Below are 196,726 nucleotides of genomic sequence, written 5' to 3' on the forward strand. Positions count from 1 at the left end.
CCGCCGTGATTCCCTGGTCGATGATGACGCCCTGGTCGGCGAGGGCCTGCGATTCCGACCCGAAGGACAGGATGTTGGCCGAGGCCGCCGCATCAATCGGGGCTGCGACGTTGGCGTTGGCCGCAACGGCGAGGTCGATCGGCGCGGCGGCGCTGACGCCAAGGTCGAGGTCGGCGTTGAGGTCGAGTACGGACGCCACTTCCTTGTCCGGCAGGGCAGTGCCCGCCTGCGCATTGAGTTCGTCGTCGGAAAGCGGGGTCAATCCCTGTTCATTGCTCACGCTATGCTCCAGTTCCGGCGTCGGATTCCCCGCCCCCAGCGGACAGGTGCACCGAGCCCGTATGCCCGTCAATAGTAAGCAGGATTACTATTTCCTGGAAACACCCCAGCGCGGGCAGGAATCCCCGAAAACCCCGTCCGTTGCTCCGAGGATGCCCTTCTGAGCGTTCAAAAGGGCACTTCCGGAGCAATGGATCCGCTATTTCAGGCCGGCGCCGGGCAGCAGCTCCGTGGCCCCCAGCGAATCCGCGATGAAGCCGTAGTCCCAGGCCCGCTCGCGCCACTGCACATAGCGGCCCGAGGCCCCGCCATGGCCACCGTCCATTTCAATCTTCATGACGATCGGCTCACTGCCCGTGGTCTTGTTCCGCAGTTCCTGCACCCACTTGGCCGGCTCCACGTAGAGCACACGGGTGTCGTTGAAGGACGTGACCGCCGCGATCTTCGGATAGGCCACCTCGCGGACGTTCTCGTACGGGGTGTACGACTTCATGTACTCATACACCGCGGGATCGGTGATCGGATTGCCCCATTCCTCCCATTCAAGGGCCGACAGCGGCAGCTCCGGGTCCAGAATGCTGGTGAGGGGATCCACGAACGGAACCTGCGCCACGATGGCGGTGTACTTCTCCGGAGCGAGGTTGGCCACCGCGCCCATGAGCAGGCCGCCCGCGGATCCGCCCAGCGCGGCGATCCGGTCCGGTGCCACCCAGCCGGACTGCGCCAGCCAGTCTGTGGCCGCAATGAAGTCTGTGAACGTGTTTTTCTTGCTGAGCTTCTTGCCGTCCTCGTACCAGTGCCGGCCGAGTTCGCCGCCGCCGCGGATGTGGGCGATGACGAACACAACGCCGCGGTCCAGCAGTGAAAGCCGGGCGATGCCGAAGCCCGGGTCCATGCTCAGCTCGTATGAGCCGTAGCCATAGACCAGGCCGGCCGCCGTCGAATCCCGGGCAACGGCTTTGTGCCGCAGCACCGAGAGGGGGACCTGGGTGCCGTCGGCGGCCTCGGCCCACTCGCGGGTGGCCACGTAATCCGAGCCGTCGTAGCCGCCCAGCACGGGACTTTCCTTGCGCAGCAGCAGTTCGCCGGCCGGCCGCTCCGGCGTGGGCAGGACGAAGTCGTACACGCGCGACGGGGTGAAGTAGGACGTGTAGCCCAGCCGGATGACGGGAGCTTCGTAGTCGGAGCCGCCGACCCCCGAGGTGTACAGCTCCTCGTCAAATGCAGGCTCCACCGGAGCCTGCTGGGCGGCAGTGCCCAGCCCGGACAGGGGCATCACCTGGACGCGCTCGATGGTGTCCTTCCGGATCGAGACCACGAGGTGCGTCGCAGTAACCCCGGCCCCGTTGACCCGGACGTCGTCGGAATGCTCGACGACGGTGCTCCAGTGCTGCTCGGCCAGCGGCTTGGACAGCTCGGCCGGGTCCACCAGCGAGACCATCGAGTTCACGGCGTTCCGGTTGTGGGTGATGAGGATGCGTTCAGTTTTCTGCCCGTCCGGGCCCTCGAGCAGGAACGGTTCGGCCTCGTAAAGCACGCGTTCGTTGCGGGAGATAACGGTGGACAGGCCAGCGCCGGGATCGTCAAAGCGCAGCAGGCGCGTTTCGCTGTACTCGGAGCAGCCGATGCCGAGCACGAGGTGGCGCCGGTCCGAGGAGAGCTCAAAGCCCAGCCACATGGCGGCGTCGTCCTCCTGGTAAATTACCTCATCGTCGGTGACGGGGCTGCCCAGGACGTGGGACTTGACCTGGTACGGCCGCCAGGAATCATCCACCACGGTGTAGAAGATGCGGGTGCCGTCAGGGGAGAAGGAAACCCCGTAGAAGACGTTCTCGATGATGTCCGGCAGCAGTTCGCCGGTCCGCAGGTCCTTGATCCGCAGGGTGAACCGCTCGTCGCCGGAGTTGTCCACGGCGTAGGCGTACAGGTTTCCGTCGATGGTGACGGCGGTGCCGCCCACGGAGAAGAACGGCTTGCCTTCGGCTTCCACATTGCCGTCCAGCAGGACTTCCTCGCCGGGGATCTCGACGCCGGCCTCCACCGCCGGCGGCGTCCAGTCCGCCACCGGATTGCCCGTGCTTTGGGCGCGGACCCGGCACTGGATGCCGTACTCCTTGCCCTCGACGGACCGGCTGAAGTACCACCAGCCGTCCTTGCGGTTCGGAACGGACAGGTCTGTCTCTTTGGTCCGGCCTTTGATCTCCTGGAAGATGGCCTCGCGCAGCGGTTCCTGATGTCCTGTGAGGGCTTCCTGGTAGGCGTTCTCTGCCTTCAGGTGCGCCACGACCTCCTCGGACTCCTTGTCCCGCAGCCACTCATACTGGTCCACAAAGGTGTCCCCATGGTGCGTGCGCTCGGCCGGCACCCTCTTTGCGACGGGCGGCCGGGGCGGAGCAGCGGCGGAGGAGCTTGCGGATTGCTGCAGCGGAGTGTGGGTCATTTCCTCAATATATAGAGCCGCTCGGACATTTGGGCGGCCGTTCGCTACCGGGGGAGAGGTTGGCTTTTTGACGCTCCCGCCCGCAGGCCAAGGCCCTGTCCCAGTTAAGGCGCCGGGCGTATCCTGAACTCGCGTCAGCAATATGGAACCCATACGAGCCTTCGAGGGGGAAGCATGACCATCCCGCCAGTGCATGAACCAGAGCCGTTTCCGCCGGAGCCCGGACCGGATCCGATGCGGCCAGACCCGTCCCGTCCCGCGCCGCCGAACCCCGTTCCCACGCCCGAGCCGCCCGGCCCGCTGCCGGTGCCGGACCCCGGGCCCGAGCCACTGCGCCCTGACCCGACCCGCAGTTAGGCTGCCCGCCCGCCCGTCCGCCCTCGTCGTCGAGCACGTAAAAACGCCCGGCAGCGCGGCTGATGACGCGCAAAACGCCTGAGAATGCGCAAACACCTGAGGATGCGCAAATGGTCCGGCGACGCGGGGATTCCCGCGTCGGCGGACCATTTGTGTGCTTGGGCGCAAATGTTCCATTTCCGCAACATTCGGGATTTTCCTGTTACCTGGGTCACATGCAGGCTAGGGTTAGATCCGGTCGCAGCGTCGCGGCCGCGCATGAGGGGAGAAGTTTTGAACCAGAAGCTCAAGGTACTGGTCCGCGTGGACCTTGACTGCGGTGAGGCTCAGGTCGCCGCCCAGGGACATGTAACCGCCCAAAGCATCCAAGCTCTTTACGTCGTTATGAAGCGCGCCAACCACCTCCGTCAGGGCCTGCAGCTCGTCGTCGATGTCAGCCACGCCCGGGTCGAACCCGTCGCCCTGGAACAGCTGCGGGAATGCTCCAAAACGCACCACCTGCCGCGTTCCATTGATCCGCAGCAGTCCGAATGCAACGTCCGTGTCCTGGCCCCGGCCGACGGCGGTATGGGTGCCGGAGCGCGCCGCTTCCCGGTCGCGGCGGCTGCTTGAGCCGGGCCATAAGTTAGCTGAACTGCGCAGTCGCCGAACCGAACACAGCTACCTGAACTGAACACGTTGAGGCCCCGGATTCCCCTAGGAGTCCGGGGCCTCAGGCTGTGGCGGAAGGTGCTTTCCCCCCAGCGGCCGGTGTCAGGGACCGGCGAGTCAGACGTCCGGGTTCGGGTTCTTCACGTCACGCTCGCCGATGTCTGCAGCGCCCAGAACGTCGGCGGCAGGGGTGTGCACGGCGTCGTGCTCGCGGACGCGCAGCTCGGGATGGTGCAGGTCCAGGGCCGGACGCTCAGAGCGGATGCGCGGCAGGGACGTGAAGTTATGCCGCGGCGGCGGGCAGGACGTGGCCCACTCCAGCGAAGCCCCGAAGCCCCACGGATCGTCGACTTCCACCTTTTCCCGGCTCCTGGCGGTGATGAAGACGTTCCAGAAGAACGGAATCAGCGAGGCGCCCAGCAGGAACGAGCCAAAGGTGGAGAACTGGTTCATGGCCGTGAAGTTGTCCTGGGGCATGTAGTCGGCGTAACGGCGGGGCATGCCTTCAACACCCAGCCAGTGCTGGATGAGGAAAGTGCCATGGAAGCCCAGAAGAAGCATCCAGAAGTGGATCTTGCCGAGGCGTTCGTTGAGCATCTTGCCGGTCCACTTCGGCCACCAGAAGTAGAAGCCGGCGAACATCGCGAACACCACGGTGCCAAAGACCACGTAGTGGAAGTGCGCCACCACGAAGTAGGAGTCGGAGACGTGGAAGTCCAGCGGCGGTGAGGCCAGGATGATGCCGGTCAGGCCGCCGAAGAGGAACGTGATGAGGAAGCCGATGCTCCACAGCATGGGGGTCTCAAACGTCAGCGAACCGCCCCACAGGGTGCCGATCCAGTTAAAGAACTTCACGCCGGTGGGGACTGCGATGAACATGGTCATGAGCGCAAAGAACGGCAGCAGCACGGAGCCGGTGACGTACATGTGGTGCGCCCAGACCGTGGCCGACAGGGCGGCGATGGCGATGGTCGCGTAGACCAGGCCCTTGTAGCCGAAGATCGGCTTGCGGCTGAAGACCGGGAAGATCTCGGACACGATGCCGAAGAACGGCAGCGCGATGATGTACACCTCCGGGTGCCCGAAGAACCAGAACAGATGCTGGAACAGGATCGCCCCGCCGTTCTCGGGGTCGTAGATGTGGGCGCCGAAGCGGCGGTCCGCGCCGACGGCGAACAGCGCGGCGGCCAGCGGCGGGAAGGCCATGATCACCAGCACCGAGGTGATGAAGGTGTTCCAGGTGAAGATCGGCATGCGCCACATGGTCATGCCGGGCGCGCGCATGCAGATGATGGTGGTGATGAAGTTGACCGCGCCGAGGATGGTGCCGAAGCCGGACAGTGCCAGGCCGAAGACCCACAGGTCACCGCCGATGCCCGGTGTAAACGTGGTGTTGTTGAGGGGTGCGTAGACCGTCCATCCGAAGGAGGCGGATCCCTGCGGGGTGATGAAACCGGACACCGCAATCGTTGAGCCGAACAGGAAGAACCAGAAGGCCAGTGCGTTCAGCCGCGGGAACGCGACGTCCGGCGCGCCGATCTGCAGGGGCATGATCACGTTGGTGAAGCCGGCGAACAGCGGTGTGGCGAACATCAGCAGCATCACCGTGCCATGCATGGTGAACATCTGGTTGTACTGCTCTTTCGTCACCAGGACCTGCATGCCGGGTTCGAAGAGTTCGGCGCGGATGAGCAGGGCCATCACGCCGCCGAGGCAGAAGAACACGAAGGACGCGATCAGGTACATGTACCCGATGGTCTTGTGGTCGGTGGAGGTGATCCATTTGACCACCATGCTGCCTTTTCGGCGGGGCACCACGCTGGGAGCCTCAGTGGCGGTGGTGCTGGCTGGTTGCTGATATGCGGTCATCTTCTGCCACTCCCCGGCATCGCGCTTCAACGCCCCGTTTGGTGCGGGGGTGCCGGCAACACCGTGAGCGGTTCACAGAACCGACGGCATCAGGATAGCGCCTGCGGCACCCCCGCAAAAGGTTTACTGGTTAATGGCCCGTGGCGGGACCGTGGACCGTCCTGGTGTTGCGGGACAGCAGCAGGGCCAGTCCGATCATGCCGACGCCCAGCAGGAAGTGCAGCCAGTTGTCAGCCGTGTTGACCGGAACGAAGTTCGCCGCGGTGTCGTGGCCGATCAGCAGGCCATACAGCCACAGGACCAGATAGATGACCCCGCCGTACAGCAGGTAGCTCTTTGCCTGTCCCGGTGTCCGGGCCATGAGCAGGCCGGCCACGCCGAAGAGCAGGTGGACGATGTTGTGCAGGATGGAGACCTGGAAGACGCCCAGAAGCATGGCTTCGGAGGCGGGGCCGGCCATTCCCAGCGACGGGTAGTTCGTGGTGATGCCGGGAATGAAGCCGAGGATGCCGACGAGCAGGAATACTCCTCCGACGGCCTGGGCGGCCCTTTGCAGCCGGGACCTTGCACCGGCCGCGCTGTCCATGGTGGTCATGGCGCCTACTCCTTAGTTGGAATTGGTGAAACGGCTACTGTGATGTGCTCTGCAAGGAAGCCCGTTCTCGGCGGCGCTTAGACCACGGTTTTGTTCCCGCGGCGGCGTCGCCAGACAAAGATGACGATCAGGGTGACAATCAACACCGCCGCGATGACGTACGGGGCGTAGTCGAGACGGTTGGCTTCCGATTCGGCCGGTTCTCCTGTGCCTGGGTTGGCGGGAGGCTCCGACGGGGTTGCGGACGGGGACGACTTTCCGGTGGGCGCCGGCGTTCCGGCTGCATCGGACGTCCCCATCTGGACCGCGACAGCTTGAGCTGCCCCGGCGTGGACAGCCGCTGTTGCGGCCGTCGCGGATGGCCCTGCATAAGACGGCGCAGCGAGCAAAAGCCCGGCACCGGCAAGGGCAAGCACGGCGGTGAAAGTGGCAAGCACTCTGCTCATAGATTCTCCTGCGGTTGTCCGATGCTGGCATGAATATAGTAAGCATGATTAGTATCTGAAGATAAGTACCCGGCGCAAGTTGTGTTGGCGCCAGTCCAAAAGGCGGTTCTGTGGGAAACGGACAGGAAGTCCAGGTTGGAGATCTTCAGGAGCTGATCTTTGCCCTGACCCAGGACCAGTGGCAGCCGTCAGAGGCCAAGTACCGCATCAACATCGCCTACCGCGGCCTCTCCTCGGACGACTATCCGCTGGAGACCGGCCTCGCCAGGCTGCAGGCTGAAGCCGCCGGCGGCCTCGAGCAGCACCTGCTGCGCAATTTCAAGAAGTATGCCCACCGGAATGCCACGCCCGGCGATTCGCTCTGGAACTGGCTCAGCGTTGCGCAGCACCACGGTCTTCCCACCCGCCTGCTCGACTGGACGTTCTCCCCGTATGTCGCACTCCACTTTGCCACCTCGAACCTGCGGGGCTACGGGCGCCCCGGCGTGGTTTGGTGCGTGGACTATGTGGCCGCGCACGAGCTGCTGCCGTCGGGCCTGCGGAGCCATGTGGAGCCGCTGGGCCACGGTCTGTTCACCACGGAGATCCTCACCGCCGCCGCTGAGTCGCTGGAAGCCTTCGATGAGTACAGGTCCGACGACGGCGGCGGCGTCCCGCTGTTCTTCGAACCGCCGTCGCTGGATGACCGGATCGTCAACCAGTCTGCCGTGTTCTCGATCATGACGGATCCGGAGGCTTCGCTGGCGGACTGGCTGGCGGAGCATCCGGAGCTGTACCGCAAGGTGGTGTTTCCGGCTGAGCTGAAATGGGCCATCCGGAACCACCTGGACCAGGCCAACGTCACCGAACGTGTGCTGTTTCCCGGCCTCGACGGGCTGTGCCGCTGGCTCGCCCGCTATTACGGCGACCGCCCCGAGCAGGTGTACCCGGACGCCCAGATTTCCCCCACCGAGCCTGCCGAACCAGAGCCCGCTGATGCCGCCGACGCTCAGCCCGACAGGCAGCCGGACGCTCAGTAGGAGATGAACTCCACCAGTTCGCCCACCCGGTCCTCCGGGTAGTTCCTGGCAATGTCGGCCTGGCTGAGCATTCCGATCAGGTTGTGGCCGTCGATGACCGGCAGCCTGCGCACCTGGTGCTGCTGCATGGTCCTGATGGCTTCCTCGACCGTGTCGTCGGCGCCGATGGTCACGGGCTTGCCCTCGGCGAGATCACCCGCCTTGGTGCTCTTGGGGTCGCCGCCGTCAGCCAGGCACCGGACCACTATGTCCCGGTCGGTGAGCATGCCCTTGAGCCGGTTGTCTTCGCCGCAGATCGGAAGGGAACCAACGTCGAGGTCCTTCATCTTCCTGGCCGCTTGCTCCAGGGTTTCATTGGTGCCGATGCACTCTGCCCCGCCGGTCATGATGTCGCGTGCCAAGATGGACATTGCCGTTCTCCTCACCTTAGTTGCCCGTACGACGGCGGGCTGCCGCCGCTCCCTGCCACTCAGCCCCCGAGTTTTTGTACAGATAATGGCTCCAAAGTGGCAGCTAGCGCCCATTATCTGTACAAAAACTCGGGTGTTGCGGTCAGTGCCGGGTCCTTGTTCAGTCAGGCACTTCCATCTGGAACCCGCAGGCGCAGTGCAGCAGCCGGGTGGGCAGATGCACGTCGTGGATGGTGCGGTGCCGGCCCAGCTCTGAGCCGGCGATGCTGCTGGTTCCCGAGCTGAGCGACGTCATCGGCGCGCCGCAGTGGAAGTATTCGCCGCCGAATTGCAGCACCCCCATCATCTGGCCGTGACGGTTCAACACACCTGCCACGTCGTGGACGCCGGCCGGGTGGGCATAGAAGTTGTCGCATTCGACGCAGGTGTAGGACACGTCCACTAAACCGTCCTGAGGGGGATGAAGGGCCTCGATCGATTCAACGATCAGGTGTTCATCCGTCTGGCACTCGGAACACCACAAGGGGTCGCCGGAGGGACGCTGCGCTTCGCCGGGCAGTTGGGCGTTGGAGATAGTCGTCATTGACGGGCTCCTGGTAAGGGGGCATCGGTGCCCTGCTGCTTGAGCTCAATCCCACGCTTAAAATACTCCCGCCCTGCCGGGCCGGGCAATAGCACCCCCAACCGCGGAGACGCCGCCGGAACAGCCGCCGGCCGCCCCTTGGCGCGCCCCGCGTGGGTTGATTCCTGCTGACAGCCGGGCAGCAATTGGATACGCTGTTCTCAGGTCTCCCAGTGGTGCGCAGGGTCGCCCAAACGTCCTGCGCGCTTCCATACCGTGGGCACCCTATGGCAGGAGCGCCAGGTGAAAAGGACCAGAGGCCAAGTCCAGGTGGCCGTTCTAGCGGCAATGTCCTTGATGGCGGCCTTATTGGTGTCGTGCACCCCCGGCAACGGACCACCCGTGCCCGCCCAAGACTCCGACCACCACAACATCACAGTCTGGACCACCGAGACGCTTCCGGACCGCATGGCCAAGCTTCGCGTCATCATCGACGGTTTTACCGCCGCCACCGGAGTGAAGGCTGACCTTGTGGGCGTGCCGCCGCACCGCTTCAACCAGGTCCTGACATCATCGGCGGGCTCCGGCGACCTTCCGGATGTCATGGCTTCCCTGTCTCTGGGGCAGGTGCGGACCGTGGCAGCTGCCGGCCACATCGACTTCACGACCAACGCCGCCATAGTGCAAAGCCTTGGGGAACAAACGTGGAACGCCCGGGCGCTCGAACTGACGCGCGACGGCGGCCGGCAGCTGGCCGTTCCCGACTCCGCCTGGCAGCAGCTCATTTACTACCGCAAGGACCTGTTCGCCACGGCCGGCTTGAAGGCGCCCCGGACGTACGCGGACATCCTTGCCGCGGCGAGGAAACTGGATTCCCCGGCGCTCGCCGGAATTGTCGCGGCCAACAAGACCGGGCAGGCTTTCACCCAGCAGTCCTTTGAACACATTGCGCAGGGAAACGGCTGCGAGATGGTGGATGCTGCGGGCCGGGTCACGTTTGACAGCCCGCAGTGCGTGTCGGCACTCGGCTTCTACCGGGACATGCTCACGAACTACTCCGTGACCGGCACCCAGGACGTTGATACGGTGCGGACCGCATACTTTGCGGGCAAGGCCGCCATGGCGATTTGGCCCACGCACATGCTGGATGAGCTGGCAGGCACGCGCGTCGACGCGCGGCCCAGCTGCCCCGAGTGCACCAAGGACCCGCTCTTCCTGGCGCGGAACACCGGGGTAGTTGCCGGTCTCCAGGGGCCCGACGGGCAGCGGCCGGCCCACTTCGGTGAAGTGAGCTCGTGGACCGTGACAGCTGATTCGGACGTCGAGCCTGCCCGCCGCTTCGTGGAGTACTTCCTGACCGACGGCTATGCCGAGTGGCTTGCAATTGCCCCGGAGGAGCGGGTTCCGGTGCGCGCGGGCAGCGCTGCAAGTCCCGCCGAGTACGCGGATGCCTGGATGTCCATTCCCGTGGCAACCGGAAGGACTGAGCGGTTTGGCAGCGTCTACGGGAAGGACGTTCTCTCCACCGTGCTGCAGGGGTCCGGGGACCTGGAGCACTGGGGGATTGTCCAGGGTCACGGCGACCTTGCCGGTGCTGCCATGACCGAATTGCCAATAGCGAATGCCGTCAGCGAAGTTGTGGCGGGCCGGGCCGAGCCGCAGGCCGCAGCCACCAAGGCCGCGGCGTCCCTCCGGTCCATCCTGAAAACGATAAGGTGAGCCCCGCCCGGCCGGCCTCTGCTACGTGGCCAGTTCCATCATGAGCGGGGGCAGTTCGTCAGCCAGTTCCCGAGCCAGATAGCCCAGGCTGCCCACCCGGCTGGCGAGCCTGTCGCCTGCCGCGGCGTGAAGGTGCGTGCCCCAGCAGGCGGCTTGGGCGTCGCTGGTGCCCCGCGCGCGGAGCCCGGCAATGGCACCCGCCAAGATGTCGCCGCTGCCGGAAGTCCCTAGCCCGCCGTATCCGGTGGTGATTTCCCAGTGGTCTCCGGTATCCGGGCCGTCAGCGCCGGATGTGCCGCCGTCGGGAGAACCGCCGTCGGGGTTGCCGGCGCCATGAGAACCGGTGCCGGGCGGCCGGGCAATCACGCCCTGGCAGCTCACCACCGCGCGGTACGTCCGGGCGAGTTCGACGACGTCGGCCGCCAAATCCCCGATATCCCGGCCCAGCAGTATCCCGGCCTCGGTGGGGTTGGGCGTGAGGATCAGCCGCCCCGCCCACGGGCTCAGTTCGTCAAGCAGTCGGGGGAGGGCGCCCAGGGCGTAGGCATCGAGCACAACCGTCGGAGCATCACCCGGATCCCGGGAGGACTCATGCCGCAGCAGCCCGCGGAGGAGCGCCTCGGTCTGTTCGATGTCGTCCAGCCCCGGGCCGAGCAGGACTGCATCTGCGGCATCGAAGTCCGCGAGCACGTTTTCCAGCCCGGCATCACCCACGGAACCGCCTGCGGATTCCGGCAGTCCGATCACCCCTGCCTCCGGCAGCGTCACCGCCAGTTGAACGGCGACTGACTCCGCTACGGCCAGGGTCACGCGGCCGGCTCCGGCGCGTAGAGCGGCTGTGCCGGCGAGCAATGCCGCACCTGGAGTGCGCCTCCCGCCGCCGATGACCAGCACCGCGCCGCGGGAGTATTTGTCGGATCCCGCCGAAGGCAGCGGCCAGCTCCGCAGCAGCGTCGGCGTGATCAGGGTGGTGGCCGTGCCGGCGGCACTGTCGGCGGCAGACGCCTTGGCAGGCTCAGCGCGGGTGGACATTCGCGTCCCCGGCATGTTCGGTTACTTCGACGCCCTGCTCCATGAGGTGGTCGGCCACGTTGAAGCTCTCCAGCGTCCACGCGCCCACACCCTCCGGCCGTACATAGCGGGTCAGGGACGCATTCAGGACCGGAGTGCTGGCTGCCACGTCCAGCAGTTCCCGTTCGGACATGCCTTCGAGGATGTAGCGGAACAGCATGACGACGGCGTCGTGGCAGACCAGCATCACCCGGTGGCCGCTGCCCAACGCGTTCAGTTCCCCGATCACGGAGCGAAGCCGCAGTGCCACGTCCGCCCAGGATTCCCCGCCCGGAGGGCGGTAATAGAACTTGCCCAGCCACCGCCGTCGTTCTGCTTCCTGGGGAAGCCGGGTTTCAACGCCAAAGGCGGTGAGCATGTCAAGGATGCCCAGTTCGCGGTCGCGGAGGCGTTCGTCCGAGCGGACGGGGACGGGCCAGCCCGCCGTCTCCACGGCGATCTCTGCCGTCTGGTAGGCGCGCATGTACGGGGAGGAGATGACGACGTCGGGCCGCCGGTCCTCCGGGACCCCAGCCAATGCGCGGCCCAGGGCCGTCACCTGCTCCCGCCCTGTGGAGGAAAGCTCGACGTCGGCATCACGGGCGGGAACAGCGATCACCTCGGCGCCGGAAACCGTCGCGTCGGTGGCGGCCACGTTGCCCTGGCTCTCGCCGTGCCGGATCAGGATGAGTTCCACGGCGCCGGCGGTCCAGGCAGCGGGTACTGGGGCATCCTTGTGCGTTCCGTCAGCGGAGGTTCCGTTCTGTCCCACGATTGCACTCCCGTTCAGCCTAGGCCTGCGAATTTTCCACGTTACTAGTGCCGTACCCGGAATGTCAGCAGAGTAACCACCTCGCCTCCACCCGGCACGCTTCCTCAGGTCTCGTCGCACATTTCGGCACGCTTCCGCAGGCGGTATGTGAGGAAGCGTTGGGCCGAAACGTGCAGGACCTGAGGAAGCATTGGGAAATAAGCGGCAGGACCTGAGGAAGCGTCAGGGGATGCGTCGGCCGCCCGAGCGGTTGAGGAAGAACACCAGCACGGCTGCCAGCAGGAGGACCGGCGCCACCCACAGCAGGAAGGCCACCGCCTTGACGACGGCGCCCACGACCAAAAACGCCACCGCGACGGCAACGATGATCCACAACAGTTTTCTCATCGATTTCCCCTTATTCCAAGCGTCTCAATTTCCAGGCGTCTCACTTCCCCAGCGTGGCGGCGTACTGCCCCATCCTGTCCTTGCCCAGCGCCGCTCCAACCTGGGCCATGGCGCCATAGTCCGGCAGGATGATCGACTGCCCGTCTGTGCTGGTCCCAAATCCCGCCGTCGGAAGCGTGAAGGAGACCGCGTCCTCCACCCGGACATTCCGCAGGCTGTAGGCGAGGCTGGCCAGGGCCGCAGCATTGAGGCCCTTGTCCACCGTAATGTACTTGGACGCCGTGCTGACCAGCTTATAGAGCGTGACCGGGTTCGCCAGGGTGCGGGCCGAGAGCAACTTGCCCAGCGTGGAGCGCAGGAAAAGCTGCTGGTTCTCGACGCGCTGGAAGTCACCGTCAGCAAACGCGTAGCGTTCGCGGACGAATTCGAGGGCGCGCTGGCCCTTGAGCCGGTTCACTCCGGCGGGAAAATGCTGGTGCGTGTCGTGCGTGGAGGTGAAGGCCTCCCGGACGTTCACATCCACACCGCCGAGCGCCTCGGTGATTCCCCTGAAGCCTTCAAAATCAATCATGACGGAGTGCTGGATCTTCTGCCCGAACAGGGATTCGACTGTTTTCACGGCGAGCGGCATACCGCCCTGCTCGAGCGAGGCGTTGATCTTGGCTTCACCGTACCCGGGGATCGGAACCCACAGGTCGCGCATGAGCGAGATGCCGTAGGCGTGTCTGCCGTCGGCCGCGAGGTGCACCAGAATCAGGACGTCCGAGCGCTGGTTCGGCAGGCCGTTGGGCGTGGGGGCGTCACCTTTACGGTGATCGCTGCCGATGAGCAGGATGTTCATGGGCAGCGTGGGCGGGGGTGGCGGCTTCACCGGTTTTGGCGCCGGCTTCACCGGCTTGCTGGGCGAGGGAGTGGAGGTGGCTGTCTGCGGGGGGCTTTCCGGGGCCGCGCTGATCTCCGTCTTGGCGGTCTGGGTATTCCAGATTTGTGCCAGATTGAACAGGAAGCCGCCGGCCACCAATGCAATCCCGAGCAGTCCTGCCAAGACTACGTTGCGTATGGTCCGCTTGGGTTTGGCGCCGCCATTGGCGCCTGGAGCGGGGTCGCCGTTGGCCCCTGCTCCCGGACTGTTCCGGGATTTCATGATCGGACGGTACCACCAAAAGCCGCCCGAGAGAACGACGGCGGTCGGCCGGTTTTAGGAGGGCGCGTTCAGCCGGGCGAAACGCAGGATGGAGATGATCGCCGGGGCCAGTTCGTCTTCCATCTGCCGGTAGTATTCGTCGCTTCGACGGTAGGGGTCGACGACGTCGTTGTCCGCGGCGTCCGGGGCCAGGGCGAGGTGCCTCACGGATGCTGCCCGGGCGGGAAGCTTGCGCCACAGCTTGGTGTTGGCCGCGAGCCGTTCCCCGTTGAGGCCGCCGCTCCGGGGCGCCTGGTCCTCACGTTCCTCCAGGACATCGAGCATCCTGGCAAACTCGCGGATGGTGAAGGTGCGCTTCAGCAGCGAGGCATCCAGCTGCAGCACTTCGCCCCGGTGCCCCGACGTCATGGTGAGGACCAGGTCCACGTTCCGAAGAATCTTGCCCGACAGTTGGCGTGCCGTGAAGCCCTCCGCCGTGCCGCCGAAGGTGTGGATAATGTCCGCGGAGAGCGGCTGGACGGGGTCGCCCACCAGGGCGCGGGTTCCGGCACTGCGCACCTCGAAGCCACCGGGGAGCACCTGGTCAAGGCCGGCCTGGAGCAGGCGTTCCGCCACAGGGGAACGGCAGATGTTGCCCGTGCAGACGGTCAGGATTCGGACTGGCGAAGGCGATTCCACGTGTTGGCTCTCTCAGGCTGGCGCGCAGGACAGGTCTGTCCCACCAATTCAACTTAACACGTGAGCCAGCCCGCATTCCGGAGGATCATGGTGCGCCCTCCCAAACAACTCCCAGCTTTCTTTCATGTTGCTTCCGGGACAGCGGTGCCACCATGGAGCGGGGACCTAGGGAGCTGGGACTTATGGAGCTGGAACCGCGAACCAACGCTGCTGCAGAAGGCAGGATCCAATGCGAGCTGCTCTGATTCACAGGTGGGGCCTCCCGGGTGCCCTGCTGGCGGTGGCCGCCCTCACCGGGCTTGCTGCCTGCGGAACTGGTCCAACGCCGACAGCGGCAAGGCCGGGGCACGTGTTCGTGATCAACCTGGAGAACAAGTCCTTCCGGGATGTCTGGGACGACCAGTCGGACGCAAAGTACCTGTCACAGACCCTGCGCCCGCAGGGTGTGCTGCTGAGCCGGTATTACGCGGTCGGGCACTCCTCCCTGCCCAACTACATCGCCCAGATTTCGGGACAGCGCCCAAACCCCGCCACCAAGGGCGACTGCCCGGACTATGAGCCGTTTGACTCGAGCGGCACAGCACCGCTGGGCCAGGCGAAGGGCCGCGGCTGCGTGTACCCCGAGTCCGTTCAGACGGTCGCCGGCCAGTTGAGCGCGGAAGGGAAAACCTGGAAGGGGTACATGGAGGATATGGGCACCCCGTGCCTGCATCCGGAGCCGGGCGCCCGGGATTCGAACCATGCTGCGCAGGAGGGCCGCCAGTACGCCACCCGGCACAATCCATTCGTTTACTTTGCCGGGATCACGTCGTCGCCCGAGTGCCAGGCCAACGACGTCGACTTCTCAAACCTCGCCGCCGACCTCCAAACCGTGGCGACCACACCGAACCTGGCCTACATCAGCCCCAACCTGTGCAATGACGGGCACGACAGCCCGTGCGTTGACGGGCGGGAGGGTGGTCTGGTGACGGCGGACGCATGGCTTCGTGAGCATGTTCCGGAGATCCTGGCCTCCCCGGCGTACAAGCAGGACGGGATGCTGGTCATCACCTTCGACGAGGCGGAGGGGAAGGAACGAGCGGATGCTGCGCTGCCCGGGGGAGCAGCGGGCGGACGTATCGGGGCGCTGGTGCTGTCACCGCTGGCCAGGGCGGGCGCCACCTCGGACCGGTTGTACAACCACTACAGCCTGCTGGCCAGCATCGAGGACACCTTCGGCCTGCCCTATCTGGGGTACGCCGCGGCACCCGGGCTGAACCGCTTCGGGTCCGATGTTTTCAGCCGCTGAACCAGCAGAAATGTCAGCAGCGCGGCCGCAACGTGTGCGTACAGCAACACGTGCAGGGGTTGGGTTGGCACGCCGGCCAGCAGCAGGCCGGGACCGGTGAACTGTGCTGCGGCTGCATGTCCGTGGCCAGCCAGGGTTGTGGTGGCCAAGGGGTTGGAAAAGAATGCGAAAGCCCAGTGAACGGTCTGCTGTCCCGCCCCGGCCAGCACCAGCAGGGCCCAGTTCGGAACGCCGACGCGGGTGGCCACTGCGCCGGCCAGGCTCAGCAGCGCGGCGGTGGCGACGACGATCGGCGCCGCAGGCACGGGATGGCCGGACACGGCGTGGATTGCCAGGCCCAGGACTACGCTGACGGACCCGAAGAGCCAGCCGGCAACAGCAAACTGCATTCGACCTCCACGTTCCGCCATGCGCCCATCCTCCATCAGGTTGCCCACCGGTGCCAGTGTGTCCTAGTAGGCTGGCAACTGAGAGTCACCCCGATCTGCCGTGAGGACAGTGTGGAATGGCATCACTCGTGAATGAGCCAGCAAGGAAAGCCGGTTCCCCGGGCGGGGAGGACGCATTCGTCCCCCAGCGGATTGCCGGCCCGGTGGTGGCAGGCGTCGTGCCCGGGCAGCCGCCCGCCGTCGTGCAAAGCGCCGCCCGGTTGGCCTACTCCCTGAACGTCAAGCTCATCTGTGCCTATGTGGACATCACCTCCTACCTCAGCAACGAGCGGGACGATCAGGACCTGCTCCAGTCGGCGGGGCAGGCGGGAACCGTCGACGACGCCGAGCAAACGAGCGCCCACCTGAGGGAGCACCTGCAGGCTGTCCTCGGCAAAGCCGGGATCCGCTGGTCGCTCCTGACCCTTGTTGGGGAACCCGCGCGGGCGCTGGCGCGGCTGGCCGATTCGGCGGATGCCTCGGTCATTGTGGTGGGCACGCGCGAAGGCAGGGTTGGCGCGCGGCTGGAGCAGTTACTGCTCGGGTCGGTGGCGGTCCACCTCACGCACCGGCAGACCCGGCCGGTGGTGGTTGTTCCGCTCGCTCCGCAGAGACGGCACCGCCCGAAGGAGGACGCCTGACGTTACTCCAGCGCGGCGACGGTCCAGACCACTGGCACCATCCATCCACACGAGAATAATGCGAGGGGCTTCACATGGCCGACCTGATCGATTTTCTGGAAGCGCGGATCGCCGAGGACGAGGCGGATGCCCGGCGGGGACTGGAGATGGAGGGATCGGCGGGGCCCGTCGTCGGCTGGTTCAATCCCGGGCGCGTGCTTTCAGAATGCGCGGCCAAACGGGTGATTCTGGGCAATGTCCCGCTGGTCACCGATGTCGCCTCCGCGATTGGCACCACGAGCGAGTATGTCCTGATGTCCCTCGCGGCAGTCTACAAGGACCACCCGGACTACCAGGAGGGCTGGGCGGTCGACGGGCTGTGAGCGGCGCTAGCCAGTCGTGCCTGTGTCGTCGTGCGCCGAGCCCACGGGCTTGGACTCCGGTGAGCCGCGCTGGCGGAGGTAGATCGACAGGACAACCATGGAACCGACGGCCAGGAACTCGGACTGCCAGTTCTGCAGGGTGCGGTTCCAGAACTCCGGCGATGCGATGTACTCGCCCCAACTGGCCGGCTGCTGGAAGTTCTGGATCTGTTCCTGGTTGTAGTTGCTGTTGCCGGCAATCGACTGGACCAGCCAGGACAGGATGAAAATCAGCCCCATGGTGAGTCCCAGCGAGTTGGAGTAGAGGGTCCGGCGCCAGCCGGAGACGCGGGCCCACTTCGGGGACTTGGCGTTGCTGTACTCGCCCACGAGCTGTTCCTTGTCCGACTCCGGGCCGGGCTCATTCAGTTCCTTGGACTCCGGGGACCCCTTCTGCACCAGCCAGATGGTCGCGAAGATGTACAGCAGGAACTGCAGGTACTCGGACTGCCAGTTTTCCGAGACGTCCACGGCAAAGTTCGACGACACCAGGTACTGCGCGAAGGTGATTTCCTCCAGCCCGGAGGCCACCTGCTCCTCATTGAATAGTGCGTGGCCGGTGAGCGCCTGGCCCAGTAGGGCCAGGAGGAAGATCAGGCCGAAGAAGAGGCTGAGGCCGTTGTTTCTGAGCGCTTTTTTCACGGTCCGCCTATCCCCGAACAAGTCCGATGGCCGCCATGTAGGCCAGTCCGCCGAAGATCAGGATGAGATACAGGGCAAAGCTCCAGCGCATTCTATTTGCCTCCCACTTCGCAGGTGTACGGTGCTTCTTCCCCGTTGGGGGTGCAGCCGGCGCCTGTTATTTTCCAGCCCGCGTCGGAGGCAGCCAGGAAGACGGTGTCGTTCTCGAACTCCACGAAGGCGTTACGGCCGAACTGCTCGGTGCCCAGCAGTTTTCCCGGGTCAGTGAATTGGGCCTTTTCCAGCTGGCCCTCGCAGGTGCCCGCATCACCGGAGCGGGCGGTCTCCTCCCGCGTCTTGGACTGGAGCAGCGAGCACGCCGCCGTCATGTCGGAACCGGCCACGTCCCGGTGGAACGCTTCAGCTGCCTCTGCAGCCGCCGTTCCCTCCGGGGCGCACCCCGAAAGTACGCCCCCCGACAGCGCCAGCAGGGTGAGGAGCCCAAACTGCAGGCCGCCGACACCCCTATGCGTCTTCACGTTCGGGGTTCTCGAGCCGGAAGAAGTTGGACTGCGTTCCGTCAGTGCGCTGCTCCTGGTAAATGAAATTGAGGCGGCGCCCGTCAAACGTTTTGAACCATTCCTCCCAGCTGACGCGGCGCAGGTTGCTGTCCTCGCCGCCAAAATCGATGCGCAGAACGCCCAGGTGGTCGCCATGCTCGGTGCCTTCTACCGTGGCCGGAACTCCGCCGCGTTCGTCAGCCCACTGCCTGATCACCTCGTGGTGGGTTGTGGCCAGGCTGCGGCCTTCCCGTTCGGGTTCGTCCTCCGTGGACGTGACCTCCTGCGAATACTTCAACGAGCTGGATGATGCGTCGCCGTGCCGGATCTTGCCGCCTTCGGGTCCGGCACCCAGAGCGTCGGCGTCAGCACCGCCGTCGTTGTTGCCGGCGCCTTCGGACCGGGCGTTGGCAACCTCCTTCACCAGCTCCTCCTTGCGCATGCCGGAGGCCCCGCTGATGTTTTCATCCCTGGCCTCCTGGCGGAGTTCATCCACCTTCATCTCGCGCAGCTCGGTCTCGCTGACCTCCGGGGTGTCCGGCGTTTGGTTACCCGGCTTGTCACTCATGGCAATTCCTCCTCGTGCAGGACGTCAACAATTACTAAGGCTACTTATTGTTTAGTCCGTGCTGCGCGCGCCGTCAAGCTGTCCCATCCACGCCAAATGGCTCTCCCACGCGTTCACGTGGTCCGCTGCGAGGAGGACCAGCCAGTGGGCGGCCCGGCCTTCGCTGTACCGGTAGGCGAAGCTGCGCAGTCGCCTTCATTTGTTGCCGTCTTGGAAGGAACCGGCTTCTTTCGTTCCGGAGCACGTGCCCTTAGTCCTGCCGCCCGAGTTCGTCCCACAGGAAGGCCAGCGTCGCTGCGCCGGCCTTCAAAACGTCGATGTTCACGCTTTCGTCGCTGTCGTGCCAGTTGTCCTCCACCAGCCCGGTCCCGAAAAAGACCACCGGGACATTCAGGGCGGAGGCGAGAAGGTCAGCGGGTCCGCCACCTGCGTTTCCCATTCGTCCCACGTTGCTTGCCCCGAACCCCTTTGCCATTGCCGCTGAAAGGGCCTCAACAAATACGCAGTCCGGGGTTCGGTAGGCTTCCTGGGCGGTCTCGGTTTCCACCGACAGCTCGTAGGCATAGCGGTCACTGATGGTCGCGGCAACCCAGCGCCGGAGCTGGTCAGCGACTTCATTCACTTTCTGCCCGGAGACGGTGCGGATGCTGAGGTCAGCCGACGCCATCGACGGAACCGCGGCGCGGGCGACGCCGATGGGGTCACCGGCCGCCATCGCAATGACTTCGACGGCGGGACGCTCCCACAGCCGCTCCGGAACGGTGTAGCCCTCCTCGCCGCCGATGCTGCGGGTATGGGAACGCTCCAGCCAGTCCTCGGGGTCGAACGGGAGCGCCGCCAGTTCGGCGCGGCGGCGCGGGGAAATCTCCTCGACGTCGTCGTAGAAGCCCGGGAGCGTGATCCTACCTTTCTGGTCATGCAGCTGCGCAAGCACGCTGCTGAGCTCGAATGCGGGGTTGGGTGCGGTGCCGGACACCGCGCCGCTGTGAATGTCAGTGAGCGGACCGTAGATCTCGAGCCGCGCACCGAGCATGCCGCGGATGCTGGTACAGAGGGCCGGATGGTCGGCCCGCCACAGCAGTGTGTCGGAGAAGATCACCACGTCCGCATCCAGCCGGGACCGGTTCTCCCGAAGAATGTCTGCCAGTCCCGGGGATCCCGCCTCTTCCTCCCCTTCGACGATCACCTTCAGGTTCACGGCCGGTGCCGTGCGCCCCGTAGCGTGAAGGTAGCCGCGGAGGCCCCAGATGTGTGCCAGCACCTGGCCCTTGGCATCCGAACTTCCACGGCCGTAGAGGCGACCGTCCCGCGTTACGGGGTCGAACGGGGAGGTCTGGTCCCAGTTCTCTTCTTTGACGGCGCGGACGTCATGGTGGCTGTAGATAAGAACGGTGGGGGCACCCGGAGCGCTGGACCATTCGGCGAAGACCGCAGGACCCTCTGCCCCCTCCCAGATCTCCGTTGTGGGGAACCCAACGTCGCGCAGTTCTCCGGCCAGCCAGTTGGCTGACCGGGTCAGGTTGTGTTTGCGCTCGGGAACGCCTGCCACCGACGGTATGCGGACCCACTCGGTCAGCCGCTCCAGGAGGAGGGGAGTGTGGGCGTCGACATAGTTACGAACGCCGTCGTCGATGTCCATCGGTGCTCCTGTCGAAGTCAATCAGCTGGCTGGGAGGCGCCGGGACCGGCGACGCGCGGTGTCGGCCGTCCCGTGCGTGCAGTCGATGGCCTCCATCACCACCGCGGTTAGGCTCTGGCTGTTCATCATCGTTTTGCGTTGTCGTTGTGCGCCTGTCCCGGAAGTGAGGATCCGGGCCAGTCCCAGGGTGACCTGCTCCTCGTCCCCGCTGGCGGCGAGAGCGGGGCGGACATACGTCAGGAGGGCCTGCACAGCTTCGGTGGCCGGGCATGGCATGTTCAGCAGCGGATGCAGAAGCGTGCCTTCCACTCCCGCCTCGCTGGCCTTCCACACCGCCAGGCGCAGTTGCGCGGCGGACAGGCGCGGCGCCGAAATACCGGCCCGCCAGTCCTGGGACGCCCGTTCCACGAGTGCCCGAACAATGGCCGCTATTGCCGTCGCATGCCCGGCGTCCATGCAGACGTCCGCAATGCGCACCTCAACCGTCGGATGGTTGCGGGAGAGCCGCGCATCGAAGTACACCATTCCCTCGTCGAGGAGGACACCGGTGGCGAGCAGCGACTGGACGTGACGGCGATACGCCCGTTCGGATCCGAACCGTTCGCAAGGTCCCGCCGTCGGCCACCGGTTCCATGCTTGGTAGCGGAAGCTAGCGTAGCCGCTGTCGCTTCCCTGCCAGAACGGGGAATTGGTGCTCAGCGCCAGCAGCACAGGCAGCCAGACACGGATCCGATCCAGGACAGCCACCCCTTCCTCTCCTGACGTGACATGGACGTGGACATGCAAGCCACAGGTGAGTTGCTCCCTCAGGGTCAACCCGAATCGGGTTGCCATGTTCAGGTAACGGGGATCGGGCACGAGGGTCGGAAGGACGGGTATGGGGCTGGTGGCGAGCGCCACCGCTCGTGCGCCCATCGACCGGGCGGCCTCATCAGCCAGCGTTCGGCCCGCGCGGATGGCCTCCGCCATCTCTTGCAGGGTGGAACAGACGGGGCCAACAACCTCCAGTTGCTCCTGCTTCACCTCTAAGGCCAAAGCTGGCGCCTTGCCGGACGGTGGGCGTCGCGCATGAAGTTGCAGTGACAGTTCCGCCGCAGGTACGGGCTGCCCTGTGATGGGGTCCACGAGCAGGAATTCCTCTTCGACGCCGAAGGTTCTCAGAAGCCTGCCGGCTGGAGGGATGCCTGGCCTTTTCATTGAAAGATTCAATGCAGTTCCTAGGGGAAAGAGGCCTGCGGCCCAGTGTCGCATGGGCCAGCCGCCGGTGGAGCTGACAGCCCTCCTGCACGAGCCACCATCATCGGCCCGCTCGAAGAAAACAGGCTGCTGATCTCTTCAGATTACCCATCAAGGCGGGCTGCCGGAAGAGCGCGTTCGGTTGGCGGCTCCGGGCCTTTGCTCCCCCCTGGCGTAGGGGTAGCGTACGCCTATGGCCAGACAGGGACACCTTCGCGGAGCAGCCGGAATTCCCCCGTCGAAGGCTGGGGGCATTCTCTTCGGGCTGGGCCTTGGCGGCTTCGTGGACGGCATCGTCCTGCACCAGATCCTGCAGTGGCACCACATGGTGAGCAACACCCGCGATCACCCGGTAAACACGGTGGCCGGACTGGAGGTGAACACACTCGTGGACGGGTTTTTCCACCTCGTGATGTGGCTGCTGGTCCTTGCAGCGTCCGTCGTCACCATCAGCGCGTGGCGCCAGGGGAGGCTGGCACCTAACTGGAGCTTTCATTTCGGCCTGGTGCTCGCCGGTTGGGGGATCTTCAACGTCGTGGAAGGCCTCGTGGATCACCAGCTGCTCCAGGTCCACCACGTCCGGGATGATCTGGGAGGCCCCCTGGTCTGGGACATGGGGTTCCTGGCTGTCAGCCTGCTGCTAACCGCTGGCGGCTGGCTGCTCCATAGGCGGGGCCTGGCTGCGCTTGCGATCAGAAGCGGCTGACTTATGCTGGCGCCGGATCACTGCTATTTTGGCATGACCGACCGTTGCCTGCCGTCCCTTGTTGGCGGTGCAGGCTGTTGTTTTAGGAGGTTGCTTCGATGAACGATATTCCTGGACACGATGAACTGCCGCTTGCCGACTACGACCACATTCCCAGCGGAACCTTGCCGTCCCGGATCTCGGGACTCGACGAGGGCGGCGTGGGTCAGCTGTTGGAGTACGAGCGGGCGCACGGCAACAGGCTTCCGGTCGTGCAGATACTGGAGCACCGCTTGGAGGCCCTCAAATCCGGCGTCGAACCCGGCGGATCCACCGCACCGCCCACCCCGGAAGTCAGCGAGGCCCAGGGCGGATCGAAGGTAACTCCGGCAACGTCAGGACCGCCGATCAATCCGCCTTCCCAGGGCGTCCCCACGAACCCTGCCCAGCCGCGCTGATCCAACTCCCTCAAACTCCCGACGGCGGAGCGGTGCGGCTTTTGCTGCCACCCGCGGGGCGAACTGCTCAGTCACCGAAGGAATCGCCCAGTTCATAGAGGGCGTGGTCAAGGAGGTCCCGTTGGATGGGGCGCAGCATGTATGAGCCGTGGAGGTAGGCCTCGATCTCCATTGCCCCTGCATCGCCGCCGATGCTGAAGTAGTGCATCCACAGTTCGTCGACATCAAGGTCGGACCGCCGGAATGCGCGGGCCGTCCGGTCTCTTTGCGCCTCTCCATCAAGCTCCTCGGTCATGGGGCTTGGGAACCGAGGTCCGCTGCAGGTTCGATGATCCCCAGGGCCACTACGCTGAGCCGGAGGTTTTCCGTGCGTGCGCGGTTAGTCATGACCTGCAAGGCGTCCCTTTCATTCACCTGCAGCCGTTCCATGAGGGCGCCCTTGGCCATGTCGATGAGGCTCCGGCTATGCAGTGCGCCCTTAAGTGATTCGCTAAGTTGTGCGGCGCGTTCCCTGGTCTGGAGGTTGGACAGGATGAGTGCAGCGGGTCCAGCAAGGAGTGACAGGACCTGTTCGCTGCGTGCATCGAAGGCGTGTGCCCTGTCCGCGTAGACTTTCAGGGCTCCGATGGGCTCAAGCGCGCCGCTTCCGGTCACGTCCGGCACCAGGAGTGGGACACTGATGCAGGACAGCAAACCGAGAGGGGCGCTGGCCCGGGCCCATTCCGGCCAGCGCTGGTCGAAGCGAAGATCGTCTACCCGCACGGTTTGGGCGCTTGCCCAGGCCGTGAGGCAAGGTCCCTCCCCGAGGTCGTACTGTAGGCGGTCCGCCTGCTTCACGAGGTTGTTTGTGGAGGCCGTGCTCGTCGGCCGGCCTTGGGCATCGATGAGTGTGCCACCCGCACCGACGCTGCCGGGCAGGCTTTCGTGGGCCGCTTGAGCCAGGTTGGCCACAGCCCGGTCTACCACTGGCTCCGTCAGCAGCAGCCCCGCGACCCGCGCGAAGATCTCGGGCAGTTCGCCTGCCATTGGGTGCTTCCGCGTCACGGGTGGCCTCACATGTCATCAGTGTTGTGAACATCCCTTTTGGGGAGTTATTCGGCAGGTGCTCTCCATAATAGTCCCGGACCTCTACCCAGGCCTTGGACCTACTGGTCCGCCTCGCCATCACGGTATCGCCGATCCGGGAGCTCCGCACCATTGAGGATGTCCGTCGCGATCTGCCTTAGCTCTTGTTTGCTGGACCGCGCCATTTCATGGAGAAGTTTGGCTGCTTCCTCACGGCTGACGCGGGTCTGGGCCATGACGAGGCTAAGGGCGGCGTCGACTGCTGCCCTTGATTGCAGGGCGCCGTGCAATCCTTCCGGATGCACCCCGGAGCGGTGTACCCGAAGCGCCAGGCGGAGAATGCGGGACAGAGACACGCCGTACGATTCCACTGCCGCTATGGTCGCTGCGCCAAAGGTGGACGTGCTCAGGGCATAACAGTTCAAGGCTGCCGCTGCGTTGGCCCCTGCATCGATTGGAACGGCGAGGATTGACACAACGCCTTCGCCCGTCACCGCCTGTGAGTAACGGTGCCATCTCTTGGATGTTCTGAGGTCTTCGACCAGAACGGTGCGGTCTTCCCTCAATGCCGTCAGGCAGGGGCCGTCGTTGAACCCGTACTGTTTCTCATCCATCTGCTTGGCGGTGTCGCTGCTGCTGGCCACGGTGGCCGGCCGCCCGTCGCGCTCGACCGAAATCGCACACAGCATCGGTTCGGGTGCTGCGAGCTTCGACGCCGAGAAAACGGTCAGCTCAAGGAGGAACTCGTCAAACCCCGGGCTTTCGAGCAGTAGGTCCTGCAACTGCTCGAGCGTTGGTGCGGGATTTTGCCCGGACGTCGGCGGCTGGCCAGCGGCCATGAAATGCCCCGATCCACGTGGAGCCGGGTTGCCCGGTCCATTTCTCCGGCCTGATTTGAGGTCCGGTAACGATCGTGGACTGGTTTGCCTCCACGGCCAACGACGTGACGAACAGGTGGATCACGACCTTCAGCAGGATGCTGATGATCGCTTCGCCTTCACTTTTGAGCCTACTCCCTATCCGCCGGAACTACATCAGCTGTCCTCATCCACAGTGCTGGGAATGCCGGTGCGGAACTTGATCAGCTTGTGGGAACCGTCGCAGTACGGCTTGATGGCGGAGGCGCCGCAGCGGCACAGGGCAACCGTGTTCCGATGCCGGGGTACCGGGTCGCCGGACGGGGTGACTATTTCGAAGTCGCCTCGGATCAGGATTGGCCCGTCCGGGCAGAGCACCACGGAGCTGGGGTCGCCTGGCTGCTTGGTCTCATGATCCATGTTGTGTTCCATTCTGGTTGTGGGCCTTTTGGACCGGCCGAATTTTGCCTTGGTGCCTGAGCCTGAGCGCGGCCGGGGAATGGGCGGCCGTTTTGATCCTGACGCCCGCATAGGGAACCCCGCCCCCGGCCCGCAGAGCAAGGGCCATCCAGATGCACACTGCTCGTTCAAAAAGCCACAGCGGGGCAAACCAGGCGGTGCTTGGCGGAAACGCAGCCCTGCCGCCGTCGCGTCTTCTTCCGCGTTCCGCGATGCCGACAGCGGTACCGGCCAGTGCGAGGACCACAAGGGCACGCGGTACTCGCCGTTGCGCCAGCACCACTGCCAGGACGGGCAGCACGGCAAGCTCGGCGAACAGCCGTGCGGGCTGCGCAAAGTCGTCATAGGCCTGCCGGATACGTTGCCTGAAGAAGTGGCGTGCGGTGGGCGGCCTCCGGGCCACCAGCAATGCCGGCATCTGCTTTTCACGGCCGCCGGCAGCAGTGACGGTCCGGATGAGCTCCAGGTTCTCAAAGAGCACGCCCGCATAGCCGTCCGTGGCTGCCAGTGCGGACCGGCGAACTGCCAGCGTGCCGGGGTAGTCCCCGCCGAATGCCCGGTTGATGAGGGTCCTGGATGTGTCCCAGCGTGCGTGCCAGGGCAGCGGGGTGAAGTAATTCTGCGGGCGGACCAGTTCGGCGTCGTCAAGGGCGGCGAATGCCGCGGCCAGCCCCTCACGTGTGTAGCGGACGTCGTCGTCGGCGATCACCAGCCGTTCCGCCCTGCTCAGGCGTACTGCTGTGAGGACTGCGGCCACTTTGCCGTTGCCGCCCCCGGAGCCGCCGTCGTTGGGCTTCGGTGGGATGTGCCGGACCGACGGCGGGAACAGGGTCCTGTGCCGGGCGAACAGCGGGGCGGGGGAGCCATCCACCACGGTGACCGGGGTCCAGGTGCAGAGCTCTGCAATGTATTCCGCCAGCTCCTCCATCCCGGAATCCTCGGTCCAGCGCAGGGGCAGAATGTACTCCGTGTCCGGACGCGGACCTGCTTGTGCCGCTTTTGTCATGCCGCCGCGGTCAAGGAAGTGCGCAGCGAAGATCTGCCGTCTTCCCACGCTTCTATAATGTGCGCGGTGAGACGGGCGTCGATGGCAAGGGCAGCCGTCGCACCGAACAGGATGTCATCGAGGAGTTGGGGTTCCGCCTCGGCGAGCCCTCCTGCGAGGTCCCGGCCTGCGATCTGCTCGTGGACGGCGTCGGCTTCGACGTGTTCGTCGAAGTATTCCGTGACGTCGGCGCCGAAGCCGTGGCGGCGGAAGCCCATGGCGTACAGGTGGTTGGGGCGGGACGATGTCATCTCGTAGATCGCGAGGTGGCCCGTGATCGCGCCGCGCAGCCGGCGGTTCAGGCCGAACAGGGACATCATGTTCACTGAGGCGAGGGCCACGGCTGGAACAGCGTCCACGTAGCTGCCGTAGCTGGTGTTGAGTCCCAGCCCGTGCATGGTCCGGGCGAAGAGTGCACTGTGCATCCGGTGCGGGCGGCCGCCTCCATACTCATCCGCCTGGATCTCCACCAGGGCGGCCTTGGGCCGCCCGGCCAACCTCGGGATCGCCCAGGTGTGGGGGTCGGCTTCCTTGAGCTGGTAGACGGATTTCTGAATGAGGAACTCCGCCAGCTGTTCAACCGTCGCCTTCTTGGCCACGTAACGCGAGAGGCTGGGGCCGCTGTCCTGGGCAGCCAGAGCAAACAGCATGTCCGCCACCGCGTCGCTGTCCGGTTTGCCCGCCGCGGCTGCGTTCTTACCGTCTGCCGGGTGCCCTGCGGCCACGAGCGCGGCGGAGCGCAAGGCCTGTTCGAACGGTTCTTCCAGAAGCCGGCGAACGGCGATCAGCCCGGGCTCCCATTCCCACGCGTCATCCACTCCCTCCAGGCCTCCATAGTGCAGTTCGTAGAGGCAAAACAGTGCGAGCTGGAGATCGTCGTCAGTGAGGATGTCGTCCGCGAGTCTCGCAGTTTCGGAGACGAGCCCGAGCAGTTCTGACTGTGCTGCCATCTCGGTTCCTGGCTCCCCGGTCAGGAGCTCGATGAGCTCAGCGCTGACGGGACCGCGCGGTTTTGGTCTTTTCATGGTTCTCCTTGCAGGCGGCAACGGCGCAGCCAGCGGGTGGTTTTGGTGGGCTTGACAGCAAGTAGTGAAGATCCCGGTTCCGCAATGGCTGGACAGAGCGGAACGCTACATCCGCAGGTCGCGGATGTAGCGTTCCAGGTCGAGTCGCAGGGCGGACTCTGTGTCCGGCCTGCTCTGCGTGAGCTCCCGGACCAAGGCCTCCGCGGCGGCCAGTACCTTCCGGCCATCGTTCGTGAGCCGGATGTCGGTATAGCGCCGGTCATCGCTGCGTTCCCTGCTCAGGAAGCCCAGTCCCTGAAGGCGGCGGATCACCCTGCCCAGGCTTTGCTTGCTAACACAGAGCAGGGCGGCCAGATCGGAGACGGAGACGGGCGCGAGGTCCGCCACCGCCTCCAGCACATCCAGCGACCCCTTGGTTAGGCCCAGATGCGTGAGGTTGCGGTTGATCCGCAGTTCATCCAGACGGGCAGCGATGCTGAGGAGCCGGTGCGTTGGCCAGGGTTCCGGTCCTGCCGAATGAGCCAGGCTCATGCCGGCTCACGTGTTTTGGACGTGGTCCTTGGCGTCCGTGGCGGTGGCCTTGACGTCGGAGGCGGCGGTTTGGCCTTCGTCCTTGACGTGTTGGGCGGCGTCGGTGGCGGTGGCTTTGACGTTTTCCATGGCGTCCTGGGCGGGTTCCTTCCAGCCCTGGGCCATGTCCTTGGCGGCCTCGGTCAGCTGGGTGGTGACCGGTTCGGCAGCGGTCTTGAGGGCGTCGGCGGCTTCGCGTTCCTTCTGGCTCGGCGGAATCAGTGAGGAGACGAGCAGCCCGGCGCCGAACGCGATCAGCCCGGCGGCGAGGGGGTTGCCCTGGGTTTTCGCGGCGACCTGGTGCGGTGCGTCGGCGATCGCTTCGCCGGCGCCGTGGAGGGCGTTGCCGGCGGCGTCGGTGGCCTGGTGGACCCCGCCGCTGGTGGTGTGGGCGGCGTTGTGGAGGCTGCCGGAGGTGCTGTGCGTGGCGTGTTCTGCGGTGCCCATGACTTTCTCCTTTACTCCGAAGACGGCATCCTTCACCTTGTCCGTCTGGCGGTGGACGATGTTGGACGGGGTGACTTTGTCGGCGACGGCGTCCACGTTGGTGCCGAGGCGGGCGCGGGTTGCTTCGATGTCGGCGCGGATGGCGTCCGGGTTCTCACTCATCGGTGGTCTCCGTTCGGTTTGAGGGTGGGCGGGATTTCCTTGGCTGTCTCCATGGTTTGGGGCATGCCTTTGATGGCTTTGAGTTCCTTGCGCCCGACGGAGGCGAGGATCGCGGCGATGATGCCCCAGATGACGGCGACGACGACGGCGGACCAGCCCAGGCCCATGAGCTCGCCAAGGGCGTACCAGAGGGCGATGGAGAGGAACAGGAGCACGAAGTGCCCGGCGACGCCGGCGCCGGCGAGCATGCCGCCGCCTTTGCCGGCGCGGGTGCCGGACTGTTTCAGTTCGGCTTTGGCGAGTTCGATTTCCTGCCGGATCAGGGTGGACAGGTCCCGGGTGACCTCGCCGAGGAGGTCACCGAGGGAGGTGGTGTCGGCCTTGGCGTGCGCCTCCGTGGGAGGGGTGTCAGGTATCTGGCTGCTCACAGGGGACGACCCCCACCCTCAACGTAGGGATTATCAATGTCCCGCAGCGTTCCTGCTGATGGACCAGTGGGAAGTGTCTGTGTCGAAGCCGGACCTGTGCCCGAGATGCTCGGTTCGGCAAGGGCGGGTTCCGTCAGGCTTGCCTGGTCATAGAAGGGCCCGCCTCTGCCCGCCGTGACGGTGCTCTCCGTTGTGGAAAGGCGGGCGGGCTGGGACGACGCGATGCCGGCTGTGGTTCCCGTTTCGGGGGCGCCGGCCTGCAGGCTGCGGCCCAGGCGCCCGGCCAGGAGGCCTGCGCCCGCTGCCAGGAGCAGGAAGGTGCCGGGACGCTGGCGGGCGAAGGACTTCACCTCGTCCAGCAGCGAGCCCGGGTCCCGGTTGTCCAGCCAGGACGCCACAGATTCGGAGCGTTCTGCGGCCTGCCGGATCAGGTCCGAGGCCACGCCCTGCTGGTCCGGCGCTTCTGCCATGGAGCGCAGCTGCGAGGAGATGGTGCGGATGCCTTCGGCGGCCTTGGTCTGTTGCGTGCCTGCCTGGCTGGTCAGGTCCGACTTCGCCTGATGCAGCAGATCCCGGGCGCTGTTCTTCGCTTCGGAGGCGACGTTCTTCGCCTCGGCCTTCGCGGTCCCGGCCACGTTCTGGGCAGCGCCGGCGGCCTGGCCAGCGACATTCGCGGCCTCCTCCTTCGCCACGTCCTTCTTCGAGGAGTCGTCGCCCTGATAACCGGTGGTGCCCGCGTAGCCGGTGGTACCGGCGTCAGTGCTGCTCAATCCGGTAGTGCCGAAGCCCGCGGTTCCTGCTCCGGTACTGCCCAAGCCTGTGGTTTCCGCTTCGGTGCCGTATGGGTTCTCGGTCATCATTGCTCTCTTTCCTTTGAGGGTTAGCTGCTGTTGATGAACCAGCACTCAGCAATAGTAAGCATGGTTACCATCGAATAGTAAGTACACTTCCTACATGAGTTGAAAATTGTTCGATGCCGACAGAAAGGACGTTGACGTGATTGGATTTATCATCGCCGGGCTCGTTATCGGAGCCCTTGCCCGTCTCATCAAGCCCGGGAGGCAGAACCTGGGAATCATCGCCACCCTGCTCCTGGGCCTTGCAGGTTCCGTCATTGGCGGAGCTGTGGCCAGTCTGCTAGGTACCGGCGACATGTTCGAACTGAACGTCCTGGGGTTCGTCGTTGCCGTCGTCGCGGCTGTAGCACTGATCGGCGTGGCGGAATCGCTGACGAGCCGCCGCAGGAGGGCGCCGGCTCGGCGTTTCTGATGGCCGGCCGTCCGGGAACGGCCCGATTGTGGCGGTTCCGTTTTGTCCACTTATTTTGATGAATGAGCGAGCGCCGTAGGCTTGATAGATGAGTGCAGCAGCCCCATCAACCGTCACCTTTGAAAGCCGCTTCGCCACGGAGCTTGCCGAGATGGCCATTCCCTGGAAGGCGGAGGAGGTTCCTGACCCGCGGCTGCTCGTCCTGAACGAGCCGCTGGCCGCCGAACTGGGCTTTGACCCGGAGTTCCTAAGGAGCCCGGAAGGACTGCCTCTGCTGATCGGCAATGAGGTGCCCGACGGCGCCACTCCAGTTGCGCAGGCATACTCCGGCCACCAGTTTGGCGGGTTTTCCCCGAGGCTGGGTGACGGCCGTGCGCTGCTGCTCGGTGAGATAGCCGACGTCGGCGGCCGCCTCCGCGACATTCACCTGAAAGGCTCCGGCCGCACACCCTTCGCCCGCGGTGGCGACGGCTTCGCGGTCGTGGGGCCGATGCTGCGTGAATATGTCGTCAGTGAGGCGATGCACGCCCTGGGTATCCCCACCACCCGGTCCCTCGCCGTGGTGGCCACCGCGCGTTCCGTCCAGCGGGAGACTGAGTTGCCGGGAGCCGTACTCACGCGCATCGCGAGCAGCCATCTGCGCGTGGGCAGTTTCCAGTACGCCCGGGTCGCCGGTGACATCGAACTCCTGCGCCGCCTCGCCGACCATGCGATCGCCCGGCACTATCCCGATGCGGCGGAGGCGGACAATCCGTATCTCGCCCTGTTCGAGGCAGTGATCTCTGCGCAGGCTTCGCTGGTGGCTAAGTGGATGCTGGTGGGCTTCATTCACGGCGTGATGAACACGGACAACATGGCTATCTCGGGGGAGACCATTGACTACGGTCCGTGCGCCTTCATGGACGCGTTTGATCCCGCCACCGTCTACAGTTCGATCGACGAGAACGGACGTTACGCTTACGCGAACCAGCCGGTGGTGGCGGAGTGGAATCTGACCCGCCTGGCGGAGGCGCTCCTTCCCCTGTTCGACGACGACGAGGAGCGGGCTGTCGCGCTGGCACAGGAGTCGCTGGGAGCCTTCCGCCGGCAGTACAGCGCAGCCTGGCTGGCTGGCATGAAGGCGAAGCTCGGACTGGACAGCAGCATCGCTGACGACGTGGCTTCGCCCCTGATTGACGAACTGCTCGGGCTTCTGCAGGAGGGACGCGTCGACTACACATCGTTCTTCCGGCGCCTTGGAACCGCAGCCCGCGGCCAGGGCGAGCCGATCCGCACCATCTTCCCTGAGCCGGACGCTTTCCTTGCCTGGGCCGAACGCTGGCGGGCACTGAACCCGGACGCGGACATGATGGACCGGGTCAACCCGGCGTATGTGCCCCGCAACCACCTCGTTGAGGAAGCACTCGACGCTGCAACCAACGGTGACCTCGGGCCGCTCCGGCTGTTGCTGGAAGCGGTGACGGACCCCTATAACGAGCGTCCCGGCGTCGAACGTTATGCAGAGGCGGCGCCGGAAACCTTTGGTCCCTACCGGACCTTCTGCGGAACCTGAGCGGGCTAGGGGCCGGGGTGCACGAGGGTGTCCGGATCCAGCTCGTTCGCCGGGGCATCAGCCAGCCCCTGCGGCGTGAGGTCCAGGTCGTCCAAAGCGGTCATGGCTGTGGTCGGGGCGGCGATCAGGCCGGCACCCGGGGCAATGGTGTTAGTCATGGTTCTGTGTCTCCTGAAGTTAACGGGGCGGTGCATTGTGTGCTGACTCGCTATTTTCCTTGGAATTGCCCCGCGCGCCAAAATTGCGCAGGCGAGGAAAATGCTGTAGCCGCACGTGGTCGCGCCGGCGTCGAACCTGCGGAATGAGCTAATTGCCGACGGCGGCAACCCCCATTCGCGGGCCGTCGCGGCCCGCAGCGGAGCGCTGCAGAAGGCGCTTAGGTGACGGCCAGTTACAGCTCGCCGCCGGCGATGATGTCCCGGGAGAGCTGGTGCAGCGCTACCTCGCGCCGGCGGGAGGCACTGATAAGGGTGGCGAGCGCCTTGTCGTGGCTGACGTGGAGGCGCTCCATGATGATCCCGGTTGCCGTTCCGATGGCGTCGCGGGCGCCGAGCGCTCCGATGAGCCCGTCGCTGAGGCGCTCTGCAGCGTCGCGTGCCTGGGCGTTCGCAAGCATCAGGGCGGCAGGGCGTGCGAGCAGTTCGATCAGGCGGATGGCCTTCGAATCGAAGCCGTCGGGAATGGGGGAGTAAACCTTCAGCGCACCGATGGCGCCGTCGGGAGTGGACAGCGGCGTGCTGATCGCCGAGCGCAACGGCAGATCGGTGATGGCCCGCGTCCAGGCGGGCCAGCGGTGGTCGGTGCGGCTGTCCACCATCTTCACGGTCGCCTGCTGGGCCCACGCAGTCAGGCACGGTCCCTGCCTGAGATCATACTGGAGCTGGTCTGCCTGCAGGATGGTGGGATCAGTGGCGGCGGTGCTGGTGCGCCGGCCGCGCGTATCCATCAGGCTGGCGCCTGCCCCCAAGGCACCCGGAACGCTTTCCTTGAGGGCCTGGGCGAGCGCCGAAACCGCTTCGTCGACGGTCTCATGCGTCAGTAACAGGTCGGCGATCCGGACGGTAAGGGCAGCCAGTTCGTCCGCGAGGGGCAGGTCGGCTGGCATCAGGGCCTGGCTAAGACATGGCCGGATGGCCCGCGCGGGCCAGAACGGCACAGGGGAAAGACGCCGCGCCGGGCAAAAGTGGCTGTTGAGGCAGGCATGCGCGTTCGTTCCTTTCTTGGGTCCGCGGCGAGGCGTCCCGGTGGCAGACTTCGGCGTCGAACGTATTAGCACTAATTATTTCAGCGAAGGGCGCGCGCCGCGAGGGGTGGAGGCTCTTGAATGGCAACGATTTATGCAGAAACCGGAATCCTGGGTACACAAAAACCGAGCTTCTCGAGGTGTTCTGGCCGATAATACGGTTAACGGCAGTTAGGAGCAGTGGTGGTGGGACCGTCAGGACCCGCGGAATGGGCAGCGGCCGCTGAAGCGGAGTTGTTCAAGGCGCTGGCGCATCCCGCCAGGGTCCGGATTCTTGCCGTGCTCGCGGCGGGCCCGGCGTTGGTGGCGGACCTCTGCTCGGCCACGGGGCTGAAGCCGTCGCACCTGGCCGGTCAACTGGCGCAGCTTCGTGCCCAGCACCTGGTGACCGGGCGCCGTTCCGGTGGGCGGCTGTGGTACTGGCTGTCCTTTCCCGAGATTGCGGACCTCCTCTCCGCTGCCGAGTCGGTCTTGAATGCCCAGGCTGCCACTGACGTGAGCCGACTGGCCGGCATCGGCGCGTCGGGCGCAGGCCCTGCCGGTGAGGACATCCTGACGGACGAGTCCGTTGCAGTGCTTGAGGAGTCCCTGGAAAGGCGTGCCCTGATAACCAACGCAGTGCGTTCGGTCAGCGCCCGGACCGGCAGCAGCTCGGAGGCCGCCCTGGCCGGGCTCCTGATCCAGGCCCGGGAGCGGAGCCTGACCTTGGCTGAAGTTTCCAGCGAGACGGTGGCGGGGCGCGGAGCCGGCTGATCGCAGGCGGCCGGTCTCGTAGGCATCGAAAAGTCTCGTTTTGGGCACTAAGGGTTCGGGCCCTTGACGGGCTGGGCGGCCGTGGGCAAGACTCGTGATTGAGGAATTGATCAATTCATAGTTTCTTCAATCCTCTCCATTGGGGGCCTTCTGCTCTGCCAAGCGCAGAGGGCCGGAGCGTCGCGAGGCAGCTGAAATTCCTTCCACTGCCCGGGGGTCGCGGAATAGGCGGAAAGGGGCGGAACACCGTGGTTCCAGCCCCTTTCCGGTTTTCCGGCTAACCCTGCTCCGGAGCTACGGGCGCTCGAAGAGGCTCAGAATATTTCCCTCACTGTCCAGGAACCAGGCGGCCTTGCCTGCGTCCGATGTGGCAACGCCGTTCTCGGTCTTCAAACCGGGGAAATCGTACTCTTCGAATACGACGCCGCGGCCCCGCAATTCCTGAACGTCCCGCTCGACGTCGTCCGTCACCCAGCCCATCTGGGTGTTCTTGGCGCTGCCCGCGTTTTCAGTTTGGTACACCATGAACCTGGTTCCGTTGCCGCACTCGTACATCACGTTGTCGTCAGCGGGTTCCACGGGCTCCAGTCCCAGCTTGTCCCGGTAAAAATCCTTCGCCCTGCTCACGTCCTTCGCGGGAAGGACGGCGGCGATGGCTGTGTCCTTGAGCATGACAGTTCTCTCCTCATTGCGCTGCTGGCGCTGTTGCACTGATGGCGATGGTTCCCCTGTTCGGTGCCGGGAACGGACTGGCCGTCCGTGCCCGGGCCGCGTCGCCGCCCGTTTTCGCCGACAGCCGGGGCGGCCACCTGGGACTCTGCGGCGCCTCGCCAGCATCGCCGGGCGCGCGGGTCCCCGAAGTTTATGGGGACATTATGGAGCCGAAGTGCCGCCTGCGGATATAGGGCGCGGAGACAGGATAGTACGACGCCGGCCTGCCGGCCGCCGCTGCCGTGTGGCGGTCAGGGCGCGGCACCGGTCAGACAAAGCGGCACCGGTCAGACGCGCGGCCCCAGGCCGTGCGCCGTCAGCGGGCCCACGGGACAAAGCCGGTTGACCGTCTCCGTGAGCTGCCGGGGGCGGAACGGTTTGACCAGGTAGGCCGCGGCTCCCGATGCCATGCCGGCCATCTCGTCGTCGAGCTCCGCCCGGGCGGTGATGAACAGCATCGGCGCCTCGGAGCGCGCCCGGATGTGCTGGGCCACCTCCAGGCCGTCCATGTCCGGCAGATTCAGGTCGACCGTAACCAGGACAGGGTGGTGTTCCCAGGCCGCGGCGACGCCGTCAACGCCGTTGCTCACTGCATGAACGTCAAAACCGAGCCGCGTCAGTATCAGTGCAACAAGATCGCGAATATCCCGGTCATCCTCGATGACCAGGCAAATCCCCCGTGAACCCAACGTGCCCCCCGGCCTGTAGTAGGTGTGCATAGTGTAGGGCGAAAACCTCAAGACGTGCACGCCTCGGGCACGAAAAAGCCCCGCACCATGTGAAGGCGGTGCGGGGCTTTCCGGGGACTACCATCCGCATGGGGGAATAGGATGGGGCCCGAACCCAAAGTTACCCGGGGGTAGGTTTGTCCTTCAAATGTACGATCCCGCTTACTCCGGCAGTTCCATCTGAAAACCGCAGCTGCATCTGAGCACGCGGGTGGAGAGGTAGACGTCCAGGGTGTCTTCGGCGGCACCTTCGGTGGACAGCGGCGCGGCCAGCCTGCGGAGCTCGGATCCTGCCTTGGCCATCGGTTGTCCACAGTGCATGTAATGCCCGCCGAAGATGAGCACGTCCCCTTTTTGTTCCCGGCGGCCAAGGACCGCGGACAGGTCGGCAACCTGGGCAGGATGTTCACTGAAGCGCCGGCACCGGCCGCAGGTGTAGGCCACCATGACGACGTCGGCGGGGCAGTCCGGGATATCCGTCACCGACCTGATGGTGAGATGGCGGTCGGTGCCGCAGAGCGCGCACATTACAGGCAGGACCCGTGCCCGTCCGGCGCCGTCGGAACGGAAGCCGGGCGATCTGAGCGACATCGTCAACCCGCGTAGGGGTAGCTGGCGAGGATGTAGTCGGCTGCGGCCTGCCCCTTCATCTTCCGCCTGGTGCCTCGGGGGTTGACACGGCACCGCCGCATGCCCGCCCGGAAGGACGAGTCCGGTTTAGGTGTCAGTCCTTGGATCAGGCACCAGCTTGTGTACAGCCCGTAAAGGCAGTCCGGCCCCAGCGGGCTTTCGGTGTCGGGAGCGGGGTAGGTGGCGTCGTGAAGAAATTGCTGGAAATGCGAGGTGGCCATGACAGGCTCTTTCCCCAGGGTGCGATATGGCCGCCATGAGGCTATAGCGGCGTTACCTCCAGGCGGTGCACAACGCCGGAAGGGGTTCCTGGAGAGAGTTCACAGGATTCCTGTATGGAAATCTACCCTGCAGTAGCACTGTTGTACAGGGGCCCCATCGCCATGACGCACAGCACATGAACCGCCATCTCGTTGGGGGCCGGCGGCGGACTGGGTTAGGCAGCCAGGTCCCCGGAGGGTGGACCAGGGCCACCGCCGCCGGCCTGCTTGAAGCTTCCGCCTTCGTCCTTGGAGGAACATTGGAGTTCCTTGGACCGGCACGGGGGAGTCTGGAATCTGCCGGGGAATGCCGCAAGGTGCCCCAACTATTTCCCCATGTCAGGGGGCAATACTGGCTGTGTCCTGAAGGAACGGAAGCCCAGCCCCGAACCCTCAGAACTGCCGGGTCCGGACGCACTCCCCCTCGCGAACCGGGCCCGGCAAAACCCAAAACTTTACGGGCGCCAGCTGTAGGGATTGCTGTTGGGCCTGCCGGCGCGGTGCGCGTCGTACCCCTGCCGCCAAGCCGCCTCGACACGGGCGTGTCACGCGGGCCACGTTCACGGACCGTTAATGAGCAGCTGGTTCTATTGGGTCATGGACGCGAACGCTGGCAGTGATCACGACGCCGACTTCCCGGCAGCGTGGGGACCGTTGACTCCGGGGGCGGAGCTGGAAATCCGGAATGTTGCACGTGCCGGCCTCGGCGGCCGCGTGCCCCTTGACGGCTCGGTGGTGTTCGCCTGGATTGACGGGCAGTCTTCGCGCAGGCTGCACTTTGCAGGAGATCCGCTGGTTGTCCTGCCGGAGCTGGAGCACACGGACGCGTTTTAGCGCGGCACTCAAGGATGCCGCCCACACCGGCGACCGCCCGCACCGGGCCAGAGGCTCAGCCCGTAGAAAGAACGAGGAACAGCAGCGCCAGCAGGAGAGCCACCGGGGTCATGACCAGCCGTTCCGGTTTGCTGCGGGAGATGCCGTTCATCAGCACGCCCAGTGTGAAGTATGCCGTCAGGATCCAGGTGAACGCCGGGTACCAGGCGTCGCTGCCGAGGGCTGGCGCCAGTCCGGTTCTGGCCAGGGCAGCATGCCCGAACAGGAGGTACAGCAAAACCGACGCGGCACTGCCCATCCTCAGCCGCGAGGGCAGTATCGTGTGCTGTCCGCCCCAGGCCAGACGTCCCAGCGGCGCCCCAAAAATCAGGAGCAGCTGAAATACAGCCAGTCCGGCAAGCAGGGCACACGCGAGCACGGCGGCAACTTGATTCAGCTCCACAGCCGATCCCTTCGTCATCTTGAGTTCCAAGCCAATTGTGCCTTGCTGAATGACCGCCGAACTCCCGGCCGCCGCCCTGGTCCGGTCCCGTGAATTTTTGCCGGGGGCGGGTGTTTGTCAGAGGGCTCTGGAATAGTGCTCTCTGGGGACAGGTACGCCGCCCGCAGTTAGTATCGGTGAAAATTCACGGGCCCGGAGAATTCCGGAGACTGGAGCAGCACGTGCAACTCGGCGCTTTCTCACTCAGCTTGGCGGTCACGGACATCGCGGCCTCCGCGGCGTTCTACGAGAAGCTGGGATTCACCAGGTCCGGGGGCGACATCGACCAGAACTGGCTGATCCTGCGGAACGGGCAGACGGTGCTCGGACTCTTCCAGGGCATGTTTGAAAAGAACTCCCTGACCTTCAATCCGGGCTGGAGCCAGGACGCGCAGCAGCTCGACTCATTCACCGACGTGCGGGATCTCCAGCGCCAGCTGAAGGACCAGGGCATTCCCTTCGTTGCCGAGGCCGGCGACAGAGCCGGCCCGGCCAGCTTCATCGTCGTGGACCCCGACGGCAACCCGGTCATCGTCGATCAGCACGTCTGATTCCGCTTCCATCTAGTGAGGAGAAGGGAAATGTCCAGCAACCCTGAGGACTTTAATAGCACTAAGGACTTTGTCAGCGTCCGGTACATGGTGGATGACGTTGATGCCGCCGTCGGCTTTTACACGAAGCACCTCGGCTTCTCCGTAAGGATGAACGCGGCACCGGCCTTCGCCGACGTCGTCCGCGGGCCGCTGCGTTTGCTGCTGAGTGGGCCCACCAGTTCGGCGGGCCGGCCAATGCCCGACGGTGCGGTCCCGGCACCGGGCGGATGGAACCGGATCCATCTCATCGTGAGCGATATCGCCGCCGAGGTGGACAGGCTGCGGGCCGCGGGTGTTCCGTTCCGGAATGACATTGTCAGGGGACCGGGCGGCCAGCAGATCCTGCTGGAGGATCCGGCCGGCAATGTCGTTGAGCTGTTCCAGCCCGCCAACGTGTAAACGCCGGGAAATGCAGAGGTCCCGCCCGCCGGACTCGGGTGAATCCAGCGGACGGGTCCTGGGCGGCTATAGGGCTGTTAGTGCGCCGCCGTCGCCGGGGTCTTGTGCACCAGATAAATGGCGCCGGTGGTGACGTCCTCCTCGAGTGCTTCGAGGGTGCGGCCTCGGGTTTCCGGCACCTGGGTGTAGATGAAGATCAGGGCCAGGATGCCCACCACGCCGAACATGAAGAACGTTCCGGTGATGCCGACTGATGCCACCAGGGTCGGGAAGAAGAGGCCCAGGAAAGCGTTGGAAATCCAGAGGCAGAAGATGGAGACGCCGATCGCGAAGCCGCGGATGTGCAGCGGGAAGATCTCGGAGAGCATCACCCAGACGGCGATGTTGAGGAACGTCTGCATGGAGCCGACGAAAGCGACCACCAGGAAGAGGATCACGAAGGGCCGGGCCGGGTTGCCGACGGGCAGTGCGATGGAGGCGATGCCGATGAGGAAGTGGCAGATGGTGGTCAGCGTGAAGCCGAGGAGCAGGGTGGTGCGGCGGTTGACCCGCTGCATCATGGTCAGGGCGATGACGCCGCCGACGACGGCGATGACGCCGGGGGCGATGTTGGCTATGAGGGCGGCACGGGAGTCAAAGCCGGCCTCAACCAGCACGGACTGGCCGTAGTACATGATCGAGTTGATGCCGGTCAGCTGTTGGGCGACGCCCAGGCCGATGCCGACGAGCAGGATGCGCAGGATCCACTTGTTCTTCAGTGCGCCCCAGCCGGAGAGGTTCATTTCCTTTTCCTCGTCCGCCAGGTGCTTGACGTCGGCCATTTCCGCTTCAGCGCGGTCGGATGAGCGGACGGTCTTGAGTACGGCTAGGGCTTCCTGGGTGCGGCCCTGGGAGATGAGCCAGCGCGGGGATTCCGGCATCCGGAGCATGCCGACGAAGAGGGCAACGGCCGGCACCGCAGCGACTGCGAGCATGACACGCCAGACGCCGCCGAATTCGCCCCAGACGCTGCCGATGATGGCGTTGACGACGAATGCCGCGAGCTGGCCGATGACGATCATGAGTTCGTTGCGGCCGGCAAGCGAACCACGGATCTCGTAGGGGGCGAGTTCCGCCAGGTACACGGGGACCACTGAGGAGGCGCCGCCGACGGCGAGGCCCAGGATGACGCGGCCGACCACCATCACCTCGAAGTTCGGCGCGAACACGCAGGACAGGGCGCCGACGAGGAACAGGATGGCCAGCAGGATGATGGTCTTCCGGCGGCCCCAGCTGTCGGCGAGCCGGCCGCCACCGACGGCGCCGGCGGCAGCGCCGAACAGCAGGGAGCTGGTGACGATGCCCTCGGTGATCGGGGTGAGGCCGAGATCGGCGGTCATGGGCCGGAGTGCGCCGTTGATGACACCCGTGTCGTAGCCGAAGAGCAGGCCGCCGAAGGTCGCCACCGTGGCGACCATGCCCAGGCGCTTGCGGTGCGGCCCGTTCGTGAGCGGCGGCAGCGAGGGCGTATGCGCGCCGTCTCGCTGGGCTTGGGTTGCAGACATAAGGACTCCCTTGTCTCAAGTTTGCGGGACGTGTGCCCGCTGTCACATCCAAGACTAACGCGCGAAAGGCTCAAATGTAAGGTCAAACTTACAAATGGTTGAATTTCCGTTATTCACCAGCGTGGGAGGATGGCCGTATGAACATCCAGCGGCAGCACCGGCCGGCCACCCAGGCTGATGTTGCGCGGGAAGTCGGAGTCTCCCGCACGCTGGTCTCCTTCGCCTTCCGTGATGCTGCCGGCGTCAGCCCGGAGACCAGGCAGGCGATCTTCGACGCCGCCAAGCGTCTGGGGTACCGGCACAATGCGGCAGCCGCCGCCCTGGCCAGCAAGTCTCGGACCGCCGTCGGGCTTTACCTCCTTGACCTCCGGAACGAGGTGTACTCCGACGTCCTCAACGGCGTGCGGCTGGCGCTGCCGCAAGCCGGCAACCGGCTCATCCTCAGCGTCTCGCGCTCCATCGGCGGCGTGGACCAGGGTGCGATGGACTCACTCATCGAGGCGCGGGTGGGGATCATTATCGCCGCGGCGCTGCTGGATCCCGACGAACGGGTCCGGGAACTGGCGCAGATCATCCCGGTGGTCAGCGTCACCCGCCGCGTGGAGGGCGTGGACAGCGTGTACCCTGACGACCACGCCGGGGCGAGGGCCGCCGTCGAACACCTCCTCGGGCTGGGGCACACGCGGATCGCCCACATGGCCGGGCCGCCCTTTGACGGCCATACCGTCCGCCGGGAAACCTATGAGCAGATGATGCGGGACGCCGGCCTGACCCCGCAGACCGTGGCGGCCGTTGACTTCACGCAGGAGGCTGCGGAGCGTGCGGCGGCGGAGCTGCTGGCCGGGCCGGACCGTCCGACGGCCGTGTTCACGCACAACGACCAGTTCGCGCTGGGTGTCCGCGAAGCCGCGTATGCAATGGGGCTGACGATCCCCGGGGACCTGTCGCTCGTGGGCTACGACGACTCGCGGACGGCCCGGCTCCGCGGGATCGATCTGACCTCGGTGGACCTTCATGCCGTGGAGCTGGGAACAACTGCCGGACGCGTGGCCCTCGAGCGGCTCAACGATCCCGGCGCCCCCATTGCGGACATAACCAGCACGCCCCGGCTGGTGGTCCGGAACTCGACGGCGCCCCTCCACTAGGTCCTATGGAGTTTTTGTCCAGATATCGCGAGTTAAACACCCTCGAAGGCGTGACAAGTGGACAAAAACTCCATGCCTCGGGAGGGTGCTGGCGATTCCGCTACGGGTTCCTAGCCCTCGGCGGTCCGCGTGAATGTTCCCAGCCCGGTTCTGTCGTAGAAGTCCAGGGTGACGCTTGGCGCGGTGCCGCGGACTGTTTTTGCGAATAGGGCACCGGCCGGGCCGTTGGCGTTCTCTCCGATGGATTCAAAGCTGAAGGTGTCGCCGTCGAAGTGGGTGAGCGGGAATGTCGTGGGATTTCCGGAGGGGCCCATTCTCATGGCCAGCTTGCCGCCCTGCTCGAGGACCGCAAGCGGGCCGTAGTAGGAATTCCCATAAGTGCCCGTGTAGGCACTGTTTGCCTTGGCGGGAGAAGCATCGGACGGAGCCGTGGTGTAGTCCACCTTCGGTTTCTCGGAGTCGTCAATTTGTTTGAAGATGCCGGCGGTGAAGGCGAGCCAGTCCACCGTGGGAGCTCCGTGCTGCGCAGTATCCAGGAAGCCGGCTGTGATTGCTTCAGGAATTCCCTGCGGTCTCCCGTTGGTGAGGGCCACGATTGCGAGTTGTTCACCCGGCAGCATGGAGACGGCGGTGGCTGCGCCGAGATTGAATGCCCCGGAGTGTCCAACCTGGAGGCGCGCCTGGTCATCGTAGGAGACGTTCCAGCCCAGCCCGTAGAAGCGGGAGCGGGCGGCCGGTGCCGACGCCGGCCCGGAAACTGTATGCGGAACGTGGGTTGTTTGGAGGGCGTCCGCATTAATAACGGGCTTGCCCTCATAACTGCCTTTGCCGAGCTGCAGCCGGAGCCATTTGGCCAAGTCCCGCACCGATGAACTCGCGCCCCCGGCCGGGGCCTCGGAATCGGCATCGCGACGGTGTTTCGCTGCCCACACCTTGTTCCCGAGCGGGACATGGATGGTTGCCTTGTTTGGCGCTTTCTCGTAGGCCGAGTGACGGAAACTGCTGGCGGCCATGCCCAGCGGCCGGAACAGAATCTCGTCGGCCAGATCCTCCCACGACATTTTCATCGCATCGGCTGCTGCCTGGCCGCCCTCCGTGTAGCCGAAATTGCTGTAGTTGTAACTGGACCGGAACGTGTCGAGGGGCTCTTGGTTGAGGTGCCCGAGGATGTACGCTCGATCGAACCCGAGGTCTTCCAGCAGATCGCCCGACGCTGTTTTCAGTCCGCTGCGGTGTGACAACAGATCGGCAAAGGTTGCATTCTTCGTGACGTAGTCATCCTTGAGCGCGAAGTTCTTGTTGTGTTCGATGACGCGGTCGGTCCAGTTGATCACCCCCCGCCCAACCACCCCTGCCACCACCGTGGACGCCATGGGCTTGGACACGGATGCCAACTGGAACACCGTGTCGGGGCTTATCTCCTCCGGTTTGCCGACTTCCCGCACACCAAATCCTTTGGAGTACACCACCTCGTCCTGGTACACCACGGCCACGGCCATTCCCGGCAGCCCGGTCTGTTCCATGGCATTTCGGATGAATCCGTCGAGCTGGGCCACGGCTTTTGTGACTTTCGGCCCGTCAAGCAGCGGTGCCATCTGTCCCGGCGGAGCCGGGAGCAGGGAGGCCGAACCCGACGGCGTAATAGCCGCTGTGGGTACGCCGGTGCAAGCGGACAGAAGGGGCGCACCGGCAACACCGGCCGCCCCGATCCCGGCTGCCTTCAGCACACCACGTCGGCTGGGAAAAACAGAACCGGTCTTGTCCATGAGTGCCCCCTAAATCCGTCAGGCCATGGGCGCTGACGGCCGGTGCGAGCCTTGCCGCTCCTCTCTATAGTGGACCCCGCACCCGAGGCCAGCAATGGATGCGAGACAACCGGTAATTGCCTGTCCCCGGTTCGCGGACGTGCGAGTTTTTGTCCACTTGTCGCGAGATAAGTGCCCTCGAACTCGCGACAAGTGGACAAAAACTCCACCCTTGCTTAAGACATAGATGAGTGTAAATATTTAGGTGTGTCTATGAATTTGGAACTCACGCCGGTGCAGACGGTCGCCTGCTGTTCGCCGCTGTCCAGGGAACCCCTGTCCGCATCCGAGGCGGAAGGCATTGCGCCGCTGCTCAAGGCGCTGGCGGACCCGGTGCGGCTGCGGCTGATGTCGCTGGTTGCCTCGCACGAGGGCGGCGAGGCCTGCGTGTGCGACCTGAACGGCGCCTTCGATCTCTCGCAGCCCACCATCAGCCACCACCTGAAGATCCTGCACGGGGCCGGCCTCCTGGAGCGGGAAAAGCGCGGGGTGTGGGTGTACTACCGGGCGCGGACCGATGCCCTGGCGAATCTGGCTGCCCTGATCGGGGGCCAGAGCAGATGAGCACGCTGGCGCGGCGCGCGGCTGCCGAGTTTACGGGGACAGCGTTTCTGGTCATGGCCGTCGTCGGCTCCGGCGTGATGGCGTCACGGCTGTCACCGGACGACGTCGGGTTGCAGCTTTTGCAGAACAGCCTCGCCACGGGCGCGGCACTGGTGGCGCTGATCGTGGCGCTCCAGCCGGTCTCGGCGTCGTTCAATCCGGTGGTGACGCTGGTTGAGCGGGTGCTGGGCGTGCTGGACACCCGGACTGCGGCGGGACTCATCGCGGCCCAGTTCGCGGGCGGCCTGGCCGGCTCCGTCCTGGCCAACCTGATGTTCGGCCTGGATGCGGTGACATTCTCTGCGCATGAACGGACAGGCGCCGGGCTTTGGCTGGGCGAAGTCGTCGCCACGGCGGGGCTCCTGGTCATCGTGTTCGGGACCCTCCGTTCGGGCCGGGCGGACCGGGTGGCCTTCGCCGTCGGCGGCTACATCACCGCGGCCTACTGGTTCACCAGTTCCACCAGCTTTGCCAACCCGGCCGTCACCGCCGCCCGGACCATCACGGACACCTTCGCGGGCATCGCCCCGGCGTCGGCGCCCGCCTTCATTCTGGCCCAGCTGCTCGGCGGTGCCGCGGGTTTCGTGCTGGTGCGGGCCCTGTATCCGGCGCCGGCGGCGCTTGAGCCGGCGCTTGAGCCGGGCAACGAGTACCCGCTGGCCAAAGACCAATCCCGCTAACAAAGGGGAGGGGGTGAAGGGATGAGCACCGGCTGCTGCGACGACGAGTGCTGTGAGGACGGCCAGGACTGCTGCTGACCGCTCCCGCACACCACAACATCCACGCGCCTGCCCGTCAACACGACGGACAGGCGCAACACAACCGACCGCACCGCCCTTGATCCTGCTCTTGATTGAACTGCCCACACTTGTTGCACTTGTGTAAGCGGCGCTGTGGGCAGGCAGGCACTTCATTCCGCAATCCCGCCCGACAGGCCACCAACCTAGGAGAACACCATGACCGCTGACCCCGCCAAGAAGCCCTCCGTCCTGTTCGTTTGCGTGCACAACGCCGGCCGGTCCCAGATGGCGGCGGCGTTCCTCACCAGCCTGTCCCGGGGCGCGATCGAGGTGCGCTCCGCCGGCTCCCAGCCCGCGGAAGCAGTGAACCCGGCCGCGGTGAAGGCCATGGCAGAGGTCGGCATTGACATGTCCGCCGAAGTCCCCAAGATCCTCACCACCGAGGCGGTCAAGGAGTCCGACGTCGTGATCACCATGGGCTGCGGCGACGAGTGCCGTACTTCCCGGGCAAGCGTTATGAGGACTGGGTGCTGGAGGACCCCGCCGGCAAGGGCGTGGATTCCGTCCGCCCCATCCGCGACGAGATCCACACCCGCATCGAAGCCCTGGTCACCGAACTGCTGCCCGCCCGCCACGTCGACGCCCAGTAACAGCTTCCGTGAATAAGCCCGAAGAGAAGGAGCCAGCAGTGAGCAAGAACGCCAAGCCCGAGGACGCCGGCACCGAGAAGGTCAACGCTGACAAGGTCAGCACCGAACAGCTGATCATCATCGGATCCGGCCCGGCCGGCTACACCGCGGCCATCTACGCGGCACGGGCCGGCCTGAAGCCGCTGGTCCTGGCGGGCTCGGTCACGGCCGGCGGCGCCCTGATGAACACCACCGAGGTGGAGAACTTCCCGGGCTTCCCGGAGGGCGTCCAGGGCCCGGAGCTCATGGACGGCCTGCAGCAGCAGGCCGAAAAGTTCGGCGCGCAGGTGGTGTTCGACGACGCCACTTCCGTTCAGCTCAAAGGTCACCTCAAGCGCGTGGTCACCGGCGCCGGCGAGACGTACCAGGCCCCTGCTGTCATCCTGGCCACCGGCTCCGCGTACAAGGAACTGGGCCTGGCGGAGGAGAAGAAATTCAGCGGCCACGGCGTCTCCTGGTGCGCCACCTGCGACGGCTTCTTCTTCCGCGACCAGGACATCATGGTGGTGGGCGGCGGCGATTCCGCCATGGAGGAGGCCACCTTCCTGACCCGCTTCGGGAAGTCCGTGACCGTCGTCGTCCGCAAGGGTGAGCTGCGCGCCTCCCGGATCATGGCCCAGCGCGCCAAGGACAACCCGAAGATCACGTTCGCCTGTAACTCGGCCGTCACGGCGATCCACGGCGACGGCAAAGTCAGCGGCGTGACGTTGACGGACACGCGCAGCGGCGAGACCCGGCAGCAGCCCGCCACCGGGCTCTTCGTGGCGATCGGGCACGTGCCGCGCACCGAGCTGGTGGCCGGGCAGGTGGAGCTCGACGGCGAGGGGTACATCAAGGTGGATTCGCCCACCACGTGCACCAACTTGAGCGGCGTGTTCGCCTGCGGGGATGCCGTGGACCACCGCTACCGGCAGGCCATCACCGCCGCGGGAACCGGATGCGCGGCTGCACTCGATGCCGAGCGTTACCTCGCCGCGCTGGAGGATGCGGACAGCATCGCCACGGCGCTGGTGGAGGAGCCCACCCACGCCTGAAACCCCAAGCAGGGGAGGGCAGGGCGCGTCAGTCCTGTGGTTTGTCCGGCGTCCCCTGTGGTTTGTCCGGCGTCCGCCCCGACATGGAGTGCACGGCTTCCTCGATGCCTTCCTCGTCGTTTTCGAGTTCCTCCATGTAGAGCCGGCCCGCCGTTATCAGGCCTTCGGTGATTTCAAAGAGGATCACTCCACGGGCCCGGAACCGCTGCCCGTCTGCGCGGTGTCCGGTCCAGTCCCATTCGCTCCATGTGGTGTTGCCGTCATCGACTGAACCAACCAGCTCCGTGTGGATGTCGGGAATCCCGGCGAATATTGCCTGCCAGTTCGCATGCATCTGTGCTCGGCCAACGAAGGCCCTGCCTGGGTGGGCGGGTTGACTGCTGCGGTAGTCATGATGGAACAGTGCGGCGGCCGCCTCGAGGTCGTGGGCGTCCAGCGCCGCCGCCAGGCGGTTTACGACCTCGCTCATCACTCCGCTGCTTCGCGCTCGTCTGGGGACCGGGTCTCCCCGGGCTCCTTGAGGCGTTCCTCGTCGGTGTTTTCAGGTGCGACGACGGGGGAGAGTGCGTCGGCCAAGCCGTCCCTGGTGCTTGTGTCCTTGTCAGGCGCCGGAGCGTCGTCGGCTGGAACATCGCTCATTTCATCACCATAGGACGCGGGCTCGCGCCTGTCGAGGACGGCGGACTTTGAAAGGCGGCGGCTTAATATAAGGGACGGCGGCGGCTGGGGGGGCCGCCTTGGTCTCAGACAGGCGACACCGCCGCCGGCCCAGCTCCGGTGATCGATTTAATTATCGTCCTGTCTCGGCCAAAAGAGAAGTGGGAGTTGGCGCTTGAATACTACCCCTAGAATTGGTGGCCCGAGGCGCGGAGGCTGGCACACCGTCCATGCTTTTTCCAAGTCCCGGCGCTCAAAATCAGCGTGTCCCCACGGCTGAGCGCGCCAAGTCGAAGGCCGCGGGGCACGGCAGCCGGATCCCGGAGCATTCCCCCCAGAACCCGGATCCGGCTGCCGTTCATATGGCCTGGATAAATTTCTGTACCCGGGTCCACCCCGGATCGCCGGTGTGGGTCACCTGGACTTCTTTTCGGGCCCGGGCGAAGCGGTCGAAGCTGTCACGTCCGTTCTGGTCCTCGGAGTCGCTGTAGTAGTGCACGATTCGAAGCCCGTTGCACGTCTCTGAGGCCACTAGCTCGCCGCGCGAGCCCAGCAACTCGTCCAGGTCCCTTTCGAGGTGGAGCAGTCCGAGCAGTGCCTCCCCGTCCGGCAGGCCATCGTCCGGCAGTCCGTCATTCCCGGTCCGCGGGTAGCTGATGCGGACCGCCGTGTGCAGGTCCAGCAGCGGATGATCGATCCATCGCAAGGGCCTCAGAGCGCAGACAATCACACGATGCCCCGAGGACGTTTTGGCCTCCCGCATCGTCCAGCGGGGATCCGAGTTCCGGGCGGCCACCGCCTGAAAAAATTCAGGCACGACGGCGGCTGGCTGGCTGTCGCGGGGATCGGTCCGGGCCACGTTGATGGCGCCGACCCACCGCTGGACACCGTCCTCGCCGATCAGCCAGTCCACGAGCAAGCGTGCCGCCTGGCGGCAGTCGTTGGTGCCCATGCCCGTGAAAGCAGGATGGAAAACCGTGAGTTCGGCCAGGGCGCTGCGGTCGTCCCAGTCCACCGCGATACGGGCCAGCCCCAGGTCCATGGGCTGGCCCAGGCCTTCGAGGGTGCCGGTGACCATGCCGGGTTGAGGCTCCCTGGCTGCGGCAAATTCCCAGGTCTCAGTGGGTGCAGGAGCGGCCCGCCGCCACCGCTCGGCCAGGACGCGCAGCCGCGGATCCCCGCCGCCGGAGACGCAGAGCCGGTGCCGCGAACGGGCGCCCGGGCCGGTCTCCCACCGCAGCTCGGGGTGTATTGCCATCACCATGGCACCGATGATTTCCGGGAGGTCGCCATAGACTCCGGTCATCACGGCTGCCGTGATAAGGCCGGCTCCCGCTACGGACCACCACCGCCAGAAGGCGCCTACGGCTTCCGTCTCAATTCGGCTGCTCCGCCGCACCGACTCCATCGGACCTCCTCGTTGACGCCACACGATGCTGTAACAGGATCGTTCAGCACCGGACTCAAGAAGCGGGCACTGTAGCCACAAGATCTGCGCAGGAGTTTGACGCAGCCCCAACTGGCGCGCAGTTGTTACTTGGGTGAAGGGGACAGACGCACCTCGCGGGGACCGGCCGGGTACCCGCGGTGGCGGCTGGCGAAGATGATCACCAGGGCCACCGCCAGCGGAACCGCCGCCGCCAGTGGCACCAGCAGCGCGCCGACGGTGTTCAGGGCCAGGGCGCCGTATGCGGCACCGACGGCAATGCCCAGTTGGATGGTCACCACGGCCAGTCCGTTGGCGGCATCCTTGTGCTCCCCGCCCGCACGCAGGATTGCGGCCTGGTTGTAGATGCCGGTCGCGCCGAAGGTGATGCCCCACAGGGTCAGGAGCGCGAGTGCCCCGGTCCACGTGCCGCCGAGCCAAGGCAGAAGGGCGAAGCTGGCCAGGAGCAGTGCCACCCCGGTCAGGACGGAACGCCGGGGACGGGCGTCTGCCGTGAGGCCGGCAATCCAGATCCCCACCAGGCTGGCGACGCCGATGACGGACAGCGAGATGCCGGTGGCGGTGTCGGGCAGGCCCGCGGCCAGGATGAAGGGGGCGATGTAGGTGAACAGGGCGAAGTGGCCCAGGAGCAGCAGCGGCCAGGCGGTCGCGACGGCGATGACCCCGGGCAGGGCCATGGCGGCGCGCATTGACGGCGCCGAGTCCCGGTCGGCATCGGAAGCCGGGGGCAGCAGCTTAATGGCCAGCAACGCGAGAAGCACCGCGACACCGGCCAGCACAAGGAAAGAGGCGCGCCACGAGAGGACCGATCCCATCATCGTCCCGAGTGGAGCCCCGACGGCGAGGGCGAAGCTGTTGCCGCTGAACACGATGGCCATGGCCTTGCCAACTGAATGCGCCGGCACGATCCGTGCAACATAAGGGGCCATGCTGGACCAGAGCAGGCCGTGGGCCACGCCGCCGAGGAGCCTGGCGGCAATCGCCAGGCCCAGGGTGGGGCTGGCAGCCAGCAGCACGTTGCTCAGCGCGAAGGCCAGCACGGTCACGATCAGCAGGGTCTTGCGGGGCATCCGCGCACCGAGGAACCTCGACAGGGGCAGTGCCGTGATGACGATGACGGCCGCGTAGGCAGCGGTCAGCGAGCCGACGGCCGATTCCTCCACGCCCAGGTCGCGGCTGATCTGGGGGAGCAGCCCGGACGGCAGGAGTTCGGTGGTGACGGCGGTGAACCCGGCCATGGCCAGGATGAGCAGGCCTGCCCGCGGGTTCCGTGCGGTGCGGGCCGGTGGATTGGCTGCGTCGGAGCGGGTGGCTGATTTGCTGCGCGGGGTTTGCGTCGATGTTTCGGAGCCGGAGAGGTCTTGGGTCACGTATGTTCCTGAAAGTTTCGTAATTGGTGTCGTCTGTCCGCTGCCCCGGGTTGGAACGGCCGACGGCGGGCCGGCCCCTTAAGGGACCGGCCCGCCGTCGGGCATTCATCGCCTTAGAGGGTGGCGGTGTCGATCACGAAGCGGTAGCGCACGTCCGAGGCGAGGACGCGCTCGTAGGCTTCGTTGATCTTGTCGGCCGGGATGACCTCGATCTCGGCGCCGATGCCGTGTTCGGCGCAGAAGTCGAGCATCTCCTGGGTTTCGCGGATGCCGCCGATCATGGAACCGGCGAAGGCCCGGCGTCCGCCGATCAGCGCAAATGCGTTGACCGGGAGCGGCTCGGCCGGGGCACCAACATTGACCAGGGTGCCGTCGAGGGACAGCAGCTGCAGGTAGGAGCTGATGTCGATCGAGGCGCTGACCGTGTTGATGATCAGGTCGAAGCTGCCGGCGAGGGTCTCGAACGTGCCGGCATCGCTCGTGGCGTAGTAGTGGTCCGCGCCCAGGCGCAGGCCGTCTTCCTGCTTCTTGAGGGACTGAGACAGCACGGTGACCTCGGCGCCCATGGCGTGCGCCAGCTTGACGGCCATGTGGCCAAGCCCGCCGAGGCCGACGATGGCGACCTTCTTGCCGGGGCCGGCGCCCCAGCGGCGCAGCGGGGAGAAGGTGGTGATGCCGGCGCACAGCAGGGGAGCGGCGACGTCGAGCTCAATGCCCTCGGGAATGGTGACGACGAAGTCCTCGATCACCACGACGTGGGTGGAGTAGCCGCCCTGGGTGATGGTGCCGTCGCGGTCAACGGCGCCGTACGTGCCGGTCATTCCCTTGAGGCAGTACTGCTCCTCGCCGGCCAGGCAGTTGGCGCACTCCTTGCAGGAGTTGACCATGCAGCCGACGCCGACCCGGTCGCCAACCTTGTGCCGGGTCACCTCGGAGCCAACCTCGGTGACGAAGCCGGCGATTTCGTGGCCGGGTGCAAGCGGGTACTGCTGCGGGCCCCAGTCGCCGCGGACGGTGTGGATGTCCGAGTGGCAGATGCCGGCGTACTTGATTTCGATGAGGACGTCGCGCGGGCCGACTTCGCGGCGTTCGATGGTGGTGGGGATGAGGTCCTCGGAAGCGGAGGGCGCGGCGTAGGCATTGACGGTAGGCATAGTTCTCCTGTTTGTCGGTGTGGTGGAACGGGCCGCAGATGAAAGGGATCGGCCGTTTCTTTCATCTACTAAACCCCATCGCCGTGGCGTGAGGCAGACCCTGCTGTAAGGGGTAACCACAGGGACCCCCTAGTCTCTTCCCGTTTGTGGCGGACAGCACGGGAAAGGCTGTTTGGGCGGGACGCGTCGTCGCAGTTTGACCCGGCTCAGGCCTGGTGGCCGCGGTCTGGTCGACGGATGTGTCCCCGGTGAAGGCCGACGGCGGCCGTGCCGCCTTGCGCTGTGCCGCCGTCCGGCACCGCGGTTTCGGAAGGTTCGTAGGATTGCGCTGCGGTCGCAGCCCAGCTGGCCAGCAACCGCAGGCCGTCCGCGGAGGGCGAGCCCGGCTCGGCGGTGTAGGTGAACATGGTGAGGCCGGGCGTGGCGGTCAGCTCCAGCCCGTTGAAGTGCAGATCAAGCTGGCCGACGACCGGGTGCTGGAACGTCTTGGCACCGGTGCGGTGCAGCCGAACATTCCGTTGCGCCCATCGCCTGCGGAATTCCTCGCTGCGGGTCGACAATTCCCCGATGAGGTCCGAGAGGCCTTTGTCGAACGGGTCGCGGCCGGCTTCCGCGTGCAGCAGGGCCACGCTCGTGTCGGCCGCGAGGTTCCAGTCCGCATAAAGGCATTCAGAACGACGGTTGAGGAACGCGAACCGGGCGAAATTCACGGGCCGTGCCGGGTCTTCATAGGCTGGTGAGTACAAGGCGCGGGCGAGGTCGTTGGCGGCAACGATGTCCAGGCGGCCGTTCTGGACGAAGGCCGGTATGCCGGCCATGCCGTCGAGGATGAGCTGAACGCTGGGGTGAATCGCCTGCGCAGGCTGTCGCCGCCGCCGGGCGGCGGGGCCGGCGGCCCGAGCAAGGTTGAACAGGTGCTCGTTCTCCGCCTCATTCAGCTGCAGGGCGCGCCCGATGGCCTCCAGGACGGGGTCTGACACGCCGGCCAGGCTTCCGCGCTCGACGCGTGTGTAGTACTCCACGCTCATGCCGGCCAGCAGCGCCACTTCTCCACGGCGCAGGCCGGGCACGCGCCGCACGCCGCCGAAGTCCGGCAACCCCGCCTGTTCGGGAGTGAGCTTCGCCCGCCGGGAGGCAAGGAACTCCCGTATCTCGTTCCGGTTGTTCATATCCTCCACGTTACGGACACCGTGAATAACGTGGGAGTCCCTGTCAGGGCCTGCCTGCCGCGGGGACGCCGCCCCATCTACTGTGGATCAGGGCGTTACTGTGAATCAGGGGACTGCCCTGGTGACAGCCGGGTAACGGGAACGGAGCACAGAGTGGCGAGAATATTCATCACCGGTTCTGCCGGCGGACTCGGGCTCAACGCCGCCAGGGCGCTGATGCAACAGGGCCATGAAGTGGTGCTGCATGCCAGGGACGAGTCGCGCTTGGCGAACGCCGGCGCGGTCAGGGACCAGGCTTTGGGGACCGCCGTCGGAGATCTGGCCGACCTCACCGAGACGGAAGGTGTGGCGGAACAGGCCGAGCAGTTTGGCCCGTTCGATGCCGTCATCCATAACGCCGGCGTGTACAGCGGCAACGATATTTTTGCGGTGAACATTGTCGCGCCGTACCTCCTGACCGCGCTCATGGCCCGTCCGCAGCGCATTGTGTACATCAGCAGCGGCATGCACCGGTCCGGCACTCCTCACCTCCAGGGCATCGACTGGACGAACGCGGCCATGCGGCCGGCGGCCTACTCGGACAGCAAGCTGTACGTCACGGCGCTCGCGGCCGCGGTGGCCGAGCGTTGGCCGGGCGTCGAAAGTAACGCCGTTGATCCGGGCTGGGTACCCACCAGGATGGGCGGACGCAGTGCGCCCGATGACCTGGAGCTGGGGCACCTCACGCAGGTGTGGCTGGCCACCCGGGAGTCTGCTGACGACCACGTGTCCGGAGGCTACTGGTTCCACCAGCAGCGCCGGGAACCCCATCCGGCCGTGAAGGACAAGGCGTTCCAGGCGGAGCTGCTCGACGCGCTGGAACGGCACACGGGCTTCGCGCTGCGGTAGCGCCTCCCGAAACCGGTACTGGTCAGCGGCGGGCGAGGAGGCCGCGCACCAGGGTGAGGCCCTGGCCCAGGTTGATCGACGGCAGGTACGCCCGGGTGATGGCGTTGGCGATCGCGGGCAGGGCAGCCGCGTCCGGATACAGCAGGTACATGGGCTCGTAGTCCGGCTTGAACTTCGCTTTAAACGCCAGCAGGGACCTGAACCCGTACACCGGTTCCAGAGCGGCGCCGAGCCAGTCGAGCATCCGGTCCAGGGCGCCGTTCGCGTCGGTCCCGCCTCCAACGGACGAAGCCGGTACCCGGGCCAGCGGCGCACCGGACAGGCTCATGAATTCACAGCCCTCGTCCTGCAGGCTCAGCGCGGCCGACGCGATGAGGAAGTCGATGCTCGCCCGGAAGCCGTCACCGCGCCGCCGCATGAAGTCGAGCGTCCAGCCAACCACGTATCCATTGCGGTACACCGGCAGCCACGACGCCACCGCGTGCACGGTGTGGTCGGCATCGATCGCGAGCAGGCAGCGGACCTCGGGGTCGTCCAGCTCATCCAGGCTGCCCAGCGTGAAGCCCATCTCCGGGACCTTCTTGTCCGCCACCCACTCCTCGGAAATCGCCTCAATCTGCGCCTGGACAGCAAGAGGCGCCTGGGCAAACGACGTCCACTCCGCGCGGATGCCTGCCTTCGCCGCCCGGTTCAGCGCGGTGCGGATGTCCTGGAACTTCTTGCCGCGGAAGGACACCTCATCCAGCCGCAGCACAGTTTCCTGCGCCACCTGCACCGAGCCCCAGCCCAGCGATCCGGCCAGGCCGCGGAGCTCGTCGGACACGAAGTAGAAGCACGGCGTCCACCCGTTGAGTTGGCTGTTACGGGCGAACTCCGTGAACGCGGCTTCCCGGTCGGCGGGCGGACCAACGGGCGGCCCGAGCGCCACGGCCACCCCGCCGAGCACGCGGTATGCGATGAAGCTCGAACCGGTGAACCAGTAGCTGTTCCCGCTCCACGTGGTCATCCAAGAGAGCGAGCCGCCGCCGTGCGACTTGAGGATGCGCCGGGCCCGTTCCTCGTCCGCGCTGTGCCGCCCGTGGGCCGGACGCAGGAACGTCCGGAGCAGCAGTGCTCCGGTCCATGCCCAGAATGCGACGCCGATGCTTTCGTAAAGGACGACGGCGGCGGTGCTTTCGGGGAAGAACGCCGGTGAGCGGTCCACCAGGAAGCCGAGGGGAAGGAATCTGTCCGGGACGTCGGCCACGAGCTGAGGCAGGCCGGGCGCAGGCGTGAACCCAGATGCCAGAAGCAGTCCCAGTCCCACGTAAATGAGGCTCAGCAAAACCAGGGCAATGACCACCCGGCGCGCCAGCCGCAGGTACGTTCCGCGCGGAGCCTGCACCGGGAACAGGTTCCGGCCGGCCAGCAGAAGCACCATCAGCAAGACGGGCAGGAGCATCGGCAGCACCAGGCTGAGCGGGTGCGAATAACCCGAGAGCTCGATCCCGCCCACACCCTCGCGAGTGGGTGAACCCGGAGGCGGCGGCAGGAGCACACCGGCAATTGTGACGGCGGCCAGCAGCGAAAGCGTTGCCTGGATCAGGAACGCGCCCGCCCATGCGAACCGCCGCCCGCGCCGCAGGCCGTCCGCGAACAGGAGCAGCAGGAACGACGGCAGGATGGCCATGAAGATGCCGCCGGCCCCGGCCCGCAGCTGCAGCTGGGCAGCGGCGCAGTCCCTGAGGCCGGCCGGGCGGGAGCAGGAGGCCTGCAGCGCGGCGGGATCCACCGGCTGGATGTTGGTGAACAGGAACCTGAGCACAGAAAGAGGTCCGACGGCGTGCGGTGCCAGCCCTGCCACCACGGGTCCGACTGCCGCGACCGTCAGGAGCAGTGCCACCAGGATCCGGGCCTCGTGGCGGGAGACGGCGGGCCTGCCGAAGCGCGGCCGGCGGCCCAGCAGCACCGGGCCCAGCAGCCCTCCTGCCACGGCTGCCCCGAGCCGGACCAGGTCCTCGAAGCCGCCCGCATACATCGCGAACAGCAGCAGCACGGCGAGGAGGACCACGCGGATCCGGCGCCGCCACAGGGTGGACAGAGAAGCCGTCGCAGCCATCGCGCCCGCGCAGGCCAGTGCGCTTGGCCCCATAAAGAAGTGCCCGCTCAGGTCGCGGATCCAGCTCCCCATCAGGCCGCGGGCCGCGGCGAGGAACCCGAGTGTCGCGACGATTCCCAGCACGTGCCCGCCCAGCGCGGCCAACGTGAACTTCAGGGATCCCAGACGGCGCTCCAGCGGCAGCCCGGCGAGAAGCACCACGAGTGTGCCCACGACGTACCCGGCCAGGTCCCGCTCCCAGAAGGCGGAGAGCAGCAGAGCCCCCCAGTGATCCGGCACAGAATGTGAGGTGGCCGCAACGTGCGGCAGCAGGAACGGCGGCGGACCGGTGCGGATGCTGGCGGACAAGGCACCTGCCGCCCAGAAGAGGACAACGAAAATGAGGGTGGCGGGGGAGCCGCGCAGCACCCGGGGCCACCCCACTGGCGTCCGGTGGCCGGCGGGTACACGTCGTCCCTGGTCCGGCTGCCGCATGGGTAGAGGGCTCCTTTCAAAGGGCTCTTCGATTGTTCCACACGCCGCAGCCCAACTGACCAGCAGTTGTCGTCGTTATGAACGTTCAAAACGACAACAACTGCCAGTCAGTTGGGCCAAGGGGGAGAGGAGGCTAGTGGGTCGCGGTGTGGTCAGGAGCCGCTTGGGTCACCCCGCCCTCGGTGCCGTCGGCGTTGAGGACCCGGTAGCGGGTGATCATGCCGGCGCTGATGTGGTCGTTGACGTGGCAGTGGAACAGCCAGGTTCCCACGTCATCCGGGACCATGTCCGCCACCACCATGCTGGCCGGCAGGAGGTTGACCACGTCGGTCCGCATCCCGAGTGCTGTCACAGTGTTGCCGTGCCAGTGCGGAGTGTGCAGGTCCACCTCGGTGCCCATGCCCATCAGGTACCAGCGCACCCGTTCGCCCTTCTTCATGGTCAGGGCTTCCAGCGGTTCGTTGCCGTAGACGTAACCGTTGATGGAGTGCATGAGGTTGCTCTCGCCGAAGTCCTCGTCTTCCACTTTCACCGTGGACGGCTTGCCGGCGAACTTGGCGATGTTGCGCTCCAGGTAGGGGCTGGCGTTCTCGTCGCTGACCTTGAACTGCAGGAAGAACTCGCGGTCGACGTCATTCGGGGTGCCGTCAGCCCGGGCCGCGCTGGCCTTGGTGATCACCATGGGTCCCACGAGTCCCGAGTAGTCGTCGGCCACCTCGTCGGTGTGGGAGTGGTACATCCACATCACGGAGCTGCCGTCCATGGGTCCTGGGCCGGCGCGCTCTGGCACCTCATAGGTGTAGGTGTACGTGGCACCGGGGGCCACGCCGTCGTCGTTCTTCGCGGCGCCGGACGTGCCGTCCACGTAGGGGGCGCCCTCGCTGCTCTTGTCGTAGAACACGCCGTGGACGTGGACCGACGCCGGCCGGTCCAGGTTGTTTTTGAAGACAACCTTGATGGTGTCCCCGACGACGCCGCGGATCACCGGACCCTGGTAGCCCAGGTGCTCTTCGGCAGGCGTCCGCTTCTTGAGGGTTTTGAAGGTGTCGTCGGTGTAGGCCTGGTACAGGGATTTGATGTAGATGCTGCCGATCCGGTCCGGTCCCTGCTTGGTGAACACCGAGGCATCCTCGTCGAACGGTTTGCCGGTGATCTGGTTCTTGCCGGAGGGAGCGTAGTTCCACTCAACCTCGTTGGCCGCGATGTAGTACGTGCGGGTCTGCGGCACGTAGGTGACGGCGGCGCTCACCTTCGCGGTGGCCGGACCCGATGAAAACAGCAGCGGTGCCAGCGCGGCGAGGATCCCCAGCAGAATGGTGCCGATGACCCATGCCGGCGGCACCGCTTGAGACCGTGGCCGCTCCGTGAATAGCCCATGGTTGTCCATGGCGTTCCTCCCCTGAATTGGTTGCCCGCCGCAACGGCCGGCTCGAATGGCAGAAACCTAGGCCCGCTGTGTTGGGAATTTCTTGGGGCCTCAGGCCGGTGGGGGACCACCACCCAGCCGGGGGGAAGAACCACGCAGGGGCACAGGTTTTTCCCAACCGCCAGGGAAGATGGTTGGCCTCGGCAACCAAACGTTGCCTTTGCTGCCCCGGCAAAAACAACGTCCGACGTCGGCCCGCACCACGGGCGGTCCACGCACCAGAGCATGTCATCACCTCATTGCGACGCACCTCATGAGCGCAGGAACCCCGTTCCTGCACGTCCCGCACAGGAACTGTCCCGCCCTGGAACCGTTCCGCCCAGGAACAACGGCACCTCCGAAAGGACCAGCCATGAGGACCACCAACGTTCGGCCCACCACGATCCGAAAACTCACCATTTTCTGCGCCGCCGCAGGCCTGATCGCCACCGGCGGCATGGGCACAGCCCTGGCCAAGGGCGGCGGCGGAACAGCCAAGCCGCCCAAGGGGATCGTCTCCCCGTGGGTGGTTCCCACGCTGGCCACCCCCGCCTTCTCCGTCCCAGCCGCCCAGCTGCACGGCTTCGACGACACCGGCCTTGCCCGCAACGCCACCGTGGACGGCGCGGCCTGCCCCACCGCTGACCCGGCTGATTTCGGCGGCACCGTCACCATCAACGGCGTCGTCATCACCATCCCCTGCAACCTCATCGTCCAGATGCCGGCCAACACGCTGAGCTGGGCCGACTTCGTCCACGGCACCGGCGGCAGCGCCCCGCTGGGCACCGACGGCCTGGAGCTCCGGGCCGTGGGCAACACCGTCGGAACAAAGCACATCGCCGGCCTGGCCTTCGTCTCCCAGCAGTCGGCCAACACCGGCCGCGGCGAAATCAAGGGAATCGACTACGCCAACGGCGCGCTGAAAATCGCCAACGCGGCCGGCGGCAGCGTCACCGTGCAGCTGAACGACCCCAAGATCGCCGGCCTGCACGACAGCGCAGGCGCGGACACCGGCCGGTTCAGCAACGGCCAGTCGCCCGACAACCGCTTCAGCGTGGACCAGGACAATCCGACCATCCACGCCGGCACCGGCTACCCCATGTGCGTCCCGCGCACGGATCCCAGCGTGAAGGACGATCCGCTCTGCCCGCAGAAGAACCGGCCACTCGCCCCGGGCTGCCGCAACTTCAGCGTCGCCGGCGTTGTCCTGCCGGCCAGCGGCGAACTCAGCGCGCCGGCGGCCGGCCAGAAGTACTGCTCCCAGTATGTGATGCCGGCCTTCACCGGACTTCCGACGACGGGCCCGGACCCGTCGCAGCAGGCGCCGTTCGAAGTGGGGGACACCGTGGACTACTCGGGCACCCTCATCCACGGCACCGAGGACTACATCTCGGCACACACCGTGGAGGCCAACCTGGGCATCTACACCCAGCCCGGCACCCAGCCCAGCTACCTGGCCATCGGCGAGTTCGGCGTCGGCACCGCGGATCCGCTGGCGACGGCGGCCAACGGCGCAGCCCAGGAAACCCAGGACCGGATGTTCCTCGAGGCCGAGACCACGGACGTCAAGACCGCAGTCGACATCTACTACGAGGACCGCAACCCCGACGGCTCGGTGCGCAACCGCTGGATCAGCCCGTTTGAGATGACAGGCGAGAACGGCGTTCCCATCAGCGGCCCCACCGGCGGCATTACCACACAGAACACCGGGGCCCAGCCGCAGCGGGCCCGGCTGCGGGCCACCAAGGCGCCCAACGGGCTGCTCAGCCAGCCGGACCGGACCGTCCGGGTGGGCGTGCGCAGCCTCTGCCTGCCAACGCCGGTGAACGTCACCACCACCATCAACCAGGCCGCCCTGGACGCGTGCTTCAAGAACGCGCCCATCCGGGCCAACGGGCTCCAGCCGGGGCAGTACATCGCCCCCGTGTTCGAGTACATCTTCCCGGAGAACGTGATGCCGGGCGATCCGATCGTGCCGAACGACCTCTGGCACCTGCCGTTCCTGGTGAACGGCGAGGGCACCGGCAACGCGGCGGCCCTGGCGCCGTCGCCGTGGTGACCCGCACCGTGGTCGGCGGCAGGCTCCCATGAGCTGCTCCTTAGTTCTGTGGCGGGGACTCGCTTCGGGGGTCCTCGCCACTGCCGCGCTCGCCGGCTGCAGCCCGGCCCCGCCGGTATCGGAGCCACAACTCACCGTGCCACAGGTCACCGCACCGCCGGCAACGGGCCAGCCGTCGGCCCCCGTCCCGCCGCCGTCCTCCCTAAAGAGGAGTACGACGGCGGGCGCGGCGCCCGCTCGGGCCGGCGGCCGGCGTCGGGGTTCAGACGGTGACGGTGAAGGCGGAGAGGGTGCCCGCACGGTACCGTCCTTACCCGCCGGCTGGCCGGCTGACGTTCCTGTTCCGCCCGGCCAGCTTCAGGGATCGGGCGGCACCGCCGGATCATGGACCGCGCTGCTGACGGTCTCCGGCGGTGCGGATCAGGTGCTTGCGGCGGCGGGGGCGTTCTATGAGTCGAACGGCTTTACCCGGACCGGCAGCGGGCAGTTGCGCAAGGGCCCGTACGCAATCGTGATGGTGGCGCGGAACAGGGACCACTCCGCGACACAGACGGACCTGACGGTGTCGCTGGGCAAGGGCTAGTAAAAGCAGGCATCACGAAGGGCTGAGCCCGGGTGTGCTGGCAGAGCTATGAACAACCGCCGTCTGCTGACGAGTCCTCGGTCGCGCCGTTTTTGCCAAAAAGGGCCGCTTCGAAGCCACTTCAGGCTGCCCTTTGTAGCGAAACGGCGAAGGGCGAAATGACGAAGCTGGCCCTGCCGGAAGGTGCTCCCCTCTAAAGGCACCGGGCCCGTGGAGGGCTCCGTCGGTCCCGGTGCCAGCCGGTTTTCGCGCGGAAGACGAGTGTCCGGCAATCAAATTCTCGCCAGCCAAGCTTGGGAAAACCTTGCGCACCATGGCCCCGGACGGCGGTGCCCTCCGGAAGCCTTTCCGCCGGGCCCGGAATGCATGGGGGACATTGCGGGCCCGGCGCCTGAACCTGCCATCATTTGCCCCGTGACGGCCGGCCTGTGCGAGTGAGACAACTCTGTCCCGCCTGCCTTGGGGAAAGCTGGGACCACCTTGGGGACCCGCTGGACGGTCGCTGCATGCCCCGGTTCCTCGCCGAGACGCGGCCAAAGGGCGGGGTGAAGTTAGCCGGAAACTACCCGCCCCACACCGAGAATGAGCCGGAGTGCCCGGCGATCACGCTCTGGTAGACGACAAAGAGCCCGGCGAACACGCCCAGCGTTAGGGCCGCGATGCGGGCGGGACGGGAGCGCTGGAGCCCGGCCAGCGCCGGGATTCGCTCGGCCAAGGGCGCGAAGGTGGCGGCGAGCATCAGCACCACAACAAAGAAGAAGACGACGGCGGCGATCTTCAGGATGTCGCCCTGCCGGGCATGGGCCTGGATGGCGTCGGTGGCGCCCCGGGTCTCCTGCAGCTGCTCACCGGCCTGCGCGGTGATGAGCGCCATTGGGGCAAGGATCAGTGCCAGCACGCCCAGCGGCCACGCGAGATATCGGCGGGTCCGGCCAGCCAGACCATAGATGACGGCGCCCAGGCCGGCGAGCGGCCCGAAGACGACGACGCCGTGGACCAGGAGGATGTGGGCCGGAAGGCCGCCGATCAGCATAATTCGAAGCTCCTTGCAGGTCAGAGGGGCGCAGGTGCCTTGAATCTAGCATCGGGGGAGCCGATGGCCTATGGGTTGCGGCCACCCCGGTTTCGGTGGCGGCCAGGCAAGGCCCACAGCCCTCCGGCGGAAATATTTCACAAAAGTGGGAACTTTTCAGGAATTTCCCGCGGTGCTCGAACGTTCCTTGGATAACGCCACAGGCGTACCGCGCCAGGGGCGCAAGGGAGAGGACGAGGCGATGAAAAACATCGGCCACTTTGGACCCCGGAACTTCGCTGCGGACGCAACGGCCCCACACCCCTGGAGCCGGTACGTGGCAATCGGAGATTCGTTCACCGAGGGCATCGGTGACCCCGAGGAACGCTGCGCCGGAGGGCTCCGGGGCTGGGCGGACCGGGTGGCAGAGGAGCTCAGCGCGGAGCGGAAAGACTTTGCCTACGCCAATCTGGCCATCCGTGGCCTGCTGCTGGACCAGATTCTTGACCAGCAGATGGAACCGGCAGCGGAGCTGAAGCCGGACTTGATCACGCTGTCGGCCGGCGGGAACGACATGGTGTTCCACCGCACCGACCCGGACAAGCTGGCGGCCAAGCTGGAGGCTGGAGTTGAACGGCTGAGTGACACCGGTGCCACCATCATGCTGTTCGCCGGGCCGGACTGGCGGCGCACGCCCATCCTGGGGCGCAGCCGCTCCCGGATAGCCATCTTCAACGAGAACATCCGGATCGTCGCCGCCGCGCACGACTGTCTGCTGGTGGACCTGTGGACGCTGCCCGGGCTCAGGGATCCGCGGATGTGGGACCCGGACCGGCTGCACTTCTCGCCGCTGGGCCACCACACCATCGCCATGCAGGTGCTGGACACCCTGCAGGTGCAGCATTCACTGCAGCCGCTGGAGCCGAAGGCCCTGCCGCACAGCAACTGGCGCGACGCCCGTGCCGGGGACCTGGCCTGGGCCCGCACCTACTTCCTGCCATGGGCGTGGCAGCGCATCACGCCGCCGCGCATTCCCCTGCCGGGTGTCCACGACCATCCGGCGCCCGCGCCCCTCCTGCCGAAGCGGCCGGTGTTCGCGCCGGTTTATGCCGTGCGGACCGTTGCGATGAAGGCCGTGGCTGAGTTTCTGGCCTAGCGCCCGGAAACCGGGCGGCGGTACCGGTGAGCGTACGACGGCGGCTGGCCGGCCGCCGTCGTACGTGTCCGACGGCGGGTGGTGCGGCGTGTCCGGCAGCGGGCTGGGGCGGAGCTCTCCCAGGCGGGCGGGCGGCGCGAAAAAGCCCCGCACCATTCCTGAAGAGGCGGTGCGGGGCTTTTCCGTGGGCGGCGACCGATCTGGGGAATCGAATGCCGCCCCCGCAAAAGTTACCCTAAGGTAACCGGCATTCCAATGTGCGACTTTCTGCGCGAGCCGGCCCGGCCTACGGCGTCCCGACGACGATATCCGCGGACTTGATTCCGGCGGTGGCGGTGATCCAGTCGATCACTTCCTGCCGGTCCGTGCGGTAGGAGAAGTTCGTTCCCTTGCAGTAGCGGTTGTGGTTGAACGAGGTGATGCCGGCGATGATGTTGGACTCGGCCGTGCCATAGAACAGCGGCCCGCCGGAGTCGGCAGTGCAGGTGCCGCCGAGGCCCTTGCCGTTGCCGTTGGTCTGGACGTTGTAGCCGTCGGCGCTCGCGCTGGTGAGGTTCGTCAGCTTGGACTCGGCCATAAGCCGCTCCCGGAACGAGGTGTCGGAAACCGGGTTGACCTCCGACATGCCGTAGCCGCTCACGGTGAAGGTTGTTTCCTGCTGTCCTCGTCTGGTGGCCAGCGCATCCAGGGTCCCTGGTGCCGCGAGGCGCGCGTACTCCTCGAGCATGATGGGCTGGGCCAGGATCACCAGGCCGACGTCCTTCGTTTCGGGGACCTCGGCCATGCTGGTGTAGCCGTAGTCGTACAGTTTGGCCGACTCCGCGCACTGCGTTCCCTGCGTTCCCTCCGCACAGGGGCCCGGGTAGCCGGTGTCCGGATCCGTTCCGGTTTCAGGGCTCCAGTCCGCGCCGGCGTCCTGCTGGAAGTAGACCCGCGCCGAGGAACCGACGGCAGTGCAGTGGCCCGCGGTCAGGAACACGGTGGGCGTCAGCAGGGAGCCCGAGCACCTGTGGTGGAAGTCGCCGCCGGGACCGTAGAAAACCACCAGCCCCACGAAGGGGTGCTCGGTGTCCTTGGCATAGTCGCCGGTAACTGCGCCGGCCGGGACGGCCGTGGTCAGGGCCAGTACCGCAGCGGCGGCCAGCACGACGGCGGCAGCGCCGCGGGCGCGAAGTTTCTTCCAAATGCGCATACAAGCCCCAGCTTCCTCATGCACGGACAGCCGGCAGCGCACATCGGAGTACACGGCAGGCGCCAAACAGTCAATGAACCGCGCAAATGTGGCGGTGACTCAAGGTACCACCCGCGGGCAGGTACCGCGCCGCGTGCAGGTCACGGCGCCGGCGAAAGGGGCCGAAGGGCTATTTTGCGGGCGCCGCAGGCCATAGGCTCCAGCCATGTCATCAGTCATCGTTTGCAGCGGCCCCCACGACGGCCACGTTTCGCCCATGCTCGGGGTGGCACGCCGCCTGATTGACCGCGGCCACAGGGTGCGGTTTCTGACCGGCCCCGCCTATGAGGACGCAGTAAAGGACATCGGGGCCGAGTTCCTCCCGCTGGGGCCGGGCGCCGAGTACGCGACCGAATCCAGCGCTGCCACTGGCGTCCAGGCGATCCGCGAGGGCATCCGCGGGCTGGTGATCGAGCCTGCCCGCGGCCAGTATCTGCCGCTGGCGGCGGCGGTCGCTGCCGAACCGACAGACGCGGTCCTGGCCGAGGTCACCTTCGTGGGCGCCGCCACCCTGTCCAGGCTTCCGCGCAGCAAGCGGCCCCCGATCATCACCTGCGGCATCCTGCCGCTGACGCTGTCCAGCCGGGACTGCGCCCCCTACGGCTCCGGCCTGGCGCCCGGCAAGGGACCGGGCGCCCGCCTGAGGAACCAGGCAATGAACTGGCTGGTCTCCAACGTGGTGCTGAAGGACAGCCAGCGGCAGGTGGACGCCCTGACCCGCGAACTGGTGGGAGCGGGGCTGGACGGGCTGTTCATCCTGGACTGGGCCCGCCGCACCGAACTCATCGCCCAGTTCACCGTGCAGGAGTTCGAGTACCCGCGCTCGGACGCGCCGGGCAACCTGCGCTTCTTCGGGCCGATGTCACGCCACGCCGCCTCCGCCTCCGTGACGCCGAAGCCGGAGTGGTGGGGCGAGCTCGACGGCTCCCGCCCGGTGGTTTACGTGACCCAGGGGACCGTCTCCAACGAGGACTTCACGGCCCTGGTGGGTCCCACCCTCGAGGGGCTCGCCGGGGAGGACGTCACCGTCGTCGTCAGCACCGGCCGCCGCCCGCTCGACGCGCTCCCGCCGCTCCCGGCCAACGCCCGCGCCGCCGAGTTCCTCCCGGACGCGGAGCTCCTGCCGAAGGTCGACGTCTACGTCACGAACGGCGGCTACGGCGGCCTGCATTACGCCATGGAAAACGGCGTGCCCATCGTGGTCGCCGGGGACACCGAGGACAAACCCGAGGGTGCCGCCCGGGTGGCCTGGGCCGGCGTCGGGATTAACCTCAAGACCGGCCGGCCCAAGCCGGAGGCCATCCGCGACGCCGTGCGGAAAGTTCTGGGCGACGGCCGGTACCGCGCGGGAAGCCAGCGGATCGGGGCGGCGATTGCCGCTTCCCCCGGAGTGGACGGCCTCATCGACGAGATGGAAGCGATGCTGCGGAAGGTGTGAACGGCGTGGACCGTGCGGGGTTGGCCGGCACCGGGATGTACCGGTGCCGGCCAAGGGTCAGGGGGTTCAGATCAGAGCTTGGCCAGCAGTGCCCGCATGTCCTGGATTTCGGCCTCCTGGGCGGTGACGATGGCCTTGCTCAGGTTGATGGCTTCGGGGTTCTTCCCTCCGGTGGTTTCGGTTTTGGCCATCACGATGGCGCCCTCGTGGTGGGCGATCATCTGGGTCAGGAAGAGCTTTGCCGCTTCGGCGCCTTGGGCGGCGTCGAGTTTCTTCATGTCGGCGTCGCTCATCATGCCGCCCATCCCACCGGCGCCGTGGGTGGACATGTCGTGACCGGAGGGTGCGTGCGTGGGTTCGTTCCAGCTGGTGAGCCACCCGGTCATCGTCTCGATTTCCGGACCCTGGGCGGCCTTGATCTTGGTCGCCAATGCGGTCACTTCTGCGGGGATGTCCTTCTTGGCAAGCATCATGTCGCTCATCTCCACCGCCTGTGCGTGGTGCGGGATCATCATCTGGGCGAACATGACGTCGGCGGCGTTGTGCTCAGCGGCGGCAGCGGGGGAGCTGTTGGCCGGTGTGGAGCTGGAGCTGCCATGGTCCATGCCGGTTGTTGGGGTACCGGTGGAGCCGGGCCCTGTTCCAGTGGCGCAACCGGCCAGGGCAAGAGTCGCGGCGAAGGCAGTGGCGGAGAGGGTCAAAAACTTCTTGGTCATGAAAATCAGGTCCTTCAAAATTGTCGGGGCGCGGAGGCGCCACAAGGAGGGGGCGGGAGCGGGCATGGGTGCGCCGAAAGGGCCGCTGTGTGTCCGGGGTTCAACGAGCCTGGGACGGGTTCAGTTTCACCCGTCGCAGCAGCTGGGCGTTCAGGGCGACGACGATCGTGGAGGCGGACATCAGCACGGCCCCGGCGGCGGGGGACAGGACGACACCGGCAAAGGCCAGGACCCCGGCGGCCAGCGGCACGGAGAGGACGTTGTATCCGGTGGCCCAGACCAGGTTCTGCCACATCTTCCGGTAGCTGGCCCGGGACAGGTCCACCATGGACAACACGGCCCGTGGATCGTTGCCGGCCAGCACCACCCCTGCCGATTCCATCGCCACGTCGGTGCCGGCACCGATCGCTATCCCGACCTCGGCCCGGGCCAGTGCCGGGGAGTCGTTGACGCCGTCTCCGACCATGGCGACCTTCAGGCCACGGGCCTGGAGTTCGGCGACCTTCTTGTCCTTATCGGCGGGCAGGACTTCGGCGAAGACCTCGTCGATGCCCAGCTCTGCGGCCACTGACTGGGCGACCTGCCGGGCGTCGCCGGTGACCATGGCCACCTTGATGCCGCGGCTCTGCAGGGCGGCCACGGCCTGGCGTGATTCGTCGCGGACGGCGTCCTCCAGGCTCACCGCACCGAGGATGCGGTTGCCGTCGAGGACGTGGAGCACGGCAGCGCCGCGGTCCATCCAGCCCCGCGTGGAGGCAGCCAGCTCCGCCGGTTCGGTGATGCCGGATTCGCGAAGCAGTGCCGGTCCGCCCACCTCCAGCGTCCGGCCGTCAACGGTTGCGCGGACACCGCGTCCTGTCATGGACACGAAACCGGTGGCATGCGGAACCCGGAGTCCCTGTTGCCGTGCTGCACGGACAATCGCCCGGGCAACGGGGTGTTCGCTGTCCGACTCGACGGCTGCCGCCAGGGCCAGGAGTTCTTCCCGGTTCACGCCTTCAACAGCGGTTGCGTCCTTGAGTTCGGGTTCGCCTTTGGTCAGGGTGCCGGTTTTGTCGAACAGGACGACGTCGATGGTCCGCATCCGTTCCAGTGCCATCCGGTTCTTGATCAGCACCCCGGCCCGGGCGGCCTGCTCTGTGGAAATCGCGATCACCAAGGGGATGGCCAGGCCCAGGGCGTGCGGGCAGGCGATCACCAGCACGGTGACGGTGCGGGTCACGGCATCGGGAACGCTGCCCAGCAGGGTCCAGACGATGAAGGTGATGACGCCGGCGCCGGCGGCGAAGTAGAACAGGAACGCCGCGGCGCGGTCGGCCAGGGCCTGCGCGCGGGACGAGGAGGCCTGCGCCTCGGCGACCAGTCGCTGAATGCCGGCCAAAGCCGTGTCGTCGCCGACGGCGGTGACCCGGACCCGGACGGTGTTGTCTGTCGCGACCGTGCCGGCGACAACAGGGTCGCCCGCGGAACGGGTGACGGTCTTGGACTCGCCCGTGATCATTGACTCGTCGAATTCGGCCGTGCCCTCAGTTACGGTGCCGTCGGCCGGCATCCGGGCGCCGGAGCGGACCAGGACCAGGTCCCCGGCACGGAGCTCCGCGACGCTGACTGTTTCGGTGCCCGCCCCGGTGATGCGTTCGGCCTCATCCGGCAGCAGCGCGGCCAAGGCATCGAGGGCGCCCTGGGCGGAGCCGAGGGCACGCATTTCAATCCAGTGGCCCAGCAGCATGATGGCCACGAGCAGGGCCAGCTCCCACCAGAAATCCAGATCGAAGCCGCCGATGCCAAGGCTCGTCACCCAGGAGGCAACGAAGGCGACACTGATGGCCATGCCGATCAGGAGCATCATGCCGGGTTGCCGAGCCTTCAGCTCGTTCAGCCCGCCCTTCAGGAACGGCATCCCGCCGTAGAAGAAGATGACCGTGCCCAGGGCGGGCGGGATCCACGCCGCCCCGGGGAACTCGGGCGGCATGTAGCCGAGGATGTGCGCGAACATTGGGCTGAAGTACACCACCGGGACCGACAGGACTAGGGTGAGCCAAAACCGGTTCTTGAACATGACCGTGCTGTGCCCGGCATGCTGGCCCTGCGTGTGGACCATGTGGTCGTCGTGGGTGTCATGCCCCGCCTGCAGGCTGTGTTCGGCCGTGGCCGTCCGCGGCGCTAGGTGTGAGGTGTGGTCTTCCATGATTCCTCCTTGAGGAGATCAGGCCCGCCCCGGAATCAAAATCCGGGGCGGAGCCGTGTGCCGGTCAGCTGGTGTGAACGCTGTGTTCGGCCGAGTTGACTGTTTCGCGGACAGCGGCCTCGTCGGCGCTTCCGGAGATCCGCAGGCGGGACAGGCCGCCCGCAATGAGTTCGACGGCGGCGTCGGCCACGCCGTCCAAGGCCAAGACTGCCTCTTGGACCGATGCGACACAGTGGCCGCAGGTCAGCCCTTCCAGGAGGTACTCGGCCTCCGCCGCCGGATCAGCATCCGGCCCAGAGAGCTGTCGGGGCGGGCAGCAGCAGCCGGCAAGGCCGGTGGTCAGCGGCAGGTCAGGACCCTTGCTTGATTCACGCATGTCAGTTCCATTCCACGAAGACGGATGGGTGCGCTGGGGTTGAACGGCTGTGACGGGGCGGGAGACCCCTGGACATACCACTTCACTGACAACATAAAAGAAATATACCCCCGGGGGGTATCTTCGTCAAGGGGTCGGTTTAGTCCCTGTTTGGGGCGGCAACCGCGCTGCCCGTGAGAAGCTGTGCGAAGCACCAAATGCTCACAGGGGGAAACATGCTTGGAATTGTCGCAGCCGTGCTGACGTTCGCGGTGCCCGCGATGATCATCGCAACGGCGCTGTACTGGATTATCCGCCTGGGGGTGAAGCACGGACTCAGGTCGTATGACGCGGAAAAGCTCGAAGCTCAGAGACGGCGCGAGGAGTCAACGGCATGGACAACGCGGACCTGACCGGTGGTGGTGCGCTGAAGCACCTGCAGCATCCGCGGTTCGCCCGCGCCTACGCACGCGCTGTTGAACGGATGAACCGCCGCGGGGCCACCGAACACCGCCGCCGGATGCTGGCCGGCCTGTACGGGGAGGTGATCGAGATCGGCGCGGGGGACGGATCCGCCTTTGCGCTCTACCCGCCGGCAGTCACGCACGTTCTGGCGCTGGAGCCGGACGACTACCTCCGGAGCCTCGCCCTGGACCGCGCCGTTACCGCCCCCGTCAAAGTGACGGTGAAGCCGGCTGCAGCCGAGCGCATCCCGGCCGACGACGGCAGTGCAGATGCCGTCGTCGCCAGCCTTGTGCTGTGCAGCGTCGCGGACCAGGCAGCCGTCCTCGCCGAAATCCGGCGCGTCCTGCGCCCGGGCGGGACCTTGGCCTACTACGAACATGTCCGCTCTGACCGCCCTGTCCTGGCCGCCGTCGAAGACCTGCTGACACCGGCGTGGCAGCGCCTGGCCGGAGGATGCCACCCCAACCGGGAGACACTCGGCGCCATCACCGCGGCCGGCCTCAGCATCCGGGACAACCGGCGTTTCGGCTTCGCCGTCCAGTCGATGACCCCGCCAGTAGCGCATATCCTCGGCCACGCCACCAGCCCGGGGCCGCCCGCTGATTGAGCCTGTCGAAATCCAGGTCCTGACGGGCAAACAGTACGACGGCGGAACCCCCGATTTGGCGGCTCAGGACAGGTTTTCCTTGAGCAGCGCGCGGTGTTCGACGGCGGCCGCCTGGTGGAGCTTCCGGCCCGCCGCCGTGAGTTCGAGGTACAGCGAACGGCGGTCGTCAGCACAGGACTGGCGGGTGAGCAGGCCGGCCTTCTCCAGCCGGTCCACCACCTTGGAGACGGCGCTCTGGCTCATGGGGGTCCGTTCGCCGAGTTCCTTCATCCGGCACGACGCCTTGCTGTTCTCCGCCACGAGGTCCAGGATCTCGAACTCGTTCAGGCCGATGTCGAATTTGGCTTCCAGCGCCCGGTCAAGGGCGCACGAAGTGCGGAAGTACGCATCCTGGATGCTGCGCCATTGCTCAACCAGCAGGCGGTCCGTCATTGAAGCCATGCCCCGATTTTAGCCGAAAGGCGAACTCAAGTCCACGTCATAATATTCCGCGTCATATTCCTTGTCATTCAATGACGCGTCATATAGATTTCTGGACATGACATCACCTACCACCCTCGAACGAACTGCCGGACCCATGGCCGCGGCCGTCCGCTGGACCCGGGCCCAGTGGCTCCTGCTGATGGTTGTCTGCACCGTCCTGGCCCTGGACGGTCTGGATGTGTCCATGGTGGGCGTCGCCCTGCCTTCCATCGGGCACGAACTGAACCTCGGCACGGACGCCCTGCAGTGGATTGTCTCCGCCTACGTCCTGGGCTACGGCAGCCTGCTGCTCCTGGGTGGCCGGCTCGCCGACCTCCTGGGCCGCCGCCGCATCTTCCTCATCGCCCTCTCGGTCTTCGCGGCCGCCTCCCTGCTGGGCGGACTCGTGGATGACCCCGCCATCCTCATCGCCACGCGGTTCGTGAAGGGTTTGGCTGCCGCCTTCACAGCGCCTACTGGCTTCTCCATCATCACCACCAACTTCGCCGAGGGCCGCGAGCGGAACAAGGCACTTTCCATCTTCACCACGTTCGGTGCCAGCGGCTTCTCCCTGGGGCTCGTCGTCGGCGGCCTCATGACCAGCCTGAGCTGGCGCTGGACGTTCCTGGTCTCCGTGCCGATCGCGGTCCTGGTGGTCATCCTGGGCAACCGCTTCATCCCGCGCGATACCCCGGATGCCACGGACAGCGGCCACGACATCTGGGGCGCCGTCACCCTGGCGCTGGGCATGCTGGGGCTCGTTTACACGCTGGTGTCCGCGCCGGACCAGGGGTGGGGATCTGTGGCAACAATCGCCGGATTCATCATCTCTGCCGCGGTGCTGGCGGCCTTCGCCGTCATCGAGAACAAGGTCAAGCACCCGCTCATCCGCTTCGGCATCCTGCGCGAGGGCTGGGTGGCCCGGGCCAATCTCAGTGCGGTGGGGCTGTTCGGCTCCTACCTCAGCTTCCAGTTCATCGTGACACTTTTCCTGCAGTCCGCCCTGGGGTGGAGCCCGCTGGCGATGGCCCTGGCCCTGCTGCCCACCGGACTGATCGTGGCCACCAGCGCGCCGTTCGCCGACCGGCTGATTAACGTGTTCGGTGCCACCCGGCTGATCCTGGCCGGACTGGCCTCCATGGGCCTCGGCTACGTCCTGTTCCTCCGCGTGGGCACCACACCCAACTACGCCCTGGACATCCTGCCCTCGATTATCCTGCTGGGCGTCGGCTTTGCCCTGGCCTTCCCGTCCATCAACGTCCAGGCCACCGCGGGCATCAGGGACTCGGAGCAGGGCCTGGCCGCCGGGCTCATCCAGACCAGCACCCAGGTGGGGGCCGCCCTGGTCCTGGCAGTCACCACCGCCATGGTCAGTGGGCATTCCGACGGCGGCACCGTCCCCAGTGCCGCAGCCATGCTGGAGCAGTACCGGCCGGGCCTGGTGCTGAGTGCCGCCGTCGCCATCGCGGCGCTGCTGGTAGCGGCTGTGCCGGCCCGACGGCGGGCGGCCGCCCTGGCTGCCTAGCCCTTGATGTCGCAGTCAGGCGAACCTGGTTGTTGCGGCCCTCGCCGTCTGGTCCGCCAGCCGCACACCTGGGAGGGCGGGGGCTCCTCAGCGCACCGCATGATGTCAACGGAGCTATACTGCGTGGTGAACCGGGCCCGCGGTCCCGGTGGCAAGCAGCGCCTCGATCCGGGTCCGCAGTTCCCTGGGCCGGAATGGCTTCGTGACGTACTCGTCGGCCCCGCGGTGCAGCGCTTCGTCGATATCCGATTTGTCGGCGCGGCCCGTGAGCATCACCACCCGGGCGGAGCTGAACGGCCGGATGCGCCGCAAGACTTCGAAACCGTCGACGTCCGGAAGGCCGACGTCGATGGTAACAACGCGGGGATGCTGGCGCCGCACCAGATCGACCCCCTCAAGCCCGCTGGCCGCGGTGTAGACGGCAAATCCCGTGTGCTCCAGGACTGCCCGCAGAAGATTTCGCATATCCGCGTCGTCCTCAATAACTACTGCCACTCCCAAGCTGGTCATGGTCAACTCCACGTCTGGCGAATCCTTGAACCGGCCCAGCACCAGCTCTAAGTTCGCCCACACCACACGGTACAAGCGTGGGAGTCTTTTTTCAGCATAAAATTTGTCGGATTTGAAAATGCGCTTTCATGAAGCGCGGCTCACCCGGTCAGGACAGCACCAGCCAGATGCCCAGCGCTCCAAGCACGACGCAGGCGCCGGCGGTCCAGAAGACGGCTGTCGTGTCCGGAGCCAGGTGTCCCGCCCTGATCCCTTCGATGCTGCGCCGGTAGCGCCGCCGCTGGGTGGCATAGATGCCGGTCCCGGCGGCGATGGTGAGGCCGAACATCGCCAGCACGAACGGCCCCTGGTCCGGGAGCCAGCGCAGGCTCATAGCGCTCGCGGCAATCAGCGTCAGGACTGTCCGGCCCCACGCGAGCGCTGTGCGCTCGGGCTGCAGCCCCGGGTCGCCGTCGAGCGGGCCGTTACCTGGGAGGGGAGCGGTGGCCGGGTTTTCGTCCATGGTTCAGGCAAGAACGACGACGGCGATCACCACCGCCGCCGCGACGGCGCAGCCGGCGGCGAGCAGCGGACCAATCAGGGGCAGGGGCAGCGGCCGGTTCGAGCGCAGACTGCTCTCCACCCGCAGCCAGCGAATGGCGGACCCGGCGCTGAGCAGCATGCCCAGCAGGAGGAGCAGGACTGCCAGTCCGCGGCGTACGGGCTCGGGGAAGACATCGGTGGTGAAGGCCTCCACGGCAATGCCGCCGGCCAGGAGCGCCAGGGACGTGCGGATCCAGGCCAGGAAGGTCCGTTCGTTGGCCAGGGTGAACCGCGGGTCCGGCTCGGTGCCGCCGGGCAGGAGCTTTTCGGCGAAGCGGCTTCTGCGGGGGTCGGGGTCGGACGGCGATGGCGGGGTGGATGGCACGGTGACAGTCTAGCCAGTGCTGTTCGGCCGCCCCTGAACCACCTCCCCCGCGGGCATAGGCCAGGTCACATGTCAGGACATGGCGGGTCCCGAAGGTGCCGCAAGTTTTCCCTAGGTTGCCCCGAGCAACATGAAGCTCTCTGTTATCGCAATTGGGGGCGACATGGACCTGTTCTTTTCAGTTAATCCCGGTCTCCAATACACAGGAGGTCGGCAATGGCAGTCCTAGATGTCCACATCAACGACGGATATGTTCCCATGGTGGACGGATCGCTGGTCTACCACCGTGGTTTCGGGGACCGCCGCACAGCATTGAACGATCCGGCGCCGGCGCTGGCGATGACGCAACGGGTCATCACCGCGAACGGCCGCCTGGTGACCAGCCGGACATATCCGCTGGGCGCGCCGCTGCCTCCGCATGGGAGGCCCACGCCCTTGCGGCCCGACCCTGCCTTCGCCCGGCAGTTCCTTGCCCGGCGTGGCTACTGGGCCAGCTTCTTTCCGCCCCGGACGCTGATTGCCGAGACGGGCAGCACCATCGAGATCATGCTGCACAACAACCTCGCACAGCTGCACGAGATGCGGTTCCACCGTGCGGGACCGGGCGGGGCCGACGTCGGATCCGGACCGGTAGCGCCGGGCACATCGAAGCTGCTGCGGTTTCCGGCGCCTCCGCCCGGGACCTACCTGTACACGGACCCGGGCAACCAGCCGGTGGAACGGACCCTGGGTCTCTATGGGGCCCTGGTGGTGATCGATCCCCGCAACGCGTGGCGGCTGGCGCCCGGCGCGGCTGAGTTCGAGCGCCAGTGGCTGTGGCTGTGCCATGACGTGGACTCCAACTGGGCGCGCATCTCATCGAGGGGGCAGACGGTGAATCCGCTCGCCACCCCGGCGGTGCCGGACTACTTCACCATCAACGGGTTCGCCGGGTTCCAGTCGCTGGCCGTCACCACTGACCTGGAGTTCAACGAACGGCGGCATCAGGACACCCTGCCCTCGGGCCATCCGCGCGAGACCGACGTGCGCAACTTCAGCGCGTCCCCGTCCGCCGGGGCCATCCGCACCGGGCACCTCATGCGGATGCTTAACGCCGGCATTGTGGACCACCAGCTGCACTACCACGGCAACCACGTGTGGACCGTGCGCTCCAACGGCATCGACTTTCCACGGTCCCACGGCCTAGTGACGCCCAAGGGCGACGTGGTTCTCCAGCAGTGGGAGGACACCGTCCAGCTGCAGCCGCTGGACCGCAAGGAGTCCATCCTCCCGGTCAGACGGCCGCCGGACGCGGTCGACCAGGTGTGGAACGCCAGGGACAAGGACTGGACGTACCCCATGCACTGCCACGCGGAGCCGTCCCAGACAGCCCGCGGCGGCCTCTACCCCGGCGGGCTCGTGGCGGACTGGGTGCTGGCCGGCCAGCCCGCCCCGGTGCAAGGGACGCCGCCCACGGCCGCAGACCCCCACCACACATTCCGCAGCCAGGTGGACTTCTCCTCCGACCAGCCCCACGAGGGCAGCCCGGAAACCGAGTTTCCGCTGAAGCCTGACGTTTCCCTGGAGATGGACTTCTTCAACCGAAAGTTCGATTTTCCCGACGGCTCTGAGCACGAGATGTGGAGCTTCGAGGGCAACAAGTTCGGGCGCCAGATCCCCGGGACCACGGTGCGGATGCAGGAGGGCCAACTCTTCCAGGCCACCATCAAGCCCAGCAAAAGGGTCCACACCATCCACTGGCACGGCATCGAGCCTGACCCCCGCAACGACGGCGTGGGCCACACCTCCTTCGAGGTCACGGGGCACTACACGTACCAGTGGAGGACGGATGTCGCCCAACGGGGCAATCCGAACCGCGGTGCGGCGGGCACGTACTTCTACCATTGCCATGTCAACACCCCGCTGCACGTCCAGATGGGGATGTTCGGTCCCATCGTCGTCGATCCCCCGCCCAACCCGGCCATGCCGGCGCCCGCCGGGACCCGGCGTCATTCGTTTGAAGGTCCGCTGTATGACATCGCCACTGAAACCCTGATCGCGCCGTACTCCCTTGACCCGCGGTGGCACGAGCTGAACCATGCAGCGGGGCTTAATGGCGAGGATGCGGGGCTGAACCGCTTCGAGCCGAAGCACTTCTTCCTCCTTGGCGGCAACATCCCCAGCAGGCCCAGGGGCGATGACGTAGTGTGGGCGATTTCCCAGATGCGGGCCAACGTGGTGCGGAACGGCAAGTACCCGACGCTGGTGCGCATGCTGAACGTGGACTACTTTCCTACGCAGACGGTGATCACGGATGCGGCGGGCAGGCCGGCCAGGATCGCCGAGCTGATCGCCCACGACGGCCGGCCTTTCTGGACGACGCCCACCACCACGGGTCCTGCGGTGCAGCCCTCGATGGCCGGTCAGCCGCTCCTGACCAACATTGTTAAGTCCGGCGCCGCGGAGAAGTTCGACTTCCTGCTGCGCCCGCCGTCACCGGGGAAATACACCATCAGCATCAGCTTCCTGCACTGGCTCACGTCGGAAGTACTTGCCACCCGCACCGTCACAGTCACCGCGGTCTGATCGGGCGGATCGCACTGCCGGACCAGCATCCGCCAGCCCGGATGCGGGTCCCCGGCGTCAGCCCTGCTGCGCCGCCCATTCTTCGACCCGGCGGTTGCTCTCCTCTTCGGAGAGGTCTTCCACCCGGGTCATGATGGACCAGCGGACGCCGAACGGGTCCCGGATGCTGGCGTACCGGTCGCCGGAGACAAACGTGGCCAGCGGCTCGCGGATCGTAGCCCCGGCCTGTGCTGCGCGCTGCACCAGGGCGTCGGCGTCCGGGCAGTAGAGGCCAAGGGAGTAGCAGGCATTTTCGCCCTCCGGCGCCGGAACCAGGTGGTATTCGGGGTTGGGTTCGCCGAGCTGGAGGTGGCCGTTTCCGAAGTCGAGTTCCGCGTGGACCACCACTCCGCCCATCTCGGTGGCGCCGACCACGCGGGCGCCGAACACGTCCTTGTAGAAGGCGATCGCTTCCCTGGCGTTGGTCACGGCAAGGAACGGGGTGAGGCTCGTCAGGCCGTTCGGGATTCCGTGCGTGGTGTGCTCTCCGTGGGCGGCCGCGGCGGATTCGGTGCTTGTAGTATCTGTCATGTCTATGACGCTACGTGCCCTGCCAGCGGCGGCGCTTGGAGATTCGCGACAGTCTGAGGGGACCAATGGAGAGTTCGTTCAAGGGGATCCTTTACCCGGCGCGGCTTCCCAGCTTTCACCGCCTTCCGGCGCCGGCCGCCGTGGCGGAGCTAGTCCAGTGGTTCTGGATCCCCGAGTGGGACATCGAGCCCGGCCGCACCTCCCGCCAGCAGCTGATCGCATACCCCGGCTCGAACCTCGTGGTGCAGCCTGAGCGGGTGGTCTGCTCCGGCCCGACAACGCGGGCGGCCCATCGGGACCTTGCTGGACGGGGCTGGGCGGTTGGTGCGCTGCTGCGTCCGGCGGCCGTGCCGCTGTTCACCGATGATCCCGCCAGCCTGCGGGACACGGAACTGGCCGTGGCTGCGGAAGGGCTGCATCTTTCCGTCTCGGAGGTCATGGACACGCACGACGGCGATGCCCGCCGGGAGCGGGCAGTGGATGCCTTTGTGCGGTGGCTGGCTAGCTTGGCAGGGCCTGGGGTGTCCGAGGAGGCGCTGCTGGCCAACCGGCTGATGGATGTCATTGGTTCGGACGCCTCTGTAATCCGGGTGGAGGACGCGGCGTCTGCGCTGGCGGTTTCGCAGCGGACTCTGCAGCGTGTGGCCAGGAAGTACGTCGGCCTCAGCCCTGCCGCGCTGATCCGCCGTCGACGGCTTCAGGACGCTGCCGAGCGGACGCGGCTGGATCCGTCAGCGGACCTGGCAGCGATAGCTGCCGAGCTTGGGTACGCCGACCACGCACACCTGACGAATGACTTTCAGAAGTACCTGGGCTTCACCCCGAGTGCGTACAGGCGGGCGGTTGCCGGGGATTGAGCGCGTCGAAATCCCCTAGCCGTCGGTAGAGGGCTCAAATGAGGTACGCGTTCCTGCGTCCGTGCCCTTGCCCGAGCCCGACGTGCGAACGAACTTCCAGTTGAAGGACCCGTCATCTTTGAGGGTCATCCGAAGGAACCCGTGGGTTTTGTCGAACCGCTTTGCGATGAAGGGCGGGCTGTTCGTGAAGGCGCGGAGGCCGATCCCTCCCGTGGAAACCTGGAACGCTGTCATCCCGTCACTGACGCACTGATCCTCGTTGTTGACCGGACATGTGCGTTCGTAGTTGTGTTGTGACCCTGACAGGGTCAGACGGACCCGGTGCTTGTACATCACGTCGATCCACGGCTTGTGGTCCAAGGCCCGCTCGTGTTCGTCCGTGTCCGATGTGAAGTACGGTTCGTGGTACACAACTGCCAGGTACTTACCCGCCGCCTGGGCAGCAGTGAGGTTGTCGTCCAGCCACGTCGTCAACGCCTCAGCGTGCTCGGGGTCGTACCGCCAGTGCGCGGATGACAGGAACACGAAGTGCCAGTTCCCGAAGTCCTTCGAGTACGGATCCCCGTTCCCGATGAACCCGCGCTGCTGGTTGATCGCAGCCTTCGCCGGGGCGCCCGGGCATTGGCCATTCATGAAGTTGTCGAGGTCCTCGTTACGGCCCGGTTCCCAGTCGTGGTTGGGGGCGGACACCCAGTACAGCTTGGGCTTGGTGCCACCCCATAGCGGCGTCCAGTACTTCACGTAGTCAGCGCAGTGCGGGGTGGCGTACTGGAAGTCCCCGAGCCCCAGGAACGCGTCAATCTGGTTCGTCTGCACCAGCCGGGTGATAGCCGCCCCATTCAGACCGGACGGGCTATCACGGTCAATGGTCCTGACGCCGTTCATGTCACCGACAGCAGCGATCCGAACATCAGGCGCGGGGATCCGAGGCTTGCGTGGTGACAGTGGGGGTGGCACAACGAAGGTAGTACCAGTAGTTGGTAGCGGCACCTCCTCCGGGGTATTCCCACCGCCGATAGCGAGGGACGCGACCCAAAGGCCTGTCACGCCCAGGAGGATGGCGGACGTTCCTGCGATAACACGATTGCGACGCATGGGGCCGAGCGCCTCCTTCCTGGGGGTGCGGTGTGCACTCCTGGCGGGACGGGCGGCGGACTGGGTTAGGTAGCCAGATCCGGAGGGTGAACCCACGGCCACCGCCGTCCCAGTCGAAGTTTCAGTCCGCGTCCTTGGAATCAGCGTGGAGCACCTTGGGAATCTAAGGCGCCACGGGGCGCTCGAGTCCAAACTGCTCCACTGTTTTCCCAACCTTAGCCTCATACGATCCGATGACCCTGCGGACTCGCGAACCTAGGAAAGAGAGAGGCGCCATGAAAAAGACAGCACTCGGAGTACTGGCCCTGGCCGGAACTCTCGTCGTTCAACTCGCCGGCGCCGGACCGAGCACCGCGGCGGACCGACTCACCACGAAAACGGACATGAGAGGCGAGGGAGTGACCGCGGAATTCGTCCGCACGGAGGGGTGCATCCAGACGAACGTCAGCGTGTTCGGCAGCGTCTTCACAGCCCGCGGAGCGACCCCGCCCGAGAAGGTAGGCTTCGTGTCGGTCACGCAGGTTAACACCTGCACACTTGCGACACTGATAGACGGGTCGGGGGATGCGACTACGCTGAACCTGGCGGTTCCGAACGGGCTTTCTAACGGGCGCCTGAGGATGTCCATGGAATTCACGAACTATGCCGACTCCGAGAACCCGGTAGTTTCGGCGATGACGGCCGACCTGTCCTTCAAAGCTACGGCTCAGGCGGCCAAAACGTCTGAAAAGTCCAAATCCCGTTCCGAGGACGTCCGCTTTGAATCGTCGGAAAAGACCAAGGCCCGGCCCGTCTCTGCCGCCGGCACGGTGACGCTCGGGGACCAAAAGGTCCTTTCGCCGGATACTTCGTCGATCTCCGGGACGGCCGGCTCGGTGCTCAGCAAAGAGAAGACAGTAACCCGACCGGTGAAGTAGCGCTCTTGGCGCTTCCGGGCGGACGGTCAGCGCGGCAGCAGGACGCGGACCTGGGTTCTGATGTCCTGGACGATGTCGTTGACCGTGCTGGCAATATGGATGGGGGTTGCCATGGCGAGGAACGTGATCGCGGAGGCGATTCGTGCCAGCGTCGCTGCGTCGCTGGGGCTAATGCGCTGGTCCTGTCGCAGCACTGCAGTGATGGCGGCCTCGGTCTGTACGGTGAGGGCAAGAGCGTCGCGGTGGTGGGGCTCCTCGGGGTCCCCGAAGACCATCTCGCGCAGGTAGGTGCGCCCGTTGTCTATTTGGATTCGGTTGCACTCTACGATGGGGCGGACGATCGCCATCACCGCTTCGAGTATGTCCGGAGTGCCCTCTGCGGCTGTTCTGCCTCGCTCGAGCGCGTCGGTGTAGCTGGAGTTTTGCACGAGCAGGAGGAGCTCACCCTTGGTCTTGGCGTAGAGGAACAAGGTACCCGTACCGATGTCGGCTTTGTCGGCGATTTGCTGCGTGGTGACTTCATCGACTCCGTGCTCGGAGAACAGCTCGCGGGCGGCGGCCGTGATGCGGTCGAGCTTCTGCTGTTTGTTCCGCTCGCGCCGGCCGGGCGGTTGTGGGGCGCGGGCCATCACGGGAGTCCTCCGAATTAGATCTCTGACCACGGTCAGTGATGATTGTATCCATTACCGTGTGGGCTGGGGCGTCCGTCAGCGGGCGAGGAACTCGACGGCGGCGGGAGCGAACCGGTCGTGGAACTGGAAGATTCCGCCGTGACCGGAGTCGGGGTAGATGATCAGCTCGGACCCGGTGATGCGCCGGTGCAGGTCCTCGGAGAGGACGGAGGGCACCATGCGGTCGTTGTCGCCGTTGGCGATCAGGGTGGGCTGGGTTATCGTCGACAGGTCAGCGGATGCCCCTAGTCCCCATTTCTTGATGGCCTTTAGCTGCGTCTGGAACGCCTTAACGGTGATCGGCGCATCACGCTCCGCCGTGCGCTCCTCGAGACGCTTCACGAACGCCTTCCCGGCCCGCTTGCCGGTGGCGTTGCGGTTGAAGAACAGGAACTCCTTCGGATCCGCCCGGGTCAGGGTGGCACGCAGGATGTCGTAGTAGGTGATCCCGGCGATCTTGTCCATGTCCTTCCCGCCCTTCGGGCCGGTGCCGGCAAGGATGAGCTTGCGGACAAGTTCGGGGCGCTTGAGCAGGAGGGCCTGGGCGATCATGCCACCGAGCGAAAAGGCGAACACGTCAATCTTGTCGAAGCCGAGCGCCTTGATGAACGCGTAGGCGTCATCGGCCATCTCCTCGACGCTGTCGGGGACGGTGCCGGTGGAGGCGCCGACGCCGCGGTTGTCGAACGTGATGACGTGGTGTTCCTTCGCGATGGCGTCGATGATGCGGGGATCCCAGTTGTCCAACGTCGCGGCAAGATGCACGAAAAAAACGACCGGGACCCCGCCCCTGGGCCCCAGCTCGCGGTAGGCGAAGCTGACCCCGCCGGCATCGATGGTGCGGGCCGGCGCCTTTGCGTAGGACGTGATGGCCGGGTGGTTGCTGGTGGCGGTCATGCTGATTCTCCCGGTGTGTGGTTGGTGACGAAGTCGCTGATGGTCGTTCCAGGGGTGGCGTGCCGGGGGTTGCTGATGACGGTCTTGCCGCGGATACCGCCCCTTTCCAGGGCGTGAAGGGCTTGGGGGGTCTGGTCAAACGGGAAGACGCGTTCGACGACGGGGCGCAGCACACCGTCGTCGACCAGCCCGGCGATCCGGGTGAGCTGGTCACCGCTGGCGCGCATGAAGAGGAATTCGTAGCTCACGCCGAGTTTCCTGGCTTGGCGCCGGATGCCGGCGCTGAGGCCGGTGACCGCGAGACGCAGCACCGGGTTGAGGCCGATCTCTCGCGCGAAGGCCGGGTCCGGCGGGCCGGAGATCCCGATGGCCTTGCCGCCCGGGCGAAGCACGCGGAGGGACTTCTCGAGGTTCCTGCCGCCGAGACTGTCGAGCACCAGGTCATAGCCTTGGAGGAGCTGCTCGAAGTCCTGCGCGCGGTAGTCGACGATGTTGTCCGCCCCGAGCCCGCGAACGAATTCGGCGTTTGCGGCGCTGGCAGTTGTCGCCACGGTCGCGCCGAGATGCTTGGCAAGCTGGATCGCGATGGACCCGACCCCGCCGGCCCCGGCGTGGATGAGGACCTTTTGCCCCGGCTGCACGTTCCCGCGCTCCACGAGCGCCTGCCATGCAGTCAACGCGACCAGCGGCAGCGAGGCAGCCTCCTCAAAGCTGATCGACGCCGGCTTGAGGGCAAGATCGGCTTCGGCGACGGCGATCCGCTCCGCGAAGGTGCCGATTCGGGCCTTATCGGGCCGGGCATACACACCATCGCCCGGCTTGAAGCCGCGAACGTTGGCACCGACCCGGATGACAGTGCCGGCGAGATCGTTTCCCAGGGTCAGTGGAAGTTTGTAGGGCAGGATCTGCTTGAACTCGCCCGCGCGGATCTTCTCGTCGAGCTGGTTGAGTCCCGCGGCATGCACTTGGACGAGCACGTCCTGCTCCCCGACGTCGGGCTCAGGGATGTCGGCCTCCCGCAGCGGCTCCTTGTACTTGGTGACGACGAACGCTCTCATGGCCTGGTGCTCCTTTTTGCGCCGACTAAATGGTGAGGGTGGCCGGCATCAGCTGGAAAGTGCAGTCCGGCGAGGACGACTTCGCCGTTGTTCGGGAAAAGCGTCGCTCTGGCTGCTTGCAAATAATTGAGTACACTCAATATTGATCACACTCACAACTCTTGTCAAGAGCGATCGTCACGGCGGAGGGCAGTCGCAGTCCAGGTTCGGGAGCATGAGCTAGGGCACGTCCTTCACGCCGCGCGCGCCAGGGGACTCTCTATTTCAGGCGAGTCCCTTGGCGGGCAAGCTGGGCCGCCGTCGTTCACCCGTCGCGTTGACTGGGTCGGGCTGCAACCATCCGGCGGTTGGGTAGCCATGGTCAGGCGAGGGTGGTGAGCCTGAGTGAAGCGACCTTTGCGGTTCCTTTGGTGGTGTACAGCGACACCCCGGTGCTGGAGGGGTCCGGGAAGATCAGTTCGGTGAGGGTGACTTCTCCGTCTTGGGCGAAGATCTCCACAGAGCACTGATCAACGAAGATGCGTAAGGAGTACGCTCCATCCACGGGACCGAGGGGCGCGGTATCAATCGATGCAAAGGCCTCGTGGAACGCCGTGTTTCCTGAGGCCGTTCGGTCCACGAGAAGTCTGCCTTCACCCGGAAGGATGCCGATCCTTGTACCTTCGCTGCCGTTGCCGCGGATCACGAGGCCAAACTCTTCAGCGGAACCGGGCACAAACGTTGCCTCGATGAGTTGCACGGCGGCCCCTCCTGCCAGGGAACGGATGCCGTCGACGTCGAGCTCTGTGTAGGCAACTGTGCGGGTAAGCACTGCGGGGTCAGTCACTGCCTGCTGGGTGAGGCGCGGTTTTCCATCAGATGTGATGAGTGAGACCTCGCGTACAAGCGACATGGGGCTTCGCCACGGGGAGGTTGGAATTTCGTTGCCGTACTGCCAGTTGTTCATCCAGGCCATCATGAGCCGGCGACCGTCCGGAACGTTGCTGAAGGACACAGCCGCGTAGTAGTCCCGGCCCCAGTCGAGCCAAAGATACTCGGCCATGCGTGCCGGATCCTGGTCGCCTTCAGTGACCGTGGTTTCGGACCTGAACGTGACGCCGTCGAAGTCTCCCACGAAGTACTGTCCCGCGGAGCCTCCGTTCGGCCCGCCGGGATTGAGGTTAACGGTCAGCACCCATCTGATCAGGTCCTCGCTCCCGTCAAGTGGCAGCGGAAACAGGTCAGGACATTCCCAGACTCCGCCGGTAGCGTTGGCGGGCCCAAAACTGCTGAGGTAGTCCCAACTCTTGAGGTCATCGGAGCGGTACATCACGACGGTGAAATCCGTTGCCTCGACAGCGACCATGACCCAATAGGCTCCGGCCGCGCCGTTGTAACGGAACACCTTCGGGTCCCGGAATTCGGCCGAGTCCCTGCTCAAGACGGGGTTTCCGTGGTACTTGGACCAGGTGTAGCCGCCGTCTGTGCTCCACGCGAGTGACTGGGCCTGGATCCCGGCGTGCTGTGAGTTCTCCTTGTAGGCACTTGTGTAGATGGCGACCAGGGGTGCTGCAGTTCCGTCACCGAGTCCGCTGGTGTTGTGCTGGTCGTAAACGACGCTGCCGGAGAAGATGTCCTCGTATTCGTCGCAGGCAATAGCGACGGGTTGTTCTGTCCACGTGATGAGGTTCGTGGAGGTGGCGTGCCCCCAGGACATGTTTCCCCAAACATTCCCAAAGGGGTTGTTCTGGTAGTAGAGGTGGTAGGTGCCTTCGTGGAAGATCAGGCCATTGGGGTCATTGAGCCAGGTGTCCTTGCTGGCGTAGTGCATCGCCGGCCGGAAAGCCTCACGTGTGGGCGTGGTTACCGCGGTCATGAATCAAAGTCTCGTTTCATTTCGTCTTCTTGAGGAAGGGTGGGGGGGAGGGGTCGGATCCTGAGTCAGGGGAAGAGGTTCCGGGCTCCGCCAAAGATCTCAGCCATGGTCCAGGCATCGAAGGAGAGCAGCCTCACGGTACCCCCGGCGGTCAGGCTCACGTGCTCACCGGCCAGGGTCGGGTAAACGCGGGCGGTGAGCGGCTTACCGTTGGCGAAAATTTCGACGGCGGACCGGTCCACGAGGACGCGCAGGTGCACCCGGCCGTCGGGCATCGGGAGCGGTCCGGACTTGTCGTCGACATCAACGGTTGGATCGAGGCTGCTCTGAGTCCGGTCGAGGCGGAGTGTGCCTTGGCCGTCGCCTTCAGTGGTCCGGCACAGCTCGATCACTGTTTCCTCCTTGGATTTGCCGAAGACGCCACCGTCGGCCGATCCCAGCACGCCCAGTCGCAGCACAGCACCAGGCTCGAGCTGTACATGCAGTTCGAGGTCCAGCTGGCTGCCGGACACCCCGGTAGCCACAGGTGCCCCGGTTCCCACCAGCTCCTGTCCGGGCAGGTCCACATGGTCCCGGCGCAGCTTCTCGATTTCAGGCACGGGCGCGAAACGGAGGGTTCCGTCTTCGGCCAGGGTGGTGACGCGCGGAAGGCTCATGACGCCCGACCACCCGGCCTCGATCATCGCGGCGTCGCTGCGGCCCTCCTGAAGCCAACCAAACATGATGCGTCGGCCGGACTCATCCTGGAATGACTGCGGCGCATAGAAGAACCGTCCACCGTAGTCGAGCCGATGCAGCCCGGTGGGCTCGAAGGAGTTTTCCGCGTAGCGGCCGGTCCAGTACAGCGGGTGGCGGGTGTCGCCGTTGTCCCATGCGGAAAAGACCAGCACGTCGGGCGTGTCACCAGAAGTAGGAACCGTACCCAGCGAGCCTTCGCCTGCCCGGAACAGGTCGACGCATTCCCACATGGTCCCGGTCCAGTCGGAATCGGCGGGATCGCCCTGTGAGGCGTCGCCGATGAACAGTGGGCCGACGTATTCCCAGGCGCGTAGATCCTCTGACTCGTACAGGAACGCCGTGCCGCCGCGCCCACGAATGCCTGAACCTATCAACTGCCGCCAGGTGGAACCCTCGCGCCACACGCAGTGATCGCGATACGCCGTGATGTCCACCCCGGCCGGCGGGGCTGCGATAACCGGGTTCTGAGGCAATTTGCTCCAGCTCAGCAGGTCTGCGGATCCCACGGCCACGCAGGGCAACTCCTGCTCGCCTAGCCGGCCCGAGTACACCAAGGTGGGCGTGCCGCCGTCGTTCACTAACACCCCCGACCAGCAGCCGTCGGCGTCCGGACCTGCGGAAGGTTCCAGCGCCACCGGCTGGTCCGTCCAGTGGACGAGGTCTGTGCCGGTCGCGTGGCCCCACTGGATGCGGTGGTGGAAGGCGCCTTCGGGGTTGTACTGGTAGAAGAGGTGGTACGTGCCGTTCCATTGGCTCACGCCGTTGGGGTCGTTCAGCCACCCCGCCGGGGAGACGAAATGGAAGCGCGGCCGAAGGGGGTCCGCATCGGCGCGGGCAATCAGTTCGTCCTGGGGAACGGTGCCGAGCGGGTGCGTCGATTCAGTCATGCGGAGGCCTTGTTGTCCGTAGGTTCAGTTGCCAGCGCGTGGCCGCCGGCTCCAGCCTGTGGGCGGTAGAGGTGGCAGCGCACCCAGTGGCGGTTTTCGGGGTCGCCCACGCGGTGGCGAACGGGTTCCTCGGCCGAGCAGGTCTGGTTTGGGTCGCCGTCGAAAGCGCAGCTGGTCGAAGCCATCACAGCCTGGCGCAGCTCGGCCCGGCGGACGGGATCGTAGGAGCCCGCCCGCGCCGGATCCGGGACGGCCGAGACCAGCAGCTGCGTGTACGGGTGGGCCGGGTTGGCCAGGAGATCCAAGGACTCGCCCTCTTCAACGAGCTCTCCCGCGAACATGACGGCCGTCCGGTCCGCCAGGTATCGGGCCGAGGCGAGGTCGTGTGTGATGTAGAGCATGGAGATTCCCTGCTCATCGCGGAGTTTGCGCATTAGGTTCAGCACGCCGATCCGGACCGAAACATCGAGCATGGAGGTGGGTTCGTCGGCGAGGATGACCCGTGGTTCCACGGCAAGGGCCCGGGCAATCGCGACTCGCTGGCGCTGCCCGCCGGAGAGCTCGTGCGGGTAGGAGTTCAGCATGTCGGCCTGCAGGCCCACGGTGGTCATGAGCTCCTCGAGTCGCTGCTGCGTCTCTGTCTCGGAGCTGCCGCCCGTCCGGTGGATCGCTAGCGACCTCCGCAGGAAGTGCTCCACTCTGTGGGCAGGATTCAGCGAGCCGAAGGGATCTTGGAAGACCATCTGCAGTTGGGAGCGGAAGGCTCGCGATGCTTGGAAGCGGTCGCGCTTGAGGACGTCGACGCCGTCGATCAGGATCTCGCCGGAGCTCGGCTTTTCCAGCCGGGCAACGCAGCGGGCCAGGGTGCTCTTACCCGACCCGGACTCTCCCACGAGCGCCACGATTTCGCCGCGGCCAATGGTCAGGTCCACGCCGTGCAGGGCCCGGACGGACTCCCGGGAGAACAAACCACCTATAGGGAAAGACTTTCCTAGTCCGCGGACCTCGAGGGCTGGAGCTTCGGTGTCGGCGGAGGGGCGCTGGGATGACAGTACAGCGTGGCTCATCGTGCGGCTCCTTCCATGATGGCGGTGTCAGGCGCTGAAGCGCCGGCACCGACAGGTGCCACGAAATGGCCGGGTGCCGCTTCGGTGAGGTCCGGGATGTTCCGGAACTTCACGCCGTCGGGCAGTCCGGTCAGCGAAACCCGCGGACCGGTGAGCGGCGGGAACGCACCCATCAGGGCCTGGGTGTAGGGGTGGCGGGGGGTGGCGTAGACGTCCTGGGCTTTCGCGGTCTCCACGATCCGGCCGCCGTACATCACGGCCATGCGGTGCGAGAGCTCCACCATGAGGGACATGTCGTGGGTGATGAAGAGGACGGAGAACCCCAGTTCGCGTTGGAGTTCCTTGATTTGGGCCATGATTTCCTGCTGCACCACCACGTCCAGCGCGGTGGTGGGTTCGTCGAGGATCAACAGGGACGGCTTGAGCGCCACGGCCATGGCAATCACGGCGCGCTGCCGCATGCCGCCCGAGAGCTGGTGCGGGTAGGACTTGAGGCGTGCGGGGTCGATCCTCACCAATTCGAGCAACTCACCGGCACGCCGCAGCGATTCCTTGCGTGAGTAGCCCGCATGAGTGGTGAAAATATCCACGATCTGTTCGCCGATGGTCAGCACCGGGTTGAGCGAGTTCATGGCCGACTGGAACACCATGGCCACGTCCTGCCAGCGGAAGCGCCGCAGCTCCTCCGGGCTCATAGCCAGGACGTCCTTGCCGCCGAAGGAGATGCTGCCGCCGGCGATCTTCGCGGGATCCTTAAGGAGCCGCATGATCGAGTTGGCGATGGTGGACTTCCCACAGCCGGACTCGCCCGCCAGCCCGAACACCTCACCGGTGCCGATGCTGAAGGAAACACGGTCGACGGCGGTGGTGGAGCGGGTGTCGCCGATGTACTTGACGGTGAGGTTCTTGACCTCCAGGACGGGCTCGTGGGAGCCGAAGGAAACTTGGGAGACTGTCACTTGGCGGCGCTCCTTTCGGTAATTTTTGGGGTTTTGATCTTCCGCAACCGCGGATTAGTGACCTCGTCCACGGCGTAGTTGATAAGGGCCAGTGCGAACGCGACCAGCGCGATGCAGACACCCGAGGGAACAAAGACCCACCAGCTGCCGGTCAGCAGGGCGCCCTCGTTGCCGGCCCAGAAGAGGTTGTTGCCCCAGGAGACGGTGCTGACGTCACCCAGGCCAAGGAACTCCAGGCCTGCCTGGGCGCCGATGCCGTAGATCACGCAGGCCAGCAGGGTACCCATGACGATCGAGGCCATGTTCGGCAGGATCTCGCGGAACATGATCCGGCCCGCCCGTTCGCCGGACACCACGGCCGCGGCCACGAAGTCCTTTGAGCGGATGGACAGCGCCTGGGAGCGCAAGACACGTGCCGAACCGGCCCAGCCGGTGACCACGAGGACAAGGATCACGGTGCCCAGGCCCGGCGGCAGGAACGCGGCCAGGATGACAAGGAGCGGCAGTCCGGGCAGGAGCAGGAAGACGTTGGTCACCAGGGACAGTGCTTCGTCAATGAACTTGCCAAAGTACGCCGAGGCCAGGCCCACCAAAATGCCCACGAAGGTGGATGCGAAGCCCACAGTCAACCCGACGAACAGGGAACTGCGGGAGCCGTGGACAGTCAGGGCAAGCACGTCCTGACCTTTGGCCGTGGTGCCGAGCCAGTGCTCGGGAGACGGTTCCAGCGAGGCCATCGCGGTGATCCGCGACGGGTCTCCCGGGAACAGCACGGGGGCCAGCAACGCAAGCGCGATGAACACGAGCATCACGGTCATGCCCAGCAGGGCCTTCTTGTTGGTGATAAGTCCGTGGACGAAACTGCGGTTGGGCTTGCGGGCCGCTGTGGGCTCAGTGGGCTGCTTCAGAATTGCGGTTGTCATGATGGGTCCCTCAGTTGCTGCGCACGCGCGGGTCGAGGCGGACGTAGAGGATGTCCACCAGAAAGTTCGCCAGCAGCACGGCGGCGGTGATGGTCAGGAACAGGCCCTGCATCAGCGGGTAGTCGAGGCCTTGGACTGCATTGAGGAGCTGGTAGCCAACACCGGGATAGGCGAACACCACCTCGGTGAGCAGCGCACCACCCACCACGAAGCCCAGCCCCATGCCGAAGCTCGTGACCGACGGCAGCATGGCATTGCGGGCTGCGTAGCGAAGCATGATGCGGCCCGGGCGGAGTCCCTTGGCTTCAGCCATGGTGATGTAGTCCTCGGAGTTCGTGGCGATCATCGTGTTCCGCATGCCCAGCATCCACCCGCCGATGGAGACCAGCACAATCGTCAAGGCCGGCAACACAAGGTGCGCACCGACGTCGCCGATGAACTCCCAAGTGAACCCGGGCTCCAAACCGTCCGTGAACGCGTGGCGGATCGGGAACCACCCCAGCACCACGCCGAACAGGTACAGCGCACCCATCGCGAGCCAGAAATAGGGGAAGGAACCGATGAACACCAGCACCGGCGGCAGCGCCGAATCGATCGCTCCGCCCCGTCGCCAGGCGGCCAGGATGCCGAGCAGGTTGCCCACGACGGCGGCAATCACCAATGCGGTCCCGCCGAGCAGGAGGGTCCAGCCGATCTGGGACGAAATGACCTCTGTGACCGGGGCGGGGAAGCGGGAAATCGAAATGCCCATGTTGCCCGTGACAATGTTGTGCAGATAGTCGATGTACTGCTCCCAGATGGGACGGTCGTCCACACCGAGCAGCTTACGCAGTGCATCGATCTGTTCGGGCTGCATCTTGCCCTGGGTACGGGCGAACATGCGGGAGACGGGGTCCCCGGGCATGAAGCGCGGCAGCAGGAAGTTCAAGGTGATGGACGCCCAGAAGGCGATCAGGTAGAAACCCAGTCGGCGCAGGATAAAGCGCACGGTTTCCTCCATTCAGGTATTGCGGTAATGGGGAGGGGGCGGCATGCCCGGCGCGGTGATCCGGCGCCGGGCATGCCGGGCTGCCGGGCCTGCGGGGCCCAGCTGTTACTTGCGCGGTTCCAAAGTGGTGAGAATCAGCACCGTGGTAGGAGAACGATCGGAAAGTGTGGCATAAGGGTTGTCCTGCGACGGCCATCCCGTGAAGTGGACGTCCGTGTGGTTGCCCCATTCAGGTCCTGAGAACAGCGGCACCAGCGGGGCGGCGTCGTTGTATTCTTCCTGGAGCTTGTACGCGACGTCCTTCTGCTTGGCTTCATCGCCGGCGGCAACGAAATCCTGCAGGAGCGCATCGGCTTTGGGGTCACCAAAGCGGTGGTAGTTGTCGAACGTCTTGGTGCCGACCGGCTTCACTGTGGCGCTGCCCATGGCATTGTTGAAGTACTTGAACGGGCTGGGATCGTTGGCGCTCCAGACAATGCCGGAGTCAAACGTGCCCTGTTCGTATCCGGCCACCACGGAGGCCCAGTCCGGAGAGTCCACCTTGGCCGTGACTCCCACTGCTTGGAGGTTCTGTGAGATCACGTTGGCTACGGACAGCCAGTCTGAGGAGCTGGCGCCCACGGAGATCTTGAACTCGAAAGGCGTTCCATCCTTCAAGGTGCGCTTGCCGTCGGCCCCCTTGGGGTAGCCGGCTTCGTCCAAGACTTTGTTGGCTTCGTCCACGTTGAGCTTGGTCCAGCTGCAGTTGTCCTTGACGGCCGGGTTCTTCCACTTCTCGTAGTTGCCGGAAAGGCCGGTGCAGTCGGCGGGCTGGGCGTAGCCGCTCATCCCGATTTTGGTCACTTGGTCGCGGTCCACGGCCATGCTGAGCGCCTTGCGCACCTTTGGGTCGTCAAACGGAGCCTTGGTGGTGTTGAGCTGCCAATTGATCATGGCACCCGTGGGCGGGAACCAGTAGTGGCGGTGCTCCTTATCTTTAGAGATGAAAGTCTTCTCGATGTTTGGGATGAACTGGGTGGACCAGTCGACATCCCCGTTGACGCTGGCCAGATTGGCTGCGTCATTGCCGGACATTGCAAGCATCTTGATGCCAGCAATCTTCTGTTTTTCCGGCTGCCAGTAGTTGGGGTTTTTCTTGAGTGCGTAGGACTGAGCCTGGAAGGAATCGACCTCCGTGTAAGGTCCTGTTCCCACGGGCGTGGCGTTGGCGTCCTTCGCCGGGTCGGCGATCGCAGACCAGATGTGCTTGGGCAGAATGGGCAGCTGGCCCACTTCGTAGAGCGCCGGAGACCATGGCTTGTTGAAGGTGAAGGTCACCTTGTTGGTTCCCTCGGCGGTGGCGCCGACGAGGTACTCGTAGCCGCCCTTGAGCTTCTTCTGGAGCTCGAAGGTGTAGGCGACGTCGTCGGCCACGAGCGGCTTGCCATCGGACCACTTCACGCCGTCGCGCAGGGTGAAGGTGATGGATTTGCCGTCAGCAGCAGTCTTCCATTCGGTGGCGAGCCACGGCGTCGTGTCTCCCTTGGCCGGGTTGAAGACCAACAGGGGTTCGTAGATCGCCTGGTTGACCATGGGATTCACCGCCGGCGCAAAGGGATTGAAGTTGCGGTCGAAGGTGCTCATGTCTTCCCGTGGGATGGTGAGCATGGCGTTCGTGTTGTCCGACGTCGAGGAGCTTGTGCCTGACTTGTTGACGGTGGCAGCGCAGCCGGTCAGCAGCATTGCGCCTACCGCCAGTCCGGCCGCTGCAATGCGGGCGGACCTCAGGTATCGGGGTTGTGTCATGATGGTTGTCTCTTTCCTATCTTCATCAGCAAGGTGAAGGGGTGGGCAAGGGTTGCTCTTCGAAACTTGATTTCGCGGTCAGACCGAAGAGCGTTCTAGCAGCGGACAGTCGACCAGTTGCTGGTCGGCAGTGATCGGCTGTCCTGCTGTAAGAGCGGCGAGCGTCTGGACTCCCAGAGCGCCCATTTTTTCGAATGGCAACGCAACCGTGGTCAGCTTTGGCCTGAGGTAGGCCGCAATTAGTTCCTGGTTGTCGAAGCCGATCACGGCGATGTCTCCGGGGATGGTCAGTCCCCGTTCCTTGATGGCGTCGTAAGCGCCCATCGCCATGCGGTCATTGAGGCAGAACAGGGCAGTTGGCCTTTGATTTTTTGGATGGCGGTCCAGGATTTCGCAGGCCGCCTCGTAGCCCCCATCGGCCGTCGCATACCCGGACACCACCAAATCCGGATCCAGTTCCAGCCCGGCGCCGGCGAGTGCTTCGCGTGCACCCTCCAAACGCCCGACAGCTGCGGGGATGCGCGGGTCTAGATTGATGACTCCGATCCTGCTGTGGCCGGCTTGGAGTAGGCGCTCGACGGCAACCCGGCCGCCGGCGCGCTCGTCCGGGACGATCGAGGGCAGCTTCCCGTCCGCGTCGAAACAGTTGATCAGGACCGTGGGCACCTCGTGGGCGCTTTCCGGAACATGTACGCCGCGGTGGAATGTTGCCGCGTACAAAAGTCCTTCCACTCGTTGTTCCAACAGCTTTTCAACGGCTGCGTCTTCCAGGCCCTGGTTGGGTCCTACGGCATCGGCCTGGTCGGAAGGCGCGATAAGCAGGAACCGGCGGTCAAGCCAGGCTTGATCCTGGGCGCCCTTGATGATGTCCACCGCAAACGGGGCCGTCACGATCTCGGTGACGAGTCCATACCAGTCACTGCGCTGGGAAGCCAGTGCGCGTGCTCCGGCATTCGGGCGGTAACCCAATGCCTGCACGGCGTCGTTGATGCGGATGCGCGTTTCCTCAGAAATGCTGGCGTTTTCGCGGTTGCTCAGCACGAACGAGACCGCCGTACGGGAGACACCGGCGTGCTGGGCGACATCACTCATGGTGACACCCCGCTGCCGCGCAGCGGCGGCTTTCTGGGGGGTCGTGGTTTTCGCCATTGAATGCTCCGGTGGTCTTCGTTGATCCTGGGTGTTGTGCCAGGGTTCGCTCTGAGGTGTTCCGCGTTTGCCGTCTCAAGTAACGCGAGTTACCTGCAGCATTGTGAGCTAGGTTACCCGCGTTACTTCGTAGCTGTCAACGGCTTCCACCGGCATGCCAGGCGGCACGACACACATTGAACTTCCCGATGGCGGCTTAGCTGGCCGCCGATTGGCCCAGTGTGTGCGAAGCGGTAGGGCTGGCCTTTGCGGACCCAGTCCCGGTCGCGAGGCAGCCGCAGGCGCCGGCACGCCTGGTCCACCCGCAGCAACGGCGGAAAAGCAAGATGATGTCCCACTAGAGGTTCGAGCGGACGCTAAAGGTATGTGGGGTGGTGCTAAATCAAGTCGTCCTGAATGAAGCCGACATACTCAGGCAAGTGTGCGACACCTGTCGCGCACTGGAAACTGCACTGGCATTAGGCCAAAGTCAACACAGCGGCGCTTCATGCCAACGGAATACCCAGTCAGGTCCTTGCCTTGGCGGGACCAGAGAGCCGTGCCATCCCGACCAGCTCCGCCAGGTACCCGGCACCGTTGCGCTGCGCGAGGTCGTCCAGGACTTCGCGCATGCGGCCCGTCATTTCACTGGGGCCTTCTAATTCCTCGGCGGCGATGCGCGTCAGTGTCAGCGTGGCCAGCCGCGGATCGTCGTAGATCAGTCCCATGGGCCCACGCTACGCAAGGGGTGGATCAGTTGTCAGTGATGGATTCCAGCAGCCACTGCTCCGACAGCGGATCGCGGCGCAGCTCGAAGGTCCGCAGTGCCGACGTTGAGGACCCGAGGCGTACCTGCACGCGCCAGTGTTCGATGTGCACGACGTTCCCGGCACCGACCGGTGCGCTGCGCCGGGTCGCCCACCAGGAGTCCCGGTCGAACCAGTGCACCGGTTCCGCTGCCACGGCCCAGACCCGGCCGTCGTAGCGGACGGCCAGGGGAGTGCCGGTGGCGGTGAACCGGACGTCCACCGGGGCGCCTAGGGTTGTTTCATTCAGTGTTGCTGTCACGGTTGGTCCGCTCTCCCAAGTTTCTGTTCATCATTTCTTCGCGGCGGGTCACCGCGGAGCTCCACACCCATGTCCGGTAGGTCACCGGCCCGTCCTGCCACGTCACTTCGGCTGCCTTGGGTGTCCAGGCGAACACCTCGCCGTCTACCAGCTCGGCGCAGTTCGGGAACCGGATCCACGCCTTCACCGGAATCCCGGGGAAGCCGTTCTTGACCGGGAAGTGCTCGAAATCGAGCTCCTCCACCGTCAGCCCGATCGGGCCGGCCCGGCGGGCGTACCGCGCCTGCAAAGCGCTGGCTTGCTCTGGTCCCATAACACAACCTTAGAACATATATTCGAATAGACGCGCCAGTAAAAAGCGGCCCTCTGAGCCGCCGCTGTTCATTCTGGGGGAGGGGTACGACAAAGAACGGGTTGCACGCCGATGGGAACAGCGTGAGGTTTGCGGCCGCGTTGCCGGCCGGTGCGCCAGCCCGGCAGCACCTCATCCAGCGCCCGTGCCTTGTCGGGTTCGAGGTCGCCGCGGCGTGCCTTTTGGCGCTGGGCGTGCAGCCGGACGCCGAGGTCATGTTCCTCACCGATTACAGCGGCCGTGTGTGGGGCCGGTCCTGCCCGGCCGTCCGGTACCGCACCAGTGCGGCGAGCCGGTCCTGTCATCTGGCCTCATCCGCCACGGCCCGCGGCGACCAGTGCCAGTCCGGCAGTGCGGCGAGCCCGTCACGGTGGGGCGGGTGCGAGTGTCCCGGCCGCGGCGTCCCGGCGGCGCCGCTCCAACCAGGACGCCAGCCTCCGCTCCAAGTGCCACGGACAGGTGATAGCCGACCGTCGCGGCCGGGACCCGGGTAAGCGCGGCGATCCGGGAGCGGGTCAGCCCGCCCCGGTACATCAGCACCCACTCGGCGTTCGGACCGGCAGTACGCCGCCTAGTTGTCACGGCATGGGCGGTCAAGGCGAGGATGAGGGCTGCAGCGCCCGCCGCGAAGCCTGCGGACCGGCCTCAAACCCCTCGGATGCGGGGCCCTGTCTTGCTCGCCGACAGCCAGCAGGCCCGGCCACGGGCTCCGGTTAGATGGGCGGAACGGTCAGCAACAGAGGGGCGACGGCTGCCGAGGCGACGGGGCTTTCTTCACAGTGCAAATAGAGGGTTCCCCCAAATTGGGCGGCCAGGACGGGCTTTCCGCAGGCGAGGCGGATTCTGTCGAGATGTGTGGTGCCCAAGCTCCATCAAGGATGTTTCCAAGATCACCCTGTTAGTCCTTGACCTCAGCGCGACACCACAGCTCGCGCTTCTGAGGCCCCGGTCTCTGGAGAAAATGCTCAACAGGGGGAGGACGATATGTTCCAGAATTTCGATGCCAAACGCGCCACCCGCGCCAAGAGCTCTGGCGGGCGGGACCCGGCGCCCCGGCCCGGGGCGGCCTCAGGGCTGCGCCGTTGGTTGGCGACCGCAGTGTCCACGACCATGCTGGCGGCTGCGCTGGCACCGCTGGGCGTTGCCCCGGTGCAGGCGGCAGTGGCGGGAATGGGTGCGGTAGACCCGCAGAATGGCTTTCCCACCTGGTATTCAGACGGCAACGTCAAACTGCAGCTGTGCTACATGGCTGGTGCCGGGTGCCTCTCCGAGCCCCCGGACGCGGCGAAGCCGGCATCCTATCCGGACAATTTCCCGGAGGAGGCCTTCTGGTTCCAGGCCAGCGCCACAAGCGGGAACCTGCTCTACGAAGCGGCCCTGGAGGGAGCCCACCTCAACGGAGCCGTCGTCCCGGGGGAGCAGATGGGCTTTGGCAGGCTCCGCTTCATCGTGGATAACCTCAAAGCCGGGGCATCGTACAAAATCACACACCCTTACGGCGTTAACACCTTCGTTGCCGCCCCGGACAAAAAAGTCCCCACCCTCGGCCGGATCAAGCAAACCATTGATGCCGGAGTCTGCACTCCCAGCGCCACGACGCCTTGTGACTGGGCGGGGGTCGGCGAAGCTTTCCTCGGTGACTACAAGGCAGGTACCACAGCGAGCTTCCTCAAACAGGTCGGAGCCGCCCCTGGCACCCTGGGTGACATCAACACGGCCCGCCCGGTAACTGGAGCCCCGTCCGGGAACAACTTCGTCACCGTGGAAGGACCCGACGCCGGAGGCCCCGGTGTTGACGTCCTGACCGTCAGTACGTTCACGGTGCAGGGCCTGATCTACGATGGCGCTGATGCCGCTCCGTCCGTTCCCGATCTGACCGCAGCCGGTGACAGCGGCCGGTCCGGCACCGACAACATCACCAACGCCACCACGCCAACGTTCACCGGCACCCTTCCGGGCACCGGTCCGGCCGGTACCACCGTGGAGCTGCTCGTGGACGGGGCCGCGGTAGCGTCAGCCGTCTCGGACGGCACTGCATACTCCCTCTCGCCCGCGTCCCCCATGGCACCGGGGTCCCACAAGATTCAGACACGCACGCCCAACCCCGCCTACACGCTGGATCCGAACGGAATTCCCGTCGACCCCGCCGCACCCCAGTACCTGGTCTCATTGGCACTGACCATCACGGTGGATACGACCGCGCCTTCGACGACCGTCTCCGCACCGTTTCCATCAAACCCCACACTGGACAGCACACCGACGTTGAACTTCACCCGGGAAGCCGGAGCAACGTCCGAATGCCAGCTGATGCCGAGCAACACCTCGTGGGATCCTACCTGCAGCTCCCCCCAAACCTACGATGCCCAGGTCGACGGTAACTACATCTTCAACGTCCGCTCCACCGATGCAGCCGGCAATGTCGGCGCGCCTGCGACATATTCGTGGCGCATCGGCCCGGCAGACACGGTGGCGCCCACCGTCACAGGGCGTGCGCCTGCCGACGCCGCCCTGAATGTGAGCACCACAGCCACCGTCACAGCCACCCTCAGCGAAGACGTCCAGGGCGTCAGCAACACCACGATGACCCTCCAGGACGCTTCCGGCACCCCGGTAGCGGCCGACGTCTCCCGCAACGGAGCCACAAATCAGTGGATCCTGGACCCGACAGCGAACCTTGCCGCAGGCACCACGTACACGGTCACGCTCACCGGCGGCCCGGCCGCCATCAGGGACGCCACGAATAACCAGCTCACGACCACCAGCTGGACGTTCACCACCGCGCCCCCGCCCGACACCACCGCGCCCACCGCCACATGGACACCATCAACGGCGGCCACCAACGTCGGCACCACGGGCAACGTCACCGCCACCTTCAGCGAAGCCGTCCAGGGCGTCAGCGCCGCGACCTTCACCCTGAAGGACGCTGCAGGAACCGCCATCCCCGCCGCGGTCACCTACGACTCCGCAACCCGCGTGGCAACTCTTGACCCGGCTGCCAGCCTCACGGCCAACAACACCTACACAGCCGCGCTGGCCGGCGGGGCCTCCGGAATCCGCGACGCCGCCAACAATGCGCTGGTGACATCAACCTGGACCTTCACCACTGCCCCACCGCCCGACACGGCCGCACCCACCCTGACAACACGGGCACCGGCCCCGGCGGAGACCACCGTCAGCACCACCGCCAACATCACCGCCACGTTCAACGAAGCAGTCCAGAGTGTCAGCGGCACCACATTCACCTTGAAGAACGCCGCCGGAACAGCCGTAGCTGCCGCGGTCACCCGCAACGGAACCACGAACCAGTGGATTCTTGACCCGACCGCGGCCCTGGTCCCGGACACGAAATACACCGCCGCCCTGACCGGCAGCGCCTCGGCCATCAGGGACGGAGCCAACAACCCGTTGGCAACAACCAGTTGGACCTTCATCACCGGTCCGGCACCCACCATCACCACCCGCACCCCCGGAACAGGAGCCTTCGCCGCGTCCACCACGGCCAACATCACCGCTACCTTCAGCGAAAACGTGACCGGTGTCAGCGGCACCACATTCACGCTGAAGAACGCGGCAGGAACGGCAATAGCGGCAGTAGTCTCCTACAACGCCACGACCCGGGTCGCGACCCTTAACCCGTCAGCCAACCTCGCTGCCGATGCCAAATACACCGCTACCCTGACCGGCGGTACCGCCGCGATCCGCGATACGGCCGGCAACCCGGCTGCAACCTCAAGCTGGACCTTCACCACCGGTCCAGCCCCCACCATCACCAGCCGCACCGCCGCCTCCGGCGCGACCGGCGTTTCCCGCACGGCAAACATCACCGCCACCTTCAGTGAAAACGTCGCCGGTCTCAGCGGCACCACGTTCACCCTGAAGAACGGCACCACCTCCATCACCGCGGTCGTGACTTACAACGCCACCACCCGGGTAGCCACGCTCAACCCCTCAGCGACCCTGGCGGCAAGTACCCGGTACACCGCCGCGCTGACCGGCGGGGCCGCAGCAATCCGGGACGCCGGTGGTAACCCACTGGCCAGCACAACCTGGACCTTCACCACCGGGAGGTAACGGACGACTGCACGCCTGCAACACAAAGTGCCGGGCCCCTGAACATCAACAAGCCGGTTCAGGGGCCCGGCCCTGTTTACGATGCATTCTGGACCGCATCTCACACTCGGCGAATGTGAGCTTCAGGAGAACACCCCGAAGGCGCCGGAACCGGGAGACGACAGCGGTGGCCACGGCGGTCATGGCAGTGACGACTGAACCAAGCCACACCACTTGAGTACGCCGCGACCCAAGGTTTCGTCCAGTTCTACGGGCACCCTGTCCATCAGAACCTTGCGGCCGCGATTAATGACGCCGACCGAGCTTCGGTGGATTTCCGAGGAAGGCGGTCTAGCCTGTCTCTAGGCTCACTGCGGCTCAGCCGTGGCGGTTCCTATCGCTGGGAAGCCCGCCCCCGCATCCACTTTGGATGCGGGGGCTTTCCGCTTTCACTCCGACGTTCCGTGGGCAGTCGCCTGCAAAGGTATCCAGCAAAGTGCCCTTTGCGGGGTTCGCTAACGGGTGTCTCCGGATTTGGGCTTTCGGTCCAGCACGAGGGCGACAGCGATCCCGAACGTCCAGACGTCCTTTGCCAAGGCGGTTCCCTGCTGGCTGGGACGGATGCCATCTGCCTGGGTCATGTGCGGTATCTGGTGCAGCGAGGCCGGGGGAGCTGATTCAGCTCATGACGTGAAGACGAGGGGGCCAAGGCTTGCAGCACCGAGGATCACCAGGTCCGGGCGGTGACGGAGGGAGTCCCGCCCGGACCCGGGATCTGACCGTGGTTCCTGAGGATACAGACGGCCAGGGCTCCATGGTGGCTGCGTCGCCTTGGGAAAAGCCGTCAAACCTGGGAGCGCGTTCTCCATAGTCGTTGTTGTACCAAGGTCCTGAAAATATCTCACCCTGGCTGGCCCTCGGCGGTTAGGGGGCCACCTTGAGCGGGCCCCCGATTCAGGTACATAGGGTCGACACGGGATTCTGCAAGGTCGCGGTGTCAGGCTGTGTCATCTGGCTGGGGAGTTAGACCTCAGACTCGTTCCGGTCAGTGCGCCGGGCCTGGCAGCGCACGCCTCGCGTCATGCCAGCCCGGCGGCCAACTCCCGCTCCAGGACGTGATTGCCGCGCAATGAGCGCGTCACCGGAGTGGCATCACGGAATGGACGGCGAAAATGCCCACCACCAGCAATGCCGCGTGGGACGCACGACTGGAAACGTTCAAGGGCAGGGACACCGCCCCATACATTGAGTCGGTGATGGCAGCGGCCCGCCGCTGTGCTGCGTGCTGGCTCCCTTTTGGTCCCGGCGCTGCCCTGGCCCTTACGGTGGAAATCAGCGAAGGCTGCGATACGGAGGGCACGGTGTCCCTTACCTTCGATCCTGCCGTCTATCACCTGCAGTGCCAGCAACCCGGGCTGAACGTGAGCCAGGCGACCGAGTGCATCGGGGATGACCTGACCTCCGTTGGTGCCCGGCTGGCCCTCAACTGGGGCGGGACCGGGCAGACGAAAATTCCCGTGCTGGCCTACACACTGGTGCCCAGCCTGGTCTTCGGTGCCCGGGAGGTGAGATGACATCCGCTCTGGTTTCAGCACTGCTCAACCACGGGTTCCAAATGGCCCTGAGCGACAGTTATAGCGAGATCGCGTCGCAGGCTGTCCCGGCGCGGGACACGTGCACCTGCACCGTTGACGGCGGTGGAGCGATCGAACTGCGCGTGGACGGTGCGCTGATGCATTCCCAGCAGCTGGACCGAACAGACCCCGGCGACGTCATATGGCACGAAGGAGCCAGAGCAGGGCAGGTCCTGGTCATCAGTTGTGACAACCTCCGATTCACGGACACAGGTCTGGAACTGGGCGCTGCGGCACGCTTGGGCACGCTGGTCACCGGAGCCGTCCCCGTGCTCGTGACGCCAAATGATGAGCAGCGTCCATTCCGCAGTTCCCGGCAGGCGAAAGGGCAGGACCAGTGATCCTTCTCGAACGTCCTCCCATGACCAAGCCCAATCGCAAGCGTGCTGCCCCGTCCGAAAGGCACCTTCCCGCCTCAGATACTCTGCCGGCACGGTTCATGCAGGGCGGGCTTCTACAGTTCCAGCTCAAGCGCTTGATAGGCGAGCTCCTGGCCCAAAGCGACCTCAATCCCGACATGCGGGCGTCACTGCTGCGACATTTGGCCATAACCCCCGACCACCCGGAGCTGGTTCTGCTGGCCCATCTGCGCGACATCCAGGATCCAAACGATCTGCCACCCTATTAGGTCAGGGTGCAGACAATTGGCTCCGAAGAATGATAAGGGGTTCTCGGAGCGCCTGGTCTTCAGGCGTTCCAGGCTCTTGCGAACCCTCCCCTTGCCTGCGGGGCTTCGGCGATCGAACAGCTGCTCCATGAACGTATGCGCAACCACGGTTAGCTCGAGGATGAAGTCAACGATCATGCGAGTCCCGTCTTTGGCCAAGAATCTGAAGCACTGGTGAGGCCAGCCTGTCCCAGCTTCCGTATACCGAGCACGATTTATTGCGAGCTGAAGATCCCCCAACTGCAGCCAGACTAACCCAATGGCAGCGTCCCACTTCTTGGAAGTGAGAGAGAGTCGTTCTTTTCGGCTGACCTGGGACTCGTATTTCCAGGAGGCGAGCACGATCATGGGGTTATGGACGAACGCGCCACGCGGCTCAAGGCGGTGAAGGCGTTCCACACGTTTGCGTGGTTCACCGTCGAGGCCTGCATGCTCTATGTCCTGTACTCCGGCATCCGGCGACAGTCGGACCGGAGGGCCGGGACCGCGGCAGCGGTCGTGGCCCTCGAGACATTAGTCTTTGCCGGTAACGGATTTCACTGCCCACTTACCGCGGTCGCGCGAAACCTCGGAGACAGTAAGGGCTCTGTCACTGACATCTACCTTCCAAAATGGCTCGCGCGAAATCTCCCGGCCATTCACGTCCCGCTAATCATCGTTGCGGTGGTCCTTCACTGGCGGAACCTCTCGGCCCGAAGACGCGCTGACGAGTAACCGGACCGTCGCCTTCCTGCAACCTTCATAGGCCGACGGTGTGGGCCTTGGGCGGGTCTCAACAAACGACCCTTTGTTGGGACCGGACCGGCCCGAACAGCGGGAGCTGGCCGCTGTGGATTTGATCGCTGTTTGGCGGCCTTCTGTGATCAGTTCGTGGCGGCTGCAGGGGTCGGTTGCGATATTCGTTTAAGAAAGTGGCCGTACAGACCGTTTGAAATTCTCTTACGCGTCGAAGTGCGTCCTGACGCTCGGGTCGTGGGAAAGCGAAGTGACTACTGATGCGGCGATGTCCCGGAGTTTGACGTTCCGGGTGCTGGAAGCGATCTTCAGGATCCTCATGGCCGACTCCTGGCTGCAGCGGTTCTGCGCCATGATGGCACCGCATGCCAGATCGATGGTGGTCCGGGATTCCATAGCAGCTGTGAGGTGGGCTTTCGCTCCGCCAGCTGGCTGATTCGCACGGCCAGGCGCAGTGCTTTGGAGGCATGGTATGAATACGTTTCGACCATGCTGATGTCGTCACCGCTGAAGCCGTGGGACCGGGTGGAGTACAGGTTGAGACCCGCTTCCGCTTCCCCCGCAAGGACGAGCGGGACGGAGAGGCTGGATCCTACTCCTGCCTCCAGTGCTGCGGCAGTGAAGGCGGGCCAACCGTCGTCGTCGGTCAAATCGGATACATGCACAACGACCTGCTGGCGGATCGATGACAGGCACGTGGATAACCGTGATTCCGTCAACCTGAGGGGTGCCAGCTTCCGCGAAGCGGCTGGGCTGGTAGGGGCGAAGTTCAGGACAGCTTGGCCTGCCGAGGTACGAAGGTGATGACGCCAGCTGCATGAGAAAGCATGACGCGGCTGCCGCGTCATGCAGGTCCGGCAGGTACTTTTCCTGTTATTCGATCTTGCGGCGGTAGAAGTGATGGGCGGCTTGTCTTGTGATCCCCAGTGCTTCGCCGATCTGGGCCCACGTCGCGCCACCTTCACGGGCGGATTTGATGACGTGCCAGCGCCTGGCCGTGAGCAGTTCGACGGCCTTAGCGTTCGCACGCAGCGCCTCCAGCGCTGCGACCTCCGATACCTCCGCAAGGAACTGTGCTGCGGCCGTCCGCGCCTGGCCGCTGCCGGTGGCAGAGATTTCGCGCCAGGTCTCGCCGCGGTTGAAGTCTTCCCAGACTTTGAGCAACTCGTGGATATCACCGCTGCTGAGTGCTTGCTCGACCGACCCCGCATCACCATCCATGACGTCAATCTAGTTGACGCAACCGACGGGTCAAGAGAAGCGCTTCAGCGCGGAGCATACCGAGCCACGGGCTGGCCCTATGTTGACGTCATGACGCCCGGTCTCGGATTTCATGCACACGACCAAGACCCACTTGGGCGGCGCTCCAACCGGCAGGCTCGCAATCAGATGCGGGAGTCTCTCGTCTAGAGACGGCCGGCACCGAACGCTGATAATGGATATTCCGTACACCTGCCTCCGGCCGTGGGAAAACTCGTGCTCGCTGATCACTCGGCCGCGGAATTGGTGGCCTTGATCCGTCCATGGTTGGGTCAGTTCAGGTTATCCACGGCTGAGAATTGGGAGCCGGTGGGGTAGCTCCCTGGCAGCGGCTCCAGTACGTGGCGGCATACGTGCTGGTCAGCTGCCGCCCGAGCAAACAAGTAGTGGGCAGTGCCGAAAAACGAGTACTTAGTGATGGTGCACTCTGATGGAATGTGTGAGTAGGTTAAGTAATCAAAGGTCCTCTAGTCGTAGAGGCATAATCGCGGCAAGGCAAGAGGAGAACTGTAAGCGGACTTTTCAATAGTGGAATCCGCGCTCACTCTTCATTCACACATGCATGCCGCACGCTGAAGTGGCGGCCAGAATAGGCAAAAGCAAAAACCAACTAAGCCATTCGGGTGTCCGTCCCGTTGGATTTTCCGGGCCCGCGTGAATTGTGCGCGAGAAGAAATTGCACGTGTTACCGGAAATCGCGCATCCACACGACTTAAGGAGTCCTCGTAAAGGATTCGGGCACCAGCAACAAAGGTCTTTTCAGCATTGCTCGGCAGGACCACGACAAGGGTGGGGGCGACAACGGGCACCGGTACGGCTAGTACCGAATAGCCGACCAAGAACGGAAAGGCCTGATGCCGCGGGCCGTTCTCACCACCGTTCCCGCAGAATCAACTAAGGTAAACGGCCCCCCTGTGCGCCTGCGGAGGCCGCTTCTGCCGTGCCCGCACCAGCGCTTATCACCCTCATGGCGTGGCAGATGGGCAGGCAAAGGGCTACATCACGGGGCGTGTCCCGCCGGGCCTGGGCTCCAAATGCCGTCTTTTTCATGGCGCCTCTCCTTTTGCGGGCCGCGAAACCACAGGATCACCGGATCGCATGAGTGCAGCGTCGGGAAAACAGCGGAATTCGCTTGAGGCCGGGCAAAGAAATTCACCGCGAACTGGTGCTCGCACCGGAAGTCAGGCGTACGATAATGAAATACCGGATCCAAGGGAATGAGCCTTGAAAACGAATCCGGCTTCCAGGTCTCCCGCAGCTTACGGGAGACCTTTTTTAATTTCGCGGCAAATGGCTGACACAGCCTGCCAACGCAACGGGATCGGCCAACGCTGGCCGCCCTAAAAATATTTGCAGAAAAATGCAGGAGCAAGAAATGACCACAACTCCAACGATCCGTAGCCGCCATTCCTTCTCGACGCGGTTCGCGATGATCTCTACAGTTTCCCTGGGACTGCTCGCCGGCCCCATCGCCATCGCGGCGCCAGCCTCCGCAATGGGCGATAATTCGAGAAAAGCAGATTGCACCGTCACAGCGCTCGACCCGTACGCAAAGGACCATGGGCGGAACGCCTTCATTGACAACCATGGCAACAAGGGCGGCGACCGCAACAAGTCGGTGCGGGTTGCCTTCGCGTTCAAGATCCGCTGCGACAAGGATGCCGATGTTCGTTACAACCAGAAGATGTTCCAGAAGCATGGCCACCGTGACATCGAGAAAATCGGGGACGCCTGGGACACCGTGTCGGTGTCCGGACACCACGAGAAAATCGTGAACGTCGAGCGCGTAACGGCTGACCGGGGCGACCGCTTTGTCAAGGCCTTCCACGCAGTTTGGATCCGTGTGGAAGACAACAACAGGGGCCACGGCGACCACAGGAACAGCTCGAGCGATTTTGACCGTAGCAACACGGTCACCATCTGGGTTTCGAACAACCACAGGTAACTCTCCGAGGGCTTAGCCACTGACTGCCTTAGCGACTGGGAGGACGACGGCGGCACGCAAGTGCCGCCGTCGTCCTCTGTTCCCAAACCACTTGCGTAACGGGCTTGTATCTCTTAAGTACCCCCTGTTGAGGTGGGGTGGTTGTCGTTTACGTTGGGAGGGCGGGGGTGGTTCCGGTTTCCGGCTGGGCGTCATGGCCCGTGAAAGAGATCGTCGCCCCCGGCCTGTCTTCCAAGCAGACCCGACTGAGGGAGTTGGTGGGCCGGAAGAGAGTGGGTGCGCAGCAGCGTTTTTCATTCCGGGGTGACACCGGATGACTGACAAGCGCGGGAGCTGTATCCGACGCTTCCTCAGCAGTTGCGGGCGTGTGAGGGAGGTCTGCCGCGGACGCGGGTATGAGCGCATGCCGGATCAGAGTCAACAGCCCTGGCCGTGCTGGCCCTGCCCACCCGATGCATTGCTTCGTCCCTGTCCTCTGAATCCTCAATCATCTGGAAGACCTCGTCGCGCCGATTCATCGCCTGTACCAGGGCATGGACGATCATCAATTCTTGCCTTATCTGCCGCTCATCGTCATCCATGCGGCGATACTTGCACGACGGAAGTCATGGCAGCAGGACAGGCGATGGCCCAGCGATTGACAATGTGTAGTGAAGTATCCGTCCCACTTCGGCTCAAAACACAAAGTTCCCGGCAGCGCATGTGCGGCCGGGAACCTGTTCACGGCCTTGGCTCACGCCAGTGGAACTGCCGGGACAAGCCCGGCGGGGATCCCGCTGGCCGAACCTGACATAAGCGGTAAAGCGAAGCAGGCTCTTCGGAGCAATAGGCCTAGTAGAACGAAATGAGCTCTACGAGTTCCCCGACGCGCTCTTCGGGGTAGTTCCGCGCGATGTCTGCCTGCGTGAGAATGCCGACCAGGTCATGGCCGTCGATGACCGGCAGTCGGCGGACTTGGTGCTCTCCCATGGTCCTGATCGCTTCTTCGATCGAGTCATCCGCGCCAATGGTCACCGGCTTGCCCTGACCAAAATCCCCGGCCTTTGCCGTGCGCGGGTCGCCTCCCTCGGCGAAGCATTTGATGACGATGTCCCGGTCGGTGATCATGCCCTTGAGCCTGTTGTCCTCCCCGCAGATCGGCAGTGCGCCGACGTCGAGGTCTTTCATTTTCCGGGCCGCCGCTTCGAGGGTTTCGTTTTCGCCGATACATTCAACGCCGCCGGTCATGATTTCACGTGCTGTAGGCATGGCGCTCTCCTTAGGTTGGTTCGCTCGGGAATTCAGGCCGCGCCAGTCGTGCCGGTGTTGGCGCGGCAGACACATCACGGTCACGGCTTAATGCTAAGTATGCTGACCGTTGGCGTCCAGACCTCGCGGTACGGCGATTTAGCCTGTCGAAATTTTCTAGGAGAGCGACTCCAGCAGCGTGGTGCAGGCGGCTTCGCAGCGGCGGCAGGCCTCGGCACAGATTCTGCAGTGTTCATGCATCTGGGCGTGCTTTTCGCACTCCGCAGCGCATGCGGCACAGGCGGTCCGGCAGGCCTCGAGCATGGACCGGACGATGGCGGAACTGTCGCCGGTCTGCCGGGTCAGGACGGTGCCGGTTACGGCGCAGATGTCCGCGCAGTCCAGGTCGGTCCGGATGCACCTGGCGAGATCAGCGACCTTCTCTTCGGCCAGGCAGGAATCGGCGCAGGCGATACAGGTCTGGGCACATTCGAAGCAGGCGGCAATGCACGCGGCCAGCTTCTCCTTGTCCTCAGTTCCGGTGCCCCCCGGATGGGCATTGAGCATCGCGGTGATGTGGTGCGTCATGGTCTGCTCCTGTCGGTGGAATCTGCGCCTGCCACTTATGACGCCACCCTAGCCCCGCCCGGTTCTGCTGTCTGCCCTGCTCCGGTTCGGGCGGGGATGCGTGGGTACAGCGTTGAGGTCAGCCGTCGTCTCTTGTCGGTCGTGGTGGTGCCGCTGCCGGATCCGCTGCCGCAGCCGGCCAGGGTGATTGCCGCAGCGATGGCGACGGGTTCAGTTTGACGCGGCGCAGCAGCTGGGCGTTGAGGGCGACGACGATGGTGGACACTGACATGAGCACGGCACCGGCCGCGGGGGAGACCGTGACGCCGGCGAAGGCCAGCACCCCTGCTGCCAGCGGGACGGAGATGACGTTGTAGCCTGTGGCCCAGACTAGGTTCTGCCACATCTTGCGGCCGTCCCCGACCATCGCCACCTTGAAACCCCGGCCCTGCAGTTCGCTGACCTTCTTGTCCTTGTCGGCCGGCAGCACCTCGGCGAAGACCTCATCGATGTTCAGCTCGTCCGCGACGGCCTGCGCAACTTGCCGGGCGTCGCCGGTGATCATGGCCACCTGGTTGCCACGGTCCTGCAGGGCCGCGACGGCCTGCCGGGATTCGGTTCGGGCGGCGTCTTCGAGGCTGATGGCGCCCAATATCTTTCCGGCGGCAACGGTGAGGCCGAACATCGCCAGGACGAACGGTCCCTGGTCCGGAAGCCAGCGGAGGCACACCGCGCTCGCGGCGGATGGGCTCCGGGAAGACGTCCGTGGTGTAGGCCTCCACCGCAATGCCGCCGGCCAGGAGCGCCAGGGAGGTGCGGATCCACGCCAGGAACGTGCGCTCGTTGGCCAGGGTGAACCGCGGGTCAGGCTCGGCGCCGCCGGGCAGGAGCCTTTTGGGGGAACCGGCTGCGGCGGGAGCCGGGGCCGGGCGGGGGAAGCGCGGTGGACGGCACGGTCACGGTCTAGCCAGTGCTGTTGTTTACAGGTCCGTGAAATTATTGTCACAGACGCGTAAATGCGGCTCACCCGCGCTTAAGATGCATCCGAGGCAGGAAGTCCAGCCAGCGGCCAGCAGCCCGGAACCAGAGGAGTGCCCATTGGACAATACCCGGTTCCCCTACGACGATGACACCTGGCCGGACGACCGGCCCGGCTCCGAGGCCCCGCTGGTGCGGAAACAGGCCTACGAGATTATCGAGGCAGTCCTGGCCGGCACTGATCCGGAAGGAGCCGAGGTCCGGGAGCGGCTGAGGGAGCATGTGGCGGCGCATCCCGGAAATCCGGAAGCAGCACTCCATGAGCACCTGGTGTTCACCCGCTCCCTGGCCCGGCAAGCCAACAACCGACAAGCCAACAACAGGCCAAATCCCAACAGGCAGGATGTGCATCGGCCTGCGGCCGGGGAACAGATCAGTGTTCCCGGCCGCGGACAGGCGGCCATCGAGGCGATCCTGCATGGCGGCATGCTCGTCACGGCGTTCCAGCCGGTCCATGATCTCGGCCGCGGTGGAGTCATCGGGGCGGAGGCCCTGACACGGTTCTTGTGGGAGGAAGACGGCAGCGGTGCAGGTTCCTGGTTCAAGAACGCCGCCGCCGTCGGGTTGGGCGCGGATCTGGAGTTCTCAGCGCTGCAGGCGGCTGTGGCCGCCGCGCAGGATCTCCCACACCATCTGGTAGTCGCCTTGAATCTCTCCCCGGCCGTATGCCTGGATCCCCGGCTGCCCGGATTCCTGGAACGCGCGCCTTTGGGACCGTCCCGGATCATGCTGGAACTCACCGAGCCGCTCCAGTCGGGCCAACTGGGCCCCCTGCTGGACATCCTGACGCCGCTGCGCAATTCCGGCATGGGGCTGGCGGTCGATGAGGCGGGCACGGACGCTGCCTCCATGCGCCACATCCGTTCCCTTCGGCCGGACCTCATCAAGATCGGCCGCGACCTGGTTGCAGGGATCGACGCCGATCCAAGCCGCCAGTACCTGGTGGCCGACCTTGTCGAATTCGGTCGGCAGACCGGGGCGGCGCTGGCCGCCGTCGGAATCGAAACCGCCGCCGAACTTGCGGTCCTGACGCGGCTGGCAGTGGCGGCCGGCCAAGGCCACTTCCTGGGAAGGCCCACGATTGACGTCAAGGAATGGGCCATCTGGGCCGATCCCGCCACGGCAGTCCAATACCGCCACGGGCGGCACACGGCCGGATGGCCACCGCAGCCGGACGGGCACTGATTCCCGGTCTAGTAGAAGCGCATGAATGATGGCGCGCGGGGTGGACCCGGCCGGTCCAGGGCTTTCGGCGGATCCGGTGGATGCCGGGGTTTCGGCGGTGTTGCCGGAGGCTTCGACGGGATGGGAAGGCATGGGTAGTCGTAGTCGAAACGTCCCGCGGTGAACTGCGTCAGGGCAACGGTTCCGCCGGATGTGAGGGGCGGAGAGGAACAGTAGGCCCGGGCAGAGGCTCTGGAGGTTGCCCCGGCGATCCAGCTGTTGAGTTTGTTCAGGTTGCTGCCGGGACCAACGGTGCCGGCAATTTCGCGGAACTGGTACGTGGTGGAATAGATGCCAACTTCTGCTCCGATGCTCTGCAGGTATGCGGTCATGCCCTCCAAATCTGCGGCGTTGGCTGCACGGTCGGGTGACCAGCTGTTCCCGGTTTCCACATCCAACCACCAGATATGGTGTGCGGCATCGCTGACGCCGCGGTGGTTGACGTCGTCGTAGGCCATGGCATACCCGAACATGTACGCACAAGCCGCGGTGTCGGTGCCGTCGCACTCCCCGTAGGGGTTTCTGACGTTGGCTCCCCGATAGGCGTTTGATCTGGGCCACCAGTGGGCTGTGGCTCCGGGATTGGCTGTATTGACATACAGTGCCACGGGGGTCCCCTTCGCCGGACCCGAAAAGCGGGCTGCCCAGGCCAGCTGCGCGGCCAGGCAGGGATTCGTGGTATGCGGCCGTCCGCCGTTTACGCCGATGACGGCGAACCCCTTAGGTTCAGGAAGATCGCTGCCGCACTGGGGCCAGGAGATGTCGTAGCCCAGCACGGCGTGGTCAGGCGGCGGGGAACCCCCTGCGCCTGCCGCTGGGACCTGGGCAACCTGCCAAGCGAACAAGAGACAGGCAACGACGAGGGTTCGTCCGGCTTTCATTGGGGCCCCGGTAGTCGTGCGGTCAGAACCGCAATAGTCCCTGGGCCGCGAAGCGCTCGACCCCCGAGGACGGGCCCGGCCGCGGCCCAGGACGTTGCCAGGCCCTTGATATGGACCGCGCGGTAAAGGTCCGTGAGCCCGAGAAGATTCATTGGTGCCAGCCTCCAAAGGGCCCAGACCGGAATGACACCTCCGATGCTAAGCAGGGCAGCGTGGGAAAACCTTGCGATGGGCGCTCTGCTTGCGTGCGGTGCCAGCTCCTTGATCAGCTGGATTCCGCGGGCACGCGCTGCAGGATCAACGGGCACCAGTGCCGGATCGGCCAGCAGAACGGTGTCGCCGAACGACAGCTCCCCCATGAGGAATTCCCCCGGCGTCCGCTCGTCCTCCGGAACGGGAGTGAACCCGGACTCGAACAGGGAGTGATGGTCCCAGATCTGGTTCTTCAGCCACCCCGAGCTGAAGGGTCAGGACGGCGCCGGATACACGCCCAGCGCTTGCCGGGCCGCCGCGGTCCAGGGCGGGCGCCATTGACATCCCGGATGACCGGGTCTATTGCTTGGCGTGTCCAGCTCAATCCGGATCATCCAAGGAGCAGTTATGAACGCCGCACCGTACGGAATCGTGCACTTCTTTGCAGGGGGTACCAAGGAGCAGTACGACGCCTCAATCGCCGCTGTTCACCCCGGCGAGGGGCTGCTGCCCGACGGCCAGATCTTCCATGCGGCCGGCGCCTCTGCCGGTGGTTGGACCATCATGGCCGTCCATGAGTCGAAGGAGAGCTGGGAGAAATTCCGCGACGGCATCCTCATGCCCCGGATGCAGCAGGGCATCGAGGGCGGGTTCGCGGCCCCTCCCGAAGAGACCGCCATCGATCTGTACAAGGTCATGCCCTAGCGATCCGAAAGGACACTGCGATGGCCGCCATAGTCAACTACTTCGAGATCGGTTCGCCCGACCCGGATGCCGCACGGAACTTTTACGGCTCACTATTCGAATGGACCTTTGGGGAACCCTCGCCGGCCAGCTATCGGATGGTGAACGGCGACAAGGGCGGTCTGTGGGACACCACCTCGCTGGGCGGAAACGCTTGGGCCATCTTCTATGTGCAGGTGGACGATGTGAAGGCGGCGATCGCCGAGGCCGAGTCCCTCGGTGCGAGCGTCGCCGTCCCCTTCGTAGACAATGGAGCCATTGAGTTCGCGCACCTCCTCGACCCGCAGGGCAACCGCTTCGGCGTGTGGCGGCCGAAACAGTCGGCCTAAGCCGGGTTCTGCCGCCAGTGGCTATTCCGGCAGTTCCATCTGGAAGCCGCAGTCGCACCTGAGGACCGGGTGGCGAGGTAAACATCCAGGGTGTCCCCATCCGTGCTTCCGGTGGACAGGGGAGCGGAGAGCCGCCGGAGTTCCGACCCGGCTTTCCGCATCGGCTGTCCACAGTGGATGTAGTGTCCGCCGAAGATCAGCACGTCCCCTGTCTGGTCGGCACGGGCCAGGACCATCGATAGATCCGCGGCCTGGGCGGGATGCTCACTCAAGAGCCCGCATCGGCTGCAGGTGTAGGCGACGAGGACGATCTCCGGCGGCGAGTGTTGCAGCCCGGTGACGGACCTGATGGTGAGATGGCGGTCGGTGCCGCAGTGTCCGCACATCACCGGGGGCACACGGTGCCGGCCGGTTCCGTCCTGGCGGAAGCCATGGAAACCCGGTGCCATGATCAGAGGGCGAACGGGTAGCTGGAGAGGATGTAGTCCGCTGCGGCGCGTCCCTTCATCCTCAGTCTGCCCTTGCGGACATTCACCCCGCACAGGCGCATTCGTGCCCTGAAGACGGCGGGGCGTTTGGGTTTCACGCCCTGGAGCAGGCACCAGCTTGTATACAGCCCGTACAGGCAGTCCGGCCCCAGGGGGCTGTCGGTGTCTGCGGCGGGGGTGGTGGCATCATGAAGGAACTGCTGGAAATGGGAGGTGGCCACGTGAGGCTCTTTCCTCGGGGGTGCACGACGTCCGCCGTGAGGCTGCAGCGGGTCTCCCCCGGCGGTGCACGATGCCGGAGGAGGTGCCTGCGGAAACTTCAGCCACGCAGAAACCCTGCTTTGAAAAATACTCCTGTTCTCCGGACCTGTACATGGTTCGGGCAGGGCAGCACTTGTGTTGCTTGACGCCCTTCGCCGCTTCCGCATATCCTGAACGAACGGTCGGTAAATAATCCGAGTACGGACGTGAATGCATAGGAGCAACCATGGCAGCGCAGAATCTGCAGTCAGTGCCTGACCAGCCGGCAGCCCCCCAGGAAGCGAAGGCCCAGGACCAGCTGGAGGCCGACGGCCAGGCGTATTTTGACCGCGTCATGGCCGACGACTCCCGCATTGAGCCCAAAGACTGGATGCCGGCCGCCTACCGCAAGACACTCCTGCGCCAGATCTCGCAGCACGCGCACTCGGAGATCATCGGCATGCAGCCCGAGGCCAACTGGATCTCCCGCGCCCCCAGCCTGAAGCGCAAGGCCATCCTCATGGCCAAGGTCCAGGACGAGGCCGGCCACGGGCTCTACCTCTACTCCGCCGCCGAAACCCTGGGCCAGTCCCGCGACCAGATGATGGACGACCTCATCGCCGGCAAGGCCCGCTACTCCTCGATCTTCAACTACCCGGCCCTCACCTGGGCGGACATGGGTGCCATCGGCTGGCTCGTCGACGGCGCCGCAATCTGCAACCAGGTGCCGCTCTGCCGCGCGTCGTACGGCCCCTACGGCCGGGCCATGGTCCGAATCTGCAAGGAAGAATCCTTCCACCAGCGCCAAGGCTTCGAGATCCTGCTGGAACTCTCCAACGGAACGCCCGCGCAGAAGCAGATGGCCCAGGACGCCGTGAACCGCTGGTACGCCCCGGCCCTGATGATGTTCGGCCCGCCGGACGACGATTCCCCCAACTCCAAGCAGTCCATGGCCTGGAACATCAAGCGCTTCAGCAACGATGAGCTGCGTTCGCGGTTCGTCGGCATGATGGTGGAGCAGGTCAGGGTCCTGGGCCTCACCCTCCCGGACAGCGAGGTCCGCTTCAACGAGGACACCAAGAAGTGGGAACACGGCCCGCTGGACTGGGACGAGTTCAAGGAAGTCCTGGCCGGCCGCGGCCCCTGCAACTCGCAGCGGCTTGAGCGCCGCCGGCAGGCGCACGACGACGGCGCCTGGGTCCGCGAGGCAGCGGCGGCTTACGCACACAAAAAGTCAATGAAGACAAAGGAATTCGCAGCATGAGTCCCCATGGCAACCCGGAAGTTCCGGCCAGCTCGGCCACTGAAATCAACCGCGAGGCTCCAAAGGCGAGCCCGACGGCCGCTCCCGCCGAAACCAGCGGCAATGCCTGGGGCCTCTGGGAGGTCTTCGTCCGGTCCAGCCGCGGGCTCTCCCACGTGCACGCCGGCAGCCTGCACGCGCCGGACGCCGCCATGGCCCTGCGCAACGCCCGCGACCTCTACACCCGCCGCAACGAGGGCGTGTCCATCTGGGTGGTCCCGGCGGACGCCATTGCTTCCAGCGACCCGGACGCCAAGGGCGCGTTCTTCGAATCGCCGCAGGGCAAGGACTACCGGCACGCCACGTACTACACCAAGAGCGAGGGAGTGAAGCACCTGTGACGGCTCCGGAACAAACAGAGACCGCAGGCCACGGTGACATCTCCGTCGGCGTCGCGGGCGCAGGCGCCAGCGGCGACGGGTCGGCCAGTGCCACCCGCATCACCCCGGGCAACGCGCTCCGCCCGGAGGACATCGCGCTCGAGGTCCGCACCGGCCTCGCCAGGCCCACCGGGGACGTGGCCGAGTACGCGCTGCGCCTCGGCGACGACGCCCTGATCCTCGCCCAGCGCCTGGGCCACTGGATCTCCCGCGCTCCCGAACTGGAGGAGGACGTGGCCCTGGGCAACATCGCCCTGGACCAGCTGGGCCACGCCCGCTCGTTCCTCAGCTACGCCGCCGGTGTATGGGACAAAACCGAGGACGACCTCGCCTACTTCCGCCGCGAGCACGAGTTCCGCTCCGCGCACCTGTTCGAGCAGCCCAACGGGGACTTCGCCGTCACCATCGCCCGGCAGTTCGTGGTGAGCTACTACCAGTTCGAGCTGTACCGCCGGTTGACCGAATCCACGGACGCCACGCTGGCCGCCATCGCCGCCAAGGCCGTGAAGGAAGTGGACTACCACCGCGACCACAGCGCCCAGTGGGTCCTCCGCCTGGCCGGAGGAACGGACGAATCCCGCAAACGGATGATCCACGGCCTGAAGCTCATCTGGCCCTACGTCGGTGAGCTCTTCGAGGACGACGAGCTGGTGACCCGTCTGGCCGAGGCGGGTGCCGCCGTCGAGCCTTCCAGCCTGGAGGCGGACTTTGACCGCCTCACCGGCGAGGTCCTCAAGGAGGCCGAGCTGGAGGTGCCGGATGTCCCGGCAGCACCGGGCGGCGGCCGCCGGGGCAAGCACTCCGAACACCTGGGCTACGTCCTCGCCGAGATGCAGGTGCTGGCCCGCGAGCATCCGGGAGCCAGCTGGTGACTGCCGTGTACATCTCGGACTTCGAGACCAAGGCCGGAGTCACCGCCGAGCAGAAGGCGTGGGCCGTCGCCGCCACCGTCTGCGACCCGGAGATCCCGGTGCTCACCATCGAGGACCTGGGCATTCTTCGCGCTGTGCGGCTGTTCGACGACGGCGGGCTGGTTCCCGCTGTCCAGGTCACCATCACGCCCACGTACTCGGGCTGCCCGGCCATGGACGCCATCCGCGACGACCTGAAGGCCGCCTTCCACAAGGAGGGTTACCCCAGCGTGCACGTGGAGCTGGTGCTCGCCCCGGCCTGGACCACGGACTGGATGACGGACGCCGGCAAGGCCAAGCTGCAGGAGTACGGCATCGCCCCGCCGTCGGGCAGGGCCGCCCTGGGCCACAACGGCCCGGTCCGCCTGAGCCTGGCCGTGAAGTGCCCGCAGTGCTCGTCGCTGAACACCAAGGAACTCACCCGCTTCGGTTCCACCTCCTGCAAGGCGCTGTACGTGTGCCAGGACTGCAAGGAACCGTTCGACTACTTCAAAGTCCTGTAAGGAAAAAGCCCATGCCCGTTGTCCGCCAGACCGCCGCCGAATCGGCGCAGGCCACCGGCCGCCGTCGTCCGTCCTTCCATACCCTCACCGTCGCGGAGGTGCGCCGGCTCACCGAGGACGCCATCGAGGTGACCTTCGCGGTCCCGGCCGGGCTCGCCGGGCAGTTCGACTACCTGCCGGGCCAGTACGTGGCCCTGCGCACCACGCTGCCGGATGAGACCGGCGAGCCGAAGGAAATCCGCCGCAGCTACTCCATCTGCGCCGAGCCGCGCAGCTTCGCGGACGGCAGCAGCGAGATCCGGGTGGCCATCAAGAAGGACCTGGGCGGGCTGTTCTCCACGTGGGCCAACGCCGAGCTGAAGGCCGGGGACACCCTGGAGGTCATGAGCCCCATGGGCGCGTTCGTGTCCAAGCACGGGCGTGACGGGCAGGCCGTGGACCAGAACGTCATGAACTCCATGAACCATCCGGAAGATTTGGCGGGGGAGCCGGGGAACTTCGTGGCCATCGCCGCGGGCTCGGGCATCACGCCGGTGATCGCGATCGCCCGGACGCTGCTGGCCGCCAGCCCCGACACCCGGTTCGACCTCATCTACGCCAACAAGGCCGCCATGGACGTGATGTTCCTCGAGGAGCTCGCAGACCTGAAGGACAGGTACCCGCAGCGCATGGCGCTGCACCACGTGCTCTCCCGCGAGCAGCGGATCGCGCCGCTGCTGAGCGGCCGGATCGACGCCGAGAAGCTGCGGGCGCTGCTGGGCACCGCCATCCACGCGGACGACGTGGACGAGTGGTTCCTGTGCGGGCCGTTCGAGCTGGTGCAGCTGTGCCGGGACACCCTGGCCGAGCGCGGCGTGAAGCCGGAGCACGTCCGGTTCGAGCTGTTCACCTCCGGCAAGCCGGACCGGCCCGAGGGCAACGCCGGCCGGCCCGTCATCGAGGACGAGTCCAAGGAGACGTACAAGATCACGTTCAAGCTGGACGGCCTGCAGGGCGAGGTGGCCAGCCCCACGCACGCCCGCGAGTCCATCCTCAACGCGGCGCTGCGGGTCCGCCCGGACGTGCCGTTCGCGTGCGCCGGGGGAGTGTGCGGCACCTGCCGCGCCAAGGTGGTCACCGGCACCGTGACCATGGACGAAAACTACGCGCTGGAGCAGGACGAGCTGGACAAGGGCTACGTCCTGACCTGCCAGAGCCACCCCACGAGCAAGGAAGTCACCGTCGACTTCGACGTGTAGCTTTCTGTCCCGCCCTTCCCGGTCTCAAAGGAGCAGCCATGATTTCCCTTTCCATTGCCGACGGCGTCGCCGAAGTGGTCCTCAACGCCCCGCACAAACTGAACTCGCTGGACGAGCAGGCGCTGGCGGATCTGTCCCAGGCATACGACGACGCCGCTGCCGCCGCCTCGCGCGGTGAGGTGCGGGCGCTGCTGCTCAGGGGAGAGGGCCGCGCCTTCTGCGCCGGCCGGGACATCGCCGGCGTGACCCCGGAGAACGACGACGCCGAGGCGTACCTGGGCGGGCTGGTGCAACCGCTGCTGCAGAAGATGACCGCCTTCCCGGCCCCGACGTTCGCCGCGGCGCAGGGTGCGTGCCTGGGCGTGGGCCTGGGGCTGCTCCTGGCGACGGATGTGGTGTATGTGGCGGAGAACGCGAAATTCGGTTCGCCGTTTGCCAAGCTGGGCGCGACGCTGGATTCGGGAGGGCACTGGTACTTCACCGAGCGGCTGGGCATGCACCGGACGCTGGACCTGATCTACACGGCCGAACTGATCTCTGGTGCCGCAGCAGTGGCCCAGGGGATGTTCAGCCGGGCGTTGCCTGCGGACGAGCTGTTGGACACCACGCGTGCCATCGTCACGAAGGTGGCCACCGGTGCGACAGGCGCGTTCAAGGCGAGCAAAGAATTGGTGGCGCATATCCGCGACCAGCATCTGGGCCTGTGGGCGTCGATGCAGGAGGAGAACGCCGAGCAGGCGCGGCTGTGCAAGACGGAGGACTACGCCGAGGGCTTCCGGGCGTTCCAGGAAAAGCGCGAGCCCAACTTTAAGGGCTAACCAATCTTCGGGGGCCGGGCAGGCTTAGGCGGCGGGGCCGGCTGAGTTTCGCGAAACCACTGCTCCACCACGCCCAAAACCCAAACCCCCAGCATCGCTCCGGCCGTATTCGCCACGATGTCCATGGCGCTGGGAAACCGGTCGTGCAGGAAGAGCTTCTGTCCCAGTTCCATGCAGCAGGAAGCCAGTAAGCCGGCCAGCACGATGCGCCCCCGATGAAACGTCGGGAAAGCCAGGGCTGCGAGGATGCCGATAGGGGCAAACAGCAGGATGTTGGAGGCGAATTCCACGAAGCTGTAGTTGATCAGCTCGGGCAGACCTGAGTGGTGAAGTGCGAACAACACTGTCTGCAGGCGTCCAGCCACTGGCCGGTCAACAGGGGTTGGCCAGAACGCTACGAACGCGAGGGCGGCCAGGTACAGCGCCAGAAGCACACGTGCCATCCCTGTAGCGTCCGCTCTACTCCATTTCCCCATACAGAAAAGCTACGGGAGTGTGCGTCAGCGCCGAAATCTAAGGTCCGAAATTTCACTTTTTGCAAGTCAATTTTGTACAGTTCGTCCCATGACATTGGGGAAATCAGTTCGTAAAGCAGTTATTCCGGCCGCGGGTTTGGGTACGCGCTTCCTGCCCGCCACAAAGGCGATGCCGAAGGAGATGTTGCCGGTAGTCGACGCACCGGCCATCCAGTACGTCGTAGAAGAAGCCATCAGTGCCGGCTTGGATGACGTGCTCATGATTACGGGCCGCAACAAGCGGGCGCTGGAGGACCACTTCGACCGGGCGCCTGCCCTGGAGCGCACGCTCGAGCTGAAGGGCGACCAGGCTCGCCTCGACGCCGTCCAGCATGCCTCCGGTCTGGGGCCCATCCACTACGTCCGGCAGGGTGAGCCCAAAGGACTTGGACACGCAGTCCTGTGCGGCCGCCAGCACGTCGGAGACGAGCCGTTTGCGGTGCTGCTCGGCGACGATCTAATCGACGAGCGCGACGAGCTCCTGACCACGATGATCGAGGTCCAGGCCAAGACCGGCGGATCGGTGATTGCCCTGATCGAGGTGGAGCCGTCCCAGATCAGCGCGTACGGTTGCGCCGACATCACAGCCGTTGATGGTGAAGGCTACGTCCGCGTCAACAGCTTGGTGGAGAAGCCGTCAGTGGACGAGGCACCGTCCAACCTGGCAGTCATCGGCCGCTACGTGCTGCACCCGGCCGTGTTCGACGTCCTTGAGAGGACCGAGCCGGGCCGCGGCGGCGAGATCCAGCTGACTGACGCTTTGCAGACCCTTGCCGCAGGCGAGGGTGAGGGGTCCGGCGTGCACGGCGTCGTCTTCCGCGGGCGCCGCTACGACACTGGCGACAAGCTGAGCTACCTGAAGGCCGTCATCACGCTGGCCTCCGAGCGGCCCGAGTTCGGCGAGGATCTAAAAGCCTGGATGAAGAACTTCAACGGTTAAAAGGCTAACGAGCGAGGCCTCGACGATTGTCGGGGCCTCGCTCGTTAACGTGTAATGGTCTGAAACAAGGAAGGGACCCGTTCCGAGTCCGGAACGGGTCCCTGCTTTGAAGCATGGAGCCTAACGCTTAGGCAGATGCCTCAGCGTTAGCGCGGCGGCGAACTACGACCACCGAAGCGGCACCGGCGACCAGTGCACCGCCACCAACCAGCGACCAGAGAACGAGGCTGGAGTCAGCACCAGTGTTAGCCAAGCCTGCGCCGCTGCCACCAGTGTTGGAGAGGCCAGTGCCGTTGTCTGCAGCGTTGACGACGCCCCTGTCCGCGCCGGCAACGACGGTGACGCTCTGCGTTACGGTGTGGCCGGAAGTGTTGCCTACTGCGGTCAGCGTGTAGGTGCCAGGCCGGCCCAGGCGGATCGGGGCGGAGAAGGAACCGTCAGCCGCCGCCGTCGTGGTAACGGTCTGCGGTGCTGCCAGGACATTGATTTTGGACGGAACCGACATGCTGGCCCCACCCGAGAAGCCGCCACCCAGCGCCTGCGGAGTGCTGGTCAGAGTGATGGTAATGGTGATGGTTTCGCCAGCCAGGAAGCCGGTTCCGGAGAATGTGAAAACTTCACCCGGAGCAACAGTACCGTCGGACACGGTTCCCGTTCCCGTTCCCGGCGCCGGGTAAGTGGCCAGTGCCGGTGCAGCACCGGCAAGTGCGATGGTTCCTGCAAGCGCGAGCGCAGCAAAAGACTTCTTCATTTGTCCCCCCTGAGACCTGTTAACACGGATGTCACATAATTGTGGAGATTCCCCATCCCCATGTGACCGTGGGGCGAATCTCGTGGTGTTACCCATGGAAAGATTACCATCCTGACAAGGGTGTCTCCAAAGTCAATCCAGACACTTTACATACTGTTAATGAGTTGGCTACGCAGACGGTTGGCATTGCGCCGGAATCGTGTCCAAAACAACATCTTTCAGGGCCTGAACTGTTGGCGTTACAGACAGTTTCGGTGGCGTGTGCTGCACTATCTTGCCGAACGTGAAATCAACGGTGCTGCTCTCTCCTGGGGCGAGACGGACTGTGACAGAACCTACTGGTCGGCCGCTGTGACGCTGGGAGGCGAAGCTAGTTTTCTTGCCTGCCACCAGCACTGTTTCCACGTTCGACTGAACGGGTCCGTACGCGATGACGTTGGTCTGAACACTCCCTGCTGGAACACCGAACGCGCCACCACCAGTCACGTATTCGGGCAAAGAGGTCGCTGCGTCCTTCGGTGCCGTATTGGTGCTTGTGATGCGCACTTTGATCTCCGAGTAGCCACCAGCAGGGCATTCCTCGATTAGTTGCACAGTTCTCTTCACGTGGTAGTCCATTTTTGCGCCGGTGCCATCGTTGAAGTACACGCCGAAATGGGCAGGGGAGATGCCGGTACCGGTAATGGAACCGCCCAGTGTGTATTTGGAGATGACGGCCTCCTCGTCGCTGTCGGAGGACCACAGAAGAACTCTTCCCTCGGATGCTCCACGAGTCAGTCCATCAAGTAGCTTCTTGGTATCGCCGCTCCCCGACGACACTTTGGAAAACACTTCCTGGGCGACACCGGCGAAGTAAACGTCCTGCAGCTCGGGCTCCGAGATCTTTGAGTAAACATCTGAGAGCAAAGTCGGAACCACGTTTTTTGACGTGAGTTCCGCCGGCAGGTTGCCTTGACTGATTTCTTGAAGATGGGGATCGTTGACACGGACAGGGCCCGTGGCATCCAGGACGTAGCTGAGCGCGACAGGGTCGATGGAAAGAACGCCGTTTAGCTGCTCGCCGGTCTCTTTTTTCCACATTGTCTGGGCAGTCTGCGCAGCTGTCGGAAAGTCAGGAGTCAGGTTCACGTCCTGCATGAACTTGCCGAGACGCGCTGAGAAGATGCTGCTTTGCTCCGGGTCCACGCTCACAACAGGATTAAAGGCCCCCAGGGCGCTAGCGCTGGTTTGCGAATCGAGGGAAAGCTTTCCATTATCGACATTCAGAACAGCCAGTGCGCCAGGAATTCCGCCCGTGGCCCGTAACTCGGCGTTGTTTTGGATGAGCAAAAGGTAGTGCCTCGATGATTTCTCGCCCATCATCCCCGGCAGGACCCTGGCGGCGTCGGCCGCGGAGTCCAGGCCGACTCGCAATGACTGGAGCTGTTCTCGAGCGTGAATGAGAGGGGTAGAGATTTGCGGCATCAGCGCGTCCGCGTTGATGCCATTCAGCCGGTCTGACGATTGACGTACGGCCAGAGCTGCGGAAGCGAGCTGGGGCTGTGCTGCCGCTAGCGGTCCTAGGTCCAATCCTTGCTCGTTCGGCAGAAGCGACTTCCAGTCAAGCGTCTTGAGGATGCCCACCAATGGCGCGGCGCCCAGTTTGGCGACGTCGTCAGCCGATGCAGCGATCTCGCTCGTTGCTTGAAAGTTAGCTCCGAACCAAGGCATTGCCGAAGCCATCATCCAGACCGGATCAGTGGCCGCCTCCCGTGCTCTGGAAGTGCGTTCCTGAAGCTCTCTCACGGTGACTTCCGCCGCGTTTCCGTCGTCAGTGAGAACGTTGTTCCGCAGCTTTGGCACCAATTCGTTTGCGGCATTCAGGTCAGTACTGATGGCGGCTGCCTTGAGTCCCAACCACGCGGCCCCGGCCAACGTCAGGACAGCCAGCGCAGCCACTCCCGTGGCTACGAGCAGAAGTCGGCGGCGGCGCGGCCCTGACTCGTCGGTGGTCGAGATGCCGGTCCCACCGGAGTCGGCAGCGGCATCGTGTGAATCTGACAACGCTATGCCCGCCCTAGTCCACGATAGGTCCAGCCAGCTGCCCGCCATTTTTCAGGGTCCAGTACGTTTCGTCCGTCAAGGATACGTGGGGAGCCCACCCGGCTCAGAAGAGCATAGGGATCCAGGTTTCGGTACTGCTCCCACTCGGTCAGAAGAAGTAATGCGTCAGCCTTCGAGATTGCGCCATACATGTCCGACTCGAATTGCAGCTCGGGAAACCGCTTGGCAGCGTTCTCTAGTGCCTTCGGATCGGTCACCGAAACCACCGCTCCTTGGAGCTGGAGTTGGGCTGCGATACTCAGTGCTGGCGAATCCCGTACGTCATCACTTTCTGGCTTGAATGCGGCCCCAAGAACGGTGATTCTCTTACCAAGCAGCGTGCCGTCACAGAGCTCGCGTGTTAGTTCCACGACTCGCGTTCTCCGACGCATATTAATGGCATCGACCTCGCGCAGGAATGTTAGTGCCTGATCTGCCCCGAGTTCACCCGCACGAGCCATGAAGGCCCGGATGTCCTTGGGGAGGCATCCACCTCCAAAACCAATACCGGCGTGGAGGAATTTCCTCCCGATACGGTCGTCCATGCCGATGGCGTCAGCCAGACGGATGACGTCCGCTCCGGACGCTTCGCAAACTTCCGCCATGGCGTTGATAAAGGAAATTTTCGTGGCGAGGAAGGAGTTTGCTGCGGACTTGACGAGTTCCGCGGTGGGGTGGTCCGTGACAAGCCGCGGAGTACCTGCTGCCAGGGGCGATGCATATACGTCATCAAGTATCGCGACGGCTGGGTGGTCCTCTGAGCCATCTGGAACGCCATAGACAAATCGGTCAGGCTGAAGAGTGTCTGCGACAGCATGTCCTTCGCGGAGAAACTCCGGATTCCACACGAGATGTGAAGCGGGTTCCTCCTCACGGACAAGTTGCGCCAGACGAGCCGCTGTCCCCACGGGAACAGTTGACTTGCCTACGACGACGTCTCCGGGCGACAAGTACGGCAACAAGGCCAAGGCGGCAGCATCGACGTAGGTCATGTCGGCGCCGTTTTCCCCCTTCTTCTGTGGCGTGCCCACACAGATGAAGTGAACTTCACTACCAGCCGCAGCCGATACGTCCGTTGTAAATGACAGTCGGCCTGTGTCCTGGACTTCTCGGAGAAGTGCCTCCAGCCCGGGCTCATAAAAGGGCGCGCGGGCCGCCGACAGTTCGAGGATTTTTTGGTCGTCTACATCGATACCCACAACTTCATGTCCCAGTTTTGCCATGCAAGCCGCGTGCACTGCACCGAGATATCCGCAACCAATGACTGAAATGCGCATGATGAAAATTCCTTCCCAGGAGGCCTGACGTCCGCGCGGCGAATTGCTAGTAGGCGCCGGTGCTGTGAAATACAGCGCGGACGGTTCGCAAGATAATGATGAGGTCGCCGGCCAATGACCAGTTCTCAACGTAGTACAGATCGAGTCTTACAGAGTCCTGCCAAGACAGATTTGACCGGCCGCTGACTTGCCAAAGTCCCGTAAGACCGGGCTTTACCAACAATCTTCGGCGCACATCCTGCTCGTAGGCTTCAACTTCACGCGGCAGAGGTGGCCGCGGTCCTACGAGGCTCATCGAACCCGCCAGTATGTTGAATAACTGAGGAAGCTCGTCAAGGCTGAATTTACGGAGGACGCGACCAATTCGCGTAATCCGGGGGTCGTCCTTGATCTTGAAAAGAATTCCGTTGCCTTCATTCCGATGTGACAGTTCGGCCAGCCGATCCTCTGCATCCGTCACCATTGAACGGAACTTGAGCATATTGAAGTGCGTCCCCTCAATACCCACGCGAACTTGCCTGAAAAGTACGGGTCCATGCGACTCAGCTCTGACCAGAAGGGCGACGACCGCCATGATGGGTGCAGCCAAGATTATCAAGGCCGCAGAGACAACGACGTCGAACAGACGCTTGGCAACTCGCTGCCCACCTTCGAGAGTCGGCGTTGTTACATGAATAAGAGGAAGGCCGGCAACCTGCTGTGTGTGGATCCTAGGTCCTGCGATATCTGTGAGCGCGGGCGCCATGATGAGCCCCACATTGCGTGAAGCCAATTCCCATCCCAGATGCCTCAGTGTCTGTGGATGCAGTTGGACCCCAGCAGAAACGGCAACTGCGTCCGCGCCGCAGAATTCGATAGCTTCAATTATTGAACCTGCATCGGGCCTGTGACCCAGCACCGGTAACCCACACTCCAGCTCGAGGTCCCGCCCTTCGTAGGCGCCTGGCATGTAAGCAGCTACGGGGAGATATCCGGCGTGCTTGGCCGTATCGAGGGAAGACGCCAGATGCGCGACGGCACTAGGCCCCCCGAGAAGAAGTAGCCGAGACATGCTGTGCCCGCGCTGCCGGTTGACGTTGAGGTGCTGCCTGATCAGCCACCGCCCTATCAGCAGGCCCAATAGCCCTACCGGAAGTGCAACTCCAACGTATCCCCTTGCCGTGTCGACGCGGAAAACGTACGAGACGATGGCGACAAGCCCGAACAACCAGAGTGAAGCGGCCGCAACGCGCTTGTATTCGTCTGGCCCAGAACCGAGAACGCGGGTCTGCCGGCTGTTCCAAGCCCCCAGCATTAGCCACCAGACGACCGCCAATGCCACGGACAGCCATGCATACGCAAATTCCTGGCCGGCTACTACAAAATCCGGTTCAAGGCCGAACCTGATAATGAAGGCGCCTACCACTGCCCAAACGACGACGAACGCATCAACAACGCCCAGGAGGCGAGAAGATCGTGTACGCCAATCAGCGCCCGCAGGCATCAAGTTTCCCCCAATTCAAAGCGAACTCACCGAGACTCTGGTGTGATGAATAACGTCGATTAGCCCCGTAGGGATTCGAGGTTTTCCCGGTACCAGTCGACTGTTGAGTGAATCCCTTCTTGAAGTCCGATGGAGGCCGACCAGCCGGCCTCTGTCAGCTTAGATACGTCAAGCAGCTTGCGCGGTGTTCCATCAGGTTTGGAGGCATCCCATCCGATGTCTCCCTGATATCCGACGGCCTCTGCAACCAGGGATGCGAGCTCCTTGATCGTGACGTCAGTTCCGGTCCCAACGTTGACCTGCGAAGGCCCATCGTAGTTTTCCAGGAGGTGGAGGCAGGCCGCGGCCATGTCATCAACATGGAGGAATTCCCGCCTAGGCGAGCCTGTACCCCAGTTAGTTACAGTTTCAGCTCCCGCACGGGCCGCTTCGTCGTAACGCCTGATCAGGGCGGGAAGGACATGCGACCCGTTAGGTGAGAAATTGTCGCCGGGGCCATAAAGATTGGTCGGCATCGCCGATATCCACGGAAGACCGTACTGTCGGCGGATCGCCTGAATCTGCATAATGCCGGCAATTTTGGCGATTGCGTAGGCATCATTTGTCGGTTCAAGGTAACCGGTGAGGAGCGAGTCTTCTCGGATGGGCTGCTCTGCAAACTTGGGATATATGCACGAAGATCCCAGGAAGAGAACTCGTTCCACACCGTGCTCGCGGGCAGCATCCAGTACATTCACCTGAATGCGCAGGTTATCGCTCAGGAAATCTACGGGGTAAGTGTTATTGGCGAGAATGCCACCGACCTTGGCCGCAGCAAGCACGACGTAACGCGGAGTGTTTTCCGAAAAGAAGGCGAAAACCTCGTCACGGTTCTTCAGATCGAGTTCCGCTGACGTGCGTCCCACGAGGTTACTAAAACCTTCTTTTTCAAGGTTTCGCCAGATTGCCGAGCCGACCAGTCCCCGGTGACCTGCAACATAGAACGACGCCGAACGCTCTAGTGGGGCGGGCACGAAGTCCAAGTCCCCTCCCATCAGTTCTTCCAGCTATCGAGGTGAACGGTGTCAATCCAGTGATTTCCGGCGTGCTTCAGCGCTTCAATATCAGCGTCCACCATGATGCGTGCGAGTTCCGGCGTATGTACGGAGGCCTTCCAGCCAAGTTTTTCCTGAGCCTTCGACGCATCGCCTACGAGGGCGTCAACCTCAGTGGGACGGAGATAGCGCTCGTCGAACCGAACATGGTTCTCCCAGTTCAACCCAGCGTGTTCAAAGGAAATCTGAAGGAAGTCGCGTACCGTGTAGTTACCGCCTGTGGCGAGAACGAAATCATCAGGCTCATCGGCCTGGAGCATGCGCCACATACCTTCAACGTACTCGGCTGCATAACCCCAGTCGCGCACTGCGTCAAGGTTACCCATGTACAACAAATCTTGCTTGCCAGCCTTGATGGCTGCTACCGCGCGAGTGATCTTGCGCGTGACGAAAGTCTCGCCGCGACGAGGGGATTCGTGATTGAAGAGGATTCCGTTGACCGCAAACATCCCGTAGGCCTCGCGGTAGTTCTTCGTGATCCAATAGCTGTATACCTTGGCAGCCCCATAGGGCGACCGCGGATAGAACGGAGTTTCTTCGTTCTGCGGCGGAGGAGTGGCACCGAACATTTCTGAAGACGAAGCCTGGTAAAACTTCGTGTCGATCCCGGACATTCGAACGGCCTCAAGGAGGCGTATCGTGCCGACGCCAGTTGTATCGCCGGTATGTTCTGGTTCGTCGAAGGAAACGCGAACATGGGACTGGGCGGCCAGGTTGTAGACCTCATCGGGTTTGATCTCGGCCAGGAGCGTAACTAGACGTGCGCCGTCGCTTAGGTCGCCATAGTGCAGGAAGAGCTTTGCCTTGGGGTCGTGCGGGTCTACGTACAGGTGGTCGACTCTGGCAGTGTTGAAGGTCGATGCCCGTCGGATAAGACCGTGGACCTCATAGCCCTTTTTCAACAGCAGCTCTGCGAGATACGAGCCGTCCTGTCCGGTGATGCCGGTGATAAGTGCGCGCTTTGTCATAGTGCCCCCATGTGGTGCCAAAGAAGAGTCGCGCAACCTAATGGCCGCGCGACATTGCCAGACTTTTGATGAAATCATCATACTGTGCAAACGCGGCGGTCTCAGACAATGTGTCATGCCGGAAGCGCAGCCCCTGGGCTCCTAGATTCGATGCCATTGCAACGTCTTGCCCGACTTCTTCTGCGGCCTTTAGCAGTCCCGCGGGATCCGCGGCATCCACTCTCAGGCCCCCGCCTGAGGCTAGGAGCTCAGCAGCCGTAACGCTTCCTTGATCCGTTGCAGCGATCACCGGTCGGCCAGCGTTGAAATAAGACGTAAGTTTGCTAGGTACTGCCATGTCTGTTACCCCTGGCCTTTCGTTTACTAGCAGGATGTCCGCTGCGGCCAAGGCACGCTGGAAGTCGTCGCCGGGTAGCGGATCAAGGAACTCGATTCGGCTCATGTCTGCAGCCTTCGAAACCAACGAACCGCGTTGGTTCCCGTTGCCCATCAAAATGAATTTGACGCGGCTCCTACCCTCCTGTGCCAAGCGCGCCGCTTCAATTACATTTTCCAGACCTTGTTTCTTGCCCATGTTGCCCGCGTGGAGGACCACTATGTCCTCGGGAGCCCATCCCAACTTGATGCGGGTTTCGTCACGGCCTGACGAGGGCGAGGCGGGGAGATGCGTCCAGTTGCGAATGACTCGCGTGGCGTTTGGTTGGATTTTAAGGCTGCCGACGATGTACTGCCTGAATCGTTCGTGGATGACTACCACTCCGTCAGCGGAACGCAAGGTGAGCGATTCAATCTTTGCCATAATTCCCCCGATCCTATTGCCACCCGCACCCGTCTGGACCACACCGCGACTATAGATATCTTGAACCCAAATTCCAACGGCAGGGCGACGAAAGGAAAGTTTGACACGCAGGATTGCGAGCGCGGAGGAGAAAAGCGCGGGACTTATAACCAAAACAACGTCAGGATTGCCCCACGACGTGAACATGAGACGTAGTCCAAAGCTCAATTCCATGTGCATTCTACGTATTGCGCTGGGCACGCGCGGTACGAAATGTCGGAGGCGGTTCACGTTTACTCCGTTTATCACTTCATGGCTTTTCCATCCCACGTATCCGCTCTTCAGTTGCCACTCGGGATAGTGGGGATAGCCAGTGAAAACTTGGACGTCGTGGCCGGCCGCAGTAAGACCCTGCGCCAAGCTGGTTGTGTAGGGCGCGTTGCCCGTCGGCTCGGGCGCGTAGTTGATGCCGAGTATTGCAATCTTCAACTTTGGTGGATCCCATCTGGAGATTTGTGCTGAATAAGCAAGTGCCGCTTCAAGATGGCACTATTTCTCATCGAACATTCTCAGCACACCTGTACTGAAGTTTGCCACCATGTCATCGATGGTCGGATATTTCCAACTCTGGCAACTTTGATCAGGAGTTGTCATGCTTTTATGCCGCATGAATCCATGGACTAATGTGGCAAATGATTCAACATCGTTCTCAGAGGTGAAGCGGGAGACTCCTTCAACAAGGTACTCAGATTCAGCCGAGTGATAACGCCAATTTGTGGTCAGGATTGGAATTTTGAGCACCAAGGCGTCCACAGCGATCAGGCCTATGCGTCCGGGCATGATCAAGGCTGACGCAGATCGGCCGATAAGTGCTTGATCGGCCGGTCCGGCATACCCCAGCCGAATCGTTTGACCTCTTGAGACCGAGGCGTCCAGCAGATTGGACTGTGCACCGCTTCCGCCCACCACGAGTCGGATGTCCGGGTCTGTGGTCCACAACTGGTCCAATGTCGCCGCTAAAAATGATATGCGCTTGCTTTCGTCGAGGCCCCCAATGAACCCGAGCGTGCGGCCTCTCCTGAGTCCGTGACGAGACATGAAATTGGAAACCTCGGCCTCCCTCAGGCTTTCTCGAGCCCAAGCCAGACTTCGCGTGTCAACTGTGTTCATAACAGTAGTCAGTCGTTTTGGAGAAACACCAGCCGTAGCTGCGTAGGCGCTTCCACCGGACGAGTAAGCGAATACGTGATCTGCTTGTCGGAGCTGCCACCGCTCCAGCATCGCGTCAACAGGATTGCTATCTGAGACATACGACTTTATGTGCCCCCACAATCCAACGCGGAAATTCCGATGCCATCTGGCATCGACGATCGCTCGGTAAGTATCAAATGACGAACCTAGATGGCCTACAATGACGCCGTCTGCCCCCGCCCACGACTCTGCCGCGCCGCCGAGGGTAACCGTGCGATGTCCGAGGTGAAGCAGTCGGTGACGGATCGGAATGAGCCAGTCTGCGCTCGCTGCATCCATTCGATTTGCCTGATGCCCGGATGGCATCGCCGCAGCGATTCGGCATCGTATATTTGAATGTTCCAACTCGCCGATGAGGCGAGAAAAGAAACTGAGTCTGTACTTTGGAACGTAAGGCTGGACGATTACCAGGTTGCGCATTCCAGGCATACTACCCCCCCCCAATTTCAAGCACGCCGTGCAATTGCTGCATAGGTACGTTCGAGTTGCGTGCATACTACTTCCATGCTGAATTTTTCAGCGGCTAAGACTTTCGCTCGCTGCCCAGCCATTTTGCGAAATTCTGCGTCTGCAATAAGCTGCTCGACAGCCAGAGTGAGAGTCTTTAAACTTGAGTCAACGACAATTCCAGCTTTCGATTCACCGATATCTGCAGCCAAGCCGCAGCTGTCAGTTACAACGACGGGCTTTCCCAATGAAAGCGCCTCGAGTACAGACATAGGAAAGGGTTCATCAACGGATGGCAATACGTAGACGTTTGACCTAGCTATTCTGGAGGACGTGTCCTCAGGGCGTAGAGAGCCTTCCCATTTAAGTGCATCGCCCATCGCTGCTTCCTTTATTGCCGCCGAAACGGCAGTTCCTTCGCCCTCGTCGGGACCGACTATTGAAAAACGAACATGAGGGTACCTGCGATGAAGTGCTTTTGCTACGGAGACAAACATCCGTGGGCGCTTGCGTGCGTGGAGGCGTGCCAAGAAAAGAACCTCAAGTGAGCCGTTATCAGCTGAACTGGGGCTGAGCGCTGCTGGCGGAACTCCATTTCGTAGCTCCTGAAGGTTTGAAAGAGTGGGCGCTAGTTCGGACAAGCCGCGTCGTTCCTCGGGAGTCAAAAAAAAGATACTGTTAGCATTCGAGAGCGCAGGCTTGGTCCAAAGCGCGTCGACCGTGCCAGCCATGGGATGGCTCGATGGTGTGATCATTCCGTGCGTCTGTAGCACGTATGGGACATTTTGGCGGCGGATTTTCGAGGCGGCCGGCAACGTAATCAGGTCACGGCCTAGATGGATGTGGGCAACGTCTGCGGAGGACGTAGCCTTATTTAGCCATTCCTGAAGGCCTGGGGCCACCAGGCCTGAAAACCCACTCTTAGGGACTGGTTTGAAGGCCTTAAAGAGTGTTACTGGAACACCGTCATATTCTTTCGGTAGTCGCCGTCCAAATCCTTGGGCACCAGCGGCCAGAATCACGTCGTGGCCCGCGTCAAGTAGAGCGCGCGTCTGATTTACAGCAACTCGTATGGGGCCACCATAGGCGCCGCTGGGCGAAATAAGTGTGGCAATCTGAATGATTCTCATTGTTCTGCTTCTACTATCTTCACCTGAGCTCGCGGTGCCAGAACCATTGCATGGTCAGGTACATCCTGGACGACAAGAGCTGTTGCGCCAACGACTGAACTTCGTCCCACCTTGACGCCGCGGAGGACGGTCGCTCTCGCGGCAATCCAAGCACCTTCCGACACGTGGATGGGGCCATTGTCGAACTCAAAGGCCGGGTTCGCTGCCTGGTGACTTCCAGTACACAGCATCGCCGCCTGGGAGATGCAGACGTTCGATTCGATTGTGATGGGTTCTAGGTTCAGGAGCCAAACGTCCACACCTATCCAAACGTCGTCTCCGACATCCAACTTCCATGGCCAATGTATTCGGACACCATTCCGTATTAACACTCGCTTACCGATCCGGGCCCCGAAGATCCGCAAGATTGCTGTACGTAAGCGGGGAGGACACCAGATCCTCTCTACCAAAAAGGCGGACGTCGCGATCCAGAGCGCCTGTGTCAGGAGTGGCCTGCCCTTGTCGTAGCCAACTCCTGTAAATTTTGATAAATGGCGATCAGTTGTCATGTTCTGAGAGCGTCCTTCCCCCCGGTATTCGACCTTCATTGTCCGCCCTATCGAACGCTTGCGGCGAAAGCCGCTTCAAAGACCTCAGCAAAACGCTCTGGCGTGTGTTGCAAGATCTCTGGTTTCTCGATTCTACCTGCCCAGTCCGCTCGAGAATTTCGTAGCTGCTCTGGGAGGTCGACCAGACTACTTTTTGCTACATAGACTCCCCTCATACCCACGACGGAGGGCAGGACGCCACAATTGTCGGTGACGACAACATGCATACCAGCTGCGAGAGCCTCGTTGACCACGAGCCCCCAAACTTCCTGTTGTGAAGCTAGAATGAGCGTTTGGTGGCGGGCCATTATCTTGGGAATCTCCCTGTTCTCCACTTGCCCGATGAACGAGATTGATGCGCCTCTGCGGTCCGCCATGATGAGTTCCTCTCGCATGGCTCCCGTACCAACGATTGTCAGTTCGTCACTGGTTGTGGCTATCTCTGCGTATGCCTTGACGATGGCGTCGACGCGTTTACGCTCGATCAATTGTCCGACGTACAAGTATCGGTGGTGGGTGTCGGCAGCCCCAGAGTCTTCCATGCGGGCGAGGGACGCACTGTGGAACTCATTTACGTCCACGGCATTGAATCCTTGCATTATCCGGCTCGGGTCAACACCCATTCCAAGCACCGCCTCGGCTGCAGCCCGTCCGGGTACGACAACGACGTTCATGGAACGAAAGAAGCTCTTGCGCAGCCAGGCGATGAATCCCGAGGCGTAGGTCATCGTGCTGGACGGGCTCTCGTAGAACCCCACGCGTCCTTTTCGAAGGACGACGGCTGCAGCGAGCAGACTCCAATAGGCGGGTGATTCCCATCCCCCGAATAGCACGACATCGAAATTTCGAATGGTCCCAATTGAGGTGATGCTCGCCAGCGCGTAGTAGCGCGATTCGCCGCGCCGGAATTTCCAGGTTGGAAGTTCTTGGAACGCGACCTTTTGGTCGTCGTGGTGCAGCCAATCAGATCCACGATTGGCATCAGAATCCTGCTGGAGGCGCGCATTCGATTCCAAGAGTCCGATTGTTAGTTCGTGGCGCTTCGCGAGATGACGCCAGACTGGGAGGCGATAAGGGGCGGCAAGGTTGGTTACCCAGAAAATCGAAGGCGCGTGCATGCCGCCTTGCGCTGACCGCCTTTGCCGCGATGAACGGCTGAGCCCTCTCAGGAAACTAATCGTCCTGAGCTGTTTAAAACCGTGATCCAGTGGAACTGCGGGACGAGTTCCAGGGCGCTCTGAGGGGTTGATCAAGTCATTGCACTTTCGGGTCATTAGTTGGTACTCGGCAGGCTCGCGGCTGATGCGCCGCATGTTGTTCAAGATGTTGACTTGCAATCTACACGAATTTGTGCGCCCGACTTCACCAGTTGCCGGCTCGAGACCCACCGGTAGCAGCATGGAAATCCCTGGCAGCGAAGGACCGGAGTCGGCAGAAGGGTCATGTCATGGCTGCTGCAACACCGTCAGAAGTATGACGCCGAAATGCGACCACGTGGGTGAAGCAGCAAAGCTGGCCAACAGGCAGAGCAAGCGGCTATTGGGTTGTATGCCGTGTAGTCTTTACTGGCGGACGTCCTTGACTTCTAGCCGCCAGTTGGCTCGGGCCGCAGACCGGCCCCTGATCGTGGGTGTCTCAATCCTGATGGACGCGGGCGGAGTCGGCGCTCGTGCCTTGTCGACTTCGTCTCTGAGTCGCTGAACGGGCCGAATCGCTCCAAAATGAAATAACAGTGAAGATCGGCCCCTTGTTTTGAATTTGGATGGATATGCTGGCTCGCGTTTATAAAAAGTTCTCTTCTGTAGGGATCATCTCGGGTGTATGGACGGTGACTGCATCACTCGGGTCTAAAGTCCAGACTTTGGCACTGCTGGCCATCATTACGCGGCTTCATGGTCTTCCCGGAGCAGGGCTGACCATTTCGATTGTCTCAGCGGGATTGTTGGTTGCCACCCTTGTAGACATGGGTCTTTCGACTCAGGTCCTCAGGCTGGCGGCCCAGGGTTCCATGGCCAAGAAGACATCCGTGTTGAGCCCGGTAGTACTCCGACTCGCCGTGTTGATCCCACTTGGCGTAGGTGGAGCGCTTGCGGTGCTCAGCGCAACGGGATCGTTAGGTGACTTTGGCTTGTGGTCAGCGTCGATAGTCATCTATTCGGTCGGCTACTACGCTGCCTTGGTCATGACTCAGCTTGCTTACGGCGCGGGAAGATTTAAATCGACAGCCGCCCTCAACGGCGCTTTACGCGCCGGATCCGTCCTTGGAATGATGATTCTTGCGAATATAGGTGCCGGACCGTTCTGGTTTGTTTTCTTCTTGGGGACCGTTGAGTTGGTGATCGCGGCTGTTCAGTATTTCCTTGTTTTCCTTCCCATCTCTGATCTTGGGGATGCCAGTCATTTGCTAAGGCCGAGACACACATGGAAGTACGGGCTTGGTGGGATAGCCAATACGATGATGAACCGCAGTGATACGGTTGCGGTTTCCCTTGTTACAACAGCCGCGGCCCTTGGAACGTACGGACTTGCCAGCCAAGTAGAGAACGCACTGACTACAGGTGCACTCATTCCGGCTGGTGCCTTGGTGGCATTTACGGCGAGAGCATCTTCCGACTCGGAGCGGCGCTCAATTGGGTCTTGGACATCCATGGCAGTTTTCTGCTCCTACGGTGTGTTGGCCATCCCCGCACTAATGTTCACGCGAGACTTAATCAGGCTGGGCTTTGGCGCGGAGATCGCCGACGTCATGCCATTTCAAATCTGCATCGTGGCGGGTTTATTCTCGTGCTTAGGCGGGGTGGCGATGCAGCAGCTTACCGGGCAGGGAAGTCAGAGCGCAGTTGCAATCATTTGGACAGGCTGCGCCATCTTCGCGGTTTCCCTTCTGATGATTGGTGGTTGGCTTTGGGGTGCTTTGGGCGCGGCGATTGCTGCCCTGCTGCGCGATATCGCGTTCTTCTCCGCATCTTGGCTGGTCCTCCGCTTTTCGGCCAAGAAAAACGTAAAGAAGGCGGCGCTTCAATTGGGACGTAAAAGGATTACAACTCTGTGAATAATAAGACTCTCATATTCCCAATGCTCGGCCGAGCAGGACTAGGAAACGAACTCTTTCCAGTACTCCGCGCCTTTGACATCGCACGAATTGAGGATGCCGAGATGCTCCCACCTCGGTGGATGCAGATACGTATAGGCCCTTGGCTCCGCCGGGAACTGGATTCAAGGCAATACTGGAAGATCTTCTCTCCATCACCCGTCCGAAAGCGGCTCTACGCACTAGGCGTCGAGCTTTGCGTCGCAGCGTCGGAGCGCGTTCCTTTTGCAAGGCGGCTAATTGAGGACGTCCAAGTGGTGAAAGGAATGGACGGATATTTTAGTCCACTCGAGCAGCCAGGCAAGTATTATCAAACGTACATACGTTCGCTTTGTCGTCCGGACCAACTGTCGCCCGCGATCGAAGCTCCGTATATTAGCTTCCATATCCGCTTGGGCGACTTCGCACGTTCATCACCGGAGGCGAAGCAAGTTTCTGCAAATAACACGGCGACTCCACTTTCCTGGTACACCGATCAAGCCGTCAAACTGCATGCGCGGTACCCTGCGATTCCAATTTTCGTCTCGTCTGATGGAACAGATGAGGAATTGGAACCATTGCTTCGGTTGCCAAAAGTTCGTCGGACCGCCGCCAAGAACGCATTGGATGAAATTTTCATCATCGCTGGCGCGTGTGGGGTCGTGGGTAGCCGTTCGACTTTTTCCGCATGGGGAGCGTTCCTCGGAGCTGTGCCAATGTTTGTAATGAACGGCGGGAATGCGTATATGCCTCACTCAATGGTTTGGGAAGATGATCGTCCCGAATCTTTCTCCAGCTGGCTAGCCGCGGCGGAAGAGGGCATTTCAGCGGAACACCGGTAGAAGGTGCGTGTCCTGCCGCGTCGATTAATATCACGCCCTGTGAAGGTTACCTGTGCACGGCAGGTTAAACCGGCTCTTCACTATTGAGGGTGTAGTCGCTGGTGGATGGTGGCTGGCGCGTCGGTCCCGGGGTAAGTGTCGAGGTCTTCAGAGGATGGAGATTCCTATGCCGCCCATCTGGAAGACCTCGACGTGCCTGACGCTACCTTCGGCGGCCCTGACCTGACCACGTTCTGCCGCCTGGATAAGCTCGGCCTGGTCGTGGTCGGCCAGCGTCTGGAGCCCGATCGCGCGGTCCTGGCGTGCCGGGTCCTGGAGGCCGATGACGGCACCGAGGGCTGGCCTCGTACGAGGGGGCATAAAGCAGGTAGCCCTTAACGCACGGGCAGCAACCGGAACCGCGGGCGCTGACGCGGCAGCAGCAGCATCCGAAGGTGCCGCCAGTATTGTAGCAGACGCCGCAGCCGGCACAGGTGACCGCGACCGCCGGGTCGACCGCAGCCGCCAACAGCGCGGCCCTCGTCAGCGCCCCGCAGACACCGCGATTGCCGCAGCAGTGACCGGGAACGGCGCCACAAAAACGGCACTAATGCCTGTGGCCGGCTAGGCATTTTGCCCAAGCGCAGCCGCTCCTAGGCAAGCTGACGCGAAGTACGACTGGATGACGAACTACGTCCGGGAGCCGTTCACGCGCAACCCGCGGACAACCTACCCACTATCGCGTACTCCACTCCCGATGCCACGGCACTGTCCAGCCCGGTCACGTACAAGCCCGCCATCCTCGGCAGCGGATCACAATCCCGCAACTGGGACGAGTGTCCTACCCCGAACTTCCGGTTTGGCTCCGGCTCCTACTATTCCGGCAACGGCGGCTCAACACGACGTCGCCCTATATGGGGAACTGAAGTCAGGTGGCACGGCGCAGGCCGCAGCTTGGCCGATCGTCATATCGTTCGTGACTAGCTCCGCCACCATCGAAATGGCGTGTTACACGGCGGTCAGCACCCAAAGCCGACGGAAACCGCGACTTCTACCTCGTGGCAGACGGACCACACCCCACGATTTTAGAGAACAAGGGACTCGTGGAACACATCTCCCCGGCATCAACACCCGCCATGTAGGGTCTTAGCGGAGCGCGGCGATAACGCGAAGCGCTATCGCCTTGTGGCCCGCGTCGTTGACAAGACCGCCGTCTTTAAGGACCATGCTGTCAACAATGATGTCCGGCTTGATGAGGCTGACATACTGGGCCTGTACCGATGCGGCGGCGTCCTGGACGAGCTTGTCGAAAGTTTCCACATCGGGGTTCACGCCCCAAGGCGTGGACGGGCCAACAGCAATGATCTTCGCCTTAGGCAACTTGGCTCGGATGCTAGCGAAGGTGTTCTCGATGGATTTGACGACCGCCCCGCGGCTTTCGTTGAATGCCGTGAAGTCATTCTGACCCCCGGCAATGAAAACAATATCCGGCGACTCGGCCACGGCGGCAGGGATCATTCCCTCATAGTTGGTGCAGTGCTCCAGCCCACAACCCGCCATGCCCGCGGTAGCGAGATAACCAGTACCGCCGCGCCCCAGGTTCACGAAGCGCCAGTCCATGGCCGCCGCGACACGGTTGACCCAGCGGTTAGCAGGCGCAGACGCACCAGTGCCCTGCGTGTACGAATCACCAAGAAAGACAGCCTCTAGGCGCTCATCAGAGGCCAATGGCTGCAAGTCCTTGTGGTTCTCGTAGTACTCGGCTACCCGGTCAGAGACGGGGGGCGGCTCTTGAACGCAGCCGGTCGTGACGGCAAGGGCGGCGGCCGCCATGGCAGCCGTGATGATACGACGCAAACAGTCCCCCAAGAGCAAGAAGTGAATGCCCTAATTATAGGGCTCCTAAAGACCGGCTTTGTCCCCTAATTGAATGGACAGGAAGTGTCGCCCCCGCGATGTGAGCATGAGGTTCGGGTCCAGTGGGGATCCAGTTGGAGTTGGCTGGAGCGTCCGTGAAGGTTCGCGGGCGCCTCACAGGGCTTCTGCTGGCGGGGCAGGTGTGGTGGTTGTCGTTCAGGCCCGTGCCCAGGTTCCGTTATTCTCGTAGAGCCCGAGGTTCAGCAGTTCGCGCAGGTTCAGGCCCGCGATCCGCAGTTGCAGCCAGGAGTCTCAAGCAGTGTCCGGTTTGTCGGTAGGAGTGTGGTCATACCCGGTAGCGCAGGCGGCCATCAACTCCTGCCCGCCGGAGATTTCGTGGCCGAAGCGCTGGACCACGGCGATCGATTACATGATGGTGTCTAGCCTTGCGATCGCGTCGTTCAGGAGTATTGAATCCACTGCCCGCCGATTGGACTTCAGGATCTCGGTGTAGGCGATGACTTCCGCGATCGCTTCCATGGTCCGATGCGGGTTCCCGGAGGCGGTTCAGACAACGGCGCCAATACGTCAGCGTGCTCGGGTGGAATGCGTATTGGTCAGCCCGTATCCGCACGCGGGCTTCCACCCCAGGTCAAACCTTAACGCCTCCTCGGTTTCGAAATCAGAGAGCCTGCAAAGCCTGCCGCACAAGCACGGAATCGATCACCGGAGCCAGAACCGAAGGTCGGGCCCACCGCGACGGGACCAGGTCCCATTATGGAATCCAGAAACAACCGCCCCCTGTACCACCAGCCCCACCGGTCGAGCCGACCGTCGCGGCCATTATTTCAGCGGTGTCCTAGAGGTGGACTCAATCTATCCAGCAGCGTCCCGTGGGCTCGACATAAACATATTAGACATTAAGAACGACCAGCCCGTCGCGAGGGAAACACTCCGGCGGGTCGGTCGCCGCTGTCTGTGGTGGCCCCTGCAAATTCTCCCGCTGATTCGCCTCGCGGCGGCCGCTTTCGTGTTGTTGCTTGGGCTGCACCATGTTTCTCACTCGACGAGTAGTAACTGTATGAGTAGGCGTCAGGCCCCTTAGCCGGCAAGCGGTTCATCACGATTCCGAGTACGTTTGCCCCGACCATTTGGAGGGAATTGAAGGACTTTTCCAAGTCTTGATGCCGGAGTTTTCGTGATCCCACGACCATCACCACTCCGCCGACGTGCTGGGATAGAACCGCTGCATCAGTCACCGGAAGCAGCGGAGGTGCATCGATGATAATCGCATCAAATGCGTGCTCGAGACGATCAATTAGACGTTTCATTTCCTCCGAGCCAAGTAGCTCGGATGGATTTGGCGGAATCTGTCCGGATGTTAGTACGAACAGATTTTCGTCGCCCCAGGGTTGAAGTAGATCATTTACATCAGAAATACCCACTAGTGCCGTCGTCAGCCCAGCGTTGCGGTCCAATCCCAGATAGTCGCCAACGGCTGGCCGACGAAGATCGGCGTCAATGAGGCACACCGTCTGCCCTGCCTGGGACAGGGCAATAGCAAGGTTTACGGCGGTTGTACTTTTACCCTCCCCGGGTAGCGACGATGTGATGAGCACGGTCTTCGCGTGGCCTGCAACATTGGCAAACTGAAGATTGGTGCGCAGCTGGCGAAAGGACTCAGCTCTCGGGCTTTGCGGCTTCGCTTGACTGAGCAACGGCTCCTTGACCGCGTCTTGATCAAATGAGATACCGCCCAAGAGCGGGGAGTCGGTTACTTTTCGGAGATCAACCTCCCCCCTAATACGGTTGTCCAACGTGGTTCGGAGTATCGCTGCGGCGACGCCAAGCGCCAGCCCCAGGACGGCGCCTAGGAGGAGATTCAGCCGCGTGTTGGGGGAAGAGGGCGATGCCGCTGCCTCTGCCGGCGCTACCACGGAAAGACTCACGGGTGAGGAACCGCCTGTTTTTGGCTTCTCCAAGTTGTCAATCGCTTTGATGAGGCTACTGGCCGTCGCCTGCGCGATGGCTGCAGCTTGAACCGGAGAAGCATCCGCTACTGAGATGTTGATCAATACGGTGTTTGCATCGCTTGTGGCCCTTATTCGGGCTGCGAGCTCGTCCGCTTCAACGGCCAAACCCAAGCTGTCGATAACGGGTTGGAGAACGATTGGAGTCGTCACCGTCTTCACGTAGGACTGTACCCGTGCCTGGCTGAAAGTGTTGCCCTGTTGAAGTTCTGACACACTTCCAGAACTTTGAATGGCTACAAAAAGCTGCGTGTCTGACGTATACGTCGGCTTGACTGCTATCGACACTAGGCCGCCAACCAAAAGCCCAATGAGCGAAACGGAGATGACGACAAGCCAGTGGCGTCTTAGAATCCGCAGATAGTCGCGTAGGTCCAAACCGGAGCCCCCCTGAATCGGCTACTGGGACCTGCCGCGAGGCGTGGCACCAGAACGGCAATATTCGTGCTGTCCAGAGAATTATACCGTCTGGGCAAGGACCTGGCTTTCCGAGCAACGGTTGGCGCCCGGAGGGATCCATTCGTTAGCCGCCCTTGTTGCCCGTTCGCGGTAACACGCGGCCGGGACCTCATAAAGGTCCTGAAGACAGCTTATTGCCGCTCACTCGCTCTCGAAGCGTGCGTTCGCGGCACATCTGACGGGCCTATGTCAACTCCTCGACAGAACTAGTTCCGCATGCTGATGACGGATACTAGGAGCACAGCAGATATTTGGGAGCAACCATATTGAAAACCGCCGTTATCGTCGCCACCGTCAACCGCCAAGACCACCTTGCGCGGTTGATTCGCGATTTGAGCCAACAGACAGTTCGTCCCGATGTTGTGCTAGTTTCCGCGCCTGAAGCCAAAGACCTTTGCGCGGGAATCGAGGGATACGTCGGCTGGGTGGTGACCATTATTGGTCGACGAGGCGCCAGTGCGCAAAGGAATGCCGCCTTGGATCATGTCCCGTCGGACACGGACTTTGTTTTCTTCTTCGACGATGATATGACATTGCGGAATGACTACATAGAAAATGCCATTTCCGCCTTCGCGGTGAGCGGGGAGATTGTTGGTCTCACGGGCAATGTGCTGCTCGATGGTGCCGGATCTGGTAGGCCTGTGAGTTTTCCTGAGGCGGATGAAGCCTTCGTTCTGAGCTTTGAAAGCCCCAGCGAAATCTCGACTAAAGTAGCCAAGCTGTATGGATGCAATTTTGCTGTCCGCCTAAATGCTGCGACGGACCTCCGATTCGATGAACGACTTCCGCTTTACTCCTGGCTTGAAGATCTCGACTTCTCTAAGCGCCTGGCACAACGGGGCGCTCTTGTACGCGAGTTCACATGCTTTGGCGTTCACCATGGATCGCCATCTGGCGGCCGAACACAGCATTTGCGTTTCGGCTACTCCCAGATCACGAATCCCGTATATTTGTGGAGAAAAGGGTCAATCAAGTCGGCGAACGCGGCAGTCTTGATTTTCAGGCCGCTGCTTGCGAATCTTCGAGGAGCCCTAAGTGGAGATTCTAAGGGAGCACGCCGAGCGCGACTTAAGGGAAACGCAATGAGCGTGGCTGACCTTGTCAGGGGGCGACTCACGCCAGAGAGAATCACTACTTTTTAGAGTGTCCACGGCGAGCAAGCGTTTTAGAGGCGTTCGCAAGTCCAAAGTCCGCACTGACGGTGCTTTTTCGGCTTTTGGACAAGGGTAGTATTTTCCTGCCCGAGGCAGATCTCCTCAATTGCCAGTCAGTTTTGCCCGACCGGCGACGGGGTATATGTCTGTCTCCTGCGCTGCTAGTGCGCATGCTGGCTCTCCTGCTCGGCCACACGCAGCAGCAGGCCGGTCTCGGTTGTCGTGACCGAGTTGATGGATGCCCTCGACACCGAGCAGGGCTTCCGGCAGTGTTCGCCAGCGCCCGGCCAGGAGCAGGAGTTATTCCACATCAGGGGTTTCTGATTGTTTGCTTTGCTGGGTCGCTACGAATCCAAAATTCGGCCATGCCCTCTTTTCAGCACCACGATGCCGCAGCGGCCGTTCAGGTAGCAGGTTCCAGGGATGTCTCCTTGGCTGTCGCCATCTTGTCCCATGTGACGTTGGCTGGTGTGGTGCCGCGAGAATCCAACGAATGGCATTACTCCTCATGGATCTTCGCTGCGAAGTTGTATTTCACTGTTTAGGCGGTCAAGAACGACAGGAAGAGGGCTTTGTTCAAACAGGCAGCAGCTAACTTGATCCTGTTTCGCGGCGACTCGCCTTCATCCAAACTGTAACTTGTCTCACCTAAACTTCATCACCGGGTATCCACATCCTCAAACACCAGGAACGTCTGCGTATCCAGCACCCCGGGCATGGACTGCAGCTGATCGAAGATCACCCGCCGCAGATGTACGTTGTCCATGGCCCGCACCAGCAGTATGACGTCAAAGTCCCCGCCCACTAAGGCGATGTGATGCACCTCGGGAATGGCCCGAAGCTGTTCCCGGAGTTCCCGCCACGAGTGCTGCTGAACCTTAAGCGTCACGTATGCGGAGGACTTCAGGCCGGCCTTTATCGGATCTACCAGGGCCGTGAACTTCGTCAGCACACCCTGGCCAGTGAGCCGCGCTATCCGCGTGTAGGCGTGTGCCCGGGAAATGTGGACGTTCTCGGCCACCTGCGTCACAGACATCCGGCCATCCCTTGTCAGCTCGGCAATGATGTTGCGGTCCACATCGTCCATAGGCACCGCTGACGGCTCCTCCTCGTATGGTTCGGCCATTCGTCTACAACTCCCACCCGTTACACGGCTCACAATTGCGATTTGTCTTTCAGAATAGGGGAGATGAACGTACCTCTCCACGATTTGTGGCGGCACTAGATACGAAACATCGCCCGGGCCGATACTGAAAGTGAAGAGTGGCTACAGAAGGACGGACCAATGACGATCTCCGCAGACCACACTGCCCCCAAGACGACGCAGGCTGAACCCGTACCTGAGCAATCCGGGGATACATATCTGGCAGGCGCAGCGGCCGAGGCAGTGCGCAAGTTCGGCATCACCGCCGAGGACTATATGCTGCCGGCCCGCCACCAGATTCAGATGGTGGATCAGGACGGCAACCTAAAGCATCACTCCGAACAGGGCGCGGAACCCGGCCATGAGTACCCGCTGCCCGGCGACGATGAACTCCTCGCGGCCTACGAGCAGCTCGTAGTAGGACGGCGGGTCAATGACCAGAACTCGGCACTGGTCCGACAGGGGCGCATGGCCGTCTATCCCTCCAGTCACGGGCAAGAGGCGTGCCAGGTAGCCTCTGCACTCTGCCTGGCCGAGGGCGACTGGATGTTCCCCACGTACCGCGATGCTGTCGCCGTCATGGCGCGCGGGGTGGACCCGATCGAGGTCATGACCATCTTCCGGGGTGACTGGCACGGCGGCTACGACCCGCTGAAACACAAGGTCGGCATTCAGTGCACCCCTCTCACCACCCAGCTGCTCCACGCCGTCGGCGTCGCCCATGCCGCCAAGCTCCGCGGCGAGGACACCGTGGTCCTGGCCATGTGCGGTGACGGCGCCACGAGCGAAGGCGACTTCCATGAGGCGCTGAACTTCGCCGCCGTCTTCCACCTCCCGGTGATCTTCTTCGTGCAGAACAACCAGTACGCCATCTCGGTGCCTCTGGCCCACCAGTCCGTCGCTCCCTCGCTTGCGCACAAGGCAGTGGGCTACGGCATGGCCGGCGAACGGGTAGACGGCAACGACGTCGTCGCGCTCCTCGCCGTCCTGGACCGCGCGGTCAAGCTCGCGCGCGAAGGCTCCGGCCCGCTCCTGGTGGAGGCGCACACCTACCGCATGCAGGCCCACACGAACGCCGACGATGCCACCCGCTACCGGCAGGACAGCGAAGTGGCCCAGTGGCTGGCCCGGGATCCTCTGAGTCGGATGCGTACCTACCTCTTCGGTAGGGGGCTGCTGGATGACGACGGCGAAGCCCGGATCGCGGAGAAGGCGGAAGCGGTTGCCACGCAACTCCGCAACGGACTCGGCGAGGATGTTCCGGTAGACCCCCAGGACCTGTTCAAGTACGTCTTCTCCACACCGACGCCCCAGCTCAAAGAACAGTCAGCGTTGCTCGCCGACGAGCTTGCCCGCGACGCCGCTGGCACTTCAACCCCTACGGAGGCCCCCGAATGAGCCCCACCATCACGACGTCGTCAGAGGCGAATGGCAACATCAGTTCCGCCACGGCCCGGGCAGCCGCCTCGGCCGGGGCCACTGCGGAGGCGGCAAGGCCGCAGCCGGTCACCATGGCAAAGGCCCTGAACGCCGCCATGGCCGATGCCATGCGTGCGGATGAGTCTGTCCTGGTCTTCGGAGAGGACGTCGGCATGCTTGGCGGCGTCTTCCGCATCACTGACGGGCTTATGAAGAGCTTCGGCGAACAGCGCTGCTTCGACACGCCCCTGGCGGAATCCGGCATCGTCGGAATGGCCGTGGGCATGGCCATCAACGGCATGCGACCGGTCATCGAGATGCAGTTCGACGCCTTCGCCTACCCTGCCTTCGAGCAGATCGTCAGCCACGTGGCCAAGATGCACAACCGCACCAAGGGTCGAGTGAAGCTGCCCCTGGTCATCCGCGTTCCTTATGCCGGTGGCATCGGGGGAGTGGAACACCACTGTGACTCCTCCGAGTCCTACTACGCACATACCGCCGGGCTGAAGGTCTACACGCCGGCCACCGTGGCCGATGCGTACACCATGCTCCGCGAGGCCATCGATTCGGACGACCCCGTGATGTTCATGGAGCCCAAGAAGCTCTACTGGGCCAAGGACCTGGTGGATTTGGAGCGTCTTCATGAGGACTATGAAGCAAAGGCCGATCGTGGGACGTCCACCGAGGGTCGCGCCGCCGTCGCCCGCTCCGGCACCGACGCGACCCTGATCGCCTACGGTCCCTCCGTTCCTACTGCGCTGGCGGCCGCCGCCGCGGCAGCCGAGGAAGGCCGCTCCCTGGAGGTCATCGACATCCGAACCATCGTGCCGTTCGACGACGAGACCGTCTCCGCCTCTGTCCGGAAGACCGGCCGTGCCGTGGTGATCGCCGAGGCGCACGGGTTCGCGTCCGTGTCCTCGGAGATCGTGGCCCGCGTTCAGGAGCGCTGCTTCCACTACCTTGCCGCGCCCATCCGCCGGGTCACAGGCTTCGACGTCCCCTACCCGGCACCGAAGCTCGAGCACTACTATCTGCCCGGTGTGGACCGCATCCTCGACGCCGTTGACGACCTCCAGTGGGAAGACTGATCAAATGACGGAAACTAAGGTATTCCTCCTGCCCGACCTCGGCGAAGGCCTCACTGAAGCAGAACTCGTGAACTGGCTTGTGGCAGTGGGCGACGAAATTCACGTGGACCAACCGATCGCCGAAGTGGAAACCGCCAAGTCTGTTGTTGAAGTCCCGTCCCCGTACGCCGGTACAGTCGCCGAACTGCATGGTGCGCCGGGCCAAACTATGGACGTCGGCAAACCCCTGATCTCGGTGGCCGCGTCGGAATCGCCGGTCGAGCCTGTCGAAACCACCGAGCCGCCAGTCGAAACGCATGCCCCGCTGGTTGAGCCTGTCGAAACCGAGCATGTGGAAACCAAAGAATCCGCGGCCGCAGAAACCTACCGCACCGAAGAAAAAGCAGGCTCCGGCAATGTCCTCATCGGTTATGGAACCCCCGGCGGCACTGCAACCGTCCGCCGAACGCGCCCCCGGCGCGCGCAGTCATTGGTTGAGCATGGTGAAGCCCGCACGCCGCTGGTAGAGCCTGTCGGAACTCAAAGCGCTCACGCCAAGCTCACCACAGCCGCCGACGACGCTCTGCTCTCGCGCACCCGGGTCCCGGGCAAACTGGGTGCTGTCATCTCACCGCTCGTTCGCCGGATGGCCAGGGAACACGGCGTCGATCTCGGGCACGTGCACGGCTCGGGGGACAGCGGACTGATCATGCGCCGCGACGTTGAAGCGGTTATCACAAAGCCGGCCAAGGCTGAGCCGATCGAAACCGAACGCCAGCCGTTGGTGGTGCCCGTCGAAACCCAGCCTGTCGAAAGGCGCGTCTCAACGAATTCGACCAGCGGCGCGGTCGATTCCCGAACTGGCCTCGCCATCACCGGCCGCACTCCCGTCCGTGGTGTCCGCAAAGCCGTCGCGGCCAACATGGCCCGTAGCCGCTCCGAGATTCCTGAGGCCACAGTGTGGGTTGACGTGGACGCCACCGCGCTGGTGGACCTACGCGTCGGACTCAAGAAGGCCGAGCCGCACAACACACCTGGCCTGCTGGCTTTCATCGCCCGTTTTGTCACCGCAGGCTTGAAGAAGTATCCAGTGCTGAATACGCGGTTCGTCAGCGGCGAGGACACGTCAGGCGGGGAGTCCCAGGAGATCGTGGGGTTCGACGGGATCAACCTCGGATTCGCAGCGCAAACGGATCGAGGATTGGTGGTGCCGTCGATCCGAAACGCGGACAGGCTCAGTGCTAAGCAACTAGACGCAGAGATTAAGCGGCTAACCGCCATCGCTCGCGAGGGTAAGGCAACACCGACGGAACTGGGCAGCGGCACTTTCACCCTGAACAACTACGGCGTGTTCGGCATCGACGGTTCCGCGGCGATCATCAATTACCCGGAGGTGGCGATTCTGGGCATCGGTCGGATCATAGACAAGCCTTGGGTGGCCGACGGTGAACTCGTCGTCCGCAAAGTCACGGAGCTGACCCTGACCTTTGATCACCGTGTCTGTGATGGTGGAACAGCTGCCGGGTTCCTTCGCTTCGTGGCCGACGCAATCGAATCCCCAACTTCTTTGCTGGCCGACTTGTAGGACGGAAATCGCCCGTACCCCTTCTCGGACCTTCGCCGTCGCGTATCGGTTGCGGCGGCGAAGGTCAACGCATCCTATGGCGTCGTATCCGAATGATCACTGCAGCGGACAGAGGCCAGTAGGCGGCCGCCGTCGTCGCTATACGACGTGACGTGGTTGGTGATCGCGTTGCAAATGTCACAGTAGTGCCTGTGTTGTTTAGTCCCCATGTGCAGATCATACCCAGCAGGGCATTTCCATTGAGTAAATTCAGGCCTGGGGCCGGTGATCGCCGCCTGGAGCGGCAAACCAAGTCCCTGATGGCAAACCAAGTCCCCGATATTGCCAGATGGGTAGAATCGAGGCCTGAAGACCGCAGATGCTTCCCAGGTGTACGGAGAACGAATGTCACGATGGCTCGATGTCGGCACTGACAACTATGTGCTGGCGACTGAAGGTTCAAAGCTCAATACCGGCCTGATCCTGGGGACCGAGCGGGCCATGGTCATCGACACCGGTTGCGGGCCCCGTCAAGGAAAGGAAATCCTGGACGCCGTCCGGGAGAAGACCCCGCTGCCCCTCGTCGTCGTGAACACCCACGCCCACTACGACCACTTCTTCGGAAATGCGGTCTTCGCGGAGGCCGGTGTCGAGGAGTTCTGGGCGCACGAGAACTGTGCCGAGGAGATCGGCGAAAACGGCGACGCGCAGCGCAGCGAGGTCACCGGGATCGAGCCTGAGATGGCCGCCGGCGAGGGCGAGAATGTAGAGATCGTGGTCCCAAACGCCATTGTCCGGGACCAGCCGGTGCTCGTGGACCTCGGCGGGCAGATTGTCACCCTCTTCTACCTGGGCCGTGGGCACACCGATGGCGATCTCCTCGTGGGAACCACCACCACCCTGTTCGCCGGCGACCTCGTGGAGCAGGGCTCGCACCCGTCTTTTGAAGACGCTTATCCGGAGGAGTGGGCCGACGCCCTGCGGCACCTCTCCGCGCTCCGGCACCGCTACGAGTTCCTGGTGCCCGGCCACGGCGAACCGTGCAGTGACCGGTTCGTGAAGACCATGGCGGACACCATGACCACGGCGGTACGGCAGGCCCGGCAGTCCATCCGCGACACCCCCGCAGACGCCACCAAGGCCATCCCCGTGCTGCCGTACGGGCCGGAGCAGTCACGGTGGTTCATCAAGCGGCTGCAGGAGACCCGAGCGCAGCACTGAGCCGAGTACTGCCTGCCGTCCGGGTACCGCATGCCCGGAAACACAGGTAGTGACTACGCTATCGGCAGGCCGCAGACGTCCATAGTTTTGGGTCATGAAGACCGGAATCAGCGCAGCTATCCGCCGTTTCATCGAGCAGAACATCGTTGGCGATGACCCGCTCCCCGAACGCTCCTGGCTTGACCAGCAGGATATGCCCCTTGTGCAGAAGCCCGCTGTGGAGGCGGTGGCAGGGCGGCCGGTGGAGCCGCTCCCGCCGCTTCCTGGCCGTCACGCCGAGCATGGCCGGCGCCCTCAGCGACTGCGCCAAAGGTTGCGCGGCCATAACGCAGCCAGTCATCGCGGGGACGGCGGCTAGGCCTGTTTCCGCTTGGAAGCCGGTACATCTTGATCGAACCTTGAGGTTCGCTTGCGCTTTCCTTGAGTTTCCGCCCGTAGCGTCTCCGCTATGGAATCTCGTGGGGGAGGCCGGTACGGTCGGGACTCGCGGCGGGATGTTCGCCGCCGTCAGCTTCGCGTGATGTCCTACGTTGGGCTAGCGGCTCTGGCAGGGGCGACTGTGGTGGTAGTGATGCTGGCCCTCCGCCGATAGGGAAAAGCACGAAACGCAGCAATAGTTGAATAGTGGCTGCAGTAAATGGGCGTGTCCGGTTGGACAGCGCCCTAGACTGCTAAGTAGGCTGACGAGCGATCCAAAAAAATGGGGGTCCATTCCCAGCCCCTTTGGCGCGCCGGAGCATAGTCGTTCTGGTGTGCCGAAGGTGCTGCCGCTTACGGAGGTCTCAACCGTGGCTGTCACCGATTTTGTTCTCGCGCTGTCCGGCCTGCTGGGCAGCCTGCTGGTCCCGTTCGCCGGGCTCTACTGGATGCTCCGGCTCAAGCGAAGGGCCGTTGCGCCGGCGGCAGCCGTGCCGGTTCCGGCGCGGGTGAAGTAGCCGTGCCCTACGTAGACATCAACCCGCATCGCAGCCGGCCCAAATGGTGGGGTTACGTGGGGCTGAGTATCCTGCTGGTGATCACTGCTGCCGTTGTCGCGGCTGCCCTCACCCAAGGATGAATCCGGCTTGCTCTGGCCCGCCAGGGGCGGGCGACCACGGATGGTGACCGACAGGTCCTCGTTGGGCACCTAGAATGGTTGCTTGAACCAAGCCAATCGACCACCGCAGCGGGACGCCGCTGCGAGTCCCGGGGGACTGAACCATGCCTGAACCAGCGGATAACCGATTAGCCGAGGCCGATACCGACGAGGCGCAGCCCGAGCTCCGCCGCCGCTTCCGCCGCCGAAACGACGACGGCTCCGACGCCTGGACAGGAACCTTCCCCGCCGTGACACCTGAACCCACAGCACCGCCGCTTCCCGTCCGTAGCTCGTCTTGGGCGGAGGCGGCGGCCGTTGCCGACGCGCTGTCTGATGCGCCCCCTGCCGCGGCCACACCCCCGGCGCCGGTCCGCCAGCCGGCGGGAGCGCCGCCGTCGCGCGTTCCCGAAAGCCTCCCGGAACCTGAGGTGCCGGCGGCGGACGCGACCGCATTGCCGACGTCGTTCGTCCGCGAGCAGAAGCCTCGTCCCAAGAAGGGCTTCCGCGGCTTCCTGTACCGGGCCACCGGGGGCGCCTGGAACATGGGCCCGAGCGCGCTGGAGCGCGAGGAGGATGAGCTGGCCCGCCGGATCTCGCGCCAGCTGCAGGGCAGCTTCAACACCGCCGTGCTCAGCCTCAAGGGCGGCATCGGCAAGACTTCCACCACTGTGGGGGTCGGCCTGACGCTGGCTGAGTTCCGCGGCGACCCGCCGTGCGCCATCGACGCGAACCCCGACTCCGGTGACCTTGTGGAGCGCGCCCTCGGCGAGGGCATCTACCAGAAGGCGACCCCTCGTACCATCACGGACCTGCTCAAGAACATCGAGTCGGTCAGTTCGCTCACTGAGCTGTCACGGTACATGCACCACTCCGGCCGGCTGCATCTTATCGCCGGCGAGCAGGACCCCGAAGTGTCCGATTCGCTCACGGCGGAGGAATATCTGCGCATCCGCAAGCTCATCTCCAGCTACTACTCAGTGGCGCTGACCGACTGCGGCACCGGCGTGACGCACAACGCGATGAGCGGCATCCTGCAGTCGGCGGACAACCTGATCATCGCCGCCGGCTACGCGGTGAGTGGCGCCAAGCGCGCCCGCAGTACCCTGCAGTGGCTGGCCGGTCACGGCTACGAGGAGCTCGCCCGCAACGCGATCGTGGTCATCACGGACAAGGACGAGGTGTCCTCCCGCGTGGACAAGGACGCCATCGAGGAGCACCTTGCCGGCATGTGCCGTGAGCTGATCGCCGTGCCACACGACAGGGGAGTGGCCGACGGTGACTTGGTGACCCTCGACCATCTGAAGCCGGAGACGCGCCGGGCGTACAAGGAGATCGCTGCGGCCATTGTTGACGGGTACCGGTAGGGCCGATTTATCGGTTGCCCTAACACGACCATGCTGACTCCTCTCGGCAGGGTCACCGGCTGAGTCAGCGTATGGGCGGGCACTCATCGTCTTACGTGCCCGGTAGAATCCTTTGATATGGCATATTGGGGGACTGGCGGATGATCAACTCACTGGGCACTATCCGACCGCAAACAACGCTCTTGGACCTGATCGCGCCCGTACTCATAGTTCTGACGGGCTTTCTGACGCCGATCCTGATCTCATCCAGTATCGACACTTGGTCAACGTGGGTCGTGATCGTTCTTATCGTTGCGATGTATGCCGGGTGCAGGTTAAGTCTTTTGGCAGTCAATGGGCGCGGTAGAACTGTTCAACTGTTCTTCTGGATCTATATCTACTTCTTTGCCGGTCTTGCCCCGCTCGCGCAGATTGGCGAGGACACATGGCCTTGGCCGTCCGATGTCAGTGAATCTGCTGGTAGTACGGCCGCTATGGTCCTCGTCGTCACGCTCGCCGGGTACGAGGCTGGAAGGTTTGTTCAGTCTCGAAGGCCGGTGCCGGAGTCCGTGAGGGCGCCGCGGGAGCTGTCTTCTAGGCGCATGGCATTAGTCATCCCGGTTGCTGTGGCACTTTGCCTCGCCCAGGTCTTACGGATCGGGCCGGAGACACTGCTGAGCAGCCGTGAGTCAATTGGTACCCTCATCGCGGCGACGGGTGGCGCTGACGCCCGAGCAAGTGCGGGGCTTTCGTCTGCTGCCTTGATCAGTGCCTCATTTGTTCCCGCCTATCTGATGATTACGGCCAAGCGTAACCGGATCATCAAGGGCTGGGGCCTCACCTCCCTCGTGGTGATATGCCTCGCCCTTTTTGCCTCGAACCCGGCGGCGTCAGCCCGGTACGTGACGATAAGCGTCTGGGTAGGGTTGCTGCTTGCTATGCTGTGGCCGCTCACTCGCCGGACGTTTTTCACTCTGGCACTGGGCGTCGTGCTGGGACTGCTGGTGCTCTTCCCGGCTCTAAATGTCTTCCGGCGGGAAGGAGCCCGGTCCACGGCTTCGGATTCCCTTACGGGCACGCTGGTGCAGGGAGACTACGACTCTTTCCAACAGATCGCGAACACTGTGGACTACGTCACTGTTCATGGCCATACCTGGGGACACCAGGTTCTTTCGGCGCTCCTATTCTGGGTCCCGCGGTCTTTCTGGTCTGACAAAGGTTTCGATACCGGGCAGATCGTAGCGCAGGACAAAGGATATGACTTCACGAACCTGTCTGCTCCACTGCCGGCTGAGATGTACATCGACGGTGGATTCGTATTGGTCGCCACGTTCTTCGTCTTTTACGGAGCTGTCACTGTCTGGGCGGAAAGGCAAGCTCAACTGCCGCTCAGGGAACGTGGCTTCATGGGCCTGCTTGTGCCGGTGTTCTCGGTTTACCAGGTCATCATGCTGCGCGGTTCGCTACTTCAGTCGATGGGGCAGATCATGGTAGTTGCCCTGATCTTGTGGCTCTGTACTAAACGGAGCATGCGTGACGAGGAACCTACCGAGCCAGCGCTGTAGCGGATTCCTTAGCCCAACATGTTGAGCCGAAGCCTGGGTTCCACAGCATCCCCAGCCCATAGTGTCCACGAAGGCCGCCCCCAGGAACTAGGCTGACGCATCGGGGATGATTCGACATGGGAAAGATGATCGCCGCCCGTCGTGCCGAGGAGACGCGGAAATTCCGCGTTACCCTAGTCGCTCGTGGACGAAACGTGGGAGGCGGGCCGTGCAAAGGCGAACCGGGTTCGGGCAACAGAAATTTGGGCTCCAAGGTTGTCCAAGAATTCTGAGTTCGAGTCGCACCATGGGGGATCCGGACCTTGATCCTATCCAGCAGGAACAGGCCGGCATGCGCCGACACAGAGGGACACAAAAGATGCTCCTCTGGGGCAGATAGAATGTCGGCATGGGGGTTAAATCTGAGAACGCCGCGCTGAACGTCGTCCGCACTGTTTCCGCACTTTTGGTGGTGATTGGGCACGCCCGTGGTTGGCTATTCGTGCCTCTCGAACAAGTTGACGGATCAGTCGCCCTCAAGGCCTTGTACGCTATGACGAGCATCGGGCACGGAGCCGTTTTGGTGTTCTTTGTTTTGAGTGGTTATTTTGTCGGGGGCAGTGTTATCAAGGCTTCTCGGGGAGGGTACTTCTCTTGGAAGGCGTACGGCATCACGCGACTCGTCCGCCTCTGGATCGTGCTCGCTCCAGCGCTAATTCTGACCCTTGTGCTGGATTTCTTGGGTCGAACATTCTTTGCCGGCTCTAGTCGCTTTGGGCCGGCGAGTGATGCAACACTTCACACAGCCCCCCTGACTGCTGTGGGGAACTTACTCTTTCTCCAACCCACCTATGTGCCAACGCTGGGCACCAACGGGGCACTCTGGTCACTGACGTTTGAATTCGCCTATTACTTGCTCTTCCCGATCATCGTTCTAGGCGTCGTACGAGGGGCTGGATGGCCGCGTTACGCCTCGGCAGCCTTGGCGCTGATGCTGTGCGTCTTCTTCGGAGTCAACGTCATCATCCTGTTTTCCGCTTGGCTGCTTGGAGCACTGCTTGCGGCGCAACAGCACCACGTTGTCAGCATCGTGGCTGCTTGGCGTCCCTCAGTCCGCGTCTCGGCTCGTTTTGTAGCGGTTGGCATGCTGTTGGCGGCAATGCTTGCCGACAAGATCAGTGGAGGCAGCCCAGACTACGCGCCGCCGGCAACGTTTGTCGTTGCGTTGATGGGCGCGATCGTAGTTGGACTGCTCCTGCCTGACCCGAAGCCTGGCAGCGTTGTAGGCAGGCTCACGGTCAGCTCGCTAGGTGGGCTCGCACCCTCTTCCTACTCGCTTTATGCCATGCATCTGCCCCTGCTGACTCTACTTGCGGTGGTCCTGAGCCGCGATGGTGTGACTGGGTCGTGGGGCCCTTCTCCACTGAACTGGTGCCTGTTGGCTGTCGTTGTCGCCGTGTTGGTTTTGGCCGGGTGGGCATTCGCGCAGGCCACCGAACGGCACACCAAGAAGCTGACCCGATGGATACTAGCTCTGACTGCTGTTCAAGGGGGCGAAACGCGTCCGAGTGAAGTTCACAGCTAAGGGTAGTTGGTCATCGCAAGCTGACTCGGGAAAGGGATGAACGTTTCGCGCACCCGGTGGATTCACTGACAGGACTGCGGTTCATCGCCGCATGCTCGTGGTCCTGTATCACGCGTCGGTGACGATGGTGCCCGAAATGTATCCGCTGGTGTCCACGGGGCAGACCGGTGTGACGTTCGTGCCAGCGGGCCGGCCCGCCTCGTACTTCTCCCGGACCCCCCATGCGACGGGCCACCTGGTACTGGCCAGGCCGTCGGCGTAGAGGGCAGGCATTCGCGCTCGCGGCCGGACAGGTTTGCCGCGACGAATTCGCTGTCCACTTCGATGGCGGCGGCGAGCTCCTGACGGTCGATGGTTCCCCGGCGGCGATGCGGCGCAGTTTGGCGAACGTGTCCGCGAGGGGCTCCGACTTCAGCGAGACACCCCAGGTTCCGCTTGCGAGGGCTTCCTGCAGACTTGCCACATTGTCGCCCAGGGTGAAGTCGAGGACCCGGTAGCCGGCAGCTGTCAGCAGTCCCACGTTGTCCCCGGGCCGGGTCCGCCGGCCGGCGGGAGCGCCGCCGTCGCGCCTTCCGAAAAGCGTTCCGTGGTTTCCTGTGCCGGGCAACGGGAGGCGGCGACTGAAACATGGCCGAGCCCGCTGGCATCGAGGAGGACGAGCGGGCCTGCCGGATGTCAGGCAAAGTTACGGGCAGCTTTAACACCGTCGAGCTGAGCCGGACGGACGGCATCGGCAAGGCCTCAACCAGGTCGGCGTCGGCTTCACCCCCGAAGTGGCACGACTCTAGGGGGCAGAGGGTGAGGCCCGCCGTCGCCATAAAATGGCAGCCGTTATCGGCGAGCAACGTTGACTAAACCTTGCAAAACCCTTGAGCCAACCCTGAGCGTGGATAGTTAGGCTCTGGAGCGCCGCCCATTTGTAGCCAGAGTCCGGGCCGGCCTAGGGGGAGGCTGACCAGCCGAAACTACTAAGGAGCGCAATTGTCTGAGGTCATCAGTGCCGATTTCACTACTAGGGAAGACGCCGGTATCAGCCGCCGCCGGGTGGTCGCAGGTGTGGCCTGGTCGTTGCCAGTCATCGTCGCCGCCGTCGCGGCCCCGGCGGCCGCCGCATCAGGTGTGAGTGTGACAGCGGGGTTGGTGGGCGCCGGGTCGCCGGTTACCTACCTCCCCTCCGGAGGGACGGGCGGCGGTACCAACCGCAACGGAACTGGTCCCACAGCACTCCAGCTCCAGAACAAGGGCGGGGCCGTCAACAGCCCGATCACCGGAACCATCAACATCGCCCCGGTTGGAACAGTTGGAGCCGGCGCGGGCGTGCAGTCCATGACGCCGGCTGCCTTGGCGTCCTCGTCGTACTCGACCACCCATGCCTACAGCGGATCCTTCACGTACACCGCAGGTGTTGCCAGCGGCCAGACACTGAACATTCCGATTCAGCTCCAGTACGAATCCGTGAACCCGTCGCCCAAGAAGGGCGTTGTCCTTTCCTACACTTTGACCATCACGGTTACACTGCCGGATGCAACAACGCAGGCTCTTACCGCCGGCCTGACTGTCACATTCTGACCGTGGTCTGGAAACACAGCAGCCTGGTGGCAGAGGTACGCACCGACGCCGCGGGCCGGGTGGCTTTGCTGCACCTAGACGCCAATCAGCCTGTAGTCCTGACGGGCCCTGCCGAGGCCATCTGGCAACTGATCGATGGCCGCCGCGACGAGGCGGACGTCATCGCTGAGCTGCAGGCAGAGTTCGAGGACACCACCGGCCAGCTTGTCCGCCAAGTAGAAGGTTTCCTGGCAAGCCTGGAAGCCCAGCGACTGATCGAATCCGCGAATGAAGCAGGCAAGTAACAACCCCGCCGCGGGGAAAGCCATAAGCGGTGAGGACAGGCATGACCTGCTGTGCGTTGATGTGCTGGGCACCCGGTTCGTCATCAGTTGGGGCCACGCGGTGACAGCGGAGCAGTGGCAACGCATGGCCACGGCCTGGGAGCGCTGTGCGGGCGCCGGTGTGCCGATGATCCCGCCGGCTCCGATGGAACCAACGGAGACTCTGCCGTTCTCCGCATCGGTGGCCTACCTGTCGCAAGCGTACGACGGCGGCACGTTGGCTCTGCAAGCGGCCTCCTTCGAGGCGCTCGCCGAGAATCTCACCTCCCGGCTGACGCTCGCGGCCATTTTGGAGAACGCGGGGAGGCTGATAATGCTCCACGCTTGCGGTGTTGCCTCTCCTGAGAGCGGCGGCGTCATGGCGCTCGTGGCCAAATCCGGAACGGGAAAGACCACCGCGGCGTCTGTACTGGCCAGGACGTACGGGTACGTCTCGGACGAGACGGTAGCCATCGGGCCGGAGGGTGAGGTGGTTCCGTACCCCAAGCCGCTGTCCGTGAAACAGGGGCCCGGTGCGCCCAAGAAGCAGCTGGGACCGGGCGAGCTCGGGCTGCTGCCGGCACTACCCAAAATGTTCATCCAGTCCATCGTGCTGCTGGACCGCGTTGACCGTCCCGGCAGGAGCGGCATGCAGGACCGCCCGGTGGCCCCTGTCCTGCGCCAGTTGCCGCTGGCGGACGGGCTCTTGGCCTTGGTCCCCGAGTTGTCTTCGCAGTCCGAAATGGACGAACCGCTGCAGTCACTGTGCCGGCTGATCGAAAGTGTGGGGGGTATCTGGCAGGTGACCTACTCGGAGGCCGCGGACCTGCCGCAGGCCCTGGAGCCGCTCTTTCGGAGCGACGGCCCTGTAAAGGCTGCGTGGGAGGCGCCCGGACTCAACGGTGCGCCCGGGGCCATCCCGGACGGGTGGGTCCGCCGGGTGACACCGAGGGATGCCGTGAAAGTCGACGACGACCTGCTGGTGATGCTGGACTCCGAGATAGTGCGACTGGGCGGAGTGGGGCCCGCCATCTGGGAAGCTGCAGCTGGCGCAATGTCGCTGGAACAGTTGGCTGAAGAGGTGGGGCGCGTGCACGGCCGCGATGAAGGCTACCGGACCGCCGTCGCGGCAGCGGTGGGCCAGCTCGTCGAGAAATCAATTTTGGAACAGGGCGGCGCGTAGCGCCCGCAGGCACCCGGCGTCCAACGCCGGTCGGAAACAACACGAACCTGGATTGGGGAACCATGATGAGCGTCACCAGCACGCCTGGCGAACAGGCACCTGCCGGCCTCGACCTGTCCGATTACCTGCGGCTGCTGCGGGTGTACTGGAAGGCCATCGTGGCCTTCACTCTGCTGGCGACTTTGGCGGCGTTCGGCTGGACGGTCCTGCAGCCGAAGATCTACGCGTCCGAGTCCAGCGGCATTGTAGTCACACCGGGATCGGACAACGTGAGCCTTTCCTTGGCCGGGGACAGCCTGGCCAAGGCAAAGGTCAAGAACTACGAGTCCGTGGCCAAATCGCGGCTCGTAGCTGACCGGGTAATCGCATCGCTGGACCTGAAGACCACGGCCGACGCCCTGCTCGGTGCCATAAGCGTGAAAGTTCCGCTGGACACCGCTGAAATCCGGGTGACGGCACAATCGCCTGATCCTGGAACGGCACAGCGCGTGGCGGATGCCTGGGTCAACGGCCTGGCCGCCGAAGTGAGGGCGATCGAAACGGCAACGAGGCCGGACGATGCAACGGCCTGGCCCGGCGGCCCAGCCAGCACCTCAGCTTCCGATCCTGCCCCGGCCGTCAGTATCCTCCCGCTGGGCAAGGCTGTCCTGCCCAGCACCCCAGTTTCCCCGAACGTCAGGCTCAGCCTCGCTCTTGGGGCCTTCTGCGGCCTTGGTCTTGGCTTGGCCTATGCGGTAGTCCGGTGCCATCTGGACCGGCGCATCCGCAACTCCACTGAAATCGAACGGCTGTTCGGCGTCCCCGTGATCGGCACGCTCCCCATCGACCACCGCCTGGACGGCAAGAGCACCATCCTGGAAGCGGGCGCTAGTGCCGGGCACTCCGAGGCGCACGTCGGCGGTGCGATGGGCGAGGCCCTACGCGAGCTGCGCACCAACCTCAGTTTCCTGGATGTCGACCAGCCCCCGCGCGTCATCGTGGTTACCAGTTCCGTGCCCGGAGAAGGCAAATCCACTGTCACGGCAAACCTGGCCGCCACCCTGGCGGCCGCCGGCGAAAACGTGGTGGTGGTCGACGGCGATCTGCGGCGCCCCACGCTGGCGGATGTTTTCAATCTGGTTCCGGGCGTCGGGGTCACTGAAGTTCTGGCCGGCACTGCTGACCTGGGGGACGTCCTCCAGCCCTGGAGCGCCCTGCCGAACCTCTCCGTCCTCGGGTCCGGCCGGATTCCGCCGAACCCCAGCGAACTCCTCGGATCCTTGGCCATGAAAAAGATGCTCAGCACACTGGCACAGAATGCAACCGTCCTGATCGACGCCCCGCCGCTGCTTCCCGTCACCGACGCCGCGGTCCTCTCACGGGTGGCCGACGGTGCAATTGTTGTCATCCAGGCGGGCAAGACGACGCAGGACCAACTGGGACAGTCACTGGGCAACCTGGACAGGGTGCGGGGCAGGGTCCTGGGTACCGTCCTCAACTATTTGCCGACCCGAGGAACGGACGCCTACTCCTACTACGGCACCTATCCCTCTGCTTCGGCACCTGCTCAGGCTGAAGCGCCGCTCCGCGGGTCTGACGCAGTCCAATCGGACAGCAGGGGTGAGGACGTCCCTGTGCCGGTCGCTCCCCAGGCAAAGGGCTAGGTTCCCGCCATGGAAGCCCCTGCAGCGGAAGGCCTGCTGAGCATTAGTGAGGGCGTCTTTTTGGGCCATGCCCTCGTCGCAAGGCTGGCGGAGAACCTTGGCATCCGGGCGTTCTTCATCAAGGGGCCGGCCAGCGTCATTCAGGGACTGCGGCTGCCCAAGGTGTCTGTGGACGTGGACGTCTTCGTGGCGCCAGCGGACCTTGAGTCCCTGCTCGCCGGATTGCACCAGCGCGGCTGGCGTGAGCGGGTTGCTGAAGGGGACATAGGGGTTTTTCACAAGCATTCGGTGACGCTCAACCACGCGTCCTGGCCGTGCCATATTGACATCCATTTTCGGTTCCCAGGGATGGAGGCGGATCCGGCAGCCGCGTTTGACGTGATGTGGGCCCAAACGCAGGTCCTTGAAATGGCAGGGCGAGGCGTGCGGGTTCCGTCAAAGGAGCTGGGGGTTGTCCTTCTAGCCCTGCATGCTTTGCGGGCACCCCACCTGCACATTTCTCAGCAGGAACTTTGTTTTCTCAAGGACCTCTCGGCACGCGAAGCGCTTGGACCCGCCGTCCATGAAATCAGTGCTGCCACGGATGCGCTCGCTGCCATGCGGCCCTTTCTTACGGACATCGTTACCGGGCACGTCGGAGTGGAGTGGCCGGCTGCATCCACGGAGTGGCGCAACCGCCTGTTCTCAAGGGAACCTGGCAGCGCCCGCATTATTGCTCTGTTCCAATCACCGCTGCGGGACAAGCCACGTATGCTGCGCGCCGCGTTGCTGCCGCCGGACACGGTCTACCTGTCGCAGGATCCCTACGCCGATTTGTCACCCAGAGGGCGACTTCGGGCTTACGCCGCCAGATGGCTACGTTTCCTGCGCGCGTCCCCGCGGCTGTTTCGGGACCTTGCTGCTTACCAGCAGGACCGGAAACACGTTGGATCGGGGCGGAATGGCTGATGGGGGGGCGCTGCAGTCCTCGTAACCGAATCTTGACTCAACACGCTGGATTCATTCTCGGAAGGGTCCGGCTCGAGCGGATAGTGTCGCCGCATCATAACTGGAAGGTGTGACCGCGATGACTATCTTTGAATACGCATCAGCACTGGCACTCATGCTCGGATCCTTGGCTGCAGCAAGTGGTCTTTCCGCCGTGATCATCCGATCTAGGTCCAGACACTAAGGCAGGTTCCTGCTGCACGGCCAAGCAGCGGCGGCCGAACCGTGCCCCAAGCTAAATCTAAGGAGTCCCAATTAGCGTCGGGCACATGGGGAAATTAAATCCTGACCGTTTTCAGCGGCGCCAGGCGCGGAAGCGCCGGCTGCAGGCTCTTTCCTACGCTGGCCTGGCATCTCTGACCGCGGCGACGGCCGCCGTCGTCTGGCTGGCACTCACGCGCTGACAGCGTCCGCCATACCCGTGGTTCTGAATTACGCCTCAGTGACGCTGTAGCGCGAGACGTATCTGCTCAACGCGACTTGCAGCGCCTGGCTGCTTTTTGCGACAGTCTCGGCGGCCATGACCGCTGCGGATGCATCGCCGTCTCGCAGACATTGTTCCAACGCCCAGCAGTCCCGTTCCACTGCCAGCCCGCCGACTGCCCGGGCGTTTACTTTCAAGCTGAGCACGGCATCAATAGCCGCCACGCCATTCTGGTCCCGGACGGCCCGGCCAATGCGTTCCACCCTGTTTGGCAGCATCTCCAGGAAGTTGGCCGCATACATTGAGGCAGCGGAACTGCTTTGAACGTCCTCCGCGAGGCGAAGCAGGGGAAGTGGGGAAAAGCAATCGCCTTTCTGAGCCATGTTGTCTCATTCCGGAGTGAATTCGGGAAGTGGGCATTGTCGATTCCGGGTGCGGTCAGCTTCCGGTGACAGTTGCCGTCCGTGTCTGGTTGCGAGCAACCTCTACTTCGATGGTCAAGGTTGGAGTGGTGTTCTTAGGAATGGATCCGGAGACACTGGCCCGCAGCCGGACGCCGCTTCCTGGGGCGGTGGGGACAATCGAGGAGATGAGCCTCGTGGCAGGAGTATCCAGCACATTGGTGAGCGTACCCGCGCAGGTTCCGGCTGTCTCATTCCAGGTGACGCTGCATGCCTCAATCTTGAACGTGGCGCCGGCCGGTGAAGCTGTTGCCGTGTAGGCCGCTCCAGTGACGTTCAAGGTACCCGTGTTTCCGATGGTGAAAAACTTCGGTGAGTAAACAGGATTACCGTTGTTGCCTGCCGTGTTCGGAAGGGGAAGTGACAGTACCCCGGAGCCGAAAGGAGCCGTTGAACTGGTTGAAGCCACCGCGCCCCATTTGGCACTGCTGGCCAAGGTGGCGGCGGAGACCTGTGCTCTGTTGGCTGCTTCGGCCGCCGCCAGCGACGTGCACAACAGCAGAGCGGTTACCGACGCGGCGGCCCCCGCCCTGCTGACTGGGAAGTGCACGTGCACTGCTCTAGCTTCCGGTGGTGGTGGCCGTGCGCTGGGTTTCGCCGAAGGTCCAGGTGAGCGCAGAAGTGAGGCCCTGGATGCTGCCAGCAGCCTGAACGCCGTTGACAGTGGTTTCGGTCTGATCGGGCAGAGTGAGTGTGATCTGCAGCTTGACGGTAGACCCTGCTGCGACGGAGCTGGTTAGTGCTGCTGGAGTCGAGGCCAGGGTGCTCAACGGCACGCTCGTGGCCAGAGCAAGGGGGCTCGCGCCTGAACCGGTGCACGCGCCGGCACCGGTTACGGTCCAGTCGCCTCCGACGCACTGTGTAACGGTGACCCGGAGCCCCTTGGTGGCGCTCGTGGTGAGCAGCGTTGGGTTTGCATCGGCGACTGCCAGCGTCAGGTCCTTGCCGGCAAGTTCGTTGCCCTGGGTCAGGGTCACGTAGCGGTTCACGACGTCGCCCGGAGCCACGTTGGAGACCGCCTGACCGAAACCGGCGCCATTGTTAGCCATGGTGAGGCTCAGGATTCCGCTGGAGGCGTTCTGGGCGGTGGTGTTGGAAGCGGTGGCGTTCAGGGCCGCGTAGACGCCACCGCCGGTGATGGCCAGGCCTGCGGCGCCGACTGCGAAAGCGGCCAGCAGGCGGGGGTTGGGACGGCGAACGGAAGGGGTTGAGGCAGCAGACATTGCAGATCCTTACTATGTGGTTGGGCGTTTAGAGGGAGGGAGCCGGGCGCGTCTGCCCGGAAACTTGGGAGGGCGTCCGGAGTATCCAGACCACGCTTGTGGCAGTCACAGACAATCCGAACAGGGCGATCAAGATTCCACGCTGGAGCGGGTTCTGCGCCCAGAGCAAGGCGTTGCCTACGTAGGGAACGGTAGCCACGGCTACGGGCACCTGATCCTGGTCCAGGGTGGCCCGCCAGTGGTCCGGCGCAGGGTTGGCATCGCCCTTTGTGGTGAGCACGGGGCGTTCCGGGCTGCCGGCTAGGGCGGTGATGCGGTGGGCAAAAGGGGTGCTTTCACCTGGCGGGGTGAAGACGGCCACGTCGCCTACGCTCAGGGAAGTTACCGGCCTCGGAACCGTGATTAGCAGGTCACCGGGGGCAAAAGACGGGCGCATGCTGGCAGTCAGCACTGGGGAATAGCCAATGTGGAGCAAGGGCGCAGCCACACAGGCGGCCAGAAAAACAGCTGTGATTACGGTCCCGACGGCCGTGCTCAGAACGCGCCGGGCGATGGCAAATCGTGCTGCCACTGAGCCGGAGGCTGTATCTGAACTGGTTGACGCGCTCATGGTCCATTCCGTTTCTTGAGGCCGTTTCTTCTGACACCAACCACGATGTATGGCCCGGCTCAAGGAAACTGTCTAATTCGCGTCAATCCTCAATCAGCACTTAATCAAGACTGGCTCAAGAACCATGGCCGTGCCCCGCTTCATGTCTATGCCTGCCGTGGCCGAGCCTCGCGGCAGGCACAGACGGCCGGTTTGCCCTACCCCGGTCGACTTGACGGTTCGTCGTCGTCGTACTTGGAGCAAAGGATGAACGTTTCGCCCACCCGGCTGATTCACGGACAGGACTGCGGTTCATAGCCGCCATGCTCGTGGTCCGTACCATGCGGCGGTGACGCTGGTGCCCGAGATGTATCCGTTGGTGTCCATGGGGAAGACCTCCGGTGTCTGATGGAAAGAGCATGTCGCGCCGAAATCAAGTGGCAACCAAGAGGCGCTCAAGTTTCATCAAGAATTTCTTCGGCCCAAGGGACCAGGCCGTGGCGGGGCAAGCACCGCCGTCGTACTCTTCCTCGGAACGCAACCCCAACATTGCCGAAGGATTGATCCGACTCACACGGCCAGGTGAAATTCGGTGTTATGTTTTGAGCAAATTTCAATTGGGGGAACAAATGAATAAAACGGTGATGCCTCGGCTCGCCTCGGTGCTGCTTGCGGCGGCCCTGGTCTCAGGCGGAATGGCCACGCCTTCGCAGGCGGCGGAGACAGACAACGCCATCAACACGCAGTCACGCGATGCCGTGGTGGCTGCCTACAAGTCCCGCTATCTGCCTTCTGAGGCGCAGGACATCAACTGGACGGGGTCGGTGGCGGGGTGTGACCCGGGGACGCAGTCGGCGAGTTCGCTGGCCAGCGGAACGGCGGCGATCAACTTCTTCCGCGGTCTCTCGGGCCTGGACAGCATTGTCCTCACCGCGGAGCAGAACGCCAAGGCGCAGGCCGTGGCACTGATGATGCATGCCCGAGGCAGTCTGAGCCACTATCCCACCAGCGACTGGGAGTGTTTCACGCCGCTGGGGCAGGCGGGAGCCGGAACTTCTAACCTGTACTACATGTCTCCCCGGATCTCCTCCATGTCTTATGCCATCAGGGGATACATGGACGACTGGGGCAGCAATAACGCAGACGTGGGGCACCGGCGCTGGTTCCTGAATCCGACGACCACGACTATGGGAATCGGGACCACCGCTACGGCCAACGCGGTGGACGTCTTTGGCGGCGGGACCAGCGCGACGCGGACCAATCCGGATTTCATCGCCTTCCCGAATGCCGGCTATTTCCCCAGCCAGCTGCTGCCGCCGGGGCGCTGGTCGCTGTCGTCCGGCCACGACGTCGATTTTTCCAACGCCAGCGTTGTGGTCACCAATGCTGCCGGAACCGACATGCAGGCGACCACTTACCACGCGATGAACGGCTACGGGCCGAACACGGTGGTCTTTGACGTCCCACAGCTGCAGCTTCCCGCAGGGGCCGAGGAAGCGAACTACACCGTCAAGGTCACGGGCATGGTGCGGGACGGGATGCCGATCGACCACACGTACACCGTCAAGCTCATCGACGGCACCGTGGCCGGTCCCAGCACACCGGACCCCACACCGCCGCAACTGCGTGAAAACACGGCGGTCACGCCCGTAGCACCGACCTTCGGCGGATGGTGGTACACAATCCCGCCCGCCTCCGGGGTCCGCTACCGGGTCGGGGGGATAGTCCGCGACCCCGGAACCTACTTCGTGCAGGAAGTCGTTACCGTTACGGCTGAGGCCAAGTACGGCTATGTCCTGCAGGGAACGACGTCCTGGTCCAAGGACCTCCGGCCGGTTCCCATTATTGAAGTCGAACCGCCTGCACCCACCTTCGGCGCGTCATCGTTCACCATTCCTCCAATCACCGGGGTCCGGTACCTCGTGGGCGGCCTGACGAAGGCTCCGGGCACCTACCCCGCATCGGGAAGGGTCGAGGTGTTCGCTGAAGCCCTTCCCGGCTACGCCGTTACCGGGAACTTGACCTGGTCGCACACATTCCTGCCTCCAGTTCCTCCTCCCGCTGCCCCCGCCGCGGCGCCGACGATCAAGTCGCAGGACAGCGTCCTTGCCATCGATTCAGCAGGCACCCTCTGGAACTACGGGAACCTGAAGACTGCCAGGGTCAAGGTGGGCACCGGGTGGGGGATCTTCAGCGACATCCACGTGACGGACTGGAACCGGGACGGCTATTTGGACATCCTGGGCAAGGCCAAGGCGGGGCAACTCTACCTGTACCGGGCGCTGCCTGGCGGCGGTTTCGCTCGGGAGACCATGGGTGCCGGCGGCTGGCAGAACTACAGCATCGACGTCGGAACCTGGAAGACGGCCGATAGGTTCCCCTCCATTGTGGCCAAGCACATTGCCACCGGGAAGCTGTACCACTACGCCAACAGCTCGGGGAAGGCGCCCAGCGCGGGCGTGCAGATCGGCGCAGGCTGGCTGAAGCTGGACATCAGCCTGCTCGACTGGAACCGGGACGGTGCCACGGACATCGTTGCGCGAAACGCCAGCGGCCAGCTGGTGCTCTACCGCACCAACGGCCGCGGCTCGTTCGTGGCGGAGAATCGCCCGGTCATTGGCGCGGGCTGGCAAGGCTTTACGTCCCTGACGGTTGCCCGCGGCCTGGGCGGGATCGGGACCCAGGGTCTGCTGGCACGCAACAAGGCCGGGGCGTTGCTGTACTACCAGGCGAACAAGTCTGCCTGGGCTGCCGCCAGGACCCTCGGCACCAGGGGCTGGGGACCGTACATCATCGGCAGCCACTGATTCGGACCCGGTCCGAGCCTGCGCCGGTGGCCGAGGGCTGCGGTGGCGGAGCCCCGGCGTCCGACGGCGAGCGCGCCGGCTTTGGGGTCTTGACGCGGTTGCGGCCTATGAGGTGATGCCCGCCGGGGACAGGGACGGGGAGTAGCGGACGGAGGCTTGGTGACCCTCAACCACCGAAAGCGGGAGACGCGTCCGGCCTACAAGAAGATTGCCGCCGTGATTGTGGGCGGGTACGCCTCAATGGCCTTGGCTGCGACACAAACACACGGTGATTCGGCCCTCATCAAAAATTAACTAAACTCGTTTGATGAAAGCGTTGACCGCTGTCCGTCCGACCTCTACGCTCGGCATAGCGGATTCGAGCCGCGTTTGTATCTGGGGGGAATCCGCCATTCATTTGGCAGTTCATGTAAACCACTCGCATCTGTAGGAAGGCATATCCATGCTCGCTCTCACCGATTACGCAATTGCTGCGCATGTCTCGGCGCAAAATGCAGTTGCACGGGCAGTTAACTCTGCGCTGGACAAGAATAGTGAATTCCGCTGGGTCTGGCTTGTCCTGATCGGCATTCTGGTCATTGCTGCCGCAGTGGCCTGGATCTACTGCCGCAACTCGGGCTACCGCGGCTTCACCGGCCACATCGAGGCAGTCAAGGGTCCCTGGGGCATTAAGATCGGCGTCAAGCTCGGTTGCTACTAGCCTGACAACCTTTAAGGACCAATAAATGGAACACTTGCCTGACCCGCTGGCCGTCGCCGGACTCACCAAAGACTATGGAACCCGGCACGGCGTTCAGGACCTCGACTTCACGGTCCGAGCAGGGGAAGTGACCGGGCTGCTTGGCCCCAACGGGTCAGGCAAGTCGACCACCATCCACTGCATTTCCGGTTTCATCCGCCCCACGTCGGGCACGGTGAAAATTTGCGGCCTTTCGCACGACGACGTGGAGGCCAAGGACCGTTTTGGATTCTTTCCGGACGACCTGCCTGTTCCCGAAGCCCTCACCGCCCGTGAACTGCTCGATTTCCACCGCCGGCTACGGCCGCTATTCCATGACGAAACTGCGGCCGGTCTGGCCGATCTGCTCGGACTAACCCCGCACTTGGAAAAGTATGTGGGGGACTATTCCCACGGCATGAAGCGCAAGCTCCAACTGGTGCTGGCCCTGTCCCACCGGCCTGACCTTCTGATCCTGGACGAACCCATGCGCGGGCTGGACCCCGAAGCGGGACTGCTCATGAATTCGCTCCTGCGGACCTTCACCCGTGAGGGCGGGGCCATCCTGATCGCAACGCACGATCTTTTGGCGGCTGAGCGGTTCTGCGACTCGGTGGTCATCCTCGCGGAAGGCAGGAAAGTGGCTGCCGGTCACCCCGCGGAACTCATCGGGGAAAGCGGGGCGGCGTCACTGGAGGAGCTTTTTGTCCACGCCACCGGGCTGCATCAGGCTATGCTCGGAAAGGAAGAGGAATTGCAGCGGCTGCTGTCCTTCTGACTCCTAATGGCCGCTCGTAAACCACTGAAGTGAAAGCGAACATTCGATGAATTTCATGAAAGCACTCGGCGTCGGAATTCTCATTTCCCTGGTCGCATTGGTGGCCATTTTCATCATCACATTTGTCACTAACGGCAGTTTTTCCATTCCGGTCTTTATTTCTGTTGAGTCGGGCACGAATTCATCCGGGGCCCCGGAGACCAGCATGTTCTTCAACCCGCTTGGCCCGCTAGTGCTGGCCGTTGTTGCGGCGACCGTCGTGTGGCTGGCGTCCAAGGCCAAGCGGACCAGCCAGCAGTCATGAGCCAGGTGGCCGGGCCGCGGCGGGTGGGACCGCTGACCGTCACCGCAGCCGTGCACCGAATCACCTGGCGCATGTGGTTCAACGACCTGTGCCGGTCCCTTGGCTCAAGAACCAAAGCCAAGTTGCTGGTTGCGGCAATCCTCCTGGCCGTCTGCGCCTGGACGGCCTGGTCCAGCATCGAGCTCGGTAAGCAACTGGGAATGGACCCGGACACGGGCCGCGAAATCGCCGCCCCGGTGGCCAGCGTCATGTTCACGATGCCGGCCCTGGCCACACTCATGGCTGTTCTTTACGCACCAAGCCGCACGCTGTTGACGGAAATGCTTTCGGTGCTGCCCGTACGTGAAGCCCATGTCCGCGGCGCGACGCGTTGGCTGACCGTGGCCGTGGGCTTTTTCGGCGGCCTGCTGGTGTCGGCGCCGCTCGCCCTGCAGTTCGTCTTTACGGGCAGCGCCGCTGTGGCCCTCGCAGGCGTCGGTTACGCCGTCTTCGCCGCACTGCTCGGCTGCCTTGCCACGCAGGTGCTCACTGAACTGGGCCAAGTGGCGGCCGCTCGCTTACTGGGCCGCAACGGCGTCATGGTGCAGGGCATCAGCGGCCTTATCACTGCCGGGCTGCTGCTCTACGCATTCATGACGTCCATGCCCATGAACGGCGGAGACGGCAGGGGAGTCCTGCTGCCGCTCGGGGAGGTGCTCGCCTGGTTGCTGGGCGCTCCGGCACCCTCGTGGTGGGTCCTTGGCCTCGTGTCAGCATCTCCCATGATCCTGCTCGCTGCCCTGGGCATGCTTGAGGCGGTGCCGCGGAAGGAGTTCGCGCCGTGGCGGCCCCGCTTCTTCGGAGGCCGGAATCTCTCGGCTGGCGGGCCATCTTTCATGATGCTTGAACTGCGCCAGTGGCTCCGGTACCCGCCTAACGCCGTGCTCCTGCTCTTTATCAACGGGCTGTGTGCGGCAGCGGTTGTCTCGGCTGCGGCCACCGGCGGCGACGAATTGGGCTTGGTCTACGTGGCCCTCGGTGTTGCCAGTGCCATCGGGATCGGGTGCTACGGACCCACCCGTCGCCACCACTGGATATACCGCGTCACAGGCAACCCCACGGCATGGATCGGGCCGAAGTTCAGAGCGGTCCTGCTCATCTGGGCGGGCATGATGGTGGTGTACGGGACGGCCTTCATGCTGGTGTCCGGCGGCGGGCCTGTGGAGTTTTTCCTGGCCCTTCCCATGCTGTTCGTAGAGCTTTGCGCCAGCTGCGCCCTCGGGCTGCTGCTCCCCGTCAGCCGCGACCAGTCCATCGGCGGTGCCGTATCCGAAGCCGTAGCCGTTGTGGGCCTGCTGGGCCTGACTTTCGGCCTGCAGTCCATGCTGGCGGCCTCAACGAATATCCTCGTCAGCCTGGCCGTCCAGTTCGCCATGATGGCGGCGGCCTTTGCCTGGTACCTGCTGACGGCGCGGTGGCTGGCTGTGCACCGCACGGAGATGGCCAGCGCTTGAGTCCAGATATTCAGGGTTCCGGCGGCGGTGCCGGACAACCGGCGCGAAGCTGGCGGCGGGGAAGCTGGAAGCTGGGACAGGGCATCACCGGGGCGCTGCTTTCAGTGGCAAGGGCGGGGGCGCTTCCCGCGCTGGCCATGGCCATTCTCTTCTTCGGGACGGGCGGACTAGCTGCCCTGGCCACCGGCTTCTACAGCGAACCCCTCTCCGCCGCGGGCGTTGGTTTTGCGGTGTGCATGACCTCCCTGCTGGTCCACGAAGCTGCCCATTTGGCAACCCTCCGGCTGGTCCTGCGTGACGCGCAGGCGGGCGAGGCAAACCACTCACTGGCGAATGTGTGGGTCACCGGTCCGCGGCTGCAGGGACTGCAAACCGTGGCCACAGCCGCCGCCGGACCGGTCCTCGGGACCGCCAGCTGCGCAGTATTCCTGCTGGCGGATGCACCAGGCTGGATCGTCCTGCCGCTCGCCGCCGTTCACGCGGCCAACCTCCTGCCGTTGTTCCCTGACGGCCGGATGCTGCTGCTGGGAATTGGCCAGATCTTCGTAGGTATGACCGGGAGGAACGGCCGCGACCAGGCGGGACGCGGTGCAGCACCCGCGGTTCATGATGCGGAATGGTGAAGCTGACGGCCGCGGTTTGGGTACCCCGGTAGACTGGTCCGTTCATTGCCGTCGTACTTGGAGTAAAGGATGAACGTTTCGCGCACCCGGCTGGATTCACTGACAGGACTGCGGTTCATAGCCGCCATGCTCGTGGTCCTGTATCACGCGTCGGTGACGCTGGTGCCCGAGATGTATCCGCTGGTGTCCATGGGGCAGACAGGCGTGACGTTCTTCTTCATGCTGTCCGGGTTCGTGCTGGCCTGGTCCATGAACCCGGGCACCTCCAAGCGGCAGTTCTACTGGCGACGGTTCGCCCGGATCTGGCCGCTGCACGCACTCACGGCGCTGGCCGCCGTCGTCCTTGTGTTCGCCACTCAGGGGGAGCAGTCGGTTCCCCAACTCCTTGCGTCACTTCTCCTCGTGCAGGGCTGGCTTGGCGACCCTCACTGGGTCTACGCCTACAACGGGGTGTCCTGGTCGCTGTCCTGCGAAGCGTTCTTTTACGCCGTGTTCCCGTTCCTGGCCGTACGGCTGTCACGGCTTGAACCGGGGAAGCTCTTCCGGGTCAGCGCCGCTGTTTTTGTCGCCGCTGTTTCTCTCGTGTCCGTCCTGCTGGCGTTCCTGCCCGGCTTTGACTGGGGAGCCCTGTTCTACACGTTCCCGGCGTTCAGGATCGCGGAGTTCGTTGTGGGTGTGTGCCTGGCCATCGCCATGCGGAAAGGCTGGAAGCCCAGGTTCGGCGTGGGCGTCGGGGCTGCCGCCGCCATTGGTTCCATCCTGATTCTGGAAGTCGTGGACGGTGTCGCGCCGTGGCATACGGCCGGGCCGCTGGCGGGTGCGCTCTGCATTCCGGGCTTCGCCCTCCTGATCTCGGCCTACGCGGACCGGGACCGCTGTGGAGGCCGTCCCACCTTCGCCAGCGCACCTGCCGTAGTGAAACTGGGGGAGTGGTCCTTCGCCCTCTACCTAGTCCACGAGCTGGTGCTGCGGACAGCCCTGGAACTCGGCCCAGTGAGCCTGGCCGAGCGCGTCATGTTCGCCGTCGTCGGCATTGCGGTGTCCATCCCGCTTGCCGGCGCCGCCTACACCTTCTTTGAGCGTCCCATAGAGGCCAGGCTCCGGAACAGGGGCTCGGGCGGCGGCCCCGTGGCGGACACATCGGAGCCCGCGGCGAGCCTGGTCGCTAAGTAGAGCCCAGGCCACTACGGCTGCGGGCCCGGATGGTTGAAGCGTCATATTTGGGTTCCCGGGTGTTTGGGCTTATGGGCGTGGTTATGTTGGCTGTAGCCTGATCCCGATTCTTCTCCGCTTCGTGAGGATGCCGGGCCCGACTGGGACTTCGGACCGGTAGAGGGTCTGCTTGGATTGCGGTTGCGCCCTTGAGCGGCGCCGATTTGGGGGAATCATGTTCAGTGCGACGTTCAGGCGAGCCTTCGCGGGTTTCAGTGCCGGTGTGGTTTCCGTGGCTTTGGCCCTGTCAGGAGCGGTTTCTGCCGGTGCCGTTGATCTCGCGGCTGAAGCTGTGGTTGACACGGCTGCCCCGGCGGCCGTGTACTCCGACGCCCAGTACCCTCAGGACGGTGCGGCCGGCAAGACGTTCAAGGATGTTCCAACCATTGCAGCGTTCGCCCGAGAGATTGGCTGGCTGGCTGCGTCCGGTGTCTCGACCGGCTGGCCGGACGGGACTTTCAAGCCGATAACCGCGGTCAACAGGGACGCCATGGCTGCCTTCATGTACAGGCTGGCGGGAAAACCGGCGTTCACGCCCCCGAAGGTGTCGCCTTTCACCGATGTGGCCCCGGGCTACCTGTTTTACAAGGAAATCACATGGCTTGCGGCCGAGGGCATCTCCACCGGATGGGCGGAACCAGGTAACAAGCGATCTTTCCGGCCGGTGCAGCCTGTGAACCGGGACGCGATGGCCGCGTTTATGTACCGCCTCGCCGGAAAACCGGCGCTGTCCACGTCTACTGGATCTCGTTTCAAGGATGTTCCGGCAGGCCGGGCGTTCAGCACGGAAATCGGCTGGCTGGCTTCCACCGGGGTCTCCACCGGGTGGGCGGACGGCACCTTCCGGCCGCTGCAGGCAGTCAACCGCGATGCGATGGCTGCGTTTATGTACCGGTTCCTAGTGCGCGCCCGGCCACTTGCTGCCGGGACCACCAGCACCGTGCATCTCGGCCCGCTGGCCACCGGCCACAGCGCCGGCCTAGTGCGGCTTTCGGTGAAGGATGCCAAGGACACCGTGACCGTCAGCGTGACCGGCGCTCCCGCCCTGACTGTTCCCTCGGGAACGTCTGCCTCCACGACCGTCTTGGCGCCGCTCGCTAACGGGGCCATCACCGTCTCCGCTTCCACCGACACACACGTGGCGATCCAACTCATCGCCACGTTTGACGGGGCTGGGACGGTTCCCGGATCGACTATTGCACTGCCTGCACCGGTCACACGCGCGGACACGGACCGCCAGCTGGCCGGTGCACAGCTTTCAACAGCCCCCCTCGAGATCGGCGTTACAGGAACAGGGGGAGTGCCGGCCACGGAGGTGCGAGCAGTTTTCGTTACCGCAACCGTCACTCTGGCAGCTCCGGACACTCTTCGTATCGATGATCAGGACCTGAATGTCGGGGCGGGAGTGACATCGATCACGACGATGCTGCTGCCTTCCGAATCTGGCGCTGTGACTGCCTCATTGGGCTCAGGGACGGGATCGCTGCGAATGGACGTCCGTGGCTACGTCACCGACGCTGCGCAGGAAGCACCGAACGTGAACGTGGGCGGAAGTTTCGTTCCTGCCCGTAAATCCACGCCCCAGAAGTTCACAGCCACTACCGCTGGCGCTCTAATTCCTCTGCAGGGTCCGGCCGGCAGTGAGGCCGCGCTGATGCTGGTTTCTGCAGAATCCGCCGGCGCGGCCACCAGCGTCCTCGATGTCGCTCCGGGTTCCACTCCCGGGGTTGGAGGTGCAGTGATCGACGCCGGACGAGGCGCCCAGCCTCAGCTGGCTTTCATTCCCTTGCGAAAGGGCCAGCCGACGGCAAGGATTGGAGCTGGCTCCGCTGCCGCCGTCGCTCTTCCGTTGGGAACCCTTCTCGCGGCGCCGCCCGCTGCCTCAGGTCCGGCGCCCGTAGTAAGCATTACTTCGCCCGCGTCTTCGGCCAGCGTGGATCTTGGAGAGACCGGGAAGCTCGTGCTGGAAGGCACGGTGGCGTCGTCCACGGCCCACGTTGCGGCAATGCTGGTAACCGTGGGTGGGGCTGCGGTAGGAACACCGAAAGTGCGGCAGACCGCGGGGGGCATCCGCTGGTCTTTCGAGACGGGCCTTCCGCAGAGCGGCCAGGTAAGTTTCACGGTAAGCGCCACGGACAGGGCCGGGCACACCGGCTCATCCAGCGTCCTGGTGAACGCCGTCCTGCCGACGGCTTCCACGCAGATCATCTCCCCTGATGCGGTGCAGCTGGACGAGGCGGTAAACCCCGTGCAGTCTGTCACTCCCACCTCGGTGACGGTGGCCAACAGCCCGGACCTGGCGGTTGGCCAGATCATCGTCGAAGGACCCAGCGCCGCCGCGCCGGACGGACTGCTGCGGCAGGTGGCGGCCGTTGACCAGGTGGGCAGTTCCACCGTTGCAACGACCACGCCGGCGACGCTGGCCGATGTGTTCCTCCAGGTCGATTTCAGCCAGGAGGTGCCCCTGGACAGCAGCAGGGGACTGGCCACCACTGAAACAGGGGCCGACGGCGACAACTCCCCGGGACTCACGGTCCAGGACGAAGGAATTGCCGCTGCAACGGTCGAAGCGGGATCGGACGTGTCCCTCGACACCTACACCGACACAGCCACGTCCAGCTGGACCGATGCCGAAGTTGTTCCCCTCAACGCGGCGCCGGCAAGAATGACGGCGCAATCACTCCGGCCTGCCGGGATAGCGCCCCTGGCAACCATCGATGAAAGTATGCAGTTTGCAAGCCACATCTCACTGAAAGATACGTTCACGTGCGACGTCGTCAAAGGCTGCCTGGCGCTGGGCAAGACTTCCGATTCCACGATCCAGAAGGCCAAAGCCGCCATAGCCTCCTCAGCTGGATTCTCATTCAGCGGCGAGGCGAAAGTCGGATTCACTCTGACCTTCACCCTCAGGACTGATATTCAGTGGAGTTGGGGCATCCCCCACACGAACGTCGAGGAATTCTCAACGATCGTCCACACGGAGATGAGCGCAAAAGCCACAGGCAGCGCTTTTCTAAAGACCGCCACCAACCAACGCATCAAACACGAGCTCGCCACGCTCAAGATGGCGCCCATCACGTTCGTCGTCCTCACGATTCCTGTCGTGATCAGGCCGGGCGGCACCGTCTACCTCGAAGCCAACTTTTCGGCCGCAGCGTCCCTGACGGTGGACCTTGGGGTGGAGCGCACCCAGGACTTCGGCGTCCGCTACTCATCCAACGGCGGTTTCAGAAGCGTGGACACCGGCCCGGTCACCAAATTCAGCACGCCGGTGTTTGGACCGAACGGCAACCTCGCTGTGACCGGAAAAATCGAAGCGGGATTCGGGCCCACGCTCAAAACAAGTCTCCTGATCTACGGCTTCGCCGGGCCTACCCTGACAATCGGTGCGCAGGCAGGGGCCTCCGCGTCGATCACCATGGCCACGACCGGAAACAAAGTTGACGCATCCCTGTACATCAGGGGCGACGTGATCGTCGGCGTCGAACTCACCGTGCCCATCATTGAAAAGAAGCTACTCGACGCCGTGATCGTCAGTGGCAACTACACCTGGAAAATCAAATCCTGGCAATGGGACTATGCCACCACCTTCCCCGGGGCAGAGTTGCCTCCCGAAACTCCCAAGCTTGCAATTACGAACACACAGCTACCTCAGGGAACTACAGGGAAGGCGTACTCCCTCCAACTGACTGCCACAGGAGGGACAGCTCCATACAGTTGGCGGGTCAGCTTGGGGACGCTGCCGGGAGGACTCAGGCTCGACCCTGCAACGGGCACCATTAGCGGAACTCCCACCGCCGAAGGAACTAAGTCTGTGACCGTAGCGGTGGCTGACAGCGACGGGGCCGAGGCGCAGACGGTCTTGCCTATATCCATTGCTGTCAGCGGAGCCTTCTCCGAGGCTCAAGCCGTGGCTGGTGGCTGGATGTCGCGGGTTGCTCTCAAGAACGACGGGACCGTCTGGCAATGGGGCGGGAGGCAGCCAAACAGCAGTCAAACCGGGTCGTTGTTCGCCCGGCAAGTTAGCGGAATCACGGACGTCCGGTTGCTGCGAGTCTTCGGTCGAGCTGTATACGCGATTAAAGTTGATGGATCGCTATGGTTTTGGGGCTCCGAGGCTTTCGGACGGTCATCGGCCACGCCGGTCAAGATCGAGGGCCTTTCCGCTGTTGCCGACGTCGTCGGAGGCCAAACGCTCTTTGCAATAAGAACCGACGGTTCGGTCTGGGCCTGGGGCCAAAACGAAACGGGCCTCTTAGGCGATGGAACAGTTACTGCCAGTTCCACACCCAAACCCGTCCCGGGTGCCTCAGCCGTTCGCAGCATTTCCAGCGATGATCGGGTTGCCGTTGCCGTTCGGACTGACGGGTCACTCCTGGCATGGGGGGAGAACTACTTTGGTCAGCTTGGCGACGGCACCACGACCGATTCACGTGTGCCCAAGGCCGTCGCGGGCCCAGTTAACGTCACTAAAGTGGCGATCAATGGCAGCGCGCTGACGGCCGTCGGATCGGACGGAACGGTTTGGTGCTGGGGCGTTAGTCTATTTGCGCCATTCGAGACCAGTCAGCCATCGCAGCTAACGGCCCGCGTCGCTGAAGGACTTCCCGCCATCAAGGACGTCGTCATGGACGGCAGCGGGACCCTCGCCCTTGCCAAGGACGGAACAGTTTGGGCTTGGGGTTCTAACCAGCGGGGACAGCGAGCTACCCCGGCCACAACCTGGCGCGTCTTCACACCCAATAAAGTGGATGGTCTGGGTCCCGTCCAACAGATTACGTCCGTCGACATGAGTGCCTTTGCCGTCGGCATAGACGGCACAGTCTGGGCGTGGGGCAAGAATGATGGCGGACAACTGGGTGTAGGCGGTGCTGCTGAATCGCACGTACCCCGGAAGCTACCGGGTCTCGCGGGTACTATTCGCGTCGAAGTCGCGCCGGGTGGAGGAGCCGCCATATTGGAAGGCGGGTACCTGTGGACTTGGGGCGGCAATTCTTATGGCGAGCTCGGTAACGGAACCACAATTGCAACCAATTCGCCCGTCCAAGTGAGGGGAGAGCCCATGCCTTAGGGCGTGTCTCCTAAATCGTGGTTGGTTTGGCAGTGACGCTTGATGGGTGTCTCGTACTTCTGTTTTGACTGACGGGCAGTGGTCCCGCGTTCAGCCGTTGCTGCCCTCCTCGGCTGGCCGGATGTGCCCGCTGAGCTTGGTCATTTGCAGACATTTCCACCGGCGGCCGACCGCCGGCCCTCGGTAAAGAGGGCTACACCGGCCGCAACGTCGTCGAACGCAACTTCAACATGCAGCCTCCACCCAGCATCACGAGTTTTTCGACGCGGCTAGGACAGGCCACGGGCCCCAGCAACCTCGATGCTGGTGCGTGTCGTCGGTCCCGACGACGTCTACCGAGTAGCCGGTGTCGTCTTGATCATTTCTTGAGCAAGCGTTGTTAGTCTCCGGGCGTCTGCAGCTGGGCAGGCACTCCGGATGCATATCGCCCTCAAAACCGATGGGTGTCGCATCTGGTCTTCTGGGTCCGTGTTGGGGGTTACGGTGTTTCGTCGTGGTGTTGCGCGTCTTCTTGCTGTCGTGTTGTGCGTGGTGGCACCTGGGCTGATGGTTATGCCATCGTCGGTCGCCGCTGATCCGGTAGTGGAGAGGGTCGTCTCTTTCGTCGATGTCACGGAGTCTTTCTTATTCCACAAGGAGATTTCATGGCTCGCGGCGGAGGGCATATCCACCGGTTGGGACGTGGGCGGCGGGGTACGTGAGTACCGGCCGCTGGCGAGCATCGCCCGCGACGCGATGGCGGCCTTCTTATACCGAAAGGCTGGTTCCCCTGCCTATGAGCCACCGGCTTCTTCGCCGTTCACGGATGTCGCCCCGGGAGCAGCGTTCTATAAGGAGATCACCTGGCTCGCCTCACAGGGAATTAGTACCGGCTGGGATGTGGGCGGCGGCAAGCGGGCGTATCGACCACTGAACCCAATCGCCAGGGACGCCATGGCGGCATTCCTTTTCCGATTCGCCAAGCCAGTTGGTTTCACCGCTCCGGCCCAGACGCCTTTCGTGGATGTCGCGACCGGTGCAGCTTTTTACCGCGAGATCACGTGGTTGGCGTCTTCAGGCATATCCACAGGTTGGGATGTCGGGGGTGGCAAGCGGCAGTACCGCCCACTCAATGGCATTGCCCGCGACGCCATGGCTGCCTTCCTGTACCGGTATGCAGCCGACAAGGTCTCTACCAATCCACTAGACCCTCGCGCCGGAACGGTGACTGTGGCGCCGGATGTTGAAGTCTTGGATATTGCCCAGCTTGACACTGCCTTGGTGTCAGCCAGCTCGTTGACCCTTCCCTCCAGCGAGGCGGCCGACATAAACCCCAACGATGTACTCGTTGCCGGAGTAACACCGGGGACCCCTGAAGGCCTGCTGGCCCGGGTTGTGGAGGTCGGTCGAGAGCCGGGAGGAAACACGCTAGTGAAGCTGAAGCCGGCGACGCTGACGGAGGCTATCGTGTCGACCTCCGGGCTGCTGGAGGTCACTGGAACTCCCGTGTCGTCCAGCTTTACCCCCGAGCCAGACGTCACGGTCACGACAGGGCAACCCGCAGCCGCAGGCCGATCCTCAAATCTGACGCGGCCCCAGGCAGTGGCGTCCGGGGAGGTGTTCTCCGAATCCTTCTCCATCAAGAGAACTATCAAGTCGGAAGTCACAAACGATGAACTCAGCGGCAACGGCTCCGTCACCCTTGAGTCCTCTGTTCGAACGTCAGCCAAGGCCAAAATGACGCTGGAGGCCGGATTCCTCCAGCTCAAAGAGGCTTCCATAGTGCTAACGCCGTCCTTCGCGTCCAAGCATTCGGTGAGTGTCAGCGGCAGCCTAGAAGGCACTGTCAGCGCGAAACTCGGAGTGCTGAAAGCCGTGATCGTTTTCCCGACAGCGATCCCGGTCGTGGTAACGGCGGAAGCGGAGGTTGCCGCGAACCTCAATGCCGCAGGCACCGCCGAAATCTCTTATGTCACGGCCCATTCGGTCTCCTATGACGTCGGGTTCAAGTACCGCGAGGGATCATTCAACCTGGTCAACACGAAGCCGCAAGTAACTGGGGTACAAAACGGAGTCCAAGCCACAGCGTCGCTGACAGCCCGGCTGTCACTGGACTTCGACGCTGATATCAGGTTTTACGGCATTGCTGGGATAACGTTCGGGGCGGGTCCTTACGCCTCGGCACCTATTGCTGTGGTGGCCTCTGGGGGGTCGCTGACATGGAGTTGCCCTCTGGAGATTGGCTTTGAAGCCCGTCTTGGCGTGGTGGCCGGAGTCGAAGTGATGGGGTTCAAGTTTGAACGAACCGATGGGATCAGTGCTTCTTGGAAGCTTCTGGAAGCCAACCCGTGCGAAGGCACTGCCGTCGTCGCACCCAGCCCGCCGGATTCTCCGGTGATCACGACTAAGCAATTGCCGCCCGGTACCATCGGGCAGGCTTATCGGACAGTACTGACCGCCGCCGGCGGAGCGTCACCGTATTCGTGGAGTGTCAGTTCAGGAGTACTGCCTGACGGCTTGCAACTTGACAGCGCCAGCGGGGTTGTTTCAGGCGTTCCCTTTGGGGCAACAACGTCAGCATTTACCGTTACCGTCAGAGATGCTCGCAACGCCTCCAGCAGCCTTGCAATGAGTATCTCCATACTTCCCCTCGACGCTTCACCTTCAGGCCTTACCGGAGTACTCAAAACGGTTACCTGGGGCGACGCAGCATTCGCACTAAAAAATGATGGAACGGTATGGGCATGGGGGATGAATCCAGACGGCCTGCTTGGGACTGGCGACACGGTCAGCCCCACAAAACCCCTTCCCACCCAAGTCGCAAATCTGAGCGGGGTGGAGGACATATATATCCCGTCAAACTATTCAGGTGCGGCGTTTGCGCGGAAGAGCGACGGCACCCTTTGGGCTTGGGGCGCTCATCAATGGGGCCTTGGAAATGGCACCACATATTCCTCCACTCCCGTACAAGTAACAGGAGTGTCATCAGTAAAAGACTTCGAAGGTAACGGTAGCAACTTCTTTGTTGTTAACGGTGACGGAACGGTTTCGGGTTGGGGGAGAAATATTTACAACGTGCTAGGCGGTGCGCCGCAAACCGCGCTGCCCGCTCCGGTTCCAGGTCTGTCGAACATCAAGCAAGTGTCTAGCGATGGACTATCAGCTTTTGCTGTTGATACGGATGGAAAGGTCTTTTCCTGGGGCATCGATTCCCGGGAGGTTCTTGGAAATGGCGAGCTTGGAAACTATACGGTTCCTACGGTCGTTCAGGGTCTGCCTAAAGTGCAAAAAGTGGTGTTCGACAAATATGGAGGGGCAGTTTACGCGCTCGGCCTAGACGGATCCCTGTGGACATGGGGGACTAAGGTAGGAAGCATGCTTGGCTCCTACAATAAGAGCCCAGTGCAGGTTTCCGGTATCCAGAATGTGAAGCTAGTTGTGTCTGCGTATGCGACGTATGCGATCACACGAGATGGAGCGCTTTGGTCTTGGGGCGCAAATTCCCAAGGTCAGCTCGGGCACGGCAATTACACCTCCATATCTGAACCGAAACAAGTTCTGGGGCTGCCGGCCGTTAGCACTCTGACAACTGACACCGAGCATGTAGTGGCCGTGATGGGTAACGGACAAATGTACTGGTGGGGGAACCGTCAGCAGTCGAGTAGCAGAAATAATTTCGGCCAGACAACTCCAGTGGCAATCAGCGCTCCCACCAATGTGGCTAGTGTCACGAACGCATTCTCGAACTACGGGGTGACCCACCCCGCCGTCTACGCCACTGGCATCGATGGAAGGTTGTGGGCGTGGGGCGATAATCGTTCTTCCGAGTTGGGGAACGGCAGCACCGACCCTTCCCCGATTCCGCTGCAAGTTGGGCTGGTTCCATGAAATGGACAACGCAGCCGTCAAGGACCCGGTGAAGCGATTGGACCGCATCCACAACGCCGCGTGGGCGCCTACGTGTCCCGAGCTTCTGACGGGAGCGAAATCCTGTGGGGACGCCCCGGTGGGCTGCTTACAAACCTGTAACCTTCCACCGACGGGACTTGGGTAACCAAGCAGCCCCCCGACTACTTACAAGGGCAAGTGCTGCTTGGTTGTCGACGTCAAAATGACTGCCCCATGTGCGCCGCCGTTTACGAGAGCATCTGGGGCCCAAGGGAACGTCCCCTGTCAGCTCGGGGCCAAGATGTCTTCAGTCCCCTTGGCTGGGTTGGCCTGCGCGGCTTCTGCCACAGTACCGTCGTCGCTGACGGCGAGTCTCTCAACAACGTGACGAGGCGTCATTGGGTTGGATGCAAGGGCGACCAAGACATCTCGAAAACAGACTCTGTCGATTGCCCACTCATCTTCGTCCTCATTCGCGTACTCGCCCGCATCGTACTCGTACAGGGCCAGGCGGAGCAGGATGTTGCGTGGAGTTCGGGCGTTGCCGGCGACGGCCTTCCAACTATCAAAATCCTTAGTTCTTACGGCCGCTGTCAAAAACTGTACGGGGCAAGCCCAATGGGTTAAGGCCGCAGTTCGTACTTCATGATCTGGGTCGTTGAGTAGCCTTTGCACGAGCGAGGCCGGAGCCTTGGGGTGGGATGCAGTCCAAGCACGAACGTGCTCGAAGTCCGTTGAGGCCGCGATTTCTTCTATCACCCCAGGGGTGATGCAAGGATTCATCAGTAGATTGTGTGGAACGTCGGAATGGGGATACAGCTTGAGCAGATCGAGCATGACCTCTTCCGGGCATACAGGATTTCGAGCGATTTCTTCGCATGCCGCACCCCCGAGTGCCATCCATTCCGGAAATCTGGCTTGAGGAAACCCGGGGTTCGATCCTGCGCTGACCAGTACGTCTCGGTCGGGGTCCATCAGCAGCAGGTCCAGCGTCTGCTTGGTGCAGTTAGGGTTACTTGCTACGCCCGACCTAACAACGGGCTCATGGTCTGTGGCAAGTTCCTGTAGAACTGCGGGAGGCGTGCGCTTATTACTAGCGACAACACAGCGCATGTACGTTTCCTCGTGCCGGCTCAAGACCACCAACAGATTTGGGTCTTCCGTTTGCTGGGCATACGCCTGCCACTTTAAGAAATCCATCAATACCTCTCAAGGGCCCCACGAAGTGTCTGTGTTTATACGGAAAGTAATCGTAGTCCGGTTCCAGCCACCACAGGGGCCCGCTCGACTTACATGAATCTGTTTGCTGAACCGGACCATCATGCAATTGGACGGTCCCGCGGTGGACTGAGCACCAAGATTCACGCCCTGGTCGACGGTAAGGGTAGGACCTTGCTGCTGCTGGCCGCTCCCGGGCGGGGCGGGGGATGCGCCAATGTGCACCCATCTGATGGAGCAGCTAAAGATCAATCGCGCTGGTCACGGCAGGCCGCGCACCCGCCTAGACCGTGTCCGCGGCGACCAGGCGTGCTCATCCAGAACCATCCGAACCCACGTTCGCGATCGCGGCATCATTGCCGTCATCCCGCTACCATCCGATCAGATCGGCCATCGAAAACGACGGCGTTCCACCGGTGGCCGACCGCCGGCCTTCGATAAAGCCGGCCTTCGACAAAGAGGACTACAAGGCCGCAACGTCGTCGAACGCAACCTCAATATCTTCAAGCAGTCGTGAGCCCTAGCAGCGCACTGCGACAAACTCGCCCTTACTTACCGCGGTGGAGCGGTCCTCCGGGCAATCAGCATCTGGCTGACAGCTTTTAGGAGACACGCCCGAGTCCTGACCGGGATAATCGCAGGGGAAGCCTTCCGGTTCTGCGGGATATGACAGATGCAGAATACGGGCGCAGGTAAATGCGTGATTGGACGTTCGGCGCAGGGTTAATATTAGGTCGCGGACTCTTGCCAGGAATGTGCGACGGGTTGCCGTCGGATATCCTCAGGTGACATCATCTCCCTCACGCTAGGTCAATACAGCCATGACAGTCATGCCCTCTGCCCGTGTGGCAATCGTCATGCGGACCAGGAACCGCGCCCTGCTCCTGGACCGTGCCATCCGCGACGTGCTGGCCCAGTCCTTCACGGACTGGCTGCTTGTTCTGGTCAACGACGGCGGCCGGACCAGCGAAGTGGACCCCGTCGTAGAGAAGTACAGCAGCGACCTTGGCGACCGGGTACTGGTGATCCACCACGAGGTGGGGCGGGGCATGGAAGCGGCGTCTAACGCTGGAATCAAGGCCTCGAACTCCGAGTACATCGCTGTCCATGACGACGACGACAAGTGGCACCCGGACTTCCTCGCCCGCACCGTGGCGCACCTGGACACCACGGACGACGCCGGAGCCGCCGTCCGCACCGAGATCGTCTATGAGCGGATCGTCGGCGAGAGCGTCGAGGAGATCAGCCGCGAAATCTTCTGCGCGGACGTCCGTGCCATCACGCTCTTCGACACTCTGCGGCACAACCGGTGTGTGCCCATTTCGCTCCTGTACCGCCGCTCGCTCCATGACGAGGTCGGTTACTTTGACGAGGACCTGGACGTCGTGGGTGACTGGGAGTTCCAGCTGCGGGTTCTCCAGTCCCACCGGATCGGCTTCATCGACGGTGAGCCGCTGGCTTTCTGGCACCAGCGCCGTGAATCCACCGGGGACCTCGGTAACAGCGTCATCGTCTCGGACACCGCTCACCAGGACTTCGACCGCGCCGTCCGCGAGAAGCACCTGCGCAGTCACGTTTCCCAGGCCGGCCTGGGTGCCCTCCTGTACGTCACCAAGCACCAGGACGCGGAAGCCCACCACTTCCACAACCGCCAGAACTACTCCGAGGGGCTGCTCAGGGAGCTCATCGACCGCTCCGCCCGGTCCGAGGAGCGGCTTCGCCTGCTGGAGGAAGCCATCAGCGACGCAAGCCTGGTGAGCCTGCTGCGCCGTCGCTACCGCCGGCTAAAGGACCGCCTGCTGCAGCGGTAAGGGCCCAGGCCCGCGCGGAGCCGGGCGATGTGCCCGGTTCTTCGTCAGTTTTGAATCTTATTTGCCCTGTCCACGAGACAGGTGTGTATCAGCCTGCCGTCGACCATCGACGCGCCACGGGCCGGAAGAGGACATCTAAGTGAAGATTGTTGTTCAAGGGGATCTCGGTCAGGCTGCGTACCACGTAGGGGACGAGGCAATGACTGTCGCCGCCGTGGACGAGCTGAAAAAGCGGATGGACGCCGAGTTTGTCCTGCTGTCCCGCGATCCGGTGCAGACATCTCGGCTCTACGGGGTGGGCGCTGCCCATACCGTCGAGTTTCCCTGGCCGCCCGCGGAGCGGGCTCGCCATCTCGAGTTGGTCCGGCGGGCCGCCGCCGGTGACCGGTCGGCCCTGCCTTCCGCCGACCATACGTGGTCAGTGATCGAAGCGATCGGGGAGGCCGACGGCGTGCTCATCGCCGGCGGGGGCAACATGAATTCCCTTTTCGGCTGGCTGCTGTATGAACGTGCCGCCGTCGCGCTAATCGCGAAGCAGCTGGGGAAGCCGCTGGTGGTCAGTGGCCAGACGTTCGGGCCCGCGCTGCTGCCGCAGGACAGGACCGTTCTTCAAGAGTTGCTGATGTCCGCCGCCCTTGTTGGGGCCCGTGAGCCATCGTCCTACGCTTTGGGGCGGGAGCTCGGCCTGGATTCTGAAAGCTTGGTGCGGGTCCTGGACGACGGAAGTTTCGTTGCGATGCGTCCTGCGTCGGACCAGTTGGATGCACAGACGGGCCGGCAGCGAAAGGAACTGCCGGATGGGCAGTACATTGCGGCTACGTTCGGCCCTGACGCGTGGCGGGAAGGAAGCAACAACCTCCCGGCACTGGCCGCGGTGCTCGACCGTGCCGCTGATCTGACCGGTCTGCCCGTGTACCTCCTTCCGCACATGGGGCCCCTCGGGTCCGACGACTCGGGCGGCGACCATGACTCCCACCGGGTCCTCCTCGAAAATTCCCGCAGCGGCCGCCTCAGGACGCTTCCCGTGCTCCCGGTGGGTGAAGCCGCATCAATCACCAAAGCGGCCCAACTCGTGCTGACAAACCGCTACCACCCCGCTGTCTTCGGTCTGGCCGCAGGAGTGCCGGTGGTCGCCGTATCCAATGATGCCTATTCAGACGTCCGCTTGCACGGCGCCATGGGCAATTGGGGGTTGGGGGACTGGTCCCTTCCTTTGCCCAGCCTTGCATCAGGGGGAATGGACAGCGGCATATCGGAAGCGTGGGTGCGGCGCGAGGAAGTCCGTCAACATCTTGGGCGGGTACTCCCCGACGTCGCGCAAACGCAGCGGGAGTGGTGGGATAGCGTGGCTCGGGTGCTGTCGGGCGCGCAAACGGAAACTCTCACTGGTCTGGCCGAAGTAACCCCACTGGCTGCAGAAGGCTCCTGGTCCCGGGAGGCCAAGGAGCAGAGGACCCTGTTCCGCACCCTGAGCGGCAGCGTCGGGCGCCTGTGGACCGAATTGGACGATGCACGGTCCGAGCGCGATGTTCTTGCCCGAAGCCACGCCGAACTCATTCGCGACCGGGAAGCCATTCTGTCCTCCCGGTCATTCAGAATGGCGTCTGTGCTCCGTCGAAGCGCCCATGTCTTGGGCAGGCTTAGGGGCCGACGGTACTGAACAGGAGTATGTCAAAGTGATCCAAAACCACTGAGACGGCTTGATCCGTCGGCTTTTGCCTCCTAAGTCATGTGACACAGCCGTCAGGTCCTGGTGAGCTTGTTCCACTCGGGCTGAGTAGTGGCGGCTCATCTCCACACCGTAGTACGCCGCAAGAATTACCCCCATGACGAGCAAAGTTGTGCCGCCAGCTCCCGGCCCTCCGATTAGTTCAGCAATCCAGGCAAGCATGAGGGAAGCTGCGACCCAGAATAGAACTCTCAGCGCACTCTTCATTGGTTTCCTGCGCTGCCGTCAGGTCCGCGACGCTCGCTAGCTTCAAGGCCTCCCCAACGCCGAAAGTCGAATGCAACCCAAATAGTGGCCGCAACCGGCAGCAACGGAAACACCGGCTCTCTCAAGCTCAAAACCCAGCCAACGTAAACAGTCCACAGCACGATAACGAAGACAACGTTGACGATCAGCGATTTTCGGCTGACCGGTAGCGACGGCAGGTAGATGCCTTCGCCACGAAGCTGCCGGCCTTCCAGCACTGCACCTCGAATAAGTGGGATAAAGACTGCCGCGAGAACGAAGGTGATTAGCAAAGAACGCCAAGGTTCGGACAAGCCGAGCCAACTAAGTATGCCCCCAACTACTGACCCTAAAATCAGGAACCAAAGTAGGCCCCAAGCGACTAGGCGCCGACGTTTCGGTGGCATACCTTCAAGTGAATCGTGCGGCCACGACTGCCACTCGTATTTATTGCTTCCCCCGGCTGAGCCGCCCGTCATGAGCACAGGCTACCTGCAAAGGAATTACCTCGGGAATAAATTCGCCTTGATCAGGCCGATTTTCCGTTTGACCGGCGACTGCAGCCCACCTCGCAATCACTCTGACACCCCCGTAGACTCGTCCTGAACGCGGCGGGGGCCGCGCCACATAACTGCGTCCCGGCACCAGCGGCCGAGCGGCGCTGCACAGGATGGTCTCGATGTCTCTTACGCGCCGAACACGTTTCTCTGCTGTCGTCATATCCGCTGGCGTCACCGGTCTGGTGTCGGCGGCCCTCATCGCCCCGGCCGCCGCGGCGTCCGATGATTCGACGTTCCCGTCCGTCCCGCGCCGGCCCTCGGTGGCCACCGCGCCCACGGACCAGTTCATCGTGAAGTTCAAGGACCCTGTCCGGTCCGGTTCCGCGCTACGTGCCCAGTCCTTTAGCCGCGCCGCTGGTAAGCTCGGTGCAACCGCCAGGGACGTCCGCGGCACCGCCGGGGGAGCCCGCGTGGTGCGCACCAGCAAGGAGCTGGGGGATGGCGACGCCGGGAAGCTGCTCGCCGCGCTGCGCGCCGACCCCGCGGTGGCGTATGCCGAGCCCGACGTGAAGCTGCACGCGATGGCTGCCAACCCGAATGATCCGGCCTTCGTAGACCAGTGGAGCCTCTCACAGAACGCCGGTGGCATCAGGGCCACCGGGGCGTGGGATGTCACCAGGGGTGGGGGCCAGGTGGTGGCCGTCCTCGACACCGGCATTACCAGCCACGCTGACCTGGACGCGAACATGCTGCCGGGCTACGACATGATCAGCAACCCCGCTGACGCCCGCGACGACGACGGCCGGGATGCGGATGCCACCGACATGGGTGACTGGTCAGCCAACGGCCAGTGCGGCGAGGGCCTCGCGGAGATGGCTTCCTCGTGGCACGGCACGCACGTGGCCGGCATCATCGCGGCGGTCACCGGAAACGCGGTGGGCATTGCCGGCACCGCCCCTGAGGCAAAGATCCTTCCGCTGCGCGTCCTCGGCCCCTGCGGCGGGCAGGTATCGGACATCGCCGACGCAATCCTCTGGGCGTCCGGAGCCCCCGTCAATGACGCGCCGGCAAACCTGCATCCGGCGCGCGTGATCAACTTGAGCCTTGGCGGCACGGAAGCGTGCCCGCAGACGTTCCAGGACGCCATCGACACGGCCACCGCCAGGGGAGCGGTGGTGGTCGCGGCGGCAGGCAACGAAATGGCGCAGGCCTCCAACTCCACCCCCGCCAACTGCCGGAACGTCATCAGCGTTGCTGCCAGTGGCCCCAGCGGCGCGCTGGCGCCGTACTCCAACTTCGGTCCCGGCGTCGACATCACCGCGCCTGGCGGCGACATGACCCCGACCTCCGCCGATGATTCAAACAGCGGCCTCCCCAACGGTGTTCTTTCCACAGGGAACGACGGCGACAAGCAGGCAGCCGAGGGGGCCGGTACTAATTACTACTGGGTTGAAGGCACCTCCTTCGCGGCACCACACGTTTCCGGCGCGGCCGCCCTGCTCATGGCCCAGATGGGCCCGACGGCGACACCGGCCGCCGTCGAAGCACGCCTGAAGCACACCGCCAGACCCGTAGCCGGCGGATGCCCGCAGGGGTGCGGCGCCGGCCTGGTGGATGCCGCCGCGGCACTGCTCCCGGACCGCGTCCGCATCACCATGCTCGTGGCAACCGGTGACATGAACGGCGACCGGAAGGCCGACGCGGTGGCCCGGGACAGCAGCGGCAGCCTGTGGCTGTATCCCGGCAACGGCCGGAGTGGCTGGCTGCCCCGGGTCCGCATGGGCGGCGGCTGGAACGTGATGACCTCGCTCGTGGGCGCCGGTGACATGAACGGCGACGGCAAGGCGGATGTGCTGGCCCGGGATACCGACGGAACGCTGTGGCTCTACCCGGGCAACGGGCGCGGTGGCTGGCTGCCGCGCGCCAGGGTGGGCGGCGGCTGGAACGTGATGACCGCCCTCGTCGGATCCGGCGACATGAACAGTGACCGGAAAGCCGACCTGCTGGCGCGGGACAGCAGCGGAACCCTGTGGCTGTACCCAGGGAACGGCCGCGGCGGCTGGCTGCCTCGGGTCCGGGTGGGCGGCGGCTGGAACGTGATGACCGCCCTTGTTGGGCCAGGTGACATGAATGGAGACGGGAAGTCAGACCTGGTGGCCCGTGACAGCGGCGGAACCCTGTGGCTGTACCCGGGCAACGGCCGCGGCGGCTGGCTCCCGCGGCTCCAGATGGGCGAGGGCTGGAATTCCATGCTGACCCTGGCCGGACGCGGAGACTTCAGCGGCGACGGCAGGAACGACCTCCTCGCCGTCGACACCGAAGGGGTCCTTTGGCTGTACGGCGGGAACGCCTCCGGTGGCCGCGTCCGGATGGGTGGCGGCTGGGCGTAGTTCTCAGCGCGAACGTACAGTTGTGGCCCCAGATCCTGGGGGCTGGCTGTGTATTACCTATGGTCCATGCATGTTTCGATGTATTTGTCCGCCTCATTATGGGTGCGTGACGGCATACCTGCTGGTCACGGCGCGCCCGAGCAACCAAGTAGTGGGAGAAGCTGAAATACGAGTACTCATTGTGGGTGCGCTCTGGTTGCGCCTCACCTAGTGTAGGTACTCCGGTAAGTCCTCTTGTCACAGGGGCACAATCGCGGTAAGGCCATGGCTGAGCCTCTGCGCGGACAGACCATAAATAGATTCCGCGCCACTCTTCAATACACGCTGCACGGTGAGGTGCGGCCACAATCAAAGCAAAAAGCATGAAAATCCGAACTTACGGTGTCCGGATGCTTGCCTCCCTGTGGTTTCTGACCGGTGCGACATGCACTGGTGATGAATTCACGCGGCGGGTCATATCGACTGCGCCTTCTGTTAGGAAGTTCTCATAAGGGAATTTTGTCGTAATAAAAAGAAAGGTCTTTTCAGGTCCCGCATTCATCGGTAGGGTGGTTCCCACGCCGCTTTCACCGCGAAAAAACTGAAAGGGCGGGGGTGCTGTTCAACCCCATTGGTTCCGGTCACAGTCACCGCTCCACTGCTATTGAACAGGTATCCCACCCAGGCACACGAATAGTGCCGCTTGCGACCATGGCTCTTCAAAATAACGGGCACAGCATAGTCCGCTGCCTGACGTTTGACCGGCATGGGAAAAGTATCCAGATGCTGCGCTGAATCAGCATAATGACAGCTCTGATAAATAACCGTAGCAGCGCTCATGGGTGTACTGCGCCCATGCGAAAGAGCATCGCAATGATGCGGGCCTTTCTGCTCTGCGGTTCCTTTTGAATAACCACTCGCTAGGAAACCATTCCAATGAATACAGCATCTCGCCTCTTCGGCACCACTGTGCTCGCCGCTGGCCTAACCCTCGGCAGCGCGGCACTCGCCGCTGGAGCTGCTTCTGCAGACACGGGGCCGATGACGACCTATTCGTCACCGCAGCACAGCAGCTACGACAAAGATGGCTTTGACAAGGCCGGCCACAACCGCCCGGGCAAGGAGTGCAACGGCCACTGGAGGCATGTGGGCAAGGACAAAGGCAAGCATCACGACAAGGGCAAATGCCGCGTCAGTCCGCCAAAGTACTATCCCAAGGATCCGGTTCACCCCATCTACCCGCAGCGCTAGTCCCGCATAACGAGGCCGGCGCGGCACAGCGGTGGTAATCCCGCTGCATCATCGTGGCTTATTAATTTATGACGCACTTATGAGAAAGCCGCATGCAAATAAGCCTATTGGCAATAGGGCATGCAGTTCCGCAACTGATGGGACACGATGTGATGTCGCACGCCCAGATTATGCGTCGTTCCGCTTGCTGAAAAAAGTTCATCGAAATCGATAATCGGTCTTTTCAATATCGCAATTCACCGGTAGCGTAGTTATCAGCCCCGACAATCCGGGGAAAGCAGAAAGATTTGGGCTACGGTTCGATCCATTGGATTAGGTCCGCTTCGACCGCTCCATTGCTTGAACAGGTATCCCACAGGGCACGCTATTGTGCTCACCGCAACCAGGGCTCTTCAAGACAACATGCAGAAAGTTACTCATTGCCTGATGTTTTAAGGCCATGGAAAACTATCCAAGTGCGGCGGTCAATGGCCGTAATTGAATACTTGGATAAACAACCGTAGACAATACCCGCAGGGTGAAGTGCGCCCAAACGACGCACGATCGCAGAGTTGCGCACCTTCTGCTCTACGGCTCCTTATGAATAACAGATCGCAAGGAAACCACTCCAATGAACAAAGCAACTCGCCTTCTCAGCACCGCTGTTCTCGCCGCAGGCCTGACCCTTGGTGGCACTGCACTCACTGCTGGAGCTGCCTCTGCGGACACCGGGTCGAAGACGACCTATTCGTCCACACAGAGCAACAAGTGGGACAGATGGGGCTACGACAACGAGGGGTACGACAGGAACGGTAGGGACTGCGACGGTCACAATCGCGATTGGAACAGGCGCCACCACCACAAGCCGCGCCGGGACCACAGCCATCACGGCCATGGCAACCACAATGGCCACCACGGCGGCCACCACGGCGGCAACAACGGCGGCCACCACGGCGGCTACGGCGGCAACAACGGCGGCTACGGCGGCGGCCACGGCGGCAACAACGGCGGCTACGGCGGCAACAACGGCGGCTACGGCAACAATGGTGGGAGCCACACCCCGCCCCGGCACCCCTAGCCTCGTGTAACTGACCAGGTACGGCACAGAAGGATTGATTCCGCGGGGCTGTTCTCACCACTGTCCCCGCAGAATCAAATAAAGAAGCGGTCTCCTGCGCGCCTGCGGAGGCCGCTTCTGCCATGCATGCCCCATCGCGCGCTTCACAGCCTCATCACAGCACCGGGACAGAACGGCCAAAGGCCAGGTGGACAGGATTAGGGAGAAAGCTCCGGGAATCATCGGAGCGGTACCCCTGAGGAGCCACACATGTACGCGGAGACCAGCAACAAGCCTGTCCCTCACACCGGTGATTCGCAAGGGACGGCCCCTCTGCCCAGCGTGCCTCCTGTAACTTCCCCTTCGGCTTTTGGCACGGTGACCCTTGCGCCGCCTGTCCCGCCGGCCCGCCCGCGGGACAAGAAGCGGGTTGGCCCCGCGGTCTTCGTCACCTGCCTCGTGGCGGCCGGTCTTCTGGGCGGCGGCGCGGCTTCCGGGGTTTCTGCACTGTGGCCCTACGCGCCAGCACATGCAGCCACCACGGTGCAGGCCGCGATCAGCCCGGTCATTGTCAACAACACGGAGAGCGTCAACGCCGTCACCGCCGCCGCGCAGAAGGCCTCGCCCAGCGTGGTGACCATCAGCACCAGCTCCGGCAGTTCAGGGGGCACCGGCTCGGGCATCATTTTGGACACAGAGGGCCACATTCTCACCAACACGCACGTGGTGACCGTGGACGGGGCGGCGGCGGATGCCGCCGTCGAGGTCCGCACCAACGACGGGCAGGTCTTTAAAGCGACCATCGTGGGTACTGATCCGCTGTCCGACCTGGCCGTCATCAAGATCGATGCTCAGGGGCTGACCCCGGCGACGCTCGGTGACTCCGGCGCCGTCAACGTGGGCGATACCGCCATTGCGATCGGCGCGCCGCTGGGACTCAGCGGCACCGTCACGGACGGCATCGTTTCCGCCGTGAACCGCACGATCGAGACGGAGTCGTCCGCCACCTCCCAGGGATCCTCAACGCAGGATTCCATCAGCATTAACGTCATCCAGACGGACGCGGCCATCAACCCCGGCAACTCGGGAGGTGCCCTGGTCAATGCGCAGGGCGAGATCATCGGTGTGAACGTGGCCATCGCATCGGCAGGATCGTCGTCGTCCTCGAGCGGCAACATCGGCGTCGGCTTCTCCATCCCGATCAACCAGGCGAAGCGGGCGGAGGAGATCATCTCCACGGGCAAGGCGACCCATGGCCAGCTGGGACTGACCGTTCAGGACAAAACGTCAGGGTCGTCGTCGGACTTCACTGCCGGCGCCGAAGTGGCCTCAGTAACCCCCGCGTCTGCAGCGGACAAGGCCGGGCTGCAGTCCGGCGATGTGGTGACCGGCCTGGCAGGCCGGACGGTAACGAACGCCTCCGAGCTGACGGCGGCCGCCCGCGAGCAGGCCGCCGGAACCACCGTGAAGATCACCTTCCAGCGCGACGGCCAGGAGCAGACCGCGGACATCACCCTGGGCGCGGCGTCCTAAGCCGAGCCCCCATACACCGGGCGCCGCTTCCATGGGGCAGCGGCGCCCACTAGCCGACTTTCCCGGGGGGCCGTCACCGGTTACAGGTCGTCCGGCGCGTGGACATCGTGCAGGTGGTGAAGCAGTGCCTGCCCAGGATTCTCTGGGTGCAATGCGGTGTGCCGCAGCAGTGACGCCCGGATATGGGGTTCGAGGTCCGTCTGGGAGAGGACTTCACCGATGAGGCGCCTGAGCTGAAACTGCAGGAGACCTTCCCGCACTGGTGGGGCGAACGGGGCGGCGGCTTCGCGGTCCACAACCGCCATCCCGCGCGTGTTCACGCGATCACCGGAACGATGCCAGTGACCAGTGTGCCGAGGCGCGCCGCAACGTCCAGTTCCAGGCCGGTCTCTGCGAAAACGAGGTGGTCACCGCTGATGACGAGGACGTGGCCTGCCGTCGTTCCTTCCAGCCACAGGGCATCGCCGACGTCCGTTTGATCAAGCTGCTGCGAATGCATGAGTTCTCCGTCCACATGCAACGCAATTGCTCCGCCGTCGCTCACCGAGCAGGTGCAGGTGTCCCGCGCGGGAACAGATCGCCGTACGATCTCGCCATAGCTGCCAGTCAATGACATCTGGAACCCATGGCTGAGCAGGGCTGAAACCAAGGCCGACGTCATCTCACCACCGGGCGCTCCGAAGACCAGACTCGGTGTCAGGGTGTAGGCGAGCACGGGAATGCTCCTTTCGCCGTCTGCGCCTCCGGCTAAAACGAGACGCGCACCGACTGACGTCAGATCGCCGTCAAAGCCGGCCGACTGATGCAACCTTAGGGCGGGTTCCTGACACTGCAGGTGATAGACAGCCGGATCGAAGGTGAGGGACACCATGCCCTCCAGATCGTGGCTTTCGGTGATGTCGACAGTCAGGGATACGGCAGCGCCTGGACCCAGTGGAAGCCGGCAGGCAGCGCAGCGGCTGGCCATTGCCATGACTGTATCGATGTACTGGGCAGTGTCCCTGCCCTTGAAGGTTTCCAGTCGTGTGTCCCAAGCGACATTGCTGGTGATGGGCATTTCCGCAGTCCGATCCGTGACGCCGCATCAGTGACGCGGCCGCGAGGCGGCCTTCACGTCCTAAAACGGGAGTTGGCCGCCGGGCTGCTCTGCTGAACCCGGCAAACTGATTGGAAGGAGTTACGGTCTAACTCCCCAGCCAGATGCCGACAGCTTGGCACCGCCACCTTAGGGAATCCCCTCGGGACCCTATGGAGCTGACCGGTGGCTCCACCGACGTAGTCCCCCCCCGCCGCTGTGGCCGGGACACGTTGGGTTCGGATGCCAAACCACTGCTCCCTTGGGATCTTCCAAGGAACTCCATGCTTCTTCCAAGGACGGCGTCGGAGACTTGGATCGGCCGGCGGCGGTGGTCTTACATCCACCCTCCGGTGACGGGGTTCCTGCCTAGCCCAGTCTGCTGCCGGCCGCCAAATGGACCGCGGAGTCGTCTAGGATTCGTGTATGCGCCGGACTGTTGTCAACAACATCGTCTCCCTGGACGGGTTCTACGCCGACCAGAGCGGGAACCCGACGGTGCTGAACATGGATGAGGCTTTCGACGCCTACAACCTTGAACGGCTGCGGTCGGCGGGAACGGTGCTGCTGGGCCGGACATCCTTTGAAGGATTCGGCGCCTACTGGCCGGCCATTGCTGACGCTGCCGAGGACCCCGACAACCGCGCGCTGAGTCCGGACAACCGGGAAACCAGCCGCCTCTACAACCGGGTAGCGAAAGTGGTGGTGTCGGACTCCCTGAATGTCCCTGCGGACCACCCCTGGGCGGCCACCACGATTATCCGACGGGACGAAGTGGGGACGTGGCTGGAACAGGAAAAACTCAAGGGGACTGGAGACATCCTGATCTTCGCCAGCCGCGTTATGTGGAACGGCCTGCTGGTCCAGGGGCTCATCGACGAACTGCATCTGACCGTCAGTCCGGGCGCCCTCACCGCAGGCCTGCCCTTGTTCCTCCAGCCTGCAAACCTTTCCCTGCTGGACGTCCGGGCGTTCCCGGGATCGGGCAACGCCCTACTGCGGTACCGCCCGGCGTTGACCTAAACACAACCGCCGTCGTCGGACTTAAATTGCGGAAATAGGTGCTCACAGCAAAATTCGGGCGTACTATATGAAAGTACCGGATCCAAGGGAAAAGCCTTAAAACGAATCCGGCCCCCAGGTCTCCCGTAGCTTACGGGAGCCTTTTTTAATTTCGCGGCAAATGGCTGACTCAGCCTGCCAATGCAACGGGATTGGCCAGCGTTGCCCGCCCACAAAAATGAATTTGCAGAAGACTGCAGGAGCAAGAAATGACCACAACTCCGATGATCCGTAGCCGCCATTCTTTCGCCGCCCGGTTCGCGATGATTTCGACAGTTTCCTTGGGTCTGCTCGCCGGCCCCATCGCCCTGGCCGCACCAGCTACGGCATCGAACGATCATTCCAGAAAAGCTGATTGCACCGTCACGGCGCTGGACCCGTATGCAAAGGACCATGGGCGGAACGCCATGAGCCGCGATAACCGCAAGGACCGTGATGTACGGGTTGCGTTCGCGTTCAAGATTCACTGCGACAAGGACGCCGATGTTCGTTATAACCAGAAGATGTTCCAGGTGCATGACCGCCATGACACCGAGAAAATCGGGGATGCCTGGGACACTGTCTCGGTTTCAGGCCACCACGACAAGATCGTCAATGTGGAGAAGGTAACCGCTGACCGGGGCGAGCACTTCGTCAAGGTCTACCACACTGTTCGGATCAATGTGGAGGACAAGGACCATCGCGGCCACGGGAATGGGAACGGCTCGTCCGATTTCAGCCGGAGTGACACCGTCAAGATCTGGGTCAATAACAACCACAAGTAGGAGTCCGAGGCCTTTACCGCTGACTGACTAGCGACTGGGAGGACGACGGCGGCACCGCAAGTGCCGCCGTCGTCCTCGGTCCCCAATACTTCACAATCAACAGCCTCATCAAAGCGTCGGGACGGAGGGGCCCAAAGGCGCCTCTGGACGTAGCCTCCTAAGCCATCCACTCGTGCCGGGTGCCGCTCCATGAGGGAGCGGTGCCCGGCTTTATGCAAATCCCGGGGGCAATATTGCGACAAGGCTGGCTGGGTGCTTCTGCGCGGATAAAACCATAACGAATTCGGTGCATTTTCTTCTTTATACGCCATCAACGTAGAACTCGTTCGTGCCTAATTTCGGATTGACGGCGAACCGCACGCTGATAAGTGATTATCACTGCAGCAAAAAGAACGTTCCTGTATTGGCCGCTCCAATGCTTGGTCAGATACACCACCGGGCACATGTCGTGCTCACTTGCAACCGATGCTCTTCAAACACAGAAAGTGGCGGTCTTCGCTCGCCCGGCGGAGGCCGCTTCTGTGGTTCAACAGCACAGCTGGGTTCTCCTTGCCTTTGCACTCAGGAGCACCAACATCGTCCATCCAAGGGACTCCATCCTTCTTCCAAGGACCGCGGCGGAGACTTGAACCGGCCGGCAGCGGACAGTCCTGCCTAGCTGTCCGCTGCCGGCCGCATACTGCGGTACCGCCCGGCGTCGGCCTAAAGCCGACCGCCGTCGTCGGACTTAATCGTCTTCACTGCCCTTCGACGCGGCCCCGAACCATTTTTCCAGCTGGGGGAGCAGCTCGTCCTGGTCTTCGCCGATCCATGCGACGTGGCCGTCCGGCCGAAGCAGGACCGCGGGCGCGTCCAGTTCCCCGCTGACGTCCGCGACGTGGTCGATCCGGTCCGCCCATCCTGTTACGGAGAGCCTGCCGGTCTGGTCCAGCAGGAGCCCGCGGCCTTCGCGGGTGAGCTCGTAGAGACGGCCCCGCGACAGGGGAATGTCGCGCAGCCGCCTGCCGAGCAGCCCGGGTCCTTCGCCGAAGTCGTACCGGACCCCGATCGAGGCAATCCTTTCGGCGAGGAACCGGCTGACGTCGTCGAACTCCATCAGCTCGGCCAGCAGGCGGCGGACTGCCTGGGGGCCGGGCTCGGGGGAGATCAGTTCGCTCTGGGCCCGGGTGATGGTCAGCACGCCTTCGGCAACCGGGTGGCGCTCGATGAAGTAAGTGTCCAGCAGCCCTGGCGGTGCCCAGCCGTTGATTTCGGCGGCGAGCTTCCAGCCGAGGTTGAACGAGTCCTGGATGCCGAGGTTCAAGCCCTGCCCTCCCAGTGGCGGATGGACGTGCGCCGCGTCGCCGGCGAGGAATACCCGGCCCGCGCGGTACTGCTCGGCCAGCCGGGTGGCGTCGGTGAAGCGGGTTATCCAGCGCGGTGAATGGACGCCAAAGTCGGTGCCGGCGTGGGCCCGCAGCTGGGTCCGGAGCTCCTCCAGGGTCGGCGGGACCGAGCGGTCCTCGGCCACCGTCGCCGCAGGCACCACGGCACGGAACAGCCCGTTTCCGGCCGGGCCGACGCCGAACCCCCTGTGCGTCTTGCGGACCTCGTCCACAATCTGGCTTAGCTCGCTCGGCGGCGTGGTCACCTCCAGCTCGCTGTGGATCCATTCGTTCGTGGCGGGGTCGCCCGGGAAGCCGATGCCGAGCTGCCTGCGCACCAGGCTGCGTCCGCCGTCGCAGCCGACCAGCCAGCGCGAGCGTTCTTGTGTGCCGTCAGCAAGTTCGACGGTCACACCGTCGTCGTCCTGCTCGAAGCCCGCCACCTCGCAGCCGCGGCGGACCTGCGCACCGAGTTCGACGGCGCGCTCCGCCAGCAGGCGGTCGGTGACCGGCTGCTGGATGCCGAGGATGTAGCCGTGTGCGGTGTCCAGGTCCGCCGGCAGGGGTTTGTCGATCCCGGCGAAGCGGCCGACCCCCGGGTACTGCTGCCCCAGTGCGAGGAAGCGGTCCAGCAGGCCGCGCTGGTCCATGATCTCGATGCTGCGCGGATGCAGGCCCAGCGAGCGGACCGCGTTGGTCGGCTCAGCGTCCTTCTCCAGCACGAGCACGTCCACGCCGTGCAGCCGCAACTCGCTGGCCAGCATCATCCCCGTCGGCCCGCCACCGCTAATGATCACGTCAAACATGTGAAACCCCAATCCAAAATTTCGCCGCGGCCAACCATTCTGGTTGAGGGTAGGGGCCTTGCGGCAAGCCCCCTGGCGGGCTATATCCTGAAAGTGGCAAGGAGATTGACTCTCCTTGCCTTTCGCATGTGGGTGTTCAACCGCATGTGACCTCGTGCGCGCGTGGCCAGACGGGATCGATCCCGCCCATGAGTCGAAGGGTGCCGCTGCCAGCCTCCCAGCGCAGCTGATAGGAGCCGTCGGCGACTGGCTCGTAGCCGTCGTCGGTGGTCCAGGTGCTTGCCCGCGTCCCGATTCCGATGGGGCCGACCGCATACACTGCACCGCTGCCGGCGAAGAGGAAAGAATACTCGCGCACGACGGCGCGGCAGCCGTTCGGCCCTGCCGGTTCCAGCACGTGGTAGGTGGCACTCAAGTCACCCAGCGCTCCGGTCAGGCTGCTCAATCCGACGCCGAAGACCACCAGCCGGTGCAGCAGGGCAGTGAACGCGTTTCGGCGCGGCCTGCTCCCTCCTCCAGCCGCGCGACGGCTGATCAGGAGCAGTGCCAGCGAGGCTACGAGCAGCATGCCGCTAACGGCCCAGCCAGGCAGCACGCCGCCCGGAGTCACCAGTACCAGGCCGCCCAAATTTGCTACCGCTGTCACGGCAGCGAGCAGCAGGCAACAGGTAGCTGCCCTGCGCAGCAGCGGCGCGTTCACTTGGCCTGAAATTCTTTCCCCAGTCTTCATCGGCTGTCAGTCTAGCTTCGAAGGCTTTCAGGGGCGCGGACGGCTGACAACGGCACGTCATATTGACTTTCGATAGAAAAAAACAGAATATGACGTTATGTCTATCGTTAGTCGATTTGTCCTCCCGCTTCGGGTCCTGCTGGTAATGGTGTTCCTCGGACTGCTGGTTGCCCAGGTCATGTCGTTTCCTGGTGAGTTTCTCTTCACCACCGAGGAGGGGCCCAGGATGGATCCCTGGCGGTGGCCGATGCTGCTGTTCTGGGAACTGGAAGCCGTATGCCTGCAGGTTGTGATCGTGTGCATCTGGCGGTTGCTGACCCTGGTCCAGCGCGACCGGATCTTCACCGCGGCCTCGCTGCGGTGGGTGGACGTGATCATGTGGGCGTTCGTGGTGGCGTGGCTGGTGCTGGCGTCGATGGCCGGTTCCCTCGTCGCGTACATCTACTTCACCCCCGAGCTGCGCGACCCCGGGCTGCCAATGGTGTTGATTGGCGTCACGCTGATCGGAGCGGTGCTGGTGCTGCTGATCGCGGTGATGCGGGATCTGCTGCGGCAGGCGACGTCACTGCGGACGGACATGGAAGGGGTGATCTGATGGCGATTGTGGTGCGCATCGACGTCGAACTGGCCAAACGCAAGATGAGCGTGGGGGAGTTCGCCGAGCGGGTCGGGATCACCCCGGCCAACGTGGCGGTGCTGAAGAACGGCCGGGCCAAGGCGGTCCGTTTCAGCACCCTGGACGCGATGTGCCGGGTCCTCGGCTGCCAGGCGGGCGACCTGCTCGAGTGGGTCGACGACGATGCCGCCGGCGAGTCGGTGGAGAAGGCATGAGGTGGCTGGTCTCGCTCCTCGTCGCGGCGCTCGGCGCGGCAGTATTCGTGCTCGGCTGAGCCGATGATTCTTCAGGTCTGTAGGGCATCGGGGCGCTGCTTGTTGCCGGCGCCACCACCCTCCTCGTCCGGGCGGTGTGACTACGCGGCCGGTAGGTGGTCTCGTATGCCTAGGGATATGCGGTTATGGGACTTATGCGTACGTCAGAATCATCCTGACTGACGAAACGGTGAAGGTGCTGGTGCTAGGGTCAGCCTTGACAATGAATTTCTCGGCACTACCTTGCTCGATGGCCGCAATGAAATCCGGGGCGTTGTCGTTGTTGACACACATGGTGCGTGAAGAGATTGGTTCGGAGGACGGGTTAAAGAAGCCAGGCCCCTCCTGACCCTTCGGAGCGAGCGTAAGCCCCTCACCCAGGTCCAATAGGTCACCAGTGAAGCGGAAAGTGAAGCAGGCTTCGACAAGCGCGCCCGATGGTATCTTCTTAGCTTTCAGTGCAAGCGAGTTGCTCCCGGTTACATGAGGATCGCCGCTCAGCTGTAGTTTCTGCTCATGCTGCGTGGGGGCCCCGACGGCCGGAACGGCAGCAAAGGCCGCTAGTCCGAGGGCGAGTCCGGTGACGACCACCGCCCTGAGTCGATAAAACATTTCGCATCTCCTTCCGAATTTTCCCCCCGTGAACTCCTGAAGGTTACTGCTGCCGCCGCACGAAAGATATATAGGCCGCGTTGACTTCCAGGTTGCGCTGTCACAGAGCACCCCGTGAACTCAGACCTCTATCCTGGTCTGGCCTGAAGCCGCGGAGAACGTCGCCACCCCTCTGGCCAAGGGCGTGCAGTCCCGGACCATGGGAGACCTCGCGCGTGGCAACCGACTGCGCGTCCAGGTTGTGCATGATCGCCGGAGCGTATTGGTGAGGTTCAGGCGCAGGTGTGCAGCCAGGTCAGGCGCGGTCCCGTCGTCCACGTGTGCGGGAAAAGCCCGGAGGATTCTCAATAGGTTTTGTCAAGGACAATCGATGGTCTCGGCCTGCCCGTTGCCGGCACCCAAGGTGAGATTGAGCTGTCCATAGTTGGGGGCGATCCGGGATATCCATGGCTGAATTTATTGGGAGCCGTTGGGGTAGCTCCCTCGGCGGGGTAGCGGTGGATAACCCAGCGGGGATTGTCCCCGGCTGTGGTCAGCGCACGCTTCTACCGCGCACTTGGAGCCTTGACCTGTGGGGCTAGTCTTTGAGCAACCGATGGGCAGTCGGAGGACCAGTTTGTTCGGGCATTAGCTTTTGCCGTGCCCATGATGCTCCTATAGGCGTCAAATTGCAGCGGAAGTCTCAAGCTGTAAGTGACGTGGGGTGAAAGTATGCTCTCTCCATGACTAGCCAATTCCGTTCGTCGCGGCATACGAAAGAAATTCTCGTCTATGACTGGCGGGATGCCGAAGAATTAGCCGCATGGTACATGCGTGGAACCCTCGAATTGGAAGCAGTCGCGCTGACCCGCAGCGGAGCCGATGGTGGGATTGACGTCCGCTCCGCCACGGCCGCCGCCCAAGTGAAACATTACGCCTCACCGGTCGGTGCCCCTGAAATCCAAAAGGCAAAGGGCGCGAGCCACGGCTCAGAACATGCCTTGTTTTTCGCTCTCTCTGGCTTCACAAAACAAGCCATCGAATACGCCTCGACTGCGGGCGTTGCTCTCTTTAGCTACACGATCTATGGCGATGTCACACCGCGAAATGCCCCCGCCCGGATGCTGTTGGAAACAGCACCTCAGAACGCGGCACGAATAGCCGAAGCGAAAGCAGCGCAGGCAACTAAGGAGGCTCTGGAGAAAGCCGCCCAGGCAACTAAGGAGGCTCTGGAGAAAGCCGCCCAGTCCGCCCGGGAACGGCAGAAAACCCTCGAGCAACTCCATCAAGCGGCAAGCACGCTGGCAGTCCGATCACAACATGGTGAGGCGATAGTGCTGGAATTATTGAGGGCCGCCGGCGAATTGGAAGTGCGCGTCCAGCAGCAAGACGTGGTGGGTGACGCAACGTTCGAGTTCATCATGGTTGAGTACTCGTCCTACTACAGAACGGAACGCCAGCCTAAGGGGGCACGATGGGAGACAGCCCAGAGACTTGTCCAGATTCTGGAGTGGGCACGCGAGGGCAGATGGTTTTCGTGGAAAGGCGTTAACGTCAGGTATTCCCCCGCCGTTATTGAACGCGCTGCCGAAGAATTCCTGGCGCTGTACAAAGAGGTCACCGGCCTTGAACGCCTACGTGAACTGCTCCCCCATGAATGGGCCGCGACACTTTGCGATTGGGAACTGCGGGAAGCGCAAATCAGCGCCCTGGTAGACGAAGCCGCCTTCACGGACGAAGAGGCTATTCCTGATACAGCTGAGATGGCAAGACGGGTAGCTGCCGGTCTGGGAACGATAGCCGACGATTCCGTGACCCTCCATTCGCGCTGGCGCCATGAAGCCCGCGGCCCTCGCGACGACGAGGCCTGTGATCTGGTTGCCCGGCTCAATCCCCTTGGTCTGACCGAAGATCGTTGCTTGAGACGCCTATACAGTACTGGTTCTAGGTCAGCATTCTTGTCTGGTTCGGATCAACGCTTTCCCCTCGCGAGCAAACCAGCTGACGTCGAGATGCTCCGCGAGACTGTCAATGATACCGGCCCCCGGAATGCCGTCCGAGGTGACCACGAAGTGTTCCCGGCGCCACTTCAACGGCTCAAGCAGGTCAGATACGAGATGGACCTCGCGGAGCTCTAGCACCCGTACCGCCTGCGGGCCGTCCCTGCCGGGAAACTTGGGTCCCCTTTCGGTGCGCCCGGGGGCTGGCCGTGGGTGAGGACCCTGGTCCTAGGCTGTGTACATTCGCCGGTCCCGGCGGTGACATGCCCGCGTGTGGTGTCCTGGCGTTTGTGTGCAGCCGGTCAGGTGGGTCCCGTCGTGCACATGGGTGCCGGGAAAAGCCCGGAGGATTCTCAATAGGTTTTGTCAAGGACAATTGATGGCCTTTGCTGGCCGTAACTGGCACTCAAGGTGAGGTTGAGCTGTCCACAGTTGGGGCCAATCCGGGTTATCCACGGCTGGTTTTTCTGGGAGCCGTTGGGGTAGCTCCCTCGGCGGCCGTAGCGGTGGATAACCCATTTTGGATTGTCCCCGGCTGTGGGCAGCGGAGACGACCCACTACGGACCTCCTGGATGGGGCTTGGCAGCTATTGAGTTGCAGCCCTATCCCATCACTGCGTTGTTGATTTCGGCCAGGCGGTGCAGGGATATTCCCGTTTCCTGCTCCTTAACCAACGGGTGGTCCACCGACGGGTCGAGTTGAATATAGGGAACCACCCCTGGGTCCCTATTGTGCACATGCGTCGGAATCGAGATCGTTGAGTGGTCGTAGGGCAGCTCGTTGCACAACCAGCCGAACACTGGGGGCAATGAGGCGCGTGCGGGGTCGTCCCAGTGGTCGGCAATTTTCTGCATGCTTTCTTGGCTTAGCGAGACCCAAGCAGACCAGCTAAAGACATCGCCAGGCACGTCAATGACGGGGATCTCAACGTGACCTCTCAGGAAATAATGCTGTTCGCCTTTGATTTCAATGACGCACATGTCGGCGGTCAGTTCGCCGGCTTGACGTTCGCTTGCAGTAGCGAGCACCCAAGGATCCGGAGCTTGGGCCCCAAAAACCGTCGCCAACCCTCGATGCTGTTGCCCGCAAGTTCCGCATTCCCACCGAATGTTGTCGCGCTTGCCGTCCACCGGTTCCCCTTCCAGCTCTTACTTCGTTGGCCTCCCGAAGCCTACTGGGACTGTCCGATTTTCGGTGGATCCACGGTTGGCATTTAGTTGATTCTTCCGTCGAAGCTGATGGCGAAGGCGTTCAGGGCCGGCTTCCATCGTGTG

General features: G+C 63.8%; 190 protein-coding genes and 4 pseudogenes (1 of these 194 running past the window's edge). 84 read left to right on the top strand and 110 right to left on the bottom strand.

Annotation, left to right across the window (positions count from 1 at the left end; translation table 11 throughout):
- A protein-coding gene (locus tag CXZ05_RS06110; RefSeq protein ID WP_258006466.1) for a peptidoglycan-binding protein crosses the window boundary here: on the bottom strand, nt 1–280 show its start. 461 nt of this gene lie to the left of the window's left edge; 280 of the gene's 741 nt are visible here — the first part of the coding sequence; the start codon lies at nt 278–280; its stop codon lies beyond the left edge, outside the window.
- Nucleotides 281–478: 198 nt separating this feature from the next.
- Complete coding sequence (locus CXZ05_RS06115; RefSeq protein ID WP_102971729.1) at nt 479–2,719, bottom strand: S9 family peptidase; 2,241 nt, start codon at nt 2,717–2,719, stop codon at nt 479–481.
- Between the two features lie 630 nt (nt 2,720–3,349).
- Here CXZ05_RS06115 and CXZ05_RS06125 point away from each other — a divergent pair.
- Complete coding sequence (locus CXZ05_RS06125; RefSeq protein WP_102971731.1) at nt 3,350–3,688, top strand: hypothetical protein; 339 nt, start codon at nt 3,350–3,352, stop codon at nt 3,686–3,688.
- A 156-nt stretch (nt 3,689–3,844) separates the two neighbouring features.
- On the opposite strand, the gene ctaD is transcribed toward CXZ05_RS06125, so the two are convergent.
- The 3 genes from ctaD to CXZ05_RS06140 form a co-directional block, all read right to left on the bottom strand.
- Nucleotides 3,845–5,596 (bottom strand): cytochrome c oxidase subunit I, encoded by a 1,752-nt coding sequence (gene ctaD / locus CXZ05_RS06130; RefSeq protein WP_102971732.1) that lies wholly within the window; start codon nt 5,594–5,596, stop codon nt 3,845–3,847.
- 130 nt (nt 5,597–5,726) lie between these two features.
- Nucleotides 5,727–6,191 carry a DUF4383 domain-containing protein gene (locus CXZ05_RS06135; protein WP_102971733.1) on the bottom strand — a complete coding sequence of 155 codons (465 nt, stop codon included), beginning with the start codon at nt 6,189–6,191 and terminating at the stop codon, nt 5,727–5,729.
- A gap of 77 nt (nt 6,192–6,268) precedes the next feature.
- Nucleotides 6,269–6,637 carry a LuxR family transcriptional regulator gene (locus CXZ05_RS06140; RefSeq protein WP_102971734.1) on the bottom strand — a complete coding sequence of 123 codons (369 nt, stop codon included), beginning with the start codon at nt 6,635–6,637 and terminating at the stop codon, nt 6,269–6,271.
- A gap of 110 nt (nt 6,638–6,747) precedes the next feature.
- On the opposite strand from CXZ05_RS06140, the gene CXZ05_RS06145 reads away from it, so the two are divergent.
- Entirely contained in the window at nt 6,748–7,656 is a 909-nt protein-coding gene (locus CXZ05_RS06145) for an FRG domain-containing protein (RefSeq protein WP_102971735.1), read from the top strand.
- Here CXZ05_RS06145 and CXZ05_RS06150 read toward each other — a convergent pair.
- Nucleotides 7,650–8,066 carry a CBS domain-containing protein gene (locus CXZ05_RS06150; protein ID WP_102971736.1) on the bottom strand — a complete coding sequence of 139 codons (417 nt, stop codon included), beginning with the start codon at nt 8,064–8,066 and terminating at the stop codon, nt 7,650–7,652. The two genes, CXZ05_RS06145 and CXZ05_RS06150, sit on opposite strands and share 7 nt — an antisense overlap.
- 160 nt (nt 8,067–8,226) lie before the next feature.
- Nucleotides 8,227–8,649 carry a hypothetical protein gene (locus CXZ05_RS06155; RefSeq protein ID WP_102971737.1) on the bottom strand — a complete coding sequence of 141 codons (423 nt, stop codon included), beginning with the start codon at nt 8,647–8,649 and terminating at the stop codon, nt 8,227–8,229.
- A gap of 381 nt (nt 8,650–9,030) precedes the next feature.
- Here CXZ05_RS06155 and CXZ05_RS06160 point away from each other — a divergent pair, with 381 nt between their 5' ends.
- Nucleotides 9,031–10,347 carry an ABC transporter substrate-binding protein gene (locus tag CXZ05_RS06160; protein WP_258006467.1) on the top strand — a complete coding sequence of 439 codons (1,317 nt, stop codon included), beginning with the start codon at nt 9,031–9,033 and terminating at the stop codon, nt 10,345–10,347.
- A gap of 21 nt (nt 10,348–10,368) precedes the next feature.
- Here CXZ05_RS06160 and CXZ05_RS06165 read toward each other — a convergent pair whose 3' ends face one another.
- The 5 genes from CXZ05_RS06165 to CXZ05_RS06180 form a co-directional block, all read right to left on the bottom strand.
- On the bottom strand, nt 10,369–11,379 hold the full coding sequence (locus CXZ05_RS06165; RefSeq protein ID WP_180987292.1) for an ADP/ATP-dependent (S)-NAD(P)H-hydrate dehydratase: 1,011 nt from the start codon (nt 11,377–11,379) through the stop codon (nt 10,369–10,371).
- A complete protein-coding gene (locus CXZ05_RS06170) occupies nt 11,363–12,169 on the bottom strand; it encodes a histidine phosphatase family protein (RefSeq protein ID WP_374754627.1) in 807 nt (268 codons plus the stop codon). The genes CXZ05_RS06165 and CXZ05_RS06170 overlap by 17 nt, the downstream gene beginning before the upstream one ends.
- 222 nt (nt 12,170–12,391) lie before the next feature.
- A complete protein-coding gene (locus CXZ05_RS23035) occupies nt 12,392–12,556 on the bottom strand; it encodes a hypothetical protein (protein WP_180987293.1) in 165 nt (54 codons plus the stop codon).
- 40 nt (nt 12,557–12,596) lie between these two features.
- Nucleotides 12,597–13,700: an LCP family protein gene (locus CXZ05_RS06175; protein WP_102971738.1), complete on the bottom strand. Its 1,104-nt coding sequence runs from the start codon at nt 13,698–13,700 to the stop codon at nt 12,597–12,599.
- Nucleotides 13,701–13,754: 54 nt separating this feature from the next.
- A complete protein-coding gene (locus CXZ05_RS06180; protein WP_102971739.1) occupies nt 13,755–14,378 on the bottom strand; it encodes a low molecular weight phosphatase family protein in 624 nt (207 codons plus the stop codon).
- A 229-nt stretch (nt 14,379–14,607) separates the two neighbouring features.
- Here CXZ05_RS06180 and CXZ05_RS06185 point away from each other — a divergent pair, with 229 nt between their 5' ends.
- A complete protein-coding gene (locus CXZ05_RS06185; protein ID WP_102971740.1) occupies nt 14,608–15,666 on the top strand; it encodes an alkaline phosphatase family protein in 1,059 nt (352 codons plus the stop codon).
- Here CXZ05_RS06185 and CXZ05_RS06190 read toward each other — a convergent pair.
- On the bottom strand, nt 15,603–16,055 hold the full coding sequence (locus CXZ05_RS06190; RefSeq protein WP_102971741.1) for a hypothetical protein: 453 nt from the start codon (nt 16,053–16,055) through the stop codon (nt 15,603–15,605). The genes CXZ05_RS06185 and CXZ05_RS06190 overlap by 64 nt on opposite strands.
- 128 nt (nt 16,056–16,183) lie before the next feature.
- Here CXZ05_RS06190 and CXZ05_RS06195 point away from each other — a divergent pair, with 128 nt between their 5' ends.
- Together CXZ05_RS06195 and CXZ05_RS06200 are read left to right on the top strand one after the other, a co-directional pair.
- The gene (locus tag CXZ05_RS06195) at nt 16,184–16,735 is read left to right on the top strand and encodes a universal stress protein (RefSeq protein ID WP_258006468.1); all 552 of its coding nucleotides are present in this window, start codon (nt 16,184–16,186) and stop codon (nt 16,733–16,735) included.
- Nucleotides 16,736–16,809: 74 nt separating this feature from the next.
- Complete coding sequence (locus CXZ05_RS06200; RefSeq protein WP_102971743.1) at nt 16,810–17,097, top strand: DUF6221 family protein; 288 nt, start codon at nt 16,810–16,812, stop codon at nt 17,095–17,097.
- A gap of 6 nt (nt 17,098–17,103) precedes the next feature.
- On the opposite strand, the gene CXZ05_RS06205 is transcribed toward CXZ05_RS06200, so the two are convergent.
- From CXZ05_RS06205 to CXZ05_RS06225, 5 genes are all read right to left on the bottom strand, one after another.
- Nucleotides 17,104–17,778, bottom strand: coding sequence for a DUF6766 family protein (locus CXZ05_RS06205; protein ID WP_102971744.1), 675 nt, complete (start codon nt 17,776–17,778; stop codon nt 17,104–17,106).
- A 92-nt stretch (nt 17,779–17,870) separates the two neighbouring features.
- The gene (locus CXZ05_RS06210; RefSeq protein ID WP_102971745.1) at nt 17,871–18,296 is read right to left on the bottom strand and encodes a hypothetical protein; all 426 of its coding nucleotides are present in this window, start codon (nt 18,294–18,296) and stop codon (nt 17,871–17,873) included.
- A complete protein-coding gene (locus tag CXZ05_RS06215) occupies nt 18,283–18,885 on the bottom strand; it encodes a Rho termination factor N-terminal domain-containing protein (protein WP_102971746.1) in 603 nt (200 codons plus the stop codon). Before CXZ05_RS06215 ends, CXZ05_RS06210 begins: the two co-directional genes overlap by 14 nt.
- Before the next feature lie 250 nt (nt 18,886–19,135).
- Nucleotides 19,136–20,524 (bottom strand): M20/M25/M40 family metallo-hydrolase, encoded by a 1,389-nt coding sequence (locus tag CXZ05_RS06220; RefSeq protein WP_102971747.1) that lies wholly within the window; start codon nt 20,522–20,524, stop codon nt 19,136–19,138.
- A gap of 21 nt (nt 20,525–20,545) precedes the next feature.
- Entirely contained in the window at nt 20,546–21,775 is a 1,230-nt protein-coding gene (locus CXZ05_RS06225) for a glutamate--cysteine ligase (RefSeq protein ID WP_308410994.1), read from the bottom strand.
- 178 nt (nt 21,776–21,953) lie between these two features.
- On the opposite strand from CXZ05_RS06225, the gene CXZ05_RS06230 reads away from it, so the two are divergent.
- Both CXZ05_RS06230 and CXZ05_RS06235 read left to right on the top strand, forming a co-directional pair.
- Complete coding sequence (locus CXZ05_RS06230; protein ID WP_102971749.1) at nt 21,954–22,466, top strand: DUF2243 domain-containing protein; 513 nt, start codon at nt 21,954–21,956, stop codon at nt 22,464–22,466.
- Nucleotides 22,467–22,564: 98 nt separating this feature from the next.
- Nucleotides 22,565–22,903, top strand: a complete 339-nt coding sequence (locus tag CXZ05_RS06235; protein ID WP_102971750.1) for a hypothetical protein — start codon at nt 22,565–22,567, stop codon at nt 22,901–22,903.
- A 67-nt stretch (nt 22,904–22,970) separates the two neighbouring features.
- On the opposite strand, the gene CXZ05_RS06240 is transcribed toward CXZ05_RS06235, so the two are convergent.
- From CXZ05_RS06240 to CXZ05_RS23350, 10 genes are all read right to left on the bottom strand, one after another.
- Nucleotides 22,971–23,198: a hypothetical protein gene (locus CXZ05_RS06240; RefSeq protein ID WP_102971751.1), complete on the bottom strand. Its 228-nt coding sequence runs from the start codon at nt 23,196–23,198 to the stop codon at nt 22,971–22,973.
- Nucleotides 23,195–23,929, bottom strand: coding sequence for a GAF and ANTAR domain-containing protein (locus CXZ05_RS06245; protein ID WP_102971752.1), 735 nt, complete (start codon nt 23,927–23,929; stop codon nt 23,195–23,197). Before CXZ05_RS06245 ends, CXZ05_RS06240 begins: the two co-directional genes overlap by 4 nt.
- Nucleotides 23,930–24,048: 119 nt before the next feature.
- A complete protein-coding gene (locus CXZ05_RS06250; RefSeq protein ID WP_102971753.1) occupies nt 24,049–24,807 on the bottom strand; it encodes a GAF and ANTAR domain-containing protein in 759 nt (252 codons plus the stop codon).
- Between the two features lie 195 nt (nt 24,808–25,002).
- A complete protein-coding gene (locus tag CXZ05_RS06255; RefSeq protein WP_102971754.1) occupies nt 25,003–25,245 on the bottom strand; it encodes a CDGSH iron-sulfur domain-containing protein in 243 nt (80 codons plus the stop codon).
- A complete protein-coding gene (locus CXZ05_RS06260) occupies nt 25,235–26,338 on the bottom strand; it encodes a glycosyltransferase family 2 protein (protein ID WP_180987294.1) in 1,104 nt (367 codons plus the stop codon). The genes CXZ05_RS06255 and CXZ05_RS06260 overlap by 11 nt, the downstream gene beginning before the upstream one ends.
- Entirely contained in the window at nt 26,287–27,354 is a 1,068-nt protein-coding gene (locus CXZ05_RS06265; RefSeq protein ID WP_102971755.1) for an iron-containing redox enzyme family protein, read from the bottom strand. The genes CXZ05_RS06260 and CXZ05_RS06265 overlap by 52 nt, the downstream gene beginning before the upstream one ends.
- 105 nt (nt 27,355–27,459) lie before the next feature.
- Entirely contained in the window at nt 27,460–27,885 is a 426-nt protein-coding gene (locus tag CXZ05_RS06270) for a MarR family winged helix-turn-helix transcriptional regulator (RefSeq protein ID WP_102971756.1), read from the bottom strand.
- 6 nt (nt 27,886–27,891) lie between these two features.
- Entirely contained in the window at nt 27,892–28,533 is a 642-nt protein-coding gene (locus CXZ05_RS06275; RefSeq protein WP_102971757.1) for a DUF3618 domain-containing protein, read from the bottom strand.
- Complete coding sequence (locus tag CXZ05_RS06280) at nt 28,530–28,961, bottom strand: phage holin family protein (protein ID WP_102971758.1); 432 nt, start codon at nt 28,959–28,961, stop codon at nt 28,530–28,532. Before CXZ05_RS06280 ends, CXZ05_RS06275 begins: the two co-directional genes overlap by 4 nt.
- A complete protein-coding gene (locus CXZ05_RS23350) occupies nt 28,958–29,818 on the bottom strand; it encodes a hypothetical protein (protein WP_258006469.1) in 861 nt (286 codons plus the stop codon). Before CXZ05_RS23350 ends, CXZ05_RS06280 begins: the two co-directional genes overlap by 4 nt.
- A gap of 139 nt (nt 29,819–29,957) precedes the next feature.
- Here CXZ05_RS23350 and CXZ05_RS06295 point away from each other — a divergent pair, with 139 nt between their 5' ends.
- The gene (locus tag CXZ05_RS06295; RefSeq protein ID WP_102971910.1) at nt 29,958–30,230 is read left to right on the top strand and encodes a GlsB/YeaQ/YmgE family stress response membrane protein; all 273 of its coding nucleotides are present in this window, start codon (nt 29,958–29,960) and stop codon (nt 30,228–30,230) included.
- Nucleotides 30,231–30,318: 88 nt separating this feature from the next.
- Nucleotides 30,319–31,782, top strand: a complete 1,464-nt coding sequence (locus CXZ05_RS06300) for a YdiU family protein (RefSeq protein ID WP_102971759.1) — start codon at nt 30,319–30,321, stop codon at nt 31,780–31,782.
- Nucleotides 31,783–31,787: 5 nt separating this feature from the next.
- Here the strand turns inward: CXZ05_RS06300 and CXZ05_RS23040 are convergent, their stop codons facing one another.
- Complete coding sequence (locus CXZ05_RS23040; RefSeq protein ID WP_180987295.1) at nt 31,788–31,940, bottom strand: hypothetical protein; 153 nt, start codon at nt 31,938–31,940, stop codon at nt 31,788–31,790.
- 233 nt (nt 31,941–32,173) lie between these two features.
- Complete coding sequence (locus CXZ05_RS06305) at nt 32,174–32,887, bottom strand: GAF and ANTAR domain-containing protein (protein ID WP_102971760.1); 714 nt, start codon at nt 32,885–32,887, stop codon at nt 32,174–32,176.
- A gap of 324 nt (nt 32,888–33,211) precedes the next feature.
- On the opposite strand from CXZ05_RS06305, the gene CXZ05_RS06310 reads away from it, so the two are divergent.
- Complete coding sequence (locus CXZ05_RS06310) at nt 33,212–33,778, top strand: helix-turn-helix transcriptional regulator (RefSeq protein WP_180987296.1); 567 nt, start codon at nt 33,212–33,214, stop codon at nt 33,776–33,778.
- Between the two features lie 294 nt (nt 33,779–34,072).
- Here CXZ05_RS06310 and CXZ05_RS06315 read toward each other — a convergent pair whose 3' ends face one another.
- From CXZ05_RS06315 to CXZ05_RS06330, 4 genes are all read right to left on the bottom strand, one after another.
- Entirely contained in the window at nt 34,073–34,450 is a 378-nt protein-coding gene (locus CXZ05_RS06315) for a VOC family protein (protein ID WP_102971762.1), read from the bottom strand.
- A gap of 326 nt (nt 34,451–34,776) precedes the next feature.
- Entirely contained in the window at nt 34,777–35,208 is a 432-nt protein-coding gene (locus CXZ05_RS06320; RefSeq protein WP_258006470.1) for a response regulator transcription factor, read from the bottom strand.
- Between the two features lie 171 nt (nt 35,209–35,379).
- Nucleotides 35,380–35,808 (bottom strand): hypothetical protein, encoded by a 429-nt coding sequence (locus CXZ05_RS06325; RefSeq protein ID WP_102971764.1) that lies wholly within the window; start codon nt 35,806–35,808, stop codon nt 35,380–35,382.
- Nucleotides 35,809–35,810: 2 nt separating this feature from the next.
- Nucleotides 35,811–36,068 carry a hypothetical protein gene (locus CXZ05_RS06330; RefSeq protein WP_102971765.1) on the bottom strand — a complete coding sequence of 86 codons (258 nt, stop codon included), beginning with the start codon at nt 36,066–36,068 and terminating at the stop codon, nt 35,811–35,813.
- A 612-nt stretch (nt 36,069–36,680) separates the two neighbouring features.
- Here CXZ05_RS06330 and CXZ05_RS06335 point away from each other — a divergent pair.
- Nucleotides 36,681–36,941 carry a hypothetical protein gene (locus CXZ05_RS06335; protein ID WP_102971766.1) on the top strand — a complete coding sequence of 87 codons (261 nt, stop codon included), beginning with the start codon at nt 36,681–36,683 and terminating at the stop codon, nt 36,939–36,941.
- Between the two features lie 55 nt (nt 36,942–36,996).
- Here CXZ05_RS06335 and CXZ05_RS06340 read toward each other — a convergent pair whose 3' ends face one another.
- The gene (locus CXZ05_RS06340; RefSeq protein WP_258006471.1) at nt 36,997–37,401 is read right to left on the bottom strand and encodes a hypothetical protein; all 405 of its coding nucleotides are present in this window, start codon (nt 37,399–37,401) and stop codon (nt 36,997–36,999) included.
- A gap of 203 nt (nt 37,402–37,604) precedes the next feature.
- Here CXZ05_RS06340 and CXZ05_RS06345 point away from each other — a divergent pair, with 203 nt between their 5' ends.
- Complete coding sequence (locus CXZ05_RS06345; protein ID WP_102971767.1) at nt 37,605–37,973, top strand: VOC family protein; 369 nt, start codon at nt 37,605–37,607, stop codon at nt 37,971–37,973.
- Nucleotides 37,974–38,003: 30 nt separating this feature from the next.
- Nucleotides 38,004–38,414, top strand: coding sequence for a VOC family protein (locus CXZ05_RS06350; RefSeq protein WP_102971768.1), 411 nt, complete (start codon nt 38,004–38,006; stop codon nt 38,412–38,414).
- 77 nt (nt 38,415–38,491) lie between these two features.
- On the opposite strand, the gene CXZ05_RS06355 is transcribed toward CXZ05_RS06350, so the two are convergent.
- Nucleotides 38,492–39,958: a sugar porter family MFS transporter gene (locus CXZ05_RS06355; protein WP_102971769.1), complete on the bottom strand. Its 1,467-nt coding sequence runs from the start codon at nt 39,956–39,958 to the stop codon at nt 38,492–38,494.
- Nucleotides 39,959–40,095: 137 nt separating this feature from the next.
- On the opposite strand from CXZ05_RS06355, the gene CXZ05_RS06360 reads away from it, so the two are divergent.
- Nucleotides 40,096–41,103, top strand: a complete 1,008-nt coding sequence (locus CXZ05_RS06360; RefSeq protein ID WP_180987297.1) for a LacI family DNA-binding transcriptional regulator — start codon at nt 40,096–40,098, stop codon at nt 41,101–41,103.
- Between the two features lie 110 nt (nt 41,104–41,213).
- Here the strand turns inward: CXZ05_RS06360 and CXZ05_RS06365 are convergent, their stop codons facing one another.
- Entirely contained in the window at nt 41,214–42,869 is a 1,656-nt protein-coding gene (locus CXZ05_RS06365) for a serine hydrolase (protein WP_102971770.1), read from the bottom strand.
- A gap of 252 nt (nt 42,870–43,121) precedes the next feature.
- On the opposite strand from CXZ05_RS06365, the gene CXZ05_RS06370 reads away from it, so the two are divergent.
- The 4 genes and pseudogenes from CXZ05_RS06370 (at nt 43,122) to trxB (ending at nt 45,974) form a co-directional block, all read left to right on the top strand.
- Entirely contained in the window at nt 43,122–43,472 is a 351-nt protein-coding gene (locus CXZ05_RS06370; RefSeq protein ID WP_102971771.1) for a metalloregulator ArsR/SmtB family transcription factor, read from the top strand.
- Entirely contained in the window at nt 43,469–44,191 is a 723-nt protein-coding gene (locus CXZ05_RS06375; protein ID WP_102971772.1) for an aquaporin, read from the top strand. Before CXZ05_RS06370 ends, CXZ05_RS06375 begins: the two co-directional genes overlap by 4 nt.
- Nucleotides 44,192–44,467: 276 nt before the next feature.
- Nucleotides 44,468–44,901: pseudogene (locus tag CXZ05_RS06380) on the top strand (arsenate reductase ArsC).
- A gap of 38 nt (nt 44,902–44,939) precedes the next feature.
- Nucleotides 44,940–45,974 (top strand): thioredoxin-disulfide reductase, encoded by a 1,035-nt coding sequence (gene trxB, locus CXZ05_RS06385; RefSeq protein WP_180987298.1) that lies wholly within the window; start codon nt 44,940–44,942, stop codon nt 45,972–45,974.
- A 28-nt stretch (nt 45,975–46,002) separates the two neighbouring features.
- On the opposite strand, the gene CXZ05_RS06390 is transcribed toward trxB, so the two are convergent.
- The 6 genes from CXZ05_RS06390 to CXZ05_RS06410 all read right to left on the bottom strand — a co-directional run bounded on the left by CXZ05_RS06390 (nt 46,003) and on the right by CXZ05_RS06410 (nt 51,771).
- On the bottom strand, nt 46,003–46,443 hold the full coding sequence (locus tag CXZ05_RS06390) for a nuclear transport factor 2 family protein (protein ID WP_102971773.1): 441 nt from the start codon (nt 46,441–46,443) through the stop codon (nt 46,003–46,005).
- A complete protein-coding gene (locus tag CXZ05_RS23045) occupies nt 46,443–46,613 on the bottom strand; it encodes a hypothetical protein (protein ID WP_180987299.1) in 171 nt (56 codons plus the stop codon). The genes CXZ05_RS06390 and CXZ05_RS23045 overlap by 1 nt, the downstream gene beginning before the upstream one ends.
- A 376-nt stretch (nt 46,614–46,989) precedes the next feature.
- The gene (locus tag CXZ05_RS06395) at nt 46,990–47,937 is read right to left on the bottom strand and encodes a hypothetical protein (RefSeq protein WP_146033060.1); all 948 of its coding nucleotides are present in this window, start codon (nt 47,935–47,937) and stop codon (nt 46,990–46,992) included.
- Between the two features lie 227 nt (nt 47,938–48,164).
- Nucleotides 48,165–49,448: an MFS transporter gene (locus CXZ05_RS06400; RefSeq protein ID WP_374754629.1), complete on the bottom strand. Its 1,284-nt coding sequence runs from the start codon at nt 49,446–49,448 to the stop codon at nt 48,165–48,167.
- A 113-nt stretch (nt 49,449–49,561) separates the two neighbouring features.
- Nucleotides 49,562–50,602 carry an NAD(P)-dependent alcohol dehydrogenase gene (locus CXZ05_RS06405; protein ID WP_102971775.1) on the bottom strand — a complete coding sequence of 347 codons (1,041 nt, stop codon included), beginning with the start codon at nt 50,600–50,602 and terminating at the stop codon, nt 49,562–49,564.
- A gap of 206 nt (nt 50,603–50,808) precedes the next feature.
- Nucleotides 50,809–51,771, bottom strand: a complete 963-nt coding sequence (locus CXZ05_RS06410; RefSeq protein WP_102971776.1) for a helix-turn-helix transcriptional regulator — start codon at nt 51,769–51,771, stop codon at nt 50,809–50,811.
- A gap of 153 nt (nt 51,772–51,924) precedes the next feature.
- Here CXZ05_RS06410 and CXZ05_RS06415 point away from each other — a divergent pair, with 153 nt between their 5' ends.
- A complete protein-coding gene (locus CXZ05_RS06415) occupies nt 51,925–52,659 on the top strand; it encodes an SDR family NAD(P)-dependent oxidoreductase (RefSeq protein WP_102971777.1) in 735 nt (244 codons plus the stop codon).
- Nucleotides 52,660–52,681: 22 nt separating this feature from the next.
- Here CXZ05_RS06415 and CXZ05_RS06420 read toward each other — a convergent pair whose 3' ends face one another.
- A complete protein-coding gene (locus tag CXZ05_RS06420; RefSeq protein WP_102971778.1) occupies nt 52,682–55,231 on the bottom strand; it encodes a bifunctional lysylphosphatidylglycerol flippase/synthetase MprF in 2,550 nt (849 codons plus the stop codon).
- A 133-nt stretch (nt 55,232–55,364) separates the two neighbouring features.
- On the bottom strand, nt 55,365–56,618 hold the full coding sequence (locus CXZ05_RS06425) for a multicopper oxidase domain-containing protein (RefSeq protein ID WP_102971779.1): 1,254 nt from the start codon (nt 56,616–56,618) through the stop codon (nt 55,365–55,367).
- A gap of 391 nt (nt 56,619–57,009) precedes the next feature.
- Here CXZ05_RS06425 and CXZ05_RS06430 point away from each other — a divergent pair, with 391 nt between their 5' ends.
- Together CXZ05_RS06430 and CXZ05_RS23050 are read left to right on the top strand one after the other, a co-directional pair.
- Nucleotides 57,010–58,695: a hypothetical protein gene (locus tag CXZ05_RS06430; protein ID WP_102971780.1), complete on the top strand. Its 1,686-nt coding sequence runs from the start codon at nt 57,010–57,012 to the stop codon at nt 58,693–58,695.
- A 28-nt stretch (nt 58,696–58,723) separates the two neighbouring features.
- Nucleotides 58,724–59,278, top strand: a complete 555-nt coding sequence (locus tag CXZ05_RS23050) for a hypothetical protein (protein WP_180987300.1) — start codon at nt 58,724–58,726, stop codon at nt 59,276–59,278.
- Between the two features lie 562 nt (nt 59,279–59,840).
- Here the strand turns inward: CXZ05_RS23050 and CXZ05_RS06440 are convergent.
- A complete protein-coding gene (locus tag CXZ05_RS06440) occupies nt 59,841–60,311 on the bottom strand; it encodes a hypothetical protein (protein WP_308410995.1) in 471 nt (156 codons plus the stop codon).
- A 241-nt stretch (nt 60,312–60,552) separates the two neighbouring features.
- On the opposite strand from CXZ05_RS06440, the gene CXZ05_RS06445 reads away from it, so the two are divergent.
- A complete protein-coding gene (locus CXZ05_RS06445; RefSeq protein ID WP_258006480.1) occupies nt 60,553–61,446 on the top strand; it encodes an SGNH/GDSL hydrolase family protein in 894 nt (297 codons plus the stop codon).
- A gap of 286 nt (nt 61,447–61,732) precedes the next feature.
- Here CXZ05_RS06445 and CXZ05_RS06450 read toward each other — a convergent pair whose 3' ends face one another.
- A complete protein-coding gene (locus CXZ05_RS06450) occupies nt 61,733–62,638 on the bottom strand; it encodes a trypsin-like serine protease (RefSeq protein WP_102971783.1) in 906 nt (301 codons plus the stop codon).
- A gap of 205 nt (nt 62,639–62,843) precedes the next feature.
- Here CXZ05_RS06450 and CXZ05_RS06455 point away from each other — a divergent pair, with 205 nt between their 5' ends.
- Entirely contained in the window at nt 62,844–64,115 is a 1,272-nt protein-coding gene (locus CXZ05_RS06455) for a glycosyltransferase (protein ID WP_102971784.1), read from the top strand.
- A 71-nt stretch (nt 64,116–64,186) separates the two neighbouring features.
- On the opposite strand, the gene CXZ05_RS06460 is transcribed toward CXZ05_RS06455, so the two are convergent.
- From CXZ05_RS06460 to CXZ05_RS06470, 3 genes are all read right to left on the bottom strand, one after another.
- Complete coding sequence (locus tag CXZ05_RS06460) at nt 64,187–64,831, bottom strand: DUF305 domain-containing protein (protein WP_102971785.1); 645 nt, start codon at nt 64,829–64,831, stop codon at nt 64,187–64,189.
- 100 nt (nt 64,832–64,931) lie between these two features.
- The gene (locus CXZ05_RS06465; protein WP_102971786.1) at nt 64,932–67,019 is read right to left on the bottom strand and encodes a copper-translocating P-type ATPase; all 2,088 of its coding nucleotides are present in this window, start codon (nt 67,017–67,019) and stop codon (nt 64,932–64,934) included.
- A 64-nt stretch (nt 67,020–67,083) separates the two neighbouring features.
- Entirely contained in the window at nt 67,084–67,395 is a 312-nt protein-coding gene (locus tag CXZ05_RS06470) for a heavy-metal-associated domain-containing protein (RefSeq protein ID WP_102971787.1), read from the bottom strand.
- Nucleotides 67,396–67,610: 215 nt separating this feature from the next.
- Between CXZ05_RS06470 and CXZ05_RS23055 the strand changes: the two genes are divergently transcribed.
- Together CXZ05_RS23055 and CXZ05_RS06480 are read left to right on the top strand one after the other, a co-directional pair.
- Nucleotides 67,611–67,787 (top strand): hypothetical protein, encoded by a 177-nt coding sequence (locus CXZ05_RS23055; RefSeq protein WP_180987301.1) that lies wholly within the window; start codon nt 67,611–67,613, stop codon nt 67,785–67,787.
- Nucleotides 67,769–68,446: a class I SAM-dependent methyltransferase gene (locus CXZ05_RS06480; RefSeq protein ID WP_102971789.1), complete on the top strand. Its 678-nt coding sequence runs from the start codon at nt 67,769–67,771 to the stop codon at nt 68,444–68,446. Before CXZ05_RS23055 ends, CXZ05_RS06480 begins: the two co-directional genes overlap by 19 nt.
- 63 nt (nt 68,447–68,509) lie before the next feature.
- Here CXZ05_RS06480 and CXZ05_RS06485 read toward each other — a convergent pair whose 3' ends face one another.
- On the bottom strand, nt 68,510–68,887 hold the full coding sequence (locus CXZ05_RS06485) for a MarR family winged helix-turn-helix transcriptional regulator (RefSeq protein WP_102971790.1): 378 nt from the start codon (nt 68,885–68,887) through the stop codon (nt 68,510–68,512).
- Nucleotides 68,888–68,984: 97 nt separating this feature from the next.
- On the opposite strand from CXZ05_RS06485, the gene CXZ05_RS06490 reads away from it, so the two are divergent.
- On the top strand, nt 68,985–70,433 hold the full coding sequence (locus CXZ05_RS06490) for an MFS transporter (RefSeq protein ID WP_102971791.1): 1,449 nt from the start codon (nt 68,985–68,987) through the stop codon (nt 70,431–70,433).
- Nucleotides 70,434–70,547: 114 nt separating this feature from the next.
- Here CXZ05_RS06490 and CXZ05_RS06495 read toward each other — a convergent pair whose 3' ends face one another.
- The 3 genes from CXZ05_RS06495 to CXZ05_RS06505 all read right to left on the bottom strand — a co-directional run bounded on the left by CXZ05_RS06495 (nt 70,548) and on the right by CXZ05_RS06505 (nt 71,850).
- Nucleotides 70,548–70,943 (bottom strand): response regulator transcription factor, encoded by a 396-nt coding sequence (locus tag CXZ05_RS06495; protein ID WP_102971916.1) that lies wholly within the window; start codon nt 70,941–70,943, stop codon nt 70,548–70,550.
- A gap of 148 nt (nt 70,944–71,091) precedes the next feature.
- Entirely contained in the window at nt 71,092–71,445 is a 354-nt protein-coding gene (locus tag CXZ05_RS06500) for a DUF202 domain-containing protein (RefSeq protein WP_102971792.1), read from the bottom strand.
- 3 nt (nt 71,446–71,448) lie between these two features.
- Nucleotides 71,449–71,850, bottom strand: a complete 402-nt coding sequence (locus CXZ05_RS06505) for a YidH family protein (protein WP_102971793.1) — start codon at nt 71,848–71,850, stop codon at nt 71,449–71,451.
- A 216-nt stretch (nt 71,851–72,066) separates the two neighbouring features.
- On the opposite strand from CXZ05_RS06505, the gene CXZ05_RS06510 reads away from it, so the two are divergent.
- Nucleotides 72,067–74,415, top strand: a complete 2,349-nt coding sequence (locus CXZ05_RS06510; RefSeq protein ID WP_102971794.1) for a multicopper oxidase domain-containing protein — start codon at nt 72,067–72,069, stop codon at nt 74,413–74,415.
- 57 nt (nt 74,416–74,472) lie between these two features.
- Here CXZ05_RS06510 and CXZ05_RS06515 read toward each other — a convergent pair whose 3' ends face one another.
- Nucleotides 74,473–74,985: a glyoxalase/bleomycin resistance/extradiol dioxygenase family protein gene (locus CXZ05_RS06515; RefSeq protein WP_102971795.1), complete on the bottom strand. Its 513-nt coding sequence runs from the start codon at nt 74,983–74,985 to the stop codon at nt 74,473–74,475.
- Nucleotides 74,986–75,050: 65 nt separating this feature from the next.
- On the opposite strand from CXZ05_RS06515, the gene CXZ05_RS06520 reads away from it, so the two are divergent.
- Nucleotides 75,051–75,842, top strand: a complete 792-nt coding sequence (locus tag CXZ05_RS06520) for a helix-turn-helix transcriptional regulator (protein ID WP_102971796.1) — start codon at nt 75,051–75,053, stop codon at nt 75,840–75,842.
- Between the two features lie 15 nt (nt 75,843–75,857).
- Here CXZ05_RS06520 and CXZ05_RS06525 read toward each other — a convergent pair whose 3' ends face one another.
- Entirely contained in the window at nt 75,858–76,658 is an 801-nt protein-coding gene (locus CXZ05_RS06525; RefSeq protein ID WP_258006472.1) for a hypothetical protein, read from the bottom strand.
- 554 nt (nt 76,659–77,212) lie between these two features.
- On the opposite strand from CXZ05_RS06525, the gene CXZ05_RS06530 reads away from it, so the two are divergent.
- On the top strand, nt 77,213–77,854 hold the full coding sequence (locus tag CXZ05_RS06530) for a hypothetical protein (protein WP_102971798.1): 642 nt from the start codon (nt 77,213–77,215) through the stop codon (nt 77,852–77,854).
- 26 nt (nt 77,855–77,880) lie between these two features.
- Here the strand turns inward: CXZ05_RS06530 and CXZ05_RS06535 are convergent, their stop codons facing one another.
- The 15 genes from CXZ05_RS06535 to CXZ05_RS22790 form a co-directional block, all read right to left on the bottom strand.
- Entirely contained in the window at nt 77,881–78,483 is a 603-nt protein-coding gene (locus tag CXZ05_RS06535) for a TetR/AcrR family transcriptional regulator (RefSeq protein ID WP_102971799.1), read from the bottom strand.
- 78 nt (nt 78,484–78,561) lie between these two features.
- Nucleotides 78,562–79,422, bottom strand: a complete 861-nt coding sequence (locus tag CXZ05_RS06540; protein WP_102971800.1) for an alpha/beta fold hydrolase — start codon at nt 79,420–79,422, stop codon at nt 78,562–78,564.
- Nucleotides 79,419–80,480 (bottom strand): NADP-dependent oxidoreductase, encoded by a 1,062-nt coding sequence (locus CXZ05_RS06545; RefSeq protein ID WP_102971801.1) that lies wholly within the window; start codon nt 80,478–80,480, stop codon nt 79,419–79,421. The genes CXZ05_RS06540 and CXZ05_RS06545 overlap by 4 nt, the downstream gene beginning before the upstream one ends.
- A gap of 361 nt (nt 80,481–80,841) precedes the next feature.
- Nucleotides 80,842–82,335 (bottom strand): glycoside hydrolase family 32 protein, encoded by a 1,494-nt coding sequence (locus CXZ05_RS06550; RefSeq protein ID WP_102971802.1) that lies wholly within the window; start codon nt 82,333–82,335, stop codon nt 80,842–80,844.
- Nucleotides 82,336–82,400: 65 nt separating this feature from the next.
- Nucleotides 82,401–83,960, bottom strand: coding sequence for a glycoside hydrolase family 32 protein (locus CXZ05_RS06555; protein ID WP_102971803.1), 1,560 nt, complete (start codon nt 83,958–83,960; stop codon nt 82,401–82,403).
- A complete protein-coding gene (locus CXZ05_RS06560; RefSeq protein WP_102971804.1) occupies nt 83,957–85,027 on the bottom strand; it encodes an ATP-binding cassette domain-containing protein in 1,071 nt (356 codons plus the stop codon). The genes CXZ05_RS06555 and CXZ05_RS06560 overlap by 4 nt, the downstream gene beginning before the upstream one ends.
- Nucleotides 85,024–85,986, bottom strand: coding sequence for an ABC transporter ATP-binding protein (locus CXZ05_RS06565; protein ID WP_102971805.1), 963 nt, complete (start codon nt 85,984–85,986; stop codon nt 85,024–85,026). The genes CXZ05_RS06560 and CXZ05_RS06565 overlap by 4 nt, the downstream gene beginning before the upstream one ends.
- Nucleotides 85,983–86,909 (bottom strand): ABC transporter permease, encoded by a 927-nt coding sequence (locus CXZ05_RS06570; protein ID WP_102971806.1) that lies wholly within the window; start codon nt 86,907–86,909, stop codon nt 85,983–85,985. Before CXZ05_RS06570 ends, CXZ05_RS06565 begins: the two co-directional genes overlap by 4 nt.
- Before the next feature lie 10 nt (nt 86,910–86,919).
- Nucleotides 86,920–87,897 (bottom strand): ABC transporter permease, encoded by a 978-nt coding sequence (locus CXZ05_RS06575; protein ID WP_102971917.1) that lies wholly within the window; start codon nt 87,895–87,897, stop codon nt 86,920–86,922.
- Between the two features lie 105 nt (nt 87,898–88,002).
- Nucleotides 88,003–89,682, bottom strand: a complete 1,680-nt coding sequence (locus CXZ05_RS06580; RefSeq protein WP_102971807.1) for an ABC transporter substrate-binding protein — start codon at nt 89,680–89,682, stop codon at nt 88,003–88,005.
- A gap of 78 nt (nt 89,683–89,760) precedes the next feature.
- Nucleotides 89,761–90,831: a LacI family DNA-binding transcriptional regulator gene (locus tag CXZ05_RS06585; RefSeq protein WP_102971808.1), complete on the bottom strand. Its 1,071-nt coding sequence runs from the start codon at nt 90,829–90,831 to the stop codon at nt 89,761–89,763.
- Nucleotides 90,832–91,337: 506 nt separating this feature from the next.
- Nucleotides 91,338–91,538 carry a hypothetical protein gene (locus CXZ05_RS06590; RefSeq protein WP_102971809.1) on the bottom strand — a complete coding sequence of 67 codons (201 nt, stop codon included), beginning with the start codon at nt 91,536–91,538 and terminating at the stop codon, nt 91,338–91,340.
- Between the two features lie 25 nt (nt 91,539–91,563).
- Nucleotides 91,564–91,839, bottom strand: a complete 276-nt coding sequence (locus CXZ05_RS06595; protein ID WP_102971810.1) for a hypothetical protein — start codon at nt 91,837–91,839, stop codon at nt 91,564–91,566.
- A 19-nt stretch (nt 91,840–91,858) separates the two neighbouring features.
- Nucleotides 91,859–92,191 carry a hypothetical protein gene (locus CXZ05_RS06600; protein WP_102971811.1) on the bottom strand — a complete coding sequence of 111 codons (333 nt, stop codon included), beginning with the start codon at nt 92,189–92,191 and terminating at the stop codon, nt 91,859–91,861.
- Between the two features lie 68 nt (nt 92,192–92,259).
- A complete protein-coding gene (locus tag CXZ05_RS22790; RefSeq protein ID WP_146033061.1) occupies nt 92,260–92,535 on the bottom strand; it encodes a helicase associated domain-containing protein in 276 nt (91 codons plus the stop codon).
- Between the two features lie 679 nt (nt 92,536–93,214).
- Between CXZ05_RS22790 and CXZ05_RS06605 the strand changes: the two genes are divergently transcribed.
- Entirely contained in the window at nt 93,215–96,301 is a 3,087-nt protein-coding gene (locus CXZ05_RS06605) for an Ig-like domain-containing protein (RefSeq protein ID WP_102971812.1), read from the top strand.
- Nucleotides 96,302–96,795: 494 nt separating this feature from the next.
- On the opposite strand, the gene CXZ05_RS23355 is transcribed toward CXZ05_RS06605, so the two are convergent.
- Entirely contained in the window at nt 96,796–96,921 is a 126-nt protein-coding gene (locus CXZ05_RS23355; protein WP_258006473.1) for a hypothetical protein, read from the bottom strand.
- Nucleotides 96,922–97,452: 531 nt separating this feature from the next.
- Here CXZ05_RS23355 and CXZ05_RS06610 point away from each other — a divergent pair.
- The 4 genes from CXZ05_RS06610 to CXZ05_RS06625 all read left to right on the top strand — a co-directional run bounded on the left by CXZ05_RS06610 (nt 97,453) and on the right by CXZ05_RS06625 (nt 99,295).
- Nucleotides 97,453–97,854, top strand: a complete 402-nt coding sequence (locus CXZ05_RS06610; RefSeq protein WP_102971813.1) for a hypothetical protein — start codon at nt 97,453–97,455, stop codon at nt 97,852–97,854.
- Nucleotides 97,851–98,255: a hypothetical protein gene (locus tag CXZ05_RS06615; protein WP_102971814.1), complete on the top strand. Its 405-nt coding sequence runs from the start codon at nt 97,851–97,853 to the stop codon at nt 98,253–98,255. The genes CXZ05_RS06610 and CXZ05_RS06615 overlap by 4 nt, the downstream gene beginning before the upstream one ends.
- A 20-nt stretch (nt 98,256–98,275) precedes the next feature.
- Nucleotides 98,276–98,542: a hypothetical protein gene (locus tag CXZ05_RS22795; RefSeq protein ID WP_146033062.1), complete on the top strand. Its 267-nt coding sequence runs from the start codon at nt 98,276–98,278 to the stop codon at nt 98,540–98,542.
- A 393-nt stretch (nt 98,543–98,935) separates the two neighbouring features.
- Entirely contained in the window at nt 98,936–99,295 is a 360-nt protein-coding gene (locus tag CXZ05_RS06625; RefSeq protein WP_102971816.1) for a hypothetical protein, read from the top strand.
- 225 nt (nt 99,296–99,520) lie between these two features.
- On the opposite strand, the gene CXZ05_RS06630 is transcribed toward CXZ05_RS06625, so the two are convergent.
- The 3 genes from CXZ05_RS06630 to CXZ05_RS23065 are packed head-to-tail and all read right to left on the bottom strand — an operon-like array spanning nt 99,521 to nt 100,537.
- Nucleotides 99,521–99,712 (bottom strand): ANTAR domain-containing protein, encoded by a 192-nt coding sequence (locus CXZ05_RS06630; protein WP_102971817.1) that lies wholly within the window; start codon nt 99,710–99,712, stop codon nt 99,521–99,523.
- Nucleotides 99,634–100,164, bottom strand: coding sequence for a GAF domain-containing protein (locus CXZ05_RS23680; RefSeq protein WP_374754630.1), 531 nt, complete (start codon nt 100,162–100,164; stop codon nt 99,634–99,636). Before CXZ05_RS23680 ends, CXZ05_RS06630 begins: the two co-directional genes overlap by 79 nt.
- Nucleotides 100,165–100,189: 25 nt before the next feature.
- Nucleotides 100,190–100,537 (bottom strand): helix-turn-helix domain-containing protein, encoded by a 348-nt coding sequence (locus tag CXZ05_RS23065; protein WP_180987303.1) that lies wholly within the window; start codon nt 100,535–100,537, stop codon nt 100,190–100,192.
- A 1,414-nt stretch (nt 100,538–101,951) separates the two neighbouring features.
- Between CXZ05_RS23065 and CXZ05_RS06640 the strand changes: the two genes are divergently transcribed.
- Complete coding sequence (locus CXZ05_RS06640; protein WP_102971819.1) at nt 101,952–102,521, top strand: hypothetical protein; 570 nt, start codon at nt 101,952–101,954, stop codon at nt 102,519–102,521.
- An 831-nt stretch (nt 102,522–103,352) separates the two neighbouring features.
- Here CXZ05_RS06640 and CXZ05_RS06650 read toward each other — a convergent pair.
- From CXZ05_RS06650 to CXZ05_RS06665, 4 genes and pseudogenes are all read right to left on the bottom strand, one after another.
- A complete protein-coding gene (locus CXZ05_RS06650) occupies nt 103,353–103,769 on the bottom strand; it encodes a CBS domain-containing protein (RefSeq protein WP_102971820.1) in 417 nt (138 codons plus the stop codon).
- 156 nt (nt 103,770–103,925) lie between these two features.
- The gene (locus CXZ05_RS06655; RefSeq protein ID WP_102971821.1) at nt 103,926–104,336 is read right to left on the bottom strand and encodes a four-helix bundle copper-binding protein; all 411 of its coding nucleotides are present in this window, start codon (nt 104,334–104,336) and stop codon (nt 103,926–103,928) included.
- 202 nt (nt 104,337–104,538) lie between these two features.
- Nucleotides 104,539–105,063, bottom strand: a pseudogene (locus CXZ05_RS06660) (HAD-IC family P-type ATPase); the annotation flags it as partial.
- Nucleotides 105,056–105,202: pseudogene (locus tag CXZ05_RS06665) on the bottom strand (YidH family protein); the annotation flags it as partial. The pseudogenes CXZ05_RS06660 and CXZ05_RS06665, both read right to left, overlap by 8 nt.
- A 211-nt stretch (nt 105,203–105,413) precedes the next feature.
- On the opposite strand from CXZ05_RS06665, the gene CXZ05_RS06670 reads away from it, so the two are divergent.
- Nucleotides 105,414–106,538, top strand: coding sequence for an EAL domain-containing protein (locus CXZ05_RS06670; RefSeq protein WP_180987304.1), 1,125 nt, complete (start codon nt 105,414–105,416; stop codon nt 106,536–106,538).
- An 8-nt stretch (nt 106,539–106,546) separates the two neighbouring features.
- Here the strand turns inward: CXZ05_RS06670 and CXZ05_RS06675 are convergent, their stop codons facing one another.
- A complete protein-coding gene (locus CXZ05_RS06675; RefSeq protein WP_180987305.1) occupies nt 106,547–107,185 on the bottom strand; it encodes a hypothetical protein in 639 nt (212 codons plus the stop codon).
- Between the two features lie 873 nt (nt 107,186–108,058).
- Between CXZ05_RS06675 and CXZ05_RS06685 the strand changes: the two genes are divergently transcribed.
- Both CXZ05_RS06685 and CXZ05_RS06690 read left to right on the top strand, forming a co-directional pair.
- Complete coding sequence (locus CXZ05_RS06685; protein ID WP_102971823.1) at nt 108,059–108,355, top strand: hypothetical protein; 297 nt, start codon at nt 108,059–108,061, stop codon at nt 108,353–108,355.
- Nucleotides 108,356–108,375: 20 nt separating this feature from the next.
- Nucleotides 108,376–108,723 (top strand): VOC family protein, encoded by a 348-nt coding sequence (locus tag CXZ05_RS06690; RefSeq protein ID WP_102971824.1) that lies wholly within the window; start codon nt 108,376–108,378, stop codon nt 108,721–108,723.
- Here the strand turns inward: CXZ05_RS06690 and CXZ05_RS06695 are convergent.
- Nucleotides 108,720–109,172: a hypothetical protein gene (locus CXZ05_RS06695; protein WP_102971825.1), complete on the bottom strand. Its 453-nt coding sequence runs from the start codon at nt 109,170–109,172 to the stop codon at nt 108,720–108,722. The genes CXZ05_RS06690 and CXZ05_RS06695 overlap by 4 nt on opposite strands.
- Before the next feature lie 2 nt (nt 109,173–109,174).
- Nucleotides 109,175–109,432: a hypothetical protein gene (locus tag CXZ05_RS06700; protein ID WP_102971826.1), complete on the bottom strand. Its 258-nt coding sequence runs from the start codon at nt 109,430–109,432 to the stop codon at nt 109,175–109,177.
- A 266-nt stretch (nt 109,433–109,698) separates the two neighbouring features.
- On the opposite strand from CXZ05_RS06700, the gene paaA reads away from it, so the two are divergent.
- Genes paaA through CXZ05_RS06730 form a run of 6 tightly spaced genes read left to right on the top strand, consistent with a single transcriptional unit; the run spans nt 109,699 to nt 114,604 of the window.
- Nucleotides 109,699–110,715 (top strand): 1,2-phenylacetyl-CoA epoxidase subunit PaaA, encoded by a 1,017-nt coding sequence (paaA, locus tag CXZ05_RS06705; RefSeq protein WP_102971827.1) that lies wholly within the window; start codon nt 109,699–109,701, stop codon nt 110,713–110,715.
- Nucleotides 110,712–111,095, top strand: coding sequence for a 1,2-phenylacetyl-CoA epoxidase subunit PaaB (gene paaB, locus CXZ05_RS06710; RefSeq protein WP_102971828.1), 384 nt, complete (start codon nt 110,712–110,714; stop codon nt 111,093–111,095). The genes paaA and paaB overlap by 4 nt, the downstream gene beginning before the upstream one ends.
- Nucleotides 111,092–112,006 (top strand): 1,2-phenylacetyl-CoA epoxidase subunit PaaC, encoded by a 915-nt coding sequence (gene paaC / locus CXZ05_RS06715; protein WP_102971829.1) that lies wholly within the window; start codon nt 111,092–111,094, stop codon nt 112,004–112,006. Before paaB ends, paaC begins: the two co-directional genes overlap by 4 nt.
- Before the next feature lie 5 nt (nt 112,007–112,011).
- Nucleotides 112,012–112,548, top strand: a complete 537-nt coding sequence (gene paaD / locus CXZ05_RS06720) for a 1,2-phenylacetyl-CoA epoxidase subunit PaaD (protein ID WP_102971918.1) — start codon at nt 112,012–112,014, stop codon at nt 112,546–112,548.
- Nucleotides 112,549–112,559: 11 nt separating this feature from the next.
- On the top strand, nt 112,560–113,786 hold the full coding sequence (gene paaE, locus CXZ05_RS06725; RefSeq protein WP_102971830.1) for a 1,2-phenylacetyl-CoA epoxidase subunit PaaE: 1,227 nt from the start codon (nt 112,560–112,562) through the stop codon (nt 113,784–113,786).
- Between the two features lie 38 nt (nt 113,787–113,824).
- Entirely contained in the window at nt 113,825–114,604 is a 780-nt protein-coding gene (locus CXZ05_RS06730) for an enoyl-CoA hydratase/isomerase family protein (RefSeq protein ID WP_102971831.1), read from the top strand.
- Here CXZ05_RS06730 and CXZ05_RS06735 read toward each other — a convergent pair.
- On the bottom strand, nt 114,601–115,047 hold the full coding sequence (locus tag CXZ05_RS06735; protein ID WP_258006474.1) for a VanZ family protein: 447 nt from the start codon (nt 115,045–115,047) through the stop codon (nt 114,601–114,603). The two genes, CXZ05_RS06730 and CXZ05_RS06735, sit on opposite strands and share 4 nt — an antisense overlap.
- Before the next feature lie 121 nt (nt 115,048–115,168).
- Between CXZ05_RS06735 and galU the strand changes: the two genes are divergently transcribed.
- The gene (galU, locus tag CXZ05_RS06740) at nt 115,169–116,059 is read left to right on the top strand and encodes a UTP--glucose-1-phosphate uridylyltransferase GalU (protein WP_102971833.1); all 891 of its coding nucleotides are present in this window, start codon (nt 115,169–115,171) and stop codon (nt 116,057–116,059) included.
- A 127-nt stretch (nt 116,060–116,186) separates the two neighbouring features.
- Here the strand turns inward: galU and CXZ05_RS06745 are convergent, their stop codons facing one another.
- The 10 genes from CXZ05_RS06745 to CXZ05_RS06790 all read right to left on the bottom strand — a co-directional run bounded on the left by CXZ05_RS06745 (nt 116,187) and on the right by CXZ05_RS06790 (nt 128,923).
- Nucleotides 116,187–116,810, bottom strand: coding sequence for an LPXTG cell wall anchor domain-containing protein (locus CXZ05_RS06745; protein ID WP_102971834.1), 624 nt, complete (start codon nt 116,808–116,810; stop codon nt 116,187–116,189).
- Nucleotides 116,811–116,978: 168 nt separating this feature from the next.
- Nucleotides 116,979–118,748 carry a DUF4012 domain-containing protein gene (locus CXZ05_RS06750; RefSeq protein WP_258006475.1) on the bottom strand — a complete coding sequence of 590 codons (1,770 nt, stop codon included), beginning with the start codon at nt 118,746–118,748 and terminating at the stop codon, nt 116,979–116,981.
- A gap of 107 nt (nt 118,749–118,855) precedes the next feature.
- On the bottom strand, nt 118,856–120,169 hold the full coding sequence (locus CXZ05_RS06755) for a UDP-glucose/GDP-mannose dehydrogenase family protein (protein WP_102971836.1): 1,314 nt from the start codon (nt 120,167–120,169) through the stop codon (nt 118,856–118,858).
- 46 nt (nt 120,170–120,215) lie between these two features.
- Complete coding sequence (locus CXZ05_RS06760; RefSeq protein ID WP_102971837.1) at nt 120,216–121,652, bottom strand: sugar transferase; 1,437 nt, start codon at nt 121,650–121,652, stop codon at nt 120,216–120,218.
- A gap of 59 nt (nt 121,653–121,711) precedes the next feature.
- Nucleotides 121,712–122,674 (bottom strand): GDP-L-fucose synthase family protein, encoded by a 963-nt coding sequence (locus CXZ05_RS06765; protein WP_374754631.1) that lies wholly within the window; start codon nt 122,672–122,674, stop codon nt 121,712–121,714.
- 11 nt (nt 122,675–122,685) lie between these two features.
- Nucleotides 122,686–123,714, bottom strand: coding sequence for a GDP-mannose 4,6-dehydratase (gmd, locus tag CXZ05_RS06770; protein ID WP_102971839.1), 1,029 nt, complete (start codon nt 123,712–123,714; stop codon nt 122,686–122,688).
- Nucleotides 123,715–123,751: 37 nt separating this feature from the next.
- On the bottom strand, nt 123,752–124,981 hold the full coding sequence (locus CXZ05_RS06775) for a glycosyltransferase family 4 protein (protein WP_102971840.1): 1,230 nt from the start codon (nt 124,979–124,981) through the stop codon (nt 123,752–123,754).
- Nucleotides 124,982–125,041: 60 nt separating this feature from the next.
- A complete protein-coding gene (locus CXZ05_RS22800; RefSeq protein WP_146033063.1) occupies nt 125,042–126,163 on the bottom strand; it encodes a glycosyltransferase in 1,122 nt (373 codons plus the stop codon).
- A 26-nt stretch (nt 126,164–126,189) separates the two neighbouring features.
- Nucleotides 126,190–127,320 (bottom strand): glycosyltransferase, encoded by a 1,131-nt coding sequence (locus CXZ05_RS06780; protein ID WP_102971841.1) that lies wholly within the window; start codon nt 127,318–127,320, stop codon nt 126,190–126,192.
- 595 nt (nt 127,321–127,915) lie between these two features.
- Entirely contained in the window at nt 127,916–128,923 is a 1,008-nt protein-coding gene (locus tag CXZ05_RS06790) for a glycosyltransferase family 4 protein (protein WP_180987307.1), read from the bottom strand.
- A gap of 746 nt (nt 128,924–129,669) precedes the next feature.
- On the opposite strand from CXZ05_RS06790, the gene CXZ05_RS06795 reads away from it, so the two are divergent.
- From CXZ05_RS06795 to CXZ05_RS06800, 3 genes and pseudogenes are all read left to right on the top strand, one after another.
- Nucleotides 129,670–130,959 (top strand): lipopolysaccharide biosynthesis protein, encoded by a 1,290-nt coding sequence (locus CXZ05_RS06795; protein WP_102971844.1) that lies wholly within the window; start codon nt 129,670–129,672, stop codon nt 130,957–130,959.
- Between the two features lie 296 nt (nt 130,960–131,255).
- Entirely contained in the window at nt 131,256–131,819 is a 564-nt protein-coding gene (locus CXZ05_RS22805) for a hypothetical protein (protein WP_146033064.1), read from the top strand.
- 192 nt (nt 131,820–132,011) lie between these two features.
- Nucleotides 132,012–132,167, top strand: a pseudogene (locus CXZ05_RS06800) (ISL3 family transposase); the annotation flags it as partial.
- A 777-nt stretch (nt 132,168–132,944) separates the two neighbouring features.
- Here the strand turns inward: CXZ05_RS06800 and CXZ05_RS06805 are convergent.
- Complete coding sequence (locus tag CXZ05_RS06805; RefSeq protein ID WP_146033065.1) at nt 132,945–133,631, bottom strand: SGNH/GDSL hydrolase family protein; 687 nt, start codon at nt 133,629–133,631, stop codon at nt 132,945–132,947.
- 944 nt (nt 133,632–134,575) lie between these two features.
- Nucleotides 134,576–136,063, bottom strand: a complete 1,488-nt coding sequence (locus CXZ05_RS06810) for a polysaccharide biosynthesis tyrosine autokinase (RefSeq protein ID WP_102971846.1) — start codon at nt 136,061–136,063, stop codon at nt 134,576–134,578.
- A 332-nt stretch (nt 136,064–136,395) separates the two neighbouring features.
- Here CXZ05_RS06810 and CXZ05_RS06815 point away from each other — a divergent pair, with 332 nt between their 5' ends.
- The gene (locus tag CXZ05_RS06815) at nt 136,396–137,286 is read left to right on the top strand and encodes a glycosyltransferase family 2 protein (protein ID WP_102971847.1); all 891 of its coding nucleotides are present in this window, start codon (nt 136,396–136,398) and stop codon (nt 137,284–137,286) included.
- 173 nt (nt 137,287–137,459) lie between these two features.
- On the opposite strand, the gene CXZ05_RS23255 is transcribed toward CXZ05_RS06815, so the two are convergent.
- Both CXZ05_RS23255 and CXZ05_RS06820 read right to left on the bottom strand, forming a co-directional pair.
- Nucleotides 137,460–137,609 (bottom strand): hypothetical protein, encoded by a 150-nt coding sequence (locus CXZ05_RS23255; RefSeq protein WP_219726539.1) that lies wholly within the window; start codon nt 137,607–137,609, stop codon nt 137,460–137,462.
- 347 nt (nt 137,610–137,956) lie between these two features.
- The gene (locus CXZ05_RS06820) at nt 137,957–138,424 is read right to left on the bottom strand and encodes an Lrp/AsnC family transcriptional regulator (RefSeq protein ID WP_102971848.1); all 468 of its coding nucleotides are present in this window, start codon (nt 138,422–138,424) and stop codon (nt 137,957–137,959) included.
- A gap of 159 nt (nt 138,425–138,583) precedes the next feature.
- On the opposite strand from CXZ05_RS06820, the gene pdhA reads away from it, so the two are divergent.
- The 8 genes from pdhA to CXZ05_RS06865 all read left to right on the top strand — a co-directional run bounded on the left by pdhA (nt 138,584) and on the right by CXZ05_RS06865 (nt 149,263).
- Nucleotides 138,584–139,840 carry a pyruvate dehydrogenase (acetyl-transferring) E1 component subunit alpha gene (pdhA, locus tag CXZ05_RS06825; protein WP_102971849.1) on the top strand — a complete coding sequence of 419 codons (1,257 nt, stop codon included), beginning with the start codon at nt 138,584–138,586 and terminating at the stop codon, nt 139,838–139,840.
- A complete protein-coding gene (locus tag CXZ05_RS06830) occupies nt 139,837–140,949 on the top strand; it encodes an alpha-ketoacid dehydrogenase subunit beta (RefSeq protein WP_102971850.1) in 1,113 nt (370 codons plus the stop codon). The genes pdhA and CXZ05_RS06830 overlap by 4 nt, the downstream gene beginning before the upstream one ends.
- Nucleotides 140,950–140,953: 4 nt before the next feature.
- Nucleotides 140,954–142,513, top strand: coding sequence for a dihydrolipoamide acetyltransferase family protein (locus CXZ05_RS06835; RefSeq protein ID WP_102971851.1), 1,560 nt, complete (start codon nt 140,954–140,956; stop codon nt 142,511–142,513).
- Nucleotides 142,514–142,897: 384 nt separating this feature from the next.
- Entirely contained in the window at nt 142,898–143,713 is an 816-nt protein-coding gene (locus CXZ05_RS06840; protein WP_102971852.1) for an MBL fold metallo-hydrolase, read from the top strand.
- A 788-nt stretch (nt 143,714–144,501) separates the two neighbouring features.
- The gene (locus CXZ05_RS23070) at nt 144,502–144,648 is read left to right on the top strand and encodes a hypothetical protein (protein WP_180987308.1); all 147 of its coding nucleotides are present in this window, start codon (nt 144,502–144,504) and stop codon (nt 144,646–144,648) included.
- A 265-nt stretch (nt 144,649–144,913) separates the two neighbouring features.
- The gene (locus tag CXZ05_RS06855) at nt 144,914–146,155 is read left to right on the top strand and encodes a MinD/ParA family protein (RefSeq protein ID WP_258006476.1); all 1,242 of its coding nucleotides are present in this window, start codon (nt 144,914–144,916) and stop codon (nt 146,153–146,155) included.
- 140 nt (nt 146,156–146,295) lie between these two features.
- The gene (locus CXZ05_RS06860; protein ID WP_102971855.1) at nt 146,296–147,699 is read left to right on the top strand and encodes an O-antigen polymerase; all 1,404 of its coding nucleotides are present in this window, start codon (nt 146,296–146,298) and stop codon (nt 147,697–147,699) included.
- A gap of 388 nt (nt 147,700–148,087) precedes the next feature.
- Nucleotides 148,088–149,263, top strand: a complete 1,176-nt coding sequence (locus CXZ05_RS06865) for an acyltransferase (protein ID WP_102971856.1) — start codon at nt 148,088–148,090, stop codon at nt 149,261–149,263.
- A gap of 108 nt (nt 149,264–149,371) precedes the next feature.
- Here the strand turns inward: CXZ05_RS06865 and CXZ05_RS23075 are convergent, their stop codons facing one another.
- Nucleotides 149,372–149,536 carry a hypothetical protein gene (locus CXZ05_RS23075; RefSeq protein WP_180987309.1) on the bottom strand — a complete coding sequence of 55 codons (165 nt, stop codon included), beginning with the start codon at nt 149,534–149,536 and terminating at the stop codon, nt 149,372–149,374.
- A 708-nt stretch (nt 149,537–150,244) separates the two neighbouring features.
- On the opposite strand from CXZ05_RS23075, the gene CXZ05_RS06875 reads away from it, so the two are divergent.
- From CXZ05_RS06875 to CXZ05_RS06895, 5 genes are all read left to right on the top strand, one after another.
- Nucleotides 150,245–150,832, top strand: coding sequence for a hypothetical protein (locus CXZ05_RS06875; RefSeq protein WP_102971858.1), 588 nt, complete (start codon nt 150,245–150,247; stop codon nt 150,830–150,832).
- Between the two features lie 2 nt (nt 150,833–150,834).
- Complete coding sequence (locus CXZ05_RS06880; RefSeq protein WP_102971859.1) at nt 150,835–151,116, top strand: PqqD family protein; 282 nt, start codon at nt 150,835–150,837, stop codon at nt 151,114–151,116.
- Complete coding sequence (locus tag CXZ05_RS06885; protein ID WP_102971860.1) at nt 151,100–152,317, top strand: ATP-binding protein; 1,218 nt, start codon at nt 151,100–151,102, stop codon at nt 152,315–152,317. The genes CXZ05_RS06880 and CXZ05_RS06885 overlap by 17 nt, the downstream gene beginning before the upstream one ends.
- A gap of 65 nt (nt 152,318–152,382) precedes the next feature.
- The gene (locus tag CXZ05_RS06890; RefSeq protein ID WP_102971920.1) at nt 152,383–153,960 is read left to right on the top strand and encodes a polysaccharide biosynthesis tyrosine autokinase; all 1,578 of its coding nucleotides are present in this window, start codon (nt 152,383–152,385) and stop codon (nt 153,958–153,960) included.
- A gap of 9 nt (nt 153,961–153,969) precedes the next feature.
- A complete protein-coding gene (locus CXZ05_RS06895) occupies nt 153,970–154,908 on the top strand; it encodes a nucleotidyltransferase family protein (RefSeq protein ID WP_102971861.1) in 939 nt (312 codons plus the stop codon).
- Nucleotides 154,909–155,379: 471 nt separating this feature from the next.
- Here the strand turns inward: CXZ05_RS06895 and CXZ05_RS06900 are convergent, their stop codons facing one another.
- The 4 genes from CXZ05_RS06900 to CXZ05_RS06915 all read right to left on the bottom strand — a co-directional run bounded on the left by CXZ05_RS06900 (nt 155,380) and on the right by CXZ05_RS06915 (nt 157,665).
- Nucleotides 155,380–155,754: an Hpt domain-containing protein gene (locus tag CXZ05_RS06900; RefSeq protein WP_102971862.1), complete on the bottom strand. Its 375-nt coding sequence runs from the start codon at nt 155,752–155,754 to the stop codon at nt 155,380–155,382.
- Nucleotides 155,755–155,809: 55 nt separating this feature from the next.
- Complete coding sequence (locus CXZ05_RS22810) at nt 155,810–156,112, bottom strand: hypothetical protein (RefSeq protein WP_146033066.1); 303 nt, start codon at nt 156,110–156,112, stop codon at nt 155,810–155,812.
- A 280-nt stretch (nt 156,113–156,392) separates the two neighbouring features.
- On the bottom strand, nt 156,393–157,055 hold the full coding sequence (locus CXZ05_RS06910) for a hypothetical protein (RefSeq protein WP_102971864.1): 663 nt from the start codon (nt 157,053–157,055) through the stop codon (nt 156,393–156,395).
- Between the two features lie 28 nt (nt 157,056–157,083).
- Nucleotides 157,084–157,665: a signal peptidase I gene (locus CXZ05_RS06915; RefSeq protein ID WP_102971865.1), complete on the bottom strand. Its 582-nt coding sequence runs from the start codon at nt 157,663–157,665 to the stop codon at nt 157,084–157,086.
- A gap of 623 nt (nt 157,666–158,288) precedes the next feature.
- On the opposite strand from CXZ05_RS06915, the gene CXZ05_RS06920 reads away from it, so the two are divergent.
- The 9 genes from CXZ05_RS06920 to CXZ05_RS06960 all read left to right on the top strand — a co-directional run bounded on the left by CXZ05_RS06920 (nt 158,289) and on the right by CXZ05_RS06960 (nt 174,517).
- Entirely contained in the window at nt 158,289–160,451 is a 2,163-nt protein-coding gene (locus CXZ05_RS06920; RefSeq protein WP_180987310.1) for a CAP domain-containing protein, read from the top strand.
- Nucleotides 160,452–160,893: 442 nt separating this feature from the next.
- Entirely contained in the window at nt 160,894–161,151 is a 258-nt protein-coding gene (locus CXZ05_RS06925; protein ID WP_102971867.1) for a hypothetical protein, read from the top strand.
- A 25-nt stretch (nt 161,152–161,176) separates the two neighbouring features.
- A complete protein-coding gene (locus CXZ05_RS06930; protein ID WP_102971868.1) occupies nt 161,177–161,947 on the top strand; it encodes an ABC transporter ATP-binding protein in 771 nt (256 codons plus the stop codon).
- Between the two features lie 46 nt (nt 161,948–161,993).
- Nucleotides 161,994–162,251 carry a hypothetical protein gene (locus CXZ05_RS06935; RefSeq protein ID WP_102971869.1) on the top strand — a complete coding sequence of 86 codons (258 nt, stop codon included), beginning with the start codon at nt 161,994–161,996 and terminating at the stop codon, nt 162,249–162,251.
- Nucleotides 162,248–163,744, top strand: coding sequence for a hypothetical protein (locus tag CXZ05_RS06940; protein WP_102971870.1), 1,497 nt, complete (start codon nt 162,248–162,250; stop codon nt 163,742–163,744). Before CXZ05_RS06935 ends, CXZ05_RS06940 begins: the two co-directional genes overlap by 4 nt.
- The gene (locus tag CXZ05_RS06945; RefSeq protein ID WP_146033067.1) at nt 163,741–164,367 is read left to right on the top strand and encodes a hypothetical protein; all 627 of its coding nucleotides are present in this window, start codon (nt 163,741–163,743) and stop codon (nt 164,365–164,367) included. Before CXZ05_RS06940 ends, CXZ05_RS06945 begins: the two co-directional genes overlap by 4 nt.
- Before the next feature lie 69 nt (nt 164,368–164,436).
- A complete protein-coding gene (locus tag CXZ05_RS06950; RefSeq protein WP_102971872.1) occupies nt 164,437–165,540 on the top strand; it encodes an acyltransferase in 1,104 nt (367 codons plus the stop codon).
- A 214-nt stretch (nt 165,541–165,754) separates the two neighbouring features.
- Nucleotides 165,755–170,650, top strand: coding sequence for an S-layer homology domain-containing protein (locus tag CXZ05_RS06955; RefSeq protein WP_102971873.1), 4,896 nt, complete (start codon nt 165,755–165,757; stop codon nt 170,648–170,650).
- Between the two features lie 417 nt (nt 170,651–171,067).
- A complete protein-coding gene (locus CXZ05_RS06960; RefSeq protein ID WP_102971874.1) occupies nt 171,068–174,517 on the top strand; it encodes a putative Ig domain-containing protein in 3,450 nt (1,149 codons plus the stop codon).
- A 285-nt stretch (nt 174,518–174,802) separates the two neighbouring features.
- Here the strand turns inward: CXZ05_RS06960 and CXZ05_RS22815 are convergent, their stop codons facing one another.
- Nucleotides 174,803–175,717: a hypothetical protein gene (locus CXZ05_RS22815; protein ID WP_146033068.1), complete on the bottom strand. Its 915-nt coding sequence runs from the start codon at nt 175,715–175,717 to the stop codon at nt 174,803–174,805.
- A gap of 235 nt (nt 175,718–175,952) precedes the next feature.
- Between CXZ05_RS22815 and CXZ05_RS22820 the strand changes: the two genes are divergently transcribed.
- The 3 genes from CXZ05_RS22820 (at nt 175,953) to CXZ05_RS06975 (ending at nt 179,206) form a co-directional block, all read left to right on the top strand.
- Nucleotides 175,953–176,252, top strand: a complete 300-nt coding sequence (locus tag CXZ05_RS22820) for a transposase (RefSeq protein ID WP_146033069.1) — start codon at nt 175,953–175,955, stop codon at nt 176,250–176,252.
- 304 nt (nt 176,253–176,556) lie between these two features.
- Entirely contained in the window at nt 176,557–177,546 is a 990-nt protein-coding gene (locus CXZ05_RS06970; protein ID WP_102971876.1) for a glycosyltransferase family 2 protein, read from the top strand.
- 139 nt (nt 177,547–177,685) lie between these two features.
- Nucleotides 177,686–179,206 carry a polysaccharide pyruvyl transferase family protein gene (locus tag CXZ05_RS06975; RefSeq protein ID WP_102971877.1) on the top strand — a complete coding sequence of 507 codons (1,521 nt, stop codon included), beginning with the start codon at nt 177,686–177,688 and terminating at the stop codon, nt 179,204–179,206.
- A gap of 272 nt (nt 179,207–179,478) precedes the next feature.
- Here CXZ05_RS06975 and CXZ05_RS22825 read toward each other — a convergent pair whose 3' ends face one another.
- Nucleotides 179,479–179,979, bottom strand: coding sequence for a hypothetical protein (locus tag CXZ05_RS22825; RefSeq protein WP_146033070.1), 501 nt, complete (start codon nt 179,977–179,979; stop codon nt 179,479–179,481).
- A 200-nt stretch (nt 179,980–180,179) separates the two neighbouring features.
- Here CXZ05_RS22825 and CXZ05_RS06980 point away from each other — a divergent pair, with 200 nt between their 5' ends.
- From CXZ05_RS06980 to CXZ05_RS06995, 4 genes are all read left to right on the top strand, one after another.
- The gene (locus tag CXZ05_RS06980) at nt 180,180–182,390 is read left to right on the top strand and encodes a S8 family serine peptidase (protein WP_102971878.1); all 2,211 of its coding nucleotides are present in this window, start codon (nt 180,180–180,182) and stop codon (nt 182,388–182,390) included.
- Nucleotides 182,391–183,305: 915 nt separating this feature from the next.
- The gene (locus tag CXZ05_RS06985) at nt 183,306–183,620 is read left to right on the top strand and encodes a hypothetical protein (protein WP_146033071.1); all 315 of its coding nucleotides are present in this window, start codon (nt 183,306–183,308) and stop codon (nt 183,618–183,620) included.
- A gap of 610 nt (nt 183,621–184,230) precedes the next feature.
- Nucleotides 184,231–184,677, top strand: a complete 447-nt coding sequence (locus tag CXZ05_RS23080; protein ID WP_180987311.1) for a hypothetical protein — start codon at nt 184,231–184,233, stop codon at nt 184,675–184,677.
- Nucleotides 184,678–184,926: 249 nt separating this feature from the next.
- On the top strand, nt 184,927–186,189 hold the full coding sequence (locus tag CXZ05_RS06995) for a S1C family serine protease (RefSeq protein WP_102971880.1): 1,263 nt from the start codon (nt 184,927–184,929) through the stop codon (nt 186,187–186,189).
- 80 nt (nt 186,190–186,269) lie between these two features.
- On the opposite strand, the gene CXZ05_RS07000 is transcribed toward CXZ05_RS06995, so the two are convergent.
- Nucleotides 186,270–186,509: a hypothetical protein gene (locus CXZ05_RS07000; protein WP_102971881.1), complete on the bottom strand. Its 240-nt coding sequence runs from the start codon at nt 186,507–186,509 to the stop codon at nt 186,270–186,272.
- Nucleotides 186,506–187,246, bottom strand: coding sequence for a hypothetical protein (locus CXZ05_RS07005; RefSeq protein ID WP_102971882.1), 741 nt, complete (start codon nt 187,244–187,246; stop codon nt 186,506–186,508). Before CXZ05_RS07005 ends, CXZ05_RS07000 begins: the two co-directional genes overlap by 4 nt.
- Before the next feature lie 444 nt (nt 187,247–187,690).
- On the opposite strand from CXZ05_RS07005, the gene CXZ05_RS07010 reads away from it, so the two are divergent.
- Nucleotides 187,691–188,287, top strand: a complete 597-nt coding sequence (locus tag CXZ05_RS07010) for a dihydrofolate reductase family protein (RefSeq protein WP_102971883.1) — start codon at nt 187,691–187,693, stop codon at nt 188,285–188,287.
- Nucleotides 188,288–188,535: 248 nt separating this feature from the next.
- Entirely contained in the window at nt 188,536–189,090 is a 555-nt protein-coding gene (locus CXZ05_RS07015; RefSeq protein WP_102971884.1) for a hypothetical protein, read from the top strand.
- A gap of 727 nt (nt 189,091–189,817) precedes the next feature.
- Here the strand turns inward: CXZ05_RS07015 and rox are convergent.
- Together rox and CXZ05_RS07025 are read right to left on the bottom strand one after the other, a co-directional pair.
- Nucleotides 189,818–191,260, bottom strand: a complete 1,443-nt coding sequence (rox, locus tag CXZ05_RS07020) for a rifampin monooxygenase (RefSeq protein WP_102971885.1) — start codon at nt 191,258–191,260, stop codon at nt 189,818–189,820.
- A gap of 136 nt (nt 191,261–191,396) precedes the next feature.
- Nucleotides 191,397–191,990: a hypothetical protein gene (locus tag CXZ05_RS07025; RefSeq protein ID WP_146033072.1), complete on the bottom strand. Its 594-nt coding sequence runs from the start codon at nt 191,988–191,990 to the stop codon at nt 191,397–191,399.
- A 97-nt stretch (nt 191,991–192,087) separates the two neighbouring features.
- Here CXZ05_RS07025 and CXZ05_RS07030 point away from each other — a divergent pair, with 97 nt between their 5' ends.
- Together CXZ05_RS07030 and CXZ05_RS07035 are read left to right on the top strand one after the other, a co-directional pair.
- Entirely contained in the window at nt 192,088–192,585 is a 498-nt protein-coding gene (locus CXZ05_RS07030) for a DUF2975 domain-containing protein (protein ID WP_102971887.1), read from the top strand.
- Nucleotides 192,585–192,821, top strand: a complete 237-nt coding sequence (locus CXZ05_RS07035; RefSeq protein ID WP_102971888.1) for a helix-turn-helix transcriptional regulator — start codon at nt 192,585–192,587, stop codon at nt 192,819–192,821. Before CXZ05_RS07030 ends, CXZ05_RS07035 begins: the two co-directional genes overlap by 1 nt.
- A gap of 192 nt (nt 192,822–193,013) precedes the next feature.
- Here the strand turns inward: CXZ05_RS07035 and CXZ05_RS07040 are convergent, their stop codons facing one another.
- A complete protein-coding gene (locus CXZ05_RS07040) occupies nt 193,014–193,472 on the bottom strand; it encodes a hypothetical protein (RefSeq protein ID WP_102971889.1) in 459 nt (152 codons plus the stop codon).
- A 722-nt stretch (nt 193,473–194,194) separates the two neighbouring features.
- On the opposite strand from CXZ05_RS07040, the gene CXZ05_RS07045 reads away from it, so the two are divergent.
- On the top strand, nt 194,195–195,589 hold the full coding sequence (locus tag CXZ05_RS07045; protein WP_102971890.1) for a restriction endonuclease: 1,395 nt from the start codon (nt 194,195–194,197) through the stop codon (nt 195,587–195,589).
- Nucleotides 195,590–196,054: 465 nt separating this feature from the next.
- On the opposite strand, the gene CXZ05_RS07050 is transcribed toward CXZ05_RS07045, so the two are convergent.
- Nucleotides 196,055–196,582 carry a DUF2199 domain-containing protein gene (locus CXZ05_RS07050; RefSeq protein ID WP_180987312.1) on the bottom strand — a complete coding sequence of 176 codons (528 nt, stop codon included), beginning with the start codon at nt 196,580–196,582 and terminating at the stop codon, nt 196,055–196,057.
- Nucleotides 196,583–196,726 lie beyond the last annotated feature (144 nt).

Origin of the sequence: Arthrobacter sp. AFG20, assembly GCF_002892795.1 — a bacterium.
Classification (GTDB): domain Bacteria; phylum Actinomycetota; class Actinomycetes; order Actinomycetales; family Micrococcaceae; genus Arthrobacter.

Bases quoted from the DNA above. Each gene is read 5' to 3' on its own strand.
- CXZ05_RS06115 (WP_102971729.1), bottom strand. From the start codon at position 2,719: ATGACCCACACTCCGCTGCAGCAATCCGCAAGCTCCTCCGCCGCTGCT.
- ctaD (WP_102971732.1), bottom strand. From the start codon at position 5,596: ATGACCGCATATCAGCAACCAGCCAGCACCACCGCCACTGAGGCTCCC.
- CXZ05_RS06135 (WP_102971733.1), bottom strand. From the start codon at position 6,191: ATGACCACCATGGACAGCGCGGCCGGTGCAAGGTCCCGGCTGCAAAGG.
- CXZ05_RS06140 (WP_102971734.1), bottom strand. From the start codon at position 6,637: ATGAGCAGAGTGCTTGCCACTTTCACCGCCGTGCTTGCCCTTGCCGGT.
- CXZ05_RS06150 (WP_102971736.1), bottom strand. From the start codon at position 8,066: ATGTCCATCTTGGCACGCGACATCATGACCGGCGGGGCAGAGTGCATC.
- CXZ05_RS06155 (WP_102971737.1), bottom strand. From the start codon at position 8,649: ATGACGACTATCTCCAACGCCCAACTGCCCGGCGAAGCGCAGCGTCCC.
- CXZ05_RS06165 (WP_180987292.1), bottom strand. From the start codon at position 11,379: ATGTCCACCCGCGCTGAGCCTGCCAAGGCGTCTGCCGCCGACAGTGCC.
- CXZ05_RS23035 (WP_180987293.1), bottom strand. From the start codon at position 12,556: ATGAGAAAACTGTTGTGGATCATCGTTGCCGTCGCGGTGGCGTTTTTG.
- CXZ05_RS06175 (WP_102971738.1), bottom strand. From the start codon at position 13,700: ATGAAATCCCGGAACAGTCCGGGAGCAGGGGCCAACGGCGACCCCGCT.
- CXZ05_RS06185 (WP_102971740.1), top strand. From the start codon at position 14,608: ATGCGAGCTGCTCTGATTCACAGGTGGGGCCTCCCGGGTGCCCTGCTG.
- CXZ05_RS06190 (WP_102971741.1), bottom strand. From the start codon at position 16,055: ATGCAGTTTGCTGTTGCCGGCTGGCTCTTCGGGTCCGTCAGCGTAGTC.
- CXZ05_RS06200 (WP_102971743.1), top strand. From the start codon at position 16,810: ATGGCCGACCTGATCGATTTTCTGGAAGCGCGGATCGCCGAGGACGAG.
- CXZ05_RS06215 (WP_102971746.1), bottom strand. From the start codon at position 18,885: ATGAGTGACAAGCCGGGTAACCAAACGCCGGACACCCCGGAGGTCAGC.
- CXZ05_RS06220 (WP_102971747.1), bottom strand. From the start codon at position 20,524: ATGGACATCGACGACGGCGTTCGTAACTATGTCGACGCCCACACTCCC.
- CXZ05_RS06225 (WP_308410994.1), bottom strand. From the start codon at position 21,775: ATGCGACACTGGGCCGCAGGCCTCTTTCCCCTAGGAACTGCATTGAAT.
- CXZ05_RS06230 (WP_102971749.1), top strand. From the start codon at position 21,954: ATGGCCAGACAGGGACACCTTCGCGGAGCAGCCGGAATTCCCCCGTCG.
- CXZ05_RS06235 (WP_102971750.1), top strand. From the start codon at position 22,565: ATGAACGATATTCCTGGACACGATGAACTGCCGCTTGCCGACTACGAC.
- CXZ05_RS06240 (WP_102971751.1), bottom strand. From the start codon at position 23,198: ATGACCGAGGAGCTTGATGGAGAGGCGCAAAGAGACCGGACGGCCCGC.
- CXZ05_RS06245 (WP_102971752.1), bottom strand. From the start codon at position 23,929: ATGGCAGGCGAACTGCCCGAGATCTTCGCGCGGGTCGCGGGGCTGCTG.
- CXZ05_RS06250 (WP_102971753.1), bottom strand. From the start codon at position 24,807: ATGGCCGCTGGCCAGCCGCCGACGTCCGGGCAAAATCCCGCACCAACG.
- CXZ05_RS06255 (WP_102971754.1), bottom strand. From the start codon at position 25,245: ATGGATCATGAGACCAAGCAGCCAGGCGACCCCAGCTCCGTGGTGCTC.
- CXZ05_RS06265 (WP_102971755.1), bottom strand. From the start codon at position 27,354: ATGAAAAGACCAAAACCGCGCGGTCCCGTCAGCGCTGAGCTCATCGAG.
- CXZ05_RS06270 (WP_102971756.1), bottom strand. From the start codon at position 27,885: ATGAGCCTGGCTCATTCGGCAGGACCGGAACCCTGGCCAACGCACCGG.
- CXZ05_RS06275 (WP_102971757.1), bottom strand. From the start codon at position 28,533: ATGAGTGAGAACCCGGACGCCATCCGCGCCGACATCGAAGCAACCCGC.
- CXZ05_RS23350 (WP_258006469.1), bottom strand. From the start codon at position 29,818: ATGACCGAGAACCCATACGGCACCGAAGCGGAAACCACAGGCTTGGGC.
- CXZ05_RS06300 (WP_102971759.1), top strand. From the start codon at position 30,319: ATGAGTGCAGCAGCCCCATCAACCGTCACCTTTGAAAGCCGCTTCGCC.
- CXZ05_RS23040 (WP_180987295.1), bottom strand. From the start codon at position 31,940: ATGACTAACACCATTGCCCCGGGTGCCGGCCTGATCGCCGCCCCGACC.
- CXZ05_RS06305 (WP_102971760.1), bottom strand. From the start codon at position 32,887: ATGCCAGCCGACCTGCCCCTCGCGGACGAACTGGCTGCCCTTACCGTC.
- CXZ05_RS06315 (WP_102971762.1), bottom strand. From the start codon at position 34,450: ATGCTCAAGGACACAGCCATCGCCGCCGTCCTTCCCGCGAAGGACGTG.
- CXZ05_RS06320 (WP_258006470.1), bottom strand. From the start codon at position 35,208: ATGCACACCTACTACAGGCCGGGGGGCACGTTGGGTTCACGGGGGATT.
- CXZ05_RS06325 (WP_102971764.1), bottom strand. From the start codon at position 35,808: ATGTCGCTCAGATCGCCCGGCTTCCGTTCCGACGGCGCCGGACGGGCA.
- CXZ05_RS06330 (WP_102971765.1), bottom strand. From the start codon at position 36,068: ATGGCCACCTCGCATTTCCAGCAATTTCTTCACGACGCCACCTACCCC.
- CXZ05_RS06335 (WP_102971766.1), top strand. From the start codon at position 36,681: ATGAGCAGCTGGTTCTATTGGGTCATGGACGCGAACGCTGGCAGTGAT.
- CXZ05_RS06340 (WP_258006471.1), bottom strand. From the start codon at position 37,401: ATGACGAAGGGATCGGCTGTGGAGCTGAATCAAGTTGCCGCCGTGCTC.
- CXZ05_RS06350 (WP_102971768.1), top strand. From the start codon at position 38,004: ATGTCCAGCAACCCTGAGGACTTTAATAGCACTAAGGACTTTGTCAGC.
- CXZ05_RS06355 (WP_102971769.1), bottom strand. From the start codon at position 39,958: ATGTCTGCAACCCAAGCCCAGCGAGACGGCGCGCATACGCCCTCGCTG.
- CXZ05_RS06360 (WP_180987297.1), top strand. From the start codon at position 40,096: ATGAACATCCAGCGGCAGCACCGGCCGGCCACCCAGGCTGATGTTGCG.
- CXZ05_RS06365 (WP_102971770.1), bottom strand. From the start codon at position 42,869: ATGGACAAGACCGGTTCTGTTTTTCCCAGCCGACGTGGTGTGCTGAAG.
- CXZ05_RS06370 (WP_102971771.1), top strand. From the start codon at position 43,122: ATGAATTTGGAACTCACGCCGGTGCAGACGGTCGCCTGCTGTTCGCCG.
- CXZ05_RS06375 (WP_102971772.1), top strand. From the start codon at position 43,469: ATGAGCACGCTGGCGCGGCGCGCGGCTGCCGAGTTTACGGGGACAGCG.
- CXZ05_RS06390 (WP_102971773.1), bottom strand. From the start codon at position 46,443: ATGAGCGAGGTCGTAAACCGCCTGGCGGCGGCGCTGGACGCCCACGAC.
- CXZ05_RS23045 (WP_180987299.1), bottom strand. From the start codon at position 46,613: ATGAGCGATGTTCCAGCCGACGACGCTCCGGCGCCTGACAAGGACACA.
- CXZ05_RS06395 (WP_146033060.1), bottom strand. From the start codon at position 47,937: ATGACCGGAGTCTATGGCGACCTCCCGGAAATCATCGGTGCCATGGTG.
- CXZ05_RS06405 (WP_102971775.1), bottom strand. From the start codon at position 50,602: ATGCCTACCGTCAATGCCTACGCCGCGCCCTCCGCTTCCGAGGACCTC.
- CXZ05_RS06410 (WP_102971776.1), bottom strand. From the start codon at position 51,771: ATGAACAACCGGAACGAGATACGGGAGTTCCTTGCCTCCCGGCGGGCG.
- CXZ05_RS06420 (WP_102971778.1), bottom strand. From the start codon at position 55,231: ATGCGGCAGCCGGACCAGGGACGACGTGTACCCGCCGGCCACCGGACG.
- CXZ05_RS06425 (WP_102971779.1), bottom strand. From the start codon at position 56,618: ATGGACAACCATGGGCTATTCACGGAGCGGCCACGGTCTCAAGCGGTG.
- CXZ05_RS06430 (WP_102971780.1), top strand. From the start codon at position 57,010: ATGAGGACCACCAACGTTCGGCCCACCACGATCCGAAAACTCACCATT.
- CXZ05_RS23050 (WP_180987300.1), top strand. From the start codon at position 58,724: ATGAGCTGCTCCTTAGTTCTGTGGCGGGGACTCGCTTCGGGGGTCCTC.
- CXZ05_RS06440 (WP_308410995.1), bottom strand. From the start codon at position 60,311: ATGCTGATCGGCGGCCTTCCGGCCCACATCCTCCTGGTCCACGGCGTC.
- CXZ05_RS06445 (WP_258006480.1), top strand. From the start codon at position 60,553: ATGAAAAACATCGGCCACTTTGGACCCCGGAACTTCGCTGCGGACGCA.
- CXZ05_RS06450 (WP_102971783.1), bottom strand. From the start codon at position 62,638: ATGCGCATTTGGAAGAAACTTCGCGCCCGCGGCGCTGCCGCCGTCGTG.
- CXZ05_RS06455 (WP_102971784.1), top strand. From the start codon at position 62,844: ATGTCATCAGTCATCGTTTGCAGCGGCCCCCACGACGGCCACGTTTCG.
- CXZ05_RS06460 (WP_102971785.1), bottom strand. From the start codon at position 64,831: ATGACCAAGAAGTTTTTGACCCTCTCCGCCACTGCCTTCGCCGCGACT.
- CXZ05_RS06465 (WP_102971786.1), bottom strand. From the start codon at position 67,019: ATGGAAGACCACACCTCACACCTAGCGCCGCGGACGGCCACGGCCGAA.
- CXZ05_RS06470 (WP_102971787.1), bottom strand. From the start codon at position 67,395: ATGCGTGAATCAAGCAAGGGTCCTGACCTGCCGCTGACCACCGGCCTT.
- CXZ05_RS23055 (WP_180987301.1), top strand. From the start codon at position 67,611: ATGCTTGGAATTGTCGCAGCCGTGCTGACGTTCGCGGTGCCCGCGATG.
- CXZ05_RS06480 (WP_102971789.1), top strand. From the start codon at position 67,769: ATGGACAACGCGGACCTGACCGGTGGTGGTGCGCTGAAGCACCTGCAG.
- CXZ05_RS06485 (WP_102971790.1), bottom strand. From the start codon at position 68,887: ATGGCTTCAATGACGGACCGCCTGCTGGTTGAGCAATGGCGCAGCATC.
- CXZ05_RS06490 (WP_102971791.1), top strand. From the start codon at position 68,985: ATGACATCACCTACCACCCTCGAACGAACTGCCGGACCCATGGCCGCG.
- CXZ05_RS06495 (WP_102971916.1), bottom strand. From the start codon at position 70,943: ATGACCAGCTTGGGAGTGGCAGTAGTTATTGAGGACGACGCGGATATG.
- CXZ05_RS06500 (WP_102971792.1), bottom strand. From the start codon at position 71,445: ATGGACGAAAACCCGGCCACCGCTCCCCTCCCAGGTAACGGCCCGCTC.
- CXZ05_RS06510 (WP_102971794.1), top strand. From the start codon at position 72,067: ATGGCAGTCCTAGATGTCCACATCAACGACGGATATGTTCCCATGGTG.
- CXZ05_RS06515 (WP_102971795.1), bottom strand. From the start codon at position 74,985: ATGACAGATACTACAAGCACCGAATCCGCCGCGGCCGCCCACGGAGAG.
- CXZ05_RS06520 (WP_102971796.1), top strand. From the start codon at position 75,051: ATGGAGAGTTCGTTCAAGGGGATCCTTTACCCGGCGCGGCTTCCCAGC.
- CXZ05_RS06530 (WP_102971798.1), top strand. From the start codon at position 77,213: ATGAAAAAGACAGCACTCGGAGTACTGGCCCTGGCCGGAACTCTCGTC.
- CXZ05_RS06535 (WP_102971799.1), bottom strand. From the start codon at position 78,483: ATGGCCCGCGCCCCACAACCGCCCGGCCGGCGCGAGCGGAACAAACAG.
- CXZ05_RS06540 (WP_102971800.1), bottom strand. From the start codon at position 79,422: ATGACCGCCACCAGCAACCACCCGGCCATCACGTCCTACGCAAAGGCG.
- CXZ05_RS06545 (WP_102971801.1), bottom strand. From the start codon at position 80,480: ATGAGAGCGTTCGTCGTCACCAAGTACAAGGAGCCGCTGCGGGAGGCC.
- CXZ05_RS06550 (WP_102971802.1), bottom strand. From the start codon at position 82,335: ATGACCGCGGTAACCACGCCCACACGTGAGGCTTTCCGGCCGGCGATG.
- CXZ05_RS06555 (WP_102971803.1), bottom strand. From the start codon at position 83,960: ATGACTGAATCGACGCACCCGCTCGGCACCGTTCCCCAGGACGAACTG.
- CXZ05_RS06560 (WP_102971804.1), bottom strand. From the start codon at position 85,027: ATGAGCCACGCTGTACTGTCATCCCAGCGCCCCTCCGCCGACACCGAA.
- CXZ05_RS06570 (WP_102971806.1), bottom strand. From the start codon at position 86,909: ATGACAACCGCAATTCTGAAGCAGCCCACTGAGCCCACAGCGGCCCGC.
- CXZ05_RS06580 (WP_102971807.1), bottom strand. From the start codon at position 89,682: ATGACACAACCCCGATACCTGAGGTCCGCCCGCATTGCAGCGGCCGGA.
- CXZ05_RS06585 (WP_102971808.1), bottom strand. From the start codon at position 90,831: ATGGCGAAAACCACGACCCCCCAGAAAGCCGCCGCTGCGCGGCAGCGG.
- CXZ05_RS06590 (WP_102971809.1), bottom strand. From the start codon at position 91,538: ATGGGACTGATCTACGACGATCCGCGGCTGGCCACGCTGACACTGACG.
- CXZ05_RS06600 (WP_102971811.1), bottom strand. From the start codon at position 92,191: ATGGGACCAGAGCAAGCCAGCGCTTTGCAGGCGCGGTACGCCCGCCGG.
- CXZ05_RS22790 (WP_146033061.1), bottom strand. From the start codon at position 92,535: ATGACAGGACCGGCTCGCCGCACTGGTGCGGTACCGGACGGCCGGGCA.
- CXZ05_RS06605 (WP_102971812.1), top strand. From the start codon at position 93,215: ATGTTCCAGAATTTCGATGCCAAACGCGCCACCCGCGCCAAGAGCTCT.
- CXZ05_RS23355 (WP_258006473.1), bottom strand. From the start codon at position 96,921: ATGACCCAGGCAGATGGCATCCGTCCCAGCCAGCAGGGAACCGCCTTG.
- CXZ05_RS06610 (WP_102971813.1), top strand. From the start codon at position 97,453: ATGCCCACCACCAGCAATGCCGCGTGGGACGCACGACTGGAAACGTTC.
- CXZ05_RS06615 (WP_102971814.1), top strand. From the start codon at position 97,851: ATGACATCCGCTCTGGTTTCAGCACTGCTCAACCACGGGTTCCAAATG.
- CXZ05_RS22795 (WP_146033062.1), top strand. From the start codon at position 98,276: ATGACCAAGCCCAATCGCAAGCGTGCTGCCCCGTCCGAAAGGCACCTT.
- CXZ05_RS06625 (WP_102971816.1), top strand. From the start codon at position 98,936: ATGGACGAACGCGCCACGCGGCTCAAGGCGGTGAAGGCGTTCCACACG.
- CXZ05_RS06630 (WP_102971817.1), bottom strand. From the start codon at position 99,712: ATGGAATCCCGGACCACCATCGATCTGGCATGCGGTGCCATCATGGCG.
- CXZ05_RS23680 (WP_374754630.1), bottom strand. From the start codon at position 100,164: ATGACGCGGCAGCCGCGTCATGCTTTCTCATGCAGCTGGCGTCATCAC.
- CXZ05_RS23065 (WP_180987303.1), bottom strand. From the start codon at position 100,537: ATGGATGGTGATGCGGGGTCGGTCGAGCAAGCACTCAGCAGCGGTGAT.
- CXZ05_RS06640 (WP_102971819.1), top strand. From the start codon at position 101,952: ATGACCACAACTCCAACGATCCGTAGCCGCCATTCCTTCTCGACGCGG.
- CXZ05_RS06650 (WP_102971820.1), bottom strand. From the start codon at position 103,769: ATGCCTACAGCACGTGAAATCATGACCGGCGGCGTTGAATGTATCGGC.
- CXZ05_RS06655 (WP_102971821.1), bottom strand. From the start codon at position 104,336: ATGACGCACCACATCACCGCGATGCTCAATGCCCATCCGGGGGGCACC.
- CXZ05_RS06685 (WP_102971823.1), top strand. From the start codon at position 108,059: ATGAACGCCGCACCGTACGGAATCGTGCACTTCTTTGCAGGGGGTACC.
- CXZ05_RS06690 (WP_102971824.1), top strand. From the start codon at position 108,376: ATGGCCGCCATAGTCAACTACTTCGAGATCGGTTCGCCCGACCCGGAT.
- CXZ05_RS06695 (WP_102971825.1), bottom strand. From the start codon at position 109,172: ATGGCACCGGGTTTCCATGGCTTCCGCCAGGACGGAACCGGCCGGCAC.
- paaA (WP_102971827.1), top strand. From the start codon at position 109,699: ATGGCAGCGCAGAATCTGCAGTCAGTGCCTGACCAGCCGGCAGCCCCC.
- paaB (WP_102971828.1), top strand. From the start codon at position 110,712: ATGAGTCCCCATGGCAACCCGGAAGTTCCGGCCAGCTCGGCCACTGAA.
- paaE (WP_102971830.1), top strand. From the start codon at position 112,560: ATGCCCGTTGTCCGCCAGACCGCCGCCGAATCGGCGCAGGCCACCGGC.
- CXZ05_RS06730 (WP_102971831.1), top strand. From the start codon at position 113,825: ATGATTTCCCTTTCCATTGCCGACGGCGTCGCCGAAGTGGTCCTCAAC.
- CXZ05_RS06735 (WP_258006474.1), bottom strand. From the start codon at position 115,047: ATGGCACGTGTGCTTCTGGCGCTGTACCTGGCCGCCCTCGCGTTCGTA.
- galU (WP_102971833.1), top strand. From the start codon at position 115,169: ATGACATTGGGGAAATCAGTTCGTAAAGCAGTTATTCCGGCCGCGGGT.
- CXZ05_RS06745 (WP_102971834.1), bottom strand. From the start codon at position 116,810: ATGAAGAAGTCTTTTGCTGCGCTCGCGCTTGCAGGAACCATCGCACTT.
- CXZ05_RS06755 (WP_102971836.1), bottom strand. From the start codon at position 120,169: ATGCGCATTTCAGTCATTGGTTGCGGATATCTCGGTGCAGTGCACGCG.
- CXZ05_RS06760 (WP_102971837.1), bottom strand. From the start codon at position 121,652: ATGCCTGCGGGCGCTGATTGGCGTACACGATCTTCTCGCCTCCTGGGC.
- gmd (WP_102971839.1), bottom strand. From the start codon at position 123,714: ATGACAAAGCGCGCACTTATCACCGGCATCACCGGACAGGACGGCTCG.
- CXZ05_RS22800 (WP_146033063.1), bottom strand. From the start codon at position 126,163: ATGCGCAACCTGGTAATCGTCCAGCCTTACGTTCCAAAGTACAGACTC.
- CXZ05_RS06780 (WP_102971841.1), bottom strand. From the start codon at position 127,320: ATGAGAATCATTCAGATTGCCACACTTATTTCGCCCAGCGGCGCCTAT.
- CXZ05_RS06795 (WP_102971844.1), top strand. From the start codon at position 129,670: ATGGATATGCTGGCTCGCGTTTATAAAAAGTTCTCTTCTGTAGGGATC.
- CXZ05_RS06805 (WP_146033065.1), bottom strand. From the start codon at position 133,631: ATGGCGGCCGCCGCCCTTGCCGTCACGACCGGCTGCGTTCAAGAGCCG.
- CXZ05_RS23255 (WP_219726539.1), bottom strand. From the start codon at position 137,609: ATGTGGAATAACTCCTGCTCCTGGCCGGGCGCTGGCGAACACTGCCGG.
- CXZ05_RS06820 (WP_102971848.1), bottom strand. From the start codon at position 138,424: ATGGCCGAACCATACGAGGAGGAGCCGTCAGCGGTGCCTATGGACGAT.
- pdhA (WP_102971849.1), top strand. From the start codon at position 138,584: ATGACGATCTCCGCAGACCACACTGCCCCCAAGACGACGCAGGCTGAA.
- CXZ05_RS06830 (WP_102971850.1), top strand. From the start codon at position 139,837: ATGAGCCCCACCATCACGACGTCGTCAGAGGCGAATGGCAACATCAGT.
- CXZ05_RS06835 (WP_102971851.1), top strand. From the start codon at position 140,954: ATGACGGAAACTAAGGTATTCCTCCTGCCCGACCTCGGCGAAGGCCTC.
- CXZ05_RS06840 (WP_102971852.1), top strand. From the start codon at position 142,898: ATGTCACGATGGCTCGATGTCGGCACTGACAACTATGTGCTGGCGACT.
- CXZ05_RS06855 (WP_258006476.1), top strand. From the start codon at position 144,914: ATGCCTGAACCAGCGGATAACCGATTAGCCGAGGCCGATACCGACGAG.
- CXZ05_RS06860 (WP_102971855.1), top strand. From the start codon at position 146,296: ATGATCAACTCACTGGGCACTATCCGACCGCAAACAACGCTCTTGGAC.
- CXZ05_RS06865 (WP_102971856.1), top strand. From the start codon at position 148,088: ATGGGGGTTAAATCTGAGAACGCCGCGCTGAACGTCGTCCGCACTGTT.
- CXZ05_RS23075 (WP_180987309.1), bottom strand. From the start codon at position 149,536: ATGCCTGCCCTCTACGCCGACGGCCTGGCCAGTACCAGGTGGCCCGTC.
- CXZ05_RS06885 (WP_102971860.1), top strand. From the start codon at position 151,100: ATGAAGCAGGCAAGTAACAACCCCGCCGCGGGGAAAGCCATAAGCGGT.
- CXZ05_RS06890 (WP_102971920.1), top strand. From the start codon at position 152,383: ATGAGCGTCACCAGCACGCCTGGCGAACAGGCACCTGCCGGCCTCGAC.
- CXZ05_RS06895 (WP_102971861.1), top strand. From the start codon at position 153,970: ATGGAAGCCCCTGCAGCGGAAGGCCTGCTGAGCATTAGTGAGGGCGTC.
- CXZ05_RS06900 (WP_102971862.1), bottom strand. From the start codon at position 155,754: ATGGCTCAGAAAGGCGATTGCTTTTCCCCACTTCCCCTGCTTCGCCTC.
- CXZ05_RS06910 (WP_102971864.1), bottom strand. From the start codon at position 157,055: ATGTCTGCTGCCTCAACCCCTTCCGTTCGCCGTCCCAACCCCCGCCTG.
- CXZ05_RS06915 (WP_102971865.1), bottom strand. From the start codon at position 157,665: ATGAGCGCGTCAACCAGTTCAGATACAGCCTCCGGCTCAGTGGCAGCA.
- CXZ05_RS06920 (WP_180987310.1), top strand. From the start codon at position 158,289: ATGCCTCGGCTCGCCTCGGTGCTGCTTGCGGCGGCCCTGGTCTCAGGC.
- CXZ05_RS06925 (WP_102971867.1), top strand. From the start codon at position 160,894: ATGCTCGCTCTCACCGATTACGCAATTGCTGCGCATGTCTCGGCGCAA.
- CXZ05_RS06930 (WP_102971868.1), top strand. From the start codon at position 161,177: ATGGAACACTTGCCTGACCCGCTGGCCGTCGCCGGACTCACCAAAGAC.
- CXZ05_RS06935 (WP_102971869.1), top strand. From the start codon at position 161,994: ATGAATTTCATGAAAGCACTCGGCGTCGGAATTCTCATTTCCCTGGTC.
- CXZ05_RS06940 (WP_102971870.1), top strand. From the start codon at position 162,248: ATGAGCCAGGTGGCCGGGCCGCGGCGGGTGGGACCGCTGACCGTCACC.
- CXZ05_RS06950 (WP_102971872.1), top strand. From the start codon at position 164,437: ATGAACGTTTCGCGCACCCGGCTGGATTCACTGACAGGACTGCGGTTC.
- CXZ05_RS06955 (WP_102971873.1), top strand. From the start codon at position 165,755: ATGTTCAGTGCGACGTTCAGGCGAGCCTTCGCGGGTTTCAGTGCCGGT.
- CXZ05_RS06960 (WP_102971874.1), top strand. From the start codon at position 171,068: ATGCATATCGCCCTCAAAACCGATGGGTGTCGCATCTGGTCTTCTGGG.
- CXZ05_RS22815 (WP_146033068.1), bottom strand. From the start codon at position 175,717: ATGGATTTCTTAAAGTGGCAGGCGTATGCCCAGCAAACGGAAGACCCA.
- CXZ05_RS22820 (WP_146033069.1), top strand. From the start codon at position 175,953: ATGTGCACCCATCTGATGGAGCAGCTAAAGATCAATCGCGCTGGTCAC.
- CXZ05_RS06970 (WP_102971876.1), top strand. From the start codon at position 176,557: ATGACAGTCATGCCCTCTGCCCGTGTGGCAATCGTCATGCGGACCAGG.
- CXZ05_RS22825 (WP_146033070.1), bottom strand. From the start codon at position 179,979: ATGACGGGCGGCTCAGCCGGGGGAAGCAATAAATACGAGTGGCAGTCG.
- CXZ05_RS06980 (WP_102971878.1), top strand. From the start codon at position 180,180: ATGTCTCTTACGCGCCGAACACGTTTCTCTGCTGTCGTCATATCCGCT.
- CXZ05_RS06985 (WP_146033071.1), top strand. From the start codon at position 183,306: ATGAATACAGCATCTCGCCTCTTCGGCACCACTGTGCTCGCCGCTGGC.
- CXZ05_RS23080 (WP_180987311.1), top strand. From the start codon at position 184,231: ATGAACAAAGCAACTCGCCTTCTCAGCACCGCTGTTCTCGCCGCAGGC.
- CXZ05_RS06995 (WP_102971880.1), top strand. From the start codon at position 184,927: ATGTACGCGGAGACCAGCAACAAGCCTGTCCCTCACACCGGTGATTCG.
- CXZ05_RS07005 (WP_102971882.1), bottom strand. From the start codon at position 187,246: ATGCCCATCACCAGCAATGTCGCTTGGGACACACGACTGGAAACCTTC.
- CXZ05_RS07010 (WP_102971883.1), top strand. From the start codon at position 187,691: ATGCGCCGGACTGTTGTCAACAACATCGTCTCCCTGGACGGGTTCTAC.
- CXZ05_RS07015 (WP_102971884.1), top strand. From the start codon at position 188,536: ATGACCACAACTCCGATGATCCGTAGCCGCCATTCTTTCGCCGCCCGG.
- rox (WP_102971885.1), bottom strand. From the start codon at position 191,260: ATGTTTGACGTGATCATTAGCGGTGGCGGGCCGACGGGGATGATGCTG.
- CXZ05_RS07025 (WP_146033072.1), bottom strand. From the start codon at position 191,990: ATGAAGACTGGGGAAAGAATTTCAGGCCAAGTGAACGCGCCGCTGCTG.
- CXZ05_RS07030 (WP_102971887.1), top strand. From the start codon at position 192,088: ATGTCTATCGTTAGTCGATTTGTCCTCCCGCTTCGGGTCCTGCTGGTA.
- CXZ05_RS07035 (WP_102971888.1), top strand. From the start codon at position 192,585: ATGGCGATTGTGGTGCGCATCGACGTCGAACTGGCCAAACGCAAGATG.
- CXZ05_RS07040 (WP_102971889.1), bottom strand. From the start codon at position 193,472: ATGTTTTATCGACTCAGGGCGGTGGTCGTCACCGGACTCGCCCTCGGA.
- CXZ05_RS07045 (WP_102971890.1), top strand. From the start codon at position 194,195: ATGACTAGCCAATTCCGTTCGTCGCGGCATACGAAAGAAATTCTCGTC.